Annotated in this window: 220 protein-coding genes, 3 tRNA genes and 2 pseudogenes (2 of these 225 only partly in view); 137 read left to right on the top strand and 88 right to left on the bottom strand. The window is 34.0% G+C overall.

All coding sequences use genetic code 11. The features are described 5' to 3' along the window. The 3 genes from asnS to P6733_RS01370 all read left to right on the top strand — a co-directional run. On the top strand, positions 1-1,103 hold the 3' portion of the coding sequence (gene asnS / locus P6733_RS01380) for an asparagine--tRNA ligase (protein ID WP_306349786.1). Its footprint begins 331 nt before the window's first position; 1,103 of the gene's 1,434 nt are visible here — the last part of the coding sequence; its start codon lies off the left edge, out of view; the stop codon is at positions 1,101-1,103. 89 nt (positions 1,104-1,192) lie between these two features. Then, positions 1,193-2,653: an RNA polymerase factor sigma-54 gene (gene rpoN, locus P6733_RS01375; RefSeq protein ID WP_306349785.1), complete on the top strand. Its 1,461-nt coding sequence runs from the start codon at positions 1,193-1,195 to the stop codon at positions 2,651-2,653. 70 nt (positions 2,654-2,723) lie between these two features. Further along, positions 2,724-3,329 (top strand): hypothetical protein, encoded by a 606-nt coding sequence (locus P6733_RS01370; protein WP_306349784.1) that lies wholly within the window; start codon positions 2,724-2,726, stop codon positions 3,327-3,329. Here P6733_RS01370 and P6733_RS01365 read toward each other — a convergent pair. Further along, the gene (locus P6733_RS01365; RefSeq protein ID WP_306349783.1) at positions 3,324-4,133 is read right to left on the bottom strand and encodes a porin family protein; all 810 of its coding nucleotides are present in this window, start codon (positions 4,131-4,133) and stop codon (positions 3,324-3,326) included. The genes P6733_RS01370 and P6733_RS01365 overlap by 6 nt on opposite strands. A gap of 230 nt (positions 4,134-4,363) precedes the next feature. On the opposite strand from P6733_RS01365, the gene P6733_RS01360 reads away from it, so the two are divergent. The 5 genes from P6733_RS01360 (at position 4,364) to P6733_RS01340 (ending at position 8,315) form a co-directional block, all read left to right on the top strand. Beyond that, entirely contained in the window at positions 4,364-5,050 is a 687-nt protein-coding gene (locus tag P6733_RS01360) for a response regulator transcription factor (protein WP_306349782.1), read from the top strand. 14 nt (positions 5,051-5,064) lie between these two features. Further along, positions 5,065-6,432, top strand: a complete 1,368-nt coding sequence (locus P6733_RS01355; protein WP_306349781.1) for a HAMP domain-containing sensor histidine kinase — start codon at positions 5,065-5,067, stop codon at positions 6,430-6,432. A gap of 144 nt (positions 6,433-6,576) precedes the next feature. Continuing rightward, a complete protein-coding gene (locus P6733_RS01350) occupies positions 6,577-7,494 on the top strand; it encodes a PhzF family phenazine biosynthesis protein (protein WP_306349780.1) in 918 nt (305 codons plus the stop codon). A 10-nt stretch (positions 7,495-7,504) separates the two neighbouring features. Next, a complete protein-coding gene (locus P6733_RS01345; protein ID WP_306349779.1) occupies positions 7,505-7,696 on the top strand; it encodes an ATP-binding protein in 192 nt (63 codons plus the stop codon). A 10-nt stretch (positions 7,697-7,706) separates the two neighbouring features. Beyond that, positions 7,707-8,315, top strand: a complete 609-nt coding sequence (locus P6733_RS01340) for a hypothetical protein (RefSeq protein ID WP_306349778.1) — start codon at positions 7,707-7,709, stop codon at positions 8,313-8,315. A 1-nt stretch (position 8,316) separates the two neighbouring features. On the opposite strand, the gene P6733_RS01335 is transcribed toward P6733_RS01340, so the two are convergent. Beyond that, positions 8,317-9,012 (bottom strand): aspartate/glutamate racemase family protein, encoded by a 696-nt coding sequence (locus tag P6733_RS01335; protein ID WP_306349777.1) that lies wholly within the window; start codon positions 9,010-9,012, stop codon positions 8,317-8,319. Between the two features lie 206 nt (positions 9,013-9,218). On the opposite strand from P6733_RS01335, the gene P6733_RS01330 reads away from it, so the two are divergent. Then, a complete protein-coding gene (locus P6733_RS01330; protein WP_306349776.1) occupies positions 9,219-10,565 on the top strand; it encodes a serine hydrolase domain-containing protein in 1,347 nt (448 codons plus the stop codon). Positions 10,566-10,664: 99 nt separating this feature from the next. Here P6733_RS01330 and P6733_RS01325 read toward each other — a convergent pair whose 3' ends face one another. Next, positions 10,665-11,624: a protein-glutamine glutaminase gene (locus P6733_RS01325; RefSeq protein WP_306349775.1), complete on the bottom strand. Its 960-nt coding sequence runs from the start codon at positions 11,622-11,624 to the stop codon at positions 10,665-10,667. A 466-nt stretch (positions 11,625-12,090) separates the two neighbouring features. On the opposite strand from P6733_RS01325, the gene P6733_RS01320 reads away from it, so the two are divergent. The 16 genes from P6733_RS01320 to P6733_RS01245 all read left to right on the top strand — a co-directional run bounded on the left by P6733_RS01320 (position 12,091) and on the right by P6733_RS01245 (position 30,775). Further along, positions 12,091-12,318 carry a hypothetical protein gene (locus P6733_RS01320; RefSeq protein WP_306349774.1) on the top strand — a complete coding sequence of 76 codons (228 nt, stop codon included), beginning with the start codon at positions 12,091-12,093 and terminating at the stop codon, positions 12,316-12,318. Beyond that, on the top strand, positions 12,302-13,018 hold the full coding sequence (locus tag P6733_RS01315) for an MgtC/SapB family protein (RefSeq protein WP_306349773.1): 717 nt from the start codon (positions 12,302-12,304) through the stop codon (positions 13,016-13,018). The genes P6733_RS01320 and P6733_RS01315 overlap by 17 nt, the downstream gene beginning before the upstream one ends. A gap of 20 nt (positions 13,019-13,038) precedes the next feature. Beyond that, positions 13,039-15,729: a magnesium-translocating P-type ATPase gene (gene mgtA, locus P6733_RS01310; RefSeq protein WP_306349772.1), complete on the top strand. Its 2,691-nt coding sequence runs from the start codon at positions 13,039-13,041 to the stop codon at positions 15,727-15,729. Positions 15,730-16,047: 318 nt separating this feature from the next. Continuing rightward, on the top strand, positions 16,048-17,175 hold the full coding sequence (locus P6733_RS01305; RefSeq protein WP_306349771.1) for an efflux RND transporter periplasmic adaptor subunit: 1,128 nt from the start codon (positions 16,048-16,050) through the stop codon (positions 17,173-17,175). 24 nt (positions 17,176-17,199) lie between these two features. Then, positions 17,200-20,307, top strand: coding sequence for an efflux RND transporter permease subunit (locus P6733_RS01300; protein ID WP_306349770.1), 3,108 nt, complete (start codon positions 17,200-17,202; stop codon positions 20,305-20,307). A gap of 8 nt (positions 20,308-20,315) precedes the next feature. Continuing rightward, positions 20,316-21,611 (top strand): TolC family protein, encoded by a 1,296-nt coding sequence (locus P6733_RS01295; RefSeq protein ID WP_306349769.1) that lies wholly within the window; start codon positions 20,316-20,318, stop codon positions 21,609-21,611. Between the two features lie 19 nt (positions 21,612-21,630). Further along, complete coding sequence (locus tag P6733_RS01290; RefSeq protein ID WP_306349768.1) at positions 21,631-22,332, top strand: outer membrane beta-barrel protein; 702 nt, start codon at positions 21,631-21,633, stop codon at positions 22,330-22,332. Positions 22,333-22,556: 224 nt separating this feature from the next. Then, entirely contained in the window at positions 22,557-23,672 is a 1,116-nt protein-coding gene (locus P6733_RS01285; protein WP_306349767.1) for a calcium:cation antiporter, read from the top strand. Between the two features lie 177 nt (positions 23,673-23,849). Continuing rightward, on the top strand, positions 23,850-24,602 hold the full coding sequence (locus P6733_RS01280; protein WP_306349766.1) for an SDR family oxidoreductase: 753 nt from the start codon (positions 23,850-23,852) through the stop codon (positions 24,600-24,602). 20 nt (positions 24,603-24,622) lie between these two features. After that, positions 24,623-25,225 (top strand): TetR/AcrR family transcriptional regulator, encoded by a 603-nt coding sequence (locus P6733_RS01275; protein WP_306349765.1) that lies wholly within the window; start codon positions 24,623-24,625, stop codon positions 25,223-25,225. Between the two features lie 215 nt (positions 25,226-25,440). Continuing rightward, complete coding sequence (locus P6733_RS01270) at positions 25,441-26,121, top strand: DUF6134 family protein (RefSeq protein ID WP_306349764.1); 681 nt, start codon at positions 25,441-25,443, stop codon at positions 26,119-26,121. Positions 26,122-26,141: 20 nt separating this feature from the next. Continuing rightward, complete coding sequence (locus P6733_RS01265; RefSeq protein ID WP_306349763.1) at positions 26,142-27,185, top strand: sterol desaturase family protein; 1,044 nt, start codon at positions 26,142-26,144, stop codon at positions 27,183-27,185. Between the two features lie 32 nt (positions 27,186-27,217). After that, a complete protein-coding gene (locus P6733_RS01260) occupies positions 27,218-27,382 on the top strand; it encodes a hypothetical protein (protein ID WP_306349762.1) in 165 nt (54 codons plus the stop codon). A gap of 61 nt (positions 27,383-27,443) precedes the next feature. Further along, entirely contained in the window at positions 27,444-28,025 is a 582-nt protein-coding gene (locus P6733_RS01255) for an RNA polymerase sigma-70 factor (protein WP_306349761.1), read from the top strand. Beyond that, positions 28,022-29,005, top strand: coding sequence for a FecR family protein (locus tag P6733_RS01250; protein ID WP_306349760.1), 984 nt, complete (start codon positions 28,022-28,024; stop codon positions 29,003-29,005). The genes P6733_RS01255 and P6733_RS01250 overlap by 4 nt, the downstream gene beginning before the upstream one ends. 12 nt (positions 29,006-29,017) lie before the next feature. Further along, entirely contained in the window at positions 29,018-30,775 is a 1,758-nt protein-coding gene (locus P6733_RS01245; protein WP_306349759.1) for a peptidase associated/transthyretin-like domain-containing protein, read from the top strand. A gap of 3 nt (positions 30,776-30,778) precedes the next feature. Here P6733_RS01245 and P6733_RS01240 read toward each other — a convergent pair whose 3' ends face one another. From P6733_RS01240 to P6733_RS01230, 3 genes are all read right to left on the bottom strand, one after another. Further along, positions 30,779-31,093 carry an Mpo1-like protein gene (locus P6733_RS01240; RefSeq protein ID WP_306349758.1) on the bottom strand — a complete coding sequence of 105 codons (315 nt, stop codon included), beginning with the start codon at positions 31,091-31,093 and terminating at the stop codon, positions 30,779-30,781. Between the two features lie 87 nt (positions 31,094-31,180). After that, positions 31,181-32,173 (bottom strand): DUF4421 family protein, encoded by a 993-nt coding sequence (locus P6733_RS01235; protein ID WP_306349757.1) that lies wholly within the window; start codon positions 32,171-32,173, stop codon positions 31,181-31,183. Positions 32,174-32,220: 47 nt separating this feature from the next. Beyond that, positions 32,221-33,108 (bottom strand): DUF4421 domain-containing protein, encoded by an 888-nt coding sequence (locus P6733_RS01230; RefSeq protein ID WP_306349756.1) that lies wholly within the window; start codon positions 33,106-33,108, stop codon positions 32,221-32,223. Positions 33,109-33,440: 332 nt separating this feature from the next. On the opposite strand from P6733_RS01230, the gene P6733_RS01225 reads away from it, so the two are divergent. After that, positions 33,441-33,998: a hypothetical protein gene (locus P6733_RS01225; protein WP_306349755.1), complete on the top strand. Its 558-nt coding sequence runs from the start codon at positions 33,441-33,443 to the stop codon at positions 33,996-33,998. Here the strand turns inward: P6733_RS01225 and P6733_RS01220 are convergent, their stop codons facing one another. Continuing rightward, positions 33,999-34,943, bottom strand: a complete 945-nt coding sequence (locus P6733_RS01220; RefSeq protein ID WP_306349754.1) for a helix-turn-helix domain-containing protein — start codon at positions 34,941-34,943, stop codon at positions 33,999-34,001. A 173-nt stretch (positions 34,944-35,116) separates the two neighbouring features. Here P6733_RS01220 and P6733_RS01215 point away from each other — a divergent pair, with 173 nt between their 5' ends. Continuing rightward, a complete protein-coding gene (locus tag P6733_RS01215) occupies positions 35,117-35,533 on the top strand; it encodes a DoxX family protein (RefSeq protein WP_306349753.1) in 417 nt (138 codons plus the stop codon). Between the two features lie 51 nt (positions 35,534-35,584). Here the strand turns inward: P6733_RS01215 and P6733_RS01210 are convergent, their stop codons facing one another. Then, positions 35,585-36,019 (bottom strand): carboxymuconolactone decarboxylase family protein, encoded by a 435-nt coding sequence (locus P6733_RS01210; protein ID WP_306349752.1) that lies wholly within the window; start codon positions 36,017-36,019, stop codon positions 35,585-35,587. 75 nt (positions 36,020-36,094) lie between these two features. Next, positions 36,095-36,673: a Crp/Fnr family transcriptional regulator gene (locus P6733_RS01205; protein WP_306349751.1), complete on the bottom strand. Its 579-nt coding sequence runs from the start codon at positions 36,671-36,673 to the stop codon at positions 36,095-36,097. Positions 36,674-36,744: 71 nt separating this feature from the next. Here P6733_RS01205 and P6733_RS01200 point away from each other — a divergent pair, with 71 nt between their 5' ends. Next, on the top strand, positions 36,745-37,209 hold the full coding sequence (locus P6733_RS01200; protein WP_306349750.1) for an SRPBCC family protein: 465 nt from the start codon (positions 36,745-36,747) through the stop codon (positions 37,207-37,209). Positions 37,210-37,847: 638 nt separating this feature from the next. Here P6733_RS01200 and P6733_RS01195 read toward each other — a convergent pair. From P6733_RS01195 to P6733_RS01165, 7 genes are all read right to left on the bottom strand, one after another. Continuing rightward, complete coding sequence (locus P6733_RS01195) at positions 37,848-38,207, bottom strand: hypothetical protein (protein ID WP_306349749.1); 360 nt, start codon at positions 38,205-38,207, stop codon at positions 37,848-37,850. 106 nt (positions 38,208-38,313) lie between these two features. Further along, positions 38,314-40,251: an OmpA family protein gene (locus P6733_RS01190; RefSeq protein ID WP_306349748.1), complete on the bottom strand. Its 1,938-nt coding sequence runs from the start codon at positions 40,249-40,251 to the stop codon at positions 38,314-38,316. A gap of 19 nt (positions 40,252-40,270) precedes the next feature. Then, positions 40,271-41,197: a PorP/SprF family type IX secretion system membrane protein gene (locus tag P6733_RS01185; protein WP_306349747.1), complete on the bottom strand. Its 927-nt coding sequence runs from the start codon at positions 41,195-41,197 to the stop codon at positions 40,271-40,273. Between the two features lie 87 nt (positions 41,198-41,284). Further along, positions 41,285-42,502 (bottom strand): gliding motility-associated C-terminal domain-containing protein, encoded by a 1,218-nt coding sequence (locus tag P6733_RS01180; RefSeq protein ID WP_306349746.1) that lies wholly within the window; start codon positions 42,500-42,502, stop codon positions 41,285-41,287. A gap of 160 nt (positions 42,503-42,662) precedes the next feature. Beyond that, complete coding sequence (locus tag P6733_RS01175) at positions 42,663-45,080, bottom strand: autotransporter outer membrane beta-barrel domain-containing protein (protein ID WP_306349745.1); 2,418 nt, start codon at positions 45,078-45,080, stop codon at positions 42,663-42,665. Positions 45,081-45,164: 84 nt separating this feature from the next. Continuing rightward, the gene (locus P6733_RS01170; protein ID WP_306349744.1) at positions 45,165-46,223 is read right to left on the bottom strand and encodes a hypothetical protein; all 1,059 of its coding nucleotides are present in this window, start codon (positions 46,221-46,223) and stop codon (positions 45,165-45,167) included. A 315-nt stretch (positions 46,224-46,538) separates the two neighbouring features. Next, the gene (locus P6733_RS01165) at positions 46,539-47,627 is read right to left on the bottom strand and encodes a hypothetical protein (RefSeq protein WP_306349743.1); all 1,089 of its coding nucleotides are present in this window, start codon (positions 47,625-47,627) and stop codon (positions 46,539-46,541) included. Between the two features lie 1,621 nt (positions 47,628-49,248). Between P6733_RS01165 and P6733_RS01160 the strand changes: the two genes are divergently transcribed. Continuing rightward, positions 49,249-50,187 (top strand): helix-turn-helix transcriptional regulator, encoded by a 939-nt coding sequence (locus P6733_RS01160; protein ID WP_306349742.1) that lies wholly within the window; start codon positions 49,249-49,251, stop codon positions 50,185-50,187. A gap of 124 nt (positions 50,188-50,311) precedes the next feature. Here the strand turns inward: P6733_RS01160 and P6733_RS01155 are convergent, their stop codons facing one another. The 6 genes from P6733_RS01155 to P6733_RS01130 form a co-directional block, all read right to left on the bottom strand. Then, positions 50,312-51,076 carry a methyltransferase domain-containing protein gene (locus P6733_RS01155; RefSeq protein WP_306349741.1) on the bottom strand — a complete coding sequence of 255 codons (765 nt, stop codon included), beginning with the start codon at positions 51,074-51,076 and terminating at the stop codon, positions 50,312-50,314. A gap of 65 nt (positions 51,077-51,141) precedes the next feature. Next, positions 51,142-51,636, bottom strand: a complete 495-nt coding sequence (locus P6733_RS01150; protein ID WP_306349740.1) for a phosphoribosylaminoimidazolesuccinocarboxamide synthase — start codon at positions 51,634-51,636, stop codon at positions 51,142-51,144. A 120-nt stretch (positions 51,637-51,756) separates the two neighbouring features. Next, positions 51,757-52,242: a hypothetical protein gene (locus P6733_RS01145; protein ID WP_306349739.1), complete on the bottom strand. Its 486-nt coding sequence runs from the start codon at positions 52,240-52,242 to the stop codon at positions 51,757-51,759. An 18-nt stretch (positions 52,243-52,260) separates the two neighbouring features. Further along, positions 52,261-52,704 carry a copper resistance protein NlpE gene (locus P6733_RS01140; protein ID WP_306349738.1) on the bottom strand — a complete coding sequence of 148 codons (444 nt, stop codon included), beginning with the start codon at positions 52,702-52,704 and terminating at the stop codon, positions 52,261-52,263. Positions 52,705-52,911: 207 nt separating this feature from the next. Next, positions 52,912-53,382, bottom strand: a complete 471-nt coding sequence (locus P6733_RS01135; protein ID WP_306349737.1) for a cupin domain-containing protein — start codon at positions 53,380-53,382, stop codon at positions 52,912-52,914. 6 nt (positions 53,383-53,388) lie between these two features. After that, positions 53,389-54,387, bottom strand: coding sequence for an NADP-dependent oxidoreductase (locus tag P6733_RS01130; RefSeq protein WP_306349736.1), 999 nt, complete (start codon positions 54,385-54,387; stop codon positions 53,389-53,391). Positions 54,388-54,479: 92 nt separating this feature from the next. On the opposite strand from P6733_RS01130, the gene P6733_RS01125 reads away from it, so the two are divergent. The 24 genes from P6733_RS01125 (at position 54,480) to P6733_RS01010 (ending at position 68,823) form a co-directional block, all read left to right on the top strand. Continuing rightward, entirely contained in the window at positions 54,480-54,860 is a 381-nt protein-coding gene (locus tag P6733_RS01125; protein ID WP_306349735.1) for a winged helix-turn-helix transcriptional regulator, read from the top strand. Positions 54,861-54,924: 64 nt separating this feature from the next. Further along, positions 54,925-55,251, top strand: coding sequence for an MmcQ/YjbR family DNA-binding protein (locus P6733_RS01120; RefSeq protein WP_306349734.1), 327 nt, complete (start codon positions 54,925-54,927; stop codon positions 55,249-55,251). After that, entirely contained in the window at positions 55,248-55,673 is a 426-nt protein-coding gene (locus P6733_RS01115; RefSeq protein ID WP_306349733.1) for a hypothetical protein, read from the top strand. The genes P6733_RS01120 and P6733_RS01115 overlap by 4 nt, the downstream gene beginning before the upstream one ends. Positions 55,674-55,753: 80 nt before the next feature. Further along, positions 55,754-56,269, top strand: coding sequence for a DUF4303 domain-containing protein (locus P6733_RS01110; protein ID WP_306349732.1), 516 nt, complete (start codon positions 55,754-55,756; stop codon positions 56,267-56,269). Between the two features lie 24 nt (positions 56,270-56,293). Next, on the top strand, positions 56,294-56,983 hold the full coding sequence (locus P6733_RS01105) for a DUF6304 family protein (protein WP_306349731.1): 690 nt from the start codon (positions 56,294-56,296) through the stop codon (positions 56,981-56,983). Between the two features lie 10 nt (positions 56,984-56,993). Then, on the top strand, positions 56,994-57,266 hold the full coding sequence (locus tag P6733_RS01100) for a hypothetical protein (RefSeq protein ID WP_306349730.1): 273 nt from the start codon (positions 56,994-56,996) through the stop codon (positions 57,264-57,266). A gap of 58 nt (positions 57,267-57,324) precedes the next feature. Then, the gene (locus P6733_RS01095) at positions 57,325-57,930 is read left to right on the top strand and encodes a hypothetical protein (RefSeq protein WP_306349729.1); all 606 of its coding nucleotides are present in this window, start codon (positions 57,325-57,327) and stop codon (positions 57,928-57,930) included. A 144-nt stretch (positions 57,931-58,074) separates the two neighbouring features. Then, the gene (locus P6733_RS01090; RefSeq protein ID WP_306349728.1) at positions 58,075-58,932 is read left to right on the top strand and encodes an alpha/beta fold hydrolase; all 858 of its coding nucleotides are present in this window, start codon (positions 58,075-58,077) and stop codon (positions 58,930-58,932) included. Beyond that, positions 58,932-59,405, top strand: a complete 474-nt coding sequence (locus P6733_RS01085; protein WP_306349727.1) for an RNA polymerase sigma factor — start codon at positions 58,932-58,934, stop codon at positions 59,403-59,405. Before P6733_RS01090 ends, P6733_RS01085 begins: the two co-directional genes overlap by 1 nt. Further along, positions 59,395-59,988, top strand: a complete 594-nt coding sequence (locus P6733_RS01080; protein ID WP_306349726.1) for a hypothetical protein — start codon at positions 59,395-59,397, stop codon at positions 59,986-59,988. The genes P6733_RS01085 and P6733_RS01080 overlap by 11 nt, the downstream gene beginning before the upstream one ends. Before the next feature lie 164 nt (positions 59,989-60,152). Continuing rightward, the gene (locus P6733_RS01075) at positions 60,153-60,911 is read left to right on the top strand and encodes a DUF2314 domain-containing protein (RefSeq protein WP_306349725.1); all 759 of its coding nucleotides are present in this window, start codon (positions 60,153-60,155) and stop codon (positions 60,909-60,911) included. 50 nt (positions 60,912-60,961) lie between these two features. Beyond that, positions 60,962-61,276 (top strand): hypothetical protein, encoded by a 315-nt coding sequence (locus P6733_RS01070; protein ID WP_306349724.1) that lies wholly within the window; start codon positions 60,962-60,964, stop codon positions 61,274-61,276. Between the two features lie 2 nt (positions 61,277-61,278). Beyond that, positions 61,279-61,869 (top strand): hypothetical protein, encoded by a 591-nt coding sequence (locus tag P6733_RS01065; protein ID WP_306349723.1) that lies wholly within the window; start codon positions 61,279-61,281, stop codon positions 61,867-61,869. Further along, positions 61,856-62,380, top strand: coding sequence for a CPCC family cysteine-rich protein (locus P6733_RS01060; RefSeq protein WP_306349722.1), 525 nt, complete (start codon positions 61,856-61,858; stop codon positions 62,378-62,380). The genes P6733_RS01065 and P6733_RS01060 overlap by 14 nt, the downstream gene beginning before the upstream one ends. Before the next feature lie 8 nt (positions 62,381-62,388). Further along, positions 62,389-62,697 carry a hypothetical protein gene (locus tag P6733_RS01055; RefSeq protein WP_306349721.1) on the top strand — a complete coding sequence of 103 codons (309 nt, stop codon included), beginning with the start codon at positions 62,389-62,391 and terminating at the stop codon, positions 62,695-62,697. Between the two features lie 434 nt (positions 62,698-63,131). Next, complete coding sequence (locus tag P6733_RS01050) at positions 63,132-63,767, top strand: DUF4272 domain-containing protein (protein ID WP_306349720.1); 636 nt, start codon at positions 63,132-63,134, stop codon at positions 63,765-63,767. Between the two features lie 224 nt (positions 63,768-63,991). Then, entirely contained in the window at positions 63,992-64,549 is a 558-nt protein-coding gene (locus P6733_RS01045; protein WP_306349719.1) for a DinB family protein, read from the top strand. 89 nt (positions 64,550-64,638) lie between these two features. Then, positions 64,639-65,310 carry a DUF2625 domain-containing protein gene (locus P6733_RS01040; RefSeq protein ID WP_306349718.1) on the top strand — a complete coding sequence of 224 codons (672 nt, stop codon included), beginning with the start codon at positions 64,639-64,641 and terminating at the stop codon, positions 65,308-65,310. Positions 65,311-65,324: 14 nt separating this feature from the next. Next, entirely contained in the window at positions 65,325-65,783 is a 459-nt protein-coding gene (locus tag P6733_RS01035) for a GNAT family N-acetyltransferase (RefSeq protein WP_306349717.1), read from the top strand. 14 nt (positions 65,784-65,797) lie between these two features. Further along, positions 65,798-66,541: a hypothetical protein gene (locus P6733_RS01030; protein WP_306349716.1), complete on the top strand. Its 744-nt coding sequence runs from the start codon at positions 65,798-65,800 to the stop codon at positions 66,539-66,541. 151 nt (positions 66,542-66,692) lie between these two features. Next, a complete protein-coding gene (locus P6733_RS01025) occupies positions 66,693-66,875 on the top strand; it encodes a hypothetical protein (protein WP_372339290.1) in 183 nt (60 codons plus the stop codon). Further along, on the top strand, positions 66,872-67,147 hold the full coding sequence (gene yidD, locus P6733_RS01020; protein WP_306349714.1) for a membrane protein insertion efficiency factor YidD: 276 nt from the start codon (positions 66,872-66,874) through the stop codon (positions 67,145-67,147). The genes P6733_RS01025 and yidD overlap by 4 nt, the downstream gene beginning before the upstream one ends. A gap of 91 nt (positions 67,148-67,238) precedes the next feature. Then, positions 67,239-68,093, top strand: a complete 855-nt coding sequence (locus P6733_RS01015; protein ID WP_306349713.1) for an AraC family transcriptional regulator — start codon at positions 67,239-67,241, stop codon at positions 68,091-68,093. 91 nt (positions 68,094-68,184) lie between these two features. Continuing rightward, positions 68,185-68,823, top strand: a complete 639-nt coding sequence (locus tag P6733_RS01010; RefSeq protein ID WP_306349712.1) for a class I SAM-dependent methyltransferase — start codon at positions 68,185-68,187, stop codon at positions 68,821-68,823. Between the two features lie 10 nt (positions 68,824-68,833). On the opposite strand, the gene P6733_RS01005 is transcribed toward P6733_RS01010, so the two are convergent. Beyond that, a complete protein-coding gene (locus tag P6733_RS01005) occupies positions 68,834-70,246 on the bottom strand; it encodes an aminotransferase-like domain-containing protein (RefSeq protein ID WP_306349711.1) in 1,413 nt (470 codons plus the stop codon). Positions 70,247-70,346: 100 nt separating this feature from the next. Between P6733_RS01005 and P6733_RS01000 the strand changes: the two genes are divergently transcribed. Both P6733_RS01000 and P6733_RS00995 read left to right on the top strand, forming a co-directional pair. Continuing rightward, positions 70,347-71,228, top strand: coding sequence for a DMT family transporter (locus P6733_RS01000; protein WP_306349710.1), 882 nt, complete (start codon positions 70,347-70,349; stop codon positions 71,226-71,228). Positions 71,229-71,335: 107 nt separating this feature from the next. Next, a complete protein-coding gene (locus P6733_RS00995) occupies positions 71,336-72,391 on the top strand; it encodes a serine hydrolase domain-containing protein (protein ID WP_306349709.1) in 1,056 nt (351 codons plus the stop codon). 56 nt (positions 72,392-72,447) lie between these two features. On the opposite strand, the gene P6733_RS00990 is transcribed toward P6733_RS00995, so the two are convergent. From P6733_RS00990 to P6733_RS00975, 4 genes are all read right to left on the bottom strand, one after another. Then, positions 72,448-72,535 (bottom strand) — tRNA-Ser (locus P6733_RS00990). A gap of 72 nt (positions 72,536-72,607) precedes the next feature. Beyond that, complete coding sequence (locus P6733_RS00985; RefSeq protein WP_306349708.1) at positions 72,608-73,636, bottom strand: asparaginase; 1,029 nt, start codon at positions 73,634-73,636, stop codon at positions 72,608-72,610. After that, a complete protein-coding gene (locus tag P6733_RS00980; protein WP_306349707.1) occupies positions 73,626-74,762 on the bottom strand; it encodes a 1-acyl-sn-glycerol-3-phosphate acyltransferase in 1,137 nt (378 codons plus the stop codon). Before P6733_RS00980 ends, P6733_RS00985 begins: the two co-directional genes overlap by 11 nt. A gap of 68 nt (positions 74,763-74,830) precedes the next feature. Continuing rightward, positions 74,831-75,598: a TatD family hydrolase gene (locus tag P6733_RS00975; protein WP_306349706.1), complete on the bottom strand. Its 768-nt coding sequence runs from the start codon at positions 75,596-75,598 to the stop codon at positions 74,831-74,833. A gap of 145 nt (positions 75,599-75,743) precedes the next feature. On the opposite strand from P6733_RS00975, the gene P6733_RS00970 reads away from it, so the two are divergent. Continuing rightward, the gene (locus P6733_RS00970) at positions 75,744-76,181 is read left to right on the top strand and encodes a retropepsin-like aspartic protease (protein WP_306349705.1); all 438 of its coding nucleotides are present in this window, start codon (positions 75,744-75,746) and stop codon (positions 76,179-76,181) included. A gap of 55 nt (positions 76,182-76,236) precedes the next feature. On the opposite strand, the gene odhB is transcribed toward P6733_RS00970, so the two are convergent. Next, the gene (odhB, locus tag P6733_RS00965) at positions 76,237-77,466 is read right to left on the bottom strand and encodes a 2-oxoglutarate dehydrogenase complex dihydrolipoyllysine-residue succinyltransferase (RefSeq protein ID WP_306349704.1); all 1,230 of its coding nucleotides are present in this window, start codon (positions 77,464-77,466) and stop codon (positions 76,237-76,239) included. Positions 77,467-77,521: 55 nt separating this feature from the next. Next, a complete protein-coding gene (locus tag P6733_RS00960) occupies positions 77,522-80,299 on the bottom strand; it encodes a 2-oxoglutarate dehydrogenase E1 component (RefSeq protein WP_306349703.1) in 2,778 nt (925 codons plus the stop codon). Between the two features lie 113 nt (positions 80,300-80,412). Here P6733_RS00960 and P6733_RS00955 point away from each other — a divergent pair, with 113 nt between their 5' ends. Further along, positions 80,413-80,949 (top strand): hypothetical protein, encoded by a 537-nt coding sequence (locus tag P6733_RS00955; RefSeq protein WP_306349702.1) that lies wholly within the window; start codon positions 80,413-80,415, stop codon positions 80,947-80,949. Here the strand turns inward: P6733_RS00955 and P6733_RS00950 are convergent. Both P6733_RS00950 and P6733_RS00945 read right to left on the bottom strand, forming a co-directional pair. After that, entirely contained in the window at positions 80,933-81,283 is a 351-nt protein-coding gene (locus tag P6733_RS00950) for a hypothetical protein (protein ID WP_306350029.1), read from the bottom strand. The genes P6733_RS00955 and P6733_RS00950 overlap by 17 nt on opposite strands. Then, positions 81,283-82,257 carry a polyprenyl synthetase family protein gene (locus tag P6733_RS00945; RefSeq protein ID WP_306349701.1) on the bottom strand — a complete coding sequence of 325 codons (975 nt, stop codon included), beginning with the start codon at positions 82,255-82,257 and terminating at the stop codon, positions 81,283-81,285. Before P6733_RS00945 ends, P6733_RS00950 begins: the two co-directional genes overlap by 1 nt. 285 nt (positions 82,258-82,542) lie before the next feature. On the opposite strand from P6733_RS00945, the gene P6733_RS00940 reads away from it, so the two are divergent. From P6733_RS00940 to P6733_RS00915, 6 genes are all read left to right on the top strand, one after another. Continuing rightward, entirely contained in the window at positions 82,543-85,008 is a 2,466-nt protein-coding gene (locus P6733_RS00940) for a TonB-dependent receptor (protein ID WP_306349700.1), read from the top strand. Between the two features lies 1 nt (position 85,009). Next, on the top strand, positions 85,010-86,119 hold the full coding sequence (locus P6733_RS00935; protein WP_306349699.1) for a PepSY-associated TM helix domain-containing protein: 1,110 nt from the start codon (positions 85,010-85,012) through the stop codon (positions 86,117-86,119). Positions 86,120-86,420: 301 nt separating this feature from the next. After that, a complete protein-coding gene (locus P6733_RS00930; RefSeq protein ID WP_306349698.1) occupies positions 86,421-88,889 on the top strand; it encodes a TonB-dependent receptor in 2,469 nt (822 codons plus the stop codon). Between the two features lie 62 nt (positions 88,890-88,951). After that, complete coding sequence (locus P6733_RS00925) at positions 88,952-89,686, top strand: DUF4198 domain-containing protein (protein WP_306349697.1); 735 nt, start codon at positions 88,952-88,954, stop codon at positions 89,684-89,686. A gap of 22 nt (positions 89,687-89,708) precedes the next feature. Beyond that, positions 89,709-90,878 carry a PepSY-associated TM helix domain-containing protein gene (locus P6733_RS00920; protein ID WP_306349696.1) on the top strand — a complete coding sequence of 390 codons (1,170 nt, stop codon included), beginning with the start codon at positions 89,709-89,711 and terminating at the stop codon, positions 90,876-90,878. 65 nt (positions 90,879-90,943) lie between these two features. After that, positions 90,944-91,498, top strand: coding sequence for a hypothetical protein (locus P6733_RS00915; RefSeq protein ID WP_306349695.1), 555 nt, complete (start codon positions 90,944-90,946; stop codon positions 91,496-91,498). A 74-nt stretch (positions 91,499-91,572) separates the two neighbouring features. Here P6733_RS00915 and P6733_RS00910 read toward each other — a convergent pair whose 3' ends face one another. Next, complete coding sequence (locus tag P6733_RS00910) at positions 91,573-91,920, bottom strand: toxin-antitoxin system YwqK family antitoxin (protein ID WP_306349694.1); 348 nt, start codon at positions 91,918-91,920, stop codon at positions 91,573-91,575. Positions 91,921-92,126: 206 nt separating this feature from the next. Here P6733_RS00910 and aspS point away from each other — a divergent pair, with 206 nt between their 5' ends. The 19 genes from aspS to P6733_RS00815 all read left to right on the top strand — a co-directional run bounded on the left by aspS (position 92,127) and on the right by P6733_RS00815 (position 110,560). Further along, positions 92,127-93,878, top strand: coding sequence for an aspartate--tRNA ligase (gene aspS / locus P6733_RS00905; protein ID WP_306349693.1), 1,752 nt, complete (start codon positions 92,127-92,129; stop codon positions 93,876-93,878). Between the two features lie 298 nt (positions 93,879-94,176). Further along, positions 94,177-94,377 (top strand): cold-shock protein, encoded by a 201-nt coding sequence (locus P6733_RS00900; RefSeq protein WP_306349692.1) that lies wholly within the window; start codon positions 94,177-94,179, stop codon positions 94,375-94,377. A gap of 276 nt (positions 94,378-94,653) precedes the next feature. Continuing rightward, positions 94,654-95,019 (top strand): NADH-quinone oxidoreductase subunit A, encoded by a 366-nt coding sequence (locus P6733_RS00895; protein ID WP_306349691.1) that lies wholly within the window; start codon positions 94,654-94,656, stop codon positions 95,017-95,019. Between the two features lie 85 nt (positions 95,020-95,104). Continuing rightward, positions 95,105-95,656 (top strand): NADH-quinone oxidoreductase subunit B, encoded by a 552-nt coding sequence (locus P6733_RS00890; RefSeq protein WP_306349690.1) that lies wholly within the window; start codon positions 95,105-95,107, stop codon positions 95,654-95,656. Between the two features lie 9 nt (positions 95,657-95,665). Then, positions 95,666-96,187: an NADH-quinone oxidoreductase subunit C gene (locus P6733_RS00885; RefSeq protein WP_306349689.1), complete on the top strand. Its 522-nt coding sequence runs from the start codon at positions 95,666-95,668 to the stop codon at positions 96,185-96,187. 32 nt (positions 96,188-96,219) lie between these two features. After that, a complete protein-coding gene (locus P6733_RS00880) occupies positions 96,220-97,455 on the top strand; it encodes an NADH-quinone oxidoreductase subunit D (protein ID WP_306349688.1) in 1,236 nt (411 codons plus the stop codon). Between the two features lie 6 nt (positions 97,456-97,461). Beyond that, positions 97,462-97,986 carry a complex I 24 kDa subunit family protein gene (locus tag P6733_RS00875; protein ID WP_306349687.1) on the top strand — a complete coding sequence of 175 codons (525 nt, stop codon included), beginning with the start codon at positions 97,462-97,464 and terminating at the stop codon, positions 97,984-97,986. A gap of 11 nt (positions 97,987-97,997) precedes the next feature. Further along, complete coding sequence (gene nuoF / locus P6733_RS00870) at positions 97,998-99,365, top strand: NADH-quinone oxidoreductase subunit NuoF (protein WP_306349686.1); 1,368 nt, start codon at positions 97,998-98,000, stop codon at positions 99,363-99,365. Between the two features lie 18 nt (positions 99,366-99,383). Next, on the top strand, positions 99,384-100,421 hold the full coding sequence (locus P6733_RS00865; protein WP_306349685.1) for an NADH-quinone oxidoreductase subunit G: 1,038 nt from the start codon (positions 99,384-99,386) through the stop codon (positions 100,419-100,421). Positions 100,422-100,427: 6 nt separating this feature from the next. After that, a complete protein-coding gene (gene nuoH, locus P6733_RS00860) occupies positions 100,428-101,459 on the top strand; it encodes an NADH-quinone oxidoreductase subunit NuoH (RefSeq protein WP_306349684.1) in 1,032 nt (343 codons plus the stop codon). Between the two features lie 11 nt (positions 101,460-101,470). Further along, complete coding sequence (locus P6733_RS00855; protein WP_306349683.1) at positions 101,471-102,016, top strand: NuoI/complex I 23 kDa subunit family protein; 546 nt, start codon at positions 101,471-101,473, stop codon at positions 102,014-102,016. A gap of 1 nt (position 102,017) precedes the next feature. Next, complete coding sequence (locus P6733_RS00850) at positions 102,018-102,521, top strand: NADH-quinone oxidoreductase subunit J family protein (RefSeq protein WP_306349682.1); 504 nt, start codon at positions 102,018-102,020, stop codon at positions 102,519-102,521. 5 nt (positions 102,522-102,526) lie between these two features. Continuing rightward, positions 102,527-102,847: an NADH-quinone oxidoreductase subunit NuoK gene (gene nuoK / locus P6733_RS00845; protein ID WP_306349681.1), complete on the top strand. Its 321-nt coding sequence runs from the start codon at positions 102,527-102,529 to the stop codon at positions 102,845-102,847. 6 nt (positions 102,848-102,853) lie between these two features. Further along, positions 102,854-104,737 carry an NADH-quinone oxidoreductase subunit L gene (gene nuoL / locus P6733_RS00840; RefSeq protein ID WP_306349680.1) on the top strand — a complete coding sequence of 628 codons (1,884 nt, stop codon included), beginning with the start codon at positions 102,854-102,856 and terminating at the stop codon, positions 104,735-104,737. Positions 104,738-104,747: 10 nt separating this feature from the next. Further along, complete coding sequence (locus P6733_RS00835) at positions 104,748-106,199, top strand: complex I subunit 4 family protein (RefSeq protein WP_306349679.1); 1,452 nt, start codon at positions 104,748-104,750, stop codon at positions 106,197-106,199. A gap of 1 nt (position 106,200) precedes the next feature. Beyond that, positions 106,201-107,571: an NADH-quinone oxidoreductase subunit N gene (locus P6733_RS00830; RefSeq protein ID WP_306349678.1), complete on the top strand. Its 1,371-nt coding sequence runs from the start codon at positions 106,201-106,203 to the stop codon at positions 107,569-107,571. 315 nt (positions 107,572-107,886) lie between these two features. After that, entirely contained in the window at positions 107,887-109,155 is a 1,269-nt protein-coding gene (locus tag P6733_RS00825) for a Y-family DNA polymerase (RefSeq protein ID WP_306349677.1), read from the top strand. Continuing rightward, positions 109,146-109,595: a LexA family protein gene (locus P6733_RS00820; protein ID WP_306349676.1), complete on the top strand. Its 450-nt coding sequence runs from the start codon at positions 109,146-109,148 to the stop codon at positions 109,593-109,595. Before P6733_RS00825 ends, P6733_RS00820 begins: the two co-directional genes overlap by 10 nt. A gap of 122 nt (positions 109,596-109,717) precedes the next feature. Continuing rightward, a complete protein-coding gene (locus tag P6733_RS00815) occupies positions 109,718-110,560 on the top strand; it encodes a pirin family protein (protein ID WP_306349675.1) in 843 nt (280 codons plus the stop codon). Positions 110,561-110,651: 91 nt separating this feature from the next. Here P6733_RS00815 and P6733_RS00810 read toward each other — a convergent pair whose 3' ends face one another. The 3 genes from P6733_RS00810 to P6733_RS00800 all read right to left on the bottom strand — a co-directional run bounded on the left by P6733_RS00810 (position 110,652) and on the right by P6733_RS00800 (position 112,621). Further along, the gene (locus P6733_RS00810; protein WP_306349674.1) at positions 110,652-111,500 is read right to left on the bottom strand and encodes an EamA family transporter; all 849 of its coding nucleotides are present in this window, start codon (positions 111,498-111,500) and stop codon (positions 110,652-110,654) included. Between the two features lie 15 nt (positions 111,501-111,515). After that, a complete protein-coding gene (dapB, locus tag P6733_RS00805; protein ID WP_306349673.1) occupies positions 111,516-112,334 on the bottom strand; it encodes a 4-hydroxy-tetrahydrodipicolinate reductase in 819 nt (272 codons plus the stop codon). Between the two features lie 207 nt (positions 112,335-112,541). Next, positions 112,542-112,621, bottom strand: a tRNA-Leu gene (locus P6733_RS00800). 144 nt (positions 112,622-112,765) lie between these two features. Between P6733_RS00800 and P6733_RS00795 the strand changes: the two genes are divergently transcribed. From P6733_RS00795 to pth, 3 genes are all read left to right on the top strand, one after another. After that, positions 112,766-113,707, top strand: a complete 942-nt coding sequence (locus P6733_RS00795; protein WP_306349672.1) for a ribose-phosphate pyrophosphokinase — start codon at positions 112,766-112,768, stop codon at positions 113,705-113,707. Positions 113,708-113,740: 33 nt separating this feature from the next. Further along, positions 113,741-114,352, top strand: a complete 612-nt coding sequence (locus tag P6733_RS00790) for a 50S ribosomal protein L25/general stress protein Ctc (protein WP_306349671.1) — start codon at positions 113,741-113,743, stop codon at positions 114,350-114,352. Positions 114,353-114,418: 66 nt separating this feature from the next. Then, a complete protein-coding gene (gene pth / locus P6733_RS00785) occupies positions 114,419-115,045 on the top strand; it encodes an aminoacyl-tRNA hydrolase (protein WP_372339289.1) in 627 nt (208 codons plus the stop codon). 51 nt (positions 115,046-115,096) lie between these two features. On the opposite strand, the gene P6733_RS00780 is transcribed toward pth, so the two are convergent. The 3 genes from P6733_RS00780 to P6733_RS00770 all read right to left on the bottom strand — a co-directional run bounded on the left by P6733_RS00780 (position 115,097) and on the right by P6733_RS00770 (position 120,702). Continuing rightward, a complete protein-coding gene (locus P6733_RS00780; RefSeq protein WP_306349669.1) occupies positions 115,097-117,811 on the bottom strand; it encodes a zinc-dependent metalloprotease in 2,715 nt (904 codons plus the stop codon). A 210-nt stretch (positions 117,812-118,021) separates the two neighbouring features. Next, the gene (locus tag P6733_RS00775) at positions 118,022-120,412 is read right to left on the bottom strand and encodes a zinc-dependent metalloprotease (protein ID WP_306349668.1); all 2,391 of its coding nucleotides are present in this window, start codon (positions 120,410-120,412) and stop codon (positions 118,022-118,024) included. A gap of 122 nt (positions 120,413-120,534) precedes the next feature. Then, entirely contained in the window at positions 120,535-120,702 is a 168-nt protein-coding gene (locus P6733_RS00770; RefSeq protein ID WP_306349667.1) for a hypothetical protein, read from the bottom strand. A 189-nt stretch (positions 120,703-120,891) separates the two neighbouring features. Here P6733_RS00770 and P6733_RS00765 point away from each other — a divergent pair, with 189 nt between their 5' ends. Continuing rightward, entirely contained in the window at positions 120,892-121,413 is a 522-nt protein-coding gene (locus P6733_RS00765) for a hypothetical protein (RefSeq protein ID WP_306349666.1), read from the top strand. 64 nt (positions 121,414-121,477) lie between these two features. Here P6733_RS00765 and P6733_RS00760 read toward each other — a convergent pair whose 3' ends face one another. After that, complete coding sequence (locus tag P6733_RS00760) at positions 121,478-124,750, bottom strand: zinc-dependent metalloprotease (RefSeq protein WP_306349665.1); 3,273 nt, start codon at positions 124,748-124,750, stop codon at positions 121,478-121,480. Between the two features lie 329 nt (positions 124,751-125,079). On the opposite strand from P6733_RS00760, the gene P6733_RS00755 reads away from it, so the two are divergent. The 6 genes and pseudogenes from P6733_RS00755 (at position 125,080) to P6733_RS00730 (ending at position 131,678) form a co-directional block, all read left to right on the top strand. Then, a complete protein-coding gene (locus tag P6733_RS00755; protein WP_306349664.1) occupies positions 125,080-127,155 on the top strand; it encodes a T9SS type A sorting domain-containing protein in 2,076 nt (691 codons plus the stop codon). A gap of 103 nt (positions 127,156-127,258) precedes the next feature. Then, positions 127,259-128,194, top strand: a complete 936-nt coding sequence (locus P6733_RS00750) for a bifunctional riboflavin kinase/FAD synthetase (protein WP_306349663.1) — start codon at positions 127,259-127,261, stop codon at positions 128,192-128,194. Further along, the gene (locus P6733_RS00745) at positions 128,191-129,492 is read left to right on the top strand and encodes an HTTM domain-containing protein (protein ID WP_306349662.1); all 1,302 of its coding nucleotides are present in this window, start codon (positions 128,191-128,193) and stop codon (positions 129,490-129,492) included. The genes P6733_RS00750 and P6733_RS00745 overlap by 4 nt, the downstream gene beginning before the upstream one ends. A 147-nt stretch (positions 129,493-129,639) precedes the next feature. Continuing rightward, positions 129,640-130,725 (top strand): biotin synthase BioB, encoded by a 1,086-nt coding sequence (gene bioB / locus P6733_RS00740; protein WP_306349661.1) that lies wholly within the window; start codon positions 129,640-129,642, stop codon positions 130,723-130,725. A gap of 62 nt (positions 130,726-130,787) precedes the next feature. Beyond that, positions 130,788-131,183 (top strand): annotated as a pseudogene (locus P6733_RS00735) (cupin-like domain-containing protein); the annotation flags it as partial. A gap of 27 nt (positions 131,184-131,210) precedes the next feature. Beyond that, positions 131,211-131,678 carry a regulatory protein RecX gene (locus P6733_RS00730; protein WP_306349660.1) on the top strand — a complete coding sequence of 156 codons (468 nt, stop codon included), beginning with the start codon at positions 131,211-131,213 and terminating at the stop codon, positions 131,676-131,678. A 33-nt stretch (positions 131,679-131,711) separates the two neighbouring features. Here P6733_RS00730 and P6733_RS00725 read toward each other — a convergent pair whose 3' ends face one another. The 15 genes from P6733_RS00725 to P6733_RS00655 form a co-directional block, all read right to left on the bottom strand. Beyond that, a complete protein-coding gene (locus tag P6733_RS00725; RefSeq protein WP_306349659.1) occupies positions 131,712-132,875 on the bottom strand; it encodes a beta-ketoacyl synthase N-terminal-like domain-containing protein in 1,164 nt (387 codons plus the stop codon). Positions 132,876-132,937: 62 nt separating this feature from the next. Next, positions 132,938-133,528: an SET domain-containing protein gene (locus tag P6733_RS00720; RefSeq protein ID WP_306349658.1), complete on the bottom strand. Its 591-nt coding sequence runs from the start codon at positions 133,526-133,528 to the stop codon at positions 132,938-132,940. Positions 133,529-133,633: 105 nt separating this feature from the next. Further along, on the bottom strand, positions 133,634-134,554 hold the full coding sequence (locus tag P6733_RS00715; protein ID WP_306349657.1) for a YeiH family protein: 921 nt from the start codon (positions 134,552-134,554) through the stop codon (positions 133,634-133,636). 73 nt (positions 134,555-134,627) lie between these two features. Further along, entirely contained in the window at positions 134,628-135,521 is an 894-nt protein-coding gene (locus tag P6733_RS00710; protein WP_306349656.1) for a LysR family transcriptional regulator, read from the bottom strand. Next, complete coding sequence (bioA, locus tag P6733_RS00705; RefSeq protein WP_306349655.1) at positions 135,522-136,793, bottom strand: adenosylmethionine--8-amino-7-oxononanoate transaminase; 1,272 nt, start codon at positions 136,791-136,793, stop codon at positions 135,522-135,524. Positions 136,794-136,820: 27 nt separating this feature from the next. Next, on the bottom strand, positions 136,821-137,438 hold the full coding sequence (bioD, locus tag P6733_RS00700; RefSeq protein ID WP_306349654.1) for a dethiobiotin synthase: 618 nt from the start codon (positions 137,436-137,438) through the stop codon (positions 136,821-136,823). Positions 137,439-137,572: 134 nt separating this feature from the next. Continuing rightward, positions 137,573-138,193 (bottom strand): hypothetical protein, encoded by a 621-nt coding sequence (locus P6733_RS00695; protein ID WP_306349653.1) that lies wholly within the window; start codon positions 138,191-138,193, stop codon positions 137,573-137,575. Next, positions 138,183-138,686, bottom strand: a complete 504-nt coding sequence (locus P6733_RS00690) for an RNA polymerase sigma factor (RefSeq protein WP_306349652.1) — start codon at positions 138,684-138,686, stop codon at positions 138,183-138,185. Before P6733_RS00690 ends, P6733_RS00695 begins: the two co-directional genes overlap by 11 nt. A 7-nt stretch (positions 138,687-138,693) precedes the next feature. Continuing rightward, the gene (locus P6733_RS00685; protein WP_306349651.1) at positions 138,694-139,557 is read right to left on the bottom strand and encodes a TraB/GumN family protein; all 864 of its coding nucleotides are present in this window, start codon (positions 139,555-139,557) and stop codon (positions 138,694-138,696) included. Positions 139,558-139,685: 128 nt separating this feature from the next. Continuing rightward, positions 139,686-140,837 (bottom strand): aminotransferase class I/II-fold pyridoxal phosphate-dependent enzyme, encoded by a 1,152-nt coding sequence (locus P6733_RS00680; protein WP_306349650.1) that lies wholly within the window; start codon positions 140,835-140,837, stop codon positions 139,686-139,688. A gap of 93 nt (positions 140,838-140,930) precedes the next feature. Next, on the bottom strand, positions 140,931-141,224 hold the full coding sequence (locus P6733_RS00675; RefSeq protein WP_306349649.1) for a F0F1 ATP synthase subunit epsilon: 294 nt from the start codon (positions 141,222-141,224) through the stop codon (positions 140,931-140,933). 28 nt (positions 141,225-141,252) lie between these two features. Further along, positions 141,253-142,764, bottom strand: coding sequence for a F0F1 ATP synthase subunit beta (gene atpD / locus P6733_RS00670; protein WP_306349648.1), 1,512 nt, complete (start codon positions 142,762-142,764; stop codon positions 141,253-141,255). A gap of 306 nt (positions 142,765-143,070) precedes the next feature. Next, a complete protein-coding gene (glmS, locus tag P6733_RS00665; protein WP_306349647.1) occupies positions 143,071-144,918 on the bottom strand; it encodes a glutamine--fructose-6-phosphate transaminase (isomerizing) in 1,848 nt (615 codons plus the stop codon). An 8-nt stretch (positions 144,919-144,926) separates the two neighbouring features. Beyond that, on the bottom strand, positions 144,927-146,495 hold the full coding sequence (locus P6733_RS00660) for a DUF4270 domain-containing protein (RefSeq protein WP_306349646.1): 1,569 nt from the start codon (positions 146,493-146,495) through the stop codon (positions 144,927-144,929). Between the two features lie 23 nt (positions 146,496-146,518). Continuing rightward, entirely contained in the window at positions 146,519-147,325 is an 807-nt protein-coding gene (locus P6733_RS00655) for a glycogen/starch synthase (RefSeq protein ID WP_306349645.1), read from the bottom strand. Between the two features lie 110 nt (positions 147,326-147,435). On the opposite strand from P6733_RS00655, the gene panC reads away from it, so the two are divergent. From panC to P6733_RS00605, 10 genes are all read left to right on the top strand, one after another. Continuing rightward, positions 147,436-148,284, top strand: a complete 849-nt coding sequence (panC, locus tag P6733_RS00650) for a pantoate--beta-alanine ligase (RefSeq protein WP_306349644.1) — start codon at positions 147,436-147,438, stop codon at positions 148,282-148,284. Positions 148,285-148,297: 13 nt separating this feature from the next. Further along, positions 148,298-148,648 (top strand): aspartate 1-decarboxylase, encoded by a 351-nt coding sequence (panD, locus tag P6733_RS00645; RefSeq protein ID WP_306349643.1) that lies wholly within the window; start codon positions 148,298-148,300, stop codon positions 148,646-148,648. Between the two features lie 4 nt (positions 148,649-148,652). Next, positions 148,653-149,615 (top strand): lysylphosphatidylglycerol synthase transmembrane domain-containing protein, encoded by a 963-nt coding sequence (locus P6733_RS00640; RefSeq protein ID WP_306349642.1) that lies wholly within the window; start codon positions 148,653-148,655, stop codon positions 149,613-149,615. Between the two features lie 77 nt (positions 149,616-149,692). Further along, on the top strand, positions 149,693-150,838 hold the full coding sequence (locus tag P6733_RS00635) for an alpha/beta hydrolase (RefSeq protein WP_306349641.1): 1,146 nt from the start codon (positions 149,693-149,695) through the stop codon (positions 150,836-150,838). Between the two features lie 3 nt (positions 150,839-150,841). Beyond that, positions 150,842-152,206 carry a DNA repair protein RadA gene (gene radA / locus P6733_RS00630; RefSeq protein WP_306349640.1) on the top strand — a complete coding sequence of 455 codons (1,365 nt, stop codon included), beginning with the start codon at positions 150,842-150,844 and terminating at the stop codon, positions 152,204-152,206. Between the two features lie 12 nt (positions 152,207-152,218). Further along, positions 152,219-152,731 (top strand): hypothetical protein, encoded by a 513-nt coding sequence (locus P6733_RS00625; protein WP_306349639.1) that lies wholly within the window; start codon positions 152,219-152,221, stop codon positions 152,729-152,731. Between the two features lie 16 nt (positions 152,732-152,747). Beyond that, the gene (locus tag P6733_RS00620; RefSeq protein ID WP_306349638.1) at positions 152,748-153,596 is read left to right on the top strand and encodes a helix-turn-helix domain-containing protein; all 849 of its coding nucleotides are present in this window, start codon (positions 152,748-152,750) and stop codon (positions 153,594-153,596) included. A gap of 74 nt (positions 153,597-153,670) precedes the next feature. Then, positions 153,671-154,213, top strand: a complete 543-nt coding sequence (locus P6733_RS00615; RefSeq protein WP_306349637.1) for a YbhB/YbcL family Raf kinase inhibitor-like protein — start codon at positions 153,671-153,673, stop codon at positions 154,211-154,213. A 124-nt stretch (positions 154,214-154,337) separates the two neighbouring features. Then, positions 154,338-155,528 carry a serine hydrolase domain-containing protein gene (locus P6733_RS00610; RefSeq protein WP_306349636.1) on the top strand — a complete coding sequence of 397 codons (1,191 nt, stop codon included), beginning with the start codon at positions 154,338-154,340 and terminating at the stop codon, positions 155,526-155,528. A gap of 122 nt (positions 155,529-155,650) precedes the next feature. Next, on the top strand, positions 155,651-157,606 hold the full coding sequence (locus P6733_RS00605; protein ID WP_306349635.1) for a transglycosylase domain-containing protein: 1,956 nt from the start codon (positions 155,651-155,653) through the stop codon (positions 157,604-157,606). A 2-nt stretch (positions 157,607-157,608) separates the two neighbouring features. Here P6733_RS00605 and P6733_RS00600 read toward each other — a convergent pair whose 3' ends face one another. Beyond that, positions 157,609-158,355 carry a LytR/AlgR family response regulator transcription factor gene (locus P6733_RS00600; protein WP_306349634.1) on the bottom strand — a complete coding sequence of 249 codons (747 nt, stop codon included), beginning with the start codon at positions 158,353-158,355 and terminating at the stop codon, positions 157,609-157,611. A gap of 5 nt (positions 158,356-158,360) precedes the next feature. Next, positions 158,361-160,178, bottom strand: coding sequence for a tetratricopeptide repeat-containing sensor histidine kinase (locus tag P6733_RS00595; protein WP_306349633.1), 1,818 nt, complete (start codon positions 160,176-160,178; stop codon positions 158,361-158,363). 151 nt (positions 160,179-160,329) lie between these two features. Here P6733_RS00595 and P6733_RS00590 point away from each other — a divergent pair, with 151 nt between their 5' ends. The 3 genes from P6733_RS00590 (at position 160,330) to P6733_RS00580 (ending at position 164,681) form a co-directional block, all read left to right on the top strand. Then, positions 160,330-161,493, top strand: coding sequence for a VWA domain-containing protein (locus tag P6733_RS00590; protein ID WP_306349632.1), 1,164 nt, complete (start codon positions 160,330-160,332; stop codon positions 161,491-161,493). A gap of 39 nt (positions 161,494-161,532) precedes the next feature. Next, a complete protein-coding gene (locus P6733_RS00585; RefSeq protein ID WP_306349631.1) occupies positions 161,533-163,182 on the top strand; it encodes a DUF4139 domain-containing protein in 1,650 nt (549 codons plus the stop codon). Between the two features lie 131 nt (positions 163,183-163,313). Next, positions 163,314-164,681 carry a PQQ-dependent sugar dehydrogenase gene (locus tag P6733_RS00580; RefSeq protein ID WP_306349630.1) on the top strand — a complete coding sequence of 456 codons (1,368 nt, stop codon included), beginning with the start codon at positions 163,314-163,316 and terminating at the stop codon, positions 164,679-164,681. Position 164,682: 1 nt separating this feature from the next. Here the strand turns inward: P6733_RS00580 and P6733_RS00575 are convergent, their stop codons facing one another. The 3 genes from P6733_RS00575 to P6733_RS00565 form a co-directional block, all read right to left on the bottom strand. Further along, positions 164,683-165,720, bottom strand: coding sequence for an NADP(H)-dependent aldo-keto reductase (locus tag P6733_RS00575; RefSeq protein ID WP_306349629.1), 1,038 nt, complete (start codon positions 165,718-165,720; stop codon positions 164,683-164,685). A 96-nt stretch (positions 165,721-165,816) separates the two neighbouring features. Beyond that, a complete protein-coding gene (locus P6733_RS00570; protein ID WP_306349628.1) occupies positions 165,817-166,776 on the bottom strand; it encodes an OmpA family protein in 960 nt (319 codons plus the stop codon). 11 nt (positions 166,777-166,787) lie between these two features. Next, complete coding sequence (locus P6733_RS00565) at positions 166,788-167,549, bottom strand: exodeoxyribonuclease III (protein ID WP_306349627.1); 762 nt, start codon at positions 167,547-167,549, stop codon at positions 166,788-166,790. 220 nt (positions 167,550-167,769) lie between these two features. Here P6733_RS00565 and P6733_RS00560 point away from each other — a divergent pair, with 220 nt between their 5' ends. Continuing rightward, positions 167,770-169,581: a lysophospholipid acyltransferase family protein gene (locus tag P6733_RS00560; protein WP_306349626.1), complete on the top strand. Its 1,812-nt coding sequence runs from the start codon at positions 167,770-167,772 to the stop codon at positions 169,579-169,581. Positions 169,582-169,648: 67 nt separating this feature from the next. Here P6733_RS00560 and P6733_RS00555 read toward each other — a convergent pair whose 3' ends face one another. The 8 genes and pseudogenes from P6733_RS00555 to serS all read right to left on the bottom strand — a co-directional run bounded on the left by P6733_RS00555 (position 169,649) and on the right by serS (position 177,866). Next, the gene (locus tag P6733_RS00555) at positions 169,649-169,957 is read right to left on the bottom strand and encodes a TM2 domain-containing protein (protein WP_306349625.1); all 309 of its coding nucleotides are present in this window, start codon (positions 169,955-169,957) and stop codon (positions 169,649-169,651) included. 455 nt (positions 169,958-170,412) lie between these two features. Next, positions 170,413-171,357: pseudogene (locus tag P6733_RS00550) on the bottom strand (2-hydroxyacid dehydrogenase); the annotation flags it as partial. A gap of 5 nt (positions 171,358-171,362) precedes the next feature. Next, a complete protein-coding gene (gene proC / locus P6733_RS00545) occupies positions 171,363-172,139 on the bottom strand; it encodes a pyrroline-5-carboxylate reductase (protein WP_306349624.1) in 777 nt (258 codons plus the stop codon). Between the two features lie 18 nt (positions 172,140-172,157). Further along, entirely contained in the window at positions 172,158-173,510 is a 1,353-nt protein-coding gene (gene mgtE, locus P6733_RS00540; RefSeq protein ID WP_306349623.1) for a magnesium transporter, read from the bottom strand. After that, positions 173,500-174,279: a 16S rRNA (adenine(1518)-N(6)/adenine(1519)-N(6))-dimethyltransferase RsmA gene (rsmA, locus tag P6733_RS00535; RefSeq protein WP_306349622.1), complete on the bottom strand. Its 780-nt coding sequence runs from the start codon at positions 174,277-174,279 to the stop codon at positions 173,500-173,502. Before rsmA ends, mgtE begins: the two co-directional genes overlap by 11 nt. 52 nt (positions 174,280-174,331) lie before the next feature. Beyond that, positions 174,332-174,643, bottom strand: a complete 312-nt coding sequence (locus P6733_RS00530) for a DUF4286 family protein (protein WP_306349621.1) — start codon at positions 174,641-174,643, stop codon at positions 174,332-174,334. A gap of 33 nt (positions 174,644-174,676) precedes the next feature. Further along, complete coding sequence (locus P6733_RS00525; protein WP_306349620.1) at positions 174,677-176,452, bottom strand: tetratricopeptide repeat protein; 1,776 nt, start codon at positions 176,450-176,452, stop codon at positions 174,677-174,679. A 142-nt stretch (positions 176,453-176,594) separates the two neighbouring features. Then, positions 176,595-177,866 carry a serine--tRNA ligase gene (serS, locus tag P6733_RS00520; protein WP_306349619.1) on the bottom strand — a complete coding sequence of 424 codons (1,272 nt, stop codon included), beginning with the start codon at positions 177,864-177,866 and terminating at the stop codon, positions 176,595-176,597. A 250-nt stretch (positions 177,867-178,116) separates the two neighbouring features. Between serS and P6733_RS00515 the strand changes: the two genes are divergently transcribed. After that, the gene (locus tag P6733_RS00515; protein WP_306349618.1) at positions 178,117-180,036 is read left to right on the top strand and encodes a M1 family aminopeptidase; all 1,920 of its coding nucleotides are present in this window, start codon (positions 178,117-178,119) and stop codon (positions 180,034-180,036) included. A 161-nt stretch (positions 180,037-180,197) separates the two neighbouring features. Here the strand turns inward: P6733_RS00515 and P6733_RS00510 are convergent, their stop codons facing one another. From P6733_RS00510 to P6733_RS00490, 5 genes are read right to left on the bottom strand one after another with little or no spacing between them, the layout of a single operon-like run. After that, complete coding sequence (locus tag P6733_RS00510; protein ID WP_306349617.1) at positions 180,198-181,409, bottom strand: MFS transporter; 1,212 nt, start codon at positions 181,407-181,409, stop codon at positions 180,198-180,200. A gap of 60 nt (positions 181,410-181,469) precedes the next feature. After that, complete coding sequence (locus P6733_RS00505) at positions 181,470-182,648, bottom strand: MFS transporter (RefSeq protein ID WP_306349616.1); 1,179 nt, start codon at positions 182,646-182,648, stop codon at positions 181,470-181,472. A gap of 4 nt (positions 182,649-182,652) precedes the next feature. Further along, positions 182,653-183,609 carry an aldo/keto reductase gene (locus tag P6733_RS00500; RefSeq protein WP_306349615.1) on the bottom strand — a complete coding sequence of 319 codons (957 nt, stop codon included), beginning with the start codon at positions 183,607-183,609 and terminating at the stop codon, positions 182,653-182,655. 10 nt (positions 183,610-183,619) lie between these two features. After that, positions 183,620-184,663 (bottom strand): Gfo/Idh/MocA family oxidoreductase, encoded by a 1,044-nt coding sequence (locus P6733_RS00495; RefSeq protein ID WP_306349614.1) that lies wholly within the window; start codon positions 184,661-184,663, stop codon positions 183,620-183,622. A 32-nt stretch (positions 184,664-184,695) separates the two neighbouring features. Continuing rightward, positions 184,696-185,769, bottom strand: coding sequence for an NADH:flavin oxidoreductase/NADH oxidase (locus tag P6733_RS00490; RefSeq protein WP_306349613.1), 1,074 nt, complete (start codon positions 185,767-185,769; stop codon positions 184,696-184,698). 183 nt (positions 185,770-185,952) lie between these two features. On the opposite strand from P6733_RS00490, the gene P6733_RS00485 reads away from it, so the two are divergent. From P6733_RS00485 to P6733_RS00475, 3 genes are all read left to right on the top strand, one after another. Then, positions 185,953-186,825 carry an AraC family transcriptional regulator gene (locus tag P6733_RS00485; protein WP_306349612.1) on the top strand — a complete coding sequence of 291 codons (873 nt, stop codon included), beginning with the start codon at positions 185,953-185,955 and terminating at the stop codon, positions 186,823-186,825. A 182-nt stretch (positions 186,826-187,007) separates the two neighbouring features. Continuing rightward, the gene (gene rseP, locus P6733_RS00480; protein ID WP_306349611.1) at positions 187,008-188,351 is read left to right on the top strand and encodes an RIP metalloprotease RseP; all 1,344 of its coding nucleotides are present in this window, start codon (positions 187,008-187,010) and stop codon (positions 188,349-188,351) included. Between the two features lie 84 nt (positions 188,352-188,435). Further along, positions 188,436-188,509, top strand: a tRNA-Asn gene (locus P6733_RS00475). Between the two features lie 320 nt (positions 188,510-188,829). Here P6733_RS00475 and P6733_RS00470 read toward each other — a convergent pair. Beyond that, the gene (locus P6733_RS00470; protein ID WP_306349610.1) at positions 188,830-189,189 is read right to left on the bottom strand and encodes a winged helix-turn-helix transcriptional regulator; all 360 of its coding nucleotides are present in this window, start codon (positions 189,187-189,189) and stop codon (positions 188,830-188,832) included. Between the two features lie 97 nt (positions 189,190-189,286). On the opposite strand from P6733_RS00470, the gene P6733_RS00465 reads away from it, so the two are divergent. Next, positions 189,287-189,934, top strand: coding sequence for a peroxiredoxin-like family protein (locus tag P6733_RS00465; protein WP_306349609.1), 648 nt, complete (start codon positions 189,287-189,289; stop codon positions 189,932-189,934). Further along, a complete protein-coding gene (locus tag P6733_RS00460; protein WP_306350028.1) occupies positions 189,928-190,725 on the top strand; it encodes a DNA alkylation repair protein in 798 nt (265 codons plus the stop codon). Before P6733_RS00465 ends, P6733_RS00460 begins: the two co-directional genes overlap by 7 nt. Before the next feature lie 6 nt (positions 190,726-190,731). Here the strand turns inward: P6733_RS00460 and P6733_RS00455 are convergent, their stop codons facing one another. Both P6733_RS00455 and P6733_RS00450 read right to left on the bottom strand, forming a co-directional pair. Further along, positions 190,732-191,238: a YfbM family protein gene (locus P6733_RS00455; protein WP_306349608.1), complete on the bottom strand. Its 507-nt coding sequence runs from the start codon at positions 191,236-191,238 to the stop codon at positions 190,732-190,734. A 161-nt stretch (positions 191,239-191,399) separates the two neighbouring features. Continuing rightward, positions 191,400-191,636 (bottom strand): colicin immunity protein, encoded by a 237-nt coding sequence (locus tag P6733_RS00450; protein WP_306349607.1) that lies wholly within the window; start codon positions 191,634-191,636, stop codon positions 191,400-191,402. A gap of 423 nt (positions 191,637-192,059) precedes the next feature. Between P6733_RS00450 and P6733_RS00445 the strand changes: the two genes are divergently transcribed. Genes P6733_RS00445 through P6733_RS00435 form a run of 3 tightly spaced genes read left to right on the top strand, consistent with a single transcriptional unit; the run spans position 192,060 to position 194,551 of the window. Continuing rightward, positions 192,060-192,815 carry a hypothetical protein gene (locus tag P6733_RS00445; RefSeq protein ID WP_306349606.1) on the top strand — a complete coding sequence of 252 codons (756 nt, stop codon included), beginning with the start codon at positions 192,060-192,062 and terminating at the stop codon, positions 192,813-192,815. Positions 192,816-192,824: 9 nt separating this feature from the next. Further along, the gene (locus tag P6733_RS00440) at positions 192,825-194,033 is read left to right on the top strand and encodes an Imm26 family immunity protein (RefSeq protein ID WP_306349605.1); all 1,209 of its coding nucleotides are present in this window, start codon (positions 192,825-192,827) and stop codon (positions 194,031-194,033) included. 41 nt (positions 194,034-194,074) lie between these two features. Further along, positions 194,075-194,551, top strand: coding sequence for a hypothetical protein (locus P6733_RS00435; protein WP_306349604.1), 477 nt, complete (start codon positions 194,075-194,077; stop codon positions 194,549-194,551). Positions 194,552-194,566: 15 nt separating this feature from the next. On the opposite strand, the gene P6733_RS00430 is transcribed toward P6733_RS00435, so the two are convergent. After that, on the bottom strand, positions 194,567-194,749 hold the full coding sequence (locus tag P6733_RS00430) for a hypothetical protein (protein ID WP_306349603.1): 183 nt from the start codon (positions 194,747-194,749) through the stop codon (positions 194,567-194,569). Positions 194,750-195,053: 304 nt separating this feature from the next. On the opposite strand from P6733_RS00430, the gene P6733_RS00425 reads away from it, so the two are divergent. Together P6733_RS00425 and P6733_RS00420 are read left to right on the top strand one after the other, a co-directional pair. Then, positions 195,054-195,599, top strand: coding sequence for a hypothetical protein (locus P6733_RS00425; protein ID WP_306349602.1), 546 nt, complete (start codon positions 195,054-195,056; stop codon positions 195,597-195,599). Positions 195,600-195,778: 179 nt separating this feature from the next. Continuing rightward, a complete protein-coding gene (locus P6733_RS00420; RefSeq protein ID WP_306349601.1) occupies positions 195,779-196,327 on the top strand; it encodes a GNAT family N-acetyltransferase in 549 nt (182 codons plus the stop codon). Between the two features lie 3 nt (positions 196,328-196,330). On the opposite strand, the gene pdxR is transcribed toward P6733_RS00420, so the two are convergent. Beyond that, positions 196,331-197,746, bottom strand: coding sequence for a MocR-like pyridoxine biosynthesis transcription factor PdxR (gene pdxR / locus P6733_RS00415; protein WP_306349600.1), 1,416 nt, complete (start codon positions 197,744-197,746; stop codon positions 196,331-196,333). An 89-nt stretch (positions 197,747-197,835) separates the two neighbouring features. Here pdxR and P6733_RS00410 point away from each other — a divergent pair, with 89 nt between their 5' ends. From P6733_RS00410 to hmpA, 5 genes are all read left to right on the top strand, one after another. Further along, positions 197,836-198,297 carry a cupin domain-containing protein gene (locus P6733_RS00410; protein ID WP_306349599.1) on the top strand — a complete coding sequence of 154 codons (462 nt, stop codon included), beginning with the start codon at positions 197,836-197,838 and terminating at the stop codon, positions 198,295-198,297. A gap of 65 nt (positions 198,298-198,362) precedes the next feature. Further along, the gene (locus tag P6733_RS00405; protein ID WP_306349598.1) at positions 198,363-199,241 is read left to right on the top strand and encodes a dihydrodipicolinate synthase family protein; all 879 of its coding nucleotides are present in this window, start codon (positions 198,363-198,365) and stop codon (positions 199,239-199,241) included. A gap of 85 nt (positions 199,242-199,326) precedes the next feature. After that, positions 199,327-199,923 (top strand): Crp/Fnr family transcriptional regulator, encoded by a 597-nt coding sequence (locus tag P6733_RS00400; protein WP_306349597.1) that lies wholly within the window; start codon positions 199,327-199,329, stop codon positions 199,921-199,923. Between the two features lie 146 nt (positions 199,924-200,069). Beyond that, entirely contained in the window at positions 200,070-200,357 is a 288-nt protein-coding gene (locus P6733_RS00395) for a hypothetical protein (RefSeq protein WP_306349596.1), read from the top strand. A gap of 65 nt (positions 200,358-200,422) precedes the next feature. Then, positions 200,423-201,631: an NO-inducible flavohemoprotein gene (hmpA, locus tag P6733_RS00390; RefSeq protein ID WP_306349595.1), complete on the top strand. Its 1,209-nt coding sequence runs from the start codon at positions 200,423-200,425 to the stop codon at positions 201,629-201,631. 120 nt (positions 201,632-201,751) lie between these two features. On the opposite strand, the gene P6733_RS00385 is transcribed toward hmpA, so the two are convergent. The 5 genes from P6733_RS00385 to P6733_RS00365 all read right to left on the bottom strand — a co-directional run bounded on the left by P6733_RS00385 (position 201,752) and on the right by P6733_RS00365 (position 205,915). Then, positions 201,752-202,459, bottom strand: a complete 708-nt coding sequence (locus P6733_RS00385; protein ID WP_306349594.1) for a hypothetical protein — start codon at positions 202,457-202,459, stop codon at positions 201,752-201,754. 44 nt (positions 202,460-202,503) lie between these two features. After that, the gene (locus tag P6733_RS00380; RefSeq protein ID WP_306349593.1) at positions 202,504-203,268 is read right to left on the bottom strand and encodes a hypothetical protein; all 765 of its coding nucleotides are present in this window, start codon (positions 203,266-203,268) and stop codon (positions 202,504-202,506) included. An 11-nt stretch (positions 203,269-203,279) separates the two neighbouring features. Beyond that, entirely contained in the window at positions 203,280-204,014 is a 735-nt protein-coding gene (locus tag P6733_RS00375; protein ID WP_306349592.1) for a hypothetical protein, read from the bottom strand. 124 nt (positions 204,015-204,138) lie between these two features. Further along, entirely contained in the window at positions 204,139-204,978 is an 840-nt protein-coding gene (locus tag P6733_RS00370) for a siderophore-interacting protein (RefSeq protein WP_306349591.1), read from the bottom strand. Between the two features lie 40 nt (positions 204,979-205,018). Beyond that, positions 205,019-205,915 carry an AraC family transcriptional regulator gene (locus P6733_RS00365; protein ID WP_306349590.1) on the bottom strand — a complete coding sequence of 299 codons (897 nt, stop codon included), beginning with the start codon at positions 205,913-205,915 and terminating at the stop codon, positions 205,019-205,021. Positions 205,916-206,290: 375 nt separating this feature from the next. On the opposite strand from P6733_RS00365, the gene P6733_RS18035 reads away from it, so the two are divergent. From P6733_RS18035 to P6733_RS00335, 6 genes are all read left to right on the top strand, one after another. Continuing rightward, positions 206,291-206,677 carry an HYC_CC_PP family protein gene (locus P6733_RS18035; RefSeq protein ID WP_412730146.1) on the top strand — a complete coding sequence of 129 codons (387 nt, stop codon included), beginning with the start codon at positions 206,291-206,293 and terminating at the stop codon, positions 206,675-206,677. A 151-nt stretch (positions 206,678-206,828) separates the two neighbouring features. Continuing rightward, positions 206,829-207,665: a DUF3347 domain-containing protein gene (locus tag P6733_RS00355; RefSeq protein ID WP_306349588.1), complete on the top strand. Its 837-nt coding sequence runs from the start codon at positions 206,829-206,831 to the stop codon at positions 207,663-207,665. A 5-nt stretch (positions 207,666-207,670) separates the two neighbouring features. Continuing rightward, entirely contained in the window at positions 207,671-208,231 is a 561-nt protein-coding gene (locus P6733_RS00350) for a helix-turn-helix domain-containing protein (protein ID WP_306349587.1), read from the top strand. 80 nt (positions 208,232-208,311) lie between these two features. Next, positions 208,312-209,034, top strand: a complete 723-nt coding sequence (locus P6733_RS00345) for a heavy-metal-associated domain-containing protein (protein ID WP_306349586.1) — start codon at positions 208,312-208,314, stop codon at positions 209,032-209,034. 107 nt (positions 209,035-209,141) lie between these two features. Then, positions 209,142-211,352: a multicopper oxidase domain-containing protein gene (locus tag P6733_RS00340; protein ID WP_306349585.1), complete on the top strand. Its 2,211-nt coding sequence runs from the start codon at positions 209,142-209,144 to the stop codon at positions 211,350-211,352. 50 nt (positions 211,353-211,402) lie between these two features. Then, positions 211,403-211,921, top strand: coding sequence for a nuclear transport factor 2 family protein (locus tag P6733_RS00335; RefSeq protein ID WP_306349584.1), 519 nt, complete (start codon positions 211,403-211,405; stop codon positions 211,919-211,921). Positions 211,922-212,033: 112 nt separating this feature from the next. Here P6733_RS00335 and P6733_RS00330 read toward each other — a convergent pair whose 3' ends face one another. Further along, positions 212,034-212,987, bottom strand: a complete 954-nt coding sequence (locus tag P6733_RS00330; protein WP_306349583.1) for an L-threonine 3-dehydrogenase — start codon at positions 212,985-212,987, stop codon at positions 212,034-212,036. A 241-nt stretch (positions 212,988-213,228) separates the two neighbouring features. Between P6733_RS00330 and P6733_RS00325 the strand changes: the two genes are divergently transcribed. Together P6733_RS00325 and mfd are read left to right on the top strand one after the other, a co-directional pair. Continuing rightward, a complete protein-coding gene (locus P6733_RS00325; RefSeq protein WP_306349582.1) occupies positions 213,229-213,858 on the top strand; it encodes a hypothetical protein in 630 nt (209 codons plus the stop codon). Positions 213,859-213,976: 118 nt separating this feature from the next. Continuing rightward, entirely contained in the window at positions 213,977-217,321 is a 3,345-nt protein-coding gene (mfd, locus tag P6733_RS00320) for a transcription-repair coupling factor (RefSeq protein ID WP_372339291.1), read from the top strand. 125 nt (positions 217,322-217,446) lie between these two features. Here mfd and P6733_RS00315 read toward each other — a convergent pair whose 3' ends face one another. The 4 genes from P6733_RS00315 to P6733_RS00300 form a co-directional block, all read right to left on the bottom strand. Then, on the bottom strand, positions 217,447-219,636 hold the full coding sequence (locus tag P6733_RS00315) for a M12 family metallo-peptidase (protein ID WP_306349580.1): 2,190 nt from the start codon (positions 219,634-219,636) through the stop codon (positions 217,447-217,449). Between the two features lie 90 nt (positions 219,637-219,726). Next, complete coding sequence (locus tag P6733_RS00310; protein ID WP_306349579.1) at positions 219,727-220,389, bottom strand: aspartate kinase; 663 nt, start codon at positions 220,387-220,389, stop codon at positions 219,727-219,729. Between the two features lie 74 nt (positions 220,390-220,463). Next, positions 220,464-220,823: a YraN family protein gene (locus tag P6733_RS00305; RefSeq protein ID WP_306349578.1), complete on the bottom strand. Its 360-nt coding sequence runs from the start codon at positions 220,821-220,823 to the stop codon at positions 220,464-220,466. A gap of 2 nt (positions 220,824-220,825) precedes the next feature. Further along, entirely contained in the window at positions 220,826-221,827 is a 1,002-nt protein-coding gene (locus P6733_RS00300; RefSeq protein WP_306349577.1) for a S66 peptidase family protein, read from the bottom strand. Positions 221,828-221,955: 128 nt separating this feature from the next. Here P6733_RS00300 and metG point away from each other — a divergent pair, with 128 nt between their 5' ends. The 5 genes from metG to P6733_RS00275 all read left to right on the top strand — a co-directional run bounded on the left by metG (position 221,956) and on the right by P6733_RS00275 (position 228,500). Then, positions 221,956-224,025 (top strand): methionine--tRNA ligase, encoded by a 2,070-nt coding sequence (gene metG, locus P6733_RS00295; RefSeq protein ID WP_306349576.1) that lies wholly within the window; start codon positions 221,956-221,958, stop codon positions 224,023-224,025. A gap of 60 nt (positions 224,026-224,085) precedes the next feature. Further along, positions 224,086-224,775, top strand: a complete 690-nt coding sequence (locus P6733_RS00290) for an HAD family hydrolase (protein WP_306349575.1) — start codon at positions 224,086-224,088, stop codon at positions 224,773-224,775. Next, positions 224,775-225,401 carry a chloramphenicol acetyltransferase gene (locus P6733_RS00285; protein ID WP_306349574.1) on the top strand — a complete coding sequence of 209 codons (627 nt, stop codon included), beginning with the start codon at positions 224,775-224,777 and terminating at the stop codon, positions 225,399-225,401. Before P6733_RS00290 ends, P6733_RS00285 begins: the two co-directional genes overlap by 1 nt. 44 nt (positions 225,402-225,445) lie before the next feature. Further along, positions 225,446-226,936: a hypothetical protein gene (locus P6733_RS00280; RefSeq protein ID WP_306349573.1), complete on the top strand. Its 1,491-nt coding sequence runs from the start codon at positions 225,446-225,448 to the stop codon at positions 226,934-226,936. 88 nt (positions 226,937-227,024) lie between these two features. Beyond that, positions 227,025-228,500 (top strand): hypothetical protein, encoded by a 1,476-nt coding sequence (locus P6733_RS00275; protein WP_306349572.1) that lies wholly within the window; start codon positions 227,025-227,027, stop codon positions 228,498-228,500. Between the two features lie 48 nt (positions 228,501-228,548). Here P6733_RS00275 and P6733_RS00270 read toward each other — a convergent pair whose 3' ends face one another. Then, positions 228,549-228,881, bottom strand: a complete 333-nt coding sequence (locus tag P6733_RS00270; protein ID WP_306350027.1) for a single-stranded DNA-binding protein — start codon at positions 228,879-228,881, stop codon at positions 228,549-228,551. 191 nt (positions 228,882-229,072) lie between these two features. On the opposite strand from P6733_RS00270, the gene P6733_RS00265 reads away from it, so the two are divergent. Next, a complete protein-coding gene (locus tag P6733_RS00265; RefSeq protein WP_306349571.1) occupies positions 229,073-230,605 on the top strand; it encodes a bifunctional GNAT family N-acetyltransferase/carbon-nitrogen hydrolase family protein in 1,533 nt (510 codons plus the stop codon). A gap of 38 nt (positions 230,606-230,643) precedes the next feature. Then, on the top strand, positions 230,644-230,686 hold the start of the coding sequence (locus P6733_RS00260; protein ID WP_306349570.1) for a hypothetical protein. Its footprint extends 308 nt past the window's final position; 43 of the gene's 351 nt are visible here — the first part of the coding sequence; it begins with the start codon at positions 230,644-230,646; its stop codon lies off the right edge, out of view.

Genomic DNA, 230,686 nt, shown 5'->3' with positions numbered 1-230,686 from the left:
TAGAGTTTTTACGTGACAATGCACATTTACGTATTAGAACCAATGCTTTTGGTGCTATTATGCGTGTACGTTCTGTACTTTCTTTTGCTGTACACCAATATTTCCAAGAAAATGGTTTTTTCTATGTAAATACTCCAATTATTACGGGATCGGATGCAGAAGGTGCTGGCGAAATGTTTAAAGTTACGGCTTTACCATTTGACAAAACACCACGTACTGAAGAAGGAAAAGTAAATTATAAAGAAGATTTTTTTGGTAAAGAAACTAACTTAACTGTTTCTGGACAATTAGAAGGTGAAACATATGCTATGGCATTAGGTCAAATCTATACTTTTGGACCTACATTCCGTGCAGAAAATTCAAATACTTCTCGTCACTTGGCAGAATTCTGGATGATTGAGCCAGAGGTTGCCTTCAATAACTTGGATGACAACATGGATCTTGCAGAAGATTTCATTAAGTATGTTATTAAATACACTTTAGAGAAATGTGAAGATGATTTGAAATTCTTAGACCAACGTCTAACTGAAGAAGAAAAATCAAAACCACAGGCTGAAAGAAGTGAAATGGGTTTATTGGAAAAATTAAACTTCGTATTAGAAAACAACTTCAAACGTGTGAGCTATACTGAAGCAATTGATATTTTGAAAAACTCAAAACCAAATAAAAATAAAAAATTCAACTATATCATTGAAGAATGGGGTGCTGATTTACAAAGTGAGCACGAACGTTTCTTAGTGGAAAAACACTTTAAATGTCCTGTAATCTTGTTTGATTATCCTGCAAAAATTAAAGCGTTCTACATGCGTTTGAATGAAGATCAACAAACGGTAAGAGCAATGGATATCCTTTTCCCTGGAATTGGTGAAATCGTAGGAGGATCACAAAGAGAGGAACGTTTGGACGTTTTACTAGAAAAAATTAAAGATCTAGGTATTGATGAAAAAGAACTATGGTGGTATTTAGACACGCGTAGATTTGGAACAGCAGTACACAGTGGTTTTGGATTAGGATTTGAAAGATTAGTTCTTTTTGTAACAGGAATGTCAAACATTAGAGACGTAATTCCTTTCCCAAGAACACCACAAAACGCTGAGTTTTAAAAAATAGTCCACGGATTATTCTTATATTGAATTATTAATTTAAATTACAATTAAACGTATTTCACGATTAAACGTATAAATAATATTGAATGCTTAAGCAATTTTTACAACTAAAATTATCCCAGAAATTATCTCCACAACAAATTCAGTTGATGAAGTTAATTCAATTGCCTACGCAAGCTTTTGAACAACGTCTAAAAGAGGAAATGGTTGAAAATCCAGCCCTAGAGTCCGGAAAAGAAGAGGATGATTACGAAAAGGATGAATTTGACACTGAGGCATATGATGATTACGAGGATTCTGACCGTATTGACGCAGAAGATATAAATATTGATGAGTACTTGAGTGACGATGAAGTACCAAGTTATAAAACACAGTCGAATAATTACAGTGATGACGATGAAGATCGTTCTATGCCATTGGCCTCGCCTGTAAGTTTTCATCAAGATTTAATCAATCAACTGAATACTTTTATCTTAAATGACAGCGATCGTGAGATTGCCGAATTTTTGGTAGGAAGTATTGACGATATGGGATACATTCGCCGTAGCATTCAAGAAATTGTAGATGATATGGCTTTTACTCAAGGTATTTATACTGATGAGAAAACTGTAGAAAGAATATTACACATCGTTCATGAGTTAGAGCCTTCGGGTGTAGGCGCACGTGATTTACAAGAGTGCCTGCTGCTTCAATTGAAACACAAAACTCCAACTGAAGCCATTGCTTTAGCCACAGATATTATTGAAAATCAATTTGAAGCTTTTACTAAGAAGCATTACGACAAATTATTACAGAAATATGAGGTTTCACAAGAGCAATTAAAAAAGGCAATTGATGAAATTGAAAAGTTAAACCCTAAACCGGGTGGAGCTTATGCTGGAAATAACAGAGTGATTGAACATGTCGTTCCCGATTTTGCAATTAAAATTGTCGATGGGGAACTTGAACTTTCATTAAATGGCCGTAATGCTCCTGAACTACACGTTTCAAAAGATTACCAAGAAATGTTACAAGGTTACAAAGAAGCCCGAGAAAAATCGAACGCTCAAAAAGAGGCCGTTCAATTTATCAAACAGAAACTGGATTCTGCCAAATGGTTTATTGATGCAATTAGACAACGTCAGGAAACATTATATGTAACCATGAATGCAATCATGCATTACCAAGAAGAATATTTTCTTGATGGTGATGAAACCAAACTAAAACCAATGATCCTTAAGGATATTGCGGATATGGTTGGCTTAGATATTTCAACCGTATCTCGTGTTGCAAACAGTAAATATGTTGACACACCTTATGGTACAAAACTAATTAAAGAGTTCTTCTCTGAAGCCATGATGAACGATCAAGGTGAAGAAGTATCAACTCTTGAAATTAAAAAAATACTACAAAACGTTATCGAAGAAGAGGACAAAAGAAAACCACTTCCAGATGATAAATTGGCTGAAATATTAAAAGAGAAAGGATATCCTATTGCGCGCCGTACTATTGCAAAATATAGAGAACAACTTGATATTCCTGTCGCTCGAATGAGAAAGAAAATGTAAAAAAAATAGAAGCGCCCAGTTTTTACTAAATCGTTGGGCCTTTTGTTTAATACACTCTAAAAAATTTATTTTGAAAAAAATCCTCCCTGTTTTTTCATATATTTTTCACCCGTTATTCATATCGGTTTTTGCGGCTTTGCTATACTTTTTCTTTAGTAATCGCTACTTTATCTATCAGGATATTTATTTAATTCTGATTCAAATCCTGATTGTAACGATTCTAATTCCTGTTTCGATTTACTACTTCCTACTTTCTTTAGGAAAAGTAAATTCTATTATGCTCAATGATAAATCACAGCGAAGAATTCCACTAGCCATACATGCCCTTTTACTTTTAATACTAATTAAAAAAAGCATTACAATTGATAGTATTCCAGAGTTATACTATTATTTTCTTGGGAGTTTGATTAGTACTGTAGTTGCTTTATTTCTTATTATTCTAGGTTATAAAGCCAGTTTACATATGGTTGGAATGAGCGCATTGACCATATTTGCAATAGGAATAAGTATCCATTCTCAAGTTCGATTAGTCGAAGTTATTTCTTTATTGACCCTTTGTACTGGTATTGTTGCTACTTCCCGATTAGAGATGAAAGCACATGATTACACCGAGCTTACGTTAGGTTTTTTGACAGGAATTCTACCTCAAATTGGATTGTGGTATTTCTGGCTATAGGATATAAAATATCAATCCCAAATTCACCGTATTCATATCGATTGATTTCCCACCAATAGTTCCTGATTTAAACAACGGATTAAGTCCATAATAGACATGGAAATTCCATGTATTATAACCAAAAGATACATACGCACCGTACATCATCTTATTCAAGTCGGGGTTACCTGTTATTTTTTCATTGACCTCACCATAGCTAAATTGAGCTTTATCGCCAATCAGGTAACTTAATTTTAAACCGGTATAAATACGCCAAAAACGGTGTGTTTTTGGAGTAGAAGTACGCCATCTAAATTCTAATGGGACTTCTAAATAATGAAGTGAAATTTTATTCTTGCCTACATCCATTCCTTCAGCAGGAAGAAAATAAGTGTTTTCTCCATTTTCATTATGAATCAGCATGTTCTGCTTCAGGAAGTTCATAGAATATCCTAAACCCAATGCAATGGCAAAAGTTCTACGCTCATTAATTGGCATATCCCTAAGGAAACCAAAGTGAATCCCATATGAAAATGAATTTTGAGTAACATCATCCGGTCTATTTTGCAATAGATTATAAGTCAGTCCAGCGTAAAACTGATCTTCTCTGTATTTTGGATCGTTAACTTTAATGGTAATAGAATCATTCTTTTCTTTATCCGCATCAGATTCTTCTATTTTCACCCCTTCAGGTTCAACTTCTTCCTTAACCTCTTGTTTTTCATGAAGTTCCTGTGCTTCCGAAATTTGCTTTTTCGTCTTAGTATCTTGTGCAAATGAATGGAAAAAACAGAAAAAAAGAAGTATATATAGGTGTTTGTGCATAGCTATTCAATTATCACAATAAAAGTAGTAAAAAAAATAGAATTGGGTGACAGATCCTATTCTTTTCGTTTTTTACCGTTCAATTAAAAATCATATTACACAATTTATTTGTACACTATTCTATATTTTGAATCCTCCATCAGAATAGTCGTGTTCAAAAATTATCGGATTCCAAACTGACTACTCGTTTATTATCCTATTTTTGTTATACAAAATCATTTATTCAACACATGCCTACTATTCTAATCATTGAAGACGATACCAGAGTCGCAACTCTACTCCAACGTGGTTTAGAAGAACAGGACTTCCAAACTCAAATTGCTTATGATGGTGAAATGGGTAAAAAACTTTGTCAAAGCAATACTTACGATTTAGTAATAACCGATATCATATTGCCTAAAATTAGTGGATTGGATCTATGTCAGCAATTGAAAAAAAGCTACCCCTCTCTTCCCATCATTATGCTGACAGCCCTTGGTACCACAGACGATAAAGTAGATGGTTTTGATGCTGGCGCTGATGATTACCTCGTTAAACCTTTTGACTTTAGAGAATTACTGGCGCGTATTCGAGTACTCTTAAAACGAAATAGTAATGCCGTACTTCACGCGGACACCTTTACTTATTTCGATTTAGAATTAGATTACAACACCAAAACCATTAAACGATCTGGAAAAGAAATTAATCTAACTCCCAAAGAGTTTAAGCTCTTGGAATATATGATGCAAAATGCAGAACGGGTATTGTCTCGAACTGAAATTGCCGAAAAAGTATGGAATACCCATTTTGATACTGGTACGAACTTTATCGATGTATATATTAATTACTTACGTAAAAAAATTGATAAAGATTTTGACACCAAATTGATTCATACCAAATCGGGTATGGGCTTCATCTTGAAAAATGGCGATCAATAACTAAACTGATTTTCATGACAATCCAAAACAGACTTAGTTTACTCTTTACTTTCCTTACGGCTTCCATCCTATTGCTATTTGCCGTAATCATATATATATCTGGCGAAAAAAGCAGAGAAACTGCTTTTTACAATAGCTTATCCAAAGAAGCAATTACGAAAGCCAACCTTTATTTTAAAGCCAAGATTGACACTAAGACATTACAGGAAATCTACACCAATAATCGCTCTACGATTAATGAGGTAGAAGTGGCAATTTACGATGATACTTTTCATCTACTCTATCACGATGCAGTCGATATTGATGTGGTAAAAGAAAGTCAGAAAATGATTCAATCCGTTTTGAAGAAAAACGAAATCAAATTCTATCAAGATCAATGGCAGGTTGTCGGTTTAAAGTATATCATCAACAATAAGAGTTATGTAATTACTGCCGCTGCTTACGATCAAAATGGATATCATAACTTTGAGAATCTACGCAATACCATATTAGTGGTACTCTGCTTTTCTATCGTTCTAATTTATATTATGGGACGATTTTTCTCCAAAAGAGCTTTATCTCCTGTTTCCCAATTAATCAATAAAGTAAAAATCATCACCGCTACAAATCTGGATTTGCGCGTTAGTATGCCCAATAGTAAAGATGAAATTGCTGAACTGGCCACTACTTTTAATGAAATGCTAGACCGATTGGAAAAATCATTTGATGCTCAAAAAGATTTTGTTTCCAATATTTCCCATGAATTGCGTACGCCATTAACCGCTATGCTCACCGAACTACAATTGACCATTGGGCACATGCGTACGAATGAAGAATATCAGGAATCGATTACCCATGCTATAAATGACGCTCAAAAATTAGTTCGTCTGTCCAATAGCTTGTTGGATTTAGCCAAAGCCAATTATGATCAAACGGAAATAGGGTTCAAAGAAATTCGTTTGGATGAAGTATTATTGGATGCTCGAAATGATGTGATGCACAACCAAGTCGAATTCAAAGTCAATATTATTTTTGAAAAGGAAATTGAAGACGATGACTATATTTCTGTAATGGGTAATGAGTATTTATTAAAAGTTGCTTTCATGAATTTGATTGAGAATGGTTGTAAATTCTCTGATGAAAACGAAACCACAATTGCTATTACTTATTTTAAAACAAAAACTATTATTCGCTTCCAAGATAATGGAATTGGTATTAGTCCAGAAGATTTACCTAATATTTTCACTGCTTTTTACCGTGGAAACAATAAAAATTACGCCAACGGTAATGGAATTGGCCTATCTTTAACACAAAAAATAATTCTATTGCATCAAGGTGAAATCCATGTCGTTTCCAAACAAAATGAAGGCACAACTTTCACTGTTGAATTACCACATGTTTAAGCTTATTTTTATGAAAAACTATTTCATACTCGTTATCTTATTCCTTTCTTCTATCAATTCTTTTTCTCAAGAAGGTATAAAAAATTTGTAAAAAACCAAAATAGAACAACAAACCAGAGCCCATACTATATTGACAATAAAAAAATGGCAGAAATAGAATATTATTTAGTTGATGTATTTACTTCATCAAAATATGGAGGAAATCAATTAGCAGTTTTTATAGATTATAAAGATAATGCTTCAGAAAAAAACATGCTTGAAATTGCGCGAGAACTTAATTTTCCAGAGATTACATTTGTAAAGAAAAAACATAACAACGAGAAATTCGATGTTAGAATATTTACGCCAGAATATGAAGTCCCTTTTGCTGGTCACCCTTCTTTAGGAACTGCTTTTATAATCTCTAAATATTTACTACCAAAACCTGCTAAAAGAGTAACCTTAAACTTAAAACATTCTAAAATTATTATCGATTTGACTTCTGTGGATGATATTGATAATAGTAATTTTATAATGACGCAAGCTCAACCTGAATTTATTACTAGTTATACTCATAAAGAAATAGCAGAAGGATTAGGAATAAAACTCAAATCACTCAATAGTCTGAAGCCAATTGAGGAAATCAGTACAGGGTTGCCATATATTATCATTCCTATTGTTAACTTGGAGGAAATGAATGGAATTAAACTTGATTCTCATAAAATAATCGAGTTTTTAAAACAAATAAAAAAACACAAAACAAACAGTCTAACAGGTTTTACTACTTCATTATTTTTCGTAACGAAAGAAACTTTTGAGAAGTCAAATGATTTCAATACCAGAATGTTTTGTGTCGAAAATGAAAAATTAATTGAAGATGCAGCCACAGGAAGTGCAAATGGTTGTTTTCTTGCTTATCTCCTGAAGAATGAATCATCAAATATATACGCTTTAATTGAACAAGGATTTCAAATGAATCGCAAATCATATATTAGCTTAGATGGAGAGTTGAAAGATGATAAATATACCTTAAAAATAGGAGGAAAAGTGGTAGAGGTAAGTAAAGGAATGTGGAAAATATAATTGACGGAGAATGCCACTTCCTGATTTAAGCAGGACAATTGCTATTACTTATTTTAAAACAAAAACTATTATTCGCTTTCAAGATAATGGAATTGGTCTATCTTTAATACAAAAAATAATTCTATTGCATCAAGGTGAAATCCATGTCGTCTCCAAACAGAATGAAGGCACAACTTTCACCGTTGAATTACCACATGTTTAAACTTATTTTTATGAAAAACTATTTTATACTCGTTATTTTATTCCTTTCTTCTATCAATTCTTTTTCTCAAGAAGGCATAAAAATGAAAATCAATTCTGGTTATTCTACTGATTTACAAACCTTACTATTATTTGAAGAAATATCCATTGATGAAATTGTTTTTTCTGGAAAAGAACTCGTTGGAAAAAATTATCAAATCAATATCAAAGAGTTTAAAAAAAATATTCTAATCAAAACAACCACCTTATTTGATAGTTCAGAAGATGAATATTTCAGAATTAAAGAAGAAAAAATTAAATTTAAAATAGCCGGAAAGATTACGGATAAAAAAGAGTTTAAAATACAAATTTTCGCAGACCGATTTGCCAGCAGAAAGGAAAGCTTCACATTATTGGATAATAATCTACGCTATGTTGTCAAAAATTTCTTGGGATCAAAATCTGAAATCGATGTTCCTGTAAACAAAGCTTTTTATATTTTATCTTTAATCACACCCACAAAACACAAAGATGGTTCCTCCTCTTATTGTGAAGTAGCCCAATCTAACTTTGATCCAGAAAAATTTGGTGATAAATATGATATTCCACACTACTACCTCATCGAGATGAAGTTCAACTAATTTATTTTCCTAAAGCAATATCAACTGCTTTTTCTGCATGTAGTTTTGCTGTTGCAAATACATCGACAGATACATCATTGGGGTTAATTAAAAGTTCAATTTCCGTACATCCAAGAATAATTCCCTCTGCTCCATTTTTTAGTAAATTCTCAATTACTTTCAAATAGACTTCTTTGGAACTTTCTTTAATAATACCCTGTACTAATTCTTCATATATAATTCGATGGACTTCTGTTCTTTCCGCAGCACTTGGAACAATAATTTCTATCCCATATTTTGTCTTATAACGATCTTTTAAAAAGTCCTCTTCCATCGAAAATTTAGTGGCCAGCATCCCCAATTTCTTATAGGATTTTTGCTGAATTGCTTCGGCTGTACTATCCACAATATGCAATAATGGAATTGTTGTATTACGCTCAATAGCATCGGCCATTTTATGCATCGTATTAGTACAAATCAAAATCATATCAGCACCTCCACGCTCCAAACGTTGAGCAGCATCAATCATTTTCTTTTCTAAAGCATTCCAATCTCCTTGATGTTGTAATGCAGCGATTTCGCCAAAATCAACAGAATACATCAGGCATTCTGATGAATGGCTACCGCCTAAAGTTTGTTGCGTTCTTCTATTTATTATTTGATAATACAAAACCGAACTTTCCCATGACATGCCGCCAATTAAACCGATAACTTTCATATTCTCCTTGTTATTTAATGTTCTCTTATTACTATAGTAAGATACTTAATTTATTAATACACAATATACATTGATTCTCATTTCGTATGAATTTTTTTATTAAATTTGATAGCACACCAAAAAACAAACCCGCATTATGCTAGCCTATTCAGGTTAGTATCCAGCATTTCTTTTCAATATTTCTCACCTTAAAAAAACAGGTAAACATGAAAAAAATTACATCCTCCCATCCTTTAAAATCAGTAAAATCGATGTTATTGCTCTCCAGTATATTGTTATTGCACACCACTGGAAAAGCACAGGATAAAACCAACTTCCTTAGTGCAGAAGAAAGCGATCCTATTAAAATGGGCTGGATGCAAGGTTCTCCACCACCAGACAATCGCATTCTTCGTTTTGAAGATGGAAGTTTCTTCGATTTCCCAGGTATGCGATGGAGTGTTGCCCATATGCGTCAATTTATGCCTACCGTTACTGTATCCAAAGGTTTAAATTCAGCCGCTCCACTCTCGACAAATTTAAACGTACAAATTGACAATATTACTTTTACTCCTATTGGTTTAAAACAAACCATGACATGGAATGAATCTCTACTGAAAAATTATACCGATGGTATTCTGGTAATGCATCGTGGTAAAATTGTTTATGAAAAATATTTTGGAGCCTTAAACATCGACGGACAACATGCTGCAATGTCTATGACAAAATCACTTATTGGAACCTTGGCCAGTACACTCGTTCAGGAAGGTACAATCAATCCCGATAAAACCGTCGCATTTTATATTCCAGAATTAAAAACATCTGCTTTTGGTGATGCCACTGTTCGTCAAGTAATGGATATGACAACAGCTTTGAAATTCAGTGAAGATTATGCCGACCCGAATGCAGAAATATGGAAATTTTCTGCGGCTGGTAATCCTCTTCCTAAACCAAAGGATTATAATGGTGCCAAAACCTATTATGAATATTTACCTACGGTGAAAAAACAAGGCAAGCACGGAGACTCTTTTGGATATAAAACCGTAAACACAGATGTACTGGGTTGGATTATTGCTCGTGTAACCGGTAAAAATGTAGCCGATGTATTATCTGAAAAAATCTGGAGTAAATTAGGAATGGACCAAGATGCTTACTTCTCTGTAGATGCAATTGGAACTCCTTTTGCAGGGGGTGGAAGTAATATGGAGTTACGAGATATGGCTCGTTTTGGAGAATTAATACGCAATGAAGGTTTTGCCAATGGACAACAGATTATCCCAAAAGCAGCCATCACTGATATTAAAAAAGGGGGGAATAAAAAAGCCTTCAAAAAGAGCAATTATACATTATTGAAAGGATGGAGTTACCGCAATATGTGGTGGATTACACACAATGAAAATGGAGCATTCATGGCTCGTGGTGTACATGGGCAAGCAATTTACATTGATCCAAAGGCAGAAATGGTAATCGTTCGTTTTGCCTCACATCCTGTCGCAGCCAATGGAGCAAATGATCCTTTTTCATTACCCGCTTATCATGCTGTTGCAAAATACCTGATGGAACAGAAAAAGTAATTATTTTATAATTTATAACGGTTACATCCGGAATAAATGCAATTTCAAGCATATAATTAAACAAGGAGGAATGTTTATAAAAACATTCCTCCTTGTTTATTAAAGACCACAAACACCTATAGAAGGAGCTGGTAATGCACACGCAACATAATCTTTAAAAACATTTAATACACAATCTGTTTTTGCATAATTTTTATCATATATAACTCCTTTACCATTTGAGTTTCTATAAAAAACATTACTTGGAGCATTAGCAAAGGTTGTTATAGATGCACTTCCACAAGATTGATTAATACAAGCATTTCTCCATTCTTGCTCTGTTACTGCTCCATTCGAGAATAATGAAGGATCAATAATTCTCGTTTCTTTAACACCAGAAGCATTTTTAAAACTCACTAAAACCGCCACGTGGTAATTCCACGAAACACAACATGTTCCCGTTGAAGCTTTTAAATTCCCATATACAAATTGCTTTTTACAACTATATCCGGCATCTTCTAAAATTTGTTTCATTTTATGTGCTCTTGCATAACATCCATCCACTGCATATCGAAAAGAAATACAAGAATTGGTAGCAACTCCACAAGATTGATTTTTAATGCTTGTAAATAAACTATTTAATACTGCTTGACTGGGAATAACATTTAATAACTTTGCAGCTTTCTCATCGATCTCACCTACTTCTTTTGTATATATTGTTTTAAAATGTTTTAACTCAGCATCAGAAGCCTTAGTAACTTTCAAAATCTCATTTGTTCCTTTTTTCAAATAGATATGTACAGGATATTCTTCTTGTATAGCATTTTCAATTAATTCAATAGTCGCTTTATTTTCATTTGACAACTCAATAGTATAAAACTGCGCTGACAAAATGAAGGCTACTTTGGCTTGCTTTTCTGTTTTATCAATACTTACGGGAATTGTTGTCGAATACTCTGACATTTCAATTTTAGCTCCATCGGATGGATCTGAATTTAATTTTTCGTTATCCTTTTCTGAACAAGAGTTCGACAAGAATAACATCATAAATAACATAGGTACAAAAAGTAATTTTTTCATTGGATATAGATTTGGTTAATTTTCAATAAAAACATTTCATATTATAATCATAAAAATATGTATAAAAATTTACATTTTAACTAAATATCATCATTATTTTAACATCAAATCAAACAATATTTTCATAAAGAAAATTGATCGGTAATATTCTTACAGAACTAAACTTTACGCTTGTCAATCCATTTTCAAAAATTATACCTTAAAATAAAAAATAAAACGATGATGAAATTCAATTCTAACTTCTGTCAAAACAGCCCATCTTACTGCGTTTAAATTCTACACCTTCCTACTCTAATAATTTTCTAATAATTTTCTAAAAGATCTCTAACAGCCTATTCTACTAGGCTGTTTTACATTTGCACCACAAAATAAAAACAATATGGACGTCAGTCTCAAAATAATTAATAACACTTCACTGTAACGAACACGATTTGGGTGGTTCATCAGTGAATCAATCCCATTCGTCATGAAATTAATCCATCCATTTATCTTCTTTTTTCAAAAGAAAAAACAGCAAATAAACTTTATTCCAGAGTATTACGATACAGAATTAGGGGCTGAAACAATGCCTTATATCGCAATTGGCGGAGAAGAATATGCATTATATACATCAAAAAAAGAAATTCACGAAACTCAAGAATCCATATTACACCATCAATCTTTAAATACTATGAGCTATGTTGACAATCTATGAATTTGCAATTCGTCTGGCGCTTGCCTTTGCCTTGGGACTTGCTATTGGCATAGAGCGACAATGGCGCCAAAAGAGTGCTGGATTACGCACAAACACACTGGTTTCTGTAGGATCGGCCACCTTTATACTATTGTCTGTTTCCGTATCAGGTGCAACAGGAGATCCAAGCCGAGTAGCGGCACAAATTGTCTCTGGCATTGGTTTTTTAGGAGCAGGTGTCATCATGAAAGACGGTTTGAGTGTGCAAGGACTGAATACTGCTGCCACCATTTGGTGTTCTGCTGCTGTAGGTTCATTAGTAGGCATTGGTCTTTTTGCAGAAGCCTCCATGACTGCTTTTTGTGTCATCATAGCCCATGTAGCACTACGTCCATTAGGAGCACAATTGAATAAAATTTCATTTTCACCAAAAAATGAAAATGCCTCTACTCTATATAGAATAATCATTAACTGTAAAGATAATGTGGAGAATCACATCCGAGTACTACTCATGCAACAACTGGGAAATCAAGATAAAATATTATTACGCGCACTTTCTAGTAGTGATAATGACACTACAAATAATACACTTATTGTAGCCGAAATTATTGCGGTAGGTGCTCAAGATTACTTAATGGAACAAATGGTAAGCCGTCTTACGATAGAACAAGATGTAACCAAAGTAAGCTGGGAATTCATAGGACAAGAATCAGAATTATAAGTTTTAACCCCCGACACAGTATGATGACTAAATCTCTAAAACAAATGCAAGCCAAAACAATCTCTGGTTTTGACGATATCGCTACGACTAAACTTCGTAGTGTTTCCAAAGCAAAAAGTGATTTGTTTTATGCTTTTCTGGAAAGCAGTGATAAAGGGCTCAGCCCAAACACTGCCGAAGAAAAGATAAAAAAATTCGGTTATAACGAAATTCAACATGAAAAGGCACCTACCTGGTACAAACAATTGTTTACTGCTTTTGTCAATCCCTTTATTGCCGTTCTGATTGCTTTAGTAATAATTTCTATTATCATGGATATTGTATTGGCAGATCCGGGTGAGAAAGATTACAAAACAGTAATTGTGGTGGGGATTATGATTATCCTAAGTTCGTTTCTTCGTTTTTGGCAGGAATACAGTAGTAATCGCGCTGCGGATGAATTGAAAAACATGGTTAAAACCACTGCTACCGTATTGCGCAGAATCAGAGGAAAACATGAGATTGATATTAAAGAAATTGTTCCTGGTGACATTATATACCTCAGCGCAGGGGATATGATTCCAGCTGATATTCGCATCATTCAATCGAAAGATTTATTTGTGAGCCAAGCAATTCTTACTGGAGAATCATTGCCGTTAGAAAAAAGAGAATATGAGATTCTAGATGCAGAAACAAAATCGCCTTTGGAACTGGAAAACCTCTGTTTTATGGGTACAAATGTTGTAAGCGGAACTGCCACAGCGATTGCAGTGACTACAGGGAATCTAACCTATTTAGGTTCTATTGGAAAAGCCATCAGTGGAAAACGTACCGAAACCAGTTTTGATAAAGGCGTAAATAAAGTGAGTTGGTTATTAATTCGTTTTATGTTGGTCATGGTTCCTTTAGTGTTTTTAATTAACGGATTTACCAAAGGAGATTGGTTTGAAGCATTATTATTTGCCATTGCCATCGCAGTGGGATTAACTCCTGAAATGTTACCGATGATTGTTACGGCAAACCTTGCCAAAGGAGCCAAGAACATGAGCAAACGCAAAGTAATTGTAAAACGTCTCAATGCTATTCAAAACATTGGGGCTATGGACATTCTTTGTACCGACAAAACGGGTACGCTTACCATGGATAAAATCATCTTGGAACGCCATTTAAATGTATTGGGGCATGAAGATGATGAGGTCCTAAAATGGGCGTATTTTAATAGTTTTCATCAAACGGGTTTAAAAAACTTATTGGATGTTGCCGTATTGGAGCATATCGAATTACATGACTACCTCAAAGTAGAAGAGGATTATAGAAAGGTCGATGAAATTCCTTTTGATTTCCAACGCCGTCGTATGAGTGTGATTCTCGAACAAAAAAATGGAAAACAATTATTAATCTGTAAGGGAGCTGTTGAAGAAATGCTCGATTTATGTTCTCATGCTTTTTATCCCGGTGATAATGCTCAAATTCATATTGAGAAGGATGTGATTGTCCCTATGGATGAAGCCATGCGAGCTACTGTGTTGAATACTTCCCGTAAATTGAATGAGGATGGATTACGGGTTTTATTGGTAGCCATCAAAGAATATGACAATCGTTCGGCCAATTATAGCGTTGCAGATGAAAGCAAAATGGTCCTTACAGGATTCATTGGTTTCCTCGATCCAGCAAAGCCTTCTGCCAAACCGGCAATTGAAGGATTACAAAAGTTAGGCATTACCGTAAAAGTTCTCACTGGGGATAATGACATTGTAACCAAGAAAATCTGTCGTGATGTAGGTATTCCCTTCGAACATGTGCTCTTGGGTAATGATATCGAACGTATGGGTGATGTTGAATTAAGTTTGCGATTAGCCAACACTAGTATTTTTGCAAAATTAAGCCCTGTACAGAAATCCAGAATTGTAACCTTACTTCAAGCACAGGATCACACCGTAGGTTTTATGGGTGATGGGATAAATGATGCTCCGGCACTCCGCAATGCCGATGTAGGAATATCGGTTGATACAGCGGTTGATATTGCGAAAGAAAGTGCCGATATTATTTTATTGGAAAAAGATTTAATGGTACTCCGTAAAGGCGTGATTTATGGTCGTCGAACCTTTGGTAATATCATCAAATACATCAAAATGACGACAAGCAGTAATTTTGGTAATATGTTTAGTATGCTAGGAGCTAGTGTATTCTTGCCTTTTTTACCGATGCTGCCTATTCATCTATTGATTCAAAATCTATTGTATGATATCTCACAGATTTCAATTCCTTGGGATAAGATGGATGCGGACTTTTTGGAAAAACCACAAAAATGGAATCCCAGTGGCATCAGTCGTTTTATGATTTTTATAGGTCCAATCAGCTCTATTTTTGATTATGCCACATTCGCGGTCATGTTCTTTGTTTTCAAAGCAAATACACCTGAGCATCAGAGTCTATTTCAAACAGGGTGGTTTGTTGAAGGATTATTATCCCAAACATTGATTGTGCACATGATTCGTACTCGAAAGATTCCTTTCATACAGAGTTGGGCCACCGCGCCTGTAGTTGCATTAACTTCCTTGATTATGTTGATTGGATTGGCAATTCCATTTACTCCTTTTGCGCATACGATTAACCTGCAACCCTTACCGCTCAGCTATTTTCCTTGGTTACTTGGTATTCTGGTAGGATATTGTTTGCTAACTCAGTTTGTTAAAACATGGTTTATTAAAAAATTTGATCAATGGCTTTAAAAAACAAATCTCAATTCCATTGGATTCTTGCAATCCTATTTCTAGTAATTCTTCTATTTGCTATAGAAGGATTGCTTACCCACTTTAATATTCATCAACAGGTAAAACATTTGCCTTATCCTAGGGAGTGTGAGGATTAGTCTTTTTACGTTCTAATAATTTTCTAATAATTTTCTAAAACATCTCTAACAGCCCTATTACTAGGGCTGTTTTACTTTTGTGCCACTAATAAAACACTATTCTTCTTCTCCAAATGGGCTTTAGGAAGTCCATACAAATTTTAAAAACTCAAAAAAAAAAACTTAATCCCAAAAAAACATGAAAACGAAGATTACAATCGTACTACAAAGAATAGGGCTGTCTATCCTGACCTTATTCATCTTCTCTTGCAAGAAGCATGTTGATGATATTCCTACTGTAAATTATACTATTAAAGATCATGTGATTTCATTACCTCCAAAGTCTAATTTACTGAGTAAATTAAAAACATATACTGTAGCCGAAGAATCATTTCGAATGGAAATGACCTCAACAGGAACTGTAAAAACAATACCAAATAATTATGCTGAGATTGCTCCGCCATTTTCGGGACGTATTTTAAAATCATTTGTGCGATTAGGCCAAGTGGTTCAACCGGGTTCTCCCATATTTGAAATGAGTTCTCCAGATTATTTTAATGCACAAAAAGAATATTTTGATGCCAAACAGGAATACAAACAGGCTGAATTGAATTGGAAAAGACAACAAGATTTATTTAAAAATGGCGTGGGAATCAAACAGGAATTAGAAGAATCTGAAACTAATTATCAAACTAAAAAATCGGCTTTCTCAAATGCTGATGCTGCTCTCCATGTTTTTAATATTGATCCGTCCAAATCCCATTTGGGGCAACCTCTTCTTGTTCGTTCTCCCATAAAAGGTGAAATCGTTAGTAACAATATTGTAATTGGTCAATATCAAAAAGATGATTCTTCTCCTATTGCTATTGTAGCGGAATTGAGTAAAGTTTGGATTATAGGACAAGTGAAAGAAAAAGACATTCGCTTTATCCATGAATTGGATGAGGTGGAAGTAAAAATTGCCGCTTTACCCGAGCAAGCCATTAAAGGAAAAGTATATCATGTGAATGAGATTGTGGATGAAAGTACTCGTAGTGTTGAAATCATTATTGAATGTGAGAATAAAAACAAAGATTTAAAACCGGGTATGTTTGTCAATGTTCGTTTTATTGACACTCCAGAAAATACAATTCTAATCCCCGAAAAAGCAGTATTGCAATTCAATGATGATGCCTTTGTATTTGTACAGACTCAACCGAATAGTTACACCCGCCGAAAAATTGAAGTTGGTGATAAAAACAAAGGTCGAATTGTGGTCAAATCAGGATTAAAACCGGGCGAAATTATTGTCAGTGAAGGCGGAATATTCCTACTAGAGGCAAAATAATCATCTTTCAAAAACCGAATCAACATGAAAAAATTAATTCATATCGCAATCCAAAAGCGTTGGCTCTTGGTTGCACTATTTGCCTTGCTCAGTGTATTTGGGTATTATTCGTGGCAACATCTTTCAATCGAAGCTTATCCTGATATTGCCGATGTAACCTCACAGGTAGTTACTCAAGTACCGGGACTAGCGGCCGAGGAAGTAGAACAACAAATTACTATCCCGATTGAGCGTGCTTTAAATGGGATTCCAGGTATGCATGTTATGCGTAGCAAAAGTACGTTTGGTTTATCAATGATTACTATCGTTTTCAAGGATGGTGTAGAGGATTACTGGGGGCGTATGCGGATTCAAGAACGATTGAACGAACTGGAATTACCCTATGGTGCTGCACCCGGATTGGATCCATTAACTTCTCCTATCGGAGAAATCTACCGTTATATTATTGAAAGTAATGGTCATGACTTGCGTGCCTTAACGGATTTACAAAACTTCGTAATCATTCCTCGCATCAAAGAAGTATCGGGAGTAGCTGATATTACCAACTTTGGAGGGATTACAACACAATTCCAAATCGAAGTTGATCCTGCCAAATTAAATCAATATAATCTTACGCTTTCTGAAGTAACTGATGCACTTGAAAAAAACAATTCTAATGCAGGAGGAAGTGTTCTAAATCGTGGTGATTTAGGCTACGTTGTTCGTGGTATCGGTTTAGTAAAAGATCTGGAAGATTTGGGTAAAATTGTCATTAAATCTGAAAAAGGAGTTCCTATCTTTTTAACGGATGTGGGAACATTGCGCTACGGAAATTTAGAACGTAAAGGTGTCTTGGGTTATTCTGACAAACAGCGTAATTATTCTCAAAGTATTGAGGGGATTGTTTTACTATTAAAAGGAGAAAACCCATCGGATGTATTAGCAGGCATCAATCAAGCGGTGGATGAATTAAATACTAAAACGTTACCGAAAGATGTCAAAATTCATACTTTCTTGGATCGCACTGATCTTGTAGACACTACATTGAATACCGTATCGCATACCTTACTCGAAGGGATGGCTTTGGTAATCATTGTTCTTATAATTTTCTTAGGAAGTTGGCGTGGAGCTTTATTGGTCGCGATTACTATTCCGTTGTCGTTATTGATTGCTTTTATATTAATGCATCTTACGAATATTCCAGCGAATCTTCTTTCACTTGGTGCTATTGATTTCGGAATTATTGTCGATGGTGCTATTGTAATGATGGAAACAATATTGAGGAAACGGGAAGATCATCCTGATGAGTCCTTGGAGGAAGATGATATTGCAACACGTGCTTATAAAGTTGCTCGTCCCATCTTCTTTGCTACTCTGATTATTATTATTGCTTACATCCCACTTTTTGCCTTTGAGCGTGTTGAAAAAAAATTGTTTACTCCTATGGCGTTTACCGTTGGTTACGCATTATTGGGTGCTTTAGCCGCTGCCTTATTACTAATTCCTGGCCTAGCATATGTAGTGTATCGTAAACCGCAGAAAATGTACCATAACCGATGGTTAGAAAAATTAGGTCATGTTTATCACAATCGTATTCAAAAAATAATTGCACGCCCGAAACAGGTTTTTCTACCGCTTGCTGTTGTATTGGTCATGGCAACTGCTTTAACAATTACCGTGGGTAAAGATTTCTTACCGCCATTGGACGAAGGTTCGATCTGGTTACAAGTACAATTACCTCCGGGTATATCGGTAGAAAAATCGAAAGAGATGAGCGACACGTTACGTGCTCGTACGATGAAATATGATGAGGTTACTTACATCATGGTTCAAGCGGGACGAAACGATGATGGTACCGATCCTTGGACAGCTTCGCACTTTGAAGTTTCTGTTGGAATTAAACCGTATAAAGATTGGCCTCGCGGCAAAACAAAAGCCGATTTGATTAAAGAATTAGAAGCAGAATATGCTACCATGCCTGGTTATACTGTGGGATTCTCCCAACCGATGATTGATGGAGTTATGGATAAAATATCGGGAGCACATAGTGAACTGGTTGTTAAGGTATATGGAAATGATTTTAAAGAAATTCGCCGAATTGCAGAACAAATTCAAAAAACATTAGAGTCTGTCAATGGTGCTGTCGATTTGGCCATCGATCAAGAACCTCCATTACCACAACTACAAATCCATGCCGATCGGGAAAAGATTGCCCAATATGGATTGAATGTTTCGGATGTTTCCGAGTTGATTGAAGTTGCTATAGGAGGAAAAGCTATATCACAAATTTTCATCGGTAATAAAGTCTATGATATTATTGCTCGCTATTCGGAAATCAGTCGTGATACACCCGAAAAAATTGGCAATCTCATGTTGACCTCTGCCTCGGGAGCTAAAATTCCACTTTCACAAATTGCCGATATCGAATTGAGTACGGGTGAGAGTACAATTACACGAGAAATGAACAAGCGTCATCTTACCGTAAAACTAAATGTTCGTAATCGTGATTTGGGATCGCTCTTAAAAGAAGCGCAGGAAAAAATTGAATCTACTGTACAATACAATCATGAGGATTATAAAATTGTATGGGGTGGTCAGTTTGAAAATCAAAATCGCGCTTATGCTCGATTGGCTGTTATTGTTCCTTTAGCCTTGGCGTTAATGTTCTTGATGTTGTATGGTGCTTTTGGAAAATTCAGACAGGCAGCTTTACTCATGGGTGTTGTGCCATTGGCTTTATTTGGCGGAATGCTTGCTTTAAATGTTCGTGGTATGACCTTAAATGTTTCTGCTGCTGTTGGATTCATTGCTCTTTTTGGGGTAGCCATTCAGAATGGTGTGATTATGATTTCTCATATCAATGATTTACGAAAAAAAGGACTGATTTTAAAAGAGGCTGTTATTGAAGGAACTAAGCAACGATTTCGTCCAGTATTAATGACTGCAACAGTAGCCATATTAGGTTTACTTCCTGCTTCTTTAGCCACAGGGATTGGTAGTGATGTACAGCGTCCATTGGCTACTGTAATTGTGTACGGTTTGCTTTTCGCTACGTTAATCACACTCTATGTATTACCTGCTTTGTATTACATCATTGAATCCAAATGGGGTAAGAATGATGCTCCAGAGAACGAAACTATTACAACTCATTAAGATTTATCATGACAGTATTAAAACACTATAAAAAACAAGTTCTGATGGTACTCTTCTGTATCATCGGAACCCATTCTTGGGCACAAATTGACCCTGTTGCAAAAGGTCCAGCTCTACCTTATTCTGAATTTCTGAATAAAGTAATGGATAATAATCTAGAGTACGCCGCAGAAAAGTACAATGTAAATATTGCTGAAGCGGGTATTCTCGTGGCCAAAATCATGCCTGATCCTGAATTAGCTCTTGAGGGTGGAAACAATGGTCAACAGCGTATGGCATTGGGTTATAATTATGGAAGTAGCATTAGCTGGACGTTGGAATTAGGAGGTAAACGCCAAGCTCGAATTGCCGTTGCCCGTACCGAAACAGAATTGTCCCAACTCTTACTTGCGGATTATTTTAACAAGCTTCGTGCTCATGCTACCATTTCTTATCTGGAAGCTATTAAGCAAAAGAATCTATTGGATGTCAACCTCAACTCATACCAAACAATGAAAGCATTGAATCATTCGGATAGTATTCGTTTCAAATTGGGAACAATCATGGAGATTGATTTGCGTCAAAGTAAACTGGAAGCAGGTACATTATTAAATGATGTCTATCAGAATGAAGCGGATTGGAAAAGTGCATTGGAGAATTTGGCCATGCAATTTCGTACCGAAAAAACAGATTCATTATGGTTTCCAAAAGGAGATCTTTCCACTTTTGATCGCCAATTTAAATTAGAGGAATTAATGGAAACGGCTTTAAACAATCGTTCGGATTTACAAGCTACTTTAACGAATACAAAATTGGCACAAAGTCAACTTCAATTGACCAAAGCAAATCGAGTGATGGATTTAGGCCTTTCAGTTGGTGTAAGTGGTACTACTGTTCAATACAATCATGTTGCTCCTACTCCATCTTTTACTACAGTAGGTGGTGGTATTACAATTCCATTAAAGTTTTCGAATAATTCTAAGGGAGAATTGAAACAAGCGGAATATAGCGTACAACAAAATGAATTGATTTATAAACAGGCCATACTCCAAATTCAATCGGAAGTAAAACAGGCTTATTATAATTATACCGCTGCACAAAAACAGGTGGAACAGTTTAATGCAGGTTTATTGAATGAGGCTAAAAAGGTTTTTGATGGAAAAATATATAGCTATCAACGTGGTGCTTCTTCATTATTGGAAGTACTTAATGCACAACGCACCTATAATGAGGTTCAGTTAACTTATCACACGACCCGCTATACGCTGGCTGCAGCTTTAGTTGAATTGGAAAAATCTGTTGGTATTTGGGATATAAATCTTTAGAATTTTACACTTAATTGATATGAAAAATATAATGATATTGATTGTTGTAAGTTGGTTTTATACTACTGCAACTTTCGCACAAAATGATGCTTATACCAGTGGTAGAACACATTGGGGTATTAAAGCAGGCTATACTGCTGCACAATTAAAAGGTCGTGATCTTTCCCGTCTATCGAATGGCGGTGATGCTACTAGTTTAAAAAGTTTTCATGTAGGACTTACGCTTAATTCTGAATTGAGTACTCATTTCTGGTTGAAGCATGATTTATTATTTTACCGTCAAGGTGGGATTGTTTCCTTAAAGGATGATCAGGGTGAGACGTACAAAAGTAAATTGGTCATTAATACATTTACATTGATGCCTATTAGCCCTACTTTTCAGTACAAAGGGATTCAATTGTATGCGGGGCCGTATATTAGTTTTGTTTCTAACGCGAGTATTCAACGAAAAGATGAAAACGGGAATTTATATAAGGATTCTTCTTTTTTCGGAACTCCGGAACAGCCTTCTAATTATGCTCAAAAAATGGACTTTGGTGCAGTTGCTGGTCTAGAGTATGAGTTCCCATTTGGTTTAAATGTAGGCGTACGTTTTCAACGTGGTTTTGTAAATATTATTGAAAATGCCAATTCTATTGATGAGAATGGCACTGTTACTCCTCAAACTAAAATAAGGAATCAATCGCTTTCATTTTCTCTTGGGTATACCTTTGGAAAATAGTTATTTGGGTTTTTAATCGTTCATTTTCATTGTTGTATTCCTGATTTTTAAGATTAATTGATCATCGGTCGTAACGTTTTCTTAAAGCCTTTTTATGGGTTATTCTGAAAAAATTCATTATATTACTTGCTAATTATGAATAGTATACCTTTCAAATTGGAAAATAATTATCTTATTTTTAATTGTGATCAAATTTGTTACGCTATAAACACCCGATAAAAATTATGGAATACAACAACTTTCTCTCTAAAAAATTAAAAATTGACTTACCCTTATGGACAGTTCTATTTCCTATAGTAGCTGTCCTTTTATTTATATTCAGTGGTTCAGAGTCTGGCTGGTTTGCCGGCGTACTGGGCGCTATTCTTATTGCTTCCGTATTATCTGCTGTCCATCATGCTGAGGTAATTGCTCATAAAGTGGGAGAACCTTTTGGAACAATTATTCTAGCATTGGCCATTACTGTTATTGAGGTTTCACTTATTGTCTCTCTTATGATTTCCGAAGGAAATAATGAGCCTTCTACTTTAGCTCGAGATACTGTTTTTGCTGCCATAATGATTATACTTACTGGAATTATTGGTATTTGTTTATGGGCTGGTGGGCGAAAATTTAAAGAACAAGCCTTCACGCAAGAAGGAGTTAGCGCTGCATTAATTACGTTAGTTTCTATTGCCATTTTGACCTTGGTTCTTCCTAATTTCACGACTACCGTTGAAGGAAATATTTATTCTGATAGTCAACTTATTTTTGTCGCTATCATATGTTTAATTCTTTATATTGGTTTCATCTCTGTACAAACTATCAAGCACAGGGATTATTTTCTTCCTAAAAAAGATCCTAACAAAGTCATTACCGAAGAAGAACATGCTAGTCCACCGAGTACCTCTACTACAATTGCTAGTTCTATATTATTAATCGTTGCTTTAGTGGTGGTGGTATTATTATCTAAAAAACTCTCTCCTACTATTGAAACTATCGTGATGGATCTGGGCGCACCAAAAAGTTTAGTGGGTATTATTATTGCCCTTGTAATTCTTCTTCCTGAAGGAGTTGCTGCCTTACGAGCTGCACAAAATAATCGATTACAAACGAGTCTTAATCTTGCTTTGGGTTCTGCTTTAGCTAGTATTGGCCTTACTATTCCAGCTGTAGCAGCTGTTTCTTATATGACTGGACTAAAAGTTACTTTAGGAATTGATGCCAAATCAATGCTTCTATTGGTTTTATCTTTATTCACTGTCTATTCTGCTTTAAATTCAGGAAAAACAAATATTCAGCAAGGAATTGTATTATTAGTCCTTTTTGCAACTTACCTCTTTACTACTATTGTTCCTTAAAAACTCATTATATTAATGCATAAAGCCCTTCTTACTGTTGTATCGAAGGGCTTATTTTTTTGTACAAATCACGCTTTCTTTCAATGTTCAAGAAATAGTTTATTTTTTATTTGGAACAATCGTTCCGTTTTATATATCTTTACGGAACAATCATTCCAATATAAAAATTAATAAATTATGACAACATTAAAAGACAAAGTAATTGTAATTACTGGAGGTAATAGTGGTATAGGATATTCTACTGCACAACAGGCGGTTGCAGAAGGTGGAAAAGTTATTATCACTGGCCGAAAAAAAGAGGCTATAGAGAAAGCGGCCAAAGAGTTGAATGCGACTGCTATTGTAGCCGATCAAGGAAAATTGGCTGATATTGATCAACTTGTTGCTGAGGTAAAGAATACGCAGGGTAAAGTTGATGTGCTATTCATCAACGCAGGAATTGGTGCCTTTATTCCCATAGAAAATGCAACGGAAGAGCATTATGATGATATTATGAATATCAATTTCAAAGGAGCTTATTTCACTTTAAGTAAATTTATTCCCATCTTAAATGATGGTGCTTCGGTAATTTTATTATCGTCTATTAATGGAACAATCGGTATGGCTAATTCATCCGTATATTCTGCTAGTAAGGCCGCTCTTAATTCATTGACGAAAGTTGCATCAATGGAATTGGCTCCACGAAAAATCCGCGTAAATACGGTTAGCCCTGGTCCTATAGCAACACCAATATTTGGAAAACTAGAAATGGATGAAGCAGGTATAGACGAATTCAAATCGGCGATGAGTAATCGTATACCATTAAAACGTTTTGGAACACCAGAAGAAGTTGCAAAATTAGTTTTATTCTTAGCCCATGATTCTGCTCAATTCATAACAGGTTCTGAGTTTGTTGTGGATGGTGGTTTAAGTATTAACAGCGTATTTTAATCTAAAAGCTGTAACTTTGTATGATACATAAAGTTACTTCGGTTATGGCAAGAACAAAGGCATTTGACAAAGATGAGGTTTTAGATAAAGCCGTCGATTTATTTTGGCAAAAAGGATATCAGGGCACTTCTGCTCAGGATATTGTTGATTGTCTCGGGATAAGTCGCTCTAGTTTGTACGATACCTTTGGTGATAAACATACTCTTTTTGTAGCAGCTTTAAAGCGCTATAAATCTAAAATGGGGAATCCATTTATCGAGATTATAGAACAAACGGAGGATGCAAAAAAGGCAATTCATCAGATTTTTCAAATGATCCTCGATGAAAGTATCGATCAAAAATGTAATAAGGGTTGTTTCATGGTCAATGCTACTATGGAATTATCGCAAGTAGATCCCGAAATAACAGCAATTATAAACCGGAATACACAAGATATGGAAGAGGCATTTTGTATGGCTATAGAAAAGGGTCAAAAAATGGGAACTATATCAACAGTCCATGATCCGCGTAAAATTGCACTCTTTTTAATCAATGCTATTTCAGGCTTACGTGTTACCGCTAAAACGGACATTGATCGAGCAAAACTCAATGATATTGTTTGCCTTACGATTTCAATATTATAACGTAATAAACTCCTATATATAAAAACACTCTGATCTAAAGGGTGTTTTTTTTGCATTAAATTTTCTTTCTAAATCCCTTTAAAATAAGGGATTTTTCATTTCTCATAATTATTTTTTAAAAAAAATAAGAAATGACGTAGGGGTAAAGTGTGATTCAATTGTATTACTACTATAACAACAGTACAATTAATGAACTCTTAATCTCAAATTGCCTTATGATACGAATTATTATCACTGCTGCATTACTATTTTGGTTATTGAAAAAATATACTGCTACTGTACTCGAGAACCATCGCTCATCTTTAATGAGTGGTAAGATTAAAATCGCTGTATTATTCTTCCTTCTTACAATTTCATTACAAGCACAGGAAAAAACAGTCAATTATAATGTCCTCCGCAATGGCAACATTATAGGTCAAATGCAATTTTATCAAAAGACAAATAATGATGAGGTATTTCTGAAGATTTCTTCGGAGGTTAAAACACGATTAATTTTTGGGATAAATGTAAAAACAGAAGAAGGTTCTTATTTTAAGAATGGAAAACTCCAATCTTCCTATGTAAAGCGCCATGTGAATGGAAAAGAAAAAGCCAATAAGACTACTCAGTTGGTGGATTCAAATTATAAGACTTTGTCTGAAAACAAAAAAGGACAGATTAAGGAGCAATATATTGATTATAACCTGATGCTTCTTTATAGCAAGGAACCTATAGGTGAAGATCAGGTTTATTCGGATAGTTTCCAACAATTCCTAACCATCAAAAAAACAGATAATCATTCTTATCGCATTGTATTACCGGATGGAAACTACAATGATTATCATTTTCTGAATGGTGTATGTCAAAAAGTCGAATTGCATCATTCTCTCTTTACCATTAATATTCAAATCGCATAATAATCATAAAATTTATTCTCATGCATATAAAAATCTTTAGTAGTCTGCTTTCCAAACTATCCATCTTTGGATCGGAACCGATCGCAATGGAAAGAATCCATGAAATAGAAAAAAGTGCACCTAACTTAATTGTTTATGCCTTACCAATTGTATTAATCTTCACCGTCATTGAATTTGTTGTTTTCTATTTCTTAGAAAGAAAAGAATATGACAAGAAAGAAACTATGGGTTCTATACTCATCGGTTTAGGGAATCTAACGGTCAACCTTTTGATGAAAACTGGGTTATTGTATGCTGTAGTATGGATTTACAATCTATTGCCTTATCGTATGGAATTCAGTTGGCTAAGCTTAATTCCTTGTTTTATTCTCTACGATTTTAGTTCGTATTGGACACATCGTATTTCGCATTATTGTCGTTTTTTCTGGGCAACTCATGTTGTACATCATTCTGCCGATCATTATAATCTTACCGTAAGTTTTAGACAAAGTTGGTTCCAATATGCCAAAATAGTTTTTTTCGTTCCCTTGATTTTCGCTGGTTTTCATCCCGCAATATTTTTCATTGCAAATCAATTGAGTGTATTATACCAATTTTGGGTTCATACGGAAGCTATTGGGAAATTACATCCTTTTATCGAAAAATGGTTTGGCACACCATCTAATCATCGTGTTCATCATGGAAGTCAGGAGAAATATCTGGATAAAAACTTCGGAGCAACTTTTATGATTTGGGATCATTTATTTGGATCATTCCAGTATGAAGAAGAAAAACCTCGCTATGGTATTACTAGCCCATTAAAAAGTAAACTCAATCCACTATACCTTAATATTCATGAATTTCAGGACATTATTACTGACGTCAAAAAAGCAGATAGCTTTCAGCAAAAATTCTATTACATTTTTGCCAGTCCTGATTCAATTGCTAAAAACAAATTAAAAAAAGCAACTATTAATTCCACTAAAACAATAAAATCATGCGAACCAATCAAAAAAAGCACAAGCAATTTCAACAGCAACTTTTCGAATATTTTAGCCGAGAAGATAATCATGTCGAAGCAATAGGTAATGAAATTGTTATTACGGAAGGTACTGATATGGGCTTGTCATTCACCTATTTTTCCGATCATAGCTGTATTATTCATTGTTATGAATTTAGTTTAAACACTGATCTTGACATGGATACTTCTATTGATGCTTTTATTCAGTTATTGACGAATCATAATATGATTCATCATCAACCTAATCAATCTTACAATTAATCAAAAAAATCACATTAAATATAAAAAGTATCTATCTTTGATTGAATGTCAAATCGTATAAGTGGAGTATTGCAATAACGACCATATTAATTTTATTCGTAACGGAAACGAAGCTGCCTTTGAAAAGGTTTTTAAAATGTATTTTAAGAACCTTCATGCTTTTGCTTATACTTTTATGAAAAACGATGACATTGCAGAAGAGATTGTACAAAATGTATTTTTTCGGATTTGGGAAAAAAGGGACCAGTTACAAATTGATGATTCATTAAAAGCATACCTCTACAGGGCAGTTCATAATGAAAGTCTAAATCACCTCAAACACTTAAAAGTGAAGTCTTCTTTTCAACTACAATATTCAGATCATATGGAATCGTCAAACTCAGATGCGTCAAATGAAATGATCGCTTCTGAATTGGAAAATAATATCCAGAAAGCGATTAACGAGCTGCCACAGCAGTGTCGAACCATATTTCAGATGAGCCGCTATGAACAGCTTAAATACCAACAAATTGCCGATCATCTGAACATCTCGATTAAAACGGTTGAAAATCAAATGGGGAAAGCCTTAAAAGTGTTGCGGTCAAAACTGGTAGAATACCTTCCTTTTCTTTTATTGTTATTATATTTAATCCGAAGACAATGAGCCACAACAATATGAATATGAACGATGATTTACTAGTGAAATACCTAGTTGGCGAAACTGATGCAGATGAGAGTGCAACAGTGGAACATTGGCTTGATGCTGATGAAAAAAACTTGAAATACTACAATGAGTATAAGAAAATATGGGATGACAGTCTTCAAATTGCTTTAGATAATATCACTATTGATGAGGATGCTGCCTGGAAAAGATTACAACATCGGATTCATGAAAAAGAGGTTCCTGTTCACACCCTTAAAAAATCATCTACTCAATGGTTCCGTATTGCTGCTTCTATCCTATTGATTTGCTCCTTAGGATGGCTTAGTTATTCTTATTTTGAAAATAAATCGGCTAACACTTTAATTCAGTTACATGCAACAAACACTACTTTAAATGATACTTTGCCGGATGGCACAACAATTACTTTAAATAAAAATTCTTTATTGTCGTATACGCGTAAATTTAAAGGTGATACACGACCAGTTACTTTGGAAGGTGAAGCTTTCTTCACTGTTTCCCCAGATAAAACTAAACCTTTCATCATCCAGATTAATGATGTAACGGTACGTGTAGTAGGAACTTCCTTCAATGTAAAAAATAAGAATGGAAAAACGACTGTGGATGTTGAAACTGGAATTGTAGAGGTCAGCAAAAATAATGATCAGGTAGAGTTAAGGCGTGGTGAAAAAGTAGTCATTGCCGATCAACATCAAAAATTATTAAAAAGTGTTAGTAAAGGTCAGCTGTACAATTATTACCGCAACAAAGAATTGGTTTGTGATCAAACACCTTTACAAGAATTAGTTGATGCGCTTAATGAGATTTATAATGTCAATATCGTTATTAAAAAAACGGCTTTACAGGAGAAACCAATTACAACAGTATTTAAGGATCAGTCACTTGATCAGGTTTTAGAAGTAATCCGAGAAACATTCATGATTAAGATTGAACGTAAGGGCAATCAAATTCTATTAGAATAATTTTATTTTTATATGCAGATCCGCTCAAAATTTATTTTTGCATGGCTTCTTTTTATGGTTATTTCAGGCACTTTTTCTAGTGCTCATGCACAGTCTATTCTTGCTACTGAAATGTCCATACATGCCGATCATAAACCTTTGGGTACTATTCTGGATTTAATGGAGGAAAAGGGAAAATTCCGGTTTTCCTATTACAGTAAAATTGTCCCTAAGGATAGTATTATCAGTATTCATGCTGATCGATCTACCGTTAAAGAAGTAATAGATCGGTTATTAAGCAATCGCTATGAATGTAAGGAATCCAAAGATTTTATTATCCTCCGATATGCTCCACTAGAACTAGCTCTTGCCTTAGAAAAGAACAGTGTGGTAGGCGAATATCATATTGTAAGTGGTTATATTACGGATGTTCTTACAAGCAAACCTATCGAGAATGCCAGTGTCTATGAGAAAAATGCTTTACAATCGACACTCACGGATAAAGATGGTTTTTTTGAATTACGCCTAAAAAATATAAATCAGCCTATTGAACTCACCGTTGCCAAGGAAAATTACAAGAACATCACGACCATGTTCCTTTCTGAGATTACTATTCAGATTGGATCAAAAAAAACAATCTTGGATTATGTTACGGGTGATTTCTCAGAAATTGAACGAACGGGAGTGGGTCGATTCTTTATTTCTTCCAGACAAAAAATCCAGTCGCTTAACCTTGGCGGTTTTATTGCCAAAGCACCCGTACAGGCTTCTTTAATTCCAAGTATTAGTACCCGAGGAATGATGAATACTCAGATTGTAAATAATTTCTCTTTGAACTTATTAGGAGGATATAATGGTGGTGTACGCGGTCTTGAAATTGCGGGTCTTTATAACATAAACCGAATGAATGTTGAAGCTTTACAAATTGCGGGAGTATTCAATACAGTAGGAGGTTCTGTCAAAGGAGTACAATTGGCTGGTATATACAATAATGTTTTTGGTGACTTGAAAGGTATCCAAATGAGTGGGATTCACAATAGTGTGAAAGGATCACAAATTGGAATTCAGGTTAGTGGACTTTATAATAATGTCCGAAAGGATTCGAAAGGGATTCAAATCGCTGGTATTCACAATACGGTAAATGGTTCTCAAAATGGATTACAAATTGCCTTTGGTTATAATACCGGAAACGGAAAAGTACGTGGTGCTCAAATTGCGGGACTTTTCAATTATGCTAAAGATCTACATGGAATACAAGTAGGATTGGTTAATATCACAGGTTCTACATCTGGTTATAGTTTTGGTTTATTGAACTTCAAGAAAGGTGGTTATAAAAAATTCACCGTTACGAGAAATGAAATTTCTGATGTGAATTTCTCTATAAAAACAGGGGATAATAAACTCTATACCATTTTAATGGCGGGAAGAAGCGAACGGGAGAATGAGGAGAAACTTACTTCTTTTGGTATTGGGCTTGGTAAAAACATCCAATTGAGCCGACGACTTTCTTATAATCCAGAAATCAGTATTCAATATCTTTATTTGGGAAATTGGGAAAATTTGAATTTTCTAAGAAAATTTGATTCTCCTTTAACTTTTCGTCTAACCAGAGGAATCGCATTATCTGCGGGACCTTCTTTCAATATTTATACTGCTGAAAGGATTGACAAAAACGTACCGGACACCAATACCTCAACATTTGTTCAAAATCGAACTGAACGTTCTAATGTCATAAAAGATCGTGGTGTATTAGGATGGGTAGGATGGAGCTTTGGACTTACATTATTCTAATTTCTACACTTTAAACGGTTGTTTTCCTGTTAGCAAATCCCAAAACAAGAGAAAGTCACTCGCCAAACTAAAGCCTGGATATTGAAAGGTGGCAGGTTTATTTTTTTCAAAAAAGAAATGTCCTACCCAAGCAAATCCATATCCTAAAAAAGGGATGATTACAAAATACCGCCATTCTAGAAAAACAATGCCCATCAACAAGGATAGAATAACTAGTCCTGTTCCTATAAAATGCAGTACTCTACTCGTAAAATTGCGATGTTCGGATAAATAAAAGGGATAAAATTCTTTTAAGGTGGTATATCTTTTTTCGCCCATGACTATCCATTTTTATATTGTCCTACTATAAAATTACAGTATTTAGACATAACACAAAACACTTACTGTCAATTTTTTACACAAAATCTAATCCTCTGAAGTTAAATTAGACAATCGTTTTAAGAATTTAGAATTACTATCAAATCGTTTGACAAATGTGAGTTGGAATGTTCCGGTTTCTAAACTAATTTGTTCTTTGGTAGAATTGGATACATATACTTTGTTACTGACATAGGCCAAATTTGCAGACCATGTTTCTGCACTATATCCTAAAGATCCTCGGAAAAGGGTGGTAGGATGAAGTTCTGGTTTTGTTCTTCGTCGTTCTTCAATACTTATATTTCCTCCAACAGTAATGGATCCTGAAGCAAAAAATCGTTTCCTTATCACTGCGGTATAGGCATATCCTACATTGGGTCCAAACTGATAATCGGATTTACTGAATTCAATGGATCCATCGGAACGAACACTATTGTAATAAAGACCTCCACCAACTAATAAACTTCCTGCCGATTTTAACTGGCGTTCACTTTGATCAAATGCCGCTCGGTATGAAAATTTATTCCCATTAAAAACGTATTGTCCAAAAACACCAAATTGTATCAATTTAATATCAGGGAACACCTTGACTGCTGAATTTTTATCATTATTACTCAGGTAAAGCCCTCTATAGTTTTGTCCAAAAAAATCGAATACCATTTTTCGACCATAATAATGGTATTGTAAATCTAATGATCTGGTTCTCCCTTTTTTAGGATCACGCAAGAAGTTAAATCCGTATCCTACATTTAATCCAAATCCTTTCCAAGCAAATCCTACTCCTACTCCTACTGGATTATTAGGCATGTAATTGTCTACTCTATCTCCTTCAGAATATTCATATGCTAATGACGTAAATCTTCGGCCTACATAGGCGCGATAGGAGTATTCATTTTCAAATTTACCGATATAAGTCGTATCAATCTGCGAGAATGCACTTTGGGTTCCTACCCAAAAAAGAATAAGCATGCTACAATTTCGGTAAATGGGTTTGGTAAAGATTAATGGGTTCTTCCCTAGTGTTTTATGTAAAAACTGCATATTTATTAGAGATTTGTTTTTGGTTTTATTTTCCTAAAATTCTAGCCTTACGAAGTCAATCGTGACAATCGTTTCAAAATCTTTGATTTACTATCAAATCGTTTGACAAATATAAGCTGAAATTTGCCTGTACTCATACTTACTGGATCGGACTCTATATACATAATATACAATCTATTATCTACATAAGAGAAATTTACCGACCAAGATTCCGCATTATATCCTGTTGAAAATCTTCCAAAAACATTAGGGTAATAATTCAATTTACTACTATTTTCATCTACACCTCCATTAACACCAAAGCTTAAAGATCCTGAAACATAGAAGTCTTTTCTTATTACTTGATTATAGGCATAGCCTACGTTGGGTCCAAATTGATAACTGGATCTCTTTGTATCCGTTTCATCATTTATCAAAATTCTATTGTAATAAACTCCTCCTCCGACTAATAAACTTCCTGCAGATTTTAACTGGCGTTCACTTTGATCAAATGCCGCTCGGTATGAAAATTTATTCCCATTGAATACATATTGTCCAAATACACCAATTTGTACTAATTGAACATCTGGAAATATCTCAAGGGATTTTCCCTCATTCCCATTCTCCAGATACAGTCCTTTATAGTTTTGTCCAAAAAAATCTAAGACTAATTTTCGTCCGTAATAATGGTATTGTAAATCTAAGGCTCTCGTTTTTCCTCTTTTTGTATCTCTCAAAAAATTAAATCCATGACTTATACTTAATCCAAATCCTTTCCAAGACAGCCCAATTCCAATATTTATGGGTGTGTTGGGTAAATAATTTTCTGTTATATCTTTTCCATCATACCTTAATGAGGTATATTTTTTGGCCAAATAGATTTCAACAGAAAATTCATGTTTAAATTTCCCGATATAAGTGGTGTCAATTTGTGAAAAACTACTTGGAATGCTCATCCAAAAAAGAATAAAGAGAAAGGCTTTCTTTGCTAAAAAAACAATCGATTTCAATTGTCTATTTTGTATATAACTAGCAAAATAATGCATGCGGGTTCAATCGTTATTTTCATTTATTATTAGATTTTTAGTGCTGAACTTTTTCCTTCAAAATAGAACTGTTATAAGAAAGTCTATTCTTTTTACTATTTGCATGTTTATCTTTTATAACTCATTTGACTCCATCTCAAATTTGAATCGAATATAGCAAATCTAATGCAATTATTATTTTGATAATAACCGAAATTATATCCTTATATTGTAGCTATTAATCGATTTTCAAACACTAAATTATGATTGTAAATTGTAAATATTATGGGTTAATTTTACTATTATCAGTATGTTTTGCGTGTACAAAACCAAAACCGAATTTAGAATCTGTACTTCATGATAAATCTACTTCACAGCGGCTTATCATTTACACGGATAGTATTGCTCATGCTCTTACTTTTACAAAGTATACAGAAGATTCGCTATTAGCAATGACTAATCGTTTTGCAAAATATTTACCTCTTCAAGTTTATCATGAAAATCAATCGCAATCGGATTCGTTGTTCTTAGTGGGTGTTAACCTTACCTTCGACACTCAGCAATCGGATATGATTACTATTACTATACCGAGATTCTATAGCTCTCAACTTCGTTTTAAAGAATTCACAGATTATTTTGGTCCTGCTCAACTCAAAGATTCTATATTCCTTAAAACCAAAATGCCTACTCCCGAGATTATTTCTTTGGTTGGCCATTTTAATCAAAACAAAGTGGCTCCTGATCTTTTAATTTCAAATACGAGTAATCCCAATTTTGAAGGAAATAAGATTTATTATCTTATGCTTTTGAAGAAAAAATAATCAGAGTGCTATTTCTTTTTTTCGGTATTCGGAGGGTGAATATCCTGTGTGTTTTTTGAAGAATTTACCAAAACTGGATTGATCGCTAAATTGTAATTCATCGGCAATCTGAGCTATGGTTAAAGAGGGATTGGAAAGTAATAACCGAGCTTCCAGAATAACCGCATCATCAATTAAATGTCCTGCTGTTTTTCCAGAAATTTCTTTTAATACTTTCGTCAAATGTCCCGTTGTTACACATAATGCATTGGCATAAAAATGTACACTTCGCTCCTTTTTAAAGTTCTCCTCGAGTATTCTAAAGAACAAGAGCATTAATTCTTCTTTTCTGGACATTTCAACTTTTATTCCTGCATTGTATTTCTTGTATAATGCTGCTACTTCATACATCAGTAAATTGAATGCATGACTGAGTACTTCATTACCAAATAATGATGGATTTCTGTTCAAGTTTTTCTCCATTAATACCTGTGATAAGGCAACAATGTTTACTAGTTCTTTATTGTTAAGATGGAGTTTTGAAGCAAATTTGGAGGTAAAAAAATCAAAGGCATTTATTTCATTTCTTCTAAAACTATTCTGATGGACAAACTCGAGGGTAAAGCTTACTGCTATCATTTGTGTTTGTTCTTCTATTTCTAGAATATGAAGTACTGTTTTTGGAAATGTTACAATCAAATCATTTGGTTTCAGTGTATAGGTCACCAGATTCAATTGGATTTTCATGGTTCCAGAAAGAATTAAAAGCACCGAATAATTATTAGAACGGAAAGGGTAAGCAAAAGGTATTTCACTTGTTCCTTTCTGATCGATGTATACGTGTAATTGCTCCGATTGTGGCGAATCACCTAACACATTGACCATTTCCCTTATAGTATGTTCCTTTATCGTATCTGTATTCAAGTTTGCTTTATTTTCAATCCTATAAATATAATCATTATTCAATTCTTATATTTTATTAAAAGGCTATTCTTTAACATTTAAAGCCTTTTTTCAACCAAAATAGGCACGAATGTGACCATCATTTTCCGATGATAAAATCTTAATTTTATAGAACATCACCAATGTAAATGGATTACAAATTGTAATTCATTTGCATTTACCAAAAACATTACATTATGAAATATATACCACTAATCGGCCGGATTTTATTCAGCTTAATTTTCATGTATTCCTCTATAGTCATGTTTTCATCGGATTATGTGTATCAGGCAGAAATTAAGGGCGTCCCTCTCGCTTTTATACTGATTCCTTTTGCCGGAATACTACAACTCGTTGGAACACTCAGTATCTTGTTTGGTTTCATGGCTAAATGGGGTGCTTGGATCGTTATCATTTTCCTGATTCCTGTTAGTTTGATTATTAACAGTTTCTGGAAAATTGATGATCCGATGTTGCATCAACTTGAATCGCTCACCTTTATGAAAAACATGAGTATTATAGGTGGTGCATTAATGATTGCTTATTTTGGTTCGGGCCCTTACAGTATTGATGAATGGAAAGCCGATAAAAAGGCAAAGAAGAAAAGGGCTTAAATAAGAAACACACTCCGAGGAGTGTGTTTTTGTTTGTATAATGATCACTTATTATTCGACAGGTAGTTGTGTTGTGATTGCAATTCGATTCCAAGCATTAATAACAACAATAGCCATAATAATCTGAGCTAAATATTTTTCATCAAATAGAGTTGCAGCTGCTTTATAGGTCGCATCCGAAACGTGTTGGTTAATCAATGTAACTTCTTCTGTCAGGGCTAATATCGCTTCTTCTTCTTTGGTAAATAGTGTGGTTTCACGCCATGCATTTAATAAATAAATACGTTGTTCTGTTTCTCCATATTTACGAGCGTCTTTTGTATGCATATTAATGCAAAAAGCACAACCATTAATCTGAGAGGCTCTTATTTTTATAAGCTCTTTGTGGGTTGATGTCAATTGAGTCGTTGACAAATATTTCTCAAGTCCAAGCATAGCTTTATAAGCTTCTGCATCTGTTTCCGCAATGTTGATTCTATTACTCATGATTACTTCTTTTAGTGTTTATCAAAGGTCGTAATTAAGAATATCTGAAAACTTAAACTGGTTTAAGAAATCAAATTAGGGTTGTTTTTTTCGTATTTCACTCAAATATTCTGGTGTAAATCCGAGATAGGACGCTAGCATGTATTGAGGTATCCGTTGGATAAATTCTGGGAAGCTGGTACTGAAATGTCGGTATTGTTCTTCTCGGGAAAATTCATACAGGTATTTCATCCGGATTTGATTGGCCGCAGTTGTTTTCTGATAGACTGCTCTAAAATAGCGTTCCATTTTTGGAACTTGTAGAAACATTTCTTCTAGTTTTTCTATACTAATTGATATAATCTCCGAATGTTCTACTGCTTGTATACTGAAGGTTGCCGGACTTTGCATCGTGAAACTCATATAGTCAGAAATCCACCAGTTTTCAATGGCAAATTGGGTTGTTTGCTCTACTCCTTTCTCATTTCTGAAAAACATCCGCAAGCATCCTTTTTCAACAAAGTAATTGTTTTTACAGATTGTTCCTTCTTCTAAGATGTATTCTTTTTTCTTTACCTGTACTGCCGCAAAAAAGGTTTGTACCTGCTGAATTTCTTCTTCATTCAGTACTACAAACTTCTGGATATGGGTTGCAAGATTTACAGGTGCTTTCATTTTATAAGTTTAGTATATCACAAAGCTAACTTTTTATTGTTTATTTTTATATTACTTATAAAACGATTACTATGTCTTCACAAAACAACTTTACTGCCGAAGCTGCTATGCTCATTCGAAAACCAATCGATGAGGTATTTGAAGCATTTATTAATCCTGAGATTACCACTCATTTTTGGTTTACCAAAAGCACTGGAAAATTAGAGGAGGGAAAAGAAATTATATGGACTTGGGAAATGTACAATCACTCTACTGCATTAACCGTCAAATCGATTGTTCCAAATGAAACAATCCTTATTGAATGGGCAAATTCAAAAGAAAAAGCCTCCGTAGAATGGAACTTCAAATCCTTGGGTAATTCCAAAACCTTCGTGAGTGTCTTAAACAGTGGTTTTAAAGGAAATACGGAAGAGATTGTAACTGAAGTTCGAAATTCTACTGAAGGCTTCACTCTAGTTCTAGCTGGGTTAAAAGCTTATTTAGAACATGGTATTGAGCTGAATTTAGTAGGGGATCGATTTCCGCAAGGGTTATAAATTTATGCGGGGGTTACCTAAACCAACTTATTTTTTATTGCGTTTACCTTTATATATTTCTAGCATATAAAAAAGATAGATAATCCCTAAAATACAGATTACTGTATTCACTACTGTCAAGAAAAACTCCATAATTATTTTGATTTTGTGGCTCTTGGCCTTTAATTTTAAATGAAACTACTTTTACTATACTGCATCCCTAAGCGTTAGTTTTAGAAACTAACGCCATGGAACTACAGCGTTCACAACTCTCAAAAATGAACAACATTATATTTTTGTTATGAGCCACTACAGTCCTACACATTGGCCTGGCATTTGAATAAACCTACGTAATAGGAACTGTAGCACTCACAAACTTTCTTAAATTTTATTTTCTAATAACCTTTAAAATGAATTACTACAGTTCTACGCATCAATCTGATGTCAAAATCAATGCAATAGAAACTGTAGCATTCACCAACCAAGTAACTTCCTAAAACTTGGTTTTATTCTATTTTTTCAAGACAAGAATTTAGCGTTTCTCTTTTCATATCGTGAACTACAATCCTACACGTTAGCATCCTAATCAAATGTGCTAACGTGGTAGGTGATTGCAGCTATCAAAAAAAAAAACTAACTCAAAAAACTCTATCTTACTATTAATCATTACATGTTTCGAAATAGGGCTTTAATTGTTTTTTAAGCTCTATTTTGGTTCCTGAAACATCTACTAATTTGATATTCTCCCCTATTAATTCCATTTCTTGCTTTCTCAGGAAAAAATGTTTTTCAAAAGGACAGCAAAAAATTATAGGTATATTTTTATTGTATATTTTAAAAAAATCAATCATTTCAATTGGGCTTCCCATAATAAAAATCATTAATTTAAATTGTTCGAAATATTCCTTTTGGTGATCTTCCTCTCCTGAAAAATATTCGAATGAATACGTCGAATATTCTCTTTTAAAATGACGGTAAAAGAAGCGACTGGTATCATGCACTAATATTGTATTCTCCACAATCTTTCGGTTTTGTACTCTTTATTTTTGTAATCCAAACTTCATTTGTACTGTAGTAAAAACTCAGGTTACTTTATTTTCACCTGAATCTTTCTACACTTATGTTTTATTCCATCGCTGTAATAATAAACTCACTTCGTCTATTCGCTTGATGTTGTTCTTCTGTACAATCTACAGTATCACTGCAATCATTTACCAGTTGAGATTCTCCATATCCTTTGGCAGTAAGTTGATTTTTATCAACTCCATTCTTAATCATATAAGCCATAGTCGATTTTGCTCGCTTATCGGATAATCGTTCATTGTATCGAGTGCTCGCTCTACTATCGGTGTGGGAACGGATATCAATTTTCATTTTTGGATATTCTTTCATGACTGTAATTATCTTTTCTAAATCCAATGCCGCATCTGATCTGATGTCCGATTTATTGAAATCAAAATAGATAATCTTAATTCCAAAGATTTTAGCAAGATCGTCTCCCATAGTTACCGATTTGATTTTCTTATCCAATTGGATATTTACCATTGTTTCTCCAGATAGTTTAGGCGTAACAACATTTACTTCTTTCGTTTCATATTCTTTACTTAAAACTCTTATGTAGTAATTGTATTCACATTCTGCTTCAAAAGCAAATTCCCCTCTTTCATCAGTTACCGTTTCAATAATTTTATTAAAATTGGCATCGTATAATACTACTTGTGCTCCTTCTAATTGTTCTTTGGAATCCACATCGGTAATTATTCCGCTGATTAATTGTTCACATTTAAAATGTAAGGGTTGCTTTTCATGTAGTTTATAGATATCATCGTACCCAATTGTTCCTGCTCTATTTGTGGAGAAGAAACCATTTTTGGATTTACTATCAATTAAGAAAGCAAAATCATCACTATTACTATTGATTGGTTGTCCTACATTAAATACTTTTTGATAGGTATCGTCTTTTTCCAATGGTGAAACAAAAACATCTAATCCTCCTAATCCTGGATGACCGTCGGATGCAAAATAGAGTTCATCATCTGCAGAAAGAAAAGGAAATGTTTCTTTTCCCTCTGTATTAATTTTATCTCCTAAATTTTCTGGTTTTCCATAATTTCCATTCGCAAAAATCTTCACACGAAATAAATCTGACTCTCCTTTTGTCCCGGGCATATTTGAAGCGAAATACAACATTTTTTCATCTGAACTTAAAGCGGGATGAGCTGTACTGTATTCATTCGAATTAAACGGTAATTCTATAACTTCTGTCCATTGATTATCTTTCAGAACTGCTTTATATATCTTTAAAAGCACTGTTTTGTCTTTACTTTTCTGCTTCTTTCTATGCAAATAATTATTTCGGGTAAAGTACATTGTCATCCCATCTTTTGTGAAAACTGGAGTGGATTCATGGTATTTTGTTGTTACCTCTCCCTGAAATTTTTCCGGTTTATTTAAACTTCCGTCTGTATTTATTTTGGAACTATACAAATTCGTAAAGAACTGGTTATTCCATTTGTCTGTTTTTCTAAATAATCCGGCAATGTCTCTGGATGATGTAAAAACAAGTTGGTTACCGGTTATACTGGCACCATAGTCTGAGTATTCGGAATTAATTCCGGCTTCTTTAATTGTATATCTTCCAGAGTTTTCCTGAATTACTTTGAGGTAATCTTTTTGTTGATTGTATAATTGTGCTCGAATATCTAATGATGATTTCTGTAAAAATTGATTCATAATTTCATCTGCTTTTTTATATTCTCCTACTCGTTTTAAACTTTGAGCATAGCGGTAATAATATTCAACAGGTATGGACTGATTTAGGGCAAAAAGAGCGGTATACCATTTTTCGGCTTTGTCTAATTCACTATTAAAATAGTATGCATTTCCTAATTTCTGGAACAAATCGACTGATTTATACCCTTTTTCTGCTACTCGTTCATAGGTCTTTATGGCATCGATGTAAGCAAATTGCTCATACTTTTTATCTGCCGATTTAATTTCTCCTTCCTGAGCATAGGCAGTCGTGATACCAAGCAGTAAAAAAAAGAGTATTTTAGTTGTCATAAGAATTCGTTTTTAATAATTAGAAATAGCGTGGTGAAACGATTCTATCGTAGTTCTCAAAAAGCTCAAATCGTAGGAACAGTTCATGTGATCCGGAATTATAATTGGCTAGCTTTGTTGATTCGGCATCATATGAATATCCTATGAACCACGAGTCTGATACTTGGTACCCTACCATCGCACTCATTGCAGCATTCCAGCGGTAAGCAACACCCGCAGAGAATTTTTCCTGAAATAAAACGTTAGCAGATAAATCTACTTGCAGTGGGGCACCTTGTACCATTTTCGTTAATAATGTTGGTTTGAATTTGAACTCATCATTAACATCAAAAACATGACCTGCTATAAGGTAATAATGTAATCGATCTGTTGAAACATAACTGGCTGCATCTTGTCCAGATTTTTTATCATAATGTTTGGTTTCCAACATATTCGGGATTGAGAATCCGATATACGAATTTTCAGAGTATAGGTATACTCCTGCTCCTATATTTGGAGAAAACTTATTGTTGATATTGTACTGGAATCGAGTATCTGTTGGAGTATAGATATTCAATTTTGTATAATCGATACTGAATAGATTTGCTGTAGCTTTTAATCCAAAGGCTAGTTTAAAATCGTTTTCAAGGTCTAGTGTATACGAAAAATCTACTGATATATCATTTTCTCTTGAGGGTCCAATTCGGTCACTGATTATGGATAGTCCTAATCCAATTTTTGTATCATTTAACGGTGCGTGTATGGAGGCTGTGTTTGTTACTGGCGCTCCATCTAATCCGACCCATTGGGTACGGTGCATTCCAAAAATACTCATTACTTCCCGTGATCCTGCATAGGCGGGATTCACATTGATCGTATTATACATATACTGAGTGTATTGCACATCTTGCTGGCCATACGATTGTGCGTAGCAAACAAATAATAGTGCAATTAATATTTTTTTCATCTTTTTATCTTTTTTTGCTTTATGATTTTTAAAAATTTTTATTCTGAAATTCTGAAAAAAGAAAGTGCTTTTTGTTTACTTTTTTATTTAGTCAATGTATAGATAGCCTACTTTATCTTTGTCGGTTCCATCTGCCATTTTATATTTAAGAACATAGAAATAGGTTCCTGAAGGGAGTTGTTTTTCTCCTTTTCCTTCGGCTATTCCTCTAAACCAGTTTCCATTTACTCCATATCCTTTGGTTTCATATACTTGGTTTCCCCATCTATTGAAAATCATTAATGAATTATCTGGCGCAGATTCTAGTCCACTGATGTGGAAATAGTCATTCAGTCCATCTCCATTTGGTGATACGGCATTGTAAACTACAATATCACTAGGAAGAACACTGGCTACTTTTATTCGTCCTAAAGTAAAAATCCCATCTTTATCGACTAAGGCTGTAGCAGTTTGCTGATTCAAATCGATTGCTGTAGAATAATATTTCCACTTTGATTCATTAACATCCCATCGTACAATCGCAATAGAGCTTTGTGCATCACCAGCAGTAATTGCAATAGGTGTTGTGTCGGAATTCCAGGTTAAGGTTAAAGGCACATTTACCGTAGTCTGATTACTTTTTAATTCCCAATACTCAGCATCATCAATCAAGTTGATTAGCAAATATTTTTGATGGTGTGGGTAAAGTGTATTTGAGTTTTCCAATAGGTATCTACTTTTAAACACATTATTCGCCAAATTGGTTTGACCAATTGCCAAGGGTCTGAAAAAATTAGCTGATCCTATAGGGAACTGAAATTGATTTTTCCCTTTGCGTTCTACTATTCCGTCTACGTAACTGTCGTTATTCGTGTTTTCGTGGGTAGCATTAGATTCAAAAACAAAGGCTCCTCCTAAATCATCATTGGCAACGATTCCAGAATTGAAATTGGAATTACCTCTTACTTTAATGTCTCCAGATAATAAAAAAGCGGGTTGCGTTGTCGCATTTTCAAATTGTATATTATGGAAATCACTCCATGCAGAACCCGAAATGGTTTGAGCGCCTGAAAGTCCTTTAAAATGGGTTAGTCCTGTAACTATTGCGGGAGTATAGGTTACTAATCCGTCATTATTATAATTGGCATATACAAGGAATTTTCCATCATTTACAAAATCTCCTGTGGGTTTATTATTAAAGTCGGATACGGTAGAAAACTGGGTCCCAGTCAGGACTACTAATTCTCCTGTATTTACTGTTTGTGCGGCAAGTTTATCCATTACAAGTAATGATAAAACAATTGCACTTATGTACATTTTGGTCATAACTTAATTTTTTTAACTGTTATCCTTAACTGTAGTCACTTTTTATTATAACATGAATGCTGCTTCGCGAACGTAAGCGTTGTAATTACTTGATTATGAAGTAAAAAACACCTCAATTATGAGCTCTCATAAGAGAGGTGCTTTTTTATATCATGCTTAATTAAGGAACTAAATAAGTTGATACTGTATTCTGTTGTACATATTTAATTGCCCAAGCCATTGTATTGGCATACATAGCACTATTATGTACTTCAGTTGATTCATAATATGGTTTTGGCATTGGTGTTCTATCTGATGCCATCTTAGCTGGATAAACATTGTTGTCGGAATTTGACTCATTTCCAGCAATCCATCCTGCATTTCCTGTATAGAAATACCCTAATGTTTTGTGTTTGAATGCAATTACTAAAGTCGGATTGTATTTATTCACCGCTAAAGCTATTGTATTTGCAGGTAAACCTTTTACGAAATAAGGTCTTCTACCATCACTTCCCATCATTTTTCCTTTCAAGTCACCAAAAGGACCATTGATAACTGGATCTTCTAAATGCGCAATCGGATTCAGGTAATATTCTGATGAACCTAATATTCCTGGTAATTCAATTACTACAGTATATGATCCACAAATTGTATTTAAAAGTTCTGCTGTTCCTTCATCATCTCCTTCTTGACCATGAATCAGTACTCCTTTTTTGTTTTTCACGAAGTCATTTAAGATACCTCTTGAAATTGGGTCTGGTTCATAGCTGTATCCAAGTACAATGATATCAATATTGTTCGTATTGATTAAATCTCTCAAGGCTAGACCTTGATTAAATCCACCATCGATTATCGTAACTCCCTCTACTGCAACCGTTCCGTTTGTACCAAAGTTGTTTGGTGAAGTTATTAATCCACGGGCAGTATCATATCCTGACGCTGATCCTGGTTGGAAAACTCCTTTTCCAAGTCCAAGTAGTTTTATTTTACGGAATACGAAAATTATTGCTTTTGTAGTACAAGTACCACTACTTATTGTGCTATTTGATGAAATTGTATATACATGAGATCCTGCTCCTGTAGGGACTCCTGATGCATGTAATACAACATTCTGGTTTCCTGTAGAATTGAATCTTCCTGTTGCTGAGAATATAACTCCATTTACAGCATTGGATGTAATTGTGTAATCTCCAATCGCTACAACATTAACCGGAACTGTTATCGTATTCGAATTGTCCATTCCAACACCTGGTGCGTAATTACCTTCTATAGTAATACTTCCACAATTCATATAGTAGGCTACATTTTCTCCTTCGATATTTACATCTACCATACATGTAGTGACTGCTCCTGGTGTACCTGTTACTTTAAGTGATGTTACACCTGATGCTGTTGGCATTCCAGAACCAACCAAGGTTACCATTTGCTGACCTAATGCTGTAAATAATACTGGTCCTGATGTAAACGAAATTCCATTTACAACCTCTGTAGTTATTGTTGTTTCTCCGGTTGCTACTACATTCACTGGTAATGTAATTGTGTTATTTGGTGATAACCCGACATTTATTGTATAATCACCTTGTTGAGTTGCCGTTACACAATCCATTGCATAGCTAATAGCTTCTACTTTAACAGGAATGCTATAGCATGTTCCTCCTCCAGATGTTAATGCGTTAGACGTTAAAGTAAAAGTATTTACTCCTGATGCGATTGGTGTTCCTGTTCCATAAACTTCTATTGTTTGTAATCCAGTCGTTGTAAATTCTCCTGAACCACTAAAAGAATATCCATTTACAGCATTCGTATTGATGCTCCAGTAACCTGTGCTTAGTGCATTAACTGTAATTGATAATTTGTTGCTCGTTGCTAATGGAATTCCAATATAGTAACTTCCTTGTGGGTGTAATTCTCCACAATTCACGATATAATCTATGCTTCCTTTTTCTACAAAAAGGTGTGGTTTACATGGGCTTTCCATCCCATTCAAAGTAACTGTAATTTCATCTCCTATTTCACCGTCCAAATATCCACTATTTGGTGTACCTGCTCCTTGTAAATTTAAAGTGTAGGATCCCGCATTTGGGAAAGCACCAGTAGCACCAAAATAATATCCATTGGTTGTTGTCGCTGAAATTGTATATGATCCTGGTTGGGTTACCGTAATCGGTATTGTAAAATAATTTGATAAATTTAATGGTCTACCTTGCATATATGTTCCGCCTTCAACCATTCCCGAACATTGTGTTGAAGAAATCGAAATTGTAGCCGGAGGGGCAGATCCACAAATACTCATCCAAGCATCTTGTGGTGCTGTCCAATAATCAAAACAACCTGATGTAGTATTAAAAATTAATAATCCATTGGTTAAATTCTCCGCTGGTATTGCATCACGTTGTGCTTTTGTTAATCGCGACATTAACATTCCTTTGTTATTACTTTCTAGTTCAAAAATAGCACCCGGCTTAGCGTGAGATGGTCCTGAACTTACTGTTCCATCTTTTATTTTCGTGCTTTTTGATTGTGCAAAAACCCCGCAACAAGTCAAGAGACTAAATACTATTGCCAAGACAATTTTTTGCATTTGATATATTTGTTTCATGATTTTTTATTTTGTTAAGAATTAAAAATGTGGTTTGCATTGCTCCAGAATAGGATATGGCTCAATGCAAACCACTTAACCTACTTATTTTTTTTCTAGCATTAATTTTTCTAATTTTTCCAAACGTATACTCATTGATTTTGTAGCTTCTTGCAATAATTCTACTGCTTTATTCTTAGCTGCAAGTTCTTTATCTTGTTCAATGATGTGTAGATACAACTCTTCAGTTTTCTCTAGTAACTGAATCGATAATTCCGAAACGTTAAACGAGTATCCTTCATTTGTTTTTTCTAATTCATTGATTGGAGTAATTCCTGGTAAGTGTTTATTTGTCTTGATGTATTCGTCCACTTCCGCTAGTTTTTTAAATTTATAAGTTTCTTTAATTTCAGAAAAACCTTCATAATAGTCTTCAAATACATAATCTGCATAATAGGTATTCACTGTTGAAATTGCTCCATTAACACGTAACATTTCATTGGATGCATCTGATGGTTTTTTAAATCCAATTCCTACCCATCCTTGTGTGTAAATGTTTTCTGTATTTGATGTAGCTCCAACATGTGTTGTTGAACTATTCCAAGGTTCTTTGATTACTGCTCCTAAATCCAAAGTATGAACTACTTCTTTTTCATCTTTATAATCTAATGTCCCTGCTTCTTCATTGATCTCTAGTTTTGTTAAAGTCTCTGCTTTATCTACTAGGTCCAATAAATTAATTGTATTTGACATGTTTTTTTCATCTGTATACGTTAGCGTATTACCTGAAGGATCGTATACTAACTTCGTTAACGTCTCATTGTTTTTGATGACATTTGTTAACTCCGTCAAATAAGTCGGATTAGTTAAAATAGTTGTAGCATGATTCACAACTTCTCCTGCTACATCGATTGTCGTAACTGTATTGTTTTCGCTTGTATACGTATAGGTACCATTCCCATTGTTAGCCAATGTTGTGATTGTTTCTGGTTCTCCTGCTACTGAACTATTTAAATTGATTACTGTAGCCAAACCATTTTCATCCTTATACGTTAAGGAATTTGCAGTTGTATTGTATACTAAACTTGTTAAGCTTTCTGCATTACCAATTAAATCAACTAAGTTTAAGGTATGTGATTCGCCTTTCTCATCTTTATACGTCAAGGTATTTGCGCCTTGATTGTATACTAATGAAGTTAGTGTTTGATTGTTTTTAATGATATTCGTAAGCTCTGATAAATAGGCTGGATTGTTTAAAATCGTTGTTGCATTATTTACAACTTCTCCCGCTATATCAATTGTAGTAACTGTATCGTCCTCACTTGTATAGGTATAAGTACCGTTACTGTTATTAACTAAAGTGGTAACTTTCTGTGGCTCTCCTGCTAAATCTAGTAAACTAATTACAGTAGATTCGCCTTTTTCATCCTTATAGGTTAAGGAATTTGCTGCCGCATTGTATACTAAACTTGTTAAGCTTTATGCATTGCCAATTAAATCAACCAAATTCAAAACATGAGATTCTTCTTTCTCATCTTTATAGGTCAACGTATTTGCACCTTGATTATATACTAAAGAAGTTAACGTTTGATTGTTTTTGATAATGTTTGTAAGCTCAGTTAAATAAGCTGGATTGTTTAAAATCGTTGTCGCATTATTTACAACATCTCCAGCAACATCGATTGTAGTAACGGTATTATATGTGTAAGTTCCACTACCATTATTCACTAATGTTGTTATTATTTGTGGTTCTCCATCCACTGAGCTATGTAAATTGATTACAGTAGCCAGACCATTTTCATCTGTATACGTTAATGCATTTGCAGTCAAATTATATGTTAGTGAAGTCAGTGTTTCTGAGTTCCCCACTACATCAACCAAATTCAATGGATTTGCAACACCGTTTTCATCGGTGTAGATTAAAGCATTCGCTGTTGGGTCATACGCTAAAGATGTTAGCGTTTCATTATTTTTTATAACCTGAGTAAGTTCTGTTACAAAACTTGGGTTATTCAAAATTGTTGAAATATTACTTACAACATCTCCTACTACATCTATAGTTGTCGCAGTATTGTTTTCACTAGTATATACATAAGTACCACTACCATTATTAACCAAAGTGGTTAAGGTTTCGTTGGCTACTACGATATCGTGAAAACTAATTTCTTGCGGATTCCCACTACTATTAATATAGGTAAACAGATTTGTTATCGGATTGTATACTACATTTCCTCCTCCTGAGGCCGAAGACGCTACCTCTCCAGAAATTAATACTCGATTCCATCTGTTATCATACCAATAGTAGTATCCTGGAATTACATTTTCTGGAGCTACTCCAGCGGTTGCCTCATTGAATACTAAAAGACTATTCGGGAGTGAGCCATTGTTTGTAATAGGGTCCATTCTCTTAATACTCTTTAATTGCACCCTAGGAATAAGTACCCCTCTATCTGATGCAACTACATCTAATTGAGCTCTACTGTCTGGTAGAGGTGTTCCCACCCCTACTTGTGCATAGGTGGATAATCCACCAAACATTAAGCACAATGAAAATAATTTTTTGTTCATACTTACCATTTTAATTCATTTTTATTACTCATAAGAAACTTTAATGATGTTATTTTTACTCGGAGTAAAATTCATATAAAGCTCATTTGCTTTTTAAAAATGAACCTCACAATACTACTTACATTAAAAAATAATTTCAACAAACTGATAATCAGGATTTTAAATAAAGTGTATTGTGTACAAGTATATTATTTGTGAGTGATTTTGTGAAAATTTTCAAGAAAAATGGGGTAACGAAAACGATATAGTGCTACTAAAAAAGCCCTTTTTAACTAAAATTAGTATGGAATGAATATATTTTTTATTTTTTTTAACGCGTAATCAGAATCAAAAAAGTAGCCTCTTTTATAGCTATAATTGATATCAATAGTGAAGGTATAATGTCATTTTGAATACTGTAGATAAAGTAAATAATGACTGAAAATGGTTGGGATAGGATTTTAAAAACAGAAGTTCTTATAAAAACCCACATAAATAGTTAACTATTTACTATATATTTAATACATTAAGGATATTTACTCAAAAAAAGTGTTTTGTTTCTTACAAAAACAATAAATTTATCAAATAATAACACACATACTGACTATTTTGTGATATGTTCACAAAAAGCGAATATTTATAATTTTATAATCATTTATGTATTGCTTAATTCCTTTAACAGTTTTACATTTGCACCGCAAAAGAAAGGATTACAGTAATTTAGATAACAACATATTCCTTATTTATATATTTTGCCTCACGTAATAGACTATAAAACCTATAGGGTATTAATCTTATTAAATTATGCTTTAAATGACTCTTACATCATTAATATTAACATTTTTTAAACAGAAAACTCTGCCCACTAAACGTGTGTTAATAATTTTCTATCCATATCATACAATAAACCTCCTCCGTATGATTTCTCTCCCCCTCCCCCCAACAATTTTAGCATTAAAATTTCCTCAATCTGAAAAGTCTAACAAAACCCTTAATTAAAATGAAAATTATGATCACTACACTATCAACTGTATTAAACTTTACCTACTACTAGTAACATTGTAAAAACGTATTTTTAGCACTTTAACAAATAAAAACTGTTTTATCAATTTGGGTTTTATCTTCTAATCATATTCTTCTAAATGCAACTTTAAGAATGATCCAGTTTATAGAGTTCCAAAAAAGTAAAGTCTCAAAAACCAACAAAACAATTCAACCAAATGCTCATTCAATATTTTGAGTTGTTGAATCAATTTATATTGTTTTTCGGGATGATACATCCAGTGAATTTTTCACGTCTACATTGATATTTTTTTTAGAGCAAAAGAATGCGCATAGAGTAAATTAATTTCTATTTTCTGTAAAAGAAAAGAATCATGGTAAAGTGTTTTTATTATGGTTTTTCCCTTGCAAAATTTTGAAAATGCGTAGTTATATGTACTTATAGGTAGCTATGAGCGTTAAGGTACACACTTCAAATGCATAATTTTGTAAAGTCTCTATTTTACTTTATTTAGATCGTTTTTTTACACTCACGTTTTCACATCACTAGTCTTTACTCAACAAAAAAGTAACCCATATGGCTCATTCTATACGAATTTGTCCAAGGTTTACTTAAATGGAATTTTATAAAAAATTAATCATGAAAATTAAACAACATTTTACAGAAATCTTGCACTCCGGAGTCGCGGATGCTAAAAATGATATTCAATCTGAATTCATAAAACTCATAAACATATACATAATTACCATTGTTATAAATGCAATCATTTTTAGCATATGGGACATCTTTAGGGAATGCAAAATATTAACTATTGGTAGTTTTATTTTTGCAGACTGTATGTTTCTAGCTCTTTTTTCCAAGAAAAAACTTTTAAAGATTTTTCATGTTTTATTTTTCATCACCTGCTCATTAATAATCTTCTTTTTTGGCTCATTTTGTGGCGTAAACTCTGGAGTAGAATTTCTTTATATTCCACTAATTTTTGCCATTCCTTTTCTATTTGATCTTACTGATGATTATAAAGAAGTATTATTAATTTTTGGGCTGATTCTTTTGGAATGTTATGTCAATCACGTGACAGATTACACCTTGTTTTACGAACCAAAGTGCAGTGAAAGTCATCAAATTAAAACATTATTCTTAACCAAGTTATCGGTTATTTGTGGAGTGATAATTAATATTTACCTTATTTACCGAAAGGAATTATTATTATCAAAATATTATAAGAAATATATTTATTCTGAAGAGCGATTAAAAACTTTAAGCCAAGCTAAAAACATTACCTCAAATCAATTCAAAGAACTAACCGCGCTTGCTGAAACGAATCATTCTTCATTCATTTATAAATTCAACACCCTTTTCCCTTTATTTGTTGACAAATTAAACACGAACTACCCATTGTTAATCCAAACAGAAATTGAACTGTGTAGTTATATTAAATTGCGTTATACAACGAAGGAAATTGCACGATTTACCAACAGTTCAATACGCTCTATCGAAGCAAAAAAATACCGGGTACGAAAAAAAATGAACCTTGATAAAACGGAAGACTTATATACTAAAATTGTAAACTTATGATATAAAAATACCTTTATTAAAGCATACAATACCACACTAAACCACATAATTTCCAAACAACACTATACAACACCTTATAAAAAAAGCTATCCAAATGGATAGCTTTTTATTTTACTATAATATACTAGAATCGAGCTTCCATTATTATTCGTTTAAAAGCATAAAGTACGGGCTTTTTAGGAAATCGTTTATGAATGCGATTTTTAAATTCTGTTATGAAATTTTCTTTTATTGTACCATTCATACGCTCAAAATAAGGCACCAAGGATGACCCTGAGATAAAATTATAAAGTTCATCCTGATTTGGAACAATCAAGGGATAAATTTTCTCATAAAGTGTCATATCCTTACATCCATTTTCAAAGAAAATTTGTGCATATTCATCCAAGCTTAATACGGGTGAACTACGCTTCCATCCTTTCAATCCGGATTGATAAGGTTCTTCTTGTACTAATTCCAGAAGAATCTGATTGAGGATATTATCATTTTGGGACGGAATCTGAATAGCAAGTTGTCCATTCGGTTTCAATGTATTTATTATTTCCGGAAGTAAGGTTTCATGATTATCTACCCATTGTATGGCAGCATTGGAAAAGATCAAATCCCACTTTTGGTTTGTTGTAAGTTGTTCCTCAATCGTTCTTTGCTCAAATTTAAGGGCATCACTTGCAAAAGCACGGGCATCTTCTAGCATTTCCTTAGAAGAGTCTACACCTAACATTTTAGCATTAGGTAAAGTATTTGCTAATTTTTCCGTGAGTTCTCCTGTTCCACATCCTAAATCGATAACATCCATATTGGGTTTAATCTTAACTAAAGCCAATACATCATAAAAAGGGGCAAAACGTTCTGCTTTAAACTTATTGTAGGTTTCCGGATTCCAAGCCATAATATTTCGTTTTAACAAGTAACTAAAAATGTAATCCTATAAAAGTAACGATAATTCAGGATTCTTTACCCCTTGGGATACAACTTTTCCTCCCTCATGATCTTAACTGCTTTCTTCGTTTCAACATCTCCCTTGCTTAATGAACCTGGAAGCAGAATCAGACGTTTTTTTACATTTCTTTTCTCATCTTCAAAAAACACTTCAAAATAAGCTCGTGTCAATCCTGGTTTTGCATCATGGAATTTTACACTTTTGACTTTTTTACGTTCAATAATTGGCGTTGTTGAATTATTGAAGCTTCGAACAATCGAATAAATTAAAAAGACAGCGACTAGTAATTTTAAAAATAATATTACACTTTTTCCTTCTTGATAATTGATATAGGCAGAATACAATAACCAAAGCACTATAAAACCATAAATAACCAGTGTACTATAGATTGTAGTGCCCGTTTTTATTTTGGATAAATCATCAATCTCCTGTTTTCTGGTTAAAACAATTTTATCGGGAAAGATGTGACAAAATCCCGTTCTTGTCCTGAATGTCTTTTGATTTTCCATGTATTGAATATGCTATTTTAGAGAAACAAATATAATATCACAGGGACTGAAAAAATAATTAATCGGCAATAAAAAAGCCCGTTTCAAAAACGGGCTTTTTTAGATTATTATATCATGTCTTTATTTTACTGTAGTTACAATATCTCCTTGGTATTCGTTATCCACGACTAACAATAAGTAAGGATGAATTGAATACGATTGTTTTTCTCCCACTTTTAGTTGATAAGAAAAATCAAGTGTAGTTCCATTAGTAGATAATGTTGGTGCATCCAGGCTCGTTGCTTTATCTGTTACAGGATGAATAACTGCAATGGCATGCTGCTTGCTAAAATCAATTGGAGTTGGTTTACCCTCTTTTCCCATTAATGCTGCTGCACCAAATACTACATCAAATTCTGCTTGTGAACTAATTTTTTTCACTTCTGTTGAATCTTTACCTTGGTAATTATTCTTCACAAAATAATTTTTTGCTATAACAAAAGGCACTTCTTTGTTAACTGCCTGTGGTGTTTCTTTCAAATCTTCTTTTTTCTCTTTCACGGGTTGATTACAAGAGACAAGGCTACCGATAGATAGCAACGCAATACTAAAGACTAATTTTCGCATATGATAAATGTTTAGGGATTAATTTACTTTATTCAGAATATAATTCTTTGCTAGATCACCAGAAATTTCTTTTCCTTCCTGATCCAATAGGATAATACTTCCTTCTGCAACCTTATACGAATGCTGAGTGTCTTTATATTTCAGTGTAACTATGCTTCCTGTTTTATCCCACTCAAAAGTTCCTTTTTCTTTGAAATTTGATTTTTTCCCCAAATATTCAGATGTTTCTTCGAAGGTTTTATCGTCTTGCAAAGTAATTGAAGTTTTAATTCCTTCACAATCTGCACAAGGTAATACACCTACATACGTTCCAGCCCAATCCAACGAATTTTCGGAAGTATGCATGTCCACCACTTCTTCTGTTTGTGGTTTAACAGTCTCTTCTTTCTCTTTGTTCTTTGTACATGAAGTGGTAAAAACCATCAAGGCTAAAACCATAGCGGACAAAATTGTTTTTTTCATCTGAATATCTTTTTATTATTAATTCATCTTATTCATACAATATTGATGCCACCTCTTGGCATATCATTGATTTATAAAATCTCTCTTAAATGTATTCATTTTTTTAAGCCTATCCAAAAAAGTATCGAATTATCTCTTTCCAAATCAAAAAACTGAAATTCAAATCATTACAAAAAACAAAACACTATTATCCTTAATCACGCTGCTCTATTGTTTTGCATCAATTAAAACCGCCAATTGGATGCAAGGTACCTTTGAGCGATTGCTCCAAGCATGATTTGTACCGCGTTGGATTACAATATCTCCTGCTTTTAATAGTGTTTCCCCTTCTTCAACAATTAAATATATTTCTCCTGAAAGAATAATAATATAATCTAAAGTCTCTGTTTGATGCATCAAAGGATGTGGTTGACCAACAAGGGCTTCAATTCCTAGCTCTTTATCTGGTGGAATTTGTACATAGCGAAAGTAAGTCCCATTTTTAGGCGTATTAGGAAATGGAGTATTGGAAATGATTTTTTCCTCTTTCAAATTTGCTGGCATAGTATCCGTACTCCAAATATCGGAGATAATTAATCCCGGAAAATCCTCTGAAACATTACTTACAATTTCATCTTTCTCAATAATAGATTTCCCGTCTTTAATTCCTGTAACAACTCTTCTGGGTATAGTTCTCATCGTGTGTTATATGTTTTGTATTTGCATAATTAATTTTCTTCCATGGGTCCTATTTTGACGCAACATCTCATGGGCTTTTTCAATAGTTTCAATTGTTAGCGTTCCTATAATTTCAATTGCAGGAGCAGCAATCTGTTCACTTTCTATTAACCGAGCGACTTCTAATAATCCATTTTTATAATAGCTATATTCTTTATCCTTAGCATATGCATAATTGGAAATATTCATAATAACAGCTCCTTTATTGAATAGAATTTCTCTAGATTCCACAGTAGACAAAGCTGTTACATCGAGATAGGTTCCATTCAATTTCACTAATTCGGCAGCGATTTCTGCCATAGTATTCCCAACCAAATCCACTACATAATCGAATTTCTTATCATTGTTTCGACTTATGCTTTCTACTAGAACATCTTCCTTTTTATAATTGATGATTTGTTGTGCAGTAAGACCTATTTCTTTCAGTGATTTTATGCTTTCCTCATTTCCTGCTGTAACTACAAAATGGTGAAATTTATTAGCCAGCAATATTTTAACTAACATTGCTCCTACGCCACCTGCCGCACCTGCAATAAAAAGAGTATCAGTAGCCTTTAATTGCATTCTATTGTAAAGCTGCAAAGCTGTTAACCCAACTGATGGAATTCCTGCAGCTTGCTCAAAAGAAATTACAGTAGGTTTGTGGGCAACAATCATTTCAGGAACAGCAATATACTCCGTATATGTTCCATTCGATCCCATACTTCCCGATCCACAGAATACAGTATCTCCTATTTTGAAATCTTTAACCTCACTCCCTATTTCAATGACTATTCCTGATAGTTCTCTGCCCAATATGGGGGAATGTAGTAGCTTTCGTTCCAATTCATTTTCGCGCATTTGGTAATCTATTGGGTTAAATCCAGCAGCCATAATTTTTATCAGAATCTCATTGGAATTAGGTTTTGGAAGAGCTACAATAGTTTCTTGTAAATCTCCTGTATCGTTTAATATAATGGCTTTCATTTTTATCGTTTTATTAAGTAAAAGTATTTTAATTATGGTATACATTTGCTACTAGTTAACTAATGGTAACTAGTTACCTCAATGAAACTATTATGGCAAAAATCATAGAAAATGGTGTGATCAGAGAAGCGAATTGTACCGAAGAATTATTTGCAATGCGCGACAGTCTGGATGTATTGGGCGGAAAATGGAAACTGATGATTTTACGTTTTTTAACGAATCGGAATCACCAAACAATCCATTTCAAAAAACTACAGCGTGAAATTGGAGGAATCTCAGCAAAAATGCTCAGCAAAGAATTAAAAGAATTAGAAACCAACTTATTGGTCAGCCGAACCGTTCAGGAAACAAAACCAATTACGGTGGCTTATGCTATTACGGAATATGGAAAAACCGTTTTACCTGTTACAGAAACCTTAGTACAATGGGGATTGAATCATCGCGAGAAAATTATTTCGTCGATGCAGTCGTAAAAGCATTTCTATATGTGGTTTTTCTTTATATTTGAGTATAACTTGCTGTAGAGAAAATACAATTATGGTTGATACAGAAAATTTTCGTGAATTAGCCCTTTCGTTTGCCAATGTGGTGGAGCTTCCTCATTTTGAGGCAACTTCATTTCGTATAAACGGAAAAATATTTGCTTCGCTCGAAGTGGATAAAGCCAAAGCTTGCCTTAAATTTTCTTTGGAAGATCAAACCCAATTCTGCTCTTACGATAAAGCCATTTACCCTGTAGATAATAATTGGGGACAAAAAGGGTGGACCTATATTGATATTCATAATATTCGAAAAGAATTAATTGTAGATGCTTTAGAATGTGCTTATAAAGAGGTTACGAAATCAAAGCCAAAAAAGAAATGATACTTGCTATTCAGAAATTAGGTGATTTATTTTTAAAATCATTACAACATATCCTTCCTGTACTAGATGACGATTCTATTGATGATATTCTTGATAGTCGAGATACAGATGATTTCTCTAAAAAATGGATGAATGCTTACAATGAAACCAAAAGTATGACTCCCAAACAGGATAAAGAAGATCTAGAATTAATAGATACTTTTCGAAAAGAAATCTTTCTGTATACTTTTTCAAAAACAAATTCCTCTGATTTATCTTCTTATATCTCCGATGATTTTGATTTGATTGCTTCACATCTATTGAATCTCGATAACAATCAATGGGTTTCTGCGCTATGGGCTAATTATTTGGATCATAAAATACCTGAGGGACATTTAGTCTTTACGGGCAAAACAATTAAAGAATTAATTCTCAAAAACTAGCTTTCCTAACTAGGAATTAAAGAATAAAACTCAATTAAGAAAACAAAATATAAACTTACCTACACCAGAATCTTATACGTATGAATTGGAAAGAATTTGAAGAAAAATACAACTTTGAAAATATTGTGTTTGAATTAACATCGCAATCACTCGATTGTATCGCACAATCTGAAGATTATAAAAAGAAGGTCTTTGGGGCTTTTGCTTTCAATTGTGTAAGCGGAAATATTTCGTTGAGTTTTGATACCAGTACAGGTATCAATTTACGCAAAGAAGAATACTACCCACCCGATTGGACGAATGAATTAATGGAAGAGGATATAGACCAAATCGCAGAACTTTGGGATAATCAATATGATACTATTCAAACTGCATTTGAGCAAGCCATGGATACCGAGGATTACGATTTTATGGATGAATTTGAAGCCGGTTATTTAAACAGCTTACGAAAAGTAATGGTTCGTCTGGAGAACAGTAATGCTTTTGACAAAATCAAAACACAGGAACGATTCTGGACATTGGTTACACAAGTTGATGCTGATACCGATGAAGAAGAAGAATTATTGGAAAAAGTAAGACAAGAGTTTAAAGCATAATTATTTAAATTTAAGTTGGAAATCATGCATTATTCAGGTATCTATAAAGACGATTTTGGCTCGGTTATCATTAGCCTAGAAAATGATTTCCGTAATTTATCGGTAGAAATTGATGGCGTAAACTTTAAAGGTTCCGAGTTTACCGATCTAGTTTTATTGGAACAAGAAAAATACACTTCCGAACAAATTGCTCGATTTACATTCTTATCTACTTTAATGTATGGAACGAACATTATTCAGGAAACACTTTGCAATTGTTATTTTAAAATTATAGTTCCTCAAAATCTAATTGAGCATTCAACGAATCTAACTTTCAGTACTGACTTAACTATTGAATGTTTCATTGGAAATACAAGGCCAAAACCACAAGGCGGACTTGACTTTGAACAAATCAAAGTAAGTTTAACAATTAATGGTAAGCTTTTTGAAGGTGCAGGAGATGTCATCGAAATCGCATTGGATGTTATCCATAAACAATTTGAGGGTCAATATAATTTCAAAAACTGCTACGGCTGCATGTATGGAGATTATAGTATCTATGGACAATCCAGTTTTGGTACGATGCGCTGTTATGTAAATCAAAAAGAAAATTATCTTAAAGTAAAAGACAAAAGCGAATATGAAGGACTAACCTCTGATTTTGAAATGGTACAGGAAATTTATTCTTGTCATCACTATGAGAGTAGAAAAAAAGGTATCGGATATCGCGGATAAAACAATACGTATGAAAACACTAGAACAAATCATCACTACTTTTAATAATTGGTCTCAACCTTGGACCTTTCAAGAATATATTATTACAAATCCAGAATTGGACGACGAGAAAAAATCCATCTTCAATGAAATATGGACCAAAGCAGGATCGGATGATATTTGGAAATTCTCCGATTTAATTCTAGGTTGTAAAGCCAGTCAGAATTTCATTCGAAATCATTACGAGTTAAAAGAAGATGCCATTGCCAATATTGTAAGGGCGCTGTCCTATCAATGGGAATAAATTTATTTTATACTGTTAAAAACTTTGGGGCAGATAACGAGTACTAAAACATTAGGTTATGAGCATAAAAAAAATATTCTTTTTAACAGTGTTCTCTATCTTTTTATCCAGTTGTGCTACATTCAATAAAAAAATAGCATTAGATAAGAACATAAAAATCACCGCTCATAATCTCAATACACTTGAAGGTATTTATACCATTCATCCTACAATAGGCACTCAACAAATCAATAATTATGGAGATCGTCCCATTGAGAACAATGCATTAAATCGATATACAATTTTCAATGCTTTAAAAGAATTGGATCCTGAATTTCAAAAAACAGTTCAAAAAAACCCTTCTGATTATTCTGTAAAAATTAAAGTAAAAACAAACAAACGGCTTACTTTTTTTCTTCAAAAGAATAAAAACACAATCGATAGTATTTCGGTTAAATACAAAATCAAAAAAGACGGATATGTTTATCTAAAAAATTCCAATTTTAAAATAAAAAATGTTCCCTTAATCTATGGTGGTTTTAAAGTAAATAAAGTTCGATTGACACTAAATGAAGAAAATAATCTAATTCTTGACCATTCCTATTATACTTATCATGCCGCTCTACTATTCATTGGGAATGACCGAACGATAAAAAACTGTAATTTATATACTCGACAACCTTAGTCTTACATCAGAAAACATCATACTATCACCTTAAAAACAAAGATTTTTCACTCCAATTAAAATATTCGTTTAAAATTATTTTTTAGAACCTGTAACATTTTAGATCTCTGCGTATCTAAAAGACGAACTTTAAAAAATAACTTCATGAAAACGCTAACCAACTTAAAAATTACGCTTGTAATCTTACTTCTTAATTTTTCAAATTATACCAAAGCGCAAACATCAAATAATCCATTTGAGGTAAAAATTACAGGGAAAGGAAATCAATCCATTATTTTCATTCCTGGATTTGCCAGTTCAGGAGCTGTTTGGGATGAAACAAAATCCAAATTAGAGAAAGACTACACTTGTTACACTTTAACAATGGCTGGGTTTGCTGGTATTCCTCCACAAGCCAATGCAAGCTTTAAAAGCTGGGAAACGGCGATTGCCAATTACATCAAAGCCAATAAAATAAAAAAACCAATCATTATTGGACACAGTATGGGTGGTGGATTTGCACTTGCGCTTGCTTCCGATTACCCAGAATTAATTGAAAAAATTATTGTCGTCGATGCCCTTCCTTGTTTACCTGCCTTGATGAATCCTACTTTTAAAGCAAAAGAAAAAAATGATTGTAGTTCAATTGTTACTCAATTAACAACCATTACAGATGAACAATTTTTGCAAATGCAAAAAGCAACCATTCCACAACTTCTAGCCGATACTACAAAACAAGAATTAGTTGTAAATTGGGGATTGAAATCCGATCGAAAAACCTTTGCCGAAATGTATTGTGACTTTTCAAATACCGACTTGCGAGAATCCATTCAAAACATTCAATGTCCTGCTTTGATATTGTTGGAAGCTAATTTCAAGAATATTAAAACCGCGATTGAGGATCAGTATAAAAATTTAAAAACAGCCCAATTAGAATATGCAAATAAAGGACTGCATTTCATTATGTATGACGATCCAGAATGGTATGATGGCCAACTGAATAATTTTTTAAAAACGAAATAATGGTTTTTGAAGAACTCTATAAAACCTATTGGCAAAAGATATTCCGTTTATGCATGGGATACATAAACGATCATGCTCAGGCACAGGATATGACGCAGGAAGTATTCATTACCGTATGGCAACAATTACCCAAATTCCGCAATGAATCCAATATTGGAACTTGGATTTTTAGAATCGCAACCAATAATTGTTTACGTCAAATTGAAAAAAACAAACGGAATAATAATACATCGTTACCGACCAACTTAGCAGAAGATGAAAAACAACTCGATATTGAACCTCAAATTCAATTTTTATATCAATGTATAGTCGAATTGCCTGAAATAGATCGTATCGTTATTTCACTAGAACTTGAGGATGTAAAACAGGCTGAAATAGCGCATATTACAGGATTATCTGAAGCCAATGTACGCGTGAAAATCCACCGAATAAAAGAACGGTTAACACAAAAATTCAAAGAAAATGGACAATAATATCAACTTCAAAGATTTATGGGTGAAACAACCCACAACACTACCCAACCTAACGGAATTGATGGCCAAAGTAAAGCAAATTCAAAAAAGTAATTTTAGAAAGGTAATCCTAACCAATCTATTATTAATCGTAACGACGGCGTTCATTATCTTCATCTGGGCCTATTATCAACCTCAACTATGGACTACCAAAATAGGAATCATATTGGTGATTTTGGCAATGGTAATTTTTATTGTATTTCAAAATCAACTCCTTCCACTCTTAAAGTCCATTGATGAAAGTCAGAATAATGTAGATTACTTAAAAAATTTACAGGCACTCAAAACCAAACAACAATTTATACAATCTACCTTATTAAACTTTTACTTTATTCTACTGTCCATTGGGATTAGTCTTTATCTTTATGAATATACAGCAAAAATGACTCCGTTCTGGGCAATTTCTGCATACGCTTTGACATTGGCTTGGATCGCTCTGAACTGGTTTTACATTCGCCCAAAAACAATCCAAAAACAACAACTTAAACTCAATGGAATAATTGATACGTTTGAGAAAATAAATCAAGAAATGGAGGAAAAATAATTTTATATTATTATTCTTTAAAATATTGAATTCTGAATATACACCTAAAAAAAGTTTAGTAAATTAGTCTGCATTTTAATTTCAGAACCCTGTATTCACAGTTTGTTTTGCTGTTATTGAAATTGTACATAAAAAATCCCTAAAACTAATTAAAGAATTCAATTATGAATGACAACACCATTTTTTATAGCAAAAGTGACAATCCTGAAATGATTAAAGCTTTTCAAAAGGCACAAGAAACTTTTAAATATTTCTGGAGAGAAATGAACTGGGAATTCCGCAGAATTGTACCTGCATTGGACTTAGCTTGCGTAAAAGTCGCTTTCATGCAAGAAGTAGAAGGCATGTCTGAACCTATTGTAGAACACATGTGGATTAATGAAGTAGGATTTGACGGTGATATCGTTAGTGGGATTTTAATCAATGATCCTAACGAATTAGACAATGTTGAAAATGGTGATTTTGTTGAAGTTCCCCTAAGCCAAATTAGTGACTGGTTATTCTCTTCTGATAGTAAAACCTATGGTGGATTTACCATTCAATCCATGCGTTCAGAAATGGATCCTGCAGAGCGTAAAGAACATGATGAAACATGGGGATTAGACTTTGGTGATTACAATGATATTTTGGTGGCTTTCAACCAAAAAGAAAAACCAGAAAATTTGATCGAACATCCGATGAGTATTAATATGGAAAGTAGTTTTAAAGAATTTTTAAACGAATATCCTCAAGAAGTCAGTACTCAGGATGAAGATGGCTACACTCTTTTACATCGTGAAACTATTGCCGGCAACAAAACATCAATTGCTATTTTACTACAATTTAATGCCGACCCTACACTAAAAACCAATGCCGGAAAAACTGCTTTAGATTTCGCCCGACAATTAAACTGGGAACACCTTATTCCACTATTGGAAAAATAATACCATTAGAAAAATTTAGAACTCCTAAAAAAGGGTTTTCTAAAAATTTTATGGAAAGGATTAAAGTGAAAATAATAGAATATACAGATGATAGCCAACCAGGTTGGGTACGCTGTATATTCTATGATGTAAATGAAAAAGAGTGGTCTATCATTGACAAAAAATATATAGTCATCCGAGAAAATTTAGATATAAATAGTAACTATCCAAAAATGGGTTTTATAGCCGGTCAGATTACAAATCGAAGAATGGACGCTTTAGGTAGAAAAATAGCGACTATTAACCTTGAGCTTCCTTGGTCGCTAAGTACTGAAAATGGTACTACTCTTTTTACCATTTTCGATCACCAGATTGTAAGTCAATAAATATGACATTAACTCCTCAAATACTCGAGATAAATAAACAGAAAATCATCCATTCTTTTCCTTCCACTTTAAAGCAGGAAGTAGAAGTTGTGGTCGATTTTTTATGGGATAAAAATTTTGACATTCACCCTACCGTCGAACAGGCTGTAGTATTAAATGGTGAATCATTAATTATTCCCGGACGGCTGTATTTTATTATCCCAACAGAAACTATGGGAAATGATTTAACGGAACTACAGCAAACGATATTGCGCTGTCTTTATTTACGCCATAGCAATGGTTTTGTACGCCAACAGCAGTTAGAAAAATTAATAGGCAAAACAGACTATTTTATTACCCCTTTTGTGTTTCAACTATTAGGTGAATATGTTATTGAAATTCTGGACATAATTCACCTACAAATTACAGAAAAAACGCTCCCAAATTATATTCGATTTATTACAGAAAATCCCAAATACTGGCAGCAAACGGAAAGCCGTATGGCGAGTTACTGGAATGAGTATTACAGAATCTCTCATAAAAAACTAACACAATACATGGGCAGAAAAATTATAAATCGAATCAAACAAGAACTTACACATGGCAAAAAATAGTAATCCATCTCATCACTCCGCAATAGGTCAGGAAATACTAAATGATTTCGCGATAAAACGAGAACAATTTGAGGCTTATGTCCATGAAAACAAACTTCCATTTGTTACCTGTTCGGGCTGTAGTTATCCCACCATCAGCTCAAAAGGACATTATGAAATCTGTATGATTTGTGATTGGGAAGATGATGGAAGTGATGATGATTTGGATAGTCATTTCAATGAATTTTTGGAACTCCATAGCATCAGTGGACCTAATAAAATAGCATTAATTGAAAATCGTATTACGATTGGACATGCCTTACTACAATTGGCCAACACTATAGGTGGACAAGTGAATCATGATCCAAAATATGTATTGGACACCATTAAAAAATATGCGAAGAAAATCAGTACCATTTATAAATCAATCCCAATGTCGGCTAATATAAGTCATATAGGTTGGCAAAATGCTAAAAATGCCAAACTAGAATTACGTGAACAATTAATTATCCCCAAAATACTCGAAGCCTAATGACCAACATGATTTTAATTACTATTGTTGAACCCACCCGCATCGTAGCAGAAGTTCGAGGTGCTAAAAATGATACAGATCTACTCAAAATAGGATTCATAAAAGAGGGAGAACAATATACTATTTCATGCCCTAATGAAGTACAACAGATTAATATCCTTTCGCAATTGGCCCACATCAATGTATTGTTTTCCTATGGATTAGGTTGGGCACCATCGGAAGTACTTTTAGATTTAAAAGAGCAGGGAAAAATCACCTTTCCTTTTCAGGTAATCACTTGGAAATCTCCCGGTATTTATGAACTACTGAATTTTTAATTCCCCAGAAGGAATACCCCTTTTGCTCGTTCCATCCTAATGATTTATAACCCGCAAGAATTTGGCATTCGCCTTGAATGGGGCTTATATAGGGTTATAAAACTTAGTCTATGACTTTCTTAATTTCTATATAGTTTGCCTATTTTCTTCACAAACCTCTAATTCCAGATTATTTTCTGTTACAGGATTCATTATACCTTGTCCATTTATCTTCATTAAATTTGTCTGAAAATTACACATCCACTTCTCGATATACCAAAATTCATTATTAGTGATTTCTTCGGTTCTTGTCTCAAACAAAAAAGAAACATAATCCAGACCTCCCTTTTCCTTTAACACCTTGAATTTAGCCTTATTATAGTGTTTATAAGACTTATCATGGTATTCCCTTTAATTTACTATATAGACTTTTGTACTTTAAAATAGTTATCCCTATGACAGAAGAGCTAAAATACCGTATTAAACTTATCAATGATAATATTATCAAACAGAAAGGCTACCGTGTTAACGATTGGCTACCTGTTTTGGAAACTCCAACAATAAGAACCTTAAAAGAAATTAAAGGTAGAATGTCGGTTATGAATGCTTTGATTAACATTGTCTTCAACAAGCCAACATCTATTGTCAAAGAATGGATTCACCAACACGATCTATCCCAATATCTTTCTACTGTAGAACATCAACTATTGAGTAAAAAGAACATCCATTTAAGTTCATTAGAGATTAATTTATTACGCAGTTACATTGAATCATTGTGGACGTTAATGTGGGTCACAAAAATGATTGATAAACTCGATGATGAAGAACTTATTGGAGACAATATGGCGATGCTATTGCCCAACTTATCTCAAGACAATTGTAAACTAGATAAATTAAAAGAAATGCGATCTGAAACTGGTATTTATACTATGTTAGATTTTTATCACCGACTGCATTGGTACTGCAAAGATGAACGAACACATGGTAGAGTACCCAAACTCTACGAAAGAAAAATCTTTGGAAGAAGAAAAGCATTAAAATGGATTTTCAATAAAGAAAATGATTGGGATAACGTTGGTGAGAATAATTGATTTTAAATTCTACTATTTAGGCATCAAATCAGATAATAAAAATTCTTTTAGATCTAAAAAAACACCCGATATATTGGGTGTTTTTTTATTTTATACGTTCTACAAGAGTAAACATTGTATTGATAATCATCCACCTTTCATTGATTTTGAATAAGAATAAAAAATCTTGACTTCAATCAATATTTAGATCGTTTTAATCCCTGAAATTTGAGTAAAAAAATAAAATGAAAATACAATCCAATTCTTTAATTTCCGATTTAACAGCAACTGTCCAGAAACACATTGGCTATGCCGAACATCTAAAAGGAAGGCCACTACAAGAACTCAATTATAAAGCAACTCCCGAAAGCTGGAGTATATTAGAATGTTTAGGACATTTGAATTTATACGGGAACTTCTATTTACCCGAAATAGAACAGCGTATTCGTGTCAGCAAAACAAAAGCTGAAACGGATTTTAAAACTGGTATTCTAGGAAATTATTTTGCAAACAGTATGTTACCCAAAGCAAAACTAAACAAAATGAAAACCTTTAAAAATATGAACCCCAACAATGAACGATTAAATCAGACCATATTGGATCTTTTCATTGCACAACAAAACAGAATGTTGACCTTGCTCCATCAATCCAAATCCATCAGCCTGAACAAAACAAAAACCAGTATTAGTATTACATCTTTGCTCAAACTTAAATTAGGAGATACCTTTCGATTTGTAATTTATCATAACGAACGTCATATTCAACAGGCCAAAAGAGCCGAAATAACCGCATTAAGTACTTAAACAATACATTAATTTCATCTTTATGTTGTGTAATCCGCCAATCAACTTTTGTATATTTGAGTTTGCTAAAATTACAAAGCCCAAATTACATGAAACAATTACACGAATTAATCAATACCGAAGAACCAGGTTGGGAATTAGTACAAGAATGGCTTAATGAAGCCCAAAATCAATATGAAGTATTACCCAAAGATACTGCCAGAGCAGAAAAAGAATTAGTACACGCACAAATTTCTACACGCTCCCCTATGGGTGCCATAATCTATGAAACTGGAGGAATATTAATCGATCATGGATGGATTCGTATTTTAGGATCTGGACATTCAAGACTTGATAGAGGACTCATGGAATGGAATAACGGAAAAACATTTAAAGACAATGGAACTCAACCTCCCTACATGCTCGTTGCTGACGATGCCATAGGTGGTTATTTTGCTATTAATGCCGGTGGTATTGGTGAGGAGATTGGCGATATTTATTATTTACCACAAGATACCTTAGAATGGGAAAGTTTAGACTGTAGTTATTCAGATTTTCTGAACTGGGCTTTGAGTGGAGACATTCAAAAATTCTATGAAACCTTCAAATGGAAAAACTGGAAAAGCGATGTACAGAGTCTGAATGGTAATCAAAGCTTTTCTTTCTTCCCTTTCCTATGGACCGAATATGATGATTTCGAACAAGTAAGTCGCAAAGTAGTTCCTACCGAAGAAAATTACCACTTTACCTTGGAAATGCAACAGCAAATCGGAGAAGAATAAAACTCTAAATATCCATGAAATTTAGAAAGGCCCATAAAGAAGATGTTCCCGAAATTGTAAAAATGCTATCGGATGATAAACTGGGACAACAACGAGAAGATTTTCGTATTCCGCTTCCAGAAGTTTATGCTATAGCATTTGACCGAATCAAGAATGATGCTAATCAAGAATTAATCGTTGTTGAAAATGGAAATCATGAAATCATTGGAACACTACAATTGAGTTTTTTGCAATACCTAACTTATCAAGGTGGAATACGTGCCCAGATTGAAGCCGTTCGAATTCGAAGTGAAGATCGTGGAAAAGGTTATGGTGCTCTATTCTTTCAATGGGCAATAAAAAGAGCCAAAGAACGTGGAGCGCATATAATCCAACTAACCACAGATAAAGAGCGTCCAGAGGCTTTGCATTTTTATGAAAAACTCGGATTTAAAGCTTCACACGAAGGCATGAAATTACACCTCAACAAATAAATACTGTAGGCGCCATGAAAACAATCAAAATTGTAATTCTCTTATTTGCCTTTTCCAATTGTTACGGACAACAACCTAACGTATATGGCAAAAGTCCATTGGATTTGGAACAATTTAGTTTTGATTTAAATGTCGCTACTTTTTATCCTAAAAAGTACATCCTAAAGAATAATCCAGAGTATTACGAAATTCCAATCCATAACAATCTCGGTCTTGAAAAAAAAGTACAATTAATCAAGAAAGACACCTTGTTTACAAAATATGATGTTTTCTCAGATCTAAGTTTTGAGAAAGACAAAGTACCCCGCTGGATAGTCTATAATAGAAAAAATTACTCCAATTTTGATACCCTGGCTACGTATGGGAAATATACTTTTCAAGCCCTAAATATACTCACAACACTGGATCAAAAAGTAGCTATCATTAATGGATTAATGGGATATATTGATCAGAAAGATGCTAACGAATTTATTCAATACCTCAATACTAAATATGGTAAAGCCATAAAAACAGAAGGCAAATTCATTGAGAAAACCGATGTCTACACCTGGGAGACCAACGATAGAATATTAAAGTATTGCATCGCTTTTCAGGAGGAGAAGAACACTCTAGTTATTGAAGTAGACAAGGATAATAAGACCCTTAAAAATGGAGAAAAAAACCCACACTTTGAAGCTTATTTTTTCATCTTAAAAAAAGAATATGCACCACAACTCATCGGTAAAATCGATAGTAGCGATTTTCTGTATTGTGATTAAATAGACTTCAATTATTCCTTTTTATGCCTTTACGGAAATCCGTAAGTTTACCATTATATCCCAGCTTAAGTTTACACTTTCTAACATGAACTAATTATTAAGTATGGAATATAAAGTAGTACAACTGGCCGTTTCTCTTGACCCGCTCAAGATGACCTCAGAGAGTGTTGCAGAGCACCTAGAACAATTAATCAATCATTATGCTGCACAAGGCTGGAATTATATCCGTCTTGAAGACGCAAGAGCCTATGTACAACCAACTGGTGGTTGTTTTGGTTTTTGGCAAACACCTGGTTTTACTATTCATAGACAAATGGTTGTTTTTAGCAGATGAAACTCTTCCTCATAAGCATAATCCGATTGTATTGGTTTTTAATTCCTGAAAACAAAAGAAACATCTGTATTTTCAAAGAATCCTGTTCGCGCCATGTGTACAGAATAACCAAACAATCTGGATTATTAGCAGGTATAAAATCTTTGTGGTTCCGTATGCAAAACTGTAATCATAAATTCGATATCTATCGCGATTTTCAAACTCAGGAATTAAATATGAGGTTGAAATCGGGAGTAGTGATTAAAAAAGAAGAAATGAGTGAATTGTTCTAATATTGTAATTCTGTCAATTATTCACTACTCTTTTATATGCCTTTTTTCTACATTTGTCTTGCATTGAACTTCTGTAACCAACTCCTTTGCAATGGAAAAAATTCCGATTCGGCATATTTACACTTTTCAAAAAGAACCTGATTTTTCGGAGAGCTTTAGCATTCGGAATATTAAGATACTTCTTGAGGGTGACGATATGGTGCAGGAACTCCATCGGCATGACTTCTTTTATATCCTCGTATTGGAAAAAGGAATGGGTAGTCATGAAATAGATTTCATTCCCTATACTATTGGAAATCATTCTGTTTTCTTTATGCGCCCCGGTCAGGTACATCAGCTAATCTTAAAAGCAGGAAGTTCTGGTTATTTGATTCAATTTAGCACTGATTTTTATTCGCCGCAGGACAACGTTTTCAATACATTGCGCAAAGCAAGCAGTATCAATCACAGTAAAGTGAAGGCTCATCGGTTTCAAAAATTATTACTGCAACTGGATTATGCTTTTCAGGAATACACCAACAAAGAAGAGCACTATCTTGAAGTAATAAAAATGAATCTAAGTGCTTTCTTTATCGAACTTATCCGTCAACAGGGCAATAGTCCATCCGACGTAACTAATCTTTACACTCAGGAACGTCTTGATGCTTTCTTACAACTTTTAGAAACCCATCTTTACCATCATAAAGAGGTGACATACTATACTGAAAAATTAAATCTATCCACCTATCAGCTAACGGCTATTACAAAAACTACCCTTGGTAAAACCTGTTCTGAATTGATTAATGAACAGATTCTATTGGAAGCTAAAAGATACCTGCTTGCAACCTCAAATCAAATCAATCAGATCGCCGATAATTTGGGTTACGATGATGTTTCTTATTTTATCCGATTCTTTAAAAAACATACCGGTTACTCCCCTGAAGTCTTTCGACAGAATTTTAAATAAATCCTATAGAACTTTCTTTTTGTCCTATTCAATAATCTCTTGTGGAAATTATCTTTGTCATACTAAATAGATTAAAACAAAAACAATAGACATGGAAAAAACTTGGGACGAAGAATACAAAGACCGATGGGATGAACGGTACAATGATTCAGCCTATGCTTATGGAAAAAGTCCGAATGTTTTTTTCAAAGAATGTCTTGAAAAATTAGACACAGGCTCCCTCTTAATGCCTGCCGATGGTGAAGGTCGCAATGGCGTATTTGCAGCACAATTAGGATGGGATGTAACTTCTTTTGATTTAAGTGAAGAAGGAAAACTGAAAGCATTGAAACTTGCCAAAGAAAAACAAGTTACACTTCATTATGTTGTGGGAGATTTGGAACAGCTTGAATTTGAAAAGGAATCTTTTGATGCTATTGGATTAATTTATGCTCATGTAGCTGCCCATAAAAAATCTTCTTTTCACAGAAAATTGAATGATTATTTAAAACCTGGCGGTATTCTTATTTTTGAAGCCTTCAGCAAAAAACATTTAGAATACACGCGCCTTGACCCTAAGGTAGGCGGTCCAAAAGATCTTGATTTATTATTTTCCATCGCCGAAATAAAAGCCGACTTTGAAGGCTATGAAATATCAATACTTGAAGAAAAAGAAATTCTTTTACAAGAAGGAAAATACCATATTGGGAAAGGTGTAGTAATACGATTTGTAGGCCGCAAACCTCTTTAATCTTTTCATATCAAATCGTTTTTGCAATATTTCCTAGTTGTTTTAATTTCAACTTTATTTCTTCAGACCATGCTAAACCAATGCAAAGTCTCATACAATTATTGAATTGATTCTGCAAGGTAAACATTCGCCCAGGGGCAATACAGATGCTTTGTTTTATAGCCAACTCATAGAGTTTTTTAGTATCGATTTCTTCTTTAAATTCTACCCAGATTGCAAGCCCTCCTTGAGGTCTACTCGTCTTGGTTCCTTCTGGAAAATATTGAGCTATGGCATCGGTATAATTTTGATAATTGCTTTGCAAAATTCGACGTAACTGACGCATATGATTTTCATACTTACCCGTTTTCAAGAAGTTTGCAACAGATTCTTGTATGATTGTCGCTGAAGATATCGAATGGATTAGCTTTAGTTTTAATACTCTTTCTTTATATTTCCCAGGAGCAACCCATCCCACACGGTAACCGGGCGCTAGCGTTTTCGAAACAGAACTACACCATAAAACATTGCCTTCTTTATCAAATGATTTACAACATTTAGGGCGGTGTGAACCAAAATAGAGATCACCATAAATATCATCTTCAATGAGTGGAATATTATTTTTAGCCAAAAGAGCTACAATTTCCTTTTTATTTTCATCAGGCATATAGCATCCCAATGGTGTGTTGAAATTCGGCACCAACAAACAAAGATTAATTTTCGGAATTGCTTCCTTTAATGCTTCGATTTCTAAACCAGTCGTAGGATGTGTTGGTAGTTCCAAGACTTTAAACCCTAGACTTACTGCCAACTGTAACGTACCGGGATAACAAGGGCTTTCCATTGCAATCGTATCTCCCGGTTTTCCTAAAGCCATCAAGCAAAGAGAAACCGCATTCATAGCACCATTGGTCGTAATGAGATCATCTTCATGTAAATCTCCTCCCCAAGCTAAAGAACGTATGGCAACCATTCTTCGCAATTTCACATGACCTTGCAAGGGTTCGTAGGATATGCCTCCTTCTCTAAGTTCCCGTGTGGCTTGTATCATTTCTTTTTTTAGTTTGGCCAACGGCAACAAATCTCCTGATGGAGCACTAATTGAAAAAAGAGTGAGCTTGTCATTTCCCATGTTAGCATACACTCTATTAATCAGCTCATCCGGTTCATTATTATTGGCTAACAATGAAGGTCGGCTGACTTCTGGGAGTGGTAGTTTTAAGTACGATTGTCGGCTTACAAAATAACCTGATTGTGGTTTCGAATCGATTAATGATTGTGCCTCCAATTCCTGAAATACACGCTTCGCAGTATTCATACTGATATTATGTTCATTACACAATATCCTTACCGAAGGCAATCGGTCACCCGATTTCAAAATCCCTCGTCTAATCTGACCCGCAATTCCAGTGGCTATTTTATTATACAGAAAATCTTTGCTCATACTACAAATATAACTGTATCCATTAAAATACACAAAACTGATACTGTGCTTATTGTATTTCTCATTCTACTTTTGCACACAACCTGATAATCATAACAAAATGGACAATAGTAAATCAATAGAAAATAGTAATAATGGTTGGATTAATGGATTCATCGGAGTACTGATATTTAGCGGCTCATTAGCTGCAACTAGAGTAGCTGTATTGGATCTTAATCCTGTATTTTTAACCGGTTCCCGTGCCACCATAGCTGGAATCCTTGCTCTTTGTCTACTCCTAATTTTCAAAGAAAAGCGCCCAACGAAACAGCATCTTTCTTCCTTAATCATTGTATCTATTGGAGTCATCATTGGATTTCCATTATTATCTGCTTTTGCCTTACAGCATGTTACCTCTGCACATTCTGTTGTTTTCCTAGGCATGTTACCCCTTACCACGGCATTATTTGGTGTTATGCGTGGTGGAGAACGTCCTCGTCCAGCATTCTGGTTATTCTCTATTCTGGGAAGTTCCCTTGTTATAGGCTATGCCATTGCACAAGGTCTTACTGCATCGCCTATTGGTGATATTCTAATGTTATTGGCCGTTATTCTATGTGGACTTGGCTATGCCGAAGGAGCTAAACTTTCCAAAACACTTGGTGGTTGGCAAGTCATCTCTTGGGCATTAGTACTATCCTTACCACTTATGGCGCCGATAATGTTTTTTCTATTTCCTTCTCCTATTGAAAAAATAGGCATGCCCGCTTGGCTTGGCCTCGGTTATATTTCAGTATTCAGCATGTTAATCGGTTTTATATTCTGGTATCGTGGATTGGCTCAAGGTGGGATTGCAGCTGTAGGACAACTACAATTATTACAACCCTTTTTTGGATTGGCACTAGCTGCAACTTTACTTCACGAACAAGTGAGCGTTGGTATGATGGGTATCACAGTGGGTGTAATTCTCTGTGTTGCGGGCTCTAAGAAATTTGCAAAATAATTGGATTCGATTACAACTCAAAACAGAAAAATATCCGAGTAAAAGCATTCCATCTAATATTGCTCATTGATTGGTTATTTTATATTTGTAAAAAAATTAAATCTTCAATGAAACATTTCCTTCGACTTACATGCATTGGTTTGACTGTATTATTTGCTTCTTGTTATTCTTTCGCACAACAAAAAGACAATTATTCTGCTAAAATTGACAGCTTGACTAAAACGACTCATCCCAGAAGTTTTAATGGTGTGGTGTTTATACAGCAAAATGGAAAAACAAAATATGCTAAAGCCTATGGATATGCTGATTTTAATAAAAAAATAGTACTGAAAATTTCTGATAACTTCTCTACAATGTCAATTGCTAAGCAGATTACTGCTACATTAATTTTACAAGAAGTTGAGAAGGGAACAATTGATTTACATATACCAATCCGTACCTATTTACCAAATTATAGGTACAGTTGGGCAGACACTATAACCGTGCATCAATTGCTAAACAATACTTCGGGTTTGAATAGTGATAATCTAGAAAAACCTTTAAAGTTTACTCCGGGTAGTAATTTTAGTTATTCTAACGTAGGTTATTCGGTATTAGGAGAACTATTGGAAGTACAAAGTCACAAAAGCTATAATCAATTGGTTACAACATTATTCAAAAAATGTGGCATGAATAACAGTTATTATCCCTCAGATAAAAATCAGAAATTTTTAGTAAAAGGGCATACTATCAAAGAAGACGGAACTTTCATTGTAAATAAAAAAATCAGTTTTGAACCTGCTCAATATTTTGGAAGCCATTTAATTGTTACGGCTCCCGATCTAGCCAAATGGAACGAACAACTGCACAAGGGAAAGTTGCTCAAACCTGCTATTTATCAATTAATGACAACCTATTCGATTACTAATCAGCATCCAGTATTTGGTGATGAACCTATTGGTTATGGTTATGGATTGCGAATTAATGACAAAGCTTCTATCAAAGAGATAGGACATACTGGTTTCCATCCTCGTGAAGGATTTACAGCCGTAAATTTATATTATCCGAAAAGTAACACCAGTGTTATAATAATGGAAAATCAAGCCAATGAAAACTTTGATATTGCTTATTTCTTCGAGCAAGAAGTACGAAAAATTGTTTTGGAATCGAATCTTTTGAAATAAAAGCATCTTAAATAAAACAACAAAACCCGACTATAAGTCGGGTTTTGTTTTGGTAGCGGAGAGTGAGGGATTCGAACCCTCGATAAACTTTTGGCCTATACACGCTTTCCAGGCGTGCTCCTTAAACCACTCGGACAACTCTCCAATATGTTCTTTTTTACAAGAGTGCAAAGAACAAAAAAAAATATCATTTATGGAAATATAAATGGACTTATATTATGACAATTCTCCACGAATTGAAGTCTCAAATATAGTTTTGAATACATTTGGTGCTACCTGCTGTCCTAAAAGATACATTAACTTGGTAATTGCTGCTTCTGTCGTAATATCTTTACCCGAAATAAGGCCTATTTCCTTAAGCTGTGTGCTCGTTTCGTATTGCCCCATGCTTACACTACCTCCAGAACATTGCGTTACATTAATGATGTGTAAACCGTTTTGAATTGCCTGGCGCAATAATACGACAAACCATTCTTCCGTTGGTGCATTTCCAGAGCCATAGGTTTCCAGTACAATTCCTTTTAAATTCGGGATTCCGAAAATAGCTTTAAGTACGGCTTCATTAATCCCTGGGAATATTTTGACAATAACCACATTACTGTCCAATTCTTTATTGACTTTGAATGCTTTATTACTCGCTTTAGGAAGTAATAATTCTTCGTTGATTTTTAAATGAACACCAGATTCGGCTAATGCAGGATAGTTTAAAGAGCTGAATGCATTAAAATGTTCAGCATTTATTTTTGTAGTTCGGTTAGCTCGGTATAATTTATACTCAAAGTACAGACATACTTCACTAACTACTGGTTTATTCTTATATTGTAATGAAGCAATTTGAATGGCCGTAATCAGGTTCTCTTTAGCATCTGTTCTTAAATCACCAATAGGCAACTGAGATCCTGTAAAGATTACTGGTTTTGATACATTCTCGAGCATAAAACTCAAGGCAGAAGCGGAATAGGACATCGTATCCGAACCATGTAGCACTACAAATCCATCAAATTTCTCGTAATTTTCTTCTATAATAGTGGCTATCTTCACCCATCCTTCCGGATTCATATTGGATGAATCGATAGGTTCTTCAAAAGAAATGGTTTCAATCGTACAATCCAATTGTTTTAATTCCGGAATTCGTTGTAACAGTTTACTAAAATTAAAAGCTTTCAGTGCTCCTGTTTCAAAGTCCTTCATCATACCAATTGTTCCACCGGTATAGACTAAAAGAATATTGGCTTTAGATTGCATTCTCGTACTTCAGTTTATTAATTACCGGATTAGCATACATTAGTAAAAATCCTTCTAATGCCACTTCATTATTTTTATCGATTCGTTTCTCCAAACGACGAACGAACAGTTGTTTTTCCTTATCGGTATAACAATCTGCATATTTATCCGTCTTATGGTACATATCGTATGCGATATAATTTGTTGGCCAAAGCTTATAATTACTCAGGATCGCATCATCAATAGTTTGTGCTAAAGCCTGAATTTGTTTATTGGTGTTGTTGAATTCCGCAGAAATTCCATCTAATTCACTTTCCAAAACATCACCTACATGAATATGAATCCGTTTTTTCTGCCCCATTACCCCACTTAATAGTGTAATGAAATCTTCATTTTTCTCTTTGATATAGATTAAATCATTTGCTTCTGCGATCAATTGTGGCATTTTCAAAGCATCTGTTGGATCATATTCGTAAGAAATTGATACCGGAACAATTTTAATCTTTTTAAAATAGTCCATCAGATTTTTTTCATCCGAAGCCATCGCCAGCATTTTTAAAACACCAGGATGTGTTGCATCATTTCCGTCTTTCGTTCTACCTTCACGTTGTGCAATCCATACAGAGCGGTTTTCACGCGCTAATAATTGATAAATATACTCTGACATGAGTTTCGAACTTTGAAGTAATTCACGAGGTGGTAACCCGCGTTGTACTAAAAAATTTCGATTCAGTTTTGAAAGTGTATATAAAAATGATTTTTTAACCAGATTATCACCAATAGCCGAAGCTGTCATGACTAATCCTTTCTCGTACAAACATACGTTTAGTAAAGAGGTATCCAGAATAATATCACGGTGATTCGAGATATAAAGGTAAGGTGTATGATTGTCTAATTTTTCAAAACCTGAAGTAGTTAATCCATCGGAACTTTTTTCGACTACCTTCATTACTGAATGGTAAATAAAATTCACTTGAAAATCGCGAATAGAATGCGTTTTTTTGAGTTGTTCAACCCAAACATTATCTTCTACTTCTGGAAAAGTAAAACTCATCATGGCCTTCATCATCGGATTGTGGACTACACCACATATCGCTTCATTTACTTCGCTATCATAAAATGGGCGAATCTGATCAAATTTTGACATTTAAAAATATATTTTCTTTGGATGTTACAAATGAACAAAATTTTATTGAAATCATTGTTCATTCTTTGTTAAATACCAAAAACTGCTTTCGAATTCACTGTGGTTTCCGAAGCAATTTCTGTTGAAGTTACGTTGTAAATTGAAGCTAATTTATCGACTACATTTACAATATAACTGCTTTCATTTCTTTTTCCTCTAAAAGGAACAGGTGCAAGATAAGGCGAATCTGTCTCAAGCACAATATGTTTCAAATCTATTTCTCCTATAAATTGATCAATTTTTCCATTTTTAAAGGTCACTACTCCACCAATTCCCAATTTCATATTATATGAAATCGCTTTTAAGGCTTGTTCATGTGTTCCAGAAAAGCAATGAAAAATCCCGAATAGGTCTTCTCCCTTTTCTAATTCCAATACTTCAAAAATCTCATCAAAAGCTTCACGACAGTGAATTACGATAGGTAATCCGTATTGTTTTGCTAATTGTATTTGCTTTTGAAAAGCAAATTGTTGCTCTTTTAAAAATGTTTTATCCCAATACAAATCAATCCCAATTTCTCCTACAGCTACAAATTTTCGCTCCTCCAACTGTTTTTCCACATGCTCTAATTCTTCCAAATAATTCTCTTTCACATAAGTAGGATGCAATCCACTCATCAAAGAAACATTTTCAGGATATTGTGCTTCCAAATCATACATGGATTGTGTTGCACTGGAGTCAATTGCTGGTATAAAGAAACGGGTCACACCTACATTGATGGCTCTTTGAATCATCGCATCACGGTCTTCATTAAATTCTTCACTATATAAATGGGTATGCGTATCTGTAAGTATCATTTTGTTAATTTCTGAAATGCAAAGTTACAAAGATTACAGGGAGATAAAAAATAGTTCACAAAACAGTACAAATAGTGATTTTATGCTTTTTTTTAGATATAAAAATATACTTTTATCCTACTATACTATTCCATAATTCATTGGTATGAAAATTCTACAAGAGGTACTTAAAGATAAGGGTTATAAAAAGATCAATTTCAAAATTTCAAAAACAAAGCATTTACTGATTAAAGCGACAATAAATGGAGTCAGTGGGAATTTCATTCTGGACACTGGAGCTTCGAATAGTTGTGTGAGTTTTGAGAGTATTGAACATTTCCATTTGCTGGCTACCGATTCCAAAACAAAAGCTGCGGGTGCAGGTGCCACAGGAATGATGACTCAGGTTTCCGACAACAACACCTTAAAATTAGGCCGTTGGGTTGATACTGATTTCACGCTCGTTATTTTTGATTTAACGCATGTCAATACAGCCTTAATACAATATAAAGCCAAACCAGTAGACGGTATAATTGGTGCCGATATTCTCATGCAGGGCAAAGGTATTATTGATTACTACAATCATTGTTTGTACTTGAAATAAACCCATAAAAAAACCCGCTTTTCTCAAAGCGGGTTTTTTATTTATAATGCAAGAACTATAGTTCTAATGCTTTCTTAGGATTATTATCCATCAATAATTCAACTGGATTTTCCAATGCTTCTTTTATCGCTACAAGGAAACCAACAGACTCACGTCCGTCAATAATTCTATGGTCGTATGATAAAGCAACATACATCATCGGGTGAATTTCAACTTTTCCATTTACAGCAATTGGACGCTCAATAATATTGTGCATTCCTAAAATTCCTGATTGAGGAGGGTTAATAATTGGAGTTGACAACATACTACCGAATACACCACCATTAGAAATAGTGAATGTTCCACCAGTCATATCATCTACTGTAATTTGTCCATCACGTGCACGGATAGCCAAACGTTTGATTTCTGATTCAACACCACGGAATGTTAAGTTTTCTGCATTACGAACAACAGGAACCATTAATCCTTTAGGACCAGATACAGCTACTGAGATATCACAGAAATCGTATGAAATTTTATGATCACCATCGATCATTGAATTCACATCCGGGAATAATTTTAAAGCTCTAGTTACGGCTTTTGTAAAGAATGACATATATCCTAAACCTAAACCACCGTGTTTCGCTTTGAATGCATCTTTGTACTCGTTACGTACAGCATTGATTGGGCTCATGTTTACTTCGTTGAAAGTCGTTAACATTGCCGTTTCATTTTTAGCAGCTACTAAACGCTCAGCTACTTTTCTACGTAACATTGATAATTTTTGACGCTCAGATCCACGGTTTCCTCCTGTAGGAGTTCCCATTGATGGTACTGCATTTACAGCATCATCTTTCGTGATTCTTCCATCTTTACCTGTACCAGAAACGTCTGAAGGTTTGATGTTTTTCTCGTCTAATATTTTCTTCGCTGCTGGAGAAGGAGTTCCTGAAGCATACGTTTTTTCAGCAGCTGGTGCTGCTTTAGGCGCTTCTTCTTTTTTAGGCTCTTCCTTTTTAGGAGCTTCTGCAACTGGTGCAGCAGGAGCACTTCCACCGTCTGGTTTCGCTGCGCTTGTATCGATTAAACAAACCACTTGACCTACAGCAACTGCATCACCTTCTTCTGCTTTAAGTGTAATAATTCCACTTGCTTCTGCTGGCAATTCTAATGTTGCTTTGTCTGAATCAACCTCAGCAATAGCTTGGTCTTTTTCAACATAATCTCCGTCTTTTACTAACCAAGTTGCAATTTCAACTTCCGTAATTGATTCCCCTGGTGAAGGGACTTTCATTTCTAAAATCATCGGTATATAATTTTAATGATGTGTTGTTTATATTCTGATTATCAAAAATACAATATTAATTAAATAAATTCTTGTCAAAAACCATTGCAATTGCTACGGCGTGACGTTTCTTAGCACGAGTACTACTTCCTGCTGCTGGTGCACTATAAGCTTTTAATGAAGCTATTCTTAATTTTACTTCTGTAAAGTTCATTAGCATATAGCTGTATGCTCCCATGTTTCTTGGCTCTTCTTGTGCCCAAACATAATCATCTGCATTTGGATATTGTGCAATAATTGCTTTTAACTGTTCTACTGGTAATGGGAACAATTGTTCAATACGCACTAAGGCAACATCTTTTCTTCCTAGGTTTTCTCTTTCTGCTAATAAGTCATAATAGAATTTACCTGTACAGAATACTAATGACTTAACGTCTTTTTTGTTTACTGTAGTATCATCCAAAACTTCTTGGAAACTTCCAGTTGCAAATTCTTCCACAGTAGAAACTGCTAATGGATGACGCAATAAACTCTTTGGTGTAAATACAATCAAAGGTTTTCTGAATGTTGTTTTCATTTGTCTTCTTAACAAGTGAAAGAAGTTTGCTGGCGTTGTACAGTCAGCTACATACATATTATGTGTTGCACACATTTGTAAGTAACGCTCCATTCTTGCTGAAGAGTGCTCTGCTCCTTGTCCTTCATATCCATGAGGAAGCAACATCACTAATCCATTTTGGTTATTCCATTTATCTTCTGCAGCAGAGATATATTGGTCAATCATAATTTGTGCTCCATTACTGAAATCTCCAAATTGTGCTTCCCAAATCGTTAATGTTTTTGGACTTGCTAATGCATATCCATAATCAAATCCTACAACGGCATATTCTGATAATAGTGAATTGAAAATATTGAATTTCCCTTTTTGATCTTTCAACTGTGTTAAAAGCACTACTTCTTCTTCAGACTCTTCTACTTTTATTACTGCATGACGGTGAGAGAATGTTCCTCTTTCCACGTCTTGTCCAGAAATTCTAACATCGTATCCTTCTGTCAATAATGAACCGTAAGCTAATAACTCAGCCATAGCCCAATCCAACTTATCCGTTTCGAAAAACATTGTTTTTCTATCGTTAACTAGCTTTTGGATTTTATTGATGAATTTTTTATCCGTCGGAAGTTCCGTGATTACTTTAGCAATTTCAGTCAACTTCTCTTTTGGGAAAGTTGTATCAAATTTTTGAAGCATTTCTACATCACTAGCTTGTGCATATCCATCCCATTCATTTTGCATAAATGGAGTGATGATTGTCAAGTCTTTTTTACGAGAAGCTTCTAAGTTTTCTTCTAAACCTGCTTTATATTTTTCTTCTAATTGCTTCACATATTGATCATCAATAATGCCTTCGGCAATTAATTTTCCTGCATAAATATCTCTTGCATTACTGTGTTGTGCAATGATTTTATATAATTTAGGTTGAGTGAAACGAGGCTCATCACCTTCATTGTGTCCGTATTTTCTATATCCTAATAAGTCAATAAATACATCTCCACCAAACTTCATTCTATAATCTAATGCAAACAACATAGCGTGTACTACTGCTTCCGCATCATCTGCATTTACGTGTAATACTGGTGACAATGTTACTTTAGCAATATCAGTACAATAGGTTGAAGAACGTGCATCTAAGTAATTCGTTGTAAACCCAACTTGGTTATTGATTACTAAGTGGATTGTTCCTCCTGTTTTATAACCATCTAATTTGGCCATTTGAACAATTTCGTACACAATTCCCTGTCCAGCAATTGCAGCATCACCGTGAACGGCAATAGGCAATACTTTAGAAAAATCGTCTTCAAAATGTCTATCTTGTTTTGCTCTTGCAATACCTTCAACTACTGCCCCTACTGTCTCTAAGTGAGATGGGTTTGGTGCTAAGTTAAGGTTAATGTTTTTTCCTGAGCTTGTTTTTCTGTCTGAAGTTAATCCTAAGTGATATTTAACGTCACCATCAAAAAGAGCATCATCATCGTAATCTTTACCGTCAAATTCCGAGAAAATATCTTGTGTAGATTTCCCAAAAATATTCGCTAAAACATTCAAACGACCTCTGTGTGCCATTCCCATTACAAACTGCTCTACACCTTTTTCAGCGGCTGCTTCAATCAATGCATCTAGTCCTGGGATAATTGACTCTCCTCCTTCAAGTGAGAAACGTTTTTGTCCTACATATTTAGTATGTAAGAAATTTTCAAACGAAACGGCCTGATTTAATTTGGAAAGAATGTTTTTCTTTTCATCCGTAGAAAATTTAGGTAAATTTTCATTTTGGCTTAATCTTTCTTGAATCCATTCTCTTACCTCTGGATCACGGATGTACATGTATTCTACTCCGATATGTTGACAATATACATTGCGTAAATGTTCTACAATTTTCTGTAAAGTTGCAGGTTGTAACCCTACTACTTTAGCTGCATCAAAAACAGTGTTTAAGTCTGCATCAGAAAGTCCGAAGTTGTCCAGGCTTAAAGACGGAGTAAAAATTCTTCTGTCTCTTACTGGGTTAGTTTTGGTAAATAAGTGTCCTCTTGTACGATATCCTTCAATAAGATTTAAAACCTTAAATTCTTTTTGAAGTTTCTCAGATACCAAACTACAATCTGCCTCACCAGAAACATATTGCGTCAATTGAGCTACTGGCTCTTCTTGACCATATGAAGCGTTTCCGAAGTCAAAGCCTTGAAAAAAGCTTCTCCAACTTGGTTCAACACTGTCTGGATTTTCTAAATATTGATCATATAAATCTGCAAAAAATGCAGTATGTGCCGCGTTTAAAAATGAAAACCTATCCATAATATTGTCTAATGACCTATTTTGTTAAAAATTTTAGGCAAAAATACAATATTTAGAACTAGCATGTAATTATTTAGCTATATTTATATCATAAAATTTTAATAAAATATACCATGAACAGCCTTATCATTAACAATACAACAAAAGTAATACTAACTGTTATTTTAGTATTAACAACTACATTTTCATTTTCGCAAGAAAATGTGAATTTCTGGAGTAAAGTACGATATGGAGGCGGATTAGGATTAGGATTTGGCAGTAACGGATATTTCAGTGGAACGATTGCTCCAAGTGCTATTTATGAATTCAATGAGATGTTTGCTATGGGTATTGGAACTCAGGTAAGTTATTCTAAAGAAAAAAACTATTACAATTCTATCATATATGGAGGAAGTGTTTTGGCTTTGTTTAATCCAATTCCTGAAATTCAACTTTCGGCAGAATTAGAACAACTTCGCGTGAACACAACTTATAAATTCTTGTACCAAACTACTGACGAAAAGTACAATTTCTGGAATACAGCTTTATTTTTAGGCGCAGGTTACCGCACCCGAAATGTAGTAATTGGTGCTCGATACAATGTTTTACACGACAAAGAGAAAACAGTTTATAGCGATGCTTTAATGCCTTTTGTTAGAGTCTATTTCTAAACCATACTTTTTGCCATTCTCTTTTCAATAATAAAAAAGAAACTTGCTCAGACAAAATCAACAAGTCTGATCCATCCAATTGCTTTACCTGATCTTCAGGAACATCAATGATGTATAACAGATTAAGGTATTCTGCAAACTTATACTGAATCAATCGGTACATTTTCTCGTGCAATTGAATTTTCAATTCATTTGGAGGTGTACTCATCGGAAAATCAATTGGCTCATTGGCCAAATTAAAATCCTTATTAATCTGTTCAATTAATTTTAAATACAAATCTTCTTTTTCAGCTTCTTCCAATAAGAAATCTGTGTTTTGTGGAGCTACAAACATCATACTTTTCTTCCCATTAAATTTTCACCAAAAGTTTTTAAAACTTCTTTTCTATCTGCCTCAATATTCATTGCTTCCAAAGTAGCAAAGGCTTTATAGGTATATTCTTTGATTGCATTTTGTGTTTCTTCTGAAGCACCGGTCGCATTAAAAATATCTTTTATTGAATTAATCTTATCGGTATTATCATCCGGTTGAATTCCATATAAATGCAATAATTGATCTTTTTGCGCCACAGTAGCATTTTGAAGAGCTTTTAGATATAAATAGGTTTTTTTATTCTCTATAATATCACCTCCTATTTGTTTCCCAAACGTTTCAGGATCTCCAAAAGCATCCAAATAATCATCTTGAAGTTGGAAAGCAATTCCTAAATTCAGTCCAAAATCATAAATAAGTTTAGCATTTTGCTCAGACGTTTTAGCAATAATAGCACCCATTTCCATCGCTGCGGCTACTAAAACTGCTGTTTTGTATTCGATCATTTTTAGATATTCTGGAATAGCAACATCTTCTCGAACTTCAAAATCAACATCCAATTGTTGTCCTTCACAAACCTCAAGCGCTGTTTTACTAAACAACTTTGCCAAAGCCACAAATATTTGCGGTTCGTATTGTTCAAAATACTGATAAGCCAAAATCAACATGGCATCTCCCGAAAGAATTCCAGTATTTAAGTCCCATTTTTCATGAACGGTTTCTTTTCCTCTTCGCAAAGGAGCATCATCCATAATGTCATCATGTACCAAAGAAAAATTATGAAATACTTCTACAGCCATCGCCGCAGGTAAAGCTTTTTCATAAGGAGTATCGAAAATCTCCGCAGCCATCAACGTCAAAACTGGACGCATACGCTTCCCTCCTAAGGAAAGAATGTACTCAATGGGCTCATATAAATTTTTGGGGTTTCTTTTTATCGATTGACTTTCTAAGTACTGTAAGAAAAACTCTTGATACTGATGAATAAAATGCATGAAACTAATTTTTTCCCAAAAATACACCAATACAATTGCATTACAAACTAGAAATGTGATGTATTCTTCTTTTTTGTTCTATTAAAACTTCTTTAACAAGAACAATCCATCAAAAAAGAACCTCTCAAATATTAAAAAAACAGCCTTTCCCTATTATTTTTTGGTAAAATGCGATCTTTTTAAAATTTAAACTATTACTTTTATTAGGAATAATTTAAGATTTTTTGCTAAAAAAAAATATATACAATACTTTTGTCAAAACCCTTAAACCGAAAAGTTTAACTTATGAAAAAACATCTTTCAACATTCTTTATCGCTTGTCTCACAATTTTAGGAACAGCAATGGGATTTGCGCAGCAAAATGCCAGTGTAAAAGGAAAAGTACTAACCAATGATGGTGAAGCTGCTGAAAATGTCACAGTATCCATCCCCACATTAAATCTTACTGCATTAACTGATGCTTATGGAGAATACCAAATTATAAATATAAAACCAGGAAGTTATACCCTTAAAACGTCAAGTCCTCGTCATTCTTCTCAAGAGAAAAACCTTACTTTAATTGACGGTGACGTATTGTATATCAACTTTACTGTAAAAGTAACTTCTGAAAAAGAGAAAGAAAAGGTTAAACCAACTGATAATAGTGAAATCTTTATTGAAAATGCAATTGAAGAACCAGATGACACTCTTACCAATAAATACACAAAAGAATTAAGTGAATACGTATCTCGTACAAAGCTTAGAAAAGTTGAAAACCCTCAATCGTATCATGTAATAACGAAAGAATTAATCAGCGATCAGGTAATTAACAATCAGAATGAAGCCTTAAAAAATGCTACAGGGATTTACCTTCTATCTGAATTCAATCAAGGAGCAAACTTTACTTCACGTGGTTTTCTAACACAAAGTCAAGTTAGAAACGGTATTGCAGGTCAAATCGCTAGTAGTAGAGTTGACGTTGCTAATATTGACTATATTGAAGTAATTAAAGGACCTTCGGCTACCTTGTTTGGAAATACATTAACCTCTTATGGTGGTTTAATGAATCGCGTTACAAAACAACCGACTGATTCACTTCATGGGGAAATAAACGCACAAGGAGGAAGTTACGGTTTCCACCGTATTGCTGCAGACATCAACACTCCTTTAAATGAAGATAAAACAGCTTTATTCCGTTTGAATACTTCTTATAATAGTACAAATACATTCCAAGATAATGGATTTTCGAAAAATTTCTTTTTCGCACCGTCATTCTCTTATAAAGTAAATGATAAACTTAGTTTTAAATTAGAAGCTGAAATTTCAAATGTTGATGCTACTTCCCCACACCAAATATTGTTTGGAAAACCAACAACTGCTGGTATTTTCTCAGCAGATGATATTGATTACGATTACAAACGTTCTTTCATGGCCGATGAATTTGTAATGTCGACTAAAACGGTTAATATTTTTGGAGAGATTAAATACAAAATATCTAACAAATGGACTTCCCAAACATTATTCTCTACCAATTCTAACAAAACAAAAGGGCCTCAAACTTGGCTGTTATTATTAGCCAATCATTCGTTCTCTCGTAATGCAATCAACCTGAACAACAATGATAATGGTGTTGATTTCCAACAAAATTTCACAGGTAAATTTAAAATCGGAAAATTAGACAACACTTTATTACTAGGTGGTGACATTTACCATAATGAAAGTAAGTACAACTATGGTTATATGGCTAGTGGGAATAATCCAACGAAAACGGATTTCGATATTGTAGATTACACAGCTCCATCTCCTATATATAATAACTTTAATGTTACTAACGTAAACCAACGTTTCATTAATGGTATGCAGAATAAATCAAGAAATTCATTCACAACTTATAGCGCTTATGTTTCTGATATATTAAACATTACGGATAAATTATCTGTATCGGCAGCTGTACGTTTTACACATTATGACAATAAAGGAAACTACAGTCCAGTATTAGACTCAATTACTGGTAATTATTCACAAAATGCTATTTCGCCAAAATTCGGTGCTGTATACCAAATCGTAAAAGATAAAATTTCAATCTTCGCTAATTATCAAAACAGTTTCAGAAACATGACTGGCGTTGATGAAGATGGTGATACATTCAAACCAGAGCAAGCAAATCAGATTGAAGGTGGTATAAAAATCAACGCTTTCAAAAATAGACTTAGTGCTACTTTAAGCTACTATGACATTAAAGTTAAAGATATTGTACGCAACAACCCAGACAATAATGCTTTCCTAATTCAAGATGGAACACAGTATAGCAAAGGATTTGAAGCTGAAATTGTAGCTATGCCTATCAACGGTTTAAACATAATTGTTGGTTATTCTATGAACGACAGTAAATACTCGGATGTCAATATCACTTTAGATGATTTACGTTCTGAAACTGCCGGTCCAAAAACATTAATTAATTTCTGGGTAAGCTATAGTTTACAAGATACAGCAATGAAAGGTTTAGGTCTTGGTGTAGGTGGTAACTCTGTGAGTAAAAATTTAGTGTACAACCGTAGTAATTATGACTTAAATAATCAATTCATAGGAAGCGAAGAGTTTGTTCTTCCATCCTATACTGTATTTAACGCTTCTATTTATTATGATCAACCAGAATATCGTATTGCTGTAAAAGTAAATAACCTTACAGATGAACTTTACTTTAATGGATTGAACTCTGTAAATGTTCAGGCTCCTAGAACTTTCATGGCGAGCGTTACCTATAAATTCTAGAATGACTTTTAAAAATACAGTAAAAATTATACATCGATGGCTCGGACTTACCTCCGGGCTTATCGTTTTTATAGTGAGTATTACAGGCTGTATTTTTTGTTTTCATGATGAAATAAAGGATCTCACACGAGACTGGAGAAAAGTTGAAACTCAAGAGAAAGCCTATGTTTTACCCACAGTACTACAGGAGAAAGCAATAAACCTTGTACCAAATAGTACCGTAAGCATGGTTGCTTATGCAGGTAGAGACCGCTCTGCATATGCTTACTCTACGAATAAAGATGGCTCTTATTTTGTTTACTTTAATCCTTACTCAGGTGAATATTTACACACTGAAAAACTGGAAGATGACTTCTTTATTATTGTTGAGTATATTCATCTTTACTTGCTTCTTCCTGCTGAAATAGGCAAGCATATTGTTGCCATTTCTACACTAATCTTCATTGCTATGATGATTATGGGCATTCTATTATGGTGGCCCAAACGCAAAAGTGATCGAAAACGAAGCTTTAAAATTAAATGGAATGCAAAGTGGCGTCGTGTTAATTATGACTTGCATAACGTTTTTGGTTTCTACATTGCTGCCGTTGCAACTATTATTGCTATTACAGGTTTAACTTTTAGCTACGAATGGGTTTCTGATACATTATATTACACGGCTAATCTAGGTGGCGATCGTGCTAAAGAATCACAAGCTCCTATAATCGATACTACAAAATTTAATCAGGTTTCTATGCATGCAATGAATAAAGCGATGACTGAAACCTTCAAAATTGAACCCGATGCAAATATGTTCTTTGTAATGGTTCCTACTGCAAAAAACCAATCTATTCTTACTGGTGCATATCCTCATTCTTTACGATTTGATCATCAAAGTAACTACCATTTTCATCCGTACGATGCTTCTTTACTTAAAAAAGAGCAATATGCTCAAAAGAGTGCTGGAATGAAATTAATCGAAATGAACTATGGAATTCACACGGGACAAATTTTAAATCTTCCCGGAAAAATAATCGCCTTTTTCACTAGTTTACTAGCTGCCAGTTTACCCATAACAGGCTTTATTATGTGGTGGGGACGCAAGAATAAAAAGTCCAAAAAGAAATCGTAATTCTACCCTTAAGATTCACTCATTATAATACACTGAAAATATCTTTCTTCATACTACTTTACAATTTGTGTTAAGTACACAAATCGCAGTAAAACTAATCTTACTTCAACAATATTCTTTACCTATACACCAAAAAACCAAATTGTTCGTAAAAAAATGAGTATTATGAAACGCATTAAAAACCATAATGGTTAAATAATTATCAAAATAATAATTCTTATTTAGAATGAATAAAAATTACTTGTGTAAGAATGATTCATGCAATACTTTTGCAAAAAAATAAACCATCATTCACAACACAATGAAAAAATATAACTTATCATTTTTAATTACTTGTTTGACCCTATTTTATAGTTTAGCCGTATTAGCTCAAAATAATACGGGAATAAAAGGAAAGATTCAAACAGCTGATGGTCAACCAGCAAATAATGTTACAATTACAATTAAAGCCTTAAATATTAGCACAAATAGTGATGAGTCAGGGCAATATAAGATCAACAATATAAAAGCAGGCAACTACACGGTAAAAATTAGCGCTGTAGGTCATGCTGCTCAAGAAAAAAGAGTTACTGTCGCGGAGAACACTATTCAGATGTTAAACTTCTCTATCAAGACCAGCCTTGAGGAATTAAATGAAGTTGTGATTAGCTCTTCAGGAAATAAATTCACAAAACATGAAACACCTTTCGTTTCAAGAATGCCTTTGAAGGACATTGAAAATTCACAAACCTACTCTACAATTACAGGCGAATTATTAAAAGAGCAAGTCGTAACAAACTTTGATGATGCATTAAAGAACGCTCCTGGAATCTCAAAATTATGGGAATCTACAGGTCGTGGTGGAGACGGATCAAGTTATTATTCATTAAGAGGATTTCCAGTACAACCTACAATGGTAAATGGATTACCTGGTCTAACGAACGGCGGACAGGATCCAGCAAATATTGAAAGAATTGAAGTAATCAAAGGACCATCAGGAACTTTATTTGGTAGTAGTTTAATTTCGTACGGTGGTTTAATCAACGTTGCTACTAAAAGACCTTACGATCATTTTGGAGCAGAAGTTGGATATACCGTTGGAACTTACGGATTAAACAGAGCTACTGTAGATGTTAACACTCCTTTGAATCTTAAAAAATCGTTGAATTTCAGAATTAATTCAGCATTCCATACACAGAATAGCTTCCAAGATGCAGGTTTTAAAGAAAGCTTCTTTATCGCTCCATCTTTATCATATCAAGCAACGGATCGTTTATCATTCATCATCAACACAGAGATTATGAAATCTGAAGGAACAAATCCTACAATGTTGTTCCTTGACCGTAATGCTCCTCTAAGAGTAAAGAACATTAAAGAACTGGGTTACGACCATAAACGCTCATACACAAGCAACGATATCACGATAAAAACACCTACTTTCAACCTACAAGGTCAGGTAAATTATAAATTATCGGATGAATGGACTTCACAAACTGTGTATTCAAGAAGCGAATCTAAATCACAAGGTCTATATTCATACCTTTATGAAAGTACACAATATGTACCAGCTATCACAGAAGGAGTTGTATTGGGTCGTTTCATAAACAATCAAAATACTTCTACACTTACTAATGATATTCAACAAAACTTTATTGGTGATTTCAAAATTGGAAACTTACGCAACCGTATGGTTGTTGGTTTAGACTATTTCAGTAGAAACTCATTGAATAGAGGATCTGGTTATGTAGGAAATGGATCGGTTTATATTGGTAATGCAAGTTTACAAACTGTAAATGAAAATGTTTTTGGCATTACTAACCCAAACAATTACATCTTAAATAATGACAATGGTAATATGACTGCTGTAGGTTCTTATGCCTTATTAGCAGGTGCACCAGTAAGCAATATCAAAACAAAAGAAGAAGTATTCAGCGCTTATGCCTCAGATGTATTAAACATCACACCTGCATTGTCTGCTATGGCTAGTATACGCGTAGATCGTTTCATGAACAAAGGTGATATCTCTACAGATGACGACAACTACAATCAAACTGCTTTTTCACCAAAATTTGGTCTTGTTTATCAACCCATCTTAGATAAAGTATCGATTTTTGCCAACTACATGAATGGTTTTAAAAACTTAGCGCCAGGTACTGATAAAGTAAATGGGGAACTAATCTCAAGAACCTATTCTCCTGAGCAAGCCAATCAAATTGAATTTGGAACGAAATTAAATCTGTTCAATAATAAATTGACAGCAAGTTTAAGCTACTATGATATTAAAGTACGCAACACTGTGTACACTCTACTAGATGGTCCAACAGAGATTTCATACCAAAATGGTGCACAAAGAAATAAAGGATTTGAAACAGAAATTGTAGCAAACCCAGTTCCAGGATTAAATATCATCGCTGGTTATAGCTATAATGATAGTCGATTGACCGAAGGAGATGTTGATTTCGTAGGTAAAAGACCAGAAAGTGCTGGACCACAAAATATGGCAAACTTATGGGTAAGTTATAAATTCAACCAAGGAGCATTAAATGGTTTTGGTTTAGGCTTTGGTGGAAATTATGCTAGTGAAAACAAAATCATGAACCGTGTAATAGCAGGTACATTTACACTACCGTCTTACACTGTAATGAACACTTCATTATTCTACAATGCAAAAAAATTCAGTGTTTCTGTAAAATTAGACAACATTGCAAATAAACAATACTATAATGGTTGGTCTACCATCAACCCACAGAACCTTAGAAATTTAGCCGCTAGTTTTGCTTATAAATTTTAATTCATCATCCCTCTTACTCATCTAAGAGGGATTTTTTATATAACTTCCTAAATACTTTTATCATGACAAAAAACATTCTTTTAGCCTTGCTATTTTTAGCAACTTCAACAAAAACTTTTGCCCATTTTTTATGGTTAGAAACAAACCCAACGGGTAAAGTCATCCAAAAACAAGAAGTAAAAATATTCTACGGAGAATATGCCGATGGATCAAAAGAAAAAGTAGGTGGTGAAGCATTCGAAAAAATGAAAAATTTCACACTTTGGGCTGTTAGTCCATCAGGAGAAAAAACAGAATTAAAAGTGGAAGCTTCGGATTTATATTATAAAACATCATTTACACCAAAAATGAATGGTACTTATACCCTCATCTTGGATAATAATAAAATTGATGTTATGGATTACTCTCAATACAATTTTGGTATATTCAAAACACATTATCATGCTCTTACTAAAGTTGAAATAGGAACAAAACCAAATGATACGAAGGCACTTAATCCAGAAGGAATCTCAATTGTTGACCTTAGTAAAAAAGTAGCTACCCTAAAAGGTGAAGTATCACTTCAGGTACTTTACAAAGGTGAACCAATGGCTAAAAAAGAAGTAGATGTCTTTATCGCTGATTCTTGGATTAAAAAGATCACTACAGATGAAAAAGGTATGATCACATTTGCTTTGCCATGGAATGCACAATATGTAGTTGAAGTAACACACAAAGAAGAAGTTCCTGGAAAATACAACGGAAAGGATTATGAATTCATTTTCCACAGCACATCCTACGCTATTCCATTAAAATAATTTCTAGGCTCTTTTTATTTCTATGAAAAAGAAAAAAAATATAAAACAATGGATTGGTAAAATTCATCTTTGGCTCGGACTTCTCTCCGGGCTAATTGTTTTAATACTCTCTATTACAGGTTGCATTTACGTATTTAGCCAAGAAATTACAGGAATGATCCGTAAAGAGGCAATGTATGTCCCTGCTGTAGCCGAAAAAACAATACCCATTAGTCAGCTCTGGCAAAGTACACAGGCCAAAGTAGGTACTAAAATAGAACTATCAAATGTTAGCGTTTACAATAACCCAAAAAAATCGTGGGTATTTCATTGCTACAAAGGCAACGAGAATGCCTATACTTATTTTGGAAGTATTGAATATTATCAATCCATATATGTAGATCCATATACTGGAAAGGTATTGGGAATGTATGATGAGGAAATGGATTTTTTCAATATTGTTAAATTCATTCATTGGAGTTTATTAATGGAAACTTCGATTGGTCAGCCCATCATTGGGTGGAGTACTTTCATCTTTGTGATAATGCTAATTACAGGAATAGTATTATGGTGGCCAAAAAACAAAAGTGCCCGTAAACAACGTTTTGCTTTCCAATGGAAAAAAACAACCCAATGGAAAAGAAAAAACTATGACCTGCATAATATCTTCGGTTTTTATATTTCAGTCATTGCTTTGATTATTGCATTTACAGGAATGGTATGGGCATTCACTTGGTTTCAGGCAATTGTTTATGTTGCCGGTTCCGGAACGGTAACACCACCAGACATTAAAAAAGTAACTTCTATCATTACCCCTACTACCACAACCATAGCCATTGATACTGCTTTTATTCAAATAAAGGAAAAACACAAAGATGCTGATGCTTTCCAATTAAGTCCTGCTGCTGCCAATGATAAAACAGGCACTATTAGCGCTTACATTCAGCAAAAAGAAGGTGTTTATTATATTGCTCATATGCTTCAATTTGATCAATATACAGGTAAACTTTTATTGGAAAGAAAACATGACGAAAAGAATTTTGGAGAAAAACTAATTACCGCGAACTATGATATTCACGTAGGCGCCATATTAGGTATTCCTGGTAAAATAATGGCTTTTATCGCTAGTTTTATCTGTGGGATGCTCCCAGTAACTGGTTTTCTAATTTGGTATGGACGCAAATTCAAGAAAAAGCCACAGAAAACTACATAAAATTTTAACATTTATCCTTACCTTGTCTATTAAATCTTTAATTTGCAGCTACTAAATTCTTACTCATGAAAAAAATTATTCCATTATTGATTACTTTATTTGTTTTGACATCTTGTGAAGATTCAAACAAAACACAATTGGTTAAAATAAAAAATCAATATGCAATGGAGATCCCCGCTTCATTATCAGTTACAACTGATTTAAATGATGAAGCCTCTTTACAATACCAAAATGTTTTTAAAGAATTTTACATTATCACTATTGATGAACCAAAAGTAGAACTTAAAAAAGCATTAGCAGAAAATGAATTGAGTAGTGAATACAGTGCTGATTTAAAAGGCTATACCAACTTGTTGTTAACGAATGTAAAGGCGAGCATCAAGCTGAAATCAATGTCTGAAATTGAAGAAACAACCATTAATGGACTGAAAGCCCAAATTGTTTCAATAGAAGGTAATTTAGACAACTTAGATATTTATTGGAAATTTGCTTTTATAGAAGGAAAAACAAATTATTACCAAATCATGGCGTGGACTACCATGGATCATAAAATGAACTATGAAAAACAAATTGATAAGGCTCTTCATAGTTTTAAAGAATTAAACAAAAGCATAAAATAGTACTTCAAAATTATACACATAAAAAAAGCTACTGAAATCAGTAGCTTTTTTTATTACGTATATCAATCAAATCATTAGTTTCTATTTGCTAATGCATCTGGCATCCAGTTTTTAACTTGTGCAACTCTACTATCAGAATAATCAACTTCTGTTAGCACTTTGTCATTCCAAAAAAACCACTTTCCAGTTTTCTCTCCATCTTTATATTCACCTAGTGATTTTTTGTTTCCATTGACGTCATAAGCGACCCATTTCCCATGAAGTTTTCCATCTTTATAAAAACCTTCTTGTTGTAATTGTCCATTATCATAATAGTAAGCAGCCTTAACCATCTGTTGAACAACTTCATATTTCGGTTCTATACTTTGTGCAAAAATAACTCCTGAGATTAATAACGCTCCTAATACCATGTACTTTTTCATATGCTTATAATTTTTAAGTTTTGCATTTCTCTAACAAATATAATAATTAATTTACATTAAAAAAACTTTCACTTAACAATTTGGTAACATTAAATAAAAATTTAACCTTGGAAATGTATTTATAAGAAAACTTTCTACAGGAATGCAAATGTTTCCGTAGAAATTAGTAACTAATTGCTAATTTTGCAAACTAAAATTTCGATATCATGTATAGAAGTCATAACTGTGGAGAATTAAGAGCTTCACACATCAACAAAGAAGTAACACTTGCTGGATGGGTACAAAAAACAAGAGACAAAGGTTTTATGGCTTGGGTCGACTTAAGAGACCGTTATGGCATAACACAATTAATTTTTGATTCTGAAAGAACAGAAAAAGAAGTTTTTGAATTAGCAAAAACATTGGGGCGTGAATTTGTTATTCAAGCTACAGGTACTGTTATTGAAAGAACATCAAAAAACACAAACATACCAACGGGCGAGATTGAAATTTTAGTAACCAAACTAACAATCTTAAACGGCTCACTTACTCCTCCATTCACAATTGAAGATGAAACTGATGGTGGAGAAGATATTCGTATGAAATACCGCTACTTAGATATTCGTAGAAATCCGGTAAAAAATAGTTTATTGTTTAGACACAATGTTGCGATGCAAGTCCGTAATTACTTGTCCGCAAAAGAATTTATTGAAATAGAAACTCCGTACTTAATCAAGTCTACTCCAGAAGGAGCTAGAGATTTTGTCGTACCATCTCGTATGAATGAGGGGCAGTTTTACGCTTTACCACAATCACCACAAACCTTCAAACAATTGTTGATGGTAGGTGGTATGGATAAATATTTCCAAATCGTGAAATGTTTCCGTGATGAGGATTTACGTGCAGACAGACAACCAGAATTTACGCAAATTGACTGCGAAATGGCTTTCGTAGAGCAAGAAGATATATTAAATATTTTTGAAGGTTTAACTCGTCATTTACTAAAAGAAGTCAATGGAATTGACATCAAAGAATTCCCTAGAATGACCTATGATGTAGCCATGAGAAAATATGGTAATGACAAACCAGACATCCGTTTTGGAATGGAATTTGGCGAGTTGAATGATATTACTCAAAATAAAGGTTTTGCTATTTTTGATGCGCAAGAATTAGTTCTTGGTATTGCCGCTCCAGGATGTGCAAGCTACACTAGAAAAGAAATCGATCAATTGATTGACTGGGTAAAACGTCCACAAGTAGGAGCTACTGGAATGATTTGGGCTAAATATGAAACTGATGGAACTTTAAAATCTTCTGTAGATAAGTTTTATTCTCAGGAAGATTTAAAATTGTGGGCAGAAAGAACTGGTGCTAAACCGGGCGATTTAATGGTTGTTTTATCGGGAGCTACAAATAAAGTGAGAGCACAGATGAGTGCTTTACGTATGGAAATTGCTACCCGTTTAGGATTGAGAAATCCTGCTGTATTTGCACCATTATGGGTTGTTGATTTTCCACTATTAGAATGGGATGAAGACACAGAACGTTTTCATGCTATGCACCATCCATTTACTTCTCCTAAACCAGAAGATATAGCATTACTAGATACTGATCCAGGGAAAGTAAGAGCTAATGCTTATGACTTAGTAATCAACGGTAATGAAATTGGTGGTGGTTCTATTCGTATTCACGATAAAGCGACACAACAATTAATGTTCAAGCATTTAGGTTTTACAGAAGAAGAGGCAAAAGCACAATTTGGATTCTTAATGGACGCTTTCCAATATGGAGCTCCACCACACGGCGGACTTGCTTTTGGTTTAGACCGATTGGTTGCTATTTTAGGTGGGCAAGAAACTATTAGAGATTTCATTGCATTCCCGAAAAACAATTCTGGACGTGATGTTATGATTGATGCTCCATCAACAATAGATGATGCACAATTGAAAGAATTACACATCCGAGTTGCAACAAAATAATAAATTTAACAATAAATATACTTTTTAGATAAATTGTCTTAATTTTTAAGAATATATTCATTTTAATACTAAAAATGTAAATTATTTAAAATTCGTTAACAGTAATAAAAATTCTATGAAATTAGTGTTTTCCTTAGTATTTTCAAGGGATGAAAAGATTTTTAACAAGAATTAAACTTACAAAAAAACGGGCGAAAAGACTGAAAATCAATAATTTTTAGAAAAAAAGACCCGAATATCTTGTTCGTATTATAATAAAGATTACATTTGTTTATTATTAATTATTTTTATTATTACAATGCGAACAGGCACAGTTAAATTTTTCAATGAATCTAAAGGTTACGGATTTATTACAGACGAAGAAACAGGAAAAGACATTTTTGTACATGCATCAGGAATCAGAGCGGAAGAATTACGCGAAGGTGACAGAGTAAGTTACGAAGAAGAAGAAGGAAGAAAAGGTAAAGTTGCTGCTCAAGTAGCAGTTATCGAAGACTAATATATATTATAATATTTTTAGTTACCTCCTAAATCAATTAACCGTCCCGATACACATTGGGACGGTTTTTTTTATACCACCTCCATTCGCTTTTAAAATCCACTTCTAAAAGCCTCATTTACTACATAAAATACATGTTTTCTTTCTAATTTTTATTTATTCTAAATAAAAATTAAGATATTATTGCGTATAACCAAAAACGTTAGTAATTTTTAAGTTGCCATTTAAATATTGCCCCGTATATTTGTAATTATTTAATAACAAATGCACCCTATCATGAAGACAGACCAATTAAATTACTTCCCAATTTTGATGCAATTTATACTTGCAGTAGGGTTTGTAGTCGGTACCATCATCATTTCCAACTTCTTAGGACCAAAAAGATCGTCAGCCAATAAAGATAAAAACTTCGAATGTGGAGTGGAATCTGTTGGAAATGCGCGTATTCCATTTTCTGTAAAATATTTCTTAGTTGCTATACTTTTCGTTTTATTCGACGTAGAGGTAATTTTCATGTATCCTTGGGCAGTAAATTTCAAAGAAATGGGCTTTGAAGGATTATTAAAAATGGGCGTATTCATGCTTCTTCTAATCGTTGGTTTCTTCTATGTAATGAAGAAAAAAGGTTTAGAGTGGGAATAATATTTTACACGATAATTCAAACCGAATAAGGCATAAATTTAATTCATATTCGTTTGATTTTCAGTTCAATTATAAGACAATAAAAATGAGTGATTCTTCTAAAATAAATATTGTTGATGCTCCAGATGGAGTTGAAGGAACAGGTTTTTTTGCAACAAAATTAGATACCGTTGTAGGACTTGCTCGCGCAAATTCATTATGGCCATTACCATTTGCTACCTCATGTTGTGGTATCGAATTCATGGCAACTATGGCTGCGCATTATGATGTAGCCCGATTTGGTTCAGAACGTATGAGTTTCTCTCCACGTCAGGCCGATATGCTACTTGTAATGGGAACCATTGCTAAAAAAATGGCTCCAATTTTACGTCAAGTCTATGAACAAATGGCAGAGCCAAGATGGGTAATCGCTGTAGGCGCTTGTGCTTCATCAGGTGGTATTTTTGATACTTATTCTGTACTACAAGGTATTGACAAAATTATCCCAGTGGACGTTTACGTTCCAGGTTGCCCTCCTCGTCCAGAACAAATTTTAGACGGAATATTAAAATTGCAAGAATTAGTAAAATCAGAATCCGTTAGAAGAAGAAGTTCTCCTGAGTATCAAGATTTATTAGCTTCTTATAACATTTCGTAAAGTAATACAATGGCTTTAGAAACATCCACCATACAGAATAAACTTATTGAAAATTTCGGTTTAAGTGTAACCGATTTTGTTCAACAACACGATATATTCACATTTGAAGTAGCTTCAGAATCCATCACTGAAATTATGCAATTCTTAAAAGAAGATGAAACATTACGTTTTAACTTTTTAACAGATGTTTGCGGAATTCATTATCCAGATTCAGAAGTAAATAGACAATTTGCTGTTGTTTATCATATGCACAATTGGTATGATAATGTACGAATCAGAATAAAATGTTTCTTACATGGTGAAAAACCAGAAATTGACACCGTATGTAACTTATTTTTAAGTGCAAACTGGCAAGAAAGAGAGACGTATGATTTTTACGGCATCATTTTCAAAGGACATCCACAATTAAAGAGAATCTTAAATATGGATGAAATGGTTTCTTTTCCAATGCGTAAAGAATTCCCACTTGAAGATGGTGGAAGAACAGATAAAGACGATAGGTTTTTTGGAAGAACACCAGAAAATTGCTAATAATGAAACTGAAATAATTTTGAAGAGCTAAAATGTCAGAACTATTATTACCACCAGAGCATCGATATGCAAAATTAATACAGGAAAAACTGAACGAAGATGGAAGTGAACTTTCTATTCTGAATTTAGGTCCTACCCACCCTGCTACGCATGGAATTTTCCAGAACATATTACTTATGGACGGAGAACGAATCCTTGATGGTGAAGGTACAGTAGGTTATATTCACCGTGCATTCGAAAAAATTGCTGAAAACAGACCTTTTTACCAAATCACTCCATTAACAGACAGAATGAATTACTGCTCTGCTCCTATTAATAATATGGGATGGTGGATGACATTGGAAAAAGCATTAAATATAGAAGTACCAAAAAGAGTACAATACTTACGTGTTATTGTAATGGAATTGGCACGTATTGCCGATCACATTATCTGTAACTCCGTATTAGGTGTTGATACAGGTGCTTTCACAGGATTCTTATATGTATTCCAATACAGAGAGAAAATCTACGAAATCTACGAAGAAATCTGTGGTGCTCGTTTAACGACTAACATGGGTAGAATTGGTGGTTTCGAAAGAGAATGGAGTCCTGCTGCTTTTAGAAAATTAGACGAATTTATCGAAGAATTCCCTAAAGTATGGGAAGAATTCGAAAGCCTATTCGTAAGAAACAGAATTTTCATCGACAGAACTGTAAATGTAGGAGCAATCTCAGCAGAGAGAGCTATGAGCTATGGTTTTACAGGTCCAAATTTACGTGCTACAGGTGTTGATTATGATATTCGTGTGATGCAACCTTATAGTTCTTATGAAGACTTTGACTTCATTGTACCAGTAGGAAAATCTGGCGATACTTATGATCGTTTCTGTGTCCGTAATGCCGAAGTATGGGAAAGTTTAAGCATTATTAAACAAGCCTTAGCAAAAATGCCTGAAGGTCCTTTCCATGCTGATGTACCCGATTATTATCTTCCTCCAAAAGAAGAAGTATATCATAATATGGAAGCTTTAATTTACCACTTCAAAATTGTAATGGGAGAGATTCCTGTTCCGAAAACAGAAGTGTACCATCCTGTTGAAGGTGGAAATGGAGAATTAGGTTTCTATCTTATCACAGATGGCAGTAGAACCCCTTACAGATTACATTTCAGAAGACCTTGCTTTATTTATTACCAAGCTTTCAATGAAATGGTTAAAGGAGGAATGCTATCGGATGCGATTGCAACATTGTCTAGTCTTAATGTTATAGCTGGCGAATTAGACGCCTAAATGATTATGGAACATTCAAACGTAAAACAAATAATAAATATAGATGCTCGATTGACGGATCGTATCAATGAATTGATCAGTCACTATCCTGCGGACAAAAGAAAATCAGCTTTACTTCCAGTACTTCATGAAGTGCAAGACGCACATGATAACTGGTTGAGTATTGAATTAATGGACACAGTAGCCGAGTTATTACTGATTAAACCTATTGAAGTTTATGAAGTTGTATCTTTTTATACCATGTTCAACCAAAAACCAATTGGAAAATTCATGTTTGAATTCTGTAGAACCTCCTGCTGTTGTTTGAGAGGTGCAGAGAACTTAATGGATTACACTTGTGAAAAATTAGGTATTCAAGAAGGTGAAACTACTGCCGATGGTCAATTTACAGTAGTAGGTGTAGAATGCTTAGGTGCCTGTGGATATGCTCCAATGTTACAGTTAGGTGATTCATACCAAGAAAACTTGACTAAAGAAAAAATTGATCAATTGATCAATGATTGTAAAGAAAACAAAATCAGTTTACACTAATAATAGGAATTATGTCAAAAAAAATATTATTAGAAAAAGCAAATATACCGGGTATTAGAACCTATGAAGTATACCGTCAAAATGGAGGTTATGCCTCTGTGGAGAAAGCGATAAAAACAATGACACCAGATGAAATCGTAGAAGAAGTAAAAACTTCTGGAATTCGTGGACGTGGAGGAGCTGGGTTCCCAGTAGGAATGAAATGGAGTTTTATCGACAAGAAATCAGGTAAAGCAAGACACTTGGTTTGTAATGCTGATGAATCTGAACCAGGTACATTCAAAGACCGTTATTTAATGGAATTCCTTCCTCATTTATTAATTGAGGGTATGATTACATCAAGTTTCGCTTTGGAAGCACATTTGTCTTATATCTATATTCGTGGAGAATACATGTGGATTTACAGAATCCTTGAAACAGCCATTAAGGAAGCTTATGCTGCTGGATGGTTAGGTAAAAACATCTTGGGTTCCGGTTATGATTTGGATTTATATGTACATTGTGGTGCTGGAGCTTACATCTGTGGTGAGGAAACTGCCTTGATTGAATCGCTAGAAGGTAAAAGAGGTAACCCACGTATTAAACCACCATTCCCTGCGGTAAGTGGTTTATGGGCAAATCCTACAGTGGTAAATAATGTGGAATCAATTTCTGCAATTCCATGGATTGTAAACAATACAGGAGCTGAATATGCAAAAATTGGTATTGGAAGATCAACAGGAACAAAATTAATTTCGGCTTCAGGGCATATTAAAAACCCTGGTGTTTACGAAATCGAAATGGGACTAAGTGTAGAGGAATTCATGAATTCTGATCAATATTTAGGTGGTATGATAGACGATAGACCTTTGAAGGCTTTAATTCCTGGAGGTTCTTCTGTTCCCGTTTTACCAGCTCATTTAATATACAAAACAGCAAACAACGAAGATCGTTTAATGTCCTACGAGTCATTGAGTGATGGTGGATTTGCAACAGGATCTATGTTAGGTTCAGGTGGATTCATTGTATACAACGACACCGCTTGTATTGTACGTAATACTTGGAATTTCTCTCGTTTCTATCACCATGAAAGCTGTGGACAATGTTCCCCTTGTCGTGAAGGAACAGGATGGTTAGAAAAAGTATTACATCGAATAGAAAATGGTCACGGTCGTGAAGAAGATATTGACTTGCTTTGGGATATCCAACGTAAGATTGAAGGAAACACAATTTGTCCATTAGGAGATGCTGCTGCTTGGCCAGTTGCTGCTGCTATTCGTCATTTTAGAGATGAATTTGAATACCATGTTCGTTTCCCAGAAAGAATAAAAAACAGAGACCATTTTGTAGCAGAACCTTTTGAAAAGGTGAAACATTTGGTAGCAAAAGAAGTAATATAAAGTCTAGTATTTAAGCTGATGAAAGTAACAATAGACGATCAAACGATAGAAGTAGAACCAGGAACAACAATCCTGCAGGCTGCTAGAATGATAGGAGGAAAATCGGTCCCTCCAGCAATGTGCTACTACTCAAAATTAAAAGGAAGTGGTGGTAAATGTCGTTGCTGTTTAGTAGAAGTATCAAAAGGTAGTGATGCTAACCCTACTCCAATGCCAAAACTAGTTGCCTCTTGTGTAACAGGTGTTATGGATGGTATGGAAGTAAAAAGTATTAGTTCTGAAAGAGTTGTTGATGCTCGAAAATCAGTAACTGAATTTTTACTAATCAACCACCCGTTAGATTGTCCTGTTTGCGATCAAGCTGGTGAATGTGACTTACAAAATTTAAGTTTCAAAAATGGTTCTTCTCACACTCGTTTCATCGAAGAGAAAAGAACTTTTGAACCTGAAAACATTGGTGATAAAATCCAATTACACATGAATCGTTGCATCTTATGCTACCGTTGTGTAATGACCGCTGATCAGTTGACTAATGAAAGAGTTCATGGTGTTGTAAACCGTGGAGATCACTCCCAAATTTCAACGTGTATTTCTAAAGCAATTGATAATGAATTTTCAGGAAATATGATTGACGTTTGTCCAGTAGGAGCTTTGACTGATAAAACTTTCCGTTTCAAATCAAGAGTTTGGTTCAACAAACCTTACAATGCTCATAGAGATTGTGACAAATGTTGTGGTAAAACAACACTTTGGATGTTTGGAGAAGAAATACAAAGAGTTACAGCGCGTAAAGATGAATACCATGAAGTAGAAGAATTCATCTGTAACGAATGTCGTTTTGACCATAAAAATGTGGAAGACTGGGTTATTGAAGGTCCAAGAAAATTCGAAAAAGATTCTGTAATCAATCAGAATAACTATACTCGTAAATTAGAAACGGTTACAATCAATACAGAAGAAGGTATCCTTCAAGGTAGAGAGGAAGATCGTAAAAAAATTAGTATGCACGCTATTCCTTTGGATGAAGAGAAAGCTACAGAAAATAAAAATCTTTAGACGGAAATGGATAACGCATTAATTATAGAAAAAGGAATTTTCATTGTAATTGTATTTGCAATTACAATGGTAATGGCGATGTATTCAACATTGGCTGAACGAAAAGTTGCAGCCTTTCTTCAAGACCGTATAGGGCCAAACCGTGCTGGAAAATACGGAATCCTACAGCCTTTAGCTGATGGTTTAAAATTGTTTTCAAAAGAAGAATTTTTCCCAAATACACCAAATAAGTTTTTATTCATTATTGGTCCTGCTATCTCCATGAGTACGGCATTAATGACTAGTGCGGTGATTCCTTGGGGAGATAAACTTCATTTATTTGGCCGAGATATTATTCTACAGGCAACAGATATTGATGTTGCTATATTATATGTATTTGGTGTATTGTCCGTAGGTGTTTATGGAATCATGATTGGTGGATGGGCATCAAACAATAAGTTCTCATTAATGAGTGCTATGCGTGCTTCGTCTCAAATGATTTCTTATGAAGTTGCTATGGGACTTTCAATCATTGCTTTGATTATGATGACGGGTACTCTAAGTTTAAGAGAAATTTCTGCTCAGCAAAGCGGAATGGCTTGGAATGTATTTTACCAACCTGTTGGTTTCTTAATCTTCCTAATCTGTTCTTTTGCAGAAACAAACCGTACTCCTTTTGACTTAGCAGAATGTGAAGCTGAATTAATTGGAGGATACCATACCGAATATTCTTCAATGAAAATGGGATTCTATTTATTTGCTGAATATGCAAGTATGTTTATTTCATCTACCATTTTGGCTGTACTTTACTTTGGAGGATATAACTATCCGGGAATGCAATGGGCAGTAGAAAACTGGGGAGTAAACATTGCAAACGTTATTGGAATTTTTGTTCTTTTTGCAAAAATCTGTTTTTTTATCTTTTTCTATATGTGGGTTCGTTGGACCATTCCAAGATTCAGATACGATCAATTGATGCGACTAGGATGGAAAATTTTAATTCCACTTTCAATTGCAAATATTATTATCACTGGAATTGTAATCTTACTTTTCCAATAAAATAAAGAGAGATGTCAATAGAAACTATATCATTATCGGGAAGAAAGAAACAGGTTTCCAACAAGGAAATGACTTTTTGGGAGCGTCTGTATCTTGTAGCGATTGCCAAAGGTTTGATCATTACAATCAAACACTTATTTAGAAGAAAAGTAACGATTAAATATCCTGAACAGGTTAGAGAATTTAGTCCAGTATACCGTGGTCAACATATGCTTATGCGTGATGACGAAGGAAAAGAACGTTGTACGGCTTGTGGGCTATGTGCACTTTCTTGTCCTGCTGAAGCCATCACGATGAAAGCGGAAGAGCGTAAACCAGAAGAAAAACACTTATACCGAGAAGAAAAATATGCTTCTATCTATGAGATTAATATGTTACGTTGCATTTTCTGTGGATTGTGTGAAGAGGCTTGTCCAAAACAAGCTATTTACTTAACTACATCTAAAGTAATCGTAAAATCAAACTACGATAGAGAAGAGTTTATTTTCGGAAAAGATAAATTGGTAATGCCTTTAGAGATGGCAATTAATAATAGTAAATTGAAAACGGCGAATTAAGATGATAACGACTTTATTTTATATTCTATCAGCCCTTACATTAGCTTCGGCATTTATGACGATTTTTAGTAAAAATCCAATTCATAGTGCGATTTACTTAGTGATTTGTTTTTTCTCAATTGCAGGACACTACCTAATGTTTAATGCACAATTCTTAGCAGTCGTGCATGTTATTGTATATTCAGGAGCGATTATGATTCTTTTGCTCTTTACGATCATGTTAATGAATCTGAACAAGGAAGATGAACGACATAAAAGCCCATTAACCATAGTTGCTGCCATAGCTTCTTTCTGTTTAGTGTGTTTTGTTCTTCTAGCAACTTTCTTAAAATCACAACCTGTTATCAATGCTTACAAAGTTTCAGGTCAAGATTACCAATCTATTAAAGTATTGGGTCAGGTATTATTAAATGAATACATGGTACCCTTTGAATTTGCTTCCGTATTACTGTTAGTATCTATGATTGGTGCAGTATTATTATCTAAAAAAGAAAAAATTAGCTAATTGTTATGCAAAATATTTTACAACACATAGGAATCGAAAACTACATTTATCTTTCTACCATACTATTTTGTATTGGGATATTTGGTGTTTTATTCAGAAGAAATGCGATCGTAGTATTCATGTCCATCGAAATCATGCTTAATGCAGTAAACTTGTTATTGGTTGTTTTCTCAACCTATCATCAGGATGCCGCAGGTCAAGTTTTTGTATTTTTCTCAATGGCTGTAGCCGCTGCCGAAGTAGCTGTAGGTTTGGCTATTTTAGTTTCAATATATAGAAACATACACTCGATTGATATTGATAATTTAAAAAAATTAAAAGGATAATCCCTAATGGAGACAAGTTTAGTACTACTATTATTATTGGCCCCTTTTACTGGGTTTCTATTTAATATTTTTTTAGGTAAAAAAATCAGTAAAAGTTTTTCAGGAGCACTAGGAACAATTGCCGTGGCAGTTTCTTTTGCTGTGACACTTTATTTCTTTATTCAAATAAACCAAACCAAACAACCTATTTTGGTGCATTTATTTGATTGGATTACGCTATCAAATTTCAACATTAACTTTGATATATTACTAGATCAATTATCATTGCTTTGGCTAATGTTTGTAACAGGAATTGGAACATTAATCCACCTGTACTCTATCAGTTACATGCATGATGATGAAAATTTACATAAGTTTTTTGCTTACTTAAACCTATTCATCTTCTTCATGATTACATTGGTTGTAGGAAGCAATTTATTAATCATGTTCATTGGTTGGGAAGGTGTAGGACTTTGTTCATACTTACTAATTGGATTCTGGTATAAAAACCAAAATTATAATGATGCTGCTAAAAAAGCATTTATCATGAACCGTATTGGAGATTTAGGTTTCTTAATCGGAATATTCGTAATTGGATATGTATTCAATACATTAGATTTTAATACTATAAAAGCTGCAATTGTATCGGGTACTACCTCTATTGACACAACGTGGTTAGCTGTTGCAACCTTATGCTTATTCATTGGTGCTTGTGGAAAAAGCGCACAGATTCCTTTATATACTTGGCTTCCTGATGCGATGGCAGGCCCTACTCCAGTATCAGCATTAATCCATGCTGCTACGATGGTAACTGCGGGTATCTTTATGATTACTCGTTTAAATTTCCTTTTTGACTTAACACCAGAAATACAAAATGTAATTGCTATTATTGGAGCAATAACTTCATTAGTCGCAGCTTCTATCGGATTAGTTCAAAATGATATTAAAAAAGTATTGGCTTACTCTACCGTATCACAGTTAGGATTAATGTTCCTAGCGCTTGGTTTGGGGGCTTATAATATTGCTGTATTCCATGTAATCACACACGCTTTCTTCAAAGCTTGTTTATTCTTAGGTTCTGGATCTGTAATTCATGCTATGCACGGAGAACAAGATATGCGTAATATGGGTGGGTTAAAGAAATACATGAAAGTAACTTTCATTACCTTCTTAATTGCCACATTAGCTATTTCAGGTCTTCCACCATTCTCAGGTTTTTTCTCTAAAGATGAAATTTTAATGGTTGCTTTCCATCAGAATAAAACACTTTGGATTATTGCTTCTGTCGCTTCAATCATGACGGCATTCTATATGTTCCGCCTATTATACCTTACATTCTTCAAAGGATTTAGAGGTACAGAGGAACAAAAACATCATTTACATGAATCTCCAAGTTTAATTACTTTCCCATTAATTATATTAGCCATATTGTCCTTAGTCGGTGGAGCAATTAGCTTACCAGGAAACAGTTGGTTAAATGATTACTTAGCTCCTATTTTTACTGGAGAAGCAGAGGCACATCATTTTGGTTCAACAGAATATATGTTGATGGGTGTTGCTATTGTAGGTGCATTAATCGGGATTGGAATTGCTTATGCAAAATATATCAAACAAGCTTTTGTTCCTAAATCAGATGTAGAAATCACTGGTTTTGCAAAAGTGTTATACAATAAGTTTTATGTAGATGAAATTTATGATGCCATAATTGTAAAACCAATTTATGCATTATCAAGTTTCTTTAACAACTTTATAGAAACTGCTATATCAGGATTTATCTTTGGTTTAGGAAAATTAACAAATGCCATTGGGACACAAGGTAAGGTTATTCAAAATGGAAGTGTTGGACTCTATTTATTCGCCTTTGTGTTGGGAATTTGTTCCATCGTAGTTTATTTATTTTTAGTACAATAATTTATACCTAATGGACGTATCTTTAATATTAATTATTTTATTATTTGGAGCAGTAGCTACTTATTTTTCTGGAGACCAATGGGCTTCAAAAGTGGCATTGTTATTTAGTATCGCTGCTTTTGCAGGTTCTATTCTCCTTTTAAATCAATATAATGCAGGGCTAAATATTAATTTTTCGGCACCGTGGATTAACATGCCTAAAATTACTTTTGCATTACAAGGCGATGGTCTTTCGTTAGCGTTGTTATTGTTGACTACTGCATTAACACCAATTATTATATTCTCTTCATTAGGGAATCAATTTGAAAAATCAAAAAGCTTCTATGCTTTAGTGATGTTCATGGCTTTTGCTATGGTAGGAACATTCCTAAGTGCTGATGGGTTTTTATACTATATCTTCTGGGAACTTTCATTAATTCCTATTTATTTCATCGCTCTAATTTGGGGTAATGGAGATAAAGACAGCAGAAGAAAAGCTGTATTAAAATTCTTTATCTATACTTTCGCAGGATCACTATTCATGCTTGTAGCTTTTATCTATTTATACCAAAAAGCAGGTAGTTTCCTACTAGAAGATTTGTATCAATTGGATTTATCATCTACAGAACAATTTTGGATTTTCTTAGCGTTCTTCTTAGCCTATGCAATTAAGATTCCTTTGATCCCTTTCCATACATGGCAAGCAAAAGTATACCAAAAAGCACCAGCTGTTGGAACAATGCTTTTATCGGGTATCATGTTAAAAATGGCCTTATATAGTATCATCAGATGGCAATTGCCAATTGCACCGCTAGCCGCTCAGGAATACATGTATTTCTTCATCGGATTGAGTGTTGCAGGTGTAATTTATGGTTCAATTGTTGCTTTAAAACAAAAAGATTTAAAACGTTTATTAGCATATTCTTCATTAGCTCACGTAGGATTAATTGCTGCGGGAACATATACACTAACATTAGACGGTCTAAATGGAGCTGTACTTCAAATGATCGCACACGGATTTGTTGTAGTAGGACTATTCTTTGCTGCAGAAATCATTTATAGAAGATTTGAAACACGCGAAATTAGCGAAATGGGAGGTATCCGAATTCAGGCAACTAAATTCACTTCTATGTTTATGATCCTAGTTGTTGCTTCGGTAGCACTACCATCAACATTTAACTTTGTCGGAGAATTTGCTTTATTATATAGTCTTTTCCAAACTAATATGTGGTTTGCCATTATTGGTGGAACAACTATTATATTAGGTGCATTTTATATGCTTAAAATGTTCCAAAATGTTATGCTTGGAGAAAAAGACAGTAGACCATTTGCTGATGTTACATTCAACGAAGGTTTAGTATTTGTAATCATCATTGCTGTACTCTTCTTTTTTGGTTTATATCCAAAACCAATTATCGAGTTAATCACGCCAAGTCTTAAAGAGATTTTAGTTCATATCAACAGATTTAATTTAGTCCAATAAAATGAATACAATAATAGCTATTGCAGGATTAGGGATTTTATGCCTTATAGCTGAAATTTTCAACTTACGAAAAGCCATCGTACCAGTAACCATCATTGGCTTATTGGCAGCACTTGGTTTGACTGTAGCTGAATTTAATACCACAGCGACATTCTTCAACAATATGGTTGTAATCGATAAATTTTCTGTTGCATTCTCCAGTTTATTTATTGTCTTAACAATTTTCTTAGTTGCACTAAGTCCTACTTTTCATCAAAAACATATTGAAAAAATATCTGACTTCGTTGCCATCAAATTATTCTTATTACTAGGTTCAGTGGCAATGGTTTCTTTCGGGAATCTTGCGATGTTCTTCTTAGGGATTGAAATCTTATCTATCTCATTGTATGTATTAGCAGCAAGTGATCGATTAAGTTTAAAAAGTAATGAAGCGGGAATGAAATACTTCCTAATGGGAGCGTTTGCTTCTGGAATTATCTTATTCGGTATTGCTTTAATTTATGGTGCTACAGGATCATTTGATATTGTACGAATTCACGAAATTGCTCAATCTACAGATACACCACAATGGTTTTATATTGGTATTGTATTATTAAGCATTGGAATGTTATTTAAAATTGCAGCTGCTCCTTTCCATTTCTGGGCTCCTGATGTTTATGAAGGTTCTCCTGCATTAACAACTGCTTTAATGAGTACTTTGGCTAAAGTAGTATCAATGGCTGCTTTCTTCAAGTTAATCAGCGGAATGAATGCTGACTTATCAATTTCTTTCCAATCTGTAATTGTGGTAATTTCTATTGCTTCAATGACCGTAGGAAACATCATGGCATTAAGACAGAATAATGTAAAACGTATGTTGGCATTCTCAGGGATTTCACATGCTGGTTTTATGTTAATGACATTATTAGCAATCAAAACTGCCGCAGGTAGTTTATTATATTATACCTCTGCTTATGCATTAGCAGGTATTGCAGCATTCTCAGTAGTACTATTTGTATGTAGAACAAAAGACAATGAAGATATCAGTAACTTTAATGGTTTAGGAAAAAGACATCCTTTATTAGCTGCTATTCTTACAGGATCATTATTATCAATGGCCGGTATTCCTATTTTTTCTGGATTCTTTGCAAAATTCTTTTTATTCAATCAAGTTCTGAATGCTGGACATATTACACTTGTAATTATCGCAGTAATCAACTCTATTATTAGTATTGGATATTATTTCAAATTAATTCTAGCGATGTACAATCAAGAACCTACAGAAGAGAAACAAGCTGTTCCTTTTGTATATCATGCTGTCGCTATTATTGCTATTACATTAAATATTTTATTGGGTTTATTTCCTTCTTGTCTATTGGACTTATTGGGATAAACAAAATACATACTATACAAAAAAGGTATTATCAACAATTGATAATACCTTTTTTATTTTATCCCTATGATATTCTAAAATTACTGTCTTACCTATTTATAAGTAAAATTTGTCTTAGAGACAAAACTGATGAGCAATTAACATCAACTCCTTCATTTCCTTTTACACCGTTTACGATGAACTGATTCTGATTAATTAAACACGCTGAAAGAGGTAATCATTCTAAAAATAATTCAGAATAATCATCCTTCAATTTTTAAAAAAATTAACGCTGTTTCTCATACTACCCATCTGTTTCTGCTGTAATTTTGCTTTATGTATGCACTGGTAGATTGTAATAATTTTTATGCATCCTGTGAAAGGGTCTTTCAGCCGCAATGGCAGAACAAACCTATTGTAATCTTATCCAACAACGATGGTTGTGTCATTTCCCGAAGTGAAGAAGCAAAAGCCGTAGGCGTTCCTATGGGTGCTCCTGCCTTCAAAATCAAAGAACTTGTACAACAACATCAGATTAAAGTATTTTCCTCTAATTATCCCTTGTATGGTGATTTAAGCAAACGCGTAATGGACATCTTACGTCAGTTCACCAATCATATTGAAGTCTATAGTATTGATGAAGCTTTTCTCAATTTTGATGATGTCAAAGTAGAGGATTATAATGAATATGGTCAGCAAATGCGTATCCGTATTTTAAAATGGATTAGTATCCCGATTTGTATCGGCTTTGCTCCTACTAAAGCGTTATCTAAAGTGGCTAATAAAATTGCCAAGAAATTCCCAAACCAAACCAATGGTGTCTATTGTATAGATACGGAAGAAAAACGTATCAAAGCCTTAAAATGGACTAAAATTGAAGATGTATGGGGTATTGGATATCGTATGACCAAAAAACTCAAAGCAAGAAATATACTTACTGCATTAGACTTTATTGCACCAGAGCAAGAAACATGGATTAAACGTGAAATGGGTATTACAGGTTTACGCTTAAAATATGAATTAGAGGGTAAGCCAATATTAGAATTAGATATTATCCCAGAGCCAAAAAAAAGTATTGCTACAACCCGAAGTTTCAAGGGTAAAATAACCGCATACGATGAATTGAAAGAACGGGTTTCAACCTTTGCAGTGGTCTGTGCCGAAAAATTACGCAAACAAGAATCTTGTTGCCATAGTATAATCGTTATGCTAATGGCCGATCGATATAACACAACTTCCAAACGGTATTATTTTAGCCAATTAAACACCTTAACTTTTGCTAGTAATTCTAATATTACAATTAGTAATGCTGCAATAAAAATATTAAGAGAGTTGTATGTGGAAGGAGTTGAATACAAAAAAGCTGGAGTTATTGTCACTGAACTGATTCATCAGAATGAAAAACAATTGCATCTGTTTGAGGAAGAAAATCCAAAACATCTTGCGTTAATGAAAACAATCGATGCACTGCATCATAAAATTGGTAAAACCAAAATAAAACTAGGCAGTCAGGATTTACAACATACTTGGAAGATGCGTCAGGATAAATTATCACCAAAATACACCACCGATTTTACAGAAATTCTTGAAATACAATGTCATTAAACACTCCAAATAAAAACGATAAAATCATCTTCTTTACGCCCGACTACGAATCAGGTGAGACTCGTCATTTAGTAACAGAAGGTATATCGGCTGGTTTTCCATCTCCCGCAGAAGACTTTATGGAATTTCGTATTAGCCTAGATAAAACCTTAACAAGCAATCCTGAAGCTACTTTTTATGCCCGCGTAAAAGGGAATTCTATGATTGATGCTGGTATTAATGACAAAGATGTACTGGTTATTGATCGAAGCTTAGAACCTCGCGATCAAAAAATTGCAGTTTGTTATATTGATGGAGAATTTACCGTCAAAAGAATTAAACTAGAAAAGGACTGTTTATATCTCATGCCTGAAAACCCTGCATACCAACCTATAAAGGTAACAACGGAAAACCAATTTCTCATCTGGGGAATTGTAACCTATGTTATTAAAAAAGTATAGTACATCTTCCCTATCACTTCTCCTGATTAGCAGACACTTCTGTTAACTAAAAGCCAAATCAGTTGCGCTTAACGATGTTATTTTGTAACTTTAATAGTATAATTTTAAAGTTAAAATCATTTATGAAAAATAATAATATCGCACAAAGAGGAATAAAACGCACTTGGAAAACGGAATTAAAACAAAATAGCGAAGGTCATTCAGCAGCATTACTTCTTCCGCCAAATAACTGGGAAGAATTTGATCCTTTCTTATTAATGGCCGAAGATAAGTTTCAGAAACACACTTTTGATCATCATCCACATCGTGGCATTGAAACCGTAACATACGTTCTTGATGGTGAATTATTCCATGGGGATAACAAAGGTGGAACTGGTGTTTTACGCCAAGGTGATGCACAATGGATGACAGCCGGTAGAGGTATTATCCATATTGAAGAACCTGGAGACAACAAAACAGTCCATTCATTGCAACTATGGGTGAATCTTCCCAGAGATCAAAAAATGGCAGAACCACGTTATCAGGATATATTAGGCGCTAGTGCTCCACTACGAAAAGAAGATGGGGTAACTTATAAAGTTTTTTCTGGGGCTTCTGGAGATATTAAATCTCCGACTAAAAACCATGCATTGGTCACTATGGTAGAAATTACCATCGATTCTGGCTCTACTGCATCACAGGACATTCCATCCGATTACAATGGTTTTATCTATATATTAGAAGGTAGTGGAACATTTGGAAGCACTGCTACAAAAGCCCAAAAAGGAGAAGTTTTATTATTGGATACCATTAAAGAAAATACGCCTGATAGTGAAATTGAAATTCAGGCAACCGAAAAACTTCGTGTTCTTCTTTTTGCAGGAAAACCATTAAAAGAGCCTGTTGTAGCAAAAGGTCCTTTTGTTATGAACACAGAGGAAGAAATTAAACAAGCTTATGCAGATTTTCGTGCTGGCAAATTCTAAATCCAACACTGAGATCATTAATAAAAAAACACCTTATCGAGTTTTATATCTTCGATAAGGTGTTTTTCTTTAGAATAGAATCTTCTAAAATTTATTTTTTTGAAAAAATTGTTGCTCCAACACTGGCCATAATTACACAAAGAATAGATAAACACTGGGTAAGCGTTAAATATTCTTGCAAAAATAGAAGACCTGATAAAGCACCAAAAGCTGGGTGTAAACTCATTAGAATACTAAATGTTTTGGGCGGAAGTTCTTTTAAAGCACCCATATCTAAAGTAAAAGGAATTGTACTCGTTAAAAGAGCTACCCCAATGCCAATCAGAATTAGATTTCCATTTAATGCATTCAAATCGCCACTAAACACTCCAAAAGGTAAAACCAAAATCGCGGCAAACATCATTCCTACGGTTACAGCATCACCACTTTTCATTATTTTTGAAATCTTCCCACCTAATACAATATAACCGGCCCACATAGCACCCGCCAAAACAGCAAATAATACTCCCAGCAAATCCACATTGTTATTTTCCCAAGGCGCAATCAACAAAATACCAGAAAGAGCAAGTCCTGTCCAAACTAAATCCAATCCTTTTCGGGATCCTAATAAAGCTACAGTTAAGGGGCCAATAAATTCAATTGTAACGCCAAGCCCTAATGGAATTCGCTTGATTGCAAAATAAAACACTAAATTCATAGCTCCAAGACAGCTTCCATATCCTAAACAGTAAAGCCATTGTGTTTTGGTTAACTTGAAAAGATTTGTTCGAAAAATCATTTGCAGCATAATCGCCGAGAAACCGATCCGTAGCGAAGCTGTTCCACTCGTTCCCAAAACAGGAAATAAATGTTTTGCAATAGAGGCACCACCCTGAATACTTATCATCGAGAGTAATACCGCTAAAACTGGGGGAATTGAGATACTTTTTTTTAAAAACATTGGGGTCAAATCGTTTTAGAAATCCATGATTTGATCTAGACCTCTTTTTAATCCTGTAAATGTATTTACTTTTCGGATTGCCAAAAGAGCACCATTTACATAGGGTACAGCACTACTGCCTGCTTCATGCTTAATGGTTAGTTTTTCACTTTCCAAACCAAAAATACTTTCCAAAGAAATAACATAACCAGGAAGTCTTACCGAATGAACCTGCATACCGTTAATATTTGCTCCTCTCGTTTCTTTTACTCCTTTCGTCTCCTCAATGGGAACTTTAATAAATGGTTTCCCTACATTAGACAATCTATTGGCTAGTTCTAATGCACTTCCACTTGGAGCATCTACTTTTTTATCATCTGCATAATCTATAATTTCCCAATTCGGCATATGCTTTGCAGCCATTTCTGCAAATTTTGTAAGCAACACTACACTGATTGCAAAATTCCCAACGGCTAATACAGATTGTTTTTTCTTAGTAGCAATTAATCCTATTTCCGTGTAATCCTGATCGGATAACCCTGAAGTTCCTACTACAACATTCACTTTTTTATCTATTGCCGTTAAAATATGGTGCTTGGCAATCAAAGGAGAGGTATAATCCAATAAAACATCGCATTCAATTGTCATCGCTTCTTCTATCGTTCCAAAGACAGGAATAAAAGCAGTCGTATTTAAATCTAAAACTTCGGTCAGGTTTTTTCCAGCATTTTTTCGTGAAATTGCAGATACCAGTTCTATATCTGTTGTCAAAACAATCGCTTTACAAAGTTCGGAAGCTGCCCAACCTGTTCCTCCAGCCACACATACCCGTATCTTATTACCTGTATTTTTCATAGTCTCTATTTTAATCAATATCTTGTATGAATTAATCACAAAAGCATGATCAATTTATAGTATAAATATAAAACATATCCATTGGATATTGACTGTCGAACTATAGGATTTACGATTAGGATTACAATTTTACAATACTAAATATTGCAATCAGCTGATTTTTAAGCAAAAAAAAACGCAAAGACTGAGTCTTTGCGTTATAAAAAGTACCTGGAGTGGGAATCGAACCCACACACCTAAGTACACGAGTTTGAGTCGTGCGCGTCTACCAATTCCGCCATCCAGGCTAATGTGGGTGCAAATGTAAAAAAAAATATTTCATATACTAAAAAAAATACTTAAAAATATTCTTTCAGAGTTCAATTAAATTCATAAATTTGCACCTCGTTAACGCGACACAACACTAACTAACTACTAAACAACTTATTAAAATGCCACACCTAGAACCCGAAGCAAAAATTTTTGCATGTTCTCAAAGTGTACACCTAGCCGAGCAAATAGCTAAAAACTATGGCGTAGAACTAGGTAAAGTTACGTTCTCTAAATATAGTGATGGTGAATTTCAGCCTTCTTACGAAGAGTCTATCAGAGGTTTACGTGTATTTATTGTTTGTTCTACATTTCCAAGTTCTGATAACTTGATGGAATTATTACTAATGATTGATGCTGCAAAAAGAGCTTCTGCAAGACACGTAACTGCTGTTATCCCTTATTTTGGTTGGGCTAGACAAGACCGTAAAGACAAACCAAGAGTTCCGATAGGAGCAAAACTTGTTGCTAATATATTACAAGCAGCAGGTGCAACTCGTATCATGACTATGGATTTACATGCTGATCAAATTCAAGGTTTCTTTGAAAAACCAGTAGATCATTTATTTGCTTCTACTATCTTCTTGCCATACGTAAGAAGCCTAAACTTAGAAAACCTAACAATTGCTTCTCCAGATATGGGTGGTTCAAAGAGAGCTTATGCTTACTCTAAATTCCTAGAATCTGATGTAGTAATTTGTTACAAGCAAAGAAAAGTAGCCAATGTAATTGATAGTATGGAATTGATTGGTGAAGTAAAAGATCGTAATGTTATCTTAGTAGATGACATGATCGACACAGGAGGAACGCTTGCTAAAGCAGCGGATCTTATGATTGAAAAAGGAGCATTAAGTGTTAGAGCAATCTGTACACACGCTATATTATCGGGAGATGCTTACGAGAAGATTGAAAATTCTCAATTAAGCGAACTGATTGTTACCGATTCTATTCCATTAAAGAAAGAATCAAGAAAAATAAAAGTGGTGAGTTGTGCGCCTCTTTTTGCAGAAGTAATGCACATGGTGCACCACAACAATTCCATTAGTGGAAAATTTTTAATGTAATTTAATTTATTTATTAACTATATTTTTATTTCAATGAAATCAATTACGATTAAAGGATCTGAAAGAGAAAGCGTGGGTAAAGCAGCAACGCGTACCCTACGTAATGCTGGAATGGTTCCTTGCGTGTTATACGGAGGAGATCAACCAGTACATTTTGCAGCAGAAGAAATGGCTTTTAAAAACTTGGTTTACACTCCAAACGCTCACACTGTTGTGATTGAATTGGAAAACGGTAAATCATTCAACGCTATTTTACAAGACATCCAGGTACATCCAGTATCTGATAAAATTTTACATATTGACTTCTTTCAATTATTTGATAATAAAGAAATCACTATGGAAGTTCCTGTAAAAATTGTTGGTACATCTAAAGGTGTATTAGCTGGTGGTGTTTTACGTCTTAACACACGTAAATTAAAAGTGAAAGCTTTACCAAAAAACTTACCTGACTTTATTGAAGCAGACATTACTCCACTTGAAATGGGTAACAAATTATATGTAACGAAATTAGTTTCTGAAACATACAAATTTTTACACCCAGACAACACAGTTGTTGCTCAAGTAAGAATTTCTCGTGCAGCTATGAAAGCAGCTCAAGAAGCAGCGAAAGCAGCAAAAGCTCCTGCAAAAGGAAAGAAAAAATAATCCCTTTTTTAAAGGTTTTAAAAGCATCCCGAGTCAATTGGGATGCTTTTTTTTTATTTTTGTATTATGAAAAATTGGCTACAATCTATTTTTAAACCAAAAATAGATTCCGAAAAAACAGATGTTATGAAAAAATTTTTAATTGTCGGATTAGGCAACATCGGTGCCGAATATGTCAATACACGCCACAATATAGGATTTAAAATTCTCGATTCCTTTGCTCAAAAAGAGTCTCTTTCTTTCGAAACAGTGAAACTGGGAACCCTTGCAGAGTATAAATTCAAAGGAAGAACGTTTCTTTTATTAAAACCGAATACTTATATGAATCTAAGTGGAAAGGCTGTTAAATTCTGGATGGACAAGGAAAATATCCCTTTAGAAAACATTCTTGTAATCACGGATGATTTAAATCTTTCTTTTGGAACTATCCGAATCAAAGGAAAAGGTAGTGATGGTGGCCATAATGGATTGAAAAACATTAATCTAATTCTGAATACTCAGGAATATGCCCGTTTTAGATTTGGGATTAGTGATGCTTTTAAAAAAGGACAACAAATTGATTATGTATTAGGCGAATGGGATGAACAGGAAAAAGCTGCTTTACCAGAACGTTATGAGGTAGCCGCAGATATTATCCGTTCCTTCGGTACTGCCGGACTCAACAATACTATGAATACTTATAATGGTAAATAAAAAAGGGAGATCTGAAACAGACCTCCCTTTTTCGTTTTAAAGAAATGGTTATTATTCAATAACTATTTTCTTCACAATTTTTCTAGCACCATCTTGAACGGTTACCATATATATACCAGACTGTGCATTGTCTAGTTGTATATTTTGATTAAACATTCCTGTACTATTATATTTCTTATCAAGGATTGTTCTTCCTCTCATATCATGTACTCGTATAGCTACCCCATCATTTGAAGCATCATTAAACTGTACTGTAAAATTACCTTTGTTAGGGTTTGGATATAGCGCAAAATCTTTGAAAGAAAACTCGTCTTTTCCTAATGCTACAGTCGTTGTTGTAGAACAAATATCTAGCGTGAAGCTATTTAACGTTCCATTATTCCCCGCTGCAAGATCTGCAATAACTAATCTCCAGTTTCCTTGAGCAGCAGCTCCATTAAAAGCACTTAATGCTTCTAGTGGCTTGTATGTATTATTTGCAGAAGCACCTGCACAAGAGAATACAACTCCTGAATCATCAAACTTGGCTTTCAAATTTGCTGTGGTAGGACATGATTGTTGGAACAACAATGGCCCAACAGTAGTACTTCCTGGTCGTACAACACCGATTTGTAATTCACTAATTTTTGGGTGTGTAATATCTACAGAAACATTAATATCTGAAACAGTCATAACATCTGGTACATTCAAGCTCCATTGTTGGTAAGCCAATGGTGTTTGATTTACAATTGTATTAGTTGTTGGTGTAGCTGTATAGGTTTTACACACGGTTTCTGAAACCACTGTATAACCTATCGCAATAGACTTAGATACTGCATAGTAAATATTTCCAACTGGTTCTATCTTAATACGACAGTAAGGAGCAGAAGTAACCGTTGGTACCGTAATAACTTCCGAACCATCATTTGGTGTATTTGCTACAATAGTTGTTGGAAAAGTTAATCCTCCATCTGTTGACAATAAAATATTCACATTTGAAGTATTAATATTATTGGCTGTTGTACCTGCTACATCCCACGTGATTGTTTTAGCATCTCCTTGAATCCATGTTTCATTTTCAACACTTGGTGCTGTAATTTTAAATGGTCCAACGTTTGCAAAAGTAACCTTCATATTATCTCTATTCGTTTGACCTCCATTTGGCGTTTTATTATCACGAACGACTAATGCAAAGTTCATTGCTCTAGCAACAGTTGGAACTACTTCCCAAGTAGGTGCTAAATTACCCGCTAATACACTTGCCAAAGCAGGCATGTAACGATTTGGAGATTCCGATGGAGAAATCGATCTGAAATTAGGTCCTCCAACAGAGGTTTGTGCTGGTGGCTGAACTGATATTTCAATATCTGTTTGCTCCCAGCAATATGTTAATCCTGTTGGATTATCTGCATCGGTAGCAGAACCTTTCAAGATAAAAGCCGTTCCATTTGGAATCGTGTAATCTGCTCCTGCATTTACTACTGGTGCTGCATTATTATTTGGTACTGCTACGGCACAATTCCCTCCTGCATTTACAAATGCTTCCATTTGAGCAATACTCACCGCATGGAAGTGGGCATCTGAATTTGATTGAATATTTGGTGCACAAATACCTGCATAGGCCATAATCGTGCTTCCACTTCCTGGCTCTACTGCTGTAGCATCATTTCTATTCAAAGAACCATTTTGATTTGGACATGGGTTATTAAACGTATGTTGCGCTCCAAACTGGTGTCCCATTTCGTGAGCAACATAATCAATATCATACGGATCACCTACAGGTGATGAACTACCTGTAATTCCTCTTGCTTTTGTTGTAGAACATGGGGAGTTTAATTGTGCTAATCCACCACCACCTGTACTAACTGTATGTCCAATATCATAATTAGCAGCTCCAATATTGGCATCAATTTCTACTTGACTTTGATTAATCAATACACCTGCATTTGTATTATTAAAATTATCTGCATCAATAAAAATTACGTTATCATTATTAGGAACTAAAATCATTCTTAAGGACATATCTCTTTCATACAATCCATTGACACGCGTCATCGTAATATTCATCGCTGCCAACACTGCTGCTTTTTTCTGTGCTAAAGTACCTGCTTGTAAACCTGCAGCATTCACATGAAATGCAGAATATTCAATCGTACAGGCCATTGCTAAACGGTATGTTTTAAACAAACCATTACTCGCCTGAACGGTATTATCTGGATCAATAGCCGGTCTTAAACCTTGTGTATCATCCTGAAGTACATCACAAGTAAATGTTTTTGTTGTCGATAATCCTTTTCTACTATATACTATATAGTTTGACAGGTCTTTTGTATACGGATCAATGTATTCTGTTCCGGATCTCGCTGATAAAGTCATTGTATGCAAACCAAATAGGGTAACACTAAAACGTATAGTTGCTGTAGGATCATCAATGCCTTGACCTACATACGATTTAATCCCTGGATATCTGGCTGCCAAATCAGGATGCATTACTGAAGACTCATACACTCTATAATTTTGTAATTTCCCCTCAGAGTTTGGAAATGGCAATATTACATTTGATGTTGATCCAATAACCTCCACAGAAGGCGCAGCAATTAAACGTTCCTTCAGTGTTGTTAAATCCAGCGCATACAAAGTATATTCTGTTGGATTAGAGTCTCTCTCCAATTTTTCCTGTGAGCTTAATTTTTCTTCACTAACTGGAATCCACAATTTACCTCCTTGCCCATAAATACTCGAAAAGAGCAATATCGCAAAGGCTGAGAATAATAGTTTTCTTTTCATTTCTAGTTTGTTTTACGTTTGTAATGGTTTAATAATCAAATATATGCATATAATACATATATTTTATAATATGTTTAACATTTTAACTTAATTCAAAATAAATAATCTTGAATTTTCACTAAATAATCCATAAAACAAAATCTCATTTATTACCATAAAAAAAGGGATTTGAAGTTTTTCAAATCCCTTTTTATTAGAGTATAGTTTTAGTTATTCTACAACTATTTTCTTCACTATTTTTCTAGCACCATCTTGAACAGTTACCATATATATACCAGATTGTACATTATCTAATTGTATATTTTGGTTAAACATTCCAGTTGTGTTATATTTATTTTCAAGGATAACTCTTCCTCTCATATCGTGAACTCTTATACCGATTCCATCAGTAGATGTGGTGTTAAATTGCACTGTAAAATTACCTCTATTTGGGTTTGGATATAAGGCAAAATCTTTGAAAGAGAATTCATCTCTACCTAATGTTGCTGTAGTTGTAGTTGAACAAATTTCAAATGCGAAACTATTTAACGTTCCATTATTCCCTGCTACAACATCTGCAATAACTAATCTCCATGTTCCTTGAGAATTACCACCATTAAAGGCATTTAATGCTTCCTGTGGTTTATAGGTATTATTTCCATTTGCTCCAGCACAAGAGAATGCAACTCCTGAATCGTCAAATTTCGTTTTCATGTTAGCTGTAGTAGAACAAGTTTGTTGGAATAATAATGGTCCAATTGCATTTGTTCCTGGTTTCACAACTGCCATTTGTAATTCACTAATTTTTGGATGTGTAATATCTACTGACACATTCAAATCTGAAATCACAACATTATCAGGAACATTGATGCTCCATGCTTGATAAGCCAATGGGTTTTGATCTTGAATTACATTTACTGTAGGTGTAGCTGTATAAGTATTACACACTGTTTCTGTAACTACAGTATATCCAATTGCAATATTTTTAGAAATAGTATAGAAAATATTTCCAACTGCTTCTACTTTAATACGACAGTATGGTGCTGATACAACAGTAGGTATTGTAATTGCCTCTGTTCCGTCATTTGGAGTATTTGCTGCCAAGACTGTTGGAAATGTTAATCCGCCATCTGTAGATAATAAGATATTTACATTAGCCGTATTAATATTATTTGCAGTAGTTCCTGCAACATCCCAAGTGATTGTTTTAGTATCTCCTTGTGTCCAAGTTTCATTTTCAACACTTGGTGAAGTAACTTTAAATGGTCCAACACTTGCAAAAGTAACAGTCATGTTATCTCTATGCGTTTGTCCTCCATTTGGAGTTTTATTATCACGAACTGTTAATGTAAAGTTCATTGTTCTAGCTACAGATGGAACTACTTCCCAAGTTGGTGCTAAATTACCTGCTAAAACACTAGCCAAAGCTGGCATATATCTGTTTGGTGAATCTGTCGGTGGATTAGATCTAAAGTTCGGTCCAGTCGTTGCAGATTGTAATGGTGGCTGAGTACTCACTTGATTATTTGTTTGCTCCCAGCAATATGTTAATGAATCATTATCCGCATCTGTTGCTGATCCTTTTAAAATAAAGGCAGTTCCATTTGGAATTGTATAGTTTTGTCCTGCTTCTGCTACTGGTGCAGCATTATTATTTGGAACAGCTACTGCGCAATTTCCAGCTGCATTTACAAATGCTTCCATTTGTCCAATACTTACTCCATTAAAATGAGCATCAGAATGTGCTTGAACATTTGGCGCACAAATACCTGCATAAGCCATAATAGTACTTCCACTACCTGGTTCTACTGCTGTTGCATTTGTTCTATTACATGAATTATTTTGTGTATGTGTTGCTCCAAATTGGTGTCCCATTTCATGTGCTACATAATCAATATCAAAAGGATCACCTACTGGTGCTGCTTGACCAGTAATTCCTCTTGCTTTATTTGCAGAACAAGGAGAATTTAACTGTGCAATTCCAGAATCTGTTGTACAAACTCCATGACCAATATCATAATTAGCTGCTCCAATTGCTGCATCCATAATTGGTTGAATTTCATTGATCATTGCTGGTGAATTTGTAAAATCATCTGCATCAATAAAAATAACACTATCATTGTTTGGTACTAATACCATTGTTAAGGACATATCTTTTTCATATAATCCATTTACACGAGTCATAGTAACATTCATTGCTGCTAAAACAACTGCTTTCTTTTCTGCTAATGTCGCTGTTGCTGGTGTTCCCGCAGCAGTTAATTGGAATGCTGCATATTCAACAGTACAGGCCATTGCCAAACGATATGTTTTGAAAAGACCATTACTTGCTCTAAGGGCTTCAACATCACCTGAAAGTTCTTCTACCATATCATCTGCAGAATCTTCTACATTACAGGTAAAGTTTCTAGATGACAATACATTCTTCTTATCGTAAACAATATAATTATTTAAATCCTTAGTATAAGGATCGATATAATGTGCTCCATGTTTACCCGAAAGTGTCATCGTGTGTAATCCAAATACTGTTACACTAAAACGTATTCTTGCTGTTGGATCTTCAATACCTAATCCTACATACGATTTAATACCTGGGTATCTTGCCGCTAAATCCGCATGCATTACAGAAGATTCAAAAATTCTATAATTTTCTAATTTTCCTTCTGCTGTTGGAAAAGAAATAATAACATTTGAAGATACTGCATCTAACTGTGGTGCTACTGCTAACCTTTCTTTTAAAGCATTTAATCCAATGTATATAATTTATAGTCCGTTGGATTTGAATCTCTCACGACCTTCTCTTGTGAGCTCAACTTCTGCTCACTAACAACTGTCCAAAGCTTCCCTCCTTGCGCATTCATGCCGGTTATCAGCAAAATAGCAAAAAGAGATAAAAATAATTTTTTCTTCATTTCTAGTCTGATTTTGGTTATTAATTTGTATATTTTTTCAAATATAAGTAATTTATTCTCTTTTTTTTACATAAATTTAACATAAATTATTTTATTTAAAACCTGTAAAATATTACAAATCATATATCTCAACTAAAAATTGCTTTTTTTTACCATTAATTAAGAAAGTCTACTAAAACTTTTAAACTCATGAAAAAACTAACTATTCTATTCATTTTACCCTTACTTGTGGCTTGTAATCCAAAAAAAATTAGCACCTCTATGACTGATTCTATTTCAAAAACAGAAAGTAGTTGTCCTCCAGATGGGACTTGTAAAATTGAGGTTTTGAAGAATAAAAGTTTAGTCGTCAAAAAGGATGATATTGGCGCTATTTATTATCAATTAATTGATGATGTAACCAAAAATGTGATTCATTATGAATACAACCAGACTTCAGATGAGAATCTAGAAGATGGTGGATTAAGAGAAGAAATTCTTTTTGAAGTAGATCAGAATAGTTCAGAACTCCAACTTTCCAGTATGGCGCTTCAACAAACTAAAATGCTCTATGGAAGACACTGTTATTGTAAAGGGGGCGCTGGTTATTTTAAGGTAGAGAATGGCACCTTAACTATTTCCAAAACAAACAAGAACAAACACTCTTTACTGTTAGATTTTAAAGTCAGTGAAGTCCCTCAAACAATCAGTACTATTAAAGCGCAATATTAGCATAATGAAAAAGGGTTTTGAAAAATTTCAAAACCCTTTTCTTTTTATACATAATTAGGATCAATTATTCTACAATAACTTTCTTCATTATTTTTCTAGCCCCATCAGATACCGTAACTAGGTAGATACCTGATTGTACTTGATTTAATTGTAAGTTCTGATTAAACAGACCTGTATTATTATATTTGTTTTCAAATATTACTCTTCCGCTAATATCATGTACTGAAATACCAATTTGTTCGCTTGAATTAGAACTAAATTGTACTGTAAAACTACCTTTATTTGGATTTGGATACAATACAAAATCTTTAATCGTTTTCTCTTCAACTCCTAATGGATCTTGTGCTGCACAAACTGTCAAGCCCCAACTATTTATTGAACCACCATCTCCTTGATATGGATCAGAAACTCTTAATGTCCATACGCCTCCTGTTGATTGTCCGTTTAATGCAGACAACGGTTGTGCTGGCAATACTGTTCCGGAAATACCTGGATTTACACCACAAGTTATAGCTGTTCCAGCATCATCAAAAATAGCATTTACGTTATCATTGTCACCACATACTTCAGAGAATAACTGAACTTCCATTCCTGCAGGGCTAATTAATGTAACTGTCATATCTTCTACATAAGTATGGGTTATGTTTAAGATTACTTTCAAACTTGAAATAATCAAATCATCAGTCATCGTTAAAGTAGAATTAACCGTATTTGGCGTAGCAGCAATTGTCACTGGGACATTTGTTGATGTAAAAGGCTGACAAACTACTTGTCCTGTTGTAAATTTATATCCAGTACTATAAGCACCTTCACAACTGATGTTTTTAGGCTTCACTCTCCAATAATAATCTGTCACTTCATTTAGTCCAGCCATCAAATAACTTGTCTCTGTTGTAGTTTCAGTTTTAAGAATTGTAGTAAATGCACTATCAGAAGCCAATTGTAATTCATATGTTGATGCATTTGAATTAGCAGTCCATTTTACAATTGTACTTGTTGATTGTCCTACTGCTAAATTAGCTGGAGAAGTTAAGCTCATCGTAGGGAAATTCGAATCCAATAGATCTAAATATACATTAGCCACTTTTGTAGTTGTACCCGAAGTAGCTGTAACAGTCATTGAATAAAATCCAAGATCACTAGCAGCTGTATTCGCTACAGACATTACTACAGTTCCATTAGCATTTGTAGATGCAGGAGAGAAAGTAACTGCTGAACCTGCTGGATTACCTGACACTGTAAAAGTAGTATTTGCACTGAATCCATTTAAATTCAAATAAGACAAGTCGAAAGTACCGTTAGTTCCTTTACAAACTGTTTTATTTTGCTCTCCAGAAACTGCAACTGAGAAGGTTGTAGCAGGTGTTGTAATGGCAAAATTTGTATTTGATACATCATAAAAGATATTATCATACCCCATCACCATAATTCTATTAGTAGTCCCTACTACATTTGGAACCATTACAATTTCAGAACCATCATTTGGCACTTTATTCGCTAACTGTGTTGTAAAAGTTAGTCCACCATCTGTTGACAAATATATATCTACAAATTTCGCATCAATCCCATTTGCTGTAGTACCAGCAACATTCCATGTTACTGTTTGATTTGTTCCTGCTTGCCAAGAAACTACTGTATTTGGAGCTGTTACAACAAATGGTCCAGCAACACCCGAAAAAGTGACTGTCATATTATCCCTATTTGTCTGCCCTCCATTTGGTGTTTTATTATCACGTACCGTTAAGGCAAAATTCATTACACGGTCTGCCGTTATAGTTGCTGGAATAACCTCCCAAGTAGGCGCTAAGTTATTCGCCAATACACTTGACAAAGCAGGCATATATCGGTTTGGTGATAATGATGGTGGTAATGATCTAAAATTAGGACCTCCTACTGCTGATACTATAGGTGGTTGCGTTGAAACTTGAGTATCTGTTTGTTCCCAGCAATAGGTTAATCCTGTTGCATTGTCTGCATCAGTAGCTTGTCCTTTTAAAATAAATGCTGTCCCTTTTGGGATTTTATAATTTGGCCCTGCCTCCACAACTGGTGCAGCATTATTATTTGCGACAACTACACCACAATTTCCTGCTCCATTTACAAATGCAATCATTTGAGCAAGACTCACTGCATGAAAATGAGCATCAGAATTTGATTGAACATTTGGTGCACAGATTCCAGCATACGCCATAATAGTGGTTCCACTTCCAGGTTCAACTGCTGTATTCCCTGATCTATTACCTCCACAACTATTATTAAATGTATGTGTTGCTCCAAACTGGTGACCCATTTCATGGGCAACATAATCGATATCATAAGGATCTCCTACTGGAGCCGAACTACCCGTAATACCTCTAGCTTTACTCGTAGAGCAAGGAGAATTTAATTGTGCTAATCCACCTCCACCTGTACTAACAGTGTGTCCAATATCATAGTTTGTAAATCCAATGTTCGCATCAATAACTGTCTGACTTTGATTAATCAAAACACTAGCACTCGTATTATTAAAACTATCTGAATCAATAAAAATTACACTTTCATTGGTTGGCACTAGAACCATTGTCAATGACATGTCTTTTTCATATAAACCATTCACTCTTGTCATCGTTACATTCATTGCGGCTAATACTGCTGCTTTTTTCTGTGCTAATGTACCTGCCTGTAATCCTGCTGCATTTACATGATATGCTGCATATTCAATTGTACAAGCCATTGCTAAACGGTATGTTTTAAACAGACCATTACTTGCCTGTACAGTAATATCTGGATCAATTGAGGCTTTCATTTCATCTACTCCATCTTCAACAACTTCACATCCAAATGTTCTTGTTGTATATAGATCTTGCTTATTATACACCATATAGTTTTGTAAATCCTTAGTATAAGGATCCATGTATTGTGTACCTGTTTTACCAGAAAAAATCATTGTATGTACACCAAATGGCGTAACACTAAATCGAATAGTCGCCGTAGCATCATCAATTCCCATTCCTACATAGGATTTTATATCAGGATGTTTTGCACTTAGTTCGGCATGCATTACAGGTGCCTCATACACTCTATAATTTTCTATTTTACCTTCCGCATTTGGAAAATCAACAATTACATTTGATTGAACTCCAGATCCATTTCTTAAAGGAGCATTTTGGAGTTTGTTTTTTAATAAATCAAGATTTAAATGAAAGAGGTCAAATTTTCTCGGAGTTGAATCGCGATTAACCTTTTCTAATGTACTTGTAGTGCTCTCATTCGTCAGAGTCCATAATTTACTCTGTTGCGAATAGCCTTCCAAAGAGAAAACTATTACAGCAAGTAACAATAATAAAGTTTTTTTCATTTTTCATTTATTTTAATTAATAATTAGTTTTTTTTTAACATTTTAACAAATATATACATTAAACGAAAGCACCCTAAAAAAAAGGTGATTTTAATGTAATTATTTAACCCAAAAAACAATGAAAATCACACATTTACATCATTAAAAAATGTAATCATCACAATAACAAATAAAAAATTAAACAATACACAATTACCAGTGTTTTCAACTACTCACAATATTTTTATATTTCAAAAAAAGAAGCACTCACAAAAAATAAAATATTTAACATTATATATATGAAAAATAATATATTTTCGTAACCTCAATAAAAACTTAATAAATTTTCCATGAAAAAAACTACCCAACTAGGTTTTTACGCTTTATTGCTACTAGGGATTACCTCTACGACAATGACAGCGCAAAATCAACCGAAAAAAGGAGCTGTTACTTTTGGTAAAACTATTACGACTAATAATGGAATAAAAGGTCCAGATGGTTATATTAGATGTGCTAGCAATGAATATGAAGAATCACTACAACAAAGTGATCCAAATAGAATGACTACTAGTCAATTTGAAAATTGGATTGCACCACAAATAGCAAAAATAAAAGCTGATCGTTTAGCAAATAGAAGTACTGCAACAATAATTCGTATACCAGTAGTCGTTCACGTTATTCATAATGGAGATGCAATAGGTTCTGGTGAAAATATCCGTGACGAACAAGTTTTATCACAAATCACAGTCCTTAACCAAGACTACAGAAGAATGGTAAATACTCCTGGCTTCAATAATAATCCAGTTGGTGCTGACGTAGAAATTGAATTCTGTATGGCACAGATTGATCCACTAGGAAATCCTACAAATGGTATTGACCGTGTTAATATGGGATTTGTACAATATACAGATAGAGGTATGGTTGAGCAAGTATTGAAACCAGCTACTATCTGGGATTCTACTAAATACTTAAACATGTGGACTATCCGAATTGGTGGTGGTGATCAACAATGGAATGGAGTATTAGGTTACGCTCAATTTCCTTCTGGATCAAATTTACCAGGCTTAAATCCTAATGGAGGAGCTGCTAACACTGATGGATTAGTAATGCGTTATAATGCATTTGGATCAAGAGCTATTTATCCACAAGCTAGTCTTATGGCTGGTTATGACAAAGGAAGAACTACCACTCACGAAATTGGTCACTGGTTAGGATTACGCCATATTTGGGGAGATGGAAACATCGGACCAAATCAAACTACACCAGATTGTACTGTAGATGATTTCTGTGCAGATACTCCAAATGCCGGATATCCAAATTATGTATGTAATCCAAATGATACTTGCCCAGATCCTGGAGTAGATATGATTGAAAATTATATGGATTATACACCAGATGCTTGTATGAATATCTTCACACAAGATCAAAAAACAAGGATGATTGCTGTAATGAATAATGCTACCCGTAGAAGTTCTATGTTAAACTCTACAGTATGTAATACTCCTAGCTATGGATTAGAAGGATCTTTAGATATTGTTAGTATTAGCCCAGGTTGTTCTACTCAATTAAAACTTACAAACTACGGTACTACTACTTTAACAACAGCTACGATTACTTATAAAGTTGACAATGGTGCTGCTCAGACTTATAACTGGTCTGGTTCATTAGCATCAAACACTTCTGCTACATTCACTATTGATCAATTGTCTGGGGTTGCAGTAGGGACTCACAGTTTCCAAGCTACTCTTGTAAATGTAAATGGTGCTACAGATGAAAATGCATTAAACAATAGTAAAACTAAATCATTTGTTGCAGCTGGTAACTTCACTACAACAAAAGTGAACTTAGCGTTACAATTAGATTTATACGGATCTGAAACTACTTGGACTCTTAAAAACTCTAGTGGAACTGTTGTACAATCAGGTGGACCATACGCTGATGCTCCTGGAACAACTTTACCAGCAGTAACTAATAGTTCTTTTGATGTTGTAAACGGACAATGCTATACTTTCACAATTAATGACTTATACCAAGATGGTATCTGTTGTCAAAATAACGTAAATGGTAACTATAGCTTAAAAACACTAGAAGGAACAACTATCGTTACTCGCCCAGGAGATTTTGGGGCTTCAGAATCTATCTCATTTAGTATTGGTACTTTAGGAACCGATGAATTTACAAACTTGAGTTCATTAAGTTTATATCCTAACCCAGCTAAAAATATCTTAAACATTCACGTAGGTAACCGTGCAGATTTACCAGAAAGTTATACTATCATTAATAGTTTAGGTCAAACGATCAAACATTCTGTTGTAAATAGTGAAAATGATTTATCAATCAACACTTCAAACTTAAGCAACGGTATCTATTTTATTAAAATTGACAAAGAAGGAAGAACTAAAACACTTCGTTTCATCAAAAACTAATCAAAATAGATCATTAAAAAAAGGAGGATTGAAAATTTCAATCCTCCTTTTTTTTTTAATAGTAAAGTATACTTTAAATTTGCACTTTATTAAATCATTTACTTTGAATATTTTCCATTCCATTGAAGACTTTACATCAAAGCATAAGACTATCGTTACGTTAGGTACTTTTGATGGTGTACATATTGGTCACAGAACAATTATCGAACGACTTATTCAAAGTGCTGCTATAAGCGATTGCGAAAGTCTAGTTCTTACATTCTTTCCACATCCGCGAATGGTTTTACAAGAACATTCAGATATTAAACTCCTGAATACTATTACAGAAAAAGCAGATTTATTATCTGAAATTGGATTGGATCATTTAATTATTCATCCTTTTGATCAAAAATTCTCTCGTTTAACTGCTGAAGAATTTGTAAAAGAGGTATTGGTTGACAAACTCAATATTAAAAAAATAATTATTGGCCATGATCATCGCTTTGGACGAAACAGAACAGCTAATATTGATGATTTAATAGAATTTGGTGCTTTGTATGATTTTGACGTAGAACAAATTTCTGCACAAGAAATTGATGAAGTTTCAATTAGCTCCACTAAAATCCGAAATGCTTTACTAGAAGGAAATATAACACTTGCCAATAGTTATTTAGGTTACAATTATTCTTTAACAGGAACCGTTGTACAAGGTAAACAACTTGGCAGAACCATAAACTTCCCGACTGCTAATATCAAGATTGAAGAGGATTATAAACTTATTCCTAAAAATGGCGTTTATATTGTAAAAAGTTCTTTTGAAAATAATTTGATTTATGGTATGATGAACATTGGAACAAATCCTACTGTAGGAGGAACTCAACAATCTATTGAGATTAATTTCTTCGATTTAGATGCTGATTTATATGGTCAAATTATGAAGATTTCTATCCTTAAAAGAATTCGTTCGGAAGAAAAATTTGGTTCAGTAGCATTACTTAAAGAACAACTTGCAAAAGACAAACAAACTTCATTAGATTTTATTCAATCCATTAGCGAATGATGAAGGCTTTATACAAACCCATTGACAATGCTCCTCTAGTTATTTTCAGGATATTTTTTGGGTTTTTATTAGCTGCAGAAACTTTTGGCGCTATACTAACGGGTTGGGTTAAAAACAATCTAATCGATCTTACCTATACATTTCCTCATATTGGATTTGAATGGCTACATCCTTTACCAGGTAATGGCATGTATTTCTATTTCATTATTATGGGAATTCTTGGTATTAATGTAATGATTGGTTATAAATACAAATGGAGTCTTGGATTGTTCACCTTATTATGGTCTACCGTTTATCTGATGCAAAAAGCATCTTATAATAATCATTATTATTTATTGATTGTAGTCTGTGTGATTATGCTTTTTTTACCTGCAAATCAATATGCTTCTGTAGATGTAAAACAAAAGCCTGGCATCAAAAGCTTAAGTATGCCTCAATGGTGTTCTTGGATAATGATTTTACAAATTAGTATTGTTTATTTTTTTGCCACAGTATCCAAATTTTATCCTGATTGGCTGAATGGTACATTTACTCGGAATTTATTTATTGATAAGACCAATTTCCCTATAGTAGGGTCATTATTCTCTAAAGAATGGTTTTATCTGTTTATCGCTTACTCGGGAATTGCTTTCGATTTATTTATAGTTCCTTTACTATTGTATAAAAGAACCCGAACCATTGCATTTTTTGCTTCTTTAATTTTTCATTTATTCAATGCCTGTATTTTACAGATTGGTATTTTTCCATTCTTCGCCTTAAGTTTCAGTCTTTTCTTTTATCCTCCAGAAAAAATAAGACAATGGTTTCTAAAGAAAAAACCAGTATTGCCGGATACAGAAACAGCACAAAATAATCCTTTACCACTTTATTTCTTTATTATTTTTTTTCTTGTGCAAATAGTTCTTCCACTTCGCCATTATTTAATAAAAGGAGATGTGTTATGGACAGAAGAAGGACATCGCTTAAGTTGGCGAATGATGCTGCGTTCTCGGAATGGATATGCTACCTTTAAGGTAACGGATAAAAAAACAAATGAAGTTTTACCCTATCAACTCGAGATGATACTCACGCCTAGGCAAATTAACTTTGCCGCTACTCGTCCTGATGGTATTTGGCAAATGGCACAGTACATTAAACAAGAATATGCTCAGAAAGGACATGATGTTTCTATACATGTTGAATCATATGTGTCTATCAATGGGGCTCCTTATAAAGCTTTTTCCGATCCTACAGTAGATTTTGCGCAAGCAAAATGGAATTATTTCTTCCATAATGACTGGATTTTACTCTATGAATAGCTATCATTAGAGCTACACAGCACCACTCGCTATCAAGTACATACATCTCAATTCATAATTTATGATTTCACATCATAACTTAATTGATGAGAGTCTTTCTACTTAAAACTGAATTTCCTATTTTTGGTGCAACTTTAAAATACGATCATGAGTATCACAAGACACGACTGGACTAAAGACGAAATTATTTCAATATATAAAAAACCTATTATGGATTTGCTTTTCGAAGCAGCATCAATTCATAGGGAGCATCATGACCCAAATGTAGTACAAGTGTCAACTTTATTATCTATAAAAACTGGTGGTTGTCCGGAAGATTGTGGATATTGCCCTCAAGCTGCTCGTTATCACACAGGAGTAGAAGGAAATGATCTTATGTCGGTTAGTCAAGTAAAAGCTCAGGCTTTACGCGCAAAATCAAATGGCTCATCTCGTGTTTGTATGGGTGCTGCTTGGAGAAATGTAAAAGACGGTCCAGAATTTGACCAAGTACTAGAAATGGTCCGTACTATCAACAAACTTGATATGGAGGTTTGTTGTACTTTAGGAATGATTACCGAAAATCAAGCACAACGTCTAGCAGAAGCTGGATTGTATGCTTACAATCATAATTTAGATACTTCTGAAGAATATTACAAAGAAGTTATTTCTACACGTGGGTATGAGGATCGTTTGAAAACCATCGAAAACGTTAGAAAAACAAATGTAACTGTATGTAGTGGTGGAATCATCGGAATGGGTGAAAGCATTGAAGATCGTGCAGGAATGCTTGTTGCTTTAGCTTCATTGAGCCCACAACCGGAGTCTGTGCCTATTAATGCATTAGTTGCTGTAGAAGGTACACCAATGGAAGAGGAAAAACCAGTAGAAATCTGGGAAATGATTCGTATGGTTGCTACCACTAGAATTGTTATGCCCGAAACGCAAGTACGTCTTTCTGCAGGTAGAACAAGTATGAACAGAGAAGGACAGGCGATGTGTTTCCTTGCTGGAGCAAATTCAATTTTTGCCGGTGATAAATTACTAACTACACCGAATCCAGACATTAATGAAGACATGAAAATGTTTGAAATGTTAGGATTGAATCCTCAAAAACCATTTACAAAAGTATCTCAACCTACTACAGTAGAGGCTGAAGATTCAAAATTCCAAGCTTTGGGTGAAAAACCAAAATGGACACGTCCAAGTCATAAAATTGACCGTAATTTAGAAGCTTCTGGTAAAAAATCATAAATTAAAAAAATATAGTTTGAAAAGCTCTTCTCTTCCAGAGAAGAGCTTTTTTTTGGTGGTAAAAGCAATGTATTTTATTCTCTCCTGACCAAACTCTATATTTATATAAAGTTCCTCAGGCCTTAATTACAAGAAAGGATATTGATTTTGACAATCCAGACTTTGAAAAATAGCCTGCTTTAGAAAAATTACAAGGACTAATTGCTCATCTTAATCATGGTGAAATGTTATATATGCCTGAAGAATATTGGCATTATATGAAATATGTTATTCCTGGTTTCTCAATGAGTTTACGAGTTTTTCCGAGGAAATTGAGTAATTTAGCCAATGCTGCTTATAACATCTTGATCATACGTAATTATCATAATTTAATGCGTAAGTACAAAGGTCAGAAATGGATTAATTATAAAAATGATCAAGCGATTATTCGAGCTCATAAAAGCTTAGGTTTAAAGTAGCTCTAAAATCTATTTAATTCTTCATCGATGAATGAAACATATACGCTGCAGGAGGCACAATTAAAATTAGAATATTATTGTAGTTATCAAGAGCGTTGTCATCAGGAAGTAACTCAAAAGCTAAGGGATATGAAAATGATTCCTCAGGCTATCGATACGATTGTTGTACATCTTATCAATCATAATTTCCTGAATGAAGAGCGTTATGCTTGTAGTTTTTTTAGAGGCAAACACCGCATTAAACACTGGGGTAAAATTCGTATTGTTAATGAATTAAAGTTTAGACAAATCTCTACCTACAATATTAATAAAGCTATAAAAGAAATTAGTGCAGAAGAATATTCTGAAACATTTCATGCCTTAGCAGAAAGACATTGGGAGTCTATTCGTGAAAGTAATGTTCAAAAAAAACGCAGAAAATTTTGTGATTTTCTACTGCGCAAAGGATTTGAAAGCACAATAATTTACGAAAAACTAAAAAGCTTGGAAGACTAACTCCCAAGCTTTTTAGTTATATAAATAGATGTATTAATTTCTAGACAATAATATACTTACTGCATTCCCTCCAAATCCTACTGCATTCACCAAAATCTTATTTAATGGTTTTGAGTTGGATTGTTTCTCACCATAGGGTAATCCAATAAAATGTTGATGTTGCATCATCAATATAGCAAACTCTACACTCAACATTCCTGATGCCCCGAAAGTATGGCCAATTTTCCATTTATTAGTTGTTAGCTTAGGCACATCAGTACCAAATACTTTTTGAATAGCTCTGTATTCTGTTAAATCGCCTTTTATGGTTCCCGGCGCATGCATCACAATTGCATCTACTTCTGAAATAGGAGTGTCTTTTAAAGCCATTCGCATTGATTTCTGAAAACAATCGGCTTCTGTAGATATTGAGATATTGTGCTGTAAAAGTTCCGTTGCATAACCAATTCCTTCAATGTATGCCAAAGCATTGTCCTTCTTCCCTACTTCTAAACAAGCCACCGATGCTCCTTCTCCAATCACCATCGTATTGCGATCTTTATTCAAATCAAAAGCCAAACAAGGGTATTCTACATTGTCTTTTGCATAAATTTTTAAGGCTTGCATTTGCGCAATTGTAAAAGGTGTTAATGGTGCTTCACTACCGCCAACTAAAAATTTATCTACCATTCCCGCTCTTAGCCATGCTACTCCATTCAACATTGCATGTAATGCTGTGGAACAAGTAATAGAATGTGAAATTTCAGGTCCTTGACTTTGTAAATCATGTGCTACCCAAGATGCGATATTGCCTAATGTTGTCGTAGGAGAGCTTAGCGTATTCGCTTTACCCGAAATCAAATAGTCTTGATAATGATCCTCAAATAATTGAGTTGCTCCTCTAGAAGAGCCTATATTCACTCCGAAAATAGCTTCTTTTGTCCATCCTGCTTGAGAAGCAGCCATACGAGAAGCAGCAACTGCATATAAAACAGAACGGTCTAATGATTTATATTTCTGGTCAGACTCTTTTAACTCCCGTATCATTTCATTTGAATTTACATCCAATTGGGCTACATAGGCTTTATTATTTCCAAAATCTTTTTCAACAAGATAATGTTTCTTCGAAAGGTAGGATTCCCAAATTACAGCTGCATTGTTTCCCAATGGAGAAATAGAAGCGATAGAAGTAATGGCAATAGGTTCAAATGTTTTCAAAACAATTTTTTTAAAGTACAAAATTAAACCAAAGCATAAAAAAACCGAAGAAACTTCGGTTTTTATTTAGCTAATTCAAAATGACAGGTCAAAATAGACTTCAAAGGTTCTGCTCCTGATAGAACTTTCCCAAAGGATTCCCATACTTCTGTCGATATAAATTTTTTCAATGGTTGCGGTAATTGCTCCATTTGTGGCAAACTATCAATAACCAACTGATCCCATTTCTCGTAATTGTTCAGTATATCATCTGGATAAACCACTTTTCGATTTGTCCCTTCATCTACTGCATTAAAAGGTTCAGATACATTTAAATATCCATAATCATCTGTTAATTGTTCTCCCGGATGAATATCTCTAATTGCAATTTCAAAATCATAAGCTGTTGACATACAATTTGAATTAAAACTATGATTCACATATTTTGCAATATCCCAACATAAAACCAATTCTCCTTTATTATTTTTAAAACAGTAGGTCTCTAAATATTCTTGCATTAATGGACTTAATTGAGCAGCTTCTTCTTCAGTATAAAGTGTATCTAAATCATCTTGTGCCCATGTAATGGTTCCTTTTGGAATGAATTTTTTTGCTACTACTCCGTAACCAATTGCGTCGTTTATGAAACGAACTTCTGTATCGGGATGCATCATAATTTTAATAAAAAATTAATAGCCTATAGGCTAACTAGATTAATAATTAATGACAAAAATAAATAATCTTTTCATTAGACTATTCTATACCGTCATAAATAATTCTTAATTGTTAGTTTGGCATATTATCCATAAAGAAACTGCTGCAATACAAACCCAAATAGATAATCCATAGGCAAAGATCTTAAAGCCTGTTTTCTTGATTGTTGCAAGTGTTAGTTTGGTTCCAATAAGAAATAATACAACAACTAATCCTTTTTTAGAAAGAAAGGTTAATACTGAAGTTAGAGCAGGAATTGGGTAATAGGAATTAAAAAGTATCGCTAAAATGAAGAAAAGAATAAAATATGGAATCTGAATTTTCTGTTCAGAACGCATTTTATAAGATGTTACAAGGGCCAAAGGAATAATCCATAATGCTCTACTCAATTTTACTGTGGTTGCTATTTTTAATGCTTCATCTCCATATTGACTTGCTGCTCCTATCACTGAGCTTGTATCATGGATTGCAATCGCAGCCCAAATCCCAAATTGGTTTTCTGATAGCATAAAGAAATGACCAATAACTGGAAATAAAAAGAGTGCTACAGCATTTAGTAAAAAAACAATTCCTAATGCTAATGAGATTTGATCTTGTTTAATCTTGAGTAAGGGGGCGATGGCAGCTATGGCGCTTCCTCCACAAATGGCAGTACCTACTGAAATTAAAAAAGCTGTTTTTCCTTGAATATTGAATTTTTTACCTAAGAAATATCCTAGGGTCAGCGTTAAAGCAATACTGAATATCGTCAAGAATAACCCTTCTTTTCCTACTTTTAGTGCTTCATGGATATTCATCCCAAAACCCAATCCTACAATGGATATTTTCAATAATAAGTTGGTACTCTTGTTCGTAAAATTTTCATAGGGATTGACAAAAAAGAGTGCATATAAAATCCCTAAACTCAATGCGATTACTGAATTCACAAAGGGAAATAGACAAAGTATTATTCCAAGAATAAAAAAACCTTTTGGTGTATTTTTCATACTATTAATTTTATAGTACAAAGGTGAGCATTCTATTACATTTTTGCGAATTCAAAATTAGAATAGCCTATAACTAAAAGTAATCCGATCGGTTAATAAAATCCATGAATAACAATGGTAATCCTGAAGTAACGCCTTGCGGCAAAACAAATGAAAATTGACGATTGAATTGAAGTTGATCTACTTCTATTATCTTGAATCGATTATTCAAAAGATCTTTTGCTACCGATTGAATGGAGACAATTCCAGCACATTCAGCATAGTCTAAATATGATTTTATACCTTCTGTACTACCCATTTGCAGCTGTATTTGTAAATCTGACAGCGTAATATCATACTGGTTTAATTGTTTGGTAATCACTTCTAATGTGCCTGAGCCATGTTCTCTTAAAATCAAAGGTGTTTTACAAAAGGCTTCTAACGATAATTTATCCTGTTTGGCAATATTACTTTTTGTACTTGCTATAACAACTAATTCATCTTTTAGATAAGGAATATAGGTTAGTCCGTTTTGATGTGATATCCCTTCCACAATACCGATATTCACTTCGCCATTCAAAACCATTTCTTCAATGCGCTTTGAATTTCCTACATGCAGCAATAATTCCAATTGACTAAATTTTTCTTGAAATTTAGCCAACGTTTTGGGTAGTATATATTGCGCTATTGTAGTACTGGAACCTACTTTTAGTTTTCCTGAATACTCGACTTTCAAGGCATTGACTTCAAATAAAAAGTTTTCTTCTAAGCATATGGTTTCTTTGATATAGCCCAACAAGGTTTGCCCGATTGCAGTGAGCGTAATGGTATTTCCAGAACGATTCAACAAAGGCAAACCAATCGTTGTTTCCAAAGCTTTAATATTCTTCGTAACAGCAGGTTGTGTAATAAACAATTCTTCCGAAGCTTTAGTAAAGCTCAGATTTTGTGCTACTTTATAAAAAACCAAATACTTATAGTCTAACATTTATAGTATATCTAAGACTTGTTCTATTGCATCATATACGGTATTCAATTGCGCTTCACTGATAATATAGGGCGGTAAAATGTAAATGATATTCCCTACTGGACGTAAGATAATACCTTTTTCAATAAAAAAATCATATAACTTATTCCTAAGCGTTCCGTAATAGCTGGATGCTCCTTCAGTTTTTATTTCTAATGCAAAAATAACTCCTAAGGCTCTCGTTGTTTCAACCTTTGCATGGGAATGAATTCTTTGTTGAAAATTGTGATGTTGCTGGTTAATTCGTTTAATATTTTCCTGCATTTCTGATGTCAACAATAGTTCTAAACTAGCTAAGGCTGCCGCACATCCCGTAGGATTAGCGGTGAATGTATGACCATGAAATAATGCTTTATTAATGTCTTCATCATAGAAACCGTCAAACAAGTCTTGTGTAAAAGAAGTAATCGCCATTGGGATTGTTCCACCAGTCAATGCCTTAGAAATACACATCATATCGGGTTGTGTTTGCAAGTAATCGCAAGCAAAGTTTTTACCCGTTTTACCAAAACCGGTCATCACTTCATCTGCAATAGTAAACACATCGTTTGCTTTACAAATTCGAATAAATTCATCCAAAGCTTCTGGTGCATACATTACCATTCCAGCTGCTCCTTGTACTAGTGGTTCAAAAATAAATCCTGCAACTTTATGTTTTTCAATAGCTTCTTTTAAAGCCTTGTAACTTTCTTCTTCTTTTCCTTTTACAGGGACAGGAATTCGAACAACATCAATTAATGCGCCTTGAAATGCTTCTGTAAAAAAAGAAATTCCACTTGCTGCCATTGCTGCAAATGTATCTCCATGAAATGCATTTTCAAAAGCCAGAATCGTAGTTCGTTTTTCTCCTTTATTGAAGAAAAATTGTAAAGCAACTTTAATCGCTATTTCAACAGCAGTAGAACCATTGTCCGAGAAAAAAAGTTTTTTCTGGTTATTTGGTAAAATTTGCATCAACTGATCTGCTAATACGACTGCTGGTTCATGTGTAAAACCTCCAAATAATACATGTTCTAATGTCGTTAATTGCTTATATATTTTATCTGCAATAAATCGGTTACTGTGTCCAAATGGATTTACCCACCATGATGCAATTGCATCGATATATTCTTTACCGTTTTCATCCCATAATAAAGCGCCTTCGCCTTTTACAATTGCAATCGGTAATTGAGCTGTTTTATGTTGTGTATAAGGATGCCAAAGATGCTGGCTGTCGCGTTCTTGTAAAGTCATGCTTTGTATTCTTTAATTTTTAATACTTTATAGGTTTTCTAAATTCTCACGAAAAAGATCGGCATATTCCAAAATTACATTCTGATCAAAATAGGGTTCTTCTTCAATTCTTCCCACCATCTTAATCCCTGTTTTTTTCAACACCATTGATTCTGAGGCGCTATTTTCATTTCCACTAAAAATGATTCCGGCTACTTGAATTCCTTTATTTTTTAATGCTTCAATTGTAAGCAACGTATGATTAATGCTTCCTAAATAATGTCTGGAAACTACAATTACTTTATAATCAGGTTGGATTAAATCTATAATGGTATCCGAATCATTCAATGGAACAAAAATTCCTCCTGCTCCTTCAATGATTAAATGATTCTTTGTTATGGGTTCTTTTATCTTTTTAAGATCAATTGTTACTCCGTCTAATTCAGCAGCAAGATGGGGACTTGCAGGAGTGTTCAATGCGTAGGCATTGGGATGTATTGTAGTTTTAGAATTTGAAATTCTAGATTTTATTTTATGACTGTCTGATTCATTTAAATCACCGGCCTGAATGGGCTTCCAATAGTCTGCTTCTAATGCTTCTGTAATTATGGTTGAAGCTATTGTTTTTCCAACATCGGTTCCTATTCCTGTAACAAATATTTTCATTATAATGGGATGCTATATTTAGACTACAAATTTAGCGAACCCCTTGAATACTTTGTTTATTTAATTCATTTAGTTTTATTTTCTATTACTTAAAGCACCACAACCTGTCCATCACTGAACAGGTTGTACTTATATTATTCGTCTTTCAATTGATCGAGCAAGTTTTTAATTTGTTTTGCATATTTACCATAATAATACCTCACCCATATCTCCGTTGCAGCAACAATCATCCCCAACAACGCTAGTATCAATACAACAAAAATAATCATTCCATTCTCAGTCATTTCCGATCCTAATACTCCAAATTTTTCACGTCCATTGAGACTCATCATAATCATAATCAGAAAACAAAAGGCAAACGGCAGTAAAGAATAAGCAAATGATTTATACATTTCGATATTTAACTTTATATCATAATAGACGGCAAATAGATTTTCTTTTGAGTTCAGTGTACTGCCATCAATTCTTTTATAAAAGAAGTAAAATCTAGTAAAATAATATATTGAGATTAAAATCATTACACCATATAACATATAAAAAGGGGTAATAAACTTTGGATTAAATTCCATTTTAAAAGGTAAGATTCCAATAAATACTATTGCTAAAAGCTGTGTAATAATTTCTAGTCTCATATTTTTTCGAATACGATCCAGTGGCATATTAGCTGTTTTTAGTTGCTCAAGATTTGTAGGTACTTTTATATTTTTATTTTCGGAATCGCTATTCCAGGCGGATTGTATATCATCAAAATTCATAGCCTTGATTTTTTATAAGTTCTTTTAATTTGTTTTTTGCTCTGTTTAATTTCACTCGTGCATTTACCTCAGAAATACCCATATTTTCTCCAATTTCTTTGTGTGAATAATTTTCTAAGTGGTAAAAAACTAATGCTTTTTCTATTTTATCAAGCTTTTGAAGTGCTCTATAGAAATGATTCAATTGTATTTCTTTTGTTTCAGTATCATCCTCAATTTCTTTAATATTTGAGGAGGGAATCTCATATCGATCTATTTTCTTTTTGTCTTTTTTTAGATATACAATTGCTGTATTTAAAGCAACGCGATACATCCAAGTAGAAAATTGACTTTGTTTATTAAATGAATCATAGGACTTCCATACTTGATAGATAATCTCTTGAAAAAGATCATCTTGGTCGTCTCTATTATCCATATACATTTTGGAAATCTTATGAATAATCCCTTTATGAGTTTCGATAAGCGTAAGAAATTCTTGTTCTTTCGTTTTCAAAATAATACTAGTTCATTATTGGGTTCACTTTATATCCTTTTGCTCTTAATAATTCAATCACACCATCTTTCCCTACTAAATGGGCAGCTCCCACCGCAAAGAAATTACTTTCTTCCTGCATCATTGCTGGCATTTTATTTACCCAATTCGTATTTCTAACCGTTAGTAACCATTTCATAGCTTCTGGGTTCATAAACTTAGAATCAGTAATATAGCGGTATGTTTTTTTCAAATCTTCATTTTTATATGCTTCTATTAATTCAGCCCACATTATATTGTATTCTTCATCAGCTTTAATTAATTCAACAATAAAATCATCTGGATAAGCTTTGTTGATATTTTCCATTTGAGCACGTCCAGATTCTAAACCTGCAACGCTCATTTTTCGGTTATTTGCATAGGTTATAAATTCATTCTCATACGATTTGATATCAGTACAACCTATTGCTTTATATAAAAATGAGCCATATACAGCAAATAAGCTTGCATTTCCCATTTTACCTAAAGACATCCCTAGTTTAGTTGTGGTGAGCTGATCAACTTCCGCATATTGTTTAGGGGTCAACTTTTTACTTAATGGTACATTTGACATAAAGAAGCTTTGTACATCGGCAATTTCTTTTGGATCCGTCATATTTATTTCTAACGTTAATTGACCTGCCTGATCTAATGCTTTTTTTGTTTTTTCAGAAAAGATAAAATCATCTTTACAAATCATATGTATTGTTCCATAAAGGTAAGAGGGCTTAGTCAATCCATTTCCTGAAATTTCCCATAATAAGGATTGATTTGATTTTTTTTCTTGGGCGTGTGTTCCACTACTTACTAATGAAACTAATATTAAGGCTGCAATTTTGAATAAATTCTTCATGTTATCTATTTTTTTAAGGTTATAACACGTAAGTATTCAATTCTTCCATTCGTTACATAAAAAATAAACTTTTCTGCTAAAAAAATAAAATCGAACAACATAAATACTGAAAATCAAGGTTTTAATCGTCAAATTAATTCACATAATTCTTTTAAAATTTCTGCTATTTCTTCTTTTGAATTATAACAGTGTAAACAAAAACGCAGTCGTTCTTGTCCTATAGGAACAGTCGGAGACAAAATTGCTTTTACATCAAATCCTTTACTTTGAAGTATTGCTGCTGCTGCTCGAACTTTATCATTCCCCGGTAAAATTGCCGATTGTATTGCCGATTTACTCCAGACAAATAGTGGTCTTATAGATAACATATTGATCTCTTGTCGGAATACCAAAATAATATCTTTTAGTTGATGTAAAGACTTATTTTCTTTAGCTTGTAAGTATTGATATCCTATTAAAATTGTAGCGATGGAATGAGGAGATAAACCCGTTGTATAAATAAAGCTTCTAGCAAAATTCACAAGATATTTATTGAGTTTTTCAGAGCCAAGAATAGCTGCTCCATGGCAGCCTAATGCCTTTCCGAAGGTTACAATACGTGCAAAAACACGATCGTGCAAATGTAAAAACTGAACTAAACCTTCTCCTTTATCTCCAAAAACACCTAATGCATGAGCTTCATCAATTACGACAAGTGCTCTATATTTCTCCGCAAGATTAATTAAACCTTCCAGATCAGGCGAATCACCATCCATCGAGAATACTGACTCCGTAACAATATAAATTACTCTATCCACTCCTAAACTAGCCTTACCAAGCTTTTTTTCTAAGTCTTCTAAATCATTATGGGTAAACTTATAGGATTGGGCATTCGAAAGGCGTATTCCATCTCGAATGGAAGCATGGGCATATTCGTCATACAGTACAATATCTCCTTTCTGAGGAACAGAGGAAAAGAAGCCAATATTTGCATCATATCCTGAATTAAAGAGGAGAGCACTTTCCACTTCATGGAATTCAGCAATATACTTTTCCGTTATTGGGTATAATGGATGATTCCCAGATAATAGTCTGGAACCAGTGGCTCCATTTTGAATCATCTTATGATCAATAAGATAGTTGTGTACTAAATTGAATATCGTTTCTGATTGTGAAAATCCCAAATAATCATTGGATGAGAAATCTACTTTTTCAGCTTTTAAAACAGGTAATACTCTTAAAGAATTATTCTCTTCTCTAGCATTTAATTTCTCCAGTAATGATTGTGGAAAGTCCTTCATTTACAATTCTAATCTTAATTAATCCTGAACAATATTAATAAAAAAAAACGCCAAACATAAAGCTTGGCGTTTTTTTCTTGTAACAGAATTATTTTATTCAACTAAAATAATTATTTTATTATCCTTCAATTCTAATGTTCCTGAAGTGATTTCTAAAGTTAAAACTTTGTCATCATCAATATGAGGAATCACAGTAGAATGTAAAGTATCAAATACTTGATGTTCTTTTGTATGGATATGAATTTTAATCGTTCCTTTCCCTAATAAAGAGACAATAGGAGCGTGATTTTCCAACATTTGGAATTCTCCATCCACACCTGGTACAGTAACAGAATCTACTGTAGATTTAAATAAAGCTCCTTCTGGTGATACAATTTCTAAATACATATCTATTGATTAAAAGTTAATAATTGAATTATGCTTCCGCTAACATTTTTTGTCCTGCTTCGATAGCTTCTTCAATAGTTCCTTTTAAGTTGAAGGCAGATTCAGGAAGATGATCTAACTCACCATCCATAATCATATTAAATCCTTTGATTGTATCTTTAATATCTACTAAAACACCTTTAATACCTGTAAATTGCTCTGCTACGTGGAATGGTTGAGATAAGAAACGTTGTACACGACGTGCGCGAGATACCGATAATTTATCTTCTTCACTTAATTCCTCCATACCAAGAATTGCAATAATATCTTGTAGTTGTTTGTATTTTTGTAGAATTTCTTTTACTCTTTGTGCGCAATCGTAATGCTCATCACCTAAAATTTGTGGTGTTAAGATACGTGATGTAGAATCCAATGGATCTACTGCTGGGTAAATACCAAGCTCAGCAATCTTACGAGACAATACTGTTGTTGCATCTAAGTGAGCAAACGTTGTTGCTGGAGCTGGATCGGTTAAATCATCCGCAGGAACGTAAACCGCCTGTACAGATGTGATAGATCCTCTTTTTGTTGAAGTAATACGTTCTTGCATCGCACCCATCTCTGTTGCTAATGTAGGTTGGTAACCTACCGCAGATGGCATACGTCCTAATAACGCTGATACTTCAGAACCTGCTTGTGTAAAACGGAAGATATTATCTACGAAGAATAATACATCTTTCCCTTGCGCTTCTCCAGCACCATCACGGAAATATTCAGCGATAGTTAATCCAGATAGAGCAACACGAGCACGTGCTCCTGGTGGCTCATTCATTTGTCCAAAAACGAAAGTTGCTTTTGAATCTCTCATTAGTTCTTTGTCTACTTTAGACAAGTCCCATCCACCATTCTCCATAGAGTGCATGAATTCGTCACCATATTTAATGATTCCAGATTCTAACATCTCACGAAGTAAATCATTTCCTTCACGTGTTCTCTCTCCTACTCCTGCGAATACAGAAAGACCACCGTGACCTTTTGCAATATTGTTAATCAACTCTTGAATCAATACTGTTTTACCTACTCCAGCACCACCAAATAATCCAATTTTACCACCTTTTGCATAAGGCTCGATCAAATCGATTACTTTAATACCTGTAAATAAAACTTCTGTTGAAGTTGATAAATCTTCGAATTTTGGTGCTTGACGGTGAATTGACATACCATTCGTTCCTGTTTTAGGCAAATCACCTAAACCATCGATAGCATCTCCAATTACGTTAAACAAACGACCATAAACATCTCCTCCAACTGGCATTTGAATTGGATTCCCTGTTCCCACTACTTCTTGACCTCTGCTTAAACCATCAGTTGAGTCCATAGAGATAGTACGAACAGTATTCTCTCCAATGTGAGACTGTACTTCAAGTACTAATAACGAACCATCTTTTTTAGTGATTTCTAGTGAATCATAAATTTTTGGAAGTTCGGCATTTTGTGTATTGAACACTACGTCAACCACTGGACCGATGATCTGTGCAACTTTTCCTATTACTTTAGACATTACTTATGTATTTATTAAACAGCTATTTAAGTCTTTGAAAAATAACCTCTTTTTTCAGAGCGCAAAGATAGTTTTTAAAATGAAAAATTAATAATTTTTTGACGTTTTTTTATTAAAGTATTACAATACTTATGCGTGAATGCCTTTAAACAAAGCATTTATGACTTTTTCACACTAAAAGCTTGAATACGATTTTAAAATTCCGACTCTTTACAAAGTTACACCGAATAAATTCAAAATGAAGCTTTTAAAAACAAAAAGAGCGAGAATATATTCTCGCTCTTTTTTTATTATTTCAAATCTAAATTACTCAACAGTAACTGATTTTGCTAAATTTCTTGGCTGATCCACATTACACCCTCTCATTACCGCAATATGGTACGATAGTAATTGTAATGGAATAGTAGTCAATAATGGTGATAATGCATCTGTAGTTTCAGGGATTTCAATTACGTAATCCGCCAATTCTCTTACTTGCACATCTCCTTTTGTAACTACTGCAATAATTTTTCCGCTTCTTGCTTTAATTTCTTGAATATTACTCACCACTTTATCATAATGTCCTTTTTTAGGAGCAATTACAACTACTGGCATATGTTCATCAATCAACGCAATTGGACCATGCTTCATCTCTGCCGCAGGGTAACCTTCTGCATGGATATATGAAATTTCTTTTAATTTCAATGCTCCTTCTAATGCTACAGGGAAGTTATATCCTCTACCTAAGTACAAGAAGTTTGTTGCATCTTTAAAAACGGCTGCAACTTGTTTTGCCACATCATTTGAAGTTAATGCTTCTTTTACTTTCTCAGGAATCAATTCTAATTCTTGAAGGTATCTATGGAAATCTGGTGTCGATAAAGTTCCTTTTGCTTTTGCCAAACGCAAAGCAATCATAGTCAACACCGTAATTTGTGTTGTAAATGCTTTTGTTGAAGCTACACCAATTTCTGGACCTGCATGAGTATAAGCCCCGGCATGTGTCTCTCTTGAAATTGAAGATCCAACTACATTACATACTCCAAATACAAATGCTCCTTTTTCTTTTGCTAATTTAATAGCGGCCAATGTATCTGCTGTCTCCCCTGACTGAGATATTGCAATCACAACATCTCCTTCATTTATAATAGGATTTCTATATCTAAATTCTGATGCGTATTCAACTTCAACAGGAATTCTTGTAAACTCTTCAAAAACATATTCGGCTACCAAACCGGCATGCCATGATGTTCCACAAGCAACAATCAGTATTCTTTGAGCGTTAACAAATTTCTCAAGATTATCTTCAATACCCGCCATTTGAACAATTCCTTTGTTTACCAAAAGTCTTCCACGGTAAGTATCTTTTATCACATTTGGCTGCTCATAAATTTCTTTAAGCATAAAATGATCATATCCTCCTTTTTCAATCTGCTCCAAGTTCATTTTTAATTCCTGAACATACGGATCAACTAAAGAGTCATCTTTAATCTTTCTAACCTTTAATGTTTTATTCAAGCGAATAACTGCCATTTCTTCATCTTCTAAATACACCGCATTTGGTGTATATTCAATAAATGGAGAAGCATCAGAAGCAATAAAATACTCTCCTTCACCAATTCCGATTGCTAATGGACTTCCTAATCTTGCTACCACAAATTCATTTGGTTTTTTCTTATCAAAAACCACAATTGCGTAAGCTCCTACCACTTGGTTTAAAGCAATCTGAACTGCTTTCCCTAGTTTTAGGTTATCTTTTTTCTGTACATCTTCAATCAAGTTTACCAATACTTCTGTATCTGTATCTGATTTAAAAACATACCCTCTTTTAATTAATTCTTTTTTTAATGGCTCATAATTCTCAATAATACCATTATGAATAATTACTAAGTCACCAGAATTAGATGTATGTGGATGAGAGTTCACATCATTAGGCACACCATGTGTAGCCCAACGCGTATGACCCATACCGATAGTACCATTAGTTGTAATTTCTTTTGCCACACGCTCTTCCAAGTCTGTAACTTTTCCTTTCGTTTTTGACAACTTTAAATCACCACCATCGTATAACACGACACCAGCACTATCATAACCTCTATATTCTAATCGCTTTAATCCTTTTATAATAATAGGATACGCTTCTCTATGACCTATATAACCAACAATTCCACACATACTTTTTACTAATTAGGTTTAGTATAATAAATTTCTAATTTCAACTTTTTACTTTCATTTGCTGGTGTAGTATGATTACTATACATCACTGTACCAAGTGGATTAATAATAGAAACCATCGGCACTCTTTTAATTTGTCCGGCAGGAGTTGTAATTGGATTTTTTATAAATGCATTTGTAATAGTATTAATATTTTCTGTAATCACTAAACCAAGTTTTACGTTTTTCACAGTATCATTACTTATCAAGTGCTTAATATGCTCTGTTAGTCTAACTCTATATTTTATTGTTCTTCCGTTAGTACCTGTTTCTTTCTGAGCTATACCATCAAAAACACCTTTGTTCAACTTTGCGAATTTTGCATTTGTAGAAGCATCTAAATAATAATCCATCAAAGGCTTACTATTTCTTGCATCATACAAATAAACTCTTTGTGGTTCATCCGCACCTGTCATTGCTGTTTTGTCTACATAAAACACCAAATTAGCATCATTAATCAACCATCCTTTTCCTCTAATATCGGCTAATTCCTCAGCACTGAAAAGATCAATGAATGTCGCTGTACCTTCTCCTCCTTTTACATATAATCGCTCACTGTTTGGATCTGCTACCGCAGCAGTATATTCTGGCGTAGGTGTAGTATTCAATAAATTTACTGAATTACCTTTTGTATTCAACACCAACGATTTATCCGAAACTACTCCTTCTTTCGTGATTTTATATTTGATTGTGATTGTTCCTTTTGAGAAATCCATCAAATTCAAGGCTCCTCCATTTGGGTTGGCAGCAGATGCTGAAACCTTGAAGTATAAGCCTCTGAAATAATTTTTAAAAATATTATTATTAACCAACTGCCCTGTAGGTGCATTGAAAATTTTAGTTTTAAAAAATGCCTTATTCAAATCCAACTTCATTCCAGGAACAGTACGTACTGTCTTTCCATCTGAATCTGTAGAAACATATTCTAAAGGACTAAAAACAAATTCTGTATTCTGACTTGGCACATCACTATCATTCAATTTTAAAGCATTATGATTTGCATTAAAATTAGATCCTTGATCCGACTCATTAGAAAAATACTTCTGTGGATCTTGAAACCCTCCTTCTGGATCAAAATCTCTTAAGAAATAAGTTGATTCAAAAATCTCTAAATTAATTTTTGACGAACCATAAATTGAATCTAATTCATACGTATTATCACCTGTAGCAGCTGTCGCCTTTAAAGTTTGAAAATACGGAACATACAATTGAACACTTTCCACAACAACTGTAGCTACATCGCCTCCAAGATCTGGATCTTGAGTCGCTAGTTCCAATTGCGTTACAAAACTTGCAGTTGTTTTCCCAAATGCTGGATTATTGTAAATCCCCAATGCATTCAAAGGAAGGTTGTTCGTTTGAACTGGCCCTAATGATTGATTGTAAGCATTTAAAGTCAATCCTGTGTATTTTTCAAAATTGAAATTATTATCATCAACGATATCACCACCAATAGTATTAAAATCTTTATCACACGAGACAAGGAAAATTACTCCTACAACTAACGCTAATTTCTTTATAAATGAAATTGTATTCATATGTACACTAATAGATAAATTTATTATAGAACTTGATTCTTATAGAAATTAGTATAAGCCTCTGCAAATTTTTCTTTACCTACATAGGGTAAAAATGGTTTTCCTGAAGATTCAATAAATTTCACTAATGATTCAGACAATCCCTCAGAAGCAATAATCACGCCATCTGAATGTTTTACTGTTGCTTTTATTATATTTTCATAATTTGGCACTTCAAGGTCTGCAATTGCATCTCCTGGTATTTCATCAAAAGCTACTTTACTCATCATCTGCGGATCCAAAGTTCCATCAAATGATTGATTGTAAACAGAAGTTACAATTTTAGTATCCGAGAACAAAGCCTCGTCTTTGTAGTAATGTTTTAAATATATCGGTAACATTGCTGCTAACCAACCGTGAACGTGAATAATATCAGGAACCCAGTTTAATTTTTTTACTGTCTCTACTACACCTTTTGCAAAAAATATCGCTCTTTCATCATTATCTGGGTACAAAACACCATCTTCATCTGAAAATGTTGCTTTTCTTTTAAAGTACTCATCATTATCTATAAAATAAACTTGTATTCTTTCTTTAGGTATTGAAGCGACTTTAATAATCAGTGGCATATCTAAATCATTTACCACCAAATTCATCCCAGATAACCTTATTACCTCATGTAACTGATGTCTTCTCTCATTAATATTCCCATATCTTGGCATGAAAATTCTTATCTGTCCCCCTTGATCATTAATCATTTTTGGCACATCATAAGACATTAAAGAAACCTCATTTTCAGCAAGATAGGGTACCACTTCAGATGATACATATAATATCCTCTTATCCTCCATATTGTATTTTAGTTTTACTTATTGTCAACAAAAAACAAGCAAAATTACAAAATTTTATGCAGTTAATAACTAAAATCTTAAGTTTGCATTCAATTTAATAAAATAAGCACATGCTCATTTTCAATAGCCAGGCAGATTTAAAACAACATTTAAATACTGTAGCCTCTCCAAAAACCACAATTGGTTTTGTCCCTACGATGGGCGCTTTACACCAAGGACATCTATCGTTAATTGGACAATCAATCCGTGAGAATCAAATCACTGTGGTAAGTATATTTGTAAATCCGACACAATTTAACAATGCTGAAGATTTAGCAAAATACCCAAGAACACAGGAGCAGGATGTTGCAAAAATAAAAACCTTAAGTGAGGATGTGATTGTATTCACTCCTACTGTAGAAGATATATACCAAGGCAATACTGTTTCACAGCCCTTTGACTTTGACGGACTGGAAAATCAAATGGAAGGTGAACGAAGACCCGGACATTTTGACGGTGTAGGTACTATTGTAAAGCGTCTTTTTGAAATCGTAACTCCAACCAATGCTTATTTTGGAGAAAAAGACTTCCAACAATTGCTGATTGTCAAGAAAATGGTTGAAAAACATCATTTGCCGGTCCATATTATTGGATGTGCTATTTATAGAGAAGAAAGTGGTCTTGCTATGAGTTCTCGTAACGAACGTTTATCAACACATGACCGTAATGAATCTGCTATTATCTATAAAATACTCCAAGAAGCAAAAGAAAAATTTATCACTGAAAGTCCAGAAAACGTAAAAGCATGGGTTACAAAATCTTTTTTACAACATCCTGATTTCACATTAGAATACTTTCAAATTGCTGATGAAAAAACACTTTTACCAATAATACTAAAAGACGAAAAAAAACATTACCGAGCTTTCATTGCTGTTTTTATCAACAACATTCGATTGATCGATAATATTTCATTAAATTAATTACCTTTGCATCATGCAAATTGAAGTTGTAAAATCTAAGATTCACCGTGTGACGGTGACTGGAGCCGATTTAAATTACATCGGAAGTATTACCATTGACGAAGCATTAATGGAAGCTTCCAATATCATTGAGGGTGAAAAAGTTAGTATTGTGAACATCAATAATGGTGAACGCCTAGAAACTTATGCGATAAAAGGAAACCGAAACAGTGGAGAAATCACACTAAACGGACCGGCAGCTCGTAAAGTTCATAAAGGGGACATTGTTATTATTATTTCATACGGAATACTAGATTTTGAAGAAGCAAAATCATTCAAACCTACTTTGGTTTTTCCAAACGAAAAGGACAATACACTGACATAGTCTTTTGAAAAAAAAAATCTCTAAATGGTTATCAATACTGCTCCCTCTTTTGTTGGGCGTATTTTTAATTGTTTATAGTTATCAAAAGTATACTCCTGAGCAGATTGAAGAAATAAAAGGTTTCTTCAAAAATGCCAATTACAATTATATTTATACCTCTTTAGCGATTGGTTTTTGTAGCCATTATTCACGAGCTTACCGATGGAAATATACTTTGGAACATCTTGGATATCATTCTAAGATTTACAATAATTTTATGGCCGTTTGGATTGCTTATTTAATGAATATGACCATTCCAAGATCGGGAGAATTCTTTAGAGCTTTAGTCCTTAAAAAATACGAGAATATCCCTATTGACAAAGGATTTGGAACAATTGTATCCGAACGAATTGTCGATTTCATCTTCCTTGTTTTATTTATTCTTACCGCGCTTATTCTTCAATTTAATACGTTGAAGAACTTTTTATTGGAAAAAATTCCAATTCAAAAACTCAGTATCTTATTAGGACTAGCCGTTGTAGGTTGCATTGCATTTGTTGCAATATTCACCTATTCTAAGGCTAAATTTATCCTTGCGATTAAAGAAAAAATATCAGGATTAATTGAAGGTCTTCTCAGTGTTTTTAAAATGAGAAAAAAATGGCCTTTCATTCTGCATACACTATTCATCTGGAGTACTTATATCGCTATGTTCTATGTTTCTATTTTTGCATTACCTGAAACTAGCGAAATTAGCTTTGGTGTAGTCATTACAGCGTTTGTTGTAGGAAGTTTGGCAATCGCCTTTACAAATGGTGGTTTTGGAGCTTATCCTTTTTTAATTGCGGAGATTCTACTACTTTACAATATCCCTGAAACTGCCGGAACTGCCTTTGGCTGGATTGTATGGACTTCACAAATTGCTATGGTTATTATTTTCGGTGGGCTTTCATTTTTACTTTTGCCTTTACTGAACCCAAGCAAATAATTCCCTATATTGGTGGTCGAATTTTGACTTTCAAAAAGATCAATATACCTAACAAACCCAACCTAAAAACTTACGGTATGAAGAACATTACTTTACTTTTATTTTGTTTATTTTCAATCAGCCTATTTGCACAAAGAAAAACCGAGCCTTTTCAATCGGAAAAATTAAAAGGGAATCGTGACATTACTATTGACCTTCCAAGATCATACTCTAACAATACAGACCGAAAATATCCTTTATTAATTGCATTGGACGGGGAATATTTATTAGATCCTTTTTCTGGCGTAATGAGTTATGCAACCTATTGGGATGATTTACCAGAATTAATCATCGTAGGAATCAGTCAAAATAAAAATGGGGAGCGTATTGCCGACAGCACGGTTGATCCTGCAACGGGTTTACCAGACGAACAAGGAGCTGCTTTTTTTGAATTTATTGGTAGTGAATTAATTCCATTTTTAGAAAAAAAATACAGAGTTGCTCCTTTCAAAATTATCACTGGACATGATATCACAGCTGGTTTTTTAAATTTCTATTTATACAAAGATCAACCTTTATTTAATGCCTACATTTCATTGAGTCCAGATTTTCCTTTGGATATGGAAACTCATATTGCAGAACGTTTGGCACTAATCAAACAACCAATTTATTACTACCAAGCTACTGCTGATGGGGATGTGAAAAAATTCACTAAAAAAATTAAACAATTGGATGAAAGCTTGAAAGTGCTTAAAGTTCCTACTTTGAATTACTCTTTTGACGATTTCAAAGGTGCTTCACATTATTCTTTAGTTTTACAAGCTATTCCAAATGCCTTATATCATATTTTTTCTTCTTATCAACCTATTACCACTACAGAATACCAAGAGAAAATTGCTACTTTAAATGGAAATTACACAGAATATTTAACCAATAAATATGATATTATTGAAAAAGCACTGGGTATTAAAATGCCGATTCGTGTCAATGATTTCAAAGCAATTGAAGCTGCAATACTAAAGAACAAAGCATATCCAGAATTTGAAAAACTGGCTGCAGTTGCAAAGAAAAATTACCCAAAATCAATGCTAGGTGATTACCACATGGCGTTATTTTATGAAAATACAGGTGATTTTAAAAGAGCTGCCAAAGCCTATCAAAATGGTTTTGGAAAAAATGAAATTGGTGATTTAACAAAAGATATGATGCTTGAAAGAGCTGATGCATTAAAAAACAAATCGTAAAAAATGTCGAAGATTAAAACTTCTTTTTTCTGCCAAAATTGTGGCACGCAGTATTCTAAATGGCAAGGACAATGTAATGCTTGTAAAGAATGGAATACTATTGCGGAAGAGATTATACAAAAAGAAGATAAAAAAGATTGGAAAAGCGCAACAACTCCTGATTCAAAAAGGGTAGCCAAGTCTTTAAAAATCAAAGAAATTGATAGTACTGAGGAAATCCGTCTTAACACTGGAGATCAGGAATTAAACCGTGTTTTAGGCGGTGGGATTGTGCCTGGTTCATTGATATTATTAGGTGGTGAACCTGGTATTGGGAAGAGTACTTTATTACTCCAAATCTCACTTAAATTACCGTATAAAACATTGTATGTTTCAGGAGAAGAAAGTCAGAAGCAAATTAAAATGCGCGCTGAACGAATCAATTCTGAAAGCGATAATTGTTATATCCTTACAGAAACAAAAACACAGAATATCTTTAAGCAGATCGAAACGATTGATCCCGATGTGGTGATTATTGATTCCATACAAACTTTACATACCGATTATATTGAATCTTCTGCCGGAAGTATTTCTCAAATTAAGGAATGTACTGCTGAGCTTATAAAATTTGCCAAAGAATCTAATGTTCCCGTAATCTTAATTGGACATATTACCAAAGATGGCACTATTGCTGGTCCAAAAATACTGGAACACATGGTGGATACAGTATTGCAATTTGAAGGAGATCGAAATCATATTTATCGCATTCTACGCTCCTTAAAGAACCGTTTTGGATCTACATCAGAACTAGGTATTTATGAAATGCAAGGCAGTGGTTTACGTGAAGTATCAAATCCATCTGAAATATTAATTTCACACAAAGATGAGGAGTTAAGTGGAACTGCCATTGCAACCACGATGGAAGGAATGCGTCCCTTGATGATTGAAATTCAAGCCTTAGTAAGTACCGCAGTTTACGGAACACCTCAACGAAGTACAACAGGTTATAATGCCAAACGTTTAAATATGATTTTGGCTGTTTTGGAAAAAAGAGCTGGTTTCCGTTTAGGAGCGAAAGACGTTTTCCTTAATGTTACAGGAGGAATTTCTGTAGATGACCCTGCTATCGATTTGGCTGTTGTTGCTGCCATATTATCTTCAAATGAAGATATTCCTGTAGGCAAAGGTTTTTGTTTTGCAGGAGAAATTGGACTTGCAGGAGAAATACGTCCTGTAAACCGAATAGACCAACGTATTCAAGAGGCTGAAAAATTAGGTTTTACAACCATTCTTGTTTCAAAATACAATAAAATTGCACTAAACAAAACATTCATCAACGTACGTCTTGTTGCCAAAATAGAAGATGTAGTTAGTGAATTATTTGGATAAATTATAATTCAAATGAAAAGCTTTGAAGTTATACAACAGTACATTAATAGTTTCTACGAACTTGGAGAAACTATTAATGCTGCTGATTTTCTCCTCGATGAATATCAATTAAGGCATCCCAACTTTAAAGGTTTTGAATTACGCGAAATCGCAAAGCCTGAATTCATCCTGATGACTACTGAAGGTACATTTGGCGAACCACAAATCATTCGTATTCCTGAAAACACATTTGATTTTCCATTAATTTTAATGCTCAACTTATTGGCACATGAAATGATTCACGTGCGTCAAAAAGCAAAAGGTTCGATCGTAGAAGATAAAAATGAACGGGAGTGGCAGGCATATTATGAAATGTTATTCCATACTCAATTCCCTCAGATTCCCGATGTATCTGATTTTCATAAAAAAGCATTTGGTACTAAAGCGCTCGAATATTACCAACGAATGGGCAATGATTCTGTATTACAAATAAAATACCATGACCAGAAACTCCAAGTAGATAACTTATTGGTATCATTGTTATAAAATTTATTCTGAAAAAATGAATCATTATTTAATTCCTGATGACTTCCTGATAGAAACTGACTCTAAAGAGGGAATACATATCCATCATTATCACTCAACGTATGAGTATAAAAAAAACAGGGTTACTTTAAAAACAAATGCATTCAGTTTTCTTTTAAAAGGTTATAAAAACCTGCTTTATAATGGTCATCAATCTGAAAACATAGAGCCTCGTGAATTCATTTTTATGAAATCCGGCAATTATTTGATGTCCGAAAAACTCACTGAAGAAAATGAGTATCACAGTATTTTACTCTTTTTTGATAATCAGTTCTTGGCTTCATTTGTTTTAAAATATGCCCATCATTTTCCCAAAAAAGAAAAATCTAGCACGGTTGTTATTAAGGGTCAAATAGATAATTATATTTCGCATTTCTTAGAATCACTACAATTCATAGAAGCTTCTGATCGTATTGCAAAAACAATTAAACTGGAAGAACTTTTTTTGTATTTAATACAACATCAAAATTTAAATATTAAAGATCTACTGAATGAGCAGAATCAAAATGAACAATTCAAAATACAAGAAGTAATTCACAATAATTGGAGGAGTAATCTTCAGGTTTCCGAATTGGCTTTTTTATGCAATATGAGTATTTCAAGTTTCAAAAGACACTTTGAACACATCTATCACTGTTCTCCTGTCAAATGGATCCAGAAAAAGCGTCTGGAATATGCAGCTGAGCAATTACTACAGTCTTCTAATCGTGCAAATGACATCTATTTAGAGATGGGATATCAAAGCTTATCCAGTTTTATTCAGGCTTTCAAGCAAAACTACGGAATGACTCCTAAACAATATCAAAAACATAATCTGGACGTTTAGCAACACTTTTAGGCCTTTAACGAGTAACTCCAACCTGAAGCTTCCCTTTAACTTTGTTAAAAAATAACAAGGTCATGAAATCAATTTATCTAGTACTTACAAGCTTATTTATTACAATAAGCACTCAAGCTCAAACTTTTACTTTAAAAAGTTCTGATTTACAAGGACAAATAATGTCAAAACAAGTTTTTAATGGTTTTGGTTGTACAGGGGAGAATATTTCCCCTCAACTCTCTTGGGAGCATGCGCCAAAAGGGACAAAAAGTTTTGCCATAATTATGTATGACCCCGATGCTCCTACTGGAAGAGGATGGACACATTGGGTCGTTTTTAATATTCCCGTTACAACAAAGGAACTTAAAACGGGCGCTGGTGACATTACAAAAACACTAACTACAAAAGAGGTTATTCAAAGCATAACAGATTATGGAAGCTATGGTTATGGTGGTCCTTGTCCACCAGAAGGCGATAACTTTCACAAATATGAAATTACGGTTTTTGCTTTGAAGGTAGATCATTTAGAACTCGACAAAAATACAAATGCATCTGTAGTAGGTTATACAATAAATAGTAATACTATTGCAAAATCTACGATAACGGCTTATTTCAAAAGATAAATACATTAAGAGGGCTTCGGCTCTCTTTTTTATTACATAAATTTTGGGTTCTATCACAAAACGTTATTTTTGTATGGATTCAAAATAAAAAGGAACTTCTTCTTTTTTACTGAAATACTGTATTATGAAAACTTTTAAACGAATATTCTTAATTACTCTTACTATTGGACTTGTTGGACTAGCTTTTTTATTCATCAAAAATCCCTATTTAATTAAAGTTCTTCGTTATCAATCTCCCGGCATAGAAACCTACAAAATATTCCCGCAAGAAATGGTACAGCCTAGTACTACTCCTTTTCATTTTATTAAACCTTTGGTTCAAAGAAACGATTTGGATACTGTATTAGTCTACAATTCAAAACATGTATTAGTTCCTTTTTCAGATTATCTGAAAGGTAATAATACAAAAGTATTCATGGTCATACGTAATGATACTGTCTTATATGAAAAGTATGCCGATGGATTTACTGAAAAAACATTAGCTCCTACTTTCTCTATATCCAAAAGTATGCTGTCAGTTATGGTCGGTATCGCCTTGAAAGATGGTAACATTAAAAGTCTAGAGGATAAAATAACACAATATATCCCTGAGCTAAAGCAAAACAAAGCTTTCAATGACATCACTATTAGCAATCTATTAATGATGCAATCGGGATTAGCTTATAAAGAAATTCAGAAAAGCTTTATCTCTGATGTCTTTTCAGATGAAGGAAAATATTATTATACGGATGATGTTAAAAAAGAACTTCTTCAACTTCAAAAAGACACGGTATCAGGCACAAAATGGAAATATAAAAGTGTAGATCCACTACTCTTAGGTTGGGTTCTGGAAGAAGCGACTGGAAAAAAAATCCCTGCTTATTTTGAAGAGAAAGTATGGAAATCTATAGGAGCTGAACAGCAAGCTTCTTGGGGAATGGATCATGAAAATGGCTTAACAAATACAGCTAGTAAGTTTCAATCTTCGGCGATTGATCTTGCTAAAATAGGCCGTCTATATTTGAACAAAGGGAACTATGATTCAATACAAATTCTCCCAGAAGACTGGATCTCAAAATCGATCTCTATTGGAAATGCAAAACCTCTTACTTCAAAATATTGGCAAGAATCTACCCAAAATTACCTGTGGTGGATTCCTCAGCAAGGAGAAAAAGGAGATTATGCCGCTGAAGGAATGGGTGGGCAAATTCTATACATTGATCCCAAAACAAATACGATTATTGTACAATTTGCAGACAGAGGGAAACCGGATTATCCTTATCGAAAAATAAGCCGTTATCTTTCACAAATACCGTTTCAATATCCGAAACAATAACAAGCAAAGGCATTTTATAATTTACACAAAAGAAGTACTGAAAAAATTAACTTTCATTACTATGCTATACTTTTAAACTTATTGCAATAAAAAACTATTTTTGTAGAAACCAAAAACTACGGATGAAAACCAAAAAACAAAAAATAGTACGCATTATTATAGCACTCAGTGTATGCATACTATTCCTAATTACTGGTCTCTTTATCTTCCGCGATGGTTTATTGCAAAAAGCTCTCGTTAAATTTGAGAACAAACTTGACAAAGAATACAACTGTACTTTTACTGTAAAAAAAGCGGCTTTCGATGGTATCTCTGGTGTCGTACTTGATGAAATTACGTTGGTTCCTAAACATGCTGATACTATTTTATCCGTTCAGAAAATAAAAACCAAAATCAATCTTTTTCAACTAATTACTGGAGATATACAACTGCAAAGATTAGAAATGACAAATGGGTTCATTCAATTGGTTAAAAATGAAAATGGTCGCAATTTTGATGCTTTCTTAAGCAAGGAGAAAAAAAAGAAAGATGGTACCGGAAAAAGAAATTATACTAAAGTAGCTTACCAACTCCTTACACAAGCCTTGAATCTTGTTCCTACAGATATGTCATTAAACAATCTCTCCTTACGCATGGACGATATGGGAAGAAAGGTCACAATGCATATGCATAAATTAGAATTAGAAGACAAGCAGTTGCTTACTTCTATTAATGTAAAAACCAATACTTTTTCTCAAAACTGGAACATCAAAGGTTTTGCAGATCCACGTAATAAGAAAGCTGATCTCCGCTTCTTCAATAGTGATACTTCAAAAATTAAAGTGCCGTATATCGATGAACGTTTTCATATAGCTTCTAGCTTTGATAGCATTCATATCAATATTGAGAAGATTAAAATGGAAGGCAATGAATTGCATGTTGATGGCTACTCTTCAATATCTAATTTAACCGTGAATCATCATCGTATAGCGACTAAAGATGTCGTTATAGAAAAAGCCCGTTTTGATTATCATTTACTTTTTGGAAGTGACTTTGTTGCTATTGATAGTAGTTCTACCGCTCAATTAAATTCGTTGAAAATACATCCGTATGCGGAATACAATACGGAGAAAGATACTTTATTCAAATTTCGTGTAAACATTCCAAAAACGAAAGCACAGAATTTCATTAATTCATTACCTAAGGGTTTATTTACACATTTTGAAGGAATGGAAGCTGAAGGTGATTTTGCCTACAAACTGGATTTCAAATACAACAAAAATAATCCTAACGATCTCGTTTTTGATAGTTCCTTAACTAAGGAAAATTTAAAAATCATTAAATATGGTGAAGCCGATTTAGCCAAATTAAATTCTGAATTTACCTATCGCGCCATAGAGAATGATATTCCACAACGCCCGATTGTTGTAGGACCTTCCAATCCAAATTTCACTCCATTGGATCAGATATCTCCTTATCTTCGAAATGGAGTTTTGACATCCGAAGACCCTTCATTTTTTAATCATCGTGGTTTTATTAATGAAGCCTTTAAACAGTCGATCATAAAAAATATTAAGGCTAAAAAATTTGCAAGAGGAGCCAGCACCATCAGTATGCAATTGGTTAAAAATGTATTTCTAACGCGTGAGAAAACTTTATCTCGAAAATTAGAAGAAATTTTATTGGTTTATATCTTAGAAAACAACCGTATTGCGAGTAAAGAACGAATGCTGGAAGTCTATTTCAATATTATTGAATGGGGACCTAATGTATACGGAATTGGGGAAGCTTCAAGATTTTATTTCCAAAAACATCCTGCCGATTTAACGTTAAAAGAAAGTTTGTATCTCGCAAGCATTATTCCTCGTCCTAAAAAATTCATGTGGCAATTTGATAACGAAGGTCACTTGCGTGGTTTTGCGAGTACACATCAAAATTTCTTAACGAATTTAATGATTCGAAGAGGTCTATTGAACAGTCAAGATACAATTGGATATTCTTCTCCACTATTGGTTTCTGGTCGTGCCCGTTCTTTCCTACGTATAAAAGAGCAGGATTCGATTCCCGCAGATTCCATCTTTATTAAAGAGATCGATTAAGTTTATTTGAAATTTTTAAGGAACTCATCTTTATAGGTGGGTGAAATTTCAATTTCCGAATTATCAAATAGGGTAACATATCCTCCAGTGCCTTTATGGTAGGATTTCACAAAGTTCACATTGATAATATGGGATTTATGAACGCGTAAAAAAGGGAATGGCAAGATTTCAGTAAAGTGTTTTAAGAAACGACAAACCATTTTTTTACTACCATCCATTAGATGTAAATCTGTGAAATTCCCATTGCCTCGTAAACGAACAATATCTTCCATTTTAACGACTTCAAAACCTTCTAATGTTGGTAAGATAACCTGTTGTTTCTCTGGTTTTGTTTCGCGAAAATTCTCAACGATAATTTTATTCCGATTAAAAATCTCATGATTCATAATCTGTTGTTGTACTTTATTTACGGCAACAATTAACTCTTCAATACTAATTGGTTTTAGCAAATAATAGGCTGCACTTTGATTCAATGCTTTTAATGAATACTCTGAAAAAGCCGTAACGAATATCGTTTCAAATTGTAAGTCTTTACAAGCTTCCAATACGTCAAAAGCATTTCCAAATGGCATCTCTACATCCAAGAATACCAATTGTGGTTGAACATCATGCAATAGCGGAACTGCTTCTTTAATATTCTGAGCTTCACCCACCACTTCTATTTGTGGACAATATTTGCTCAAGTAATTTTTAAGCACTTCTCGTGCTGCCACTTCATCTTCAACGATTACACTTTTTATTTTTTGCATCATCATCATATCTTATCAATCAATGGAAAGTTAATTTCAACTATTGTACCCATCTCTGGTTCTGCTTTTTCTATAATTTGAAAGGTTATGTCTTTTTTAAATAATTCATTCAATAGACCTATACGTTCCTTTGTATTAGTCAATCCGCGAGATTGATGCACTTTTTGGTTTCGGGTTTTTAATTCCTGGCTTCGGGTAAGACCAATCCCGTTATCGTCAATCAGAACCTTTACTTTCCCATTATTCAATTGGAAAATAAGTTTTAGTAATCCTTTATCCTCTCGATAACGCAATCCATGCCAAATCGCATTTTCCAGATGAGGTTGGATAATCATATTTGGAATAAAGGTAGTTTCTGTATCCAAGTTCTCATCTACAATAATTTCGTAGTCAAACTTATCTTCAAAACGCATATGTTCTAAGTCTAGGTATTTCTTTAATTGTTCTATTTCATTATTTAAAGTGATGAAATCTTTATTGGAATTTTCCATCATATTTCGCATCAAATTCGAATAGGAAGTAAGGTATTTATTGGCCTCCAATTCTTTGTTTTGAGAGATGAATTGGTTTACACTATTCAGGCTATTAAAGATAAAATGCGGATTCATTTCGCGTCGCAAAGACTGTAATGCTATCTCTTTATTTTTGGTTTTAATAGAATATAATGCTTTGATAATCATTCCGAAAAATAAGAGAAGTAAAACGATTGACCCAATCAAGAAATAATTAAAAGTATTTTTCTTTGTGATTAACTCGTCTTTCAATACTTTTTCTTTTTCCAACTGACGAATTTTTTCTTCTGTAATCTGGAACATTTTAGAATCAATAATCGTACTATCTAAAGCGGCAAGTTTTTCATAATTTCTGAAATAGTCCTCATACAATTGAACACTTTCCTTATCTTTTCCTTTTCCTTTATAATAGGTTACTAATTGGGTCAAGGTATTTTTCACTTCCTCGGGGATTCCTTTTTCTGTAGCTAGTGCATAGGCTGATTTCAGAAGCTCAAGGGCCTTTTCCGGTTTATCTTTTTTAAAATAAATGGTTGCTAAAGATTGCATCTGCGTAATCTGTGTTTCAAAATCCTGTTTTGCTTTTGCATCATCCAATAACTTCTCATTGATTGCAATGGCTTTGTCCAACTGATTATCGGCTACATATACATCGGCAATTTTATTCTTTATTTTAATAACATCTTCTGGCTTATCTTTCGCAAAGTTAATCGCCTGTTCATAGCTTTTTATCGCTATGTTTTTATCATTTTGCTGTAAGCTCATTTCGGCTTTTTGCACATATGCTTCTGCAACTTCTTCTTTCTTGTTTTCTTTTTCCAGTAGCTTAATATTTGAAATTACATAACTGGACTGTGTTGCTGGATTTGATGTGTTGCGTAAACGGTTGGCATCATTTCTATTCACCTGCTCAGCACTTTTTTCAGTAGACATATCGCTCGCTAGAGAATAGCTTATAATAGCAGCCTTATACTTATTCTGCAATTCCTGAATCTTGGCTAAACTTCGTGTAACGCGTGCCTTATCTTCTTGTGCATTTAATTTGGTATAACTCGCTAATGCTTTTTTGAGATACTCCTCACCCTTTACATAATCTTCACTTTCAATGAATGTCTGGGCTAAATTTTCATAGTTCTTCGCAATTCCCTTTTCATCATTATTATCTAATGAACTACTTAATTCTTTTGCTACACTATATCTTTTCGCTTGGACACTCTTTTTGTTTTGGATAATAGTATCCTGTGCTATGGCTTTATTCGAGCAGCATAGCATTAAAAAACACAAACTAAAAGTTAATGATATAAGACGCATTTGTAATGATTTAATTTCTGATGGTAAAATAACTTAATTTCAAACTCCTATCCTATCCATTTCACCAAGTCAAAAGCCCGTTTCACCCTTTATCTCAAAAGTACATCTTTTCTCTGGATACATTTGTCCTGTAATCTTAAAACTAATTGCTATGAAAACGTCAACCTTTATCCCCTCAGCATTGTTTGTAATGACAACATTATTTACCTTAAATAGTCAAGCAAATACTCCTTTAAAAGAAATCCAGAAAAATGATGTAGTCCTTACCGATGGAAAAACAAAAATCCAAGTAGCATTATTATTAGATACTTCAAACAGTATGGATGGTTTAATCGATCAAGCAAAATCTCGTCTTTGGAATATCGTAAATACATTGACTACATTAAAATACAATGGGAAAACTCCCGACATTGAAATTGCACTGTATGAATATGGAAATGATGGTTTAAGTTCAGAATCTAATTTCATTCGTCAGATTACGCCTTTATCTACAGATTTGGATTTACTTTCTGAAAAATTATTCTCTTTGCGTACCAATGGTGGTTTGGAATACTGTGGAGCTGTAATTCAGGAGGCTACAAAACAGTTGAAATGGAAAAAAGACGATGTAAGCATGAAATTAATTTACATTGCTGGTAATGAATCCTTCAAACAAGGATCAATTAATTATAAAGAAGCCATTAGTGATGCTTTGAATAATGACATCTATGTGAATACCATTTTTTGCGGAGGTGCAAAAGAAGGAATCGATTCTTTCTGGAAAGATGGGGCTGATAAAGGAAAAGGAAAGTATTTTAATATTGATTCCAATCAAACTGTTCGCTACATCGAAACTCCTTACGATGTGAAAATTTCAACTTGTAATGAAAAAATAAATGCAACGTATATTGGTTATGGTTCTGCCGGTGAAAGCAGAAAAAGAAATCAAGCTGTACAGGATAAAAATGCAGAAAGCGTGTCCTCATCTTATGCTGCCGAACGTACTCTTAGCAAATCTAGTGTTGGTTATAGAAATGACAGTTGGGATTTAGTCGATAAATCTAAAGGAGATAAAGATGCTATTGCAAAAATAAAAAAAGAAGAATTACCAAAAGAGCTTCAAAATAAAAGTAAAGAAGAATTAAAAAAGATCATCGATAAAGCTTCCAAAGAACGTGAAACGCTTCAAAAAGAAGTTGGAGAGTTAGCAAAAAAACGTCAGGAATATATTGACCAAGAAACTAAAAAAACTAAAACCCAAGATGATTTAGGAAATGCTATTAACTCTTCTATTGTTGCTTTCGCAAAAATCAAAGGGTACACTATCCAGAAATAACCTTAAAGTTCTATATTTATACTATTAAACATCAAATCCATGAAAAAAATATTCTTATTCTCAATGTTGTTTGTTTCTGCGCTATTCTATGCTCAGAAGCCCATTTTCACAACAGCCAAAGTAAAAGCCGCAACGGTATATTTTAATTCTGCCGAACTTACACAAACTACAAATGTGAATATTCCTGCTGGTACACATGAAATTGTGATAAAAAATATCGCTAATTATTTGAATGAAAATTCCATTCAAATTAGTGCACCCGCTTCATTAACAGTATTATCGGTTCAGTTTACGGACGATTATCTTTCAGAATATGAAATGGATGAAAACTCACCGACAATCAAAAAAGTAAAAGACAGTATTACTTTGGTGAGAAATGAAATGGCGAAATTATTAAATATTAAAAATTCGGAAATTAAAACCATCGAATTACTTGATAAAAACCAACAAGTTAGCGGAGCTAATTCAGGACTGAATGTAGCAGAGTTAATGAAAATGGTAGAGTATTACAAGTCGAAACGCACTGAGGTTAGTAATTCAATTAATGTTATTACTGAAAAAGAGTTTAAATTAAATAAAACACTACAAAGACTAAACACTAAACTTGATGTAAATACCAGTAAGGAAGATAAAGAATCCGAAGGGAAATTAATCTTGCAAGTCATGAATACAAATCCTGGAAACGTGGCATTAGAAATTAGTTACCTGACACCTGATGCTTCTTGGGCACCCTTCTATGATTTAAAAATTGATAATGTTACAGATCCAATTGCAATGGTATACAAAGCACAGGTAATTCAAAAAACAGGAATTGATTGGAAAAAAGTAAAATTGACCTTATCAAGTGGACGACCAAATCAAAATAATCAAATTCCAACATTATCACCATGGAATTTATACTATCAAGAAATATATGTCTACGATGAATCAGTTAGTAATCAAGGATCTGCTGTTGGTGTCCATGCTAAAAAGAGTAAAAATTATGCAACTCCTCAACCAATATCCGAAATGAAGGAAACTCAAAGTTTACAAGAAGTTGTGGTTACATCTATATCTAACTATACTACCATCAATGAAAATCAATTGAATATTTCATTTGACATTGACATTCCATACGATATCTTATCCAATGGAAAAAAACATGGAGTATCATTAAAAGATGTAAAATTACCTGCTAAATATAAATTCTTTGCTGCGCCAAAAATGGAAAAAGAAGCTTTCTTAGTTGCTGAAGTATTGGATTATTCAAAATACAACCTATTAAGGGGAGAAGCAAATATTATTTTTGAAGGCAAATATATTGGAAAAACGGTTGTCGATCCAGGTCAAACCAATGATACGCTACGCTTAAGTATGGGACGTGACAAAAAAGTAAATATCACCCGAGAAAAAATAGTAGATAAATCGGGTACTAAATTCTTATCTTCTAAAAAAGAGCAAACGTTTACTTATGACATCACTGTTCGTAACAATAAAAAAGAAGCTATTGTAATGACATTGGAAGATCAATATCCAATTAGTATGGACAAAGAAGTAGAAGTAGAACTAAAACAAAAAGATGGTGCGAAAGTAAATTCTGAATCTGGAAAATTAATTTGGGATTTGAATTTAAAACCAAATGAAACCAAGAAAATCAGATTGAGCTATACTGTCAAATATCCTAAAGACAGAGTAATCGAAAATCTTTAAAAACAATTTTAAAAAATCCTGAATTATATAATTCAGGATTTTTTTTATTATATAATACTCAATATTAGTTAGTTATAATTTTGTATTCTTTTTTTTCATAGATTTACTATCCCAATCTAACACAACGTTCTATGAAAACAACTTTACTTTATTTCAGTTTATTTGTAACAACGCTCTGTTTCTCACAAACGGTAAGTTTACAAACTTTTGCTACTGGATTTTCCAGTCCAGTAGAGATTGCTCATACCAATGACAACCGATTATTTGTAGTCGAAAAAGGAGGAATGATCAAAATTTTAAACCCAAATGGTACTGTAAACCCAAATCCTTTCCTGAATCTTGTTGGGCAAATTAGCACTTCTGGTGAACAAGGTCTTCTAGGACTAGCCTTTCATCCTAATTATACAACCAATGGTTTTTTCTATGTCAATTATACTAATCTTAATGGCACAACAACTGTTTCCCGTTATACCGTAGATAGTAATAATCCCGATATGGCGAATGCTTCCAGTGGAACAGTATTGCTTTCTATACCACAGCCTTTTTCAAATCATAATGGAGGATCCATCAAGTTTGGACCAGATGGTTATCTATACATCGGGATGGGTGATGGCGGTGGCGGTGGTGACCCTAATAATCGAGCACAAAACATCAATAATTTATTAGGCAAATTATTGCGAATCGATGTAAATTCTGGTACGCTATATGGCATTCCAGCAAACAATCCATATGTAGGTATTACAGGTGCAGATGAAATATGGGCTATTGGGCTTCGCAACCCTTGGAAATTTTCATTCAACAGAACAAACGGTGAATTATGGATTGCTGATGTAGGTCAGGATAATTTTGAAGAAATCAACAAAGTAAGTCCTACTCAGGCAGGACTAAACTACGGTTGGCGTTGTTATGAAGGAAATGCTGCATTCAACACTACTGGTTGTGTACCACAAGCTTCTATGACAGCACCTTTTGCAATCACAACACATAGTGCAGGTTATTGCTCCATTACGGGCGGATATGTATATACTGGTACTCTTTACCCAAGTTTTCAAGGAAAATATTTTTTCTCTGATTATTGTTCTCCAAAAATAGGGATGGTTAATACTGTGGGTGCGATTACTTTTTCTCAATCTTTTTCAGGAAATAATTTTGCCACATTCGGAGAAGACAATAGTGGTGAACTATATGTGGCTGCTATCAATAACGGAACAATTTATAAAATAACCGATTCATCACTCGGTGTTCCTGAGATTCAAAAAAATGTATGGGTTATTTCACCTAATCCTGTAAAATCACTACTGTACATCAAATCATCACAGAATAATTACCCTACTGATATTTCCATATTTGATTTGAATGGTCGATTGGTTTTACAGCAAAAAACAGAAAACCTGGAGGTCAATGAAATTAAAACATCTCATCTCACAACAGGTTTATATCTGGTTAATATTCAGAATGATTCAGGTTTTACCACAACCCATAAATTAGTTATTGAATAATTTATGGTGCTGGATTAGGAATTAACTCCTGTACACGATCAATCTCATGCAAAATTTCATTTGATAAAACTACCGTATGGGTTTTAATATTTTCCTCTAATTGTTTAAGGGTAGTAGCCCCAATAATTGTACTGCTAACAAAGGGTTGTTGATGTACAAAACCTAAAGCCAACTCTGTCAACGTTAATCCATGACTATGGGCAATATCTCTGTATAGTTTTGTTGCTTGAGTACTTTGTGCACTATTGTATCGACTAAAATTTGGGAATAATGTTATTCGGGCATCAGGGTGTTTTTGCCCTTCCAGAAACTTGCCCGACAAAACACCAAAACCTAAAGGAGAATAGGCTAATAAACCTACTTTTTCATGATAACACATTTCCGATAAACCCACTTCAAAAGTTCTATTTAATAAGGAATAAGGATTCTGAATGGTTTGTATACGGGGTAAATTGTTCATTTTGCTTTCTTCTAGAAAACGCATGGTTCCCCAAGGTGTCTCATTGGAAATGCCAATTGCTCTTATTTTCCCTTGAGCAATGCATTCCTGGAACGTCGTTAATACTTCCTGAAAGTTATCCTCCCAAGCATCATCCTGAAATTTAAATCCGCGCTGTCCAAACATATTACTTTTACGTTCTGGCCAATGCAATTGATACAAGTCTATATAATCGGTTTGAAGACGTTGCAAGCTTTTCTCAATGGATAAAAGAATATTCTTTTTACTGAAAGTCAAATCTTCACGAACATATTCCATCCCGCGATTTGGACCTGCAATTTTTGTTGCCAAAACTATTTCTTCTCTTCTTCCATTCTTTTTAAGCCATGTACCAATTATTTTTTCAGTATCTCCATAGGTTCCTTCTCGTGCTGGAACTGGATACATTTCTGCAACATCAATAAAATTTATCCCTTGATCTAATGCAAAATCAATTTGTTGGTGGCCATCAGCTTCGGTATTTTGTTGACCAAACGTCATGGTTCCTAAACCGATTTTGCTTATTTTAATTTGGGTATTTTGTAATGTAGTATATCTCATTTTCTATTATTCTCAAAAGTCTATTCTCATTCAAAAAACAGTAAAGGTTCAAAACAATTCGTTTTGAACCTTTATGCTTATTCTATTTTATGTCGATTAAATCTCGTTTAACATTTTCGAAATCTCATCTAATTTTGGTGTCAAGATAATTTCGATACGACGGTTTTTCGCTTTTCCTTCGCTTGTTTCATTCGATACTAATGGCGCAAATTCTCCTCTACCAGCTGCTGTTAAATTCGTTTTATTAACACCTTTATTTTCTGCCAATATATCTACAATTGCAATTGCACGTTTTGTCGATAAATCCCAGTTACTGCTTATTGGACCAGAACCTACATAAGGTACATTGTCTGTATGTCCTTCAATCAAAACGGAGATTTCTGGATTATCAGCCAATACTTTTCCTACTTCTACTACGGCTCTTTTTCCTTCTGTTCCTACAAACCAACTTCCAGATCCAAACAATAATTTATTCTCCATCGATACATATACTTTCCCGTTTTTATGTTCTACGGTTAATCCTTTCCCTTCAAAACCATTTAAGGCTTTTGATAAGGTTTCTTTCAGGCGTTTCATGCTCTCTTCTTTTGCAGCAATCATTCCTTCTAATTCATCCACACGTTGTGAACGGGATTGTAATTCGCTTTTCAATTTATTCAATCGATCTTGCTCTGCTGCCAGTGCTTTTTCTTTTGCTTCTAATTGCGCTAAAAGTTCACGATTTTTACTCATGTTCGTTTGCAAAGCATCATCGCTATTTTTCTCTAATGCTTTATAAGACGATTGAAGATTTTTCAGATTATTATCTGCCGCTACATAATCGCTTTGTAATTTATCGCGTTCTGCTTTTAGTTTATCCAACTGTGATTTCAAATCGGCGCTGTCTAATTCTAATTTGTTTTTTGTTTTGGCTAAATCTTGATTTTCATCAGACAACTTGCGGTTCTCTTTCTTCAAATCAGAAAATTTACTTTCCAAATCTTTATATACTTTGGATGACACGCAGGATGTGGTTAATGCTAATGCCAATAATCCTAAAGAAACTTTTTTTATCATTTTTATATTATTTATTCAAATTCTACTACTACTGGGCAATGATCTGAATGCATTGCATCAGGTAATATTACAGCTCTTTTTAATCGTGATCTCAATGGTTCACTAACTAAATTATAGTCAATTCTCCATCCTTTATTGTTATTACGGGAATTCGCTCTATAGCTCCACCAACTGTAATTGTGTGGTTCTTTATTAAAATGACGGAATGAATCAATAAATCCGCTTTTCATAAAACCATCAATCCAAGCTCTTTCCTGCGGAAGAAACCCTGAAACTTTTGCATTACGAATTGGATCATGGATATCTATGGCTTCATGACAAATATTATAATCTCCACAAATAACAAGATTTGGTATCTCTGTTTTTAGTGTGTCAATATACTTTTGAAAATCATCCATATAGGCAAACTTATGGTCTAATCGATCAATATTAGTTCCTGAAGGTAAATACAAACTCATTACAGAAATATCATCAAAATCAACCCGTAAATTTCTTCCTTCAGCATCCATATAAGGTATACCTGTTCCGTATACCACATTATTTGGTTTTGTCTTTGATAAAATCGCTACACCACTATATCCTTTCTTTTGTGCTGGATACCAATAATGATAAGGATATCCTGCCTTTTCAAATTCTTCGAGTGGTAATTGTTCTGGTGTTGCCTTTATTTCCTGAAGACAAATCACATCTGGATTTGCTTGCTGTAACCAGTCTAAAAAACCTTTAGTCATGGCAGCTCTAATGCCATTCACGTTGTATGAAATGATCCTCATCTTTAAATCTGATATTAGTTTAGTTCAAAAGTACTGAAAAAAGTATGACTTACAAAAGGAGAAAAACAAGTATCATAACATAAACTTAAACGAATTTTAAAATCTTTTGTTTATATCAATTCCATGTTTTTATCAACATTTAAACATATTAAACAGCGAAACTTAAAGACCTTTGCTCAAGTTTTATTATCTTTGTCTTTTGCTCAAAAATAATAAATGAATGGGTTTAGTTACCGCCAAAGAAGTTGCAAAAGCTATCAAAGCTGATAAATATGGATTTTTAGGGACAATTTCTGGCTGGTTGCTTATGAAAATTCTTAAAATATCCACACTTAATAAGATTTATGACAGAAATAAGCATCTTTCAGATGTTGAATTTCTCAATGCTATATTAGAAGAATTTCAGATTAAATTTGAAATTCCTGAAGAAGATTTAAAACGTTTACCGAAAGATGGAGCCTATATTACGGTCTCAAATCACCCTTTAGGAGGTATTGATGGCATTTTATTATTAAAATTAATGCTTGAAAGAGAGCCTGATTTTAAAATTATTGCCAACTTTTTATTGCACCGCATAGAACCTTTAAAACCTTACGTAATGCCTGTTAATCCTTTTGAAAATCATAAGGATGCCAAATCAAGTGTTATTGGAATTAAAGAAACATTAAAACATTTAAGCGAAAACAAACCTTTAGGAATATTTCCTGCTGGTGAAGTTTCAACTTATATTGATGGTCAGCTTGTAATCGATAAGCCATGGGAAGAAGGTGCTATAAAACTAATCCGCAAGGCAAAAGTTCCTGTAGTTCCTATTTATTTCCACGCAAAGAACAGCCGATTATTCTACATGCTTTCCAAGATGAATGATACTTTGCGTACCGCAAAATTACCTTCGGAATTACTAACACAGAAAGACCGAGTTATTAAAGTACGTATTGGAAAGCCTATTTCTGTTGCAGAACAAAATGAACATGAAAGCTTAGAGTCTTATTCTGAATTTTTAAGAAAGAAGACTTATATGCTGGCTAATCCTTTTGAGAAAGAAAGTAAACTTCTAACCACTCCTAGTTTGAATAGTTTGAAAATACCAAAGAGTCCTAAGAAGATTGCTACGCCTACAAGCAAAGAAAAATTAATCAAAGAAGTAGATGCATTACGAAGCAAAGACTGTCGTTTACTGCAAAGTAAAAATTACGAAGTTTTTTTAGCAAAAGCGAATGACATCCCAAATATTCTTCATGAATTAGGTCGTTTACGTGAAATTACTTTCCGAGAAGTTGGTGAAGGAACAAACGAATCGATCGATTTAGATCAATACGACAAATATTACCACCATATGTTTTTATGGGACGACGAAGCGAAGCTTGTCGCGGGAGCATATCGTATGGGTATGGGATCGGAAATTTTTCCGAAATATGGTATTGATGGATTCTATTTACACGATTTATTCGGTTTCGAGCCTGAATTATATGAGATGATGTCAAATTCTATCGAAATGGGTAGAGCGTTTGTCATCAAGGATTACCAACAAAAACCAATGCCACTTTTCCTTTTATGGAAAGGGGTTGTACATACCACATTACGTTATCCAGAACACAAATTCTTAATTGGCGGAGTAAGTATTAGTAATCAGTTTTCTGATTTCTCAAAATCATTAATGATTGAGTTCATGAAATCACACTACTATGATCCTTACATTGCTCAATACATTCACCCGAAAAAAGAATTTAAAGTAAAATTAAAAGACGCTGACAAGGACTTCGTATTCAATGAAGCCGAAGCAGATTTAAATAAATTTGACAAACTGATTGATGAAATTGAACCAGGAAATTTACGTTTACCGGTTTTAATCAAGAAGTACATCAAACAAAATGCTAGAGTGGTCGCTTTTAATGTCGATCCTTTGTTTAACAACGCCGTAGACGGCTTAATGTACATCAGAATATCGGATATACCAGAAAGTACCGTAAAGCCTGTTATGGAAGAATTCCAAGCCGAATTAGAGCGTAAGCTAAACGATAAAGGAGAATAACTAGAATACGAATAAACAAAAAAGCCAGCTAAATAAATAGCTGGCTTTTTTTATGGTATTTATTTTCCTAGAACCAAGGTCTTCTTCCTACTTGATAAATCTGATAAAAGTCTTCATCTGATTTTGTTAAATAGATGATTCCTTCAATAAAAGGTATAATTCCTGCAACTCCACAAGTAACGATAGAAATTACAATCTGAATAATCCCTTCTTTAGTATATCCTAAAATAAATTTATGGATTCCTAGACTCCCGATTAATAACGCTAAAATTCCAGCTACAATTTTCTTATTATCTTTTCCTAAAGCATCTTGAGCTCCTTGAGAAAACTCTTTTGTAGTGTTTTTAAACTCGTCTTCAAAATTTGATTCTGACATATTTGTTCTGATTAATTGATTATACGAGGATAAAAATAATCATTTTATTGAAATACACTATCATTTGGCTCCCAAAGTTCGATTTTATTTCCTTCCCCATCCAAGATCCATCCAAATTTACCATAATCATAAACCTGCATTTCCCCCACAATAGTTACTCCTTCTTTTTGAAGTGATACCAGTAATTCTTCCAAATTATGGACTCTAAAATTCTGCATGAACTCTTGCTTTGATGGCTCAAAATAAGTGGTGTCTTTTTCAAAAAGCGACCACTGTGTACAACAATCATTTCCATTTTGATCTTTCCACCAGAATGTTGCGCCATATTCATCTGTATTTAACCCCAAGTGTTTACGGTACCATTCCTTCAATTGCTTTGTATCTTTTGCTTTAAAAAAGAATCCACCAATTCCAGTTACTCTTTTTTCAACCTCAAGCACTGGGGTCACCTCTTCATATAGCGCCTTGATTTTATCAACAATAACTTGTGCTAATTTTTGATGACTTTCAAAGGTCCAACCCGCAATATGAGGAGTTAGTAATACGTTATCCGATTCCAATAAATACTCGAATGCATCGGGCATATCACCCTCGACAAATAATTGCTCAAAAGATAATTTTTCATATTCTAAAACATCCAATCCAGTTCCTATTACAGCACCTGATCTCAATGCAGCAACTAAATCTTCGGTTACAACGCTATTTCCTCTTGCTGTATTAATCAACCAAAATGGTTTTGAGAATCCATTAATAAAATCAGCATCTACCATTTTATCTGTCAATGGCGTCCAAGGAGTATGCAAACTCAATACGTCTGCTTTTTCTTGTAATTCTTTTAGAGAAACTTGTTTTGCATGATTATCGCCTACATTTTCTAAGACATCATAACAAAGTACCGTCACATCAAAACCTTGCAGTTTCTTAGCAAACGATTTACCCATATTTCCATATCCTATTATCCCAACCGTTTTGCCTTCTAACTCATGACCTCGATTACCTTCTCGAATCCATTTGCCATGACCAATTTCCCGGTCAGCTTTATTCAAATTATTAAAAAGCGAAAGCAACATCCCCAAAGCCTGCTCTCCTACTGCATTTCTATTCCCTTCTGGAGCTGCAATAAGCTGTATTCCTTTTGCAGTTGCATAATCACAGTCAATACTTTCTAATCCTGCTCCTACACGTGCTATAAAATGCAAATTGGTTGCCTTATCTAAAAAAGTCTTGTCAATTTTAAATCGACTACGGATTACGATTCCGTTATATTCATGAATTTTAGCTTCAATCTCTTCTTTCGAAGATTTGAAGTCTTCATGATTTTCAAATCCTGCTTGCTGAAGCTGCTCCCACAACAAAGGATGATTACTGTCTATATGAAGAATTTTACCTTTTTGAATCATTATAATTATCCTTTAATGTTCTCTAATGATGTTTTAATTCCTTTAATCAATGAGGAACTGAATCCTTGGTGTTCCATCTCATTCAATCCAACAATTGTACAACCTTTAGGAGTAGTAACACGATCGATTAATTGTTCTGGGTGTACCTTTTCTTGTAAAGCCATTTCTGCTGCTCCTTTTACTGTTTGGGAAGCGATAGCCAAAGCTGTTTGTGCATCAAAACCAATCTCGATTCCCGCTTGCATTGCAGCTCTTATATAACGCAAGGCATACGCCGTTCCACATGCTCCCAATACGGTTGCTGCATCCATCATTTTTTCTTCAATCAGTACAACAGAGCCTAATTGGTCCAAAATAGACAAAAAGGGTTCTGCTACCATATGATTTTCCGTTCGTATCGTTACACAAGTTGCTGAAGTACCAAACTGAATCGCAATATTCGGCATAATACGCATTGCAATAGTCGTTTGATCTAATTGCTCCTGTAAATGCTCCATGGTTAAACCACTTACGGCAGAAGCAACAATTTTATTTTTTAAATAGGGCTGTAGTGCTGTGATAATTGAAGTTACCTGATAGGGTTTTACGGTTAGAATTACAACATCGGCTTCTTGAACTGCTGTTGTATTATCTGACGATAGAAGAATGTTACTTTCTTCTAAATAACGTATTGCTTCTAAATTTCTTCTGGTAACGGTTATTTCATTCCCTTCTGTAAATTTAGCAATACCCAATGCAATGGAAGTCCCTAAGTTCCCTCCACCAATAATAGCAATTTTCATATTGAATCATTTAAATGATTAAAACCCTAAAATCAATTTCGCTATAGAGAAATAAATTAATATCCCACATATATCATTACTGGTTGTGATAAATGGCCCTGTGGCCAAGGCGGGGTCAATCCCAAACTTATTCAGTAATAGTGGAATAAAGGTACCTATTAAAGAGGCAATTACAATAACCGATATTAAAGCAACTGTTACAATAATTCCTATAATTAGCTCAACATTCAATAGGAAATGGCTTCCTATTAATAATATGGTTGCCAGAATAATTCCATTCAATAAACTCAAGAAGACTTCTTTTACTAAACGATTCCATAACGAACCACTCAAAGTATTATTTGCTAAACCTTGTACAATAATTGCCGAAGATTGTACACCAACGTTTCCTGCCATAGCGGCAATAAGCGGTGTAAAGAAGAATAATTCTCCATGTTTTAACATTGCTCCTTCAAACAATCCTAATACCCTTACGGTAATGAATCCTCCAAGAAGTGCTAATACTAACCATGGTAAACGAGCACGTGTTAATTCAATAATACTATCATCTGCCTCAACGTCTTGTGAGATACCCGCAGCCAATTGGTAATCCTTGTCTGCTTCATCTTTAATTACATCGACAATATCATCAATCGTAATTCTTCCTACCAAGCGCCCTAATTCATCTACAACTGGAATCGCTTCCAAGTCATATTTTTGCATGATACGAGCTACTTCTACAGAAGGTGTATCTACATTCACAGAATCTACTTTTGGGATGTATACTTCGCTAATGTGCGTACGAGTAGAGGTCGTTAATAAATCTTTCAAAGACAAGCGTCCTTTTAATCTATTCTCATCATCTACTACATAAATGGAATGTACACGCGATACGTGTTCTGCTTGTATACGCATTTCCTTCACACAGGTCAATACACTCCAATTTTCATTGACTTGTACCAACTCCTTTCCCATTAAACCACCAGCAGTATCCTCGTCATAACGCAATAAATCAACAATATCCTTTGCGTGTTCTACATCGACAAGCTCGGAGATTACTTCATTTTTTATATCATGAGAAAGCTCACCAATAATATCTGCAGCATCATCGGTATCTAATTCATCCAGCTCTTCTGCAATTTCTTTTGGAGAAAGTCGGCTTAAGATATTCTCACGCAAATCTTCTTCTAATTCAAGAAGTATTTCCGCCGTTTTTTCGCTATCTAATACTTTAAATATATAGGTCGCATCATCAAAATCTAATTCGTCTAAAATCTCTGCAATATCCGCATGGTGCATATCGTTGAGTAAAGCTTCAAGTTCCCTATCTTTTTTACCAACGATTAATTGCTCTATTTGAATAATAAATTCTTTGCTGATTTTAAACTCCATCCGCCTCTATTTTTTGTGTAAGTTCTATAAATTGTTGAACATTAATTTGTTCTGGTCTTAAATCAAAGATAGTTTCTTCTCTTAGTTTATCTGATAAATTTAAGGTTTTCAAACTGTTACGTAATGTTTTTCTACGTTGATTGAATGCTGCTTTTACCACTCGGAAAAATAATTTCTCACTACATGGCAAACTATAATTTTCTTTACGAATCAAACGTAGTACTCCCGATTTCACTTTTGGTGGTGGCGTAAATACATTTTCTGAAACGGTAAATAAATATTCTGCATCATAAAATGCCTGTACTAAAACAGACAGAATCCCATAGGCCTTCGTTCCATTTTTTTCACAGATTCGTTCTGCTACTTCTTTCTGAAACATCCCGGCAAACTCTGGTATCTGATGACGATATTCTAACATTCTGAAAACAATTTGCGTTGAAATATTATATGGAAAATTCCCTATAATAGCAAAAGGTTCTTCTTTAAAGACTTCGTTAATATTGTATCTTAGAAAATCCTGTGAGATAATACGATTTGACAATTGAAGATAATGAGTCTGTAGGTATTCTACTGATTCTCTATCAATCTCAATCACATAGGTTGTCACTGGTTTTTCTAATAAATATTTTGTTAGCACACCCATTCCAGGGCCAATTTCCAAAATGTTATTATACCCTTTCAGGGTTAATGCATCGGCAATATCTTTTGCTACACTTTCATCATTCAAAAAGTGTTGCCCGAGGTGTTTCTTGGCACGTACTTTATCCATTTCGGGTGTGGGGTATTAAGTTTAGGCACTATTACTACAAGTAGTAATCTGATTAATGCTCGCTAATAATTTCTAATTCGGTTCTAAAAGCCAACATCTTATCGGCAAATAATACTAATCCTTCCTGACGGAAACGAGGAGCATCTTCGCTATAATATTTCTCTAAGGTTTCTTTGCTATCGGTTGTAAACTGAATTGAGTAGGTTACTCCACCCATTTCTTCATCAATTAATACCTTTACCATTCTTGCACTTGAGAATTTTCCTGTTGCTAGGATCTCTGGAATGTGCTTCTCTTGCATCCAACTCATCCACTGGTCGTGAACACTTTCGTGGATATTAACTGTTACGTTGTATATTATCATTTTATGGGTATTACTATATTTCTAAATTATGCCTCAACTGGTAAAATCACCTCTTAGCTGTCGGAATTTAATCCTTGCATCGATAAAGTAGATACTATCCTGATGGTTAAACAAGATTTTCTCATACAATGCTTTCGCTTTTTCAGGTTCATTGCGGTCTCTATAAATTTCTGCCGAAAAATATAATGCCTCATCTATATAAATGCCTGTGGGGTATAATTCAATAATTTTTTGATACTGGCTTAATGCCTTATCATACTCTCCTATCTTTTCATAGGTTCTTCCTATTTTCAATAAAGTGATATCTTCAATTGATTCTCCTTTATGCTGCTGCAAAATTAACTCAAATTGTTGTAATGCGGCAGTATTTTTATTCTGATATAGCAGATAATCAGCGTGAGCCAGTTTTTTTAATGCTACTTGTGTAGAATCTTCTACAGTAATATCATTAATCAACAAGTAAATCTCCAAAGCATCGTTTGCTATTAATTGTGATACTGATGATTTTAATTCTTTTAATTGTTTCTTAGCCCAATCAAAATCTCCTTTAAAGTAACTGGTTTTGGCAACTTTCAAACTCGCTTCATGTCCAACTTCATCGTTCTTTAAATCTTCTTCAATCTGAGCATAATAGATCAATGCCTGATTGAATTTTTCTTCAAACAATAGAATATCTCCCAATTCCATTTTCACCTCTGCCAATTGATACTTGTTCAACGGCAAAGCCGATGCATTTTTCAGAATCGTTTTAGCTTGTTCTGTATCATTCATATTGAATGTAAGAAAATGTGCTTGTAATGTCTGCAAATTCAAACTATACGGTGTAACACCATATTGTTTAATCAACAATTCTAGTTCTGTTTGTATTGCTTTATAATCTTTTTCTTTGGCTTTTTCAATCTTTAGCGACATCAGGTAATAATGCGCATAAATCTGTAATTCCTGATTCTGTGTATTTTCTAGAATGTACCCTAGTATTTCTTTTGCCGTTTCTTCTTCTTTCTCCTCAATCGCCAATTGGGCTAAATTGATGATATTATAAAAGGATTCAGGGTTTCTTTTATAAATTGCTTTTTCCTGAATAAAGGCCTTAGAATATTCTTTTTGTTGTACAAAAAACCAACTTAAGTATTGATTCCAAAATATATCTTGATTTTTTTGCGCACGAACTAATAAACCTTTTCGAAGCGTCGTACTGAAAGTATCTCCTGTATCTTCACTCATGAATCGCGCCAACTGATTTTGCACTAACACACTATTATCTGGATACGTATAGGCATAGGTTAGCATTTTATCAATCATCATATCCGTATTCCCTAATTGCCCGTAGAGCAATGCTGTTTGGTAATCAAAATTAAATTTCGGATTTTTCTCAGCTGCGAGGTTGTATGTTTTTAATGCATTTTCAAGCAATACTTTACTCTCAAAAGCACTGGCAACGCTATAAACATAGGTAGGATTTTCTTCGATCTTAGCAATCGCTTGATCGTAATACTTCTGTGCTTTGTCTTGTTTTTTCTGTAGTTGGAAATTGTACCCTAGTTCAACCAGAAGATTTGGTTGTTTGAATTTATCTAATCGGGTTTGTATTGTTTTTTCGGCATTCTCAAATTGCTGCAACTGTTGATAGCAAGCTACCAACTTTTGGAAATATACTCCATTATTAGGTTGACTCTTTATCAATTCTTCATAACTACTCAATGCTTTCTCAAACTCACCTTTATCAAAATAATTTTGAGCTAATTGTTCGTTTTGTCCAAAAACTAACACCGAAAACAACAAGTATATAAAAAGCAGTAATTTTCTCATTTCCTAGCTTTTAAGGCTTACAGCAAATAGGCTGTTAGCGGATTAAAATAATCATCAAGTGAAATAAGAAATAACATCCAAATGATTGTCAAAGTTATACTTGCCTGCTTTCACAGGCAAGTTTTCACTTTCTTTTTAGGATTTAATTAATAATATCAAATCCGGTATAAGGTCTCAACACTTCTGGAATAACAATTCCTTCTGGTGTTTGATAGTTTTCTAAAATTCCAGCTAATACTCTTGGTAAAGCTAATGAACTACCATTTAATGTATGTGCTAAATGGTTTTTCCCGTCTTTATCTCTAAAACGTAATTTTAAACGGTTCGATTGGAATGTTTCAAAATTAGAAACTGAACTAATTTCCAACCAACGGTCTTGCGCCGTAGAAAACACCTCAAAATCATACGTTAATGCTGAAGTGAATCCCATGTCTCCACCGCATAAACGCAATACTCTATAAGGTAATTTCAATTCGTCTAAAAGCATTTTTATATGCTCTACCATTCCGTCTAATGCTTCATACGATTTATCAGGGTGTTCTACACGTACTAATTCTACTTTATCAAACTGGTGTAAACGATTTAAACCGCGTACATGTGCTCCATATGATCCAGCTTCTCTACGAAAACAAGGTGTATAGCCTGTATAAGTTACGGGCAATTCACTTTCTTGTAAAATAACATCTCTAAAAATGTTTGTCACTGGTACCTCAGCTGTAGGAATTAAATATAAATCATCTACACCTACATGGTACATTTGACCTTCTTTATCTGGTAATTGACCTGTTCCATATCCTGAAGCTTCATTTACCAAATGAGGGACTTGAATTTCTTTGTATCCAGCTTCTGTATTTTTATCTAGAAAGTAAGCAATTAGGGCTCTTTGTAAACGAGCTCCTTTTCCTTTATAAACCGGAAAACCCGCACCTGCAATTTTTGTCCCTAATTCAAAATCGATGATATCATACTTCTTCACTAATTCCCAATGTGGCTCTGCAGCACCATGTAACTCAGGAATATCTCCTTTACGGAATACTTCCAAATTGTCTTCTGGTGTTTTTCCTTCTGGAACGATATCCGCAGGCATGTTTGGTAATTTGTACAATTCTTGTTTTAAGTTTTCACTCACGATATCCAATTCCTCAGATAAAACTTTGCTTTTTTCTTTTAACTGAACTGTTCTTTCTTTCAGAAGATTTGCTTTGGCTTTTTCGCCAGCTTTCATCAATTCGCCTATGTCTTTGGACAGCTTATTCGATTCAGCCAAAATTGTATCTAATTCAACTTGTACTGCTCTACGCTTTTCATCAAGTTGAACAACTTCATCAATAATGGCTGTGGCGTCCATGTTTCTTTTGGCCAAAGCTTTGATTACTTTTTCTTGGTTTTCTCTAATAAATGCTATCTGTAACATATCTAATAATTAATTAACGAGAGCAAATTTAACGAATTGTTTTTAGAATATAGGGTCAAAGTTCCTCTGGGCTAATAAAATTTAAGCTTAAATTAAAATCTGGTTACAGAAATAATCTTATTTCTCACTTTCTCTTAATTCTCAAATCTTGCTAAACCATTAATAAGCATACACTTACTTTCTTTTTTTATCAAAACTTTAGAACAAGCGTTTAATTTAATTATTACATTTGGGCAATTTCTTAACAAACATGAAAAAATATACCACAATCCTTCTATTATTCTCAATAGGATTATCGTTCGCACAATCATTTCGCGATGAGATCAATTCTGTTGCAGAATCAGAGGCAAAATCGGCACGAAACATAACCAATTTCGTAGCCAATGCCAACACGGCGAATTATGATGTAACCTATCATCGATTGCGCCTTACCGTGAACCCAGCCGTTCAGAATGTCAATGGAAATGTAACTACTTATTTTCGCGCAAAAAGCGCTATGAATTCTGTTGCTTTCGATTTAGCAAACCAATTGGCTGTAACTAGTGTAAAACAACGGGGTAATGACCTCACTTTTACACATAACAATGATGAGCTTGTAATTACACTACCTCAAACGCAGGCATTAGGTGTTTTAGACTCACTAACCATTCAATACGCAGGGACTCCACCAGATGAAGATGGATCTTTTGTAACGAGTACCCACAATGGTACACCTATTTTATGGACATTATCTGAACCTTATGGCGCCAGAGATTGGTGGCCTTGTAAACAGGATCTTGTCGATAAAGCTGATAAAATTGATGTTTACATTACGGCTCCTTCCCAATATGCCAGTGTTGCGAATGGCCTTCAAATTTCAGTAGTAAACAACAGTAACGGAACAAAAACTACACATTTCAAACACAACTACCCAATTCCAGCTTATTTAATTGCTATTGCAGTAACCAACTATACTGTATTTACACAACAAGCCGGAACAGCTCCTAACACTTTCCCAATTGTAAATTACTTATATCCAGAAAGTATTTCGAATACTCAAAATCAGGTAGCGGTAACGATTCCAATTATGAACTTATATGAGTCTTTATTTGGTACTTATCCGTTCTCTGCTGAGAAATATGGTCACGCTCAATTTGGATGGGGCGGTGGAATGGAACACACAACCGTTTCCTTTATGGGAGGATTTAGTCGTGGACTTATTGCACATGAATTAGGACATCAATGGTTTGGAGATCAAATTACTTGTGGTTCTTGGAAAGATATTTGGCTGAACGAAGGTTTTGCTACTTATCTATCAGGGTTAGTTGTAGAACACATGGATGGTCAGGAATCTTTTGTAAACTGGAAAGCTTATCTTATTGAGGATATCACTTCTCAACCAGGAGGAAATCTGTACCTAACGGATAATGATTTGTTAAATTCAAACCGAATATTCAGCAGTCGTTTAAGCTATAATAAAGGGGCAATGCTTGTAAATATGCTTCGCTTTAAACTGGGTGATACAAACTTTTATCAGGGAATCAAAAATTATTTAGCCGATACTAATTTAAAATATGGTTATGCTAAAACACCTGATCTACAAGCACACCTTGAAGCTGTATCAGGATTAAACTTAACAGAGTTCTTCAACGATTGGTTATATGGACAAGGGTATCCTACCTACACAATTACGGCGCGTAATTTTGCTCCAGGTAAAGTTAAGATTGTCGTTAACCAAACACAGTCTCACGCTTCTGTAAGTTTCTTTGAAATGCCACTTCCTGTACGTGTGTATGGTTTGAATGGACAACAAAAAGACCTTATTCTTAACAATACTTCGAATGGACAGGAATTTATTGAAGATGTTCCTTTTGTTGTTCGAAATATTGATTTCAACATTAACAATGACATCCTTGCTATCAGTAATCAGGTTACTTTAAAAACATCTGAGGTTGAAATGATTGTGGATGCTAATTTATATCCGAATCCAACTACGGGCATATTAAACATAAAAATCCCTGAAAACATTCGTATTGAAAAAGCTATTTTCCACAATGCTTTAGGACAAGTTATTTTGGAATCTACAAATCATGAAAAAAACTGGGATGTATCTCGTTTTTCAAAAGGAGTTCATTTCCTTACTCTAATTACGGATGCAGGAAACACTCAACTGAAATTCATTAAAGACTAAATTATTCCTTTCTCTTCAATAGAAAAACCCCATAACACATCGCGTTATGGGGTTTTTTATATCGTTTAATTGCGTGAGTGATCGAAGTGGAAATCCCGCAAACGTAGTGCGGAATTGCAACAAAGAGCACGGCCTGAAGGGACACGCCCAAATTATTTTATTTATTCTACTGCACTCATTCTTGCTACTAAAAAGCTAATACAGAATCCAAAGATTCCAATACATGCAAAAGAAACTCGTAAACTAGTTAATGCCGCTATATATCCAATAAATGGTGGCCCTAACAAGAATCCTAAGAAGCTAACACTCGATACTGTTGTTAAAGCAACACTTGGTGAAACAGTTTTATTTTTACCTGCCAAACTAAACACAATCGGAACAATTGTAGACACTCCTAATCCGACTAGCATAAAAGCAATTGTTGCCGGAATGATATAAGGGAAAAATACCGAAATGAATAATCCTGTTGAGATTAAGATTCCACCAAATTGCATTAATCGTTTTCTCCCAATAGCAACAATTAATTTATCACCTACAAAACGACCTGAAGCCATCATAATCATAAAGGATGCATAACCTAAAGTCACTAAAGCACCTGGCGCCATAACGACATCTTTAAAATAAACACCACTCCAGTCAAACATCGCTCCTTCACTTGCCATACTACAAAACCCAATGACCCCCAATTGCAATAGCATTGCATCGGGTTTCGAAAATAGTTTTTTCTTTTGGGGTTCTGCCGGAACAACTACTTTGGTTAAGAATTTATAATTGAATAGTATTGTAATCAGAATGATGATTGTCACAACCCAGAAATGCTGGTATGGTGATTGATGAAAATACATCATCCCTAATCCAATTATTGCTCCTGTAAATCCTGCAATACTCCATACTCCGTGAAAAGAGGACATAATGGGTCTTCCAAAAATTTCTTCTGCATAAACTCCTTGTGTATTCACAGCAATATTGGAAAGGTTACTAAATAGCCCAAACAACATTAAGGATAATCCTAAATGCCACGGTTGTGTTGCTAATCCTAGATTTGTTAAGGACAAGGCATACAATGACAAAGCAGCTACCAAAACTCTATGACTTCCTAATTTTGCTACAATTCTTCCTGAAACAGGCATGATAATCAATTGTCCTAAGGGCAATGCAAACAATATTGTTCCCAAATCGCCTTCACTTAAATGCAAAGCTGTTTTTAAATCGGGAATTCTACTCGCCCAAGTTGCAAAACATAATCCTTGTCCAAAAAAGAAAAATGACACAGCCCATCGTACTCGATTTTTAGAATAAATCGTTTTGACTTCGGTCGTTTTTGTCTCTTTTAAAACAGTTGGTATCTCCTGTACATTTTCTATTTCTTCCACAGTATTTTAAGCTTTTTTAAGCCGGCAAAGGTATTAAATCCTAGCGTTTGGATTCTCTAATTATTTCACAATTTCTCTAACTTCTACTACAGGATTCATTTTTTGTTTTAGTAATAATATTATTGCAATTACAAAACCAATGAATGCCAACACAATACCCACCCAATTGGGCGATACATAACCTAATCCCGCAGCTATGGGTAAACCTCCAAAATAAGCACCTAAAGCATTTCCGATATTAAAACTTGCTTGAGTTAAAGAAGAAGCGAGCATCTCGGAATCCTTAGCCGTAGTAATCATCAGCATTTGTATTGGAGATACTAATGAGAATGCTACAGCTCCTGTCACAAACGTCATAATTAACATCGGGATTTGATATTCGGCTACAGAAATTACGATTCCTAATGAAACCATCATTGCAAACAATAAACAAATTGCTGTTTTTAATGGAGAAAATCGATCGGCTAGTTTACCCCCTATTATATTTCCGACAGCCATACCTACTCCCGCAATCATCAACACAAACATAATGCTATTGCTCTCAAAATGAGATACATTGATTAACAGTGGTGCAATATAACTGAACCACGCAAAGAGCCCTCCTGTTCCTATGGCTGTGATTCCTATAATCATCCAAGGTTCTAGCTTCCCAAAAAGCTTGAATTCATCGGATCGATTTGCGCTTTTTGAAGTAACTACTGAAGGCAACCATAATAGAATACTGATGATTGTTAGGACCCCAATAACAGCCACAATCAAGAACGTTATTCGCCAACTTAGATTATGCCCAATATAGGTTCCTAATGGAACGCCTATAATATTGGCAAACGTTAATCCTGAAAACATTATAGAAACTGCTTGGGCTTCTTTTCCTTTTTCTGCCAAACGACTCGCCACTACTGCTCCAACACCAAAAAATGCTCCATGGGGTAATCCCGAAAAAAATCGAGCCGTAAGCAAAAATTCATAATTGGGTGCTAAAGCTGAAAATCCATTAAAAACTGTAAACAGCACCATTAATCCAATTAGAATATTTTTAGGAGGATATTTACCTGCCAAACTTACTAATAGTGGTGCTCCAACAACCACACCCAAAGCATAGGCTGATATTAAATGTCCTGCTTCGGGTATCGTTACTTTTTGCTGACTTGCTATATCGGGCAATATTCCCATCATCACAAATTCCGTCATTCCTATTCCAAATCCTCCCAGAGAAAGTGTCAACAAACTTTTTTTCATATTCTTACATCTTCCAAGCGCTGGCTTGGTCTAATAAACTGATTGAGTTTTGATCTAATTGTAATTGTGGTGCTTTGATAATCGCATCTAATTGTGAAATACTAGTTGCACTTACAATTGGTGCTGTAACTGAAGGTCTATTTAATAACCATGCTAATGATACTGTGGCTGGTGTTGTATTGTATTGTGCAGCAACCTTATCTAGAGCGTCCAGAATTTTCAATCCTCTTGCATCCAGATATTTTTCAATTCCACCACCACGAGCACTTTTCTTTAAATCTTCTACAGAACGGTATTTCCCTGTTAAAAATCCACTTGCCAAAGCATAATAATTAATTACTCCCAAATTATTATCTAATGTGATTTTCTCTAGTTCTTTCTCAAATACCTCTCTTTCATACAAGTTATAGTGTGGCTGAAACGTTTGATATCTTGGTAATCCCATTTCTTTACTAACATCTAATGATTCTTGAAGACGTTCTGGAGAAAAATTTGATGCTCCAATCCAACGTACTTTACCCGCCTTAATCAATGTATCATAGGCTTCTAACGTTTCTTGAATTGGTGTATCCAAATCATCATAATGACTTTGGTACAAATCCACGAAATCGGTTTGTAGTCTTGTTAATGAATCTTCTATCTCTTGAATGATGTATTTTTTCTTTAATCCTTTTTTACCATTCCCCATATCACTTCCTACTTTTGTAGTCAAAATGATTTGGTCACGGTTTTTTCGTTCTTTTATCCAATTTCCAATGATTTTCTCCGATTCCCCTCCTTCATTTCCTGGTACCCAACGAGAATACACATCGGCTGTATCAATAAAATTGAATCCTGCTGCTACAAAAGCATCTAAGATTTCGAAAGATTTCTGTTGATCGATTGTCCATCCAAAAACGTTTCCTCCAAAGGTGATTGGGCTTACTTGTAAATCGCTATTTCCTAATTGTACTTTTTTCATGATCTCTTTTTTATGCTAATTCTATTACTTTTTTTGTCGCGTTGCTTTCTCTGGCCGCTTCAATAATCTGCATTACGTGAATTCCTTCACTGACAGTTACTGGTAGCGATTGATTATTTGCAATACTTTGGTACAATTGCTCATAATACCCTGAATAGTTTCCTGCAATCGCTGATATTTTCTGTTCTATTACTACCCCATCTTTCTCTGTATGTAAAAATCCTGCTAATGAATCGGGTTCTACTCCCCAGTCATGATCGGATAATTTTTTTCCTGCTTTCAAATCGTCCTCTTGCACATCGCCTCTTTTTTTCAAAAAAGAACCTTTTGTTCCATGTATCACATAAGCTGGTACGGTTGCTCTGGCAAAAAAGGTCGCTTTCAATCGCACTCGAAACGCAGGGTAATACAATAGAATTTCAAAATAATCTTCTACTAAAGAGTGCAGTCTTAGAATTTGAAAGTCAGCAAATACTGCTTTTGGCATTCCAAACAAGCACAATGCCTGATCTATAATATGCGATCCTAAATCCATTACAATTCCTGCTCCTGCATTTTTTGTTTCCTTATGTTGTTTAGGACTTAACGTTGGATTATATCGATCAAAATGTATTTCAGCTTCTACAATTTCTCCAAGTACTTTTCGGTTGAGCACATTTTGAACTGTCTTAAAATCACTATCCCAACGACGATTTTGGAACACACTCAGCAATACTCCTTGTTCTTCCGCAATTCTTTTTAACTCTTGCGCTTCTGCAACTGTGGTCGTAAATGCTTTTTCTACTACTGCATGTTTTCCTGCTAATAATACTTGTTTAGTATATTCAAAATGGGTAGCAATAGGGGTATTTACAATTACTAAATCCACATCGTCTGCCAACAGTTCTTCTATGGTTTTATAACTTTTAATTGTCGGGTAATCCAATTGGATTAGTTGCTTACTTCGTTCCCAACTTCCTGTCAATTCAAAACCAGGATGTTGCTCTATAAATGGCGCATGGAATATCTTTCCTGAAACACCATAAGAAAGAAGCGCTACTTTAATTTTCTTCATGTTTACAATCTTTTGCTGTATCCGTTTATTAATTAGTGTCTTCTTTTTGCTCTTTCATATTGGTTTGGCCAAGTCACATCCGTTTTTAATGCGTCTGCAAATGTCAATGCTAAATTTGGATCACGTAACGATTCACGGGCAAACAATACTAAATCGGCTTGTCCTTTTTCAATAATTGCATCGGCTTGTTTTGGATCTGTTATCAGTCCTACGGCTCCAGTCAATATCCCTGTTTCTTTTTTTATTCTTTCTGCAAAAGGCACTTGGTAGTTTGGCCCAACGGGAATTTTTTGGTAGGAAACCAATCCTCCAGTAGAAGTATCAATTAAATCAACTCCACGATCTTTTAATAATTGAGATAATTTCACAGATTCGTCTGCATTCCATCCACCATCAGCCCAATCTGTTGCCGAGATACGGACAAATAACGGAAGATTAGTAGGCCATACACTCTGTACCGCCGCTACGGTTTCCAATAGCAAACGTATTCTATTTTCAAAACTACCTCCGTATTCGTCCGTTCTTTTATTGCTCAATGGGGATAAAAACTGGTGTAATAAATAACCATGTGCTCCATGGATTTCCATTACTTTATACCCTGCTTCTACTGCTCTAATGGTTGCTGTCTTAAAATCTTCTATTACTTTCTGAATTCCTTGTGTATCTAACGCAACGGGTATTTCTTCATCGTCATTAAATGGAATTGCACTAGGTGCTACTGTCGTCCATCCACCATTGTTAATCAATACTTTTTTACGATCATTCCACGGTGCTGCTGCACTGGCTTTTCTCCCTGCATGTGCCAATTGAATTCCAGGAACTGCTCCTTGCGTTTCAATAAAAGTCGTAATTGCTTTGTATTTTTCAATTTGTTCATCTTTCCAAATTCCTAAATCTTCTGGTGAAATTCGCCCTTCTGGTGATACCGCCGTCGCTTCTTGTATAATTAATCCCGCACCACCAATCGCTCGGCTCCCCAAATGAACTAAATGCCAATCGTTTGCAAATCCATCAATGGCACTGTATTGGCACATCGGTGAAATTGCTATTCTATTTTTTAATGTAATCTCTTTAATTGTCAACGGAGCGAACAGTTTTGAAGCCATTTTCTTTTGTTTTAAATGTTGTCAGTAATTGTTTCTGAATGCTTTGAAAAAAGTCAAATGTGGGTTTTATTTTATATCTCTAAATCCCGGATAAAACCTGACTTTTGAATTATGATGTAAAATTACGGCAGATTTCACCACCAAAATGGTACATTTGTATGCTTAATTGGTATCTTTCTTATAATGAAACGCTATATTCAACATGAGTTTTTAAAGGTTCATCATTTCATTTCAGCGGAATGGGAACATCCTGTACACAATCATAATCATTTTGAAATGATTTTTATTCATCGCGGAAAAGGCATACATTCCTTATCTGGCGCCACTTACCTTTATGATGGCCCAGCTCTTTTTTTACTAACACCTTCCGACTACCATAGTTTTGTGATTGAAGAAGAAACAGAATTTACTTTTTTAAAATTCACCAATGTCTATCTAGATAAAGTTGAAAATATACAAGCGCATAATTATTGGTATAAACAGTTGGATGAATTGCTTATTCACGCTAAAAGAAACCGTTTTCCTTTATTAAAATCTAAGGCAGACATGGAGAAAACCAATGCATTAATGCGTCTTATAGTATCGGAATGGGAACAATCATTTGATCAGAATAACGAAACTTTATTTATCCTGATTCAAGCTGTGTTTTCTATTCTTAAACGTAATATCCCAAGTATTATTCCCAATCCGGAACACAAGCAGTGTGACAAGATTACTAAAATGGTACATTATATTCATAATAATATCTTTTGTGCAGAGCGTACTCACTTAAACCATTTGGCTGACACCTTTAGCTATTCCAAACATTACATTGGTATCTTCTTTAAAGAACAAACTGGCGTTACACTTCGAGAATATGTGAATAGTTATAAAGTAAAACTTATAGAAAACAGGCTGCAATACAGTTCGCTTTCTATTAAAGAAATTAGTCAGGAAATGGGCTTTACCGACTTGAGCCACTTCAATAAGTATTTTAAAAACTACAATACTATTTCACCTTCTGTTTATAGAAAACAAGTGAAAGAAAAAACACAAACTATTACGGCTTCTGTTTAATCATTGATCTGGCAGAAACTGCCAAACATCTTCTAGGCATGCTTTTTGACTTTGACTATTGGACAAAAAAAGTATTCGACAAAGTATTAACATTCTTTTAAATTGCTGTAAAAGAATATCTCGTCATAAATAAAAGAGAAAACGTTACTTTTGTGCGTTATTATAGAATCTAAATTTTAAAAATGGAAATAGTTATCAAGCTTGGTCAGTTTTTATTGAGTTTATCCTTACTGATTGTACTACACGAATTGGGGCATTTTATCCCTGCCAAAGCATTCAAAACCAGAGTCGAAAAATTCTATTTATTTTTTGATATAAAGTTCTCTTTATTAAAAAAGAAAATTGGTGATACAGAATACGGTATCGGATGGTTACCATTAGGAGGTTATGTAAAAATTGCCGGAATGATTGACGAAAGTATGGATAAGGAACAAATGGCTGAAGAACCAAAGCCTTGGGAATTCCGTTCTAAGCCTACTTGGCAGCGTTTAATTATTATGTTAGGTGGTGTTACAGTAAACTTTATCTTGGCTTTCATTATCTATATTGGAATGGCATATGCTTATGGTAACTTATTCCTAAACAATAACGAATTAAAAGATGGAATTTGGGTAACTACTTCGGTAGGAGAACAAATCGGCTTAAAAACAGGGGATAAAATCCTGGAAGTGGATGGCGTAAAAATGGAAAAATTCAATGAAATTCCAAACAAAATGCTATTTGCTAAAAACGTATTGATTGAAAGAAATGGGGTAGAACAAAAAATCGACTTACCAATTGACCTAATCGATCAATTAATGAAAGGTGAGAAAAAACCATTCATTGGTCTACGTACTCCTTTTGTCGTTGCTGGCCCTTCACCAGAATCTAAGAATGAGGCTGTCTTAAAACCTCAGGATATTATCACAAGCCTTGATGGTACTCCTATTCGTTATTTTGATCAGGCTGCTGTTGTATTAGACACGCATAAAGGACAAACTATTCCTGCTACTGTATTACGTAATGACAAAACCGAAACGGTGAATGTTACAGTAAACAATGAAGGTAAATTGGGTGTTGCTTTAGGTGGGTTAAAAATTGAAAACTTAGAAAAATTGGGTTATTATAAAATCCAACATCAAAAATATAGTTTTGCAGAATCTATTCCTGCCGGTTTAGTTCGTGGTAAAGAAGAACTATTTGGTTACTTCAAACAGCTAAAAGCAATCTTCAATCCAGAGACTGGAGCTTACAAAGGTGTAGGTGGATTCAAAGCAATTTTCGATATTTTTCCACAATCTTGGGATTGGGAAGTATTTTGGGGACGTACTGCGATGCTTTCAATTATGCTTGGGGTGATGAATTTATTACCAATTCCTGCTCTTGATGGTGGTCATGTGATGTTTTTATTATACGAAATGATTACGGGTAAAAAACCGTCGGATAAATTCTTAGAACGTGCTCAATTAGTTGGTTTTGTTTTACTTATATCACTACTACTTTTCGCAAACGGAAATGATATCTATCGGGCGATAACGAGCAAGTAAAAAAAAATCAAAAAAAATTTCATTTTTATTTGCAAGAATCAAATTTAGCCCTATATTTGCACCGCTTTACAAGGCAATACGCCTTCCTCCTTAGCTCAGTTGGTTAGAGCATCTGACTGTTAATCAGAGGGTCCTTGGTTCGAGCCCAAGAGGGGGAGCACAAAACGAAAGACGATCAGAAATGATCGTCTTTTTTGTTTTTATTCGTTTCCAAATTACATTCACTTTTACTTCCAAAAGTTATCGTACTCGACGAAAAATTCTCTTTCATTCGACGTCTTTTTGTTTTCTACAATTTCAAAACACAAAAACGGGTTTGCGATTACTCTTCAAATCAAGAAAACCTCAACCTAAAGTTCGATGGATTTAAACAACCGTATTAGAAATTGTATTTGAATCTCATAAAGACTTGTTTTAAGACTTCAATTCAAAAATAGCTGATTTTCCTGCGGGATATTATTCAATGCTTTAAAAAGGCTTATTTATTCTCCATAAGCTCCTCTAATCCTTTTTCTTTTACCAATATCTTACCCCAGTCATTCAGTTGCCATAAAACTGCTACAAGTTTCTTACCCGTTTCTGTTAAAGAATATTCTACTCGAGGTGGTAATTCTGGAAAAGATTCCTTTGTAATGATTCCATCCGCTTCCATTTCTTTGAGTTGCTGATTCAATACTCGGCGATCTACCTTAGCAATGCCTCTTAAAAACTCACTCGGACGTTTTTTCCCTTCATTCATTTGCCATACAATAGGTACTTTCCATTTTCCGCTGATGGAATTAACCGCTATCTCCAATGGACAAATTTTATTTTCTTCGATTCTTTCCTTTGTTTTCATATTATTGATTTTTTTCTCCCATAGGGATAAAAATATGCGGTATTGCCTATTCTTTTTTGATTTCCAACCTTTACAAAAATAATGAAAACCTCAACAAATGGCAGATTTAGCAAAGCAAATTGAACTTCTCAATACCCAATTAGCCTCTCAACTCCCACTAGAGACTTTAGAAGTCTTTAATCAATCTATTCTAGATTTAAAGAGACAGAATTTAGAGGCAAACTCCATAAAAGTGAATAATCGTTTCCCTGATTTCATTTTAGAAAATGCTCTACAAATCCCTATACATTCACACGATATTCTAAAAAAGGGAAAAATGGTCGTTACTTTTTACAGAGGTAGTTGGTGTCCTTATTGTAATTTAGAGCTTATTGCTTTACAAAATGCCCTTTCAAAAATTAAAACACAAAATTATACATTGGTCGCCATATCACCACAAAGCCCAGACCATAGTCTTACACTAGTAGAAAAACTCAACCTCAACTTTGAAGTATTAACCGACACCAATAATAGTCTTGCAAAACAACTTGGGATTGCTTTTCAAGTGCAAGATTTTGTTCTTCCGTACTACCAACAACTCGGTATTGAATTGGCTGTATTCAACAACAACATTGAGAATACATTGCCTTTTCCTGCCTTATTTATAATTGATCAAGATTCTACTTTATGCTATAAATTTGTAGATAGTGATTACACCCAACGTATGCCTACTGAACAATTAATCGAATTACTATGCCAATTATAAAACGCAAAGGCTCAAAATCGACCAAAGATATTCCCGTTGTTATTTTAAAACAATTAAACGAAGGGCTTATTGAAACCGCAAATCTTGTAGAATGGCTTGCTGTGGATCAACGACTACTTTTAGAGAACTTATTGGCTTCATTGAATCGAACTATATACCTAGAGCCTATTTTAGCGCGTATTAATGCCTTAAAAAAACAAACAGTCAATACCATCAACGAAACGATTGGTACAAGCTTATACGAATTGGCACAACAACACGATGATGCTGTTTTAGTAAAAGAGCTTTCTCATCACACTTCCGATTTGGTTCGTTGTTGGGCAACTTATTTCATTGGTCGGGACACATCGTTATCCATTGAAGAAAAATTAGAGAAAATTCAACTCTTTGCAGCCGATACTCATTTTGGGGTACGGGAAATTTGCTGGATGGCAGTTCGTCCATCCATAACAAAGCAACTATTGGAAAGTATTACGATTCTAACCTTATGGACACAACATGAGAATGAAAATATTCGTCGCTTCGCTACCGAAGCTACTCGTCCCCGTGGTGTGTGGTGTGAGCATATTGAAGAATTAAAGCAAAATCCTGCTTTAGGACTTTCACTTCTTGAATCTTTACGCTCCGACAAAGCCAAATATGTTCAGAATAGCGTAGCCAATTGGCTCAATGATGCCAGCAAAACACAACCACAGTTTGTACAGGAATTATGCAATCGATGGAATTGCGAAAGTGACACTAAGGAAACTGATTATATTGTAAAACGGGCATTGAGGACAGTTGAGAAATAAAATAACTTATAGAATACTTACAATAACGTGATGTTTCGTCACCAAAGCACTTTTGTAAAATTCGATACTATTTTTCAATGCTAATTCTAGCTCTTCCAGTAGTTCAGTTCTATTTTCTTCCCAGATGCCTTTAGGATAAATTTCGTTTTGTTGTAATGCAATTAAATCAAAAACTTCTGATTGTTTTTTGAAATCAATTTGATCTAATGCTATAATAATAGCATTCAATTCTTCATTTTTTGTATACGTGATGAAATCTGCATCGGGATCCAAATGAAAATTATGAACCCCCACTACCGCTTCACTTAACTTATCGCCTTCTATAGGATCACTGGCTGAAACGCCTGTAAGAAAATAATGCAACACATCCCACAATTTATCAATATCAATTGAACGAAACTTTTCGCTTTCTTCAATATCAAATAATTCATCGGATAGTTCTTCACTATCGAGTTTTAATAAGGATTGCAAAGTTTCCTCATCAATCATCAAGTATTCGGCTATCATTCCCATGTGGTATTGTATTAATTTGGTTTTTTCAACCGGTGTTGATACTACTCAAATATTAAGGAAGATTTAATACAATTATTTTTCTTTAATCAATCTTAACCATTCCTTGTTCTAAAACCATCATAACGGATAGATTTTCTATTACTCATAGAAATAACTCAATATTATAATTCAATTGCTTTATAATTCATTGCTTTATCTACCACTTCTTCCACAGTAGGATTATAATCGTACAAATTGTCTCTTCGTGCATTATAATTCTCGGGGTAAAAAAATAAATTTGACGCATTGGGATAAAGAACATTTGCATCGAAAAGATGTATTAAGTTCTCCATTTCAACTTCATCTCCTTCATTATGGAGGATTTTTGTCCCTAACTCTATTAATTGTTCTCGTGTCATAGTCCTCGTTGTTGTATCAAATATAGCTTATTTTATAATTCTGCAGATTACTCTTTTTTTGGGGTCGTAACCCATTAAATTTCCTCTTTTCTTTATTTTTTCTTTTTGATAATATTAAAAAAAAGCGAGGGTTCGTTTTATTCCTTATATTTGGATAATAGGTATGTATTCAATACATATTTTTCCAAAAACAAACCATATTGCTAATGATTGTTTACGATTTTACCCAAAAGACGAGATCTCTCCCTCTTGTTGAGTGGTCTTATATTTTATTCTATACTGTTGTATCTTCCATTTCACAGGCTTCATCTCAACATTTGAGGCAGTGTGTGGTCATGATATCACAATAAAATTAAACTGGAACTGCTTACAGAGGACTGTAGCGGTATGCAAATGAATTATTCCCCACAATTATGTTTTTATATGAATCAAGAATTAATTAATACTTTTAAACTTTTAGTGGAAGGCAAAATCACTCCTTCTACCTGGTTGGACTGGTTTGAAGTCCACCAAATTGCTATTGAAGAATGGTGTGGTCGTCGCATATTCCTAAAAATAAAACCTTATAGTAATTGCACAGATTTAACGAATATACATTCGGCACAATTAACCGCATACGATTGGCTGAAAAGCCAAAACATTACTGTACAACCGGATGATTCTTATAAAATTGCCTGCGAAAAAGAATTCAAGGAGTTTATTCGTCAGGAGAAACTGAAAGCCAAGGCGCTTCAGGATCAAATTAGAACAGATTTTGAGGACTTGAAAACAGAATACCCGAAATTTTACAGACAATTACTACGTTCTTTTGATACGGAGAATCATCTGCAAAAAGGGGTTACATTATCAGACTTGCAATCTAAAGAGGAATATCTGGCCGTAACTTTACCGCCTGAGCTTTCTACTTTTTTCATGAATTTGTCTCAAATAAAACTGGAAGGTATTACTATCGATTTTGATGATATTACCTTAACTACTATTGATGATCAATCGTTCTTAGAATTAGGTGAATATTGGTATTATAGTGATGGTGATATCTTATTGTATGACTTGGCTACCGAAAAGGCTTTGACTTATGCTCACGAATACCAACCGCCAAAATTAATTCCTTTGGCCGACGGTATGAAAGCTTTGGTAGAACAGCATTTTGTTAAACATTTAAAGTCGTACGACAACTAATTTTGAATCATGGATCGTTTTGAATTCACCAATATACAACGCCCTTATTTTGGGTTAAACACAGTTCAGGATCATTGGGAGCGGATTGAATTTCCAAAAGGATTGATTTGTTATTTTGATGGAAATGTAATCCAGAAAACGATTCAATATTCTGTTTATAACACTGAATATTACACTGAATTTGATACTTTAATCGGAACGAATCAACGCACTCATATTCTTTCAAAAACGGGTAAAGGAAAAGAAAAGCCTATTACACCAACGAATATTTATGAAACACCGCTAAAAACAAGTTATTTTCATGTTGAAATAAAAACTGTTCCTAATAACCAACTGACTATTTATACCAAATGGACTATCGGAAAGCAGGAATTGGATTTTAAAAACAATGCTATTGTCTTTCATAATCTTGTCACTTTACATGATTTTCAAAGGCAGATTACTCCTTTCATAGCCCAATTACCTGAGTATCATCTGGAAACTATTCAAACTTTAAAAGCGACAAAAACAGAAAAAACAAAACCCGTTCGCTTTCAAAGTGGTGACTTTTTTGCCATTCCAATAGCATTTGATTTATACGGAAAACCTACTTTATATAATTTTGGTAGGCATTTAATTAATGTTGCAGAGCTTCGAAAAAAAGGTCTTGTAGAAGAAGATCATCAATGGAATAGTCTAATGACGGTAGTACAATTGGTCATGCTTTACAGCTATACCGCTCCTACTTTGGAGGTAGATCTTACAGCATTAGCACAAGCCCAAACAATTCCTTCTTTTCATATGATGGATGATAATTTGATGCGTGGTATTTATCCTATCGTGGGCCATCTTCCTTTAAAAGCAGAAGAACTCAATTTCCCCCTACACTTTTTTCACTCAGCTACAGACTACTCATTAGGTTGGGGATTAGCTCGAATTGAAAAGCAAGGAAAACACAACATTGATCCTGTTCCCGATTGGATGTTTCGTAATAATATTGTTTCTTCTGGTGCAGCGAAGAGAAATCTTGATGTGAGCTTAATATACGAAGGAGAAGGTCGTGGCGATTTACAACATCCGAAACACAAAGCGACTAAGGAGGCTATATTCAAAGCCTTCAATATTGACCCTAACCTATCCTATGATGATTTTTGTGTTATTGCAGGCTGTAAAAATCGGCAAGGTTTATTAGATTTGATTGAAAAAAACAAGAAAAATAAAGTATGGGATCTTAGTTAACAGAACATAATTTCTAAATATAATCAATAAAAGTAAATCGTATGGGCTACAATCTTGCTGGACTTCTTATCAATAAGAATATTGATAACGAAAAGGAAATTAAATTGGTTATCGGGAATTCATCCCAATATGCTGCAATGGTCGATTTTGAAGAAGCGACAAGCAGTTATCGTGCTGAAAACACTTTTGATCTTTTAAGCAGTACTACTGGTACACTTATTTTGATGGAATTGGGTCAAATCTATGATTTGGAAATTTTCCCAAAGGATTATGACGTGATTCAGTTTATGATTTCTGCAGTATCAGACACCTATTATTTTGAATCTTTTTCAAAAGGTGAATTAGTTCGAAAATTGATTACCTCACAAGGTGATACTGCCGAAGATGTCGGTGAAGGGATCCTTACGGAAAATGATGATTTGGCTGATAAAATTTGGGAATTAACAGATGCTTATTTACAAAATAATTTCAGCCAAAAGCGATTTGACTTACAGTTTAAACGCTACGAATTGAAATAAAATTACATTCGGATACTAAAATAACTGTCTATTATCTCTAAGATGAATGACAAATCTATAAAGTAACCAAAACCACAATATAGTAGAGGCCATCAATAAAACATCGCCCCCTGTTTTATGGCCTTCTAATTTCATTACTGTGCCTATTGCAGCACAAATCACTGTCACTAATAATACAATCTTTGTTCTTTTTTCCATTGGATTGGGATTAATTAAATCACTTGAAATAATGTTGTCTAAAATACTATTTTTTTCTTAAATTATTTTACTTTAAAAGTACATTTCACATTTATTCTTTCATTTTTTTCATAGGAGTTGACCCAATCGGTTAGCTTAGAATCAAATTTTGGTGAATTAATGGTGATCTCTATTTATGTTTCATCAACAAATGATATGATTTAGATAAAACTGAAGTCATAGAAATTCATTCTCTTATTTCTCTTTATATTTCGGCACATTCCAGTATATTTGGGTATCGTATAAAATTAAAATAAAATCCCCTATGACTTTAATTGACTTCCAAGACAGAATTGAAAAACTGAATGACGATTTCATGTTGTATACTTCCAAAAAATATCTTCCTACAGCAGAAATGATAGCGACTTATGAGAAGGACAAAAACCTAACGTTTAGTGATGATGTCAAAGAATTTCTTTTAACCTACGGTAATTTAATCCTAGAAGTAAATGATGATATTTGGCCAAAACCGCAGGAAGGCGATGTATTGGATTCTTGGAAGTTTGGCTATGGCTTTTTTGTTTATGGATTAACTACCAACGATGAAACTCCTTCTTGGATGGATTTTGAAGAAAAGTATGCAGAACAAGAGGATGACGATGCTATTGAAGATGGTCAATTGTTTTTCAAGCGTAGTGGTAACCTATACAAAGCGTATACAAACAATGGAATTACGACAGTGGATTACGGTAGTTTTTATGATCCAGATTGTGAAATTTTCCCAGGTACAATCTATGATTTCCTAATTGCTGAAATTGATAAACTGGAACAAGATTATATTGAATACATTAACCAAAAAACAAATTCGTAATTTGTTAATATCAGCATAAAAGGCTTTTTCATTGGGTAAGTCCTTAATTATTACCTATCTTGGACTATTCATTTTATAACCAACTGTGTACCTTTTTCAAACTAGGTATCAGTTATGGATTGGAATTTCTGTTTCAAAACAATATCCATTGAAACATCCATCCGTAAAAACCAAAAATCATGAATACTTACTCTGTTAAAACTACCACAGAATTAACTGCTGCTGAAATTGTCATAATGATTAATTTATGGGAGGTGAAAGAATGGATGGGTTATGACGAAGATACTTTTAAAGCCGAATTTTCTCAAAGTGAATTTCATTTGCTATATAACCCTCAAAAGGAATTGGTTTCACTAGCTCGAATTTTTCATACTCTTCCTATTACCATTGAGGGCATCAAATATCAATTTCCTGAATTTGTAGGTTTTGTTTCTGCCCAACAAAAGAAAGGTTACGGCTCCGAATTAATGGGTAAAATTGTAAACAATTTAAAATCCAGAAATATTGAAGCTCTAGGCTTTTGTACACAAGAGTTACGTCCTTTTTATGAAAAAGTAAACATTCCAATTTTATATGACAAAGCCCGAGCATTACGAGAATTAGACGATAGAGGAATTTGGGTTTTTATCGATGATGACGATGATATTCTGGATCTTACTTTATCTAAAAAATCCATCAAGGTATTAAATAATCTAGGCGATTCCGTTTATGGTTTTATTGCAGAATAATCGTTACAATAATCCTGCTAACGCCATTATCCCTTCTTTCATCTGATCTTCCGTCAAAGAAGCATATCCTAAACGAAATCCTTTTACTGGAGTATCAAAACTAAATTTATCCGATTTGATAATCATAATTCCACGTTTTTCCAGTTCATCTGCAATCTGAAGAACCTCTACAGTTGCATTAGGCACAATCCAGTAAGCTAATCCACCTTCTGGTTTTGTATAAGTTACTTTTTCTTTTAAATGTTCTTGAAGAAGTTTTCCAAAATGATCACGACGGTGTTTATAAATAGCAGTAGCTTTTTTCAAGTGTCGCTTCACACCTCCTTCTTGAATAAGGTGCAAAACGGCCTGTTCCATAATTGTATCGCCTTGTACATCAATTATTTTTCTCAATTGACTAATCTTTTCAATAAATTCAGGATTGCTCACCAAATATCCAATCCGTAATGCGGGAGCTACAATTTTACTTAACGTACCCAAATACACATAATTTTGAATATTTGCATGGCTTGAAATGGGTAAAATGGGACGATATCCAAAATGAAATTCATTATCATAATCATCTTCAATAATCGTAAAAACATGTTTATTGGATAGTTCTATTAATTGTTGACGTCGTTGCAAACTCATCGTAACCGTTGTAGGATATTGATGGTGTGGTGTTACATAAATCGCTTTTATACCTTTATGTTGTTGCAATGCTGTTATTACTTCTTGTATTACCAAACCTTCCTTATCTACTGCAATCGGTATTAAGATTGCTCCTGCACTTTCCAATGCTTTCCAAGCAGGTTTATAACCTGGACTTTCTACCAATACTACATCTCCTTTCTTTAACAAACAATGGGCAGTTAAATACATCGCCATCTGACTTCCTCTTGTAATGCAAATTTCATGGGCTGCGATAGACATACTGCGTTTAAAATTGAGCATCTGGACCATCGCATTTCGAAATTCCAAATCCCCTAATGCATTCGCATATCCCATTAATTGCCAACGGGCTTTTCGATTGAATATTTGTCGATAAGCACGGACCAACTCTGTCATAGGAGCCAATCGACTGTCGGGTACTCCGTCATCAAAAACTAAGGTTGCTTTTTGTACAGATTCTTCTGGAACTTCAATATTTCTTTTGAGTGTTGTAAAATGTTCTTCTTCGGGTAATACCTCAGCCACAAAGGTTCCTTTGCGTTCTTTGGACACCAACCAACCTTCTGCTAATAATACATCCAAAGCTTTTACCACCGTATTCCGATTGACCTTTAAAGATTCTGCTAACGGTCGACTTCCTGGCAGTGCATCACCACTTTTTAACTTCCCATTTTTTATCACTTCAATAAAATAATCGGCGATTTGCATATACAATGCCTGTGCATCATTTTGATTCCATTCTATTTCTACTTCCCAAGGTCTTAACATCTGGACTACCTATTTTTGTTATTTCTGTATCACTAACACAGTCCAAATATACAATAGTTTTGCCTCATAATCTTTAAATAAATAATACAATGGAAGCTAAAGACAAAAAATTCAGCTCAAAGGATTTTCATCAAACCTTTGCTAGACCTCAGTATATTAAGCCGGGGAAATTAATTCACAGAAATGTAGAACAAGCAGGTGTACATGACCAATTTTCAACAGAAAGAAAACATCCCGTATTCTTTGTTGACTTACCTACAAAAAATGTAAGTATGACTATTGGAGGTTTACTACCGGATCAAACCACGAACCGTCACCGTCACACATATGAAACTGTTTTATATGTAATTGAAGGTAAAGGTTGGACAGAAGTTGAGGACGAGAGAGTAGAATGGCAAGCGGGTGATGCTGTTTATATTCCGTCATGGGCATGGCACAGACATCATAATCTTAGCGACACTGAAGAAGCTAAATATCTTGCTTGTGAGAATGCACCACAACTTCAAAGTTTGGGCGTGGCTCTTCGTGAAGAAGAAGGCCGTGACCTATAACATTCTTTCCTAAGCCCTCAGTTCTGAGGGCTGTCTTTTTTCAACATTTTTAAACAAAAAAAAACATGAATACAGTTCCCTTTAAAGGCATAATCGCCTATCCTATTACGCCATTTGACACTGACGAAAAAGTAGATATTCCTCTTTTCAAACGTTTAGTTGAACGTCTCGTTCAAAATGGCTCACACGGCATTGCTCCACTAGGAAGTACAGGTGTTTTACCTTACTTAACCGATGAGGAAAAAGAAGCTTTAACAGAAGCTACAATTCAGCAAGTCGCAGGCCGTGTACCAACTTTAGTTGGTGTTTCAAACCTTACGACTGAAAAAACAATCTACCACGCAAAGTTTGCCGAAAAAGCAGGTGCTTCAAGTGTTATGATTATCCCAATGAGTTATTGGAAATTATCCGACGATGAAATTGTACAGCACTATGATGCTGTTGCCAAACAAATTTCTATTCCCATCATGGCGTACAACAATCCTGCAACTAGTGGAATTGATATGTCTCCAGCCTTATTAAAACGTTTGTTAGAAATTCCAAATGTTACAATGATCAAGGAAAGTACAGGTGATGTACAACGTATGCATTATCTAAGAAAAGAATTGGGGGAAGAGGTTCCATTTTTCAATGGATCTAATCCTTTGGCTTTAGCGGCTTTTGCAGCAGGTGCCACAGGTTGGTGTACTGCTGCTCCAAATTTAATTCCAGAATTAAACCTTGCTTTATACAACGCTATTCAAAACAACGATTTAGAGGAAGCACAAAAAGTATTTTATAAGCAGTTCGATCTTTTGAAATTTATTGTAACCAAAGGTTTACCAAGAGCGATTAAAGCAGGTTTACCATTATTAGGCGAAGAAGGTGGTGCCTTACGAAGCCCATTAAAACCGCTTACAGCATTGGAAACAAAAGAACTTGAAGGTATTTTAAAATCACTGTAATTCTTCTTTCAACAATCCCGATTACGATTGGGATTGTTGAAAATGTTAATTATTAAGCGTAATTTAGCTTTATCAAGCCAAAACCATGATTAACGAAAATGTATTGTTGCAATTTGGAGCCGAATTAATCCCTTTAAAAAAAGGTGATCTCATTTTCAATGAAGGTGACACCGCAAAATATTTTTTCCAAGTACATTCCGGAGAAATCAAAATGAATAATTTTAATGATCTGGGTAAAGAATTCATCCAAAGTATTTTTGGCCCTGGTACTTGTTTTGGCGAACCACCACTATTTATTAACAAAACCTATCCGGCTAATGCCATTGCTCTAGTAGATTCGGAAGTATACCGCATTGCAAAAGATTCTTTTTTTAAATTGCTGTTTTCCCATCCCGATGCGCACATGCAAATGACGATCAATCTTGCTCAACGTTTGTATTACAAATCGGTTATGGCCTCCGAAATTTCCTCTCAAGAACCTGAACATCGAATCCTGAAACTCATTGATTATTTCAAGGAAACGATTCATAAAATGAAACCGAACGAGAAGTATCAAGTGGTACTCACACGTCAGCAAATTGCCGATTTAAGCGGACTGCGTGTTGAAACCGTTATTCGCTCTATTAAATCATTGGAAAAGAAAGGTTTATTATTCATCGAAAATCGAAAAGTATTCCGATAACAACTTCTTTTTTTCACTTTTCATTCTTTTATTTTTCTCTTTTTTGCAGATAAAACTGCTCTTTTTTGCTTCTTATGATTGAGGTCATAAAATACTAGTGCTATGCTCCATTAATTTTGTAGGTATAAATTCTAAAGCATTGTATCATGAACTATTATCACAAATATCTAAACGATTATAAACGAGGATTCTTAGGTTTTACAACCTTAGGCATATTAGGTCAAAGTTGTTTGGGATCTATTGCTGCTATGTTGGTTTTGATGAATGGAACAAGTCCAAGTCAGATGATTCAACTTTTTTTTATCATCATTCTTACCATGGGATTCAATGGTGCCGTATTGGCTCAACAACCTCCTAAGCTATTATTCAACATTCTTATTGCAAGTGTTGTTGTAAGCGCTATTCTTATCGCAGTCAATATTATCGCCTTATAAAAAACACCCAACGTTGTACAGTATCTGTACATCCTTTAATTATTCATTAATTTAAAAACAGAACAATGAATTCAGTACAAAAAGACTTAATCAAAGCCACAATCCCTATTTTACGAACCGGCGGTGAAGCCTTAACGGATCACTTCTACAAACGCATGTTTTTGCATAATCCAGAATTGAAAGAAATTTTCAATATGGGAAATCAGGCAAATGGAAGACAAAAAGCTGCTTTAGCAATGGCTGTTTTGGCTTATGCCGAACATATTGATAATCCTGGTGTTTTAATCGATGTACTCAAAGGAATCGGCAGTAAACATACCAGTTTAAATATTCAACCTGAACAATATCAAATCGTAGGAATGCATTTAATTGCTTCTATCAAAGAAGTCATTGGCGACGGTGCAACTCCGGAAATATTAGAGGCTTGGACCATTGCATATAATCAATTGGCTGACATCATGATTAATTTGGAGAAAGGCATGTATGAGGAGAATAAAATCAAACGTGGTGGATGGAATGGATGGCGCAAATTTATCGTCAAAAGAATCGTAGAAGAATCGGATGAAATAAAGTCATTTTATTTGTATCCTGAGGATGGAAAAGAAATTGCTTCTTTCTTCGCCGGTCAATTCATCAGTGTACAAGTGTTTGTTCCCGAATTGAATCTACTTCAACCTCGTCAATATAGCTTGTCGAATGCTTTTCATCCGGAATATTACAGAATATCTGTAAAAAAAGAAGTGGGTAATCCTTCTAGTCCATCGGGTATGGTTTCGAATGCATTGCATGCAAAATCTGAAGGAGATATAATCACTATTTCAGCTCCAGCAGGTGTGTTTCATTTACCAGAAGATCATAAAACGCCTCTTGTACTAATTAGTGGTGGTGTTGGTTTTACTCCTATGATGAGTATGCTTGAAACGAATAAAGAACAAATTCAGAATAACAAATTGGTTTGGATACATGGTTGTCGTAATCAATCTGTACATGCTTTCAAAAATGAAATTAACTCACTGAATGAAGAGGCACAATGGCTTGATACTTATATTTTCTATGAAGATGTAAATTCTGTAAATCCAGAAGATGGCGTTATATCAGGACGCGTGAATTTGGAACTTTGTAAAGAGGCCATTTTGCTCGATGATGCACATTATTACATCTGTGGTCCTGCTCCATTCATTAAAGCTCAATATACTTCTCTTGTAGATCTGAATGTCAATACCAAGAATATCTTCTATGAGGAATTTGGCCCACAAGCAATACAGTTGAATTAAAATTCATAAAACAAATCATCCCTATTACCTTCTTTAATAGTAATAGGGATGTTATTCTTAATCTAAATATATGGTGAAATTTTAATACGATTTCAAAATATTCTATACCGGAAAATAATATTATCTTCTGAATTTTTTCCTTATCATCACCTCGGCTTCGGCTTCACTTAATGTTTTAAAACTTCCATCAGAATTAATTTTCAAAACGCCATAACTATAAAGATCCTTGCAATAATCATATCCTTTTTCTATTATTTCAATCGAATCAATTGCAACATCATAACATTGTCCTTCTATTTTTACCACAACAACATAATTATCAAAAATATAGGTGTCTAATTTATACCCAACATAAATTTTATTTTCTACGTAAACAGCCATACTGTATTTAATTTTATTATTATTTTCAAATAATAAAAATCCACGAATATAATTTGGTGATTTTGTTTTCGAATCCATTTCTCTCACTTCTCTAGAATATAAATAAAGATTATATCCTTTTACTCCCTTCCTACCATAAATATAATCATATGTTAAACTATCTCGATCTAATAAATTTTCTTTTATAAAATGAATCTTATCGATTGGTTTTACTTTTCTTTCATTACTAAATTCTCTGAAATACAATTTAAACAAATCTGGTGTGTCTCCTCCTGACCAATTAATTCTATAGTCAGAATTAATGGTATCTAGTCTAACTAGCCTAGCATCATATTTAATTTCCTTTTCAAACAGTGGCAATACAAACTTATCTCTATTCAAGCAATTAATTGAGCTCGAACTAATGCAAAAAAGTGAACCTATAATAAATACTATAATTTTTTTCATCTAAAAATAATTTTAACGGTATATTGTTTACCTTGACTTGAACCTTATTCTTTTTCTACTTTAAAATAGTATGGCTTTTTATAATACTTATTCTTTTTAGTTACTTTTTTTAAACTACAAAATAAACATTCACTCATTAAGATCCTTTTCAAATTATTCTCACCCACCATGGTACCCATATATTTATTGATTTCCATTTTATCATATCCCCCTTCATTTGTGGGGTTAGTTATAGCATATACAATCCCATTTTCAACAATAAAAAGAGGAGATAACCCTTTAATATAAAATGTAAAATGATTTCTTTCCAAGCCTAATTTCATCATATATCCCATATCATTCCCAAGCCTAACAGGATTATCAAAATTATCCCCGATTAATACATAAAATGCCAAATCCTGAGCTTTTCCACTATATTCTTCAACAACAGCATCCATTACTATTTTACCCTCAACATACAGATTATACGATAAATTATCTACATTTTCTTTCAATTTAAAATAATGCAGAATGTTTATTTTATCATTTATCACTGCTGTTTCAATTAATTCTAGGCTAGGAATAACCGTCAATTCCAATTCATTATATTTATATCGTGATAGAACAAAATTGGAATTAATAGTAAAATTTTTTGTGATGAAATCCTGTTTTTCAACTGTAAATTTATGTCGATCCTTTGCATTTTCTTCTGCAATAGTATGTAACCTCTTCATATCGATTCTAAATCCTACCGTATCTTTTGTTTGACAAAACAATAAACTCGAACTTAAAATCATTAGACAAACTATTATTGTTTTTTTTATCTTCATACATAAAAAATTTATTCTTTTTCTACCTTAAAGTAATATGATCCTTTAAAATAATCTCTTCTTTTAACTCCTTTTCTCAAACTACAGAATAGACATTCACTCTTTAAAATTATATTTAAATTTCTCTTTCCAACTTCACACCCCATATACTCATTTATTTCTGTCAAGTCATACTCCCCATCCTCAGTAGCATTTGTAATAGCATATACAATTCCTTTCTCGACAATGAATAAGGAAAGAAACCCTTTAATATGAAATACAAATTTATTTCTTTCTAATCCTAATTTAGTTAAGTAATCCATAGAAGATACAGCATTATTGGGATCATTAAAATCAAAGCCTAATAAGGCGTAATTAATTAAATCAATTCGGCTATAGTCTCTCGTTACCAAGAAGTCATCCATAACAACCTTACCATCAATATATAGACGATAAAAAACATGTTCATCATTAATCCGATTCTTCAAATACTGTAAAATATTCACTTTTTTATTTATCCGACTTGTTCTATCTAATTCGAAAACAGGAATAGTTGTCAATTCAAATTGTTCAAATTTATATTTGGACAGGACAAATATTACATCTTTTTTTGAAAATTGTGCAGCTACAGAATCATATTTTTCTACCGTATATTCATAGCGTTCTAGAGCATTTTTTTTTGCTCGGTCGTAATTCATTTTCATATCGACTTTAAATTCAATGGTATCCTTACTTTGTGCAAGCAATACATTCGAAATTAAAATCATTAAACAAGTTATTACTATATTCTTTATCATCTTTAAAAGTTATTTCATTAAAACATGAATTCAATATACTAAAAAAAGCCTCTTGTATAGAGGCTTTTTTTATTTTTTAAAGATCGAAATAAAACTAATTTTTATCAAAATCTTCTCGCTCATTATGTCGATCTGCAACAGAACCATCTTCTGAAACTCCTGCTTTCCAATAAGAATAAGCATACAATTCCTCTTTGGTCCATTCTAATTCTTTACGCAAGTAATGGCGTATGCCTTTTATTGTAGAAAACTCCGCTGCTACATAACCAAAACGTGAAGTAGTTTCTTTTGCAGGAATCTTGACTCTACGGGTAATTTCAGCTAGATTACTTCCTTTCTGTGGGTTTGGATTATGAATCCAATGAAATTCTATATCCGCTTTTGTAAACAATTCTTGTTCATCTTCTTTGCCATGTACTTCAATAATCGCAACACCTTTAGCTGTTTTGGGTAATGTCTCTAAAATAACCGCTAATACTGGAATAGCCGTAGCATCACCTACCAATAAATACCAATCTGCTTCAGGATATAATTCTTTGGGAAGCGTATGCATTGATACTCCTAAAAGGTCTCCTGGTTTTGCATTAATAGCCCAAGTCGAAGCGGGTCCTTCTTCACCATGTGCTGCAAAATCTATAATCAGTTCCTTTTTCTCTAAGTCGATTCCACGATGGGTGTAGGTTCGAATCGCAGGACACACTTCTTTCGGTGGTAATATCCATTTGCCGTTTTCAAAATCAAACTCTGGGAATTCAATCGATGTAGCGCCTACTGGTGGAACGTATATTTTATTATTAACTCCAATCGGAGAGTCTTTATAAACCTCAATATCTTCTGCTTCTCCCGTTAATATTATTCGTATAAAATTGGGTGTTATGTTTTTTTTCTCTTTTACCTTTAATGTGACTGTGGCAATGTCTTTTTTATTGCTCATACACTTTTATTTTAATTATGATTTTATTGTAATTCTTTTTTTAAAATGAATTAACTTCTTTCCAAGCGTTCATATTTGCGTAATTTTTACGAAAAACGCCCGGTGAATATCCGGTTACTTTACTAAATAAACGGTTAAAATATTTATAGTCTTCATACCCTAAGTCAATGGCAATTTCTTTGATACTCAGTTCTGAATAATATAATAGTCGTTGTGCTTCTCGAACAACTTCCTGCTGAATGTAATGCGATAATGAAAATCCTGTCACTGATTTAACGGTATCATTTAAATAGCTTCCCGACAAATGCATCTTGGCAGCAAACTCTAACGGTTTTTTCATAAACCTAAAATTTTTACGCACCATCGATTTGAAATTTTTTGTAATATCAATACTTCGCGCAGAATGGTCACCAGTACTTACTTTTTCTTTTGATAAGTAAATTGATGCGGTTTGATAAACAAAAGTTTGCAATAAAGAATTAATTACTGGATTTCTAAAAACACTAGCTTTTTCTTCATTAAAAGTTTGATCTAGTAATTCCAGTAATCGGGAATACCAATCTGAATCTTCTTCCTCTAAGGGTAATAAAATAATTTCCGATAAAGATTGCTCCAAAGTCATTCGAGCAACATCATCGACTAATTTATTATCAAATGATAGCATCCAACCACTACTTTTAGTAGAAGTGATGAATTGATGAACCTGACCAGGACTTGAAAAAAGCAATACATTCTGACTCAAAAGAATCAACTTAAAGTCTACTAACAATTCTACTGTACCACTTTCTAACAGGATACAGGTATAATGGTCATGACGATGAGGCTGTGAAATTTTATGAGCAGATCTATTTAACTGCTCAGAAGTAAATCTTTCAACTCGAATACCGGCAATCGATTCACTAATTTTGCGCACGGGTATATCATTGGGTTTATCCATAAATATTAATTACTTTTATGTATTGACCGGATTCCCTTTGTAATCAAATTATTAGCAATTCCCCTATTGCTTTAAAAATAGCTGTGACGAACAAAGATGACCCTCAATATCGTTAGTTTGACGAAAAAATTATTGCGCTATTAAGTAGCGACTTCTTGTTATTTATAATTAATCTAACAAAGTAAATCAATATTTACGCCCTTTTGTCCTACAAATCGCTCTATAAGGTGGACATTTCACGTTTTATGATTTTTAACATTTTTGTTTAAGACTTTAACAATCGTCCTCCAAGTTAAAAATTTTATACCATTTATTTATGATAATTTTTAACCTCTTTATTCTCTTTTTTAAATAGCTTTGCCCTTTATCTCTGTAATGAAAAAATTATTCATCACATTTTTGGTGTTTTTATACATGATTCCGGCCATTGGTTTTACGGTATCTGAGCCTCTTTGTGGTGATACGTTTTCTTCTATAGTAGGCGAGTTTTCTACTCCCGGCAAATGTGCCTGTACGCATAATTCGTCTAAAAAAAGTTGTTGTGATAACACTGAAATTTGTTTCAAACTAAGAGATAATCAACAACAAACTGAAGAGTTTTCGGCAAAATTTAGTAAACCGGCTACTGCCCTTAAAAAGAATAACTCTTTTACTTTTTCAATTCCAATTGTGTTTACACATTCTACACCACTGGATAAATTTGAACCAATAGAGCTTTACACACCTCCTCTCTATTTGATGAATAGAGTTCTTAGAATTTGATTCCCTTTATTAATTTAATATAAATCAAGTATTTATATTTTTTTCGTTTTATGCTATTTAGTCATTGCTTTCTAATGGCTATCGTTTTTGTATTCGCAAAAATGCCAAAAAACAAGAAAATAACTTTAATTTTAATCAAAATCTGTTCAACATGAAAAACTTATCTAAATATATTTCGGTAGTAATTCTTTTACTATCGTTAACAGGGTGCGAAGCACAAATAAAAAATGTAAAATCCGAATCTCTTAAAGTATACGGGAATTGTGAGATGTGTAAAAAAACCATTGAAAAAGCCGCAAATGAAAGTGGTGTTGTGAAGGCAGAATGGAATGTTGACACTAAAATGCTTGCTTTGACTTACGATAGCACAAAGACCAATCAAAATGCTATCCTAAAAAAAGTTGCTTATGCTGGTTATGATAGTGATGCTTTTTTAGCACCTGAAAAAGCGTATAATAATTTACCGGGCTGTTGCCAATATGATCGTCCTAAAAAAACAGCGGTTATTGAAAATAAACACGAAGGACATACTGCCATGAATTCCATGGAAACAACACAGAATAGTTCTATATTAAAAACAGTATATGCCTCTTATTTTTCCTTAAAAGATGCTTTAGTAAAAAATGATGGTAAAACAGCTGCTGTTGCTGCAACAGAATTATTAAAAGCAATAAATGCTGCTCCCATGGATAAAATGGAAGCTAACCAGCATACGGCTTGGATGAAAATCATTGCAGATTTAAAAACAGACACCAAAAACATCACCGCTACAACTGATATTGCTCGTCAGAGAATTTCTTTCGCGTCTTTATCAAAAAATATTTATGAGGCTACAAAAGTGTTCAAAACAGACACCACAGTATATTACCAATATTGTCCTATGTTTAACAAAGGATCAAATTGGTTGAGCAAAGAGGAAGCAATTAAAAATCCTTATTATGGCTCGGCAATGCTAACTTGTGGAAATACTGTTGAAACTCTTAAATAATCATTTTGAAATTATATATAAAAAATATGGTTTGCAACCGCTGTAAAATGGTGGTGAAGTCTGAATTAGAAAAATTCGGACTTCACCCTTTAGCAGTGGAACTTGGTGATGTAACTCTGGCTGAAGAACTGGACAAGGAACAACTGAAAGAAGTTGAAATTGGACTACAATCCTATGGTTTTGAATTAATCGATGATAAAAAGAGTCGTCTGACTGAAAAAATAAAAAATCTTATTATTGAATTGGTTCATACCAACAACAATCATTTGATTCACAATCTGTCTGCCTATATCACAGAACAAATAGGACAAGATTACAGCACTCTTAGTAAATTATTTTCGCAGCAAGAAGGTACTACGATTGAACAGTATTTTATACTCCAAAAAATTGAACGGGTAAAAGAGCTTTTAATTTATGATGAATTAAATTTAAATGAAATTGCTTTTCAACTCAATTATAGTAGTACTTCTCATTTGAGTAAACAGTTTAAAAAAGTTACTGGTCTGACTCCTACATTGTTCAAACAGTCAACAACAGTAAAACGGAACTCATTAGAGAATTTATAAACTATACAAAATAGACCCATAATTGTACAACAACATTCGGCAATAGAATGTCTAATTTTGTACTCTAAACCTATATTATTATGACACATACCTATCAATTGACAGGAATGACATGTACAAGTTGTGAGGCTAAGGTTAAAACCATGCTGTTCAACGTCCAAAATATCACTGACGTTGCTGTTTCTAAAGACGAAAATACAGCAACCATAACAATGGATAAACATGTGGGAATCTCTGCCTTGCAAGAAGCTTTAGGTGGTTCTGAAAGTAAATATCATATTAGCGCAATACAACACAATGAAGTAGCCGAACAAACAAAAAGTTGGTTCGCGACCTATAAACCCATTATTTTGATTTTCACGTACATCACTGGAATTACATTGTTAGTACAGTTTACGGGGCATCATTTTGATTTTATGCAATGGATGCAACATTTCATGGCTGGATTTTTCTTGGTATTTTCATTCTTCAAACTACTTAATCTTTCTGGTTTTGCAGAAAGTTATGCCATGTATGATATTGTTGCCAAGCAGTTTAAATCTTGGGGTTACCTCTATGCAATAGTAGAATTAGCATTAGGTCTTGCTTTCTTAACGGGATTTGAACCTTTATATACCAACATCGTAACCTTTATTGTTATGTCTGTTAGTATTGTCGGGGTATTACAAAGTGTAATGAACAAAAAGAAAATTCAATGTGCTTGTCTTGGTGCAGTATTCAATTTACCCATGAGTACAGTCACTATTATTGAAGATGCTTTAATGATTATCATGAGCGCTGCTATGATTTTTATGTTGTTATAAAACACTAACAAACAAAACACTACAAATAATACCTAATCATATTTTTATCTTTTAACTTTATGATTGGGTATTCTATTGCCATATTCCAACACTATAAATAATATACTATGAAATTACTTTTTACTTCAGTATTGCTTATCGTATGTTCCTTAGTAAGCTGGGCGCAAAAGACAGTAGAATACAACTTGTATGTAAATGATACGGTTGTTAATTACTCTGGAAAGAGTGTAAAAGGAATTGCTATTAATGGCTCTATTCCCGCCCCAACTTTATATTTCACGGAAGGAGATACTGCCATAATTCATGTACATAATAAAATGCACCATGAAACTTCTATTCACTGGCATGGTTTAATTTTACCCAATGAACAAGATGGAGTTCCCTACCTAACTACTGCTCCAATTGAGGGAATGTCTACACATACTTACAAATTTCCTATTAAACAAAACGGAACTTATTGGTATCATTCACATACTATGCTACAAGAACAGTCTGGTATGTATGGCGCTTTTATTATTCACAAAAAAGAAGCTGCAAAAATTCCAGAACATACTATTCTTTTAAGTGATTGGTCTGATGAAAATCCAATGGAAATTGAACGCTCTCTACATAAAGCTTCTGACTGGTATGCAATCAAAAAAGGCGCTACACAAAATTATGCAGAAGCAATCAAAAAAGGACATTTCAAAACAAAACTGACCAACGAATGGAAGCGTATGAATGCCATGGATGTAAGTGATGTATATTATGAAAAATTCCTTGCCAACGGAAAAGAAGAAGATCAAGTTCCACAACTCAAAGGTGGTGACCAAGTACGCTTGCGCATTGTAAACGGTAGTGCCTCTACTTATTTTTGGTTAACCTATGCTGGTGGAAAAATAAATGTTGTGGCAAATGATGGAATGGATGTCGAACCTGTTACTGTAGACCGATTAATTGTTGGTGCATCCGAAACCTATGATGTTATTGTGACGATTCCTGATGATGGTACCTCCTATGAATTTGTAGCAACTTCCGAAGACCGAACAGGTAAAGCTTCTATATGGTTGGGTGATGGTATCAAACAATTAGATACTCCTCTGCCTAAATTAAAATACTTTGAAGGCATGAAGATGATGAATGATATGATGACCGTAGGTGGTTCAATGAAAGACATGGGAATGAATATGAGCCTACAAAAAATGGATATGAATACAGTGATGTATCCTGAAATATCTGGGGAAGAAGATAAAAAACAAAAAGGAATGGATCACAGCATGCATGATATGAATACGATGACTATGGAAGACCCGAAGGAAACTCCGGCCATAATCACCCTCAATTATGATATGCTCCGATCTCCTGTAAAAACAACTCTACCCGATGGGCCTGTGCGTACCCTGCATTTTGAACTTACAGGAAATATGAATCGATATGTATGGACAATCGACGATAAAACCGTTTCTGAAACAGACAAAATCATGATTAAAAAAGGGGAAAACATCCGAATTGTGATTACCAATAATTCGATGATGCGCCACCCGATGCATTTACACGGTCATTTTTTTAGAGTTTTGAATAGTCAAGGTGAATATTCTCCTTTAAAAAATGTATTGGATATCATGCCGATGGAGACCGATACAATTGAGTTCCATGCTTCCGAAGAATATGGCGATTGGTTTTTTCATTGTCATATTTTATATCATATGATGTCGGGCATGGGTAGAATATTTACCTATGAAGATTCTCCTCCTAATCCACAGATTCCAAATCCAAAAGAAGCTTTGAAAGTAGTCTATCGTGATGATAAAAGATATTATTTTTCTGCTGAAGTAGGATTGGAAAGTAATGGTAGTGATGGAGAAATCCGTTTGGAAAACACTCGCAATTTTTTTGCTGCCGAATGGAGATTAGGATTGGATAAAGAAAAAGGATATGAAACGGAAGCTCATATTGGCCGTTATTGGGATCGCAATCAATATTTTGCTACCTACGTTGGTTGGGATTTTAGATATCGGAAATCTCATGGGGAAGTAGAGAAAAATCTTTTTGGTCAGGGTAATACGAAAGATCAACGAGCTGTATTTTGTGTTGGAGTACTCTACACCCTTCCTTGGTTAGTTGCAGCCGATGTAAGAGTCGATCACGAAGGTAGAATGCGACTTCAATTTAAACGTGATGATATTCCTGTTACTTCCCGTCTTCGTTTATGGGGCTCTTGGAATAGTGATTTAGAATACAGTATCGGTACACGCTACATCATGACCAAATACATTTCCTTATCAACTCATTATGACAGTGATATGGGATTGGGTGGTGGACTTGTAGTTACGTATTAATTACATTATTGTAATTTTTTCTTACTTTAGTCCAACTAAATTTTTAAACAATGAAAAAAACAATACTATTTGTTCTTGTTGCTTTTACTTCAGTTTCTTGTCTTAAAGAAGTGGATAAAGAAAAAATGGACGATGAAAAAAACTATATTGGTAAAACCATTGATCAATGGCATAGAGCTGCTGCCGAAGCTAAATTTGACGAATACATGGGCTACATGACCAACGATGGTGTTTATATCGGAACTGATGCAACCGAAAACTGTCAAAAAGAGGCCTTTAAGGCTTTTGCAAAACCTTATTTTGATAAAGGAACTGCTTGGAATTTCACGCCCTTAGAACGAACAATTTACATTGGTGAAAACGGAAAAATAGCTTGGTTTGATGAACTATTGGATACACAGATGAAAATATGCCGTGGATCAGGTGTTTTAATAAAAGACGATGGCAAGTGGAAAATTGCACATTATGTACTTTCGATGACAATGCCGAATGACAAAATAAATGAAGCAATCAACTTGAAGAAGGATACCGATGATGCTTTAATTCAAAAAATAAAGTCTAAAAAATAATACGATTGAAGGACAATTACCGTTTTATATCAATAATTGTTTTCTATCATCATGCACAAACGCCACTACAATATTTGCAGTGGCGTTTGTATTTTATATCAAGTTGATTTTCTTATCGGATTACTTCATCTGATAAGTGTTCCAACATATCTGTAGTCATTAAAGCTAAATCGAAATCATGTTTCCATCCCCAGTCTTTTCTTGCCGCTGTGTCATCAATACTTTGAGGCCAGCTATCGGCAATTTTCTGTCTGAAATCTGGCGCATAACTGATTGTAAATTCTGGTTTATGCACTTGAATCGCTTCCGTAATTTCTTTTGGTGTGAAACTCATCGCAGCTAAATTATAGGCTGATCTAATTTTCACTTTTTCTGCTGGTGCTTGCATAATAGAGATCGTTGCTCTAATAGCATCATCCATATACATCATCGGAAGACGAGTTTCTTCTGAAAGGAAACATTCGTACTTACCTTCTTGAAGTGCTTTGTGATAAATATCTACCGCATAATCTGTAGTCCCTCCACCCGGTGGTGTTGACCAACTGATTAAACCTGGATAACGGATACTTCTTACATCTACTCCATAAATATTATGGTAATATTCGCACCATCTTTCTCCTGTTTGTTTACTAATCCCATATACCGTTGATGGTTCCATTACAGTATATTGAGGCGTATCAACTTTTGGAGTGGTTGGTCCAAAAACAGCAATACTAGAAGGCCAGAATACTTTTTTAATTTTTTGGGCTTTTGCTAAATTCAAAACATGAAATAAAGAATTCATGTTCAAATCCCATGCTAATGCAGGATTTTTCTCTGCTGTTGCAGAAAGCATCGCAGCCATTAAGTAAACCTCATCAACATTATGTTTTTCGACTACTTTCTCAACTTGTTCAAAATCCATTGCATTCAGAATTTCAAAGGGCCCCGAAGACATCATCGCTTCTCCACCTTCTCTAATATCCGATGCAATTACAGAATCCGAACCATATATTGTTCGCAATTTCATAGTAAGCTCTGTCCCAATTTGTCCACAAGCTCCAATAATCAAAATCGTAGTACTCATAATTTGATAACATTTTAAGTGCACAAATATAACTTTTCACAATTGAAAATTTGTTACTTTAACACAGCTTTATTCAATCTTATTAATGAGATACTGATTTTTAGATCTAAAAAATAAATTATCCGCAACAGACTATCTCATATCACTACAAGTTGCGCTATTCTAACATTAATTAATAATATTCATCTTGAATGTATAAATCATTATACATTTGTAACTTTGTCGCTTTAAAAACATTAAAATGAAGTCCTACATCCTTTATATCACTTTGCTATTCAGTTTAATCCTTGGGTCATGTCGCAATGATTCCAAGCAACGTGAAGCAGAAAATCTAAAAGCAATGCAGAAAAAGGATTCTACTTTTAATGCTATTAATAAAAGTTGGAAGTTCAACAATACTCCTTTTAGTCCACAAACACAAGCAGCTATTGATGGATGGAGCGAATGGCGTTTATTCCAAACGGAATTACAACAGAAACCTAAAAGTACGATTGGTGCTTTTCAGCAAAAAACAAAAACACTCGCACTTAAAGCTACAGCATTAACCAATAATATCCCTCCCATTTTTGACAAGCCACAAGTAAAAAGCCGTATCATGGCGATGATTACTAAAGTTAAAGTATTGGAAACTTATATTCTATTGAACAATATTCCCGACCAAAAAGTAGTTACTACCATTGGTGAGATTAACTTGGAAATACAATCAATTCAAGATCAAATGGAAGAAATTGTTCGTAGAAAAAACACTCAGCTTGAAGAAGGTGAAGCCGCAATGCTACAATCATTGGACACTTTAAAGCAAAAATTACCCGAAGGTGTAAAACCAGCGCCTGTTCAAAATTTACCTTCAGGACACGCTGTTGAGAAATAATATTTTGCACTAACATTTTTTATTGGTTGGATTGTATTAACACTTGGTGAAGGCTTTTTGTTTAATCCTTAAAAAGTTATCTTTGCCTCAAAATTGTAAAACATTGAGTAAGAAAGTCATTTTTAACAAATACGATCAATCTCCTAAGGTCAATCAAATTGCTGAAATTTTACAACAACGGGAACAAAAAATCAATCTAAAAGGCTTAGTTGGTTCTTCTCTTTCCTTTGTTATAAAGTCGCTTTTTAACAAAACAGAAAATCCTTTTTTACTGATTCTTCAGGATAATGAGGAGGCTGCTTATTATTTGAATGATTTAGAGCAAATGATTAATGATCAGGATGTATTATTTTATCCTGGATCATACCGTCGTCCGTATCAAATTGATGAAACAGACAATGCTAATGTTTTACTTCGTGCTGAAGTATTAAATCGTATCAATTCAAGAAAAAAACCAGCGATTATTGTTACCTATCCCGAGGCGCTTTTTGAGAAAGTTGTAACGCGAAAAGAACTGGACAAAAATACGCTGAAAGTAGCCATTGGTGATAAAATATCCATTGATTTTATTAATGAAGTTCTTTTTGAATATCAATTTAAAAGAGTCGATTTCGTTTCAGAGCCGGGTGAATTTTCTGTACGTGGAGGAATTATTGATGTATTTTCATTCTCAAATGACAATCCGTATCGTATTGAATTTTTTGGGGATGATATTGACTCTATCCGAACTTTTGATGTAGAAACACAATTGTCTTTAGATCGTCAAAAGAAAATCACGATTATTCCTAACGTTGAGAATAAATTTCTACAAGAAAACAGAGAAAGTTTCTTAGATTACATCAACGAAAAAACAACGATTTTCATTAGTAATACAGATTTATTACTGGGGCAACTGGATAAGCTTTTTCAAAAAGCAAATGACGCTTTTGGTAAATTATCAAAGGAAATTAAACATTCTTCTCCTGAAGAATTATTCTTAAACCAAACTTCATTCATTAAAAAAGCGCTCGATTTTACCATCGTTGAATTAAGTACGAAGCCGACCTTTAGAACACAGAAAACATTTGAATTTTTCATACAACCTCAACCTTCTTTCAATAAGCAGTTTGATTTATTACTAAACAATTTAAAGGAAAATCGCCTGAATGCGATTCAAAATTATTTGTTTTGTTCTAATGACCAACAGGCTAAACGTTTTCATGATATATTTGAAACACTTGATGAAGAAACCGAGGAGAATATAACCGAACACTATAAAACAATTGTATTCCCTTTATACCAAGGTTTTATTGATGAAGAAAATCAAATTGCCTGCTATACCGATCATCAAATTTTTGAACGTTACCACAAGTTTAGTATCAAGAATGGGTATTCGAAAAAGCAGACTATAACACTGAAAGAATTAACTACTTTATCCGTTGGTGATTATGTGACGCACATTGATCATGGTATTGGTAAATTTGGTGGATTACAAAAAATTCAGGTTGAAGATAAAACACAGGAAGCTATTAAATTAGTTTATGCAGATAATGACATTGTATACGTTAGTATTCACTCTTTGCATAAAATATCCAAATACAATGGCAAAGATGGTGCTCCTCCGAAAATATATAAATTAGGCTCGAATGCATGGAAGGTTTTAAAACAAAAAACCAAAGCCCGTGTTAAACATATTGCTTTCAATTTAATTCAGCTGTACGCAAAACGTCGTTTGGAAAAAGGATTCCAATATGCACCTGATAGTTATTTGCAATATGAACTGGAATCTTCTTTTATTTATGAAGACACACCTGATCAGATAAAATCCACACAGGAGGTCAAGGCCGATATGGAAAGCGACAGACCAATGGATCGATTAGTTTGTGGTGATGTTGGTTTTGGAAAAACTGAGGTGGCTATACGTGCTGCTTTTAAAGCCGTTGATAATGGTAAACAGGTTGCTATTTTAGTACCGACAACTATATTAGCTTTTCAGCATCATAAAACGTTCACAGAACGTTTAAAAGATATGCCTGTCACTATTGGATACCTCAACCGTTTCCGTAGTGCGAAACAAAAGGCAGAAACATTAAAAGAACTCGCAGAGGGTAAATTAGATATTATTATTGGTACTCATCAATTGGTTAATAAAAATGTGGTATTCAAAAACCTTGGTTTATTGATTGTTGATGAGGAGCAAAAATTTGGTGTAAACGTTAAGGACAAACTAAAAACGATTGCTCAAAATGTTGACACCTTAACTTTAACGGCAACGCCTATCCCGAGAACATTACAGTTTTCATTAATGGCGGCACGTGATTTATCGGTTATTACCACACCTCCTCCTAATCGTTACCCTATTGAAACACATGTTGTTGGTTTCAATGAAGAAGTAATTCGCGATGCTATTTCCTATGAGATTCAACGTGGAGGTCAAGTTTTCTTCATTAATAATCGCATAGAGAATATCAAAGAAGTTGCTGGAATGATTCAGCGATTGGTTCCAGGTGCAAAAGTAGGGGTTGGACACGGTCAAATGGATGGGAAAAAACTAGAGGAACTGATGCTCGCTTTTATGAGTGGTGAATTTGATGTTTTAGTCGCTACCACCATTATTGAAAGTGGACTTGACGTTCCGAATGCCAATACTATTTTCATTAACAACGCAAATTATTTTGGCCTCTCCGATTTACATCAAATGCGTGGTCGTGTGGGTCGAAGTAATAAAAAAGCCTTTTGTTATTTCATTACTCCACCTTACAGTGTAATGACTGAAGATGCCCGTAAACGAATTCAGGCTTTAGAACAATTTAGTGATTTAGGAAGTGGCTTCAATATTGCAATGAAAGACTTGGAAATTCGTGGTGCTGGAGATTTATTAGGTGGGGAACAAAGTGGTTTCATTAATGAAATTGGTTTTGACACTTATCAAAAGATCATGAATGAAGCGATTGATGAACTGAAAGAAAATGAGTTCAAAGATCTATATGAAGATGAACCTACCAAAGTAAAAGAATATGTAAAAGATATTCAGATTGATTCTGATTTTGAAATTCTATTCCCTGATAATTATATCAATAATGTTTCAGAACGTTTGAACTTATACAATGAGCTAAGTATTATTAAAGATGAAGTTTCTTTAATTGCTTATGAGAACAAATTAATTGACCGTTTTGGTCCATTACCAAAACAAGCTATTGCTTTGTTAAACAGCATCCGTATTAAATGGATTGCAACCCAAATGGGTATTGAGAAATTGGTCTTAAAACAAGGTAAAATGGTTGGCTATTTTGTATCAAATCAGCAGTCGGACTATTACCAATCGAATCAATTTCACCGCGTATTACAATTTGTACAGAAACAAGGTAACCTTTGTAAAATGAAGGAAAAGGAAACTAAAAACGGTTTGCGTTTACTTCTTACTTTTGAGAATGTACGATCTATCAAGAGAGCCTTAGAATTAATGGAACTTATGCTTCAATAATTCCCCTCTTTTATCATAAATGAAAACGGTTTCAACCCAATGGATTGAAACCGTTTTTTTTATTATAATTCTATTATGAATACTATTCTCAACCCTTAAGAGAATAGTACTTATAAAATAAATTGTTAGTTGTTTTTAAGCACTTTAAAGTTTACTTCTTTATCATTCAATTTCAACTTGAAGAAGTAAGTCCCAGTTGCAAAAGAAGATAAATCTACTTTTGTATCCAGTGCATTTGCTTTGTTTTTATACAACAATCTTCCTTGTGGGTTATACACGGCAACATCTGTAATAATATCTTTTGATGTAATCGTTACAATACCATTCGTTGGATTTGGATAATAAGAGAAATCTGTAAACTGATCAAAACTATCCACTCCTAATACTGCTGCACAAGAAACGGTTGCTTCAAATCCTGAACCTGTTTCTAACTGATCTGAAACAAACTTCAAGGTTAATGAACCATCTGGAGCAGTAGATTCTATCACTCCCAAAATTGCATTACCCGTATATCCTCCAGCTAATACTTCAGGGAAAGAAGTGTCAGATCCGTTATAAATATACAAGTAATCGTATTCATTCTCTAATCCGAAACTTGTGAACGTTAGTTTTATTTTTTGACCTGGTACATTTGGTTTGATCGTACGTACATACGTTTCCAGATTACCATAATTTCCATTACTTCCTCCAGTATCTGTAATTACTAATCCTCCACAATAATCTCCACCAGTTGCAAATATAAACTCTCTATTCAATACCGTTGTAGTGCTACAAACTGGTCGAATTCTTACTTTATAATAGCTATTTGAATTCAATCCAGACGCAGTGTAATTGTTCACATTCACGGTATTCCAAACTGGCGCTGCAGTACTTGAATACGGCTGAACGGAAATCTGCCAAGAAGTTGTACTTCCTAAATCGGTCCAATTGATCACTACTTCTGTAGGAGATACATCGGTAGTAGTAATTCCAGAAACCGTATTGATACATGTATTAATACAATCTGTACTTAAACAAGCTCTGCTATTTACTGCATTTAATATCGCTGCCGCAGGCTGTGGTCCAAATCCGTTATTAAAACTGATTCCTACCCCATTGATTAAGTGGCAATAACTCATGATGGTTCCTTTTACGCTTGCAGTAGGTATAATTGGTGGCGAAACCAAACAAGAGTATCCTTCTGCACTCGATCCGATTGCTACTGGCGCACAGTTATCAATTGGCGTATTATTCCCATTCCAAGCACAAGCATGAGTATGTCTTGACCCTAATAAATGTCCAAATTCATGTGTAATCACCTGAACTGTCCATGAAAAAGTAGGAACTGAACTATAGCTAAAAAACACATCCGAATAACTAAAGTTATTTACAGTACACAATCCGTTAATTCCAACAGCTACTCCTCCACCTACAGGATCTATTCCAATTAATTGTCCAACATCTCCATCAAAAACAGGTCTTACTTCATGAAATTGTGCCAAGTAAGCTGATGTTGATGTTCCATCATACGGATCGGGTGTGGTCCAAATAAAAACAGATTTTAAAGCCACTGTAATTCCATCATTATTATATAATGTTTGTACATTATTAAATACCGATGTCATCCAGTTATTTGTTGTTTGTGTGTCGCTTCCATTCGCAACATAAAGATCATTATCCATTTCAATATACATTGTCACACATTTTGTGCTTAATGCATCTTTGCCAAACTGTTGTGGTTCCGTTGGCTCTGGAGTTGCTTCATCACTAGTTGTACAAATAAAATCGTTTCCTACTTTTAAATTTGCATCAGAGTAAATAATATAATCTGTAACATTATTTTTTTTGTCCAGCTTACCTACTACTAAATTACTGAGCGATTCATTTGAGATTACACCATTTAATTCATTATTAAAGAAGTTCATAGTAGCAACCGATTTGCCATCTCCTTTAACAACTCCTCTATAGTATACACCTGCAGTATATTCTATTGCGTTTGCTTTGTCGGTATCCACATGGAATCCTTCTGCAAACAAGTTTACTTTATACAATTCTACTAAAACAGTTTTCCCGTTGTATGGGATTTCTACCTCAATAGTTTCATATTTATTTTTAACAATTTCATTTACTGTCTCCGTCTTTATTCTAGCAAAAGTAGCATCACTCACTACTTTATCTATTTTCTGATCGGGTCTATTTCCGCTGGATTCCAATACGGAAAACTTTTTGAATACCGCCTTCTGGGCGTGTAATTCGGCTATTCTCTCTGGTACTTTGTTTTGTGCAACAAAACTAAAGCAGCTGAATAGCAGCAGCAATAATGTAATTCTTTTCATGGGTTGGTTGGTTGTTTGTTAAGTGTGTTATATGCTCCTCATATCGGTTTTTCTGGAACACATAAACGGGTTGGTATTTGGTTTTAAGGGTTATTTTAAGGTTTTCATATCTTTAATCACTTTAAAAGCGATATCTACTTCTTCTTCACTCACTAGAATGGTAAATTCATTGGAGGTTGAGATTACTTCATTTATAATAATTCCTTCCCAGGCCAGACGTTGGAAAATAAAATAATAAATTCCTGGTACAGAAACGTTCTCTTTTGGTAGTTTCACTGTAATTGAGGCTAAATTATCCAATTTCTGGATAAGCTTTTCATTTGCAAAATGTTTATCTACCAAATGATTTACAGAACCACTTACTACGACATTCGTTTCATTTACTCCTCGAGAGGAAGTATAAAAAATATCGGAATATGTATTAATCTCCGATATTAACTCTGCTTGTCTATTTAAAATTGTTTCGGAAACTGCAAATGTATAATCTGATAATGAAGATCTTACTGTAATTTCACCAATATTTTTCAACACTTTCAAAATTTTATGATTGACTCTAAAATCCAAATCTTCCGATAGTCTTTTAAGTGCCATCACAATAGCTCCCTGCTTCACGTCTTTTCCTAAATCTTGCTCCAATTCTTCAATCATATTACGTGCTAAAGAAGTCAAATTGATGATTCCTTGTGATAGCGCACTTAACAAAAAGGGCTTTGTTTTAATATAGTTTTCAACAACTGAGGAGATTGTTTTCATAAATAATTATTTTAAAAAGTTCTAAAATGCTTCGCAATATAACATAAAAACAAATTGTTACGAATATAACAGGATTAAAAATAGTAAAATGCATCTTCTAAGTGCTCTGTTTTGAACACGTTATCTTTCTTAAACACGGCAATAATATCAAATTGAACCTGTACATCTAATTCATTTTGATTGACATATTCGTCTATAGCTTTTACTAATAATTTAATTTTTTTAGGATTTACGAAATCCTGAGGATTCCCATAAGCTAGTGAGGAACGGGTTTTTACTTCCACTGCAACAAGAGTTTGGGCTTTTAAGGCAATAATATCGATTTCGGCTTTCTGAAATACCCAATTGGTTTCCAAAATGGTATATCCTGATTGCTGCAAATATGTTACAGCTAGGGCTTCTCCTTGTTTACCTAAATCGTTGTGTTCTGCCATATTTATTCAAATTCTAAACTGCTTCCATTTTCATGGACTTTTAAAATTACTTTTTTACCCAAAATCAATGTTTTGTTATCGTGTATATGCCCTGCCGGAAAATCAAAACTTATAGGGAAATCATATTCATTCGCTATTTCTCTAATAATTTCTAAGGCATTTTTACCCCATGGAATTTCATTATCATGCATATCAGACATTCCACCGACAATTAATCCTTTTAATCCATCAAAATATCCATTGCGTTTTAAATTCATCATCATACGGTCTATATGATATAGATATTCATCTAAGTCTTCAATGAAAAGAATTTTTCCACGGGTATCAATTGCTGATTTTGACCCTAAAAGACTATAGATAACGGATAAATTTCCACCCACGAGAACACCGCTGGCATCACCTTTACGATTCAGGGGATTGGTTGGGTATTCGTAGTATAGTTTTTCACCAAATAATCCTGCTCGCAAACTCTCCGAAGCCTCGGGAGTACAACTAGTTACATTAATTGGCATTATTGCATGAAGAGAAGCCACACCCATATTGTGAATATGATTGTGTAAAACAGTGCAGTCACTAAAACCTACTACCCATTTTGGATTTTTCTTAAACTTTGTAAAATCGACTAAGTCAATCATTTTTACAGTTCCATATCCTCCACGAACACACCATATTGCTTTAATATTTGCATTGTCCACCATAGATTGAAAATCTGCAGCACGTTCAAGATCTGTACCTCCTAATTGATTATTCTCCAATCCGATTGTTTTTCCAACTACCACTTCTAACCCCCATTTTTTTAGAAGATTAATGGATGGTTCAAGATTTTCAAGGGTATATTTTCTTGCTGTTGCTACAATAGCAACGGTATCTCCTTTTTTTAGGTATTCTGGTAGTTTCATAGTATTCTGTGCCTGTGCTATTGAGATTGTACAGAGAAAAAGACAGAATACGCTTCTGAATTTTAATTCATGGAATAACTTCAAAATGCAGTATAATCCATCCATCATCCCTGTTTTTTAAAAAACGATCTTAACAAATTTAATAAATTAACGGTTAAACCGATGAACCACTACCAAATTTTCTCATAGAATCAATCCTATTCCTTATTTTTGCATTCATTAAAAGAAATATGATGTTACAAAATCCAAAAAGATATACGATTACAGCAGCATTACCTTATACAAATGGACCCATTCACATTGGACATTTGGCAGGTGTTTATGTGCCAGCAGATATTTATTCACGTTACTTAAGACTGCAAGGCAGAGATGTTGCCTTTATGTGCGGTAGTGATGAGCATGGTGTTGCAATTTCAATGAAAGCAAAGAAAGAAGGAGTAACTCCACAGGAAATCATTGATAAATACCATACGATTATCAAACAATCTTTTGAAGATTTTGGAATCTCTTTTGACAATTATTCTCGTACTTCTGCAAAAATTCATCATGATACGGCTTCTGACTTTTTCAGAAAATTATATCAGGATGGTAAATTCATTGAAGATGTTACTGAACAACTATATGATGAAAAAGCAGATCAGTTTTTAGCGGATCGATTTGTAACTGGTACTTGTCCAAAATGTGGAAATGAAGAGGCTTATGGTGATCAATGTGAAAAATGTGGGTCTTCATTAAATGCTACGGATTTAATAAATCCTAAATCGACTATTACAGGTACTATTCCTATTTTAAAGTCTACGAAACACTGGTTTTTACCGTTGGATCAATATGATACTTTCCTACGAGAGTGGATTATAGAAGGGCATAAAAATGACTGGAAACCGAATGTTTATGGACAAGTCAAATCGTGGTTGGACGATGGTTTAAAACCACGTGCTGTAACTCGTGACTTGGATTGGGGAATTCCTGTACCTGTAGAAGGTGCTGAAGGAAAAGTATTATACGTATGGTTTGATGCTCCTATTGGTTACATTTCAGCGACCAAAGAGTGGGCAGAGCGTGAAGGAAAAGACTGGACTCCTTATTGGAAAGATGCTGATACTAAATTAGTACACTTTATTGGAAAAGATAATATTGTATTCCACTGTATTATTTTCCCTGCAATGTTAAAAGCGGAAGGAAGTTATATCTTCCCAGATAATGTGCCTGCGAACGAGTTCTTGAATTTAGAAGGTAATAAACTATCTACATCTAAAAACTGGGCTGTTTGGCTGCATGAATATTTACTGGATTTCCCAGAGAAACAAGACGTATTGCGTTATGCGCTTACTTCAAATGCTCCAGAAACAAAAGACAATGATTTTACTTGGAAAGATTTTCAAGCAAGAAATAATAATGAATTAGTGGCCATTTTTGGAAACTTCATTAATCGTGTGGTTGTTTTAACAAACAAATATTACGAAGGTGTAATTCCTCAACCGAATGAATTATCTGAAGTTGACGAGGCTACTTTAACTGAACTAAAAGCATATCCTGCGGTTATTGAAAGTTCTATTGAACGTTACCGTTTTAGAGAAGCTCTAGGGGAGTTAATGAATGTAGCTCGTTTAGGGAATAAATACTTGGCAGATGAAGAGCCTTGGAAAGTTATCAAAGACAATCCAGCGCGTGTACAAACTGTAATGTATGTTGCTTTACAAATCGCTACTGCTTTAAGCATATTGAGTGAGCCATTTTTACCTTTTACTTCTAAAAAATTAAAGGGAATCCTAAATACTACTTCTCAAGATCAAAAAGGGGCTTGGAATAGTATTTCAACACAATCTGATCTTATAGCTGCTGGTCATCAAATTGGTCAAGCTGAATTATTGTTTGCTAAAATTGAAGATGAAGAAATTCAAAAACAAATTGATAAGCTAGAAGCGACGAAAAAAGCCAACACTGCTGAGAATAGAGTAATTGAACCACAAAAGGATTCTTCAACTTTTGAAGATTTTTCAAAATTAGATTTACGTGTCGGTACGATTATTGAAGCAGAGAAAATGCCAAAGGCAAATAAGCTACTTATTCTAAAGGTTGATACTGGAATTGATGTACGTACTATTGTTTCCGGAATTGCAGAGAGCTTTAAACCAGAAGAAATTATTGGCAAAAAAGTTACGGTTCTTGCAAATCTTGCTCCAAGAGCACTACGAGGGGTAGAAAGTCAGGGAATGATTTTAATTACACAAGATGCTGAAGGCAAATTGGTCTTCTTGAATCCTGACACCGACGGTGTTCGAAATGGGGAAACCATAAATTAAAAAAATTTTATAACGCTCAAGTGCTTCCGCCTTGAGCGTTATAATTATAAGACCAAAATAATGAATATAAAAATTGTTGCTTTTGATGCTGACGATACCCTTTGGGTCAACGAACCTTACTTTCAGGAAACTGAAAAGAAGTTTTGTGATTTAATGAAAGATTACCTTTCTCAACAAGGTTTATCCCAAGAGTTATTCCGAATAGAAATACAAAATCTGCCTTTATATGGTTACGGAATTAAAGGTTATATTCTTTCAATGATTGAAGCAGCGCTAAAGATTTCAAATAATACTATTGATATTAAAGTTATCGAAAAGATTATTCAATATGGCAAAGAACTTTTAGACAAACCGATTGTATTACTGGATGGTGTAAAGGAAACATTGGAATCGTTAAAAGGTAAGTACCGCTTGGTTGTGGCAACAAAAGGAGACTTAAAAGACCAACATCAAAAATTACATAATTCAGGTTTAGGTCATTATTTCCATCATATTGAAGTGATGTCTGACAAACAGGAAATTGATTATGAAAAACTGGTTAAACGTTTAGATATTAAACCGGAAGAATTTTTCATGATTGGAAATTCTTTAAAATCAGATGTATTACCTGTATTGAACATTGGTGGTCATGCTACTCATATTCCTTTTCACACTACTTGGGCGCATGAACATGTTAATCACAAAGTAGAACATAAAAATTTCAGAACCATTGAGAATCTCACTGACATTCTCCCTATTTTATTAAAGTAATGCAAAAATTAGACCTTGCTAATTGGAACCGAAAAGAGCATTTTGAATTTTTCAGAAAATTCGAAGAACCTTTTTTTGGCCTTACAGCATCCATTGATTGTACCAAAGCCTATGATGATGCTAAAACTCTAGGTGTTTCATTTTTTATTTATTATCTGCATAAAACACTGATGACAGTAAATGCTCTTGAGCCTTTTCGTTATCGTATTCATGGTGATGAAATTATCATTCATGACAAAGTCAATGTTTCTTCTACCATTTTGAGAGAGGACAAAACCTTTGGGTTTTCATTCATGGAATACGCAGAAGACATTCTAGTTTTCAATACTATTTGCTTAAAAGAAATTGAACGTGTTCGCAATGCTCCTGGTCTTTTTACCAGAGATTTTAATGAGGTTAATCTTATTCATTTTTCATCTATTCCATGGGTAGATTTCACCTCACTTTCTCATGCGAGAAGTTTTTCTTTCCCCGATAGTTGTCCTAAAATATCTTTTGGAAAAATGACTATTGATGAAAAGGGGATAAAATCAATGCCGCTTTCTATTCATGTTCATCATGGATTAATGGATGGTTATCATGTAGGACAATTTGTAGAACTGTTTCAAAACCTAATGAATTCCTAGGCTTATAAAAAATACTGTCATTATCAATTTATAAAAAAGCTATTATGAGAAAATACACTTTGTTTTTGTTCCTTTTACTTTGTGCTAGTTCATTTGCACAAAATGTATTGAATGCACAGGATTTAGAATTAGCAAAACGAAATGCTTATCGTGAAGCTTTCCCTATTGTTAACGAAACTACAGAAGATATTTCTCTTTTTATTGGAGATCGTGATAAGATAATCGCGAATCGATATAATAATCTTTTTACAATCACTAGTACCTTTACAATTGATCGTCCAGAAAAAAAATACAGTACCATCATTGGTTATAGCATAAACACGAATGGTAATGATCGTGTATATTGGGCTTCAGAGGATTATAATGATATCTATTCTGCTGAATTTGATTTTGCAAACAAAGCAATAATCAATCCTTCTACTCTTAAGATTCCCTTCAAAAAAGAAACTATTTTGCAAAGTTTTACCCAAAACAAAATATTCTATATCTTGAGTATCTTAAGAGGTGAAAACAAACTGAAACTATATATTTTCAAAGAGGATGGGAACTTCCGTGAACAAATATTGGATTTTTCGACTTTCGCTTATGTTGATAATAACAACGGTAAGCCAATTACATTTGATAAAGTATTCCAAAAAACATATCCTTTTGAAGGAGAATACAGCCTAGAGAAAATAGATACTGAAAGTCCTAACTCGCTTTCTGTTACTACTAAAGCGCGAAAAATGTACAATCTCGATAATAATCTAATTATTACATTGGATTATCATCCTGATGCGACTCGTATGTATACTGTTGATTTATCTACTTTTGCAATCTCCGAAAAACTGTATCTGCAACCTGCCAATGATGAAAAGGTCGCATCTTCGAAATCAAATTCATCTTTATATAAAGATCGGTTATACCAATTGAGAGTTACAGAGGAAAAAATGATTTTCTCTATCAAGAATTTAAAGACGGAAGAAATCATAAAAGAATATAGCATTGGTCGAGATGAGGAAATTAATTTCAAAAACTCTGCTATAATTCAAGAAGGTGGCGCTATGATGTCATCATCATCAACAAGAGAATTAAAAACAACCAAACAGTTTTTACGAAAAATAACCGCTTCTAATGTAGGCGTTTCTATTTATGAAACACCGAACCAACAATTAATCATAACCATGGGTGGTGAGAAAGTTGTTTCACAAGGTGCTGGAATTGGTTTCGGAGTTGGTATGGGTGTAGGATTAGCTATGGGAGGAAATAGTTATGCTTCAGCGGGTTTTCCTGTTTATACAACTTTTAATAGCTACAATACTTATAAGGCACACCGCAATGTTTATATTGATTGTTTATTCGATCAAAATATGAATCATATTCCTAATCCAATCGGTCCAATAGCCTTTGACCGCATTAGTGGTTATACCAATATGGATGAATCTTACGACAAAGGTGATATTGCAAAAACGGTATTCAAATACAGGGATTACTTTGTATTAGGTTACTATCACAAAAAAGACAAAAAATACGTCCTTAGACGATTCAACGATTAATACAAATAACTAATTAAATACTAACCCTTAACCTTATTTATTGAATCTACTTCAATAAATACAAGATTTTATTTCAACAAATTACCTTATGATTACTATTAAAAAGTGTTCTTTATCTTTACTGTTATTCCTATTCTGTACAACAGTTTTTGCACAGGATATATTAAATTCTCATTCCATACAATTAAAAGGAAATAGTGATAATCGTGAAACCTTTCCGATTGTAAATGAAGCCAATCAAAATGTATCTCTTTTTATTGGAGATCGTAACAAAATAACAGCTTATCGATATAATGACCGTTTTGAAGTAATTGATTCTATGTCCATTAATCGTCCTGAAAAAAAATATAATGATGTAATTGGTTATAATATTGATGAGGCTGATAAGACACGTGTTTTTTGGGCTTCTAGTAATTTTTCAGATATCTATTCGGTTCAATTTGATTTTAATAACCGTTCCACAACAAATCCTTCTATTCTAAAGCTTCCCCTAAAAAAGGAAAAAGTATTACAGAGTTTTACTCAAAATAATAAGTTTTACTTGCTCAGTATTTTAAGAGGGAAAAACCAATTAAAATTATACGCTTTTAAAAACGACGGAACCTTTGATGAACATATTCTAGATTTTTCGAATTATAATTTTGCTGATATCAATAATAACCTCATTTCTTTTGACAAAGTTTTCCAAAGAAGTATCAATAATTTTGAAGGACCTTATACACTTGAAAAAATAGATACTCAAAGTGCCAATGCTCTTTCTGTTAGCACCAAAACAAGAAAATTATATAATCTTGATAATCGTTTGATTATCACATTGGATTATCACTATGAAATTACACGAATTTTCACAATTGATTTGACTTCTTTAACTATTACTGAAAAAATAATCACTCAACCTGAAATAGGCAAAAATTTAGCTTCTAAATCGAACTCTTCAATTTATCAAGATCGTTTATATCAATTTAAAGCTTCTGAAGACCGAATGGCATTTACAGTAAAAGAATTATCTACCGAAAAATTACTCAAAGAATTCAATATTGGTAGAGAAGATACAATTACTTTTAAAAACTCCGGGATTATCCTAGAAGGAGCTCAGATGGATGGTTCTACCCGAGAATTAAAAAAAACAAAACAATTTCTACGAAAAATAACTACTGCAAGCGTCGGCGTTTCTGTTTATGAAACACCTTCGGAACAATTACTCATCACATTAGGTGGTGCAAAAATTTTAGAGGACACAGTACTTCCTAACTTTGGTGCACTTGGCGTATTACTCGCTTTTTCTATCAATACAAACTTTACCTATAGTGGTAGTGGTTACTATAATTATGCTGCCAAAAAAAGTATATATATCGATTGTGTCTTTGATAAAGAAATGGCACACATCCCGAGTAAAACAACACCGACAATTGCTTTCGATCGTATTAGCACCTTTACTAAATTTGATAAATCATATGATAATGGTGCTATTGCTGAAACAGTATTTAAACACAAAGATTACTACGTACTAGGATATTTTCACAGAAAAGACAAAAAATACGTCCTTAGACGATTCAACGATTAATTTATAAAATAAAAAAGCCCAATTTAAGATTGGGCTTTTTTATATTTATTACTTTCCTAACAACAACAATTCATTGATATTAATTTCGGTAATATAACGTTTCTCATTATTCTTATCATCATAGCTTCGATGAACTAGCTTCCCTTCTACTGCTATTTCTTTTCCCTTCACAACGAATTTATCAATGATTTCTGCTAGTTTCCCCCAAGCAATCACATTATGCCACTGTGTATCGGTTACTCGCATTCCCTGATCGTTTATATACGATTCATTTGTTGCAATAGATAAGCGTGCAATCATTTTCCCATTATCTAATGTTTTTACTTCTGGATCGTTCCCTACGTTTCCAATTAACTGAACTTTGTTTCTTAATGCATTCATGGCTTCAAAATTTAAATTTGTACTGTTACTTTGATTTTCATTATCGATAGTATTCTGTTTTATCGACATTGCAAAGTTGTATCTATTGTTCAATTTTAGTCGGTTAAAAAACAATTAATTTCGTTTGTAGTTGTTTGTAAGCGTTTGCAAATGGATATTAAATTTCCTATCTTTAACAAAAAGAAGGCTTTATGCAGACAGAAATCAACAAAGTAGAACTACGTAATTTAAGAATTGAAGATTATAAGGAATTGAAAAATTCCATGATGGAAGCCTATAATGAGTTGAATGAAGACGAGGCATACTGGAGAGAACATGAAATTGAAAAACTACTATCGGTTTTCCCAGAAGGTCAATTGGTCATTTTAGTTGACGGCAAAGTTGTAGGTTCCGCATTATCTTTAATTGTCGATTATCGAAAAGCGAGTTCGAATCACACCTATGAAAAAATAACGGGGAATTATTCCTTTTCTACCCATGATCCATCAGGAGAAGTTCTCTATGGTATTGATGTTTTTATTCATCCAAAATACCGTGGCCTACGTCTGGGAAGACGTTTGTACGATACGCGTAAAGAATTGTGCGAGCAACTGAATTTAAGATCGATTGTATTTGCAGGAAGAATTCCAAAGTATTCTCAGTATTCCGACGAATTGACTCCTAAAGCATACATTGAAAAAGTAAAAACAAAAGAATTATACGACCCTGTATTATCGTTTCAATTGAGTAATGATTTTCACGTAATGAAAGTGATGAAAAATTATCTTGAAGGGGATGTTAGTTCGCAAGAATATGCCGTATTATTGGAATGGAATAATATTTATTATGATAAGAGTCCAAAATTAATTAACACAAAGAAAAGTATCATCCGAATTGGGTTAATCCAATGGCAAATGCGTCCCTTGAATAATCTGGAAGCATTATTTGAGCAATCGGAATTCTTTATTGATGCTGTATCGGGTTACGGTAGTGATTTTGCTTTATTTCCTGAATTATTCATCGCCCCTTTAATGGCCGATTACAACCACCTTTCTGAGGCAGATGCTATTCGAGAGATTGCAAAATATTCTGATCCAATTCGAAAAAGATTTCAGGAATTCGCTATTTCCTACAATATTAATATCATTACTGGAAGCATGCCTTATATGGAAAATGGTTCCTTGTACAATGTAGGTTTTCTTTGTAAAAGAGATGGAACATCTGAAATGTATACTAAGATTCATGTGACTCCAAATGAAGTTCAACATTGGGGAATGAAAGGTGGATCGCAAATTAAAACCTTTGACACCGATTGTGGAAAAATTGGAATCATGATTTGTTATGACGTAGAGTTTCCTGAATTATCAAGAATCATGTCTGATGATGGTATGGATATTCTTTTTGTTCCTTTCTTAACCGATACACAAAATGGTTATACCCGGGTAAAACATTGTGCTCAGGCTCGTGCTATTGAAAACGAATGTTACGTTGCTATTGCAGGATGTGTAGGGAATTTACCAAAAGTAAATAACATGGATATTCAATATGCTCAAGCAGCAGTTTATACGCCTTCCGACTTTGCTTTTCCTTCTAATGGTATTAAAGCTGAAGCTACGCCCAATACTGAAATGACTTTAATCGTCGATTTGGATTTGGATTTACTAAAAGAACTACATGAATATGGAAGTGTCCGAATTTTAAAAGACAGACGACACGATTTGTATCAGATTAAAAAATTAAAGTAAGATATACTTCATCCACTATACATGATAAAATTTGAATTATGGGAAAGCTCTGTTTAGAATGTGAAGAAAAAATTGTAGGTC

The organism is Flavobacterium aerium (assembly GCF_030766725.1).
GTDB classification, from domain to species: domain Bacteria; phylum Bacteroidota; class Bacteroidia; order Flavobacteriales; family Flavobacteriaceae; genus Flavobacterium; species Flavobacterium aerium.
This window is presented reverse-complemented; position numbering and strand designations above follow the sequence as displayed.

Excerpts from the sequence above, each read along its gene's own strand:
- P6733_RS01070 (WP_306349724.1), top strand. The coding sequence starts at position 60,962 with ATGGAAAGGATTAAAGTGAAAATAATAGAATATACAGATGATAGCCAA.
- P6733_RS00810 (WP_306349674.1), bottom strand. The coding sequence starts at position 111,500 with ATGTTTTTAAAAAAAAGTATCTCAATTCCCCCAGTTTTAGCGGTATTA.
- odhB (WP_306349704.1), bottom strand. The coding sequence starts at position 77,466 with ATGATTTTAGAAATGAAAGTCCCTTCACCAGGGGAATCAATTACGGAA.
- nuoF (WP_306349686.1), top strand. The coding sequence starts at position 97,998 with ATGTCAAAAAAAATATTATTAGAAAAAGCAAATATACCGGGTATTAGA.
- P6733_RS00865 (WP_306349685.1), top strand. The coding sequence starts at position 99,384 with ATGAAAGTAACAATAGACGATCAAACGATAGAAGTAGAACCAGGAACA.
- P6733_RS00515 (WP_306349618.1), top strand. The coding sequence starts at position 178,117 with ATGAAAAAATATACCACAATCCTTCTATTATTCTCAATAGGATTATCG.
- P6733_RS01175 (WP_306349745.1), bottom strand. The coding sequence starts at position 45,080 with ATGAAACAAATATATCAAATGCAAAAAATTGTCTTGGCAATAGTATTT.
- yidD (WP_306349714.1), top strand. The coding sequence starts at position 66,872 with ATGAAACTCTTCCTCATAAGCATAATCCGATTGTATTGGTTTTTAATT.
- atpD (WP_306349648.1), bottom strand. The coding sequence starts at position 142,764 with ATGTCTAAAGTAATAGGAAAAGTTGCACAGATCATCGGTCCAGTGGTT.
- P6733_RS01025 (WP_372339290.1), top strand. The coding sequence starts at position 66,693 with ATGACCTCAGAGAGTGTTGCAGAGCACCTAGAACAATTAATCAATCAT.
- P6733_RS00975 (WP_306349706.1), bottom strand. The coding sequence starts at position 75,598 with ATGATACTTACAGATACGCATACCCATTTATATAGTGAAGAATTTAAT.
- P6733_RS01055 (WP_306349721.1), top strand. The coding sequence starts at position 62,389 with ATGATTTTAATTACTATTGTTGAACCCACCCGCATCGTAGCAGAAGTT.
- P6733_RS01320 (WP_306349774.1), top strand. The coding sequence starts at position 12,091 with ATGAAATTAATCCATCCATTTATCTTCTTTTTTCAAAAGAAAAAACAG.
- P6733_RS00465 (WP_306349609.1), top strand. The coding sequence starts at position 189,287 with ATGGCAGATTTAGCAAAGCAAATTGAACTTCTCAATACCCAATTAGCC.
- P6733_RS01225 (WP_306349755.1), top strand. The coding sequence starts at position 33,441 with ATGATTGTAAATTGTAAATATTATGGGTTAATTTTACTATTATCAGTA.
- aspS (WP_306349693.1), top strand. The coding sequence starts at position 92,127 with ATGTATAGAAGTCATAACTGTGGAGAATTAAGAGCTTCACACATCAAC.
- P6733_RS00580 (WP_306349630.1), top strand. The coding sequence starts at position 163,314 with ATGAAAACAACTTTACTTTATTTCAGTTTATTTGTAACAACGCTCTGT.
- P6733_RS00720 (WP_306349658.1), bottom strand. The coding sequence starts at position 133,528 with ATGATGCATCCCGATACAGAAGTTCGTTTCATAAACGACGCAATTGGT.
- P6733_RS01270 (WP_306349764.1), top strand. The coding sequence starts at position 25,441 with ATGATACGAATTATTATCACTGCTGCATTACTATTTTGGTTATTGAAA.
- P6733_RS00495 (WP_306349614.1), bottom strand. The coding sequence starts at position 184,663 with ATGAAGAAAATTAAAGTAGCGCTTCTTTCTTATGGTGTTTCAGGAAAG.
- P6733_RS00680 (WP_306349650.1), bottom strand. The coding sequence starts at position 140,837 with ATGAAGGACTTTCCACAATCATTACTGGAGAAATTAAATGCTAGAGAA.
- P6733_RS01325 (WP_306349775.1), bottom strand. The coding sequence starts at position 11,624 with ATGAAAAAATTACTTTTTGTACCTATGTTATTTATGATGTTATTCTTG.
- P6733_RS00375 (WP_306349592.1), bottom strand. The coding sequence starts at position 204,014 with ATGATTTTAATTTCGAATGTATTGCTTGCACAAAGTAAGGATACCATT.
- rsmA (WP_306349622.1), bottom strand. The coding sequence starts at position 174,279 with ATGGATAAAGTACGTGCCAAGAAACACCTCGGGCAACACTTTTTGAAT.
- P6733_RS00600 (WP_306349634.1), bottom strand. The coding sequence starts at position 158,355 with ATGCAAAAAATAAAAAGTGTAATCGTTGAAGATGAAGTGGCAGCACGA.
- P6733_RS00920 (WP_306349696.1), top strand. The coding sequence starts at position 89,709 with ATGAAAAAGAAAAAAAATATAAAACAATGGATTGGTAAAATTCATCTT.
- P6733_RS00490 (WP_306349613.1), bottom strand. The coding sequence starts at position 185,769 with ATGGCTTCAAAACTGTTCGCTCCGTTGACAATTAAAGAGATTACATTA.
- P6733_RS00885 (WP_306349689.1), top strand. The coding sequence starts at position 95,666 with ATGGCTTTAGAAACATCCACCATACAGAATAAACTTATTGAAAATTTC.
- P6733_RS00875 (WP_306349687.1), top strand. The coding sequence starts at position 97,462 with ATGGAACATTCAAACGTAAAACAAATAATAAATATAGATGCTCGATTG.
- P6733_RS00790 (WP_306349671.1), top strand. The coding sequence starts at position 113,741 with ATGAAATCAATTACGATTAAAGGATCTGAAAGAGAAAGCGTGGGTAAA.
- pth (WP_372339289.1), top strand. The coding sequence starts at position 114,419 with ATGAAAAATTGGCTACAATCTATTTTTAAACCAAAAATAGATTCCGAA.
- P6733_RS01050 (WP_306349720.1), top strand. The coding sequence starts at position 63,132 with ATGACAGAAGAGCTAAAATACCGTATTAAACTTATCAATGATAATATT.
- P6733_RS00565 (WP_306349627.1), bottom strand. The coding sequence starts at position 167,549 with ATGAGGATCATTTCATACAACGTGAATGGCATTAGAGCTGCCATGACT.
- P6733_RS00795 (WP_306349672.1), top strand. The coding sequence starts at position 112,766 with ATGCCACACCTAGAACCCGAAGCAAAAATTTTTGCATGTTCTCAAAGT.
- P6733_RS00445 (WP_306349606.1), top strand. The coding sequence starts at position 192,060 with ATGAATCAAGAATTAATTAATACTTTTAAACTTTTAGTGGAAGGCAAA.
- P6733_RS01295 (WP_306349769.1), top strand. The coding sequence starts at position 20,316 with ATGACAGTATTAAAACACTATAAAAAACAAGTTCTGATGGTACTCTTC.
- P6733_RS18035 (WP_412730146.1), top strand. The coding sequence starts at position 206,291 with ATGAAAAAATTATTCATCACATTTTTGGTGTTTTTATACATGATTCCG.
- bioB (WP_306349661.1), top strand. The coding sequence starts at position 129,640 with ATGAGTATCACAAGACACGACTGGACTAAAGACGAAATTATTTCAATA.
- P6733_RS00575 (WP_306349629.1), bottom strand. The coding sequence starts at position 165,720 with ATGAGATATACTACATTACAAAATACCCAAATTAAAATAAGCAAAATC.
- P6733_RS00685 (WP_306349651.1), bottom strand. The coding sequence starts at position 139,557 with ATGAAGAATTTATTCAAAATTGCAGCCTTAATATTAGTTTCATTAGTA.
- P6733_RS00395 (WP_306349596.1), top strand. The coding sequence starts at position 200,070 with ATGAACTATTATCACAAATATCTAAACGATTATAAACGAGGATTCTTA.
- P6733_RS01065 (WP_306349723.1), top strand. The coding sequence starts at position 61,279 with ATGACATTAACTCCTCAAATACTCGAGATAAATAAACAGAAAATCATC.
- P6733_RS00315 (WP_306349580.1), bottom strand. The coding sequence starts at position 219,636 with ATGAAAAGAATTACATTATTGCTGCTGCTATTCAGCTGCTTTAGTTTT.
- P6733_RS01115 (WP_306349733.1), top strand. The coding sequence starts at position 55,248 with ATGATACTTGCTATTCAGAAATTAGGTGATTTATTTTTAAAATCATTA.
- P6733_RS00930 (WP_306349698.1), top strand. The coding sequence starts at position 86,421 with ATGAAAAAATATAACTTATCATTTTTAATTACTTGTTTGACCCTATTT.
- P6733_RS01260 (WP_306349762.1), top strand. The coding sequence starts at position 27,218 with ATGGGCTTGTCATTCACCTATTTTTCCGATCATAGCTGTATTATTCAT.
- P6733_RS01205 (WP_306349751.1), bottom strand. The coding sequence starts at position 36,673 with ATGAAAGCACCTGTAAATCTTGCAACCCATATCCAGAAGTTTGTAGTA.
- hmpA (WP_306349595.1), top strand. The coding sequence starts at position 200,423 with ATGAATTCAGTACAAAAAGACTTAATCAAAGCCACAATCCCTATTTTA.
- P6733_RS01125 (WP_306349735.1), top strand. The coding sequence starts at position 54,480 with ATGGCAAAAATCATAGAAAATGGTGTGATCAGAGAAGCGAATTGTACC.
- P6733_RS00760 (WP_306349665.1), bottom strand. The coding sequence starts at position 124,750 with ATGAAAAAAACTTTATTATTGTTACTTGCTGTAATAGTTTTCTCTTTG.
- P6733_RS01350 (WP_306349780.1), top strand. The coding sequence starts at position 6,577 with ATGGCAGAAATAGAATATTATTTAGTTGATGTATTTACTTCATCAAAA.
- P6733_RS01060 (WP_306349722.1), top strand. The coding sequence starts at position 61,856 with ATGGCAAAAAATAGTAATCCATCTCATCACTCCGCAATAGGTCAGGAA.
- nuoL (WP_306349680.1), top strand. The coding sequence starts at position 102,854 with ATGGAGACAAGTTTAGTACTACTATTATTATTGGCCCCTTTTACTGGG.
- P6733_RS00950 (WP_306350029.1), bottom strand. The coding sequence starts at position 81,283 with ATGTTTGTAGCTCCACAAAACACAGATTTCTTATTGGAAGAAGCTGAA.
- P6733_RS01300 (WP_306349770.1), top strand. The coding sequence starts at position 17,200 with ATGAAAAAATTAATTCATATCGCAATCCAAAAGCGTTGGCTCTTGGTT.
- P6733_RS01165 (WP_306349743.1), bottom strand. The coding sequence starts at position 47,627 with ATGAACAAAAAATTATTTTCATTGTGCTTAATGTTTGGTGGATTATCC.
- P6733_RS00980 (WP_306349707.1), bottom strand. The coding sequence starts at position 74,762 with ATGTCAAAATTTGATCAGATTCGCCCATTTTATGATAGCGAAGTAAAT.
- P6733_RS00635 (WP_306349641.1), top strand. The coding sequence starts at position 149,693 with ATGAAGAACATTACTTTACTTTTATTTTGTTTATTTTCAATCAGCCTA.
- rseP (WP_306349611.1), top strand. The coding sequence starts at position 187,008 with ATGGAAATAGTTATCAAGCTTGGTCAGTTTTTATTGAGTTTATCCTTA.
- P6733_RS00605 (WP_306349635.1), top strand. The coding sequence starts at position 155,651 with ATGAAAACCAAAAAACAAAAAATAGTACGCATTATTATAGCACTCAGT.
- P6733_RS00365 (WP_306349590.1), bottom strand. The coding sequence starts at position 205,915 with ATGGATAAACCCAATGATATACCCGTGCGCAAAATTAGTGAATCGATT.
- P6733_RS00570 (WP_306349628.1), bottom strand. The coding sequence starts at position 166,776 with ATGATAAAAAAAGTTTCTTTAGGATTATTGGCATTAGCATTAACCACA.
- P6733_RS01140 (WP_306349738.1), bottom strand. The coding sequence starts at position 52,704 with ATGAAAAAAACAATTTTGTCCGCTATGGTTTTAGCCTTGATGGTTTTT.
- P6733_RS00660 (WP_306349646.1), bottom strand. The coding sequence starts at position 146,495 with ATGAATACAATTTCATTTATAAAGAAATTAGCGTTAGTTGTAGGAGTA.
- P6733_RS00325 (WP_306349582.1), top strand. The coding sequence starts at position 213,229 with ATGAAGTCCTACATCCTTTATATCACTTTGCTATTCAGTTTAATCCTT.
- P6733_RS00400 (WP_306349597.1), top strand. The coding sequence starts at position 199,327 with ATGATTAACGAAAATGTATTGTTGCAATTTGGAGCCGAATTAATCCCT.
- P6733_RS00855 (WP_306349683.1), top strand. The coding sequence starts at position 101,471 with ATGTCAATAGAAACTATATCATTATCGGGAAGAAAGAAACAGGTTTCC.
- P6733_RS00370 (WP_306349591.1), bottom strand. The coding sequence starts at position 204,978 with ATGAGCAATAAAAAAGACATTGCCACAGTCACATTAAAGGTAAAAGAG.
- P6733_RS01030 (WP_306349716.1), top strand. The coding sequence starts at position 65,798 with ATGAAAACAATCAAAATTGTAATTCTCTTATTTGCCTTTTCCAATTGT.
- P6733_RS00530 (WP_306349621.1), bottom strand. The coding sequence starts at position 174,643 with ATGATAATATACAACGTAACAGTTAATATCCACGAAAGTGTTCACGAC.
- P6733_RS01110 (WP_306349732.1), top strand. The coding sequence starts at position 55,754 with ATGAATTGGAAAGAATTTGAAGAAAAATACAACTTTGAAAATATTGTG.
- P6733_RS00830 (WP_306349678.1), top strand. The coding sequence starts at position 106,201 with ATGAATACAATAATAGCTATTGCAGGATTAGGGATTTTATGCCTTATA.
- P6733_RS00595 (WP_306349633.1), bottom strand. The coding sequence starts at position 160,178 with ATGCGTCTTATATCATTAACTTTTAGTTTGTGTTTTTTAATGCTATGC.
- P6733_RS00695 (WP_306349653.1), bottom strand. The coding sequence starts at position 138,193 with ATGAATTTTGATGATATACAATCCGCCTGGAATAGCGATTCCGAAAAT.
- P6733_RS00585 (WP_306349631.1), top strand. The coding sequence starts at position 161,533 with ATGAAAAAAATATTCTTATTCTCAATGTTGTTTGTTTCTGCGCTATTC.
- P6733_RS00710 (WP_306349656.1), bottom strand. The coding sequence starts at position 135,521 with ATGTTAGACTATAAGTATTTGGTTTTTTATAAAGTAGCACAAAATCTG.
- P6733_RS01180 (WP_306349746.1), bottom strand. The coding sequence starts at position 42,502 with ATGACCAAAATGTACATAAGTGCAATTGTTTTATCATTACTTGTAATG.
- P6733_RS00850 (WP_306349682.1), top strand. The coding sequence starts at position 102,018 with ATGATAACGACTTTATTTTATATTCTATCAGCCCTTACATTAGCTTCG.
- P6733_RS00335 (WP_306349584.1), top strand. The coding sequence starts at position 211,403 with ATGAAAAAAACAATACTATTTGTTCTTGTTGCTTTTACTTCAGTTTCT.
- P6733_RS00340 (WP_306349585.1), top strand. The coding sequence starts at position 209,142 with ATGAAATTACTTTTTACTTCAGTATTGCTTATCGTATGTTCCTTAGTA.
- panD (WP_306349643.1), top strand. The coding sequence starts at position 148,298 with ATGCAAATTGAAGTTGTAAAATCTAAGATTCACCGTGTGACGGTGACT.
- P6733_RS00425 (WP_306349602.1), top strand. The coding sequence starts at position 195,054 with ATGACTTTAATTGACTTCCAAGACAGAATTGAAAAACTGAATGACGAT.
- P6733_RS01305 (WP_306349771.1), top strand. The coding sequence starts at position 16,048 with ATGAAAACGAAGATTACAATCGTACTACAAAGAATAGGGCTGTCTATC.
- mgtA (WP_306349772.1), top strand. The coding sequence starts at position 13,039 with ATGATGACTAAATCTCTAAAACAAATGCAAGCCAAAACAATCTCTGGT.
- P6733_RS01280 (WP_306349766.1), top strand. The coding sequence starts at position 23,850 with ATGACAACATTAAAAGACAAAGTAATTGTAATTACTGGAGGTAATAGT.
- P6733_RS01035 (WP_306349717.1), top strand. The coding sequence starts at position 65,325 with ATGAAATTTAGAAAGGCCCATAAAGAAGATGTTCCCGAAATTGTAAAA.
- P6733_RS00755 (WP_306349664.1), top strand. The coding sequence starts at position 125,080 with ATGAAAAAAACTACCCAACTAGGTTTTTACGCTTTATTGCTACTAGGG.
- P6733_RS00310 (WP_306349579.1), bottom strand. The coding sequence starts at position 220,389 with ATGAAAACAATCTCCTCAGTTGTTGAAAACTATATTAAAACAAAGCCC.
- P6733_RS01335 (WP_306349777.1), bottom strand. The coding sequence starts at position 9,012 with ATGAAAGTTATCGGTTTAATTGGCGGCATGTCATGGGAAAGTTCGGTT.
- P6733_RS01085 (WP_306349727.1), top strand. The coding sequence starts at position 58,932 with ATGGTTTTTGAAGAACTCTATAAAACCTATTGGCAAAAGATATTCCGT.
- P6733_RS01100 (WP_306349730.1), top strand. The coding sequence starts at position 56,994 with ATGAAAACACTAGAACAAATCATCACTACTTTTAATAATTGGTCTCAA.
- P6733_RS01215 (WP_306349753.1), top strand. The coding sequence starts at position 35,117 with ATGAAATATATACCACTAATCGGCCGGATTTTATTCAGCTTAATTTTC.
- P6733_RS01240 (WP_306349758.1), bottom strand. The coding sequence starts at position 31,093 with ATGGGCGAAAAAAGATATACCACCTTAAAAGAATTTTATCCCTTTTAT.
- P6733_RS00450 (WP_306349607.1), bottom strand. The coding sequence starts at position 191,636 with ATGACACGAGAACAATTAATAGAGTTAGGGACAAAAATCCTCCATAAT.
- radA (WP_306349640.1), top strand. The coding sequence starts at position 150,842 with ATGTCGAAGATTAAAACTTCTTTTTTCTGCCAAAATTGTGGCACGCAG.
- P6733_RS00995 (WP_306349709.1), top strand. The coding sequence starts at position 71,336 with ATGAAACATTTCCTTCGACTTACATGCATTGGTTTGACTGTATTATTT.
- P6733_RS00280 (WP_306349573.1), top strand. The coding sequence starts at position 225,446 with ATGAGAAAATACACTTTGTTTTTGTTCCTTTTACTTTGTGCTAGTTCA.
- P6733_RS01120 (WP_306349734.1), top strand. The coding sequence starts at position 54,925 with ATGGTTGATACAGAAAATTTTCGTGAATTAGCCCTTTCGTTTGCCAAT.
- P6733_RS00430 (WP_306349603.1), bottom strand. The coding sequence starts at position 194,749 with ATGGAAAAAAGAACAAAGATTGTATTATTAGTGACAGTGATTTGTGCT.
- P6733_RS00985 (WP_306349708.1), bottom strand. The coding sequence starts at position 73,636 with ATGCAATCTAAAGCCAATATTCTTTTAGTCTATACCGGTGGAACAATT.
- P6733_RS00455 (WP_306349608.1), bottom strand. The coding sequence starts at position 191,238 with ATGGGAATGATAGCCGAATACTTGATGATTGATGAGGAAACTTTGCAA.
- glmS (WP_306349647.1), bottom strand. The coding sequence starts at position 144,918 with ATGTGTGGAATTGTTGGTTATATAGGTCATAGAGAAGCGTATCCTATT.
- P6733_RS00745 (WP_306349662.1), top strand. The coding sequence starts at position 128,191 with ATGATGAAGGCTTTATACAAACCCATTGACAATGCTCCTCTAGTTATT.
- P6733_RS01275 (WP_306349765.1), top strand. The coding sequence starts at position 24,623 with ATGATACATAAAGTTACTTCGGTTATGGCAAGAACAAAGGCATTTGAC.
- P6733_RS00590 (WP_306349632.1), top strand. The coding sequence starts at position 160,330 with ATGAAAACGTCAACCTTTATCCCCTCAGCATTGTTTGTAATGACAACA.
- nuoH (WP_306349684.1), top strand. The coding sequence starts at position 100,428 with ATGGATAACGCATTAATTATAGAAAAAGGAATTTTCATTGTAATTGTA.
- P6733_RS00275 (WP_306349572.1), top strand. The coding sequence starts at position 227,025 with ATGATTACTATTAAAAAGTGTTCTTTATCTTTACTGTTATTCCTATTC.
- P6733_RS00940 (WP_306349700.1), top strand. The coding sequence starts at position 82,543 with ATGAAAAAACATCTTTCAACATTCTTTATCGCTTGTCTCACAATTTTA.
- P6733_RS01015 (WP_306349713.1), top strand. The coding sequence starts at position 67,239 with ATGGAAAAAATTCCGATTCGGCATATTTACACTTTTCAAAAAGAACCT.
- P6733_RS01000 (WP_306349710.1), top strand. The coding sequence starts at position 70,347 with ATGGACAATAGTAAATCAATAGAAAATAGTAATAATGGTTGGATTAAT.
- P6733_RS00485 (WP_306349612.1), top strand. The coding sequence starts at position 185,953 with ATGAAACGCTATATTCAACATGAGTTTTTAAAGGTTCATCATTTCATT.
- P6733_RS00305 (WP_306349578.1), bottom strand. The coding sequence starts at position 220,823 with ATGGCAGAACACAACGATTTAGGTAAACAAGGAGAAGCCCTAGCTGTA.
- P6733_RS01160 (WP_306349742.1), top strand. The coding sequence starts at position 49,249 with ATGAAAATTAAACAACATTTTACAGAAATCTTGCACTCCGGAGTCGCG.
- P6733_RS00655 (WP_306349645.1), bottom strand. The coding sequence starts at position 147,325 with ATGGAGGATAAGAGGATATTATATGTATCATCTGAAGTGGTACCCTAT.
- P6733_RS00780 (WP_306349669.1), bottom strand. The coding sequence starts at position 117,811 with ATGAAAAGAAAACTATTATTCTCAGCCTTTGCGATATTGCTCTTTTCG.
- P6733_RS00775 (WP_306349668.1), bottom strand. The coding sequence starts at position 120,412 with ATGCATGCGGATTTAGCGGCAAGATACCCAGGTATTAAATCGTATGTA.
- P6733_RS00500 (WP_306349615.1), bottom strand. The coding sequence starts at position 183,609 with ATGAAAAAAGTACAATTAGGAAATAGCGATTTACAAGTAAGCCCAATC.
- P6733_RS00815 (WP_306349675.1), top strand. The coding sequence starts at position 109,718 with ATGAAAAATAATAATATCGCACAAAGAGGAATAAAACGCACTTGGAAA.
- dapB (WP_306349673.1), bottom strand. The coding sequence starts at position 112,334 with ATGAAAAATACAGGTAATAAGATACGGGTATGTGTGGCTGGAGGAACA.
- P6733_RS00620 (WP_306349638.1), top strand. The coding sequence starts at position 152,748 with ATGAATCATTATTTAATTCCTGATGACTTCCTGATAGAAACTGACTCT.
- rpoN (WP_306349785.1), top strand. The coding sequence starts at position 1,193 with ATGCTTAAGCAATTTTTACAACTAAAATTATCCCAGAAATTATCTCCA.
- serS (WP_306349619.1), bottom strand. The coding sequence starts at position 177,866 with ATGTTACAGATAGCATTTATTAGAGAAAACCAAGAAAAAGTAATCAAA.
- metG (WP_306349576.1), top strand. The coding sequence starts at position 221,956 with ATGTTACAAAATCCAAAAAGATATACGATTACAGCAGCATTACCTTAT.
- P6733_RS00925 (WP_306349697.1), top strand. The coding sequence starts at position 88,952 with ATGACAAAAAACATTCTTTTAGCCTTGCTATTTTTAGCAACTTCAACA.
- P6733_RS01360 (WP_306349782.1), top strand. The coding sequence starts at position 4,364 with ATGCCTACTATTCTAATCATTGAAGACGATACCAGAGTCGCAACTCTA.
- P6733_RS00970 (WP_306349705.1), top strand. The coding sequence starts at position 75,744 with ATGAAAATTCTACAAGAGGTACTTAAAGATAAGGGTTATAAAAAGATC.
- P6733_RS01210 (WP_306349752.1), bottom strand. The coding sequence starts at position 36,019 with ATGAGTAATAGAATCAACATTGCGGAAACAGATGCAGAAGCTTATAAA.
- P6733_RS01010 (WP_306349712.1), top strand. The coding sequence starts at position 68,185 with ATGGAAAAAACTTGGGACGAAGAATACAAAGACCGATGGGATGAACGG.
- P6733_RS00270 (WP_306350027.1), bottom strand. The coding sequence starts at position 228,881 with ATGAATGCATTAAGAAACAAAGTTCAGTTAATTGGAAACGTAGGGAAC.
- P6733_RS01235 (WP_306349757.1), bottom strand. The coding sequence starts at position 32,173 with ATGCAGTTTTTACATAAAACACTAGGGAAGAACCCATTAATCTTTACC.
- P6733_RS01040 (WP_306349718.1), top strand. The coding sequence starts at position 64,639 with ATGAAACAATTACACGAATTAATCAATACCGAAGAACCAGGTTGGGAA.
- P6733_RS01315 (WP_306349773.1), top strand. The coding sequence starts at position 12,302 with ATGTTGACAATCTATGAATTTGCAATTCGTCTGGCGCTTGCCTTTGCC.
- P6733_RS01090 (WP_306349728.1), top strand. The coding sequence starts at position 58,075 with ATGAAAACGCTAACCAACTTAAAAATTACGCTTGTAATCTTACTTCTT.
- P6733_RS00525 (WP_306349620.1), bottom strand. The coding sequence starts at position 176,452 with ATGAGAAAATTACTGCTTTTTATATACTTGTTGTTTTCGGTGTTAGTT.
- P6733_RS00285 (WP_306349574.1), top strand. The coding sequence starts at position 224,775 with ATGCAAAAATTAGACCTTGCTAATTGGAACCGAAAAGAGCATTTTGAA.
- P6733_RS00345 (WP_306349586.1), top strand. The coding sequence starts at position 208,312 with ATGACACATACCTATCAATTGACAGGAATGACATGTACAAGTTGTGAG.
- panC (WP_306349644.1), top strand. The coding sequence starts at position 147,436 with ATGCTCATTTTCAATAGCCAGGCAGATTTAAAACAACATTTAAATACT.
- P6733_RS01365 (WP_306349783.1), bottom strand. The coding sequence starts at position 4,133 with ATGCACAAACACCTATATATACTTCTTTTTTTCTGTTTTTTCCATTCA.
- P6733_RS00560 (WP_306349626.1), top strand. The coding sequence starts at position 167,770 with ATGGGTTTAGTTACCGCCAAAGAAGTTGCAAAAGCTATCAAAGCTGAT.
- P6733_RS00955 (WP_306349702.1), top strand. The coding sequence starts at position 80,413 with ATGAACAGCCTTATCATTAACAATACAACAAAAGTAATACTAACTGTT.
- P6733_RS01135 (WP_306349737.1), bottom strand. The coding sequence starts at position 53,382 with ATGAGAACTATACCCAGAAGAGTTGTTACAGGAATTAAAGACGGGAAA.
- P6733_RS00900 (WP_306349692.1), top strand. The coding sequence starts at position 94,177 with ATGCGAACAGGCACAGTTAAATTTTTCAATGAATCTAAAGGTTACGGA.
- P6733_RS00330 (WP_306349583.1), bottom strand. The coding sequence starts at position 212,987 with ATGAGTACTACGATTTTGATTATTGGAGCTTGTGGACAAATTGGGACA.
- P6733_RS01230 (WP_306349756.1), bottom strand. The coding sequence starts at position 33,108 with ATGAGCATTCCAAGTAGTTTTTCACAAATTGACACCACTTATATCGGG.
- P6733_RS01155 (WP_306349741.1), bottom strand. The coding sequence starts at position 51,076 with ATGGCTTGGAATCCGGAAACCTACAATAAGTTTAAAGCAGAACGTTTT.
- P6733_RS00300 (WP_306349577.1), bottom strand. The coding sequence starts at position 221,827 with ATGGATGGATTATACTGCATTTTGAAGTTATTCCATGAATTAAAATTC.
- P6733_RS00675 (WP_306349649.1), bottom strand. The coding sequence starts at position 141,224 with ATGTATTTAGAAATTGTATCACCAGAAGGAGCTTTATTTAAATCTACA.
- bioD (WP_306349654.1), bottom strand. The coding sequence starts at position 137,438 with ATGAAAATATTTGTTACAGGAATAGGAACCGATGTTGGAAAAACAATA.
- P6733_RS00555 (WP_306349625.1), bottom strand. The coding sequence starts at position 169,957 with ATGTCAGAATCAAATTTTGAAGACGAGTTTAAAAACACTACAAAAGAG.
- P6733_RS00420 (WP_306349601.1), top strand. The coding sequence starts at position 195,779 with ATGAATACTTACTCTGTTAAAACTACCACAGAATTAACTGCTGCTGAA.
- P6733_RS00385 (WP_306349594.1), bottom strand. The coding sequence starts at position 202,459 with ATGAAAAAAATTATAGTATTTATTATAGGTTCACTTTTTTGCATTAGT.
- P6733_RS01200 (WP_306349750.1), top strand. The coding sequence starts at position 36,745 with ATGTCTTCACAAAACAACTTTACTGCCGAAGCTGCTATGCTCATTCGA.
- P6733_RS01250 (WP_306349760.1), top strand. The coding sequence starts at position 28,022 with ATGAGCCACAACAATATGAATATGAACGATGATTTACTAGTGAAATAC.
- nuoK (WP_306349681.1), top strand. The coding sequence starts at position 102,527 with ATGCAAAATATTTTACAACACATAGGAATCGAAAACTACATTTATCTT.
- P6733_RS00625 (WP_306349639.1), top strand. The coding sequence starts at position 152,219 with ATGAAAAGCTTTGAAGTTATACAACAGTACATTAATAGTTTCTACGAA.
- P6733_RS01330 (WP_306349776.1), top strand. The coding sequence starts at position 9,219 with ATGAAAAAAATTACATCCTCCCATCCTTTAAAATCAGTAAAATCGATG.
- P6733_RS01355 (WP_306349781.1), top strand. The coding sequence starts at position 5,065 with ATGACAATCCAAAACAGACTTAGTTTACTCTTTACTTTCCTTACGGCT.
- P6733_RS01145 (WP_306349739.1), bottom strand. The coding sequence starts at position 52,242 with ATGCGAAAATTAGTCTTTAGTATTGCGTTGCTATCTATCGGTAGCCTT.
- P6733_RS01105 (WP_306349731.1), top strand. The coding sequence starts at position 56,294 with ATGCATTATTCAGGTATCTATAAAGACGATTTTGGCTCGGTTATCATT.
- P6733_RS00730 (WP_306349660.1), top strand. The coding sequence starts at position 131,211 with ATGAATGAAACATATACGCTGCAGGAGGCACAATTAAAATTAGAATAT.
- P6733_RS01265 (WP_306349763.1), top strand. The coding sequence starts at position 26,142 with ATGCATATAAAAATCTTTAGTAGTCTGCTTTCCAAACTATCCATCTTT.
- P6733_RS01245 (WP_306349759.1), top strand. The coding sequence starts at position 29,018 with ATGCAGATCCGCTCAAAATTTATTTTTGCATGGCTTCTTTTTATGGTT.
- P6733_RS00890 (WP_306349690.1), top strand. The coding sequence starts at position 95,105 with ATGAGTGATTCTTCTAAAATAAATATTGTTGATGCTCCAGATGGAGTT.
- pdxR (WP_306349600.1), bottom strand. The coding sequence starts at position 197,746 with ATGTTAAGACCTTGGGAAGTAGAAATAGAATGGAATCAAAATGATGCA.
- P6733_RS00820 (WP_306349676.1), top strand. The coding sequence starts at position 109,146 with ATGTCATTAAACACTCCAAATAAAAACGATAAAATCATCTTCTTTACG.
- P6733_RS01290 (WP_306349768.1), top strand. The coding sequence starts at position 21,631 with ATGAAAAATATAATGATATTGATTGTTGTAAGTTGGTTTTATACTACT.
- P6733_RS00380 (WP_306349593.1), bottom strand. The coding sequence starts at position 203,268 with ATGAAGATAAAAAAAACAATAATAGTTTGTCTAATGATTTTAAGTTCG.
- P6733_RS01095 (WP_306349729.1), top strand. The coding sequence starts at position 57,325 with ATGAGCATAAAAAAAATATTCTTTTTAACAGTGTTCTCTATCTTTTTA.
- P6733_RS00615 (WP_306349637.1), top strand. The coding sequence starts at position 153,671 with ATGAAATCAATTTATCTAGTACTTACAAGCTTATTTATTACAATAAGC.
- P6733_RS00405 (WP_306349598.1), top strand. The coding sequence starts at position 198,363 with ATGAATACAGTTCCCTTTAAAGGCATAATCGCCTATCCTATTACGCCA.
- mgtE (WP_306349623.1), bottom strand. The coding sequence starts at position 173,510 with ATGGAGTTTAAAATCAGCAAAGAATTTATTATTCAAATAGAGCAATTA.
- P6733_RS00505 (WP_306349616.1), bottom strand. The coding sequence starts at position 182,648 with ATGAAAAAAAGTTTGTTGACACTTTCTCTGGGAGGATTTGGAATAGGA.
- P6733_RS00265 (WP_306349571.1), top strand. The coding sequence starts at position 229,073 with ATGCAGACAGAAATCAACAAAGTAGAACTACGTAATTTAAGAATTGAA.
- P6733_RS00770 (WP_306349667.1), bottom strand. The coding sequence starts at position 120,702 with ATGAAGAAAAAATTATTTTTATCTCTTTTTGCTATTTTGCTGATAACC.
- P6733_RS00935 (WP_306349699.1), top strand. The coding sequence starts at position 85,010 with ATGACTTTTAAAAATACAGTAAAAATTATACATCGATGGCTCGGACTT.
- P6733_RS00895 (WP_306349691.1), top strand. The coding sequence starts at position 94,654 with ATGAAGACAGACCAATTAAATTACTTCCCAATTTTGATGCAATTTATA.
- P6733_RS00440 (WP_306349605.1), top strand. The coding sequence starts at position 192,825 with ATGGATCGTTTTGAATTCACCAATATACAACGCCCTTATTTTGGGTTA.
- P6733_RS00410 (WP_306349599.1), top strand. The coding sequence starts at position 197,836 with ATGGAAGCTAAAGACAAAAAATTCAGCTCAAAGGATTTTCATCAAACC.
- P6733_RS00715 (WP_306349657.1), bottom strand. The coding sequence starts at position 134,554 with ATGAAAAATACACCAAAAGGTTTTTTTATTCTTGGAATAATACTTTGT.
- proC (WP_306349624.1), bottom strand. The coding sequence starts at position 172,139 with ATGAAAATTGCTATTATTGGTGGAGGGAACTTAGGGACTTCCATTGCA.
- P6733_RS00355 (WP_306349588.1), top strand. The coding sequence starts at position 206,829 with ATGAAAAACTTATCTAAATATATTTCGGTAGTAATTCTTTTACTATCG.
- P6733_RS00835 (WP_306349679.1), top strand. The coding sequence starts at position 104,748 with ATGGACGTATCTTTAATATTAATTATTTTATTATTTGGAGCAGTAGCT.
- P6733_RS00960 (WP_306349703.1), bottom strand. The coding sequence starts at position 80,299 with ATGGATAGGTTTTCATTTTTAAACGCGGCACATACTGCATTTTTTGCA.
- P6733_RS01150 (WP_306349740.1), bottom strand. The coding sequence starts at position 51,636 with ATGGAAAATCAAAAGACATTCAGGACAAGAACGGGATTTTGTCACATC.
- P6733_RS01080 (WP_306349726.1), top strand. The coding sequence starts at position 59,395 with ATGGACAATAATATCAACTTCAAAGATTTATGGGTGAAACAACCCACA.
- P6733_RS00880 (WP_306349688.1), top strand. The coding sequence starts at position 96,220 with ATGTCAGAACTATTATTACCACCAGAGCATCGATATGCAAAATTAATA.
- P6733_RS01285 (WP_306349767.1), top strand. The coding sequence starts at position 22,557 with ATGGAATACAACAACTTTCTCTCTAAAAAATTAAAAATTGACTTACCC.
- P6733_RS01075 (WP_306349725.1), top strand. The coding sequence starts at position 60,153 with ATGAATGACAACACCATTTTTTATAGCAAAAGTGACAATCCTGAAATG.
- P6733_RS00290 (WP_306349575.1), top strand. The coding sequence starts at position 224,086 with ATGAATATAAAAATTGTTGCTTTTGATGCTGACGATACCCTTTGGGTC.
- bioA (WP_306349655.1), bottom strand. The coding sequence starts at position 136,793 with ATGACTTTACAAGAACGCGACAGCCAGCATCTTTGGCATCCTTATACA.
- P6733_RS00765 (WP_306349666.1), top strand. The coding sequence starts at position 120,892 with ATGAAAAAACTAACTATTCTATTCATTTTACCCTTACTTGTGGCTTGT.
- P6733_RS01345 (WP_306349779.1), top strand. The coding sequence starts at position 7,505 with ATGCCACTTCCTGATTTAAGCAGGACAATTGCTATTACTTATTTTAAA.
- P6733_RS01340 (WP_306349778.1), top strand. The coding sequence starts at position 7,707 with ATGAAAAACTATTTTATACTCGTTATTTTATTCCTTTCTTCTATCAAT.
- P6733_RS00610 (WP_306349636.1), top strand. The coding sequence starts at position 154,338 with ATGAAAACTTTTAAACGAATATTCTTAATTACTCTTACTATTGGACTT.
- P6733_RS01190 (WP_306349748.1), bottom strand. The coding sequence starts at position 40,251 with ATGACAACTAAAATACTCTTTTTTTTACTGCTTGGTATCACGACTGCC.
- P6733_RS00825 (WP_306349677.1), top strand. The coding sequence starts at position 107,887 with ATGTATGCACTGGTAGATTGTAATAATTTTTATGCATCCTGTGAAAGG.
- P6733_RS00945 (WP_306349701.1), bottom strand. The coding sequence starts at position 82,257 with ATGCATTTTATTCATCAGTATCAAGAGTTTTTCTTACAGTACTTAGAA.
- P6733_RS01005 (WP_306349711.1), bottom strand. The coding sequence starts at position 70,246 with ATGAGCAAAGATTTTCTGTATAATAAAATAGCCACTGGAATTGCGGGT.
- P6733_RS00910 (WP_306349694.1), bottom strand. The coding sequence starts at position 91,920 with ATGAAAAAGTACATGGTATTAGGAGCGTTATTAATCTCAGGAGTTATT.
- P6733_RS00915 (WP_306349695.1), top strand. The coding sequence starts at position 90,944 with ATGAAAAAAATTATTCCATTATTGATTACTTTATTTGTTTTGACATCT.
- P6733_RS00435 (WP_306349604.1), top strand. The coding sequence starts at position 194,075 with ATGGGCTACAATCTTGCTGGACTTCTTATCAATAAGAATATTGATAAC.
- P6733_RS00470 (WP_306349610.1), bottom strand. The coding sequence starts at position 189,189 with ATGAAAACAAAGGAAAGAATCGAAGAAAATAAAATTTGTCCATTGGAG.
- P6733_RS01045 (WP_306349719.1), top strand. The coding sequence starts at position 63,992 with ATGAAAATACAATCCAATTCTTTAATTTCCGATTTAACAGCAACTGTC.
- P6733_RS01130 (WP_306349736.1), bottom strand. The coding sequence starts at position 54,387 with ATGAAAGCCATTATATTAAACGATACAGGAGATTTACAAGAAACTATT.
- P6733_RS01185 (WP_306349747.1), bottom strand. The coding sequence starts at position 41,197 with ATGAAAAAAATATTAATTGCACTATTATTTGTTTGCTACGCACAATCG.